This window comes from Salinivibrio sp. ML198 (assembly GCF_001996015.1).
Classification (GTDB): Bacteria; Pseudomonadota; Gammaproteobacteria; order Enterobacterales; family Vibrionaceae; genus Salinivibrio; species Salinivibrio siamensis.
Genome location: NZ_MUEZ01000002.1, coordinates 56,192 through 254,695, shown reverse-complemented (window position 1 = coordinate 254,695; position 198,504 = coordinate 56,192). Strand labels below are relative to the sequence as shown.

Genomic DNA, 198,504 nt, shown 5'->3' with positions numbered 1-198,504 from the left:
CCGACCTACGCACAGGCAGCGTAGGTGACACAAGCCCCAGCACTATGTTGGATAGGAGACATTGCCAACGGGCGCCTGTCACGATCGAGGTTAATCGTTGGCGCCGATGTCGGAGGCGCGCAGTCCGCTTGGGTAATAGATGGGGGACATTGCACTGGCGCTTGTCCGACCTACGCATAGGCAGCGTAGGTGACACAAGCGCCGGTACGGTGTTGGATAGATAAAAACTGTCAACGGGCGCCTGGCTCGATTGGCGCTTATATCAAACGATGTAAATGCACCATGCTAGTCTTGATGTTGTGACTTATTAAACAATGAATATGTTGTAATTCCTTAAATGACAACTAATATGTTGTATATAGACTATAGTACAACATTAAAGTTGTTTGAGGGTGTGATGGTGTCACTAAAAGATATAGCGCGTGCATTGCAAGCGCGTCGCAAGTCACTTGGGCTAGAGCAGTCTGACATGTACATGCGTATTGGCATGAAACAACAGCAGTACCAGCGAGTAGAGGCGGGGAGTGATGTCCGGCTATCGACTTTGCTGCGTGTGCTCGAAGGGCTCGACCTGACATTAACGCTTACGCCCAAAACGTCTCAGACGATCGATGAGCCGGTAAACCTCGGTCGTTATAAAGATGATGATAACGACGATCTCGACTTTTGGTTAGGGACGGAGCACAGCGATGACCAAAACCAGTGAAAAGGTTGAGGGACTAAACATTCAACTGCATGGCGTTGACGTAGCGATTGTCACCCACTACGCGGGTGGGAAGAATATTCTCACGTTTAATCCGGCGTTTATCGCCACCTCTCAGCATGAGCGTTTAACCTTTTCGTTGAGGCAACGTCGCGATTCGCAATACTTACGCACACCACAAATTCGCACGGACAAACTGCCGCCAGTGCTCTCCAACTTGCTCCCAGAAGGCGCATTAAGAGATGTCGTGTCAAAGGCGTTACAGTGTCATACAAACAATGAATTCGCGATACTGGCATACATGGGTAAAAACCTGCCCGGTGCTATTGTGGCGACGCCAATTAAAGCTGGAGAGTTACCGCGTTGGGCATTGGCGCAAAGGCTTTCAACCGCGCCGCAGCAGATTGATGTTAAGCATGCTGATAGCAAATTCTCATTAGCCGGCGTACAAATGAAGTTTTCTTCATCGCACTGTGATGGGCGATACCATATTGATCACGACGCCAATGAAGACTCATGGATCATAAAAACGCCCTCAACCGTGCATAAAGGGGTGCCTCTCAACGAGTTCACATGTATGACGCTCGCTGAGCAGGTCGGTGCCGTGGTTCCCGAAAGACGTTTGATTAATGTGGCTGAGTTAGAGGGTTTACCCAATATTCAGCTGCCAAATGAGCCTCTTGCGTATGGCATACAACGCTTTGATCGCGGAGCCGACGGCCGAATACATGCGGAGGATTTTGCACAGGTATTTGGCTTATATCCTTCAGATAAATATCAAAAAGTGAACTATGAGCAGTTGGGAAAAGTGTTATATCGTGAGAGCGCTAATGGACGAGAAGACATACAGCAAATGGCACGCAGGTCGCTGATTAATATCTTGCTCGGGAACGGCGATGCGCACTTAAAAAATTGGACGATCTGTTACCCCGACCGCATGTTGCCGCGTTTAGCACCGCTTTATGATGTGGTCTTTACGCAGCCTTATATTGAATATGACAACATTGCGTTGAAAATGGCGAAAAGCAAGCGTTGGTATGATATTGGTTTGAGCCATTTCGAACGCTGGTCGCAAGATGTGGGTGTGCCGTGGCAAATGATCAAACCGCACCTATTGGATACGATCAACCTGGCGCGAAATATGTGGCCAAATCAACTTAAGCAATTACCGATGTTAACGGAGCACAAAGCGATGCTACGTGATCATTGGAAAGCCCTGCACGAGGACTTCACCATCGGTTCATGATCCAGCCAAACCGGGCGCTAAATCGGCGCCTTCTTACCCTTATTTTTTGGCTATTTAAAAATAAACAACAAATACAGATAGTTACGGAATCCCCTTTTAAACAAGGGTAAAAGGCCATTTTTATCCTAACAGCCTGTTGTCACTGACGATTATTAAGCTATTCTATTGTTCACTGCCGCATAGGCAGCTTAGAAAGCCCAGGAGAAGGGCCGCGAGTTCACCGACTTGTTCACTGCCGCATAGGCAGCTTAGAAATGCGGCTTGCGGTCGTCGGTCAACTTGGCCGTGTTCACTGCCGCATAGGCAGCTTAGAAATGTGGCCGCTGTGTGGTCGCAATGACTTGGATGTTCACTGCCGCATAGGCAGCTTAGAAAAACCCGCTGCGCGTATCGGCCACCACTGCGCCGTTCACTGCCGCATAGGCAGCTTAGAAATTCGGCGACATTACGCGGCGGGACGACTTAAAGTTCACTGCCGCATAGGCAGCTTAGAAAATTCGAAAAGCTGCTGATCTGTTTTACCCTGCGTTCACTGCCGCATAGGCAGCTTAGAAAAGACAAAGACAAAAAAGTATCGGCGCGTTGTTGTTCACTGCCGCATAGGCAGCTTAGAAACAGATGAAAAAACGGGGAGGCTTGCCTCCCCTGTTCACTGCCGCATAGGCAGCTTAGAAAATGATGAACAAAATCGCAATGCGCATCAGCGCGTTCACTGCCGCATAGGCAGCTTAGAAAGCGAACATGGTGGTGCCGGTGCCGCAGCTGCATGTTCACTGCCGCATAGGCAGCTTAGAAACCGATTAAAAGAGCCCATGTAACGCATCAATTGTTCACTGCCGCATAGGCAGCGTAGGTGACACAAGCCCCAGCACTATGTTGGATAGGGGACATTGCCAACGGGCGCCTGTCACGATCGAGGTTAATCGTTGGCGCCGATGTCGGAGGCGCGCAGTCCGCTTGGGTAATAGATGGCTGACATTTCACTGGCGCTTGTCCGACCTACGCATAGGCAGCTTAGAAACTGCGGATCTGCATCCACCAAAATCACATCTGGTTCACTGCCGCATAGGCAGCTTAGAAAACTTGCGCTAATGTCGTGTTATCCCAACTGGATGTTCACTGCCGCATAGGCAGCTTAGAAAATATGCTCGTTGGGCGAGTAGCGGCCATAGTTGTTCACTGCCGCATAGGCAGCTTAGAAAATGATGTACACCGCGCCCTGACATTCCGTGGTGTTCACTGCCGCATAGGCAGCTTAGAAATGTCTCGCTCGGTGATGGGGGTAGCGAATTACGTTCACTGCCGCACAGGCAGCTTAGAAATTCAGTCGCAGCGTAGTACCGTGTGATGTTCGGTTCACTGCCGCACAGGCAGCGTAGGTGACACAAGCCCCAACACTATGTTGGATAGCGGACATTGCCAACGGGCGCCTGTCACGATCGAGGTTAATCGTTGGCCTTAATGTCGGAGGCGCGCAGTCCGCTTGGGTAATACATGACAGACATCGCACTGGCGCTTGTCCGACCTACACACCATTTTAATATCGGCGGTGCCATTGGCGTACATTGGTTATCGGAATAGCCACTTTTGGCCCGATAATACCATTGGCGTAGGTGACACAAGCCCCAGCACGGTGTTGGATAGATGCACATTGCCGACGGGCGCCTGTCACGATCGAGGTTAATCGTTGGCCTCAATGTCGGAGGCGCCAGTTGCACTGCGCGCGGTGCAAATCACACCTAGCTTGTACGATCGAGTTAGCGCTTCTCCGACATACGCACAGGCAGCTTAGAAAGGATTGAATGAGAAGTCTTATGTGTGCTGCTATATACCTAACGTTGTTCGGCTGAATCAATATGAGTCAAAAAGTTGGGAGTCACTTACAAAAAGCGCTATATTCATTATTCATATTTATGAATAAGTGCGATAATTATGGCAACAACAAGTTTAAGCTTAGGGGAGCACTGGGAAGTGTTTATTAAAAACGAGGTAGCAAGTGGCCGGTACGGCTCTGCTAGCGAGGTTGTTCGTGATGCATTACGCACGCTTGAGGAACGCAAAACCAAACTGGATGTGTTGCGCGCACATCTTGATGAGGGGGCTCAACAGGCAGCCAGTGATACGTTTGTCGATGACTTTTCAATGGATGAACTGATTAACGACTTGGACACAGAATCTTGACGGCGAGCCAAACAAAAAAGCAGGTTCGTATTACGCCCAGAGCACGTGATGATCTTAAAAATATTGGTCGTTACACTGAGCGTAAATGGGGAAAAGCACAGCGTAACACTTATTTAAAGCGCCTAGCTACGCGGTTTAACTGGCTAGCAGAGAACCCGCAACTAGGCCAGCATAGAACAGACATTGAAGACGGATACTATTGCTTTCCTGAAGGACAACATCTTGTCTTTTATCTTATCCGACGCCATGCAATTGATATCATTGGTGTTCCTCATAAAGAAATGGACATTATTAACCATTTCACTATTGGTTAGTGCGCACATTGTGATTGATAACTACTGACATACGCACTACTAATGCGATCTTCCTTCAAATTCTTTGCTATGTTCACTGCCGCACAGGCAGCTTAGATACTGAAATAGTTGTTTTTTTTGATGCCAGTTCATTGTTAGTGGTCGTGGCATCGAGGAATTAGGGGATGGTTAAAGGTCAATAAAAGCGTATGACTAGTAATGACCATATACGTCAATTTAACGCATGTTTATAGCCAAAGTTAAGCTTGCAATTGCATGCTTTTGCATAGCTAAGCAGGGTTTTAAGGGTTGGATTACCTTTCCCTTTTTCAAGTCGAGAAATATTGCCTTCTTTCGTCCCCATACGTTCTGCAACCTGCTGTTGAGTTAGCCCGGCCTGCTTACGCATACTGAGTAACATATCGATCAACTCAAACTCAGGCGTCAATTCATCGTATGCTTGTTTCACGTCTGGGTTTTGCAATGCTTTCGCTTTTAGTGCTTGTAGGCTATTCACTTTTCACCTCTTTCATACGCCCTGTTGCCAATGCTAAGTCGTTCTTTGGTGTCTTTTGGCTTTTCTTCACAAATGCATGAAGGACATAGATGTTGGGGCCGTCTAAATAGCAGAATAGACTGCGTCCGATCCCTTCTTTTGCTTTGGCACGAATTTCAAACAGGCCGTTACCTATTGATTCTGTGTGAGGAGGACCTAAGTTTGCGCCATGTTTTTCTATTAGTTAAAGCAGCTTGAGCATTCGCGCTTGAATCTTAGGAGGCATGTTGAGAATGCTCTCTTCCACGCCTGGGTAAAAAACAATGTTCCAGTTCATCTTTTACTTCTTTTTATCATATATGATAAGTTTTTGTGGGTCAAAATCCACTTATCATACCGAGTAATCTCGAGCAATCTTGGCTGATTAGTGTTATCTGGTTCGCATAACAATCGCACAGACAGCAGAATGCGATCTTCCTTCAAACCCTAAACTGTGCCTTGTTTCACGGGCATGCATTGCTATTTTTGTTACCTTTCTTGCGCTTGTGAGTGATCTGTTTTGTCACTCGGGACAACCACGAAAGGGACACCCATGGACGATCTCTCGCCCTCGGATCTTAAAACCATCCTTCATTCCAAACGCGCCAATATGTACTACCTCGAGCATTGCCGTGTGATGCAAAAAGATGGGCGTGTGTTGTACTTGGCGGAGGCGAAACGCGAAAACCTTTACTTTAATATCCCCATTGCCAATACCACGGTGTTGTTGCTCGGGACTGGCACATCAATCACTCAAGCGGCGATGCGTATGCTCTCGCAAGCGGGCGTGCTGGTTGGCTTCTGCGGAGGTGGCGGTACACCACTGCATATGGCAACTGAGGTTGAGTGGTTTACACCGCAAAGCGAGTATCGACCTACTGAATATCTGCAAGGGTGGTTGTCATTTTGGTTTGATGATCAAAAGCGATTGGACGCTGCGCGAACTTTTCAGCTGGCACGCCTGAGTTACTTAAAGCAGGTCTGGCAAGCGAGCCGTGAGCTCAAGCTTGAAGGGTTTGATGTGGCCGAATTGGCCGGCGCACTCGATACCTTTGTGGAGCGAACTGACAAAGCCAACAAGCCGGCTGATTTATTGCTTACCGAAGCGCAGCTCACCAAAGCGCTTTACAAACACGCGGCGAACCGTACTCAAAAAAACGGTTTTAAACGTCAGCATGAGGCGGACGATCTCGCCAACCGCTTTTTAAATCATGGCAATTACTTAGCCTATGGCTTGGCGGCGAGTTGTTTATGGGTGCTTGGGATCCCGCACGGATTTGCGGTGATGCATGGCAAAACCCGTCGCGGCGCGCTGGTGTTTGATGCCGCGGACTTAATCAAAGATGCCATCGTGCTGCCTTGGGCGTTTATATGCGCTAAAGAAAACGCCACCGAACAAGAGTTTCGCCAGCAAGTTCTGCAAGCCTTTATTGAACACAAAGCGATGGACTTTATGTTCAACACCATCAAAGCCATTGCGCTGCAAAACGACTCCGACGATGAGATGACGGAGCCGCAACGATGATGGTGACCTTTATTTCTCAGTGCGAGAAAAAGGCACTGAAGAAAACTCGCCGCGTGCTTGATGCCTTTGCTAACCGAATTGGTGATAACACCTGGCAAACACTGATCACCGAAGATGGCTTAAACACGGTGCGAAAACTGCTGAGCAAAACCGCCAGCCGCAGCACCGCGGTCAGTTGTCATTGGGTTCGTTCGAGAACCCACAGCCAACTCGTGTGGATTGTGGGTAATCGCCGCAAATTTAACTTAGAAGGCAATGTGCCGGTTAATCGCACTGAGTTGGACCTTAGCCACAAAGAATGGGAGCAGGGCTGGCAGCTTAATGAGGTGATTGTGCTGGCAACGGCCATGGCGGGATTGTTTCATGATTTTGGGAAAGCCAATGCGTTGTTTCAGCAAAAGCTTCGCGGCCAAACAGTACACCAAGGTGAACCGTATCGCCATGAGTGGGTGTCGTTGCGTTTATTCGAGGCGTTTGTCAAAGGCAAGGCGGATCAGCAATGGCTTGATGAACTTAGTGAGCTTACGCCTGAAACCGCCGTCGAGCATGAAGCTGCGCTACTGGCGCGACTGTTTACCGAAACGGACGGCTATCAACCTGTCTTTGATGACTTATCGCCATTTGCACGTATCGTGGCTTGGCTTATTGTCTCGCATCATCGGTTGCCCGTGAACTATGATGTCGACAAGGCTCCAGTTGAACTCTCGCAAATCGACCAATGGCTTCGCCGTTGCTTTGGTAGTCACTGGAATGCGCCCAACGCGCTCAACCTTGGTAAATATGACCCGCCAGCACTTGCCAATAACTGGCGTTTTCCCGATGGCACGCCGTTTTTAAGCCAGCCTTGGCAACAAAAAGCGCGCCAATTGGCCCAGCGTGCCCGCCAATATCCATGGCACTCTCATGGACAAATTAATTGGTTATCACAGCGGTTTGTCAGCCATATGGCACGTCTATCATTAATGCTAGCGGATCATTATTACTCGTCACTGCCACTGGAGAAATCCAAGCCCAAATGGCGCGATCGCCATTACGCACCGATTGCTAACACAGACCTGTCTCAAGGCAAATGCAAAAACGCGCCGCCTAAACAACAGTTAGATGAGCACAATATCGGTGTAGCCATTAATGCGAGACGCTTTGCAGAGAATTTACCCTCACTTAAATGGACATTACCAGCGATTGCTCAACACCGCCGTTTTAGCCAAGGCGCCGAACAAGAAAAGTATCGCTGGCAAGATATCGCTTATCGGAAAACCAAAACTATAGCTACTCAGTCGGAAACACAGGGATTTTTCGGCATTAATATGGCGTCGACAGGTTGCGGGAAAACCATCGCCAACGCGCGCATTATGTATGCGTTATCGGACCCTTGGCAGGGATGCCGTTTCTCGGTGGCGCTGGGGCTGAGAACACTCACCTTGCAAACCGGCGATGCGTATCGCGACTTGCTAAAACTTGGCGATGACGAGTTGGGCGTCCTCGTTGGTTCGCAAGCGATCCAGCGCTTACACGAGGCGCAAAATACGTCACATCAGTCTTCCGGTGGCAGTGAGTCTACCGAAGACTTTCTTGAAAAACTGTTTATTAGCTACGAAGGGCAAATATACGATGGCCGGTTGAAACACTGGCTAAGTAGTCAGCCTAAGCTGGAGAAATTGGTCAGTGCGCCGGTATTGGTGAGCACGATTGATCATCTGATGCCCGCCACTGAAAGCCTGCGCGGCGGCCATCAAATTGCGCCCATGTTGCGTTTGCTCAGTACCGACTTAGTGCTTGATGAGCCCGATGATTTTGGTCTTGAAGACTTACCGGCGCTGTGCCGCTTGGTAAATTGGGCAGGCATGTTGGGGTCACGGGTGCTGCTCTCATCGGCGACCTTGCCGCCTTCGTTAGTAAAAAGCTTGTTTGATGCCTATCGTGCGGGCAGGGCGCAGTTTAATCATGCCCAGTTTGGTGACAGCGCGACGACAAACGGCGCTGACGGTGCGCCTGTGATTTGCGGCTGGTTTGATGAATTTACCAGCGAGATCCAAACGGTGACGAGCAAAACCGATTACGTGACTTACCACCGTGAATTTGTCGCCAAGCGCGTTAAGCGATTAGAGGGCGAGCAACAGGTGCTACGCAAAGGGAAGACGGTAGACACCTCCGCGATTACCTCTTTAGTAGTCCCCCCAACACCCAGCGAACCTAACCTCGATTTTGGGCCGCTAGCGCAACTTATCCATACCCATATTCATCAGCTGCACCATGCGCATCATCAAAGCCATGCATCCGGCAAAACAGTGTCGGTAGGTGTGGTGCGCATGGCCAATATTAACCCCATGGTGGCGCTGACTCGGGCGCTGGTACAAATCTCGCCGGAACCGGATCATGCGCTCTTTATTTGTCCGTACCACTCCCAGTTTCCGCTGGCATTACGTTCTTATCGAGAAAGTCGTCTCGATGCGGCGTTAAATCGCCATGATGAAGCGGCGATTTTCGAGCAGCCAGAGATTCGCGATGCCATTTCGAACAGTGATGCCAAACATCTGATATTTGTGGTGGTGGGTACCGCAGTGGTGGAAGTTGGGCGTGATCACGATTACGACTGGGCCATTGCTGAACCGAGTTCAATGCGTGCCTTAATTCAGTTGGCGGGGCGGGTACAACGTCACCGTCAGCAACCGCCGACAAGCGCCAATATTCATGTGCTCGATCAGAATGTCCGTGCGCTAAAAGGCAAGCATCCCGCTTATTGTAAGCCAGGCTTTGAAAGCGCTGCTATCCCGCTTGAAAAAGGTTACAAGGTCACGCTTGATGAAGGGCTGACTGCCATTTCCGCCACGCCGCGTATTCAGGAAATCCCCAAGCTGGAAAAATCTGCCTTTATATTTGCTTCGTCGGCAAAAAGAGCGGCCAAGCCGGTGAGCCACTGGGGCGTGCAGGAGCACCGTGCGTTGCGCTTTACGTTAGAAATCACGGGCGGGGAAAAGCATCAGCCTGATTTTTTCCGAACCGGTAAGGAAGCCGAGCTTTGGTGGAATGAAACACTGATCAGTCAAGCTGCTGGACTACGTTACCCCGGTAAACATGCTAGCTGGAGCGGCGAACTGATCCGGCGCACTCCGTTTCGTCACAGCCAGCCCCAAGAAAGCTTTGTGCTGGCTTATAACGACGATGACACGCTGGCTTGGCAGCAGTTAGATACCTCACGTTATCCCTACCAATACGCCGATCACTCATATCGCTTTAAACCCGTCGAGATATCGCTAGCAGCCGGTTGCCATTGGTGGTTTGACGTTGATCCGGAAGCTGTTTATCAGCACTTTGCTGACCAAATGGGATGGTCGATTAAAAAAGCGAGCCAGCATTTGGGCGAAATACGCCTCGCGGCTGAGCGGGAAAGCCAAAACATCACTTGGTGTTGGCACCCACAGCTGGGTGCTTATCGGGAGTAAAAAATTTAATGGAACAAATAGGATAAAAGGAAGCGCTTATGGAACACAGACTATACGATGCGCTGCTGGCATATATTGAACAGCGCAAACAGGCGAAGCTTGAGCCTTTGCAAAAGGCGCGTGATAAGGCCCTAAAAGCCGCCGCCAGCCAAGAGCAAGAGGCGATCGCCAATGCCGATTACGCAGAGAAAGCTGCTCCGATCGAAGCGAAGTTTGAGCCAATTCATTGGATCACAGACGCTGCGACGCGAGCCAAGCAAATCAGCCTCGCCACGCATTGCCCTAAATTTACTCACGGCGATGCTAAAGCAACTAGTATGCTTGTCACTGAGGTCGATAAGAGTGAGTCTCGCTACCTTACTAGCTATTCGCTGACCGATAAAGCCATTGATGCGGATTGCAATGCGGCTGTGTTGGATGTGGCGCGTTTTTTAAAAGTCACTGTGGAAGGTGAGTCGCTTATTTCGCAGTTGCAAGCCGGCCATATCAACGCGCTTAAGCCACTCATTGATGACGCTACCTTGCTAGAGACTTGGCGTGCGGGATTTTCACTTGCTTTGAATGATCAGACGTTGTCAGCCCATAATTTAACTAAGCAAACCTACTTTCCGGTGAATGAAGGTGAGTACCTCCTGCTGTGTCCGCTATATTCATCCAGCCTTGCGCACGCACTGTATAACAAGGTGCGTGCGACACGGTTTGGGGAGAAAGTTAAAGCGATTCGTGAGGCAAAGAACAAACAGTATTATCATCCGGAGAGATGGGAAATTTTTCCGCACACTGTTAAACAAGCTTTTGGCGGAACAAATAAACAGAACATCTCACTCTTAAATAGTAATCGCCAAGGCGAGGGATTTTTACTCAATGCCGCCCCGCCAAGCTATCAGCAGCAGCCGGAGGATCCGAGCAAGCAAACCAGCATCTTTAATCTCCGTTTAGCCTACCAAGCCAGTCATTTGCTTCACGACTTTCGCGCCTTTCTGGCAAGCCTTACCGAACGGGATCGTAACTTTGCCACCCGTTATCGGCGTGATCATGACTTTATTCTGCCACTCACTGACTTGGTGTTTGACTATGCCGCGCGGGTTCAGCAGCAAGTTCCAGCCGGTTGGAGTCAAGGCACTGATGATCAAGCATGCCGACTAAAACGTGAACATGCAATTTGGCTGGATGTGCACAACCCCGACGATCAATTTCAGCGAGAGCGTGACGCACAAGCGTGGCTGGACACTGTTGCCTCTGATTTTGCCGCTTGGTTACTGCGCCAGCTTGAGGACAAACAACACTACCTGCTTGGTGATACGGAGTTCAATTACATCCGCAAAGTGTTCCTAACCCAACTCAAAGCGTTTGAGCGCGACACGCCTCAATTTGAGGAGAACCGATAATGGCACAGTATTTATTGCTTAAGCACATTGAGGTGCAAAACGCGAATGCGGTCGCAGGGCTGACTTATGGTTTTCCGGCGATCACGCACTTTCTTGGCTTTGCCCATGCGCTATCACGTCAACTCCCTGATGCCTTGGGGTTGCGATTAGGTGGCGTGACCGTGGTTAGCCATAAAAACAATGTTCATGTGCGGCAGCCCACAGGGTGGGGCGACTATGTTTTTGCCTTAACCCGCAATCCGGTCACCGCCAAAGGAGAAACAGCGCCGATCAATGAAGAAGGACGCATGAACATGCAAGTCTCTTTGCTGATCGAGGTTGAGGGACTGATTGCTGGTGATAAAGCCGCGGCAGCACAGTTGATCGCGGAAGTGAAAGATTTGGCGCCTCAGCGACGGCTCGCGGGTGGGCAAATCTTAACCATTGGCGAGGTTGATTTGCTCGCGGATGCAAGCATGCAGAAAAAAGCGTTGCGCCGCCTCATGCCGGGCTTTGTCCTTTGCGACCGACATGATTATCTCGCCCAGCATCATCAACAGCTATTGCAACACAATGCGCAGGCCAGCTTGTTTGATGCGTGGTGTGAGTTTGCCATGTTGTCGTACCACGCTGTCGCCGATGATGAACACGTGCCTGACGACGATAACCAACCGATTCCGGCGCAATGGCAACGCGAGTCCAAACCTAAGCCAGGATATTTGGTGCCGATCATGACGGGCTACCGCGCGATTTCCCCGTGTTATGCCGCAGGTGAGGTCGCCAATGTGCGCGATCCGGAGGTACCGGTAAGCTTTGTGGAAGCGGCATACAGCGTAGGTGAGTGGCGCAGCGTCCACCGCCTTAAGGATATCGACGACGCATGCTGGCGTTATCACGGTGAGCATCCTTGGTATCTTGCCCGTGTGACGACAGCGACGCATGCCGAACCCATTGAACCTGACGTTGTGCCCACAACCGATGACGACACTGACTTTGACCCCGACTTTTTGTAATTAAGGAGATTTCATCATGGCTGATAAAAAACTGACTAACCCTTCCGTGTTTGCTTTTGAGGCGAAACTTTTACCTTCCGATGCACTAATGTATGCGGGTAATTGGGAAAAAGGCGATTGGCAACCCATTCAAGTGGGAGAGAAATCGGTGCGAGGCACGATTTCGAACCGCTTACAAGCGCCTACCGCCAATGATCCCACCAAGCTGGATGCGGAAGTATCTAAACCAAACCTACAAACGGTCGATATTGCGGCACTGCCGCATGATACTGATACGCTCAAAGTGGCTTTTTCGCTGCGTGTGCTCAGCGGGCTGCATGTGCCGTCAACCTGTAACAATCCAGACTATCAGCAAGCACTGGCTGATAAAGTGCGTGACTATCAATCAGAAACCGGTTTTAAAGAGCTGGCGCAACGTTACGCGCACAACATTGCCAATGGGCGTTTTTTGTGGCGCAACCGTGTCGGTGCCGAGCAAGTCAAGGTGGTGGTCATCGCAGGCGAGAAGCAATTTAGCTTTGATAGCTACGAATTTAGCTTGCATGATTTTGACGCGCACCCAGATGTCACTGCGCTAGCAGAGGTGATCCAATATGGCCTGACAGAAGCGCATGCACTTATTCATGTTGAAGCCTACTGCCAACTGGGCGAAGGGCAAGCGGTCTACCCCTCTCAAGAGCTGGTGATGGGCGGTGGTAAAGGCGATAAAAGCAAGTTCTTATATCAATTAGATGGCCAAGCCGCGATGCACTCACAAAAAATCGGCAACGCGCTGCGCACCATTGACACCTGGCACCCCGCCTATGACGAAGTGGGTGCAATTGCCATTGAACCTTATGGCTCAGTGACTAACCGCGGGGCGGCGTATCGTCAGCCAAAAGAAAAGAACGACTTTTACAACTTGCTCGATGGATGGATGTTAAAAGACAAAACCCCAACGCTCGAGCAGCAGCATTACATTATGGCGATGCTGATCCGCGGCGGCGTGTTTGGCAAGGGTGATAAAAAATAGGTGACGGGAATGAACTACTATCAAGAGGTTACTTTATTGCCAGATGTAGAGATCGCAGTAGGCTTTCTCTGGCACAAGGTGTTTCAGCAAGTGCACATTGCCTTAGCGGAAAACAAAATCGGACCGAATCAATCGGCCATTGCGGTGGGGTTTCCGGATTACCGCCAAGGTGATTTTCCACTCGGCCATCGGTTGCGCCTGTTTGCGCAAACTGAGGTGGCATTTGAGCAGCTTAATATTCCGCGATGGCTGTCACGCCTGACCGATTACGTGCATATCAAAGCCGTTAAGCCGGTGCCAGACGGGGTGCAAGACTATGCCTACTTTAAACGCTGGAACTACAAATCGCCGCAGCGACTGTATAAAAATGTCGATCGGCGTGCGGCCGCGATTGCCAGCAAAAATGGTTACGATGAGGAGGAAGTAAAGCGTCGTTTGTTGGCAAACATTAAAACGGACGACAAACGCTGGTCCCTGCCTTTTATTCAAGTGACCAGCCTGTCGAGCCAAAAACGAGCGGGGCAGCCAAATACCGAGTTCGCCTTGTATATCGAGCGGGAACTCACCAAACAGCCGCCCAATAATGGCCAACCATTCACCTGTTATGGGTTAAGCAGACGAGAGCCCGACCAGCAATGTGCGGTGCCGTGTTTTTGAGGGGGCAACCCCTCTTTACCCCTTCTTTTTGGCTCTTTAAAAATATACGGGAAATACAGTCAGTTACAGCAGGTGCTTTTTAACAAGGGTAAAAGACGATTTTTATCCTAACAGCCTGTTGTACCTGACGATTGTTAGGTTATTCTATTGTTCACTGCCGCACAGGCAGCTTAGAAAGAAATCCTGGAGTTACAATTTTTGGTTACTGTGTTCACTGCCGCACAGGCAGCTTAGAAATGTTCGTCATCGTGCACACCTGCGGTCTTACGGTTCACTGCCGCACAGGCAGCTTAGAAAGTGCTGTGTGTGCATCACGCCGGTTTCTTTCTGTTCACTGCCGCACAGGCAGCTTAGAAAACTTGGCCAGCGGGGCCAGGTTGGTGCCCTCCGTTCACTGCCGCACAGGCAGCTTAGAAATATGAAATAGCGTTGCCACAGTATCAACGCGGGTTCACTGCCGCACAGGCGGCTTAGAAAATGCGATGCAAGCGCAAGCCGTGCAAAGCTCGGTTCACTGCCGCACAGGCAGCTTAGAAATCGCGATGGTGATGTATCCATTCAGTGGATGAGTTCACTGCCGCACAGGCAGCTTAGAAACGACGAAACCACAGCAAAAGCTGGCAGCGTGGGTTCACTGCCACACAGGCAGCTTAGAAATATGACAAGGGTAACATAAAGGAAACTAACCCGTTCACTGCCGCACAGGCAGCTTAGAAAGCACGGCTAATTGATACCCCCCCGAGTACGCTGTTCACTGCCGCACAGGCAGCTTAGAAAAACAACGCACTTTAAAATCAATTTTGAATCACGTTCACTGCCGCACAGGCAGCTTAGAAATTTAGTGGGGTTCGAGCGCTCACTGTTCAGAAGTTCACTGCCGCACAGGCAGCGTAGGTGACACAAGCCCCAGCACTATGTTGGATAGGGGACATTGCCAACGGGCGCCTGTCACGATCGAGTTTTATCGTTGGCGCCGATGTCGGAGGCGCGCAGTCCACTTGGGTAACAGATGGCTGACATTGCACTGGCGCTTGTCCGACCTACGCACAGGCAGCGACGGTGACACAAGCCCCAGCACTATGTTGGATAGGGGACATTGCCAACGGGTGCGCGTCGGCCAGGTACCTATAACTCACATCATACTGGCGCTTGTCGACCTACGTGAACGTTAACGTCGGTGGTGCCATTGGCGATGCTGCCTGTCTGGGTTTTTCATTGAAATGACTAGTTTAATGTATCTATGAGCCACTTAACTTTATGGCCCTACATTAATCGTTGCGTTTATTTTTATCGAGTAATCAAAAACTAATTGATATCGAGACTTTTCCTGTCCAGCTTTTTTTAATTGATGGCGAGAATCTATTCTACGATCAAACGGTAGTGGCATTTTGGTCGATGTTGTCTGTTGTTGAGTGGCAGGAGTTGGATATGAACATCAATAACACCATGAAGTTAGTGTTCTTTATTATTGGGGCAGGGATTGTCGTTAGTTTTATAACTATTATTCAACTCAACGGCCTGATGAATAAAGTCGATGAAATGGCTCAGGTGCGATATGAATCGTACCAAACGGCCGATGAATTAAGGCAAAGCTCTGATGACTTGACCCGCTTGGGTAGAACGTATGTGGTGACGGGAGATGAAAAGTACGAAAAGATGTACATGGATATCCTCGCTATTCGCAACGGAGAGAAACCTCGCCCTGAAGATTATCACACCATTTATTGGGATTTAGTATTAGATTATGGGCAAAAGCCAAAACCTGATGGAGAGAAGATCGCGTTAAACCAGCGTATGCAGGCGCTTGGTTTTACGGAGAAAGAGTTTGATCTTCTTAAAAAAGCTCAGGCTAACTCTGATGGATTGGTGAATATGGAAGTGAAAGCCATGAATGCGGTCAAAGGGCTTTATCCGGACAGTAGCGGTAACTATACCGTTCGTGGCGAGCCAGATAGGCAAATGGCGATCGACTTGTTACACAGCCCGCAATATCACCAAGAAAAAGCAAAGATCATGAAGCCTATCGAGCGTTTTTTTGTGGCATTGGAAACACGAACCAATGCGCAATTTAATCAGGCGGCGGCTAGCGTGAAAAAAACCGTTCTCATTGGCAATATTTCGTTGGCCGTTGTGGTTGTGATTGCTGTACTGGGTTATGTGGTCACCAAGCGTAATGTTGTTAACCCCATTGATAGAATGGCATCTATCCTTAAAAGCGTTGATGACAACTCAGATCTAACGTTGCGTGTTGATGATAGCAAAAATAATGAAATTGGCACGATTGGTAGCACGGTAAATAAAGTTATCACTAGCTATTCGTCGACCATTGAAAAAATCAATACTGTTAACCATATGATTTCCCAGATCACAGATAGCTTGGTGAACATCACGGATAAAAACGCTAAGGTGTCGAGCCAGCAGAATCAGGAATTGGAAATGGCTGCGACCGCGATGGAAGAAATGACCTCTGCATTATCAACGGTCGCGGAAAATACGTCGATGGCGGAAAAATATGCGGGCAATACCGAGCAAGAAACTGGTTCGAGTAAAGAGGTGTTTGACAAAACAATGCTAGAATTCGGTAGCTTGGAAACGGAGTTCAAGAAAACCTCGGAAGTCATTCAAGAATTAGCTGATGAGTCGACCAATGTCGGTAATGTTTTGGACGTGATTAAAGACATCGCTGAGCAAACAAACTTGTTGGCCCTGAATGCGGCTATCGAGGCGGCACGTGCAGGTGACCAAGGCCGCGGCTTTGCGGTGGTGGCGGATGAAGTTAGATCACTCGCACAGCGCACGCAAAAGTCGGCTGGCGAAATAGAGGAAATGATCGGTGGTCTGCAAGGTAAAGCCGAGCAGTCGACACAAACTATTCGTATTAATGCTGAAAAGATCTCATCCACGCGTGAGAATATGACCACGGCGAATGACGCCTTGGGGACAATCAAAGAGTCGGCAATAGAAATACATCGCCTCAATACCTCGATTGCCTCAGCGACCGAAGAGCAGCTGTCTGTCAGTGACGAAATTTCTGGCAACTTATCGAATATAAAGAACTTGTCGAGTGACATGAATGAGGCAATTGAGCAGTTAGGCCCGATTGTCTCTAACTTGAAAGAGAATGTTGACTCGCTCAGTGGCGCTATTCGACATATTCGCACGGAATAACCGCACTTTAGGCTGCTTGCCTGGGGCAGGAAAGCAGCCATTCTCCCCGAGGGAGTACGGTGTTTATGTAGAGCGCGCTCTCACGGTCATCTGATTTCTAAGCGGGCGCGAAACTAAACACTCGCGCGTCTTCGAAAGAGACGATGCCCCATTGCATTGAACAACGCGCCAGCGACAATTAACCCGCCACCGATATATGTCCAGATCGAGGGCACTTCGTTAAATATCCATACCCCAATTAATGTCGAGAACACGATTTGAATATAGGCGTAGGCAGAGGCTTGTCCCGCTTGTTGGGTTTGCATCGCTTTAGTTAAGCCGTATTGGCCAACTTGGGTAAAGACGCCGACTAACACCAACAGCAAGGTCAGTGACAGGCTGGGCAGTACAAAAGACGGCCACATCAGCACGGTGGAAACCGGTAAGGCGATCATGGGGAAATACAAGATGATCACTGAGCTGTCTTCGGTGCGACTGAGTTTGCGCACAATCACATAGGCAATCGAGCTGCCGAATGCGCCCATTAACGCCACTACCACGCTAAAGGTAGGAAGTGCATCGTCAATGGATGCATTGAGGTTAGGTTGCACCATAATATAGAGCCCGGTTAAACACAGGGCGATACACACTAACGTCGCCCCTTGTAAACGCTCTTTAAGCAGCACGAGCCCTAGGATGGCAGTAAATACTGGGTGGGTGTATTGCAACACGGTGGCTTCGGCGAGTGGCAGCGTCGTTACCGCATAATACACACACATCAATGCCATAGTTCCCAACACGCCGCGCAATAAAAGTAGCGGTTTGTTGTTGCCCCAAGGCGATAGGCCTTTGCGCCTGACATCGGTATAACTGATGATTAGCGAGACCAAGGCTCGCGATGCCACAATCTCAAACACTGGGATGCCGTTGATGCTGACATATTTCACACAGGCCGACATGAGCGCGAACCCGAGTGCAGAGAGGAGCATATAGCGGATCCCGATGGGGATCGCAGAGAGAGAAAAGGTAGGCATAATCACACGGCGTTGAACAACAAGGCGGATATGATAACGCGTCTCGATGCTTTTTTCTTGCCGGTTTGTTAAATAAACACGCGACCCTCAAGGCCGCGTGTGGAAAGCGAGTGTGAGGTTAGGGCCAAAGTTGGGTAAGGGAACTGAGCAACCCTTGACTGGCACCTTGTTGCCCAAGGTACTCAAGCACAATGGGCACAAATTGTTGAAGCGTTGCAGGGTCAATCCCGAGTTGCTGTGTGACGTCGTATAATGCACTGATGGAGCCAATGCCGCTGCTGACGCCTGAACCGCCAAGTAGCGAAGACAGTGATGTTAAATCGGGGCGGAGATTGGCAAGCTCTTGTTGGTTGTTACCGGTGAGGTTATTAGCTGCCATCGCTAACAATGCAGTAGCGCCGCCGGCGGCTTGCGTTGAACTTACATCCACTTGGTCGGTAATCGACTGGACAAGGGGAGATTGGCTGGCCTGGTCATCCGCGAATTGCGTCGCCATTTGCGTCATCACATCGGTCGTTTTATCGCCTTGGCCGAACAGTGCGTAGCTTGGTGTTGCGAAAATAAGACTTGAGAGCGTCAGAAAGGTCGCCGCGTATTTCATCATGATCATCCATTAAGCAGAAAAGAGAACCGTGATCTAGGTATAGCGAGGATCGCCGCTGAAATAAAGCACCTCAGCGGCAAAGTGTTGGCGAGTCTCAGCGTTAAGCCACGGCACGCACTTTTTCTAAATGGGCGAGGTACTCATCGTAACTGCCATTAAAGTGGATCAATTGCTGATCTTTTATCTCAATAATGTCGGTGGCCAGTGAGGAAACAAATTCACGGTCGTGGCTGACAAAAATTAAGGTGCCAGGGAATTGCTCTAGCCCTTTGTTGAGAGATTCGATGGCTTCCATATCCATGTGGTTAGTCGGCTCATCCATCACAATCACATTGATATCTTGCATCATCAATTTGCCAAACATCAGGCGGTTTTTCTCGCCCCCTGAACAGCTTTTGGCTTTTTTATTCACATCATCAGCCGAAAACAGTAAGCGGCCTAAAATGCCACGAACCATCAAATCATCGTGCTTGGCCGTACGCCACTGCGACATCCACTCAAACACGGTGAGATCGTTATCAAACTCAGCGCTGTTATCTTGCGCACAGTAACCAATGGATGCGTTCTCTGACCATTTGATCGTGCCCTCGCTTTGCGCAAGCTCACCGACCAAACAGCGTAGCAGCGTTGATTTACCCACCCCGTTTTCGCCAATAATGGCGAGACGCGAGCCGGCTTCCAGTAAGAAGTGGCCACCGCGGAACAGGGGCGAATCGTCAAAGGCATGGCCTACCTCGCGCAATTCGACCGCTTGACGATGCAGCTTTTTACTTTCAGTAAACTGGATGTAAGGGTGCACGCGACTGGATGCTTTGACTTCATCAAGTTGGATTTTTTCCATGCGTTTCGCGCGAGAGCTGGCCTGTTTGGCTTTGGAGGCATTGGCCCCAAAACGGTTAACAAAGTCTTGCAGCTCACTCAGTTCGGCTTCTTTTTTGGCATTGCTGGCCAGTAATTGCTCGCGTGCCAAGCTAGATGCTGCGACAAAGTCATCGTAGTTGCCGGGGTAAACACGAAGCTCACCAAAATCGATATCGGCCATGTGTGTGCACGTGGCGTTAAGGAAATGACGATCGTGAGAAATGATAATCATGGTGCACTGGCGCTGCTGAAGCTCACCGGCCAACCAGTTGATGGTGTGAATATCCAAGTTGTTGGTTGGCTCATCCAACAGCAAAATATCAGGATTGGCGAACAGCGCTTGCGCGAGCAGCACGCGTAGCTTCCAGCCCGGTGCGACTTGCGACATCAAGCCAAAATGCAGCTCTTCGGCAATACCCGCTTGTAGCAGAATGTCGCCCGCGCGGCTCTCGGCGGTGTAACCGTCCATTTCGGCGAACTGGCTTTCTAGTTCCGCCACGGCCATACCGTCTTCTTCGCTCATTTCCGGCAGAGAATAAATGCGCTCTCGCTCTTGCTTGATCTCCCACAGCTTGCGGTCACCCATCATCACCGTATCAATCACTGAATACTGCTCATAGGCAAATTGGTCCTGGCTGAGCTCGCCCAAGGTTTGTCCTGGTGTGACGGACACATTGCCTGCGGTGGGCGTGAGGGCACCACTCATGATTTTCATCAGGGTTGATTTGCCACAACCATTGGCACCGATTAACCCGTAGCGGTTTCCGTTACCAAATTTGGCAGAGATGTTTTCGAATAGCGGCTCGGCACCAAATTGCATGGTGATATTGGCGATTGAAATCAAAAGAGTTTCCTAGCGACTGTACTCAACCAAGGCCCGTATCGTTTATGACAAGCGATAAATTCACGGCCCAGCGAGGAGGGTGTAAAGATAAATATGACTGAGCGCGCATTGTACAGAAATGTGATGGAATTAACAGATTAACCTGAAGAAACCCAAGCCAGCTGGGCTGGCGTGGGGAATGTAGAGAGGCTTACAAATACCGCCCTTGAATGTAGTCGCGAAAGTGGGCGGGGTTAAGGGCTTCGCCGGTGGCGTCTTTGAGTAGGTTATCGGTTGAGGTGGTGCTGGCGCGTTGCCAGATATGTTGGGACAGCCAATCAAAAATCGGTGACAGATTGCCGCTGGCGATAATGCCATCCACGTCCAACTGCTGGCGCATCGCTTGCATCAATTGTGCGGCATAGAGGGCCCCCAGCGTATAGGTTGGGAAGTAGCCAAAGCTGCCATCGGTCCAGTGGATATCTTGCATGCAGCCGTTTTTGAAATTCCCGGCGGTGCTGAGGCCAAGGTATTGCTGCATTGCGTTGTCCCAGCGCTCAGGGATATGCTCGACCTCCATCTTGCCACTGATCAGATCGCGTTCAATGTCATAGCGCAGCATAATGTGCGCGGGGTAGGTGACCTCGTCGGCGTCGACGCGGATATAGCCAGGTGATACCTGAGTGAGCACGCGGTGGAGGTTTTCGACCTGAAACGCGGGATCGTCTTGGCGGTTAAAGGCCTGCTTGGCTTGCTGACAGATTAATGTTGCGAAGGGTTCGCTGCGGGCGAGCTGCATTTCAAAAAATAGGCTTTGACTTTCGTGTACGCCCATTGAGCGTGCTTGGCCAACCGGTAAACCGGCTAGGTCTTTAGGTAGCCCTTGCTCATAACGCGCATGGCCGGTTTCATGAATCACACCCATCAAGGCGGAGGTAAAATCTTGCTCATCATAGCGGGTGGTAATCCGTATATCGGAGGGCACGCCGCCACAGAATGGGTGGGTGCTGACATCGAGGCGACCATGGGCAAAACTAAACCCAAGCTGCTTCATGATTTGCTCACCTAGGGCCTTTTGTTGCGCTTGCGGGAAGGGGCCATTAGGCGTGATGACTGGCTGCTTGGCTTGCTTGTCGACCACGGCTTGAATAGTCTCCGGCAGCCATTGTTTGAGTGCACCAAACACTTCATCAATACGCTCTGCCGTCATCCCCGGCTCATACAAATCAAGCAGCGCATCATAAGGCGAGCAAAGCTTTTGATCGGCACGAATATGAGCTTCTTCACGCGCAAGCGCAACCACCTCTTTCAAGTTTTTGGCGAAGCCTTGCCAATCGTTGTCTTGGCGCTGCTGGCGCCAAGCATGCTCGCATTTAGCCCCAGCCAAAGACTTCGCTTTGACCAAGGTGTCGGGTAACACGCTGGCCTGCTGCCACTCGCGCTTCATCTCTTCTAGACTGGCGTGTTGCGTCGTCGTCAGTGACGAGGATTTTGCGTCCACATCTGCAAACCAATCACCCAGCTCGGGTTGAGTCAGTTGGTGATGACAATACAGCGCGAGCTCTGCCATGGCTTCGGCGCGAGCCTTGTTGCCGCCTTCTGGCATCATGGTTGCTTGATCCCAACCGCAGATTGCGGCAAGGTGCTGAAAATGCGAAAGGCGCTTAAAATGTGCTTCCAGCTTATCGAGTGGTTCCATTATCACTTCCTTGTTGACAACATTGCCGGATATTCTGGCAATTTCAGTGAGAAAAGCAAGGCAGCGCCTCTGGTTCTGCCAGTGAATGCAATAAAGGAGTTTGCAACGTCATGTATCTATTTGGGTACGGCAGTTTGATGAATCCAGCCTCACGGGCGCTGACAGGCGACTCAGGGTGGGCCTGTCCGGTGACTGTCAGTGGACTTAGCCGCCACTGGAGCAATGTGAGTGAGGCATTTATCTCACCGCTGGTGGTGCTTGAAGGGGAGGGGGAATGCAACGGGGTATTGGTAAACATTGACCCACAATCACTGCCCGATTTTGATCGGCGCGAAGCGGGTTATCAGCGTTTACAGTTAGCCGAATCAAACATTGTTTTGCCCGAAGACGTTATCCTGGATGGTCCCGTGTATGTATACGTTGCTGATAAACGGCGTGCCCCAGATGCAGATAAGCCGATTGCGCAATCCTATGTGGATACGGTAATGGCAGGGTGTTTGCGCTATTCGACGGACTTTGCTCGCGCCTTTTTAACCACCACTCAGGGATGGGAAGGCGCTTATCATAACGATCGCTCAGCGCCAAGATACCCGCGGGTGGCGGGCGTGAGCGATCAAGACAGAATCGAAATAGACCGTTTGATGCAGAACCATTTACAAGGTGTTGTCGCGCCCTCCGTCAATTTTTAATCTCGCGAGCACAATGAAACAGGCCACCGCTCAAACGGTGGCCTGGTGGGCGTTTAAGTCATTTTAAGCGCGGGTGGCGTTAATTGACTTCCACGTACACGATCTCGGGCGAGGTAACCTCAACGCGGCGGTTTTGTGCGCGTCCTTCCGGCGTGTTGTTACTGGCGATGGGATCGGCTTCGCCTTTGCCTTCGACGGTGAGGCGGCTCGCATCGATACCCGCATCCAAGAACACATCTGCCACCGCTTGCGCGCGCTCAACAGACAGCTTCTGGTTATAAGCCGCAGGGCCTTTGCTATCCGTGTGACCCACAATCGTCGCGGTGGCTTCTTCGTGGCGAAGCAAGCGGTCAACCAGCGGTTGTAATGATGCCGCCGCTTGGTCAGAGAGTGTGGCTTTATCAAAACCAAACATTTCGGTTTCGCCGGCTTCCGAGAGCACGATTGATTGTGGTTCAGCCACGGGTTGTGGCTCTGGTGCAGGCTCTGGCTCTTCCACCACTGGCTCTTCAACCATCGGCTCTGGCATTGGCTCGTGGTTAGTGCGTCCAAAGTGATACGTCATACCGACAGTGACCAAATTGTTATCGACGCTTGAGAAGTAGCCATCATCCATATCGTTGATGTGCTGATATTCAAGGCGAACGTTAAGTTTTTCAGTCGCTTGGTGATCGACACCTAACGCCCCCATCAGTGACACATCATCACGATCGCCGGCGTTGCTATTAAAGTCCCACATGGCGCCACCAAGCTTACCGTAAAGCGCCGTATCAGGTTTGAAGTGATAAGAAAACTTGGGCGCAAGTGTCAACGCAGTCAGATCGCCCGAGGCGCCAACAGTGGTACCTGATTGGTCAAATGCGGTATCAAAGCGGCCTAAGTAATCATAGGTGCCTTCGAGCGCAAACCAATCGTTGAAATCATACCCGGTGATTATCCCCGCGCCGAGCTCTGAATCTCCGCAATCGGTGTCAGTCACACAGCTATCTTCTAAAAACGAAGGACCAATGCGGCCACCCATATATAGGCCACTGTCTTGCTGTGCATAGGCGGTAGGTGCCACCGCGATTAATAACCCTAGGCTTGTCACTATTTTTTTCATGCCACTGTCTCCTCAGTAAGGATATGAAGAATTATTTTACGCATTTGCTGCTTGTTATAGGCTCACATTAGCTCATAGCAACTGGACTGCCAGCGGGCAGCGCCAATAGCCATTGATAACGTGACACTGATCCTAGGCTAGACGCCAGCGCAGTGTAACTCAACCGGAGAAAAGGGATTTAACCTTGATTTGACGAGGTTTAACACAGGTGTCTTATCGATGGGAAAGTGCTGACACAGGCCGGACATAAGCCGGCCTGTCACTCAACAAGATTATGACTTGTGGGTTCCCGTCAGACGCTTTTGAGGGCCTTGACCACTTACGGGACGACTGACTGAGATTTCACGGCCCTTTTTCATTCCACGCTCGTAGTCATCGGTCATGGCCGCCATGGCTTCTTTCAGTTGCTGCTTAAAGGTCTCGCGGTCAATATTGGCGAACTCTTTATCGATATAGCTTTTGATTTTGTCGTCGCTATCACGCGCGTCAAGCTGAGGAAGTTTATCGAGCGCGCCCTCAAGCCAGCCTGTGGTAAATGACTGTACGCGCCGCGTCACCTCTTGCGTACTGGTGCCAGTGCCTGCAAAGCTATTGCGAAACTGGCCGATATGTTCATTCATATCACGATAGACCACATCGAAGGCAAAGGCCGCAAAGATGGCACGGTCTGCATCACCAATAAACTCGGCCTGCTTTAGCCCCTTGTGATTGACGAGCACACACTCCACCTCAAACCGGCTATTGATACCGCGAATGATTTTTAAGATCGATTGGCCAATTGAAGCGGGTAATAGCTTTTCTGAGCGCGTTTTGCCCATGCTGATGAAGTCAATGTCGTCCTGGTCGAGGCCATGCTTACGCATCAGCCGCTCGGCCATTTTGATCGCCTGCGCTGCCTCATTCACATTGGCGGAATTGCTGAGCTCGAGACACTTAGCAATTTTTTTGAGCGCTTTGCTTTTCGGATCTGACATGCATACTTCCCGGAAACGAACAAACGCGTATTGTATCGCGTCCGCAAGAGACAACAAAGGGTTGAAAGAATGGGTGGCTGCGTTCGGTCTTGTTGAAAGAATCAGTAATAAGGTATGAGGACGAATGAAAAGAGCGAATCGTGTCATTGGCGCGTTAGTGGTGGTTGTGGTTGCGGTGATCAATGCCGAGGTGGGCCGCCGTGTGATTAATCAATGGATTGATCCGGCCAGTTACATTGGCCTTTGGTTGTTATCTGCCGCCGTCATGGCGTTGGTAGGGCAGCGATTTTCCCCGCTAAAGGACGTGGCCAACCGTTGGCAAGGGGAAGCTCTCGCCTCGCGTCAAATGCCGCCTTTTACCACATGGCGCCTTGCAGGCTTGCTTTTCCTGGCGGTGACCAGCGCGGTATTCGCCTGCCGATTACTTGATATCGCCACCTTGGGATTGGTCGTGGTGGCGAGTGTGCAAGGTGTCTTGGGGCTGGTATCCCGTTCAACGCATCAACATTGGTTGTGGATGGGGTTAATGTTGATTTTCGCGGGACTGGGATATTTACTCGCGCCGGGCATGTATGCCCCCAGTCCGTTAGGTATGGTGCTAGGGCTGATTAGTGGTGCTGCATGGGCGAGTTTTTGGCTACAAGTGACCCAAGGTGCTCATCAAGCCGACGTCATCGTGGCGACCAGTTTACGGATGAGTTTATTGTTGGTGCTGCCCCTAATCATCTTTACCTTACCCAATGGTTTTCTTTCGCTGCGCGGTGTTGGGTTTGCTGTCCTTGCTGGTGCATTTTTTGTGTTCGCTGTTGGGGTATTTTGGCGCATGATGGCATCAACCCAGAGATTGTTGGCACAACAGCTCATTTGGGTGGCCGTCTTGCTCGCCTTAATGGGTCTGGTGGCTTGGGATCAAAGTAGCATGATGAATATGCGACTCACTAGCGCGGCTGTGGTCGTGGTGGTTGGGGTAGTTGTCATTGGTGTTGCCGGGCGCGCTGAGGATCCCGACCAACTTACTTAGGGCTGTTTATCTATACAGTGGTTGGTGGGGTTTGTTACACTGAACGCATGACCTACACAATGCAACCGTGATAACGCCTGTGCCCTCACTCTCTTCGTCCTACATGCAGCAAGGCTTCGTGATCACGCGCCAACAGCGTGATCGTGGCCAAACCACGTCGATTGTACTGTGGCTATCGACGCCAGATGGTCCCGTAAAGCTGTGTATTGATGATCAGCAAAGCGTGTTTTTTGTGCCTCAAGAAGAAAAAGCGCGAGTGGATGCTTTACTCCCATCGGTTGACCCTCACGCTTACTGTAAAGCGGTGTCATTATCCACCTTTCAACACACCCCCGTGGCGGCTTGTTATTTCAGTAGTGTGAAGCGCGCGCAAGAGGGGCAGAGGGTGATAAGCGGGGCGGCTATTCCTTTGTATGAAGGGGATATTCGGCTCGCCGACCGCTATTTAATGGAGCGGTACATTTGTGGCAGCTTGTTGTTCACCGGTCAAGCACGTCAACGTCAAGGTTACCTAGAGGTGACGCAAGGCAAAGCGAAACAAGCAGACTACACCCCCGCATTGCATCATGTGTCTTTGGATATTGAATGCTCACAAAAAGGGCAACTTTATTCAGTGGGGCTCGCGAGTGAAAAAGACAGCCGAGTGATCATGGTGGGCAGCCCGCAAGACAATGCCCCTGATTGGATAGAGTGGGTCGATGACGAAGAAGCATTACTGAGCGCGCTAGAAAGATGGTTTGCCTATTACGATCCTGACGTTGTGGTGGGTTGGAATGTGATTGATTTTGACTTTCGCTTGCTTGTGAAGCGCGCCCACATCTATCAACGTGATCTACGTCTTGGGCGCGGCGGAGAGCGAGCTTATTGGCGGGATGGGGGGAGCAATAAACCTGGCTTTATCAGTTTATCGGGGCGGGTGGTGATTGATGGTATCGACGCACTAAAAACCGCGACTTATGGGTTTCGTTCATGGGCGCTAGAGGCGGTTGCACAAACGTTATTGGGAGAGGGAAAAGCGATTGATAATCCCCATGATCGCATGGCCTCCATCAATCGCATGTTTCATCACGACAAAGTCGCACTGGCCACCTACAACTTACAAGACTGTGTTTTAGTCAACCGTATATTTGATCACACCCATTTACTCGACTTTCTCATTGAACGATCGCGGTTAACCGGGGTGGAGCTTGACCGTGTAGGGGGCTCGGTAGCGGCCTTTACCAACTTGTTTTTACCACGCCTGCACCGATCGGGATATGTGGCGCCTAACCTTGCCAGTGAAGGGTGGATAGCAAGCCCCGGCGGTTATGTGATGGACTCAAAGCCTGGGTTGTACCACTCGGTGTTGGTCTTGGACTTCAAATCGCTGTATCCCTCTATTATCCGCACCTTCCTTATCGATCCCTTGGGGCTTATCGAAGGACTTAGAGCGCAAGAGGCAGGGCAGGACGCGGACACGGTGCCAGGCTTTCGAGGCGGCGTCTTTCATCGTGAAAAACATTATCTCCCCGCCTTGATTGATGATTTGTGGCAAGCCCGTGACCGGGCAAAAAAAGCCGGTGAAAAAGCCTTTTCACAAGCGATAAAAATCATAATGAATTCCTTTTATGGGGTGCTGGGCTCACAAGGGTGTCGGTTTTTTGATCATCGTTTGGCATCGTCGATTACCATGCGTGGCCATGAAATCATGAAAACCACCCGTGAATTGATTGAGGCGCAGGGCTTTGAGGTCATATATGGCGATACGGACTCGACGTTTGTGTCCTTGGGCGGTGAGCAATCGAGCGAACAAGCGGACCGTATTGGTCAGCAATTAGTGAGTGAAATCAATCGGTGGTGGCAAAGCCATTTACGCGACACATATGGGTTAGACTCGGCCTTAGAAATCGAATACGAAACCCATTACCAACGCTTTCTCATGCCCACCATTCGGGGTCAAGAAACGGGCAGTAAAAAGCGCTACGCCGGCCGCGTAGTAGACAGACAGTCTGGCGAGGCAACACTGGTGTTTAAGGGGTTAGAAACCGTTCGTACCGATTGGACCCCGTTGGCACAAACCTTCCAAAAACAGTTGTACCAACGTGTGTTTGATGGTGACGAAGTAGACGGGTTTATTCGCGACATCGTAGAGCGTACCAACCAGGGTGAGCATGACGATGCATTGGTCTATCGCAAACGGCTGCGCCGACCATTGGCAGAGTATCAAAAAAATGTGCCACCGCACGTGCGCGCGGCGCGGATGGCAGAAAGTGAAAACCGTAAACTTGGGCGTCCCGAGCAATACCAGCGGGGTGGCTGGATAGAATACGTGATCACGGTAAATGGCCCGGAACCCTGCGATTATTTGCGTAGCCCGATTGATTACCAGCATTATATTGATAAACAGTTAAAACCGATTGCTGACGGCATTTTGCCCTTTATCGGCAAAGAGTTTGATACGTTGGCGCTGCCGCAACTGGGGTTGTTTTAATCTAAATTTGCAATTTCGTTGCCCACCCGCTTGAATGAAAGAATCAGCAGGGAGGTCGACGTGGAACAGCTCGATTTTTTCGAGGTGCCGAACCCGTGTAAAGGCATCTGTCAGGTCAACAACAAAGGCTATTGCAAAGGATGCTTTCGCAGCCGCGACGAGCGTGTTCACTGGTATGCGTTTACCAACGAGCAAAAACGCAATGTCGTCCGCCTTTGCCATCAGCGCTACCTGCGCATCTTGCGCGCGAAAAGAAAACAGGCGCAAGACGCGGCTTTAGACGCAGAGCCCCTGCCTTACCAACCTTCTTTGTTCGATGAACTAAACGACGACTCCTCGTCTTAGTTATTTGCTTTCCCTCTCCCTTGATTGAACGGCATGTTCGCTGGCGAGTTGGCACGTCCTTTCTAAAATAGAAATAGGAGGGCGAGCGATGAGCGGTAAAGTATGTGGGTTTAAAGCGCGTAATGGGTGGCAATGTGATCAGCAAGCGGGTGAGTCCGGTCTTTGCTATTGGCATGATCCTAACATTGACAAGCGACACCATGACGTAAAAGCGGATGTAGAAGCGTGGGCAGCTTCGGGCCGGCCACTGGATGGTTTTCAGCTGGCGCGCACCAACTTGACTGACATTCATTTGGTCAATCGTGGTAACAAGCAAGGTTACTCGTGCCAAGGTGCGGATTTTTATCGTGCGAATTTAACCGAAGCCCATTGCTTTGGCCTGGACTTACGCAATGCGTCGCTAATGAAAGCGAACTTGCTGCGCGCCAACCTTAATTGTACCCGTCTCGATGGTAGCAATTTATTGGGGGCGGATATGGCGCGCACGGGGCTCGAAAATGTCGATTGGGGTGCGCAACTTAAGCAAGAGCGGTTGGCTTTTTTGGAAAAGGATCCGTCTCGGCGTCAATCTTTGTTCCAAGAATCGGAAGAGGTATGCCGCAACATCCGCAAACAATGTGAAAAACAAGGGCTGTTTGATGTAGCGGGATATTTTTTCAAAAAGGAAATGCGGTTTCGCCGTTATCAGATGCCGAAGCTCGGCTTTCAGCGCGCACTATCGAAGACGGTCGATTTGTTTTGTGGTTACGGTGAGGATCCGTTACGGGTAGTGATTTTTTCCGTATTAGTGATTGCGTCTTGTGCGCTGGCGTATTTTGCGCTGGGTACCACACAAGCCAACCCGATTTATCCGGATCTGACTGGCGTCGAAGCCCGCTTTTATGAGTTGCTGAATGCGCTGTATTTCAGTGTGGTGACCTTTACCACCCTAGGATATGGCGATATTACACCGTCTGGCTTTGCTCGCTTTATTGCTGCTTTTGAGGCATTTCTGGGGAGCTTTACCATGGCGCTCTTTGTGGTGGTGTTCGTGAAGAAGATGACGAGGTAGGGAAGGAAAAGCAGAGGAAGAACTCACAATGAAAAAGGCGCCGCGAAGGCGCCTTCTCTCATCTCATCATGATCGCAAATGCGATTAGATGCGGATGAAGTCCATGTGCTCAACTTTTGGCTTGAACGCGTGGCGCTGGATGTCTTGTGGCTTAACTTTTACTTCTTGGCCATCGATAACCAGGATGATGCCTTCGTAGAACTCAGGCTTGTCCATTTGGTTAACAACCACTGGGTGGTCAAGTGCGATTGATACAGGCTCTTGGTTGCCACCGTAAACGATCGCAGGGAATTTCTTCTGATGACGTAGGCGGCGGCTCGCACCTTTACCCTTTTCTGTACGTACTTCAGCTTCGAACTTAAACATAATTAATAACTCTCTTTAGAGTGAAAACACAGTACTGAGCGTAGCGACCTAACTCAGTACCCAAAAACGAGCGCGGATATTAGCACTGCTTGACCACTAAAACAAGCTTTATAGGCGGGATTCATCACCGCCCAAGCCGCCCACACGGTGCCTTTTGCTCGTGGAGGCGTCTTTGAATGGACCCTTAGTGCTTTCAACTCGCGTCGGATTCTGCGAAGGCTTGCCCTCGGCTTTGCGCTAACATGGCCGTTAGCCTGTCTTGGCCAATAAAGCGCTCCACATCAAAGATTTTCTGACGCAGATGCCAGAATCGGCCTTGTTTACGTGCAATCACAAAGTCGGGCGGACGAAATCGGTGCTGTGACGCGGCCACTTTGGTCGGGGCGGTGGCGTCGAAGGGGCGGTGCCGATCGACCAGGTGTGGTCGGACAAATCGTGCCAGGAAGTCTTGTTTTTGTTTTTTGCTGGCCAGCGGCCACACCTCGTGTAAATCGTTGCCCTCGTGGGTGTGATAGGTCACTTTAAGTTGTGGTTTTTGATAGCGGTTTTTGCCCGCGGTGAGGGTCATGTCGGTGCATGCGACCACGAGTGCATCCTTGAGCTTGAGTGCTTCACGGAGTGTTTTGTCTGGATCAATTAAGGGGGCGTCACATTGGTGACAGCGACGTGCGGCAATATCGTTATCGGCGCCACACTCATCGCAAAACTTGGCGCGAAAGCGGTAACCACAGATCTCGCGTTCGCCATCTTCATCCTCAAAATAGCCTTGGCACTGGCGGCCATAGTGTTCAATCAAAAAGCCATTGTCGTCCAGTTTTCCCCAAAAGCTGTTATTAAACCCGCATGCGGGGCAGGGAATCGTCACCAGCTCGCTGTCACTATCAGGTTTGGGCATGCCTATTTCTGGTTGGTACAAGTCGTAGACATTCCCGGCGTAGTCGAGAATCAAACAATCTTGCTTTCCTGGCGCGAGGCGAAGACCACGCCCGGCAATTTGTTGATAGAGACTGACCGATTCCGTGGGGCGTAAAATCGCGATCAAGTCCACATGAGGCGCATCAAAGCCGGTCGTGAGTACCGATACGTTCACTAAGTATTTGAGCGCTTTTTGTTTGAAAGCACTGATCAAGCGATCTCGCTCGATACCAGGCGTGTCACCCACGATCAACGCGGCGGAACCGTCCGGCAAATAAGAGAGAACTTCCTGCGCATGATTGACCGTGGCGGCAAAGATCATCACCCCTTGGCGTTCTTGTGCATATGCAATAATTTGTTCGACAATTTGCGGTGTCGCGCGAGGGGCATTGGCAACCACCTTCTCGAGATCCGCTTCCCGATAATAACCGTTCGCGGTGCGTGATACTTGGGAAAAGTCATAGCTAAGTAGCGGTGCATCCAGAACATGGGCAGGGGTAAGGAAGCCTTCATCAAGTAAGTGACTAATCGGCAGCTCAAAAACACAGTCACGGAAAAACCGGGAAGCAGTCGTGCGCACTTTGCCACTGGTATGGTATTGATAAATCCAGCCTTGTCCGAGTCGATAAGGGGTGGCAGTGAGTCCCAACACTTTGAGGCCAGGGTTGACCGTTTGCAGATGCGCAATGACGCGGCGATAACTACTGTCTTGGTTGTCAGGAACACGGTGACACTCATCTATCACCAGTAAGGAAAACTGGTCTGCAAAGGCATCCAAGTTTCTTACCACTGACTGAACTGACGCAAAAACCACTTTGTCGTCAGAGTCTTTGCGGCCGAGTCCAGCGGAAAAGATCCCGCCCGTTAATCCATAGCCTTCATATTTGGCATGGTTTTGCTCGACAAGTTCTTTCACATGAGCGAGCACCAGTACTCGACCTTTGGCGATACGTGCGAGCTCTGCGATCACCAAACTTTTTCCCGCACCGGTCGGTAACACGGCGACAGCAGGAGACGTATGGCGGCGAAAATAATGCAGCACGGCTTTAACCGCGTCAGATTGATAGGGGCGTAGGGTATACATAACGAAAAAACGGCCTAAATGAGGCCGTTTAGTTTACTGACTTGTGACGTCAGGTACAGAATTAAAGTCGTTTAGTCATAATGCAGTGCTGGCGGCGAGGCTGGTAATCGAACTGCTCATAGAAAAGTCGAGCGCCTTTGTTGCCAATATTGACCTCGAGGATGACGGCCACACACTCTTTTTCTTTGGCTCGCGCTTCAACGTGTGGGATCACTTGCGACCCCACGCCTTGCCGCCGCCATCTTTGTTGGATAAAGAATTGGTCTATCACACCGACGCTACCGCCGTTTTCCACGCTGAAGCTGTAAGCGACGACTAAAAAGCCAATCGTTTCGGTTTCTCCCTCATGCTCAACATCAATCAGAAAAACATCACCACGCTCGGGTTGTGAGAGCAAGGTGTTGAAAGTGGCCGTGACGGGAGTACGATCAAAGGGCAGCGCTTCGTGGTCGTGCTGTTCGTGTGACAGCGTCAATAAGGTTTCAAAGGCATCGGCGTCGGGGCGGCGAAGAGAGACAATCATGGTGTTTCCTTCTTTATCACTGATTGGTCAAGACGACCGTATCATACTCGCCAAATTGGCATGCTCAATCACCAACAATATTTTGATTAGCAGGTTGTGACAGACTCGGCGTCTCAGCAAAAAGCGTTGGGTTTTGCTTGCATTGTCATATGTCCATCACCTGGACGATGACAATCAGTTTATCCTATCACGGCGTGTTTTTCCGTCAGATCTCGTAAAACTTGATCTGTGTCTGAGCCGCAATGTGACGTATAATCCGCGGCAAACAAAGGTGCAATAAGCGGTAATATGCGATTAGATAAATTTTTATGTGAAACCTTAGGGGTGACACGAAAGCAAGCAGGGCGTGTGCTTAAAAGCGAGCTGGTGACGGTTGATGGTGAGGTGATCAAGTCGGGTGCCGTCAAAGTGAGCGATCAAGTGGAAGTGGCGTTTGAGGGACGTGCCCTTACGTTGTCAGGCCCGCGCTATTTTATGATGCACAAGCCTGCTGGCGTGGTGTGCTCGCATGAGGATGCGTTTAATCCGACGGTCTTTGTATTGCTCGATGAAGTCAATGCGGAAAAGTTACACATTGCTGGGCGCTTGGATGCGGACACAACGGGACTGCTGTTGTTTACCGATGACGGTCAGTGGTCACATCGTATTACATCTCCTAAACATCAGTGCACCAAAACCTACCGTGTGTGGCTGGCTGATCCGATCAGCGCGGAGACGGCAAAAGCCTTTGAAGAAGGGGTGATGCTACGAGGCGAGAAGCAACCCACGCTACCGGCAACCCTCGAGAAAGTTGATGATTATGAGGCACTGCTCACTATTCAAGAGGGCAAGTATCATCAAGTAAAACGTATGTTTGCGGCAGTGGGCAATAAAGTCGATGCGTTGCATCGAGAGTCAATCGGTGACTTGGTCTTAGACGAACACTTAGAGCCTGGTGAATATCGTCCATTAACAGACGAAGAGATCGCGTTACTGGGTTAACGTAGGTGACTGGTTAGCCCCGTCATTGTTGGCGCTCGGTGAGTAACGGTAAGCACAGCATGGGCTGTGCTTTTTTATTGCTCATCGAGAGGCATGTGTTACGACAACGTGACCAAAAGAAAGACATTCTTTCCCACGGCGACACAATAAATTGTTACACTTTGACCACGCTCACGTTATTTCCCTTTGTCCTGTCTTTTACGTTAAGGAGAGTTATGTCGCAATCATCGGCTGTCACGTCGTCCCCGACTCAATTAAGCTGGCTTTTGATCTTGGTGCTTGGTGCGATTGCTGCGTTGACACCGTTAGCGATCGACATGTACCTCCCGGCGATGCCAGCGATTGCCGCGGATTTAAATGCACCAAGCAGTGCGGTGAAATCAACCTTGGTTGCGTACACGGCCGGCTTTGCCATTGGACAGCTTTTTCATGGTCCGATTTCTGACAGTTATGGTCGAAAACCGGTGATGCTGGCCGGTGTGGCACTGTTTTTCATTTGTGCCGTGGTCAGTGCGATGGCTCAAGATATCGACGTACTGACAGTTGTACGTGCAACGCAAGGGTTTGCCGGAGCCGCTGCCGCCGTCATTATTCAAGCCTTGGTCCGTGATATGTTTGAGCGCGAGGAGTTTGCGCGCACCATGTCTTTTATCACCTTGGTGATGACGATTGCGCCTTTAGCGGCACCGATGATTGGTGGCTATTTGCTCACTTGGTTTGATTGGCGCGCGATCTTTTGGGTACTGGCCGGTTGGGCGTGTTTTGTGATGCTTTGCATTATTGTCCGGATCCCTGAAACCTTACCTAAACACAATCGTCCGCCTATGCGTATTGGCGCGTCATTGCGTAACTATGCCCGCATGCTTAAAACACCGTTTGCCGTAGGAATGATCTTCTGCTCTGGGTTTTCCTTTGCTGGGATGTTCTCTTTCTTAACCGCAGGCTCATTTGTTTACATTGATTATTACGGTGTGAGCGCGAAGATGTTTGGCTACTTGTTCGCGTTAAACATTGTCTGTCTGATTGTGATGACCTTTATTAATGGCCGTTTGGTGCGCAAAATGGGCTCGCATTGGATGCTGCGCTTAGGTCTGGGATTGCAGCTGGCTGCGGGGATAGCCATTGCCGTGTTCCAATGGTTAGACATTGGGCTTTGGGGCACTGTGATTCCAGTGATGATGTATGTTGGGGTAATTTCAACCATCGGCAGCAACAGCATGGCTTGCTTGTTGGCCTGCTATCCGCAAATGGCAGGCACCGCGTCTTCTTTAGCGGGGACAATGCGGTTTGGTATCGGCTCGTTGGTTGGTGCAGGGGTTGCCGTTGCTTCAGACGGTACGCCCTGGGGGATGGTTGGCGCGATCGCCCTTTGTGCGATACTCTCTGCCGCTTTCTATTGGCTAATGGCAAGCAAAGAACCATGAGTTATGTCACCGAAATTCAAACTGTGATGGCCGCCGCCTTTGACGATCTCGCGGCAGCGATCGCCGCCAAAAAAGTGGCCGATGCGCCCCATGCGCGTGAGGCGTTTCTTGGTCGTTGGGTGGCGCAAGCGGTGAAGCAACAACGTTTTCATCACAGCGTTAAAGCGGACTTACAACGCTGGACTCAACGTGCCCGCAGTGCCGGCACGCAGGCGGGTCTCGGCGCTGAATTTGCTCAAATCCAAACAGTGTATGCCGAGTGGTTTCCGGTTGGCGAACCTGCCAAGCCTGTCTACAAATCGCAATTACAGCAGTGGATTGATTGTGCGGTTGAAGCGGGTTGGTGCGTGCATACACAAGATACGATTGACCGAAAAGTGAAAATCATATCAGGTGGGCAGCATTCAATGGCCGTGTGTCCAGACGCGATGCAATCGGCTTTTGATGATGAGCAGCGCTTGGTCTCACCACTGAGCGTTTATGTCCGGGGGCCTGAGCAGGCGGTAGTAGCCTGGGCGCATCAGGCATGGATAGCACCGACGAGAGTGACTGCCTATAAATCGATCGTCAAATACCATGCTGAGTACCGTATTTGGCCGAACAATCAAGCCGATGGCTTAATGGTGATGCCACATTAATCGGAATGTCTTCGCAGATAAGAAAACGCCCTCGGGCGTTTTTTTCTGTTTTAAAGGCACGTAAACTAACCAGGTTACCTATAGGTTGGAGTCGTGTGTGACCGTACTTTCCCGTCCTTTCTTTGATCCTGTGTTTTTAAAACGCTTACTTTTAATTGCGGTACCGATTGCGCTGCAAACCATGATGTTTTCGAGCCGCAGTTTGGTCGATATCCTGATGGTGGGACAGTTGAGTGAAGCGGATGTCGCCGCCATTGGTATTGCCGGTAAAGCGATGTTTGTCTCCTCCTTACTGATTCTCGGCGCCATGACCGGCGGCTCTATGCTGGTGGCACAATATTGGGGCGCGGGTGATCGGCAAGGCTTTCGTGAAAAAACGGCGCTGACTGTGACTTTAACCAATGCCACGGCGGCGTTAAGTGCGTTTGTCTTTTGGGCTTATGCAGATGTCATTGTGGGGTTTGCCAGTGATAATCCCACCGTTATTGCGCTGGGCCAAGACTACTTGCAAATTGCGGGTTTATCCCTGTTTTGTCTGGCCAGTGTATCCGGGTTGGCTGCCGGGCTTCGTGCCATGCATAAGCCAGGGATCAGCACCTTTTTTAGTGGGGTCGGGATCAGTGTCAACGTGGTGCTCAACTGGGTATTTATCTTCGGTAATCTGGGCGCGCCTGAACTGGGTTCGAAAGGGGCAGCAGTGGCGACTGTACTTAGCGGTATGGTTGAGGTTGTTGCCTTGTATGTCTATTTGTATCGCCGTCAACACTTGGTTGCCTTCTCTTTGGCTGATTGGCGTGCGTCATTAACGTTACTCGCCGTAAAGCGCTTTTTATCACTTTCGTTACCGACGGCATTTAATTTTTTAATGTGGTCGTCAGGCTTGTTCGTTTACCACGCGATTATCGGTCACGTTAACGAAGCAGGCTTGGCGGCTATTGCGGTTATCACGCCCGTCGAGTCACTTTCACTGTCGTTTTTGATTGGCACCGCCAATGCTGCCGCCGTTTTGGTCGGCAATAACCTTGGGGCGCAACAAACGGACACCGCTTACCACCAAGCCTGGCAGGTGGCGGTATTTAATTTTATCGCCGGCGTGGCAATTGCCTGTTTGATGTTGATGATTCAGCCCTGGGTGTTAAGTTTCTTCCCTGCATTAACGGGTGAGACCGCACAGATCACGGCTTATTTTTATTGGGCGATGTGTGCGTTGATTGTGGTGAAAACGATCCCCATGGCGATGATTGTTGGGGTACTGCGTGCTGGTGGTGATGTGCGCTACTGCTTGGGGCAAGATTTTGTTGCACAGTGGCTCATCGGCATTCCTGTCGTATTGGCCGCCGCGGCGGTTTTTGAGTGGCCGGTTTATTGGGTGTATGTGCTGCTGGGAGTGGAAGAAGTGGTCAAATGGATAGGGTCCTTGATTCGGGTGAAGTCAGGCGTTTGGCTAAATAATCTTGTTAATGATGGCTAAGGATAAACGAAATATAAATTGGGAAGCTGCCCATCGGTTTTAACGCTTTTCTCAGCCTCTTAATTGGGGTACATTGCCAAATTAATCAAACAGTGTGACCTAGTTCTCGTTTATTGCTGTTTTTAAGACACTATAAGGGTGTGCATTGGCATGTTAGCAATTAAAGGGCTGTGTAAAGGTTATCAGGATGGGAGCGATTTCCACCCTGTGCTGCAAGGCGCCGCGATGTCGCTGTCGTCGACTAGCCAATTGGCGTTGATGGGCGAAAGTGGGTCGGGTAAAAGTACCTTGTTAAATTTGATTGCGGGATTGGATAAACCCGACAGTGGCGAGATCTGGTTTGACGATACCCCCCTTCACCGATTGAGCGAGGCGGCACGCACGCAGTTTCGACGTCAAAACATCGGCTTGATTTTCCAACAGTTTAACCTGCTTCCCACCCTCTCTATTGCGGATAATATTCGCTTTTGTCGCCAATTAAAAGGCTTGAAAGAAGACGGTTGTCTGTGGCGACAAATTGTCTCTCAGCTTGACTTGATGCCATTGCTCAATCGTTACCCAGAAGAAGTGTCTGGTGGTCAACAGCAGCGCGCCGCCATCGCACGTGCGTTATATATGTCGCCCAAACTGCTACTTGCCGATGAGCCAACGGGAAGTTTGGATGAGCGTAATGCGGACGCGGTGATGCGCCTGCTTATCACGCTAACCGGTCAGCAGGAAGCTGGGCTGCTATTGGTGACACACAGTGATACCGTGGCCAGCTACTTGCAAGGTAGTGTGGGGCTACAAGGAGGCGTGCTCAGTGTTCGGGCCCGTCGCTAGCGCTTTATGGGGGCATTATCGCCGCCATCCGTTTCAAGTCTTTCTCGTCTGGCTTGGGTTAACCCTGGGTGTCTCTTTGCTGGTTGGTGTGTTATCGATAAACCAGCATGCGCAGCAAAGCTATCGCCAAGGTGCACAGCTTTTTAGCAATCCGTACCCGTTTAGCATTCATCATACCGAGCGAACACAGCGCGTGCCGCATGCTTTTTACATTGGCTTGCGCCGTCAAGGCTTGACGCAATGTGTGCCGATTGATCGTCTCGACGTTGTGACACCGTCACTTAGCGATATTCATCTGATGGGAGTGGATGCGATCGCGATGCTGCCATTTATCGCGAATCAGCGTACAGATGACGCCCCCTCATTGTCTCCCATGGATGCCATTTCAGTGCCTTATCCTGTCTATGTAGGAGAAGCCATGGCTGAGCACAAAGGCTGGGAAGAGGGGCAAATGATCGATTTGCTGGATTACCCGCCGATCGGCCCTTTGCGTATTATCGATAATGATGCGCTGAGTATGGGCACCTACTTGGTGGCGGATATGGCGCTACTGCGTAAGCTTTCGCCTCGTACTGGGTTTACCGAGGTGTTATGCGGGGATTTGTCTCAAGCGGAACGACAAACGATTCGTGACAATTTACCTTCAGCCTTGACGCTGACCAAAACCCAATCAACCCAACTAGGCCCACTCACCCGTGCTTTTCACTTAAATTTGCTTGCGATGGGATTATTGGCCTTTGTGGTGGGGCTGTTTATTTTTTATCAGGCGATTTCCCTTTCCATGACCCAGCGTCAGCCCTTGGTCGGTACCCTTCGGCAGCTAGGCGTTGATGGACGCCAGCTTTCTGGTGTTATGGCGACAGAGTTATTACTTTGGGTGCTACTTGGCGTGGTCAGTGGCAATGTGTTGGGTATGTTGCTTGCCAACCAATTACTCCCCGCGGTTGCTACGACCTTGTCTGATTTGTACGGCGCAGATATCACTTTAGTCATGCATTGGCAGTGGCAATGGGGACTCTACAGTTTACTCCTCGCTATTTTGGGGGCGGCGATGGCATCCGCTTGGCCGCTGGTGCGCTTAGTCAGCACCTCACCAGGGCGCTTATCGCAACGGATGACCTTGATGCGTGGCACACATCGAGAGTATGCCGTGCAGGCGATTTTAGCGGTGTTGCTTGGCGTGGCGGCGTGGGGCGTATCGTATCGGGAGACCAGCCAATGGCAAGGCTTTACCTTGATTGCCTTTACCATGTTAAGTGCTGCTTTAGCGCTGCCATATTTGTGTGGCGGGCTGTTTCATGCCAGCGCAGCAGCCTATGCGGGCGCGCGATGGCGATGGTTTTTCACCGATGCGGCGGCAAGTTTAAGTTACCGTGGTGTGGCGGCGATGGCATTTATGCTCGCGATTTCGGCGCATATTGGTATGGAAACCATGGTCGGTAGCTTTCGCACCAGCACTGAAACTTGGCTACAGCAGCGCTTGGCTGCGGACGTTTATGTTCGACCGAGCCATGCCGCTCTCGATGAGATGGAAACATGGTTGGTCAACAATAAAGACGTGGCGCAATTTTGGACCAGCTACCGGCGTGAGCTGACGGCAAACCAAGGGCGGCTTGAAGTGCTGTCGGTAGGAAACCGTCCGTCTGAGAAACAAACGTTGGCGATGAAGGCGGCTCAGCCTGATTATTGGGCACAAGTGCACCAAGAACGTGCCGTATTACTCAGCGAGGCATTAGCGGCTAAATTTGGCGTGGGCGTGGGGGAGAGCATTAACCTTCCCGCGCCGATGGGCGAGCGGTGGCAGGTTGCTGGGATCTATTACGATTATGGCAACCCCTACGGCCAGCTTGTGGTGTCTACACGCAGTGATGCGGGACAATGGCTAAAGCAAGGCCGATCATCACTGGCGGTGGTCTTGAATCAGGACACGCAAACAGAGCAATTCGTTGATCGCATCAATCACCGTTTTTCGCTGACCACCGGGCAGGTGCAAAACCAGGCGGATATCATGCGTTATGCAATGCGTATCTTTGATCGCACGTTTACTGTGACCGAAAGCTTGTGTGCACTGATGTTGGTTGTCGCGATATGTGGGTTGTTCTTTTCGACTTTGGCGACCGAGCTATCGCGCCAACGGCAATACAGCTTGCTACGTTACCTTGGCCTGTCAGGGCGTGAGCTCATTGCGCTCGGGGGAGGACAGTTAGTGTTGCTTGGTCTCACCAGTGCGCTGATTGCTATCCCGTTGGGGCTTGTGCTGGCGGGCATGTTGATCCATGTTGTCCTGAAAGCATCGTTTGGGTGGACCATGACCATGAGCGTCTTCCCGATCAGCTATGCCACCACGATCGGGCTATCCATGTTGGCGCTTATGGTCGCAGGGGCTTGGCCTGTTCATCGCATGCTAAAACGCACCGCGGCGGCGTCGTTGCGTGATGCGCAGTAAAAAAGAGGCAGTGAAGTGATTCAGCGATGGAAGCGGAAAATGATACGTTCATTGTTAGGAGGCGGAGTGATCATCGCGCTCGGCGCGCTGGTATGGTGGGGTCAGCAGTCCGCATCGTCTCCTGATACCAGTGGAAATTTTGCCGTTTTTGATTCGCAAAGTGGCTTTGCCCCTGTAACCCGAGACCATACGCCTTCCTATCCCCAAGACATGGCGGCACACTCAGACTTTGCCACTGAATGGTGGTATTTGACCGCGACCTTAACCGACGCTAATGGAAAAGCGTATGGCGTGCAATGGACATTGTTTCGCCGCGCATTAGCACCGGATCGTAAAGAAGGATGGGCGAGTCAGCAGCTGTATATGGCGCATGTCGCTATCACGAGCGATGATAAACAATGGGAGTCGGAGCGCTTTGCCCGTGGTGGGATTGATCAAGCAGGAGTGACGCTGTCACCTTTTGAAGCTTGGTTAGACGACTGGCAATGGCAGGGCGGTAAACAACCTTTTCCTGCCAATGTGCGTGCAATGTGGCCTGCGCAAGGTAAGCAAGTAGGCTTTACGTTGGAGGTGCGCGAAAATGGACAACAGGTCAAGCATGGTGAAGAGGGATATAGTGTCCGTCATGCCAGTCAGCCGTCGGCTTCGTATTATTTTTCTTTGCCACAGCTAACCGTCAAGGGTGTGCTAACCATTGCGGGTGAAACCATTCCCGTGACAGGAAAAGGCTGGTTTGATAAGGAGTGGTCGAGTGGTGCGATGGCCGCCGAACAAACGGGATGGGATTGGTTTGGGCTTAACTTAGATGATGGCCGTGCGTTAATGGTTACCCAAATACGCGGCACCGAGCCGTTTATGTTTGGTTCATTACTGTTTCCTGATGGCCGAGTCGTGACGCTGAGCCAGGATGATATTCGTATGCTGCCGGTCAGTCATGCCAAGATGGCGGAGGGCGCTAACTTGCCGATTCGTTGGCAGATCAAAGTGCCCAGTGAGGACATTAGCCTTATCACTCAACCACTTAACCCACAGAGCTGGATGGACTTGAGCTTTCCCTATTGGGAAGGGCCTGTGGAAGTGCATGGCAGTGCCACAGGCCGAGGCTTTATGGAAGCGACAGGCTATTAACCCAGCCCGACCCAGGCTTGTGTTTGATGGGGGCGCCAAATCGGTTGGCGTTCAACCGTGATAACCCCAGGATGGTTGTCTCCTTGCGCGGCCGACACCGCGAGACTGAGCGCCGCGTCGCTAATTGCTTCAAATTGTTGAGGGAGAGACTGCACGCCGAAAGGAAGAAAATCGAGGATGCGGCTATCACCAAAGGTGGCAAAATACAGTGCAGTAGGGGCGATACCTGTTTGCCTAATGGCGTCCAGCACCCCTTCACACAGCGTGAAGGACGTGGTGAGCAAAGCATCGGGTAAGTCACCAGCTTCAATCCACTCTGTCATGAGCCTTTGTCCCTCAGCACGGCTAAAAGCTTGGCCGTAACGCACTTGTCCATCTACGCCTTGTGCCGCTAATGCACCACGAAAGCCGTTCTCCCTGTCTTGTGAGATGGCCAGCGATGGGACGGCCCCAATCAGCCCTGCTTGATAGACATCCGTTGGGGCAATTAACATCTCGGTGAGCTGGTAAGCGCCTTTTTCATCATCACTCAGCACATTCGCGAATTGGTTGGCATCCAGCCCACGGTCAATGGCAATGATGGGAGTGCCTTGCTGTTGTAATTTGGGGTAGAAGGTATTATCTGCAGGCAAACAAGAGGCGACGATTAACGCATCAATTTTCCTGGAGACGAGGGTCTCAGCCACTATTTTTTCTCGTTCTGGGTCGTCATCAGAGCCCGTGATAATAACCTGATAGCCCTGATCGTGGGCTTTTCGTTCAAAGAGTTTTGCCAACGTGGCGTAACTGGTGTTCGCCAAGTCAGGAACGACTAAACCAAGCGTTTGTGTGGTGCCTGCACGCAAGGCTGTGGCGGCGCGGTTCGGCTGATAATTGTGTTGTTCGACCACAGCCATCACGCGTGCTCGCGTTTTTTCACTGATCCGATAACGGTCGGCTTTGCCATTAATCACATAACTTGCCGTTGTGCGTGATACACCGGCAAGACGGGCAATTTCATCAAGCTTCATAAAGCGATCCTTAAGTAGGCCGATCGTTACTGATGGCTTTGTGAATGCGATCAAAGTTTACGCACTTCAGATCCATAATTTATTTGCATTATAAGCTAAAACGATTCAGCCTTAAAGCTGAAAGGTTTCAGCTTGTGTCAATTATTGGCGGCTGATCTCAAGATGCTGGAAAGACGATGCGGCTTATCTCTTCCGGCACTTATAAGTGGAAGAGATTGACCAAACGCCGGGAGCAATGTCTATCGCTTTACCTAAAAGCTGAATCGTTTCAGTTTTTAGGTAAAGCGAATGTGGCAAGTCAAACGCGAACACGGCCAATGAACGGTGACTTGCGACCAACCAATATGTCCGCCATGTCTCAGTGATACTGATGTGGCCGACGACAACATCAACCCGTGCCGCGGCACTGAAAAAAGAGGAACGACCTCATGTTGGCACTTAACGTACACGATATTCATATGCAGCAACACGCGGCGTCTAAGCACGAGGCTATCAAAGCCATGGCCGCAGCACTCACCCAAAAAGGGCTAGTCGACGCGGGCTATCAAGACGGTATGCTGGCGCGAGAAGCCCAAACCAGTACCTATCTGGGCAACGGTATTGCCATCCCGCATGGCACAACGGATACCCGCGATCAAGTTAAACAAACAGGGGTACAAGTGTTTCATTTTCCCCAGGGTGTTGACTGGGGAGAGGGAAACCTCGCTTACGTGGCCATTGGTATCGCCGCTAAATCAGATGAACACTTGAGTATCTTACGTCAGTTGACGCGTGTGCTGTCACAAGACGGCATAGAGCAACAACTAAAAACGGCGTCGGCGGCAGAGCAACTGGTTGCTTTGCTCAATGGGCAAACGGCGGATACTCAGGCCTTCACGTTTAGCAGCGACATGGTGTTAACTGGCTTTCCAGCGTCAGATATCACCACCTTGCAAGCCGTGGGCGCGGGATTGCTCAAAAATCATCACTGTTTAAATAGCGATGGCGTAAGCCAAGCCGTCGCTGGCCAGCCGGTGCACCTTGGTGAAGGGCATTGGTTGCTCGGTGTGGGAGACGGTGTACTGCAGAGCGGATTGTCGTTGGTGATGCCTGCGACGTCATTGTCTCACCAATCCCTGTCGGTCAGTGCGCTTTGGTGTGTCGCAGCCAACAACCGTGCGCATCTTCCTGTGCTCAATACCTTGATGCAATGGAAGCTTGATAAACAACTGGCGGCATCTGGCCGTTACTCGCCACAAGCGCTGGTTGATGCGTTGTCTGCTGAACCCGCCCCCGTACAACCTCATACAGCGGCGCCGTCTGAAGCGCCCACCGCAGAGGGGCCAACAGGGCTGTATACGGTGACGAATGCGCATGGTTTGCACGCTCGTCCTGGGGCGATGTTGGTCAATACGGCGAAAAAATTCAGTGCTGATATACAGGTTGCCAACGCTTCCACCCAGTCGGCGCCGGTTAACGCAAAAAGCTTGATGAAAGTGATCGCGCTTGGGGTGAAACATGGGCACCAGTTACAGTTTTCCGCCCAAGGAAGCGACGCCGAACAAGCGATTGCGGCACTGGGTGATGCCATTAAAGATGGGTTGGGAGAGAACGCATGAGTGCCATTCTGACCGTAACCTTCAATCCCGCACTCGACATGACAGGCTCAGTCAGTGCGTTGCAGCCTGGTGATGTCAATTTGGTGCAAAACTATACACTGCACCCGGCGGGAAAAGGCGTCAATGTCGCTCGTGTTTTAACGGATTTGGGCGCGACGGTCGCAGCGTCAGGTTTTCTTGGCGCAGATAACCAAGACCCGTTTGCCCACCTTTTTACCGAACACGGCATTGCCGATCACTTTTTGCGTGTACCGGGCGTTAGCCGCACCAACGTCAAGCTGGTTGAAAAAGCGGGACGTGTCACTGATTTGAATTTTCCTGGTATGGCGGTTGAACAGGCCGATATTGAGGCATTGACGGCGCGGTTGCTTAGTCTGGCTGAGCACCATGAGTGGATCGTGCTTGCGGGCAGTTTACCTCCCGGCGTCTCGACCGAGCAGTTGACCGCTTGGATAACCACCTTGCGCGATGCAGGGAAAAAAGTGGTTGTTGATACCAGTCAGCATGCCTTACGCGCAGCCGTTGAGGCAACCCCTTGGTTGGTTAAACCTAATGAAGCTGAACTGGCTCAATGCCTCAACGCGCCGATTAGCAATGAGCAAGCCGTGTTGCTGGCGCGCGGTGAGCAATTGTTTAACCAGGGGATCGCGAATGTGGTTATTTCTCGCGGCGTCGATGGGGTGCTTTGGCGCGATAAGGAAGGCTGGCTTAAGGCTGTGGCGCCTGCGCAATCAGTGGTGAGTACCGTTGGGGCGGGGGATTCTTTAGTGGCAGGGCTGGTATCAGGATGCCAGGCCGGCCTAAGCAAAGAGGCGGCGCTGTGTCGCGCGGTCGCTATCTCTGCGCTTGCTGTCACCCAAGTGGGGGTCGGTGTGCGCAATCGTAAAGACGTGAACCAATTAATCGAAAAAATCAGCGTGTCGCCTGTTGAGCTGTCAGTGCACGCGTAATAAAACCAATCCATGAGTGGGGTAAAAGGTATGAATCTGGTGATTGTGACGGCGTGCCCAAGTGGCGTCGCCAATACCGTTATCGCGGCTGGGCTGTTAGAAAAGGCCGTGATGTTAAAAGGATGGACGGCACAGATCGAGTGTCAGTCCAGTGTACAACCAACCCAGGCGGTATCGACAACTGATATTGAAAACGCTGACCGTGTTCTTTTGGTGGGGGAGCCAAAAGAGTCGGACCGCTTTAACGGCAAGCCTGTCTATCAAGCAAGCTTGAATGAAGTGATGGCCGATACCCAAGCGGTATTGGATGCCGCCGCGAATCATGCACAGCCGTATCACGCGCAGACGCAAAGCGAGAGCAGCACCGTCAGCATCGTGGGTATTACGGCGTGTCCTACCGGTGTTGCGCATACCTTTATGGCGGCAGAAGCGGTTGAAGAAGCGGCTAAAGCGAAAGGTTATCAGGTCAAAATTGAGACACGTGGCTCGGTAGGTGCGAAAAATGCATTAACAGATCAGGAAATTGAAGCGGCGGATCTCGTCTTTATCGCGGCGGATATTGAGGTCGACTTGAGCCGATTTGCGGGTAAACGTTTATACAAAACCAGTACGGGCACGGCGTTGAAAAAAGCGTCGCAGACGATCGATGATGCGCTTGCTAACGCAGAGGTCTATCAAACAACGCAAGCGAGTTCATCGAACAGCAGTGCCAACCAAGGTGAGCGCTCAGGTGTCTATAAGCACTTGATGACAGGCGTATCACATATGCTCCCTCTGGTCGTCGCCGGCGGGTTGGCTATCGCGCTCTCGTTCGTCTTTGGTATCGAGGCGTTCAAAGAAGAAGGGACGCTTGCGGCGGCATTAATGCAAATTGGTGGCGGCAGTGCATTCGCGCTGATGGTACCGGTATTGGCCGGGTTTATTGCCTTCTCAATTGCAGATCGCCCTGGTCTGGCGCCCGGCTTGATTGGTGGTATGCTTGCCGCGTCTACCGGTGCTGGGTTCTTAGGGGGGATACTGGCAGGTTTTATCGCCGGTTACAGTGCTAAATTTGTGGCAGACAAAGTCAGTTTGCCGGCCTCAATGGAAGCCCTTAAACCCATTCTCGTGATCCCTTTATTAGCCAGTTTGTTTACCGGTTTGGTGATGATCTATGTCGTGGGCGGGCCTGTCTCTGTTGCCATGGAAAGTCTTACCAGCTTCTTGCAGGGTATGAACTCGACCAATGCGGTGATCCTTGGCGTCGTTTTGGGCGCGATGATGTGCTTTGACCTTGGCGGTCCCGTCAACAAAGCGGCGTATACCTTTGGCGTCGGCCTGATTGAGAGTGGTACCTATATGCCGATGGCAGCCATTATGGCGGCAGGTATGGTGCCGGCGCTAGGGATGGGGCTATCGACGTTCTTAGCCAAGCGTAAATTTAATGATGCAGAACAAGAGGCGGGTAAAGCATCGTTTGTGCTTGGGCTGTGTTTTATCTCGGAAGGGGCGATTCCATTTGCGGCCAAAGACCCAATGCGAGTGATCCCATCGTGCATCGCAGGTGGTGCACTGACAGGAGCGATATCTATGCTAATTGGTGCAAAACTGATGGCACCACACGGTGGCCTCTTTGTGCTGTTGATCCCGAACGCAATCAGTCCGGTGTTGATGTATTTAGCCGCCATTGCCGCAGGTACGCTGGTAACTGGTTTGGTTTATGCGGTGCTTAAGCCCGTCAGCCAACCGTCACCCTTGACGGCGGCTGAACAGTCTTAACCTCACATTGAGTGGCGGACACGTAATAAAAAAGGCCCATCAGGGCCTTTTTTATGGCGGTAAAACGGGTTAAGAAAGCGCTTCTGGCTCGGGAACCATCGGATAGCGTACTCCCATCATTTGTTCCATGCAGTGAACAACCTGGCAGCTGTAGCCAAATTCGTTGTCATACCAGATGTATAGCACACAACGGTTTCCCTCGGCGATCGTCGCTTGGCTGTCCACCACGCCGGCAAAGCGCGATCCCACCAAGTCACTTGATACCAACTCCGTCGACTGGGTAAAGTCTATTTGCCCAGAGAGTGGTGAGTACAAGGCCACATCTTGCAAATAGGCGTTGATTTCGTCTTTGTGAGTTGGGTTATCTAAATTCAGGTTGGCGATAGCCATGGAAACATTTGGCGTGGGTACACGTACAGAGTTCCCCGTTAACTTACCTTTTAGCGCGGGCAAAGCTTTCGCGACCGCACTGGCGGCACCGGTGGACGTGAGAACCATATTCAATGAGGCAGAGCGACCACGGCGATCGCCCTTGTGGTAATTATCAATGAGGTTTTGATCATTGGTAAACGAGTGAACTGTCTCAATGTGTCCGCCATCAATACCAAATTTATCGTGCATGGCTTTGAGCACGGGTGTGATTGCATTGGTGGTACAGCTAGCGGCAGAAATAATTCGATCATCTTCGTTAATCACATCATGATTAACACCGAATACGACATTTTTAAGCTCGCCTTTGCCCGGCGCGGTGAGTAGCACTTTCTTGGCGCCTTTGCTGTCAAGGTGTTGACGCAAGCCTTGTTCATCACGCCACATGCCTGTGTTATCGACCACCAGTGCATCATGAATACCGAATTGGGTGTAATCGACTTCTGTTGGGTTATTGGCATAAATGACTTGGATAAAATTACCATTGGCGATCAATGCATTGCGCGATTCATCAACGGTAATGCTGCCATTGAATGGGCCGTGTACAGAATCGCGACGCAGCAGGCTGGCGCGCTTTTCCAGGTCGCCTTCTTTTCCGCCACGCACCACGATCGCGCGTAAACGTAAGGGATAGCCGGGACCGCTTTTTTCAATCAGTAAGCGCGCGAGTAAGCGACCGATACGACCAAAGCCATAAAGTACTACGTCTTTAGGGTCGACTCGATTACCCGTTCCCAATAAATGCCCCAATTGGTGATGTAGAAAATCAGGAATGCCGTTCTCACTGTCATGCTGTTGCCAGTAGGTCCATGCGAGCTGACCGATATCGATTTTACTGGGAGCAAGATCTAATTCAGCCATCACTTCGATCAACGGCAACGTTTGGCTGGGCGATAAGGTGCCCCCCGTATAGCGGCGCGCAACGCGGTGTGCCTTAATGATATCAATGGTGCTAGCGTTGATCAGTTGACGACCGAACAGTTGAATTTCAACGCCTTTTTGGCGGTAAAGCTGGCTAAGCAGCGGATACATGGTTTCAGAGTGAGTTTGACTGGTTTGCCAATCGAGTAGGTAGCTTTCTGGACTCATGAATCGACCTTTTTCACGAATGATAGTGGGTGGGCAGGGTGCCCAGTAGGGTATTTGGCTGATCGTCGCCAGCCTTTTGATTTTGCCGCGCAGTCTAAATGATGCGGAATTATTCACCTACTAAAAAAAAGTGGGCAGAGATAAAGACTTATGAGGGCGAGAGGTGGGGAAACGACGACCACAATATCTATCAAATGTGATCAAGATTGTAACTCATATGAAACAAATCAAATTGGGCACTTATAACTGTGAAGTGCTGTGTCCGTTGAATTGCCTTAATAATCGTCAAGAAAAAAGTAAGCAAAGAAGAAAAAACACAAGTTACACGCGTCTTTGCAGCGAAGCGTTACAAATCGATAGCAACTTGTGTTTATGTCTTAGCGACAGTAAGAGGGGGAGGGGTTAAATCCCTAGTTCGTCAAGTAAGTCATTACTACCGCTGTCTTTTTTGTCGCTTTTGTCGTTAGACTTTTCTTCTAGTTGGCGTACTGTTTCTGCTTCCAGAATGGAATCAGGATCAACCTCTTCCCCTTCTTCAAAGTCCTGAAGCTGAATAAACTCGGTACGCTCCATGGCAAGCTCAAGATAGAAGATATTGTTGTGCTCAGTGGTAAAGCTCACGCGGCGCGCCTGTGGCTTGTCGATGTTGCTATCGACTGACACCGTAATATTTTTGTTAACCGCCATCATCTTCGGCTGGTTTTGGGTGATAGAGGTTTGGATTGAACGCTTAATCTTACCGGTGAAATCGCCAATAATCTGGTTCATGAGCTCACCGAGCACATCGCCCACTTCATCTGCGGTGTGTAAGCTTGCTAACTCTTCTTCGGGGATCCCCATATGCTGCATGTAATTGCGGTAAATTTCTAACGCCGCGGCGGAGGAGAAGTTGATCACAACAAGGCCAGAGAAGCCACCATCAAACAGCACAAAACAGCCGAGGTCAGGCTTGAGGCTGGTTTTGGCAATCTTTTGTACCATAGCAGCATGGTGTACGGGAGAGTCAGTCGCTTTGGTTAATACTGCCGTGGCGGACTGACACAGTTTGAGCAGAATGTCCTCGGAGGTGACTACTTTGGTTTTTCTCATTATTCACTACCGTCATGGTTGATAAAACTTACTGTCAGTGTGGCACTGGATTGCGCGATTTGTACACCGATTTTCCGGATATCCGGATAAGGGATCACATTCATCTGTCTGTGACCGCGTATATTGGGTCATTGAGGATCACGCGGTAATACCTCCAGCAAATGATCAAGTACCGTGTTGATACGGGTTAATGCCTGAACAAGTGCTTCTGTTTGCTGATTGTTGGCGGCTTGTTCGGCCTCAAGACAGGCTTGGTGAAGCGCTGTCGCACCAATGCTGCCTGCGGCAGATTTCTGTTTGTGTGCCGCCTCTTTTAATGCTTGCCAGTGTTCAAAAGGCGGTTGCGATTGCGCGAGGGCGCGTAGGCCAGGGACGCTACGTTTGAGGAAAACATTCACAATGTCTTGATAGGCGTGTTGCTGTCCGCCATATAAGCGATCAACCACCGTTGGATCGAGTATAGATGGCGCGTCGGCGCTGGCTGTCACAGGGGGTGGAGTAGGTCGCGTCGTCGCGTGTGGACGGTTAATCCAATAGGTTAAGCGTTCGTCAAGCGGATCCAGCTCAATGGGCTTGGTAATGTAATCGTCCATGCCTGCTTCAAAACACCGTGTTTCTTCACCACTGAGCGCATTGGCGGTAATGGCGATAATAGGCACCCAACCCGATGCCCCTTGGATCTCGCGTAAAGCCGCGGTGAGTGCATAGCCATCCTTGTTGGGCATATGGCAGTCGGTCAGGACAAGATCCACCTGATGGTGTTGATACGCTGTGAGTGCCTGGTCACCATCATCCGCCATCACCACCTCATAGCCAAGATAATGGAGTTGCTGGGTGAGTACCTGTTGGTTCGTGGGGTTATCCTCTGCGACTAAAATACACCCGCGAGTGCGTTCGGGATCGCGTGCTTTGGCTTCTGCCTCGTCGGGAAGAGGCAACATAGCGTCAGATTCCGCCAACATACTGATATCGGGACTTTCAAGCCCAAGGCATACACGTAGACCGTGGACCAGACGACGATAGGTTAATGGTGAGGCAAACAGCTCTACGATGCGTTTATCAGGGTGGGTTGCCAGCGATAAGGTATGTTTGAGCGCAATCACATGATCGACCGCGCGTTCAGCGATTAATGTACTTGGCTCGGCGTGGGTGGTAATCAATAACCGGTGTGTGGCCAGTTGCTTGTCCACTTTCGACGGCGATGAATCATGGTGATAAGCGATATGCAAGTGCTCCAGATAGCGGCACACCGCGTGATTGAGTGCGTCTTGAGGAATATCCACTGCAACCGATAATTGTTGCGCATGCTCGCGATTAATCGGTCGCTCTGCAGGTTCTGCCAATGGGTTTACCGTATAATCGATACGCACGGTAAATCGTGTGCCGTTTCCCTGCTCACTCTCAATGTCAATCTCACCGCCGAGGAGATCGATAATATTCTTACAAATGGCTAAGCCGAGCCCTGAGCCTCCAAACTCTCGGGTGGTAGACGACTCCGCTTGGCTGAATGGCTGGAAGATAGTGTCGAGTTTATCTGGTGCAATGCCGATCCCGTTATCGGTGATGGTAAACACCAGCTGTGCTTTTTGCGCCTGTGGGTTATCTATCGCATCAATATTAACTGTTACAAAACCAGGCTGACGGTGATGGCCACCAGAGAACTTAATCGCATTACCAACCAGATTAAACAGTACCTGTTTTAATCGGTTGGGATCGCCCACCAGTTGATCGGGGAGGTGAGGGTTAATGAATAGTGACAGTGTCACCTTTCGCTTATTGGCATGATGGCTGACGGTGTCCATCACTTGCTCTACGGTATCGGACAAAGAAAAGGTGACACGTTCAAATTGCAGCTTTCCGGCCTCGGTGCGTGAAAAGTCGAGGATGTCGTTAATGATGGAGAGCAAAGAAAGAGCGGATTCGCGCACCGTGCTAATCAGGCTTTGCTGAGAGGGCGTTAACGACGAGCGACGAAGCATATCGAGCATCCCAATCACACCATTCATTGGTGTGCGGATTTCATGACTCATGGTGGCGAGAAATTGCGCTTTGGCGCGAGAGGCACTTTCTGCGCGCTCTTTTTCGGCCATTAATTGCTCTCGAGCCTGATTACGAGAAATGATATGCGCACGAAATATCACTAGACCATGGGCGATCTTACCGACTTCATCCGTCCGATCTTGAAAATTACTGGCCGGTGGGGTCATATCGCCAGCCACTAGGCGCTGCATGGAATCGGCGAGTTTGGCAATCGGCTGAGTGAATGTGCGGTAAATATAAAAGTACATCGCGCCACTGACGAACAAGATAAAAATCAGCAAATAGCCAAGGTTGAGCTGATTTGAGTGGAGTATTGAACGCAAATCAACCATTGAGCGGGTAACCACTTTTCCTGTCTGTTGTGCGAACGTTGAGAGCGCATCCTCAAGCGCTTGGTATTCTTGATCACTCAAGGTTCGCACTGCGGTCATGGCGCCGACTTTGGCACTGGGCTGATAGTTATTAAAAATGGCGATACCACTGCGCTTTAAACTGGTGAAATGGTGGCGGATGTTGGACAGTTTTTTCAGTGAGGCAGGGTCGTTGAGCTCGAACTGCGCCAAGGAAAGATAGCGCTCGAATGTTGCCATATCTTCCATAAAGCGTTGTCGGCTACTTTCTCGCCCATCTAGATATTGGTTAAGCTCAGTCAGCATATCGCCATTTTCATCGACCAGCTCATCAAGGTATTGCAACACGGCCAGGTTATCGGGCTGTGTGAGCGATTGTGAGGCCTTTAATTCGGCAATCAAGTTATCAATCGGTCGCACCACATCAATGGATAGTCGCATTACCTGTTTACGTGCCCATTGCTCAGCGACCGGATCAAACTCTGTTAAGACTTTTTGATGAGCGATACGTTGAAAGCGCTCATAAAGCTGGCTGATCAATGAAAGTCGCTGCTCTGCGTCGGGTTTTACCTCACGTAGGCGAGCCAGTAATTGTTCAAAATCTTGCTGACTTTCTAGAAAAACCGCGAGCGATTCATGACGGCCCATGACATATTTGAGCATGCTGGCATTCATATCACTGGCGGCACGCTGCATGCGCATGGTGATAATTGCACTCGGGATTTCTTGATGAGTAGCGCGGCCAACATCGCGGTTGACGCGCTCCTGCATGATGTAGCTCGAGACTGACAGGCCCAGCACCATCAAGGTGATGAAGGTCATGATCAACCCAATCTTGCTGACGATACTCTTACCAAATGGGCGAGGGTGATTTACCTTCATGACGATTCCTACATCCTTGTCAACGATTGATTTGGGCGTGATCCGTGTTAAATTGCGCGTTGTGTTGTTTGCTTTCATCACAGTGAAGCCAGACTATACTGCAAGGAGACTGGCGTCAGTCGTTTGTATGATTTGACGTTGTCACTCGGCCCCCTTATTTGAGCCAGACTGAAAGGGAAGAGGACGATGTGAGCAGACACCATGTCATAGAACGATGATCAGTTTATAGTATACAGTGCGCTAAGCACTGCGAAGCGTGACTCGCTTTCTAATTTCGCCTTCAATAGGCGCAAATAGCCGACGGGCACGGTACAATAGCGATAGTTGAATAGTCTAAGGACAAGTAATCATGGTAGTAGACTCAGACGGGTATCAAGCACTGATCGAACATTTTGCGTTTAATCTCTCTGTGTTTGAAAAACCGGGTGAAGCCATTGGCGATGATACCATTGCCGATATTGTGCACGATCTGGTCGCCTCTAATATTATGACCATTTGCGAGCAAAATCCTGGGCTTTCGTCTGCATTGCGCTTCACCATATTACGAGAGGCTGACCGTGTGGTTGAAGATATGGAAGAAGTGCTGGCGGGTCGGTGGGAGCAACCAGTGACCGCAGAGCAGGTAGGCTTTCTCGAAGAGTACGTTGCCTTGGTAAAAAACCTTTTTGATGGTGCCATGGTCGAGCTGCGCTAGTGACAAGCCCTGGCGGTTACCGTTTAATGCCTGTCTTCCTCTGCTTTTGTGATCTTGGCCGCGCGATACTGACAGCAAACCTCAGTTCGGTATACTAGGCGGTCCATTTACAACCTCAGATTTTACCATGTGCCAATCCGCCCCGCGTCACGCTATTCATGCGCTTTATTCCGCCCGTTTGGCTCGTGCAACGCGTCCCTATCTCGCACGTGGCGCCGGTGTAGACCGCTGCCCATCATGCATGTTAGTTCGTCATTTCTGTGTGTGTGAGTACCGAGCAGCGTGCCAGACCCATGCCGCGTTCATGTTACTCATGTACGATGATGAGGTGCTAAAACCCAGTAATACAGGACGTTTGATTGCTGACTGCGTCGCGGATACCTACGCGTTTATCTGGTCACGTACGCAGCCTGATCCTGATATGTTGGCGTTGTTATCCCGCTCAGCGTTTCAACCCTATGTTGTCTTTCCTGCTCAGTACACAACCCCGACGCGTATGACGGCGCCAGCACGTATCCATGACAGCGCGAAGCGGCCGTTATTTATCATCATTGACGGCACTTGGCGGGAGGCGAAAAAAATCTTTCGTAAAAGCCCTTGGCTTGATCACTTTCCGGTTTTAAGTATTGAACCTCAGGCATTATCTCGGTATCGCGTGCGCGATGCTCACGGTGAAAACCAACTGGCGACAGCAGAAGTGGCTGCGGAAGTGCTTGCTGTCAATCAAGAGCACAAGGCGGCAGATTACTTAAACCAATGGTTCGATGTCTTTCGTGAGCGATACCTCGCAGGCAAACGACAAAAACACCTTGCGGAAGACAATGCGTTGACGCGCTTTCTTGATGACGACCCCTTGTGAATGATGCCGACCCCTGAGTGAAAAGTCTGGTTGGAAAACAACGAAACTTGGGGCTAATCACGGACTTTTGCCTTGGTTTGCTGAATAATCTGGTTAAATAACGACAATTTAAGGTGGCTTAGCCATGTATTACGGCTTTGATGTGGGCGGCACAAAAATTGAATTTGGCGCCTTCGATAAACAACTCAATCGTGTTGCGACCGAGCGTCACCCAACACCAACGCAAGATTACCCCGCATTAATCGACACATTGGTGCGGTTGGTGGAAAAGTATGATGCGGAGTTAGGGCAAAAAGGAACCATTGGTATTGGTATTCCAGGCTCTCAAGCAGAAGATGGAACGGTGCTGACCGTCAATGTGCCCGCGGCAAATGGACAGTCGTTACGGGCTGATCTACAAGCACGCGTCGGGCGCGAAGTGCGTATTAGCAATGACGCCAATTGTTTTGCGTTGTCAGAAGCATGGGATGCGCAAGCGCAATCGGCGAAAACCGTGTTAGGGCTAATCTTGGGCACAGGCTTTGGTGGTGGCTTGGTGATCAATGGCAAAGTCATTAATGGCAAAAACCAAATGGCGGGCGAAGTCGGGCATATGCGTATGCCGATTGATGCCTGGCTAAGGTTGGGTGATAACCCGCCGATGTTTGCGTGTGGTTGTGGGAATAAAGGTTGCCTAGACAATTATTTATCTGGGCGTGGGTTTGAACAGCTTTATGCTCACTTTTATCAGCCGTTGTCAGCGATCGAAATCATCGAACAGTATCGCCAAGGTGAACCGGATGCGGTGGCATTTGTTGACTGCTTCTTTGATGTGTTAGCCATGGCTCTGGGGGGCGTATTAACCGCGTTTGATCCAGACATGGTCGTGCTTGGTGGCGGCCTATCTAACTTTGATGAGCTGTATCAAGCGATTCCTGAACGCTTACCGGCACACCTACTGTCTGCGGCTAACGCCCCTGATATTGTCAAAGCGCAGCACGGTGATGCGGGAGGGGTGCGTGGCGCTGCCTTCCTACACCTAACTTGATGCCAATAACAAAGCCGACGCAAGTCGGCTTTGTGGTGAGACATTTTATTCTGGTTTTTTATGCTGACAATGGCGGATGGCGTTGTCGAGTAATTCAAGTGCCGTTTTATCGGTTGGCGGTAACGCTGCGTCAGACTCAGCGATTGGCGTTGTACGCTCGCCCCAACGGATTAAGCCTGCGCCCCAAGTCAGGCCAGCGCCAAATGCCGCGGTGAGTAGCTGGCTATGTGGCTTGACCGCCCCTTGCTCAACTGCTTCGCACAAAGCGATGGGGATCGTGGCTGCTGAGGTATTGCCATAGCGCTGGATATTAATAAACGCCTTATCTAACTCGATGCCAGCGTGCTCACATAAGGTTTCGATAATCCGTTTGTTGGCTTGGTGTGGCACGACCAGATCAATACCGTCAGCATTGAGCTGATTCCGTGTTAACACCTGATTCGCCGCTGATCCCATGCCTTTAACCGCGCGTTTAAAAATGTCACGGCCGATAAAATCAAACGCAAAATAGCCATTGTCCGGGTCGAAGCGATCCATTGCGGTACCAAAGGCAGGGATCGCGAGTACATCACGGCCTGCTGGATCACAACCAAGTTGCGCGTCAAGTAGCCCCACTTCCTGTTCGCTTTTGCTCACCACGACCGCGCCGGCACCATCACCAAATAGCACGGCGGTATCGCGTTTGCTCCAATCCAAATACCAGGTTAAATGCTCTGCGCCGATAATGAGTGCATGCTGATAGTGGCCAGCTTGGAGCATCTTGGTTGCGGTTTCTAATCCGTATAAAAACCCGGTACAAGCGGCATTCATATCAAATGCAGCGGCACGAAGTGCACCTAAGTTGCCTTGCACTTTGGAGGCAATATTGGGGATCAGCGTGTCTGGTGAGCAGGTCGCTACAATCAACAGATCAAGCTGGCTTGCCTCAATGCCTGCCGCCGCTAATGCGCGTTGAGCGGCAACGGTGGCGAGCTCTGAGGTTTCTACATGACTCACTCGGCGCGCTTCAATACCTGTGCGTGAGCGAATCCATTCATCATTGGTCTCTAAAATTGTGCTGAGATCGTCATTGCTCAACACCGCGGGCGGAAGGCACTTCCCCCAGCCTGTAATTTCTGCAAATGCCATAGTTATTTACGGGTTGTTTAGCGTTGCGCTAGTGTAAACCTGAAACTCGGATGAAACAATTTTGATGGTTGATAAGGCGTGAAAAACACTACCTGGCGCAAACACCAGGTAGTGGGAGAGTGATTACCAGAACAGGCGAGTGAAAATCGCCAAGACAGCAATACAAACAATGTTGAGATATAAGCCAACACGCATCATATCACGTTGTTCTATATGGCCTGAACCAAACACAATGGCGTTTGGTGGCGTGGCGACCGGCAGCATAAAGGCACATGACGCGGCAATAGCGATCAGCGCAGAGAGTGCAACGGGTGACACACCCAATGCTTCGGCGATGGTAGCAAAAACCGGTACTAGGAGTGCAGCGCTGGCGGTATTACTCGCAAACTCAGTCAAGAAAATGACGAATGCCACCACGCCTAGCATAGTGAAAAACAGCCCAGATCCTGTCAGTGCATTGCTCAGGTGGTTGGCGAGAAACAAACTCGTGCCGGTTGCTTTGAGGACATTGCTCAAACAAATTCCCCCACCGAAGAGTAGCAGCACGCCCCAGTCAGCGGTTTTTTCGACTTCTTTCCATTTCACAACTCGCGTTGCCCCCAGCAAGACAATCGCGGATAACGCCACAATAGAGTCAAACTTGCTAAGGCCACCAAGCATGGCATTCAATGGTTTACTGAATATCCAGGCACTGACGGTCAGTGCGAAAATCACAAGCGTGATCACGCGAGGTTTGCTCCAGGTGAAGTCACGCTGATCCGCTTTAAAACTATGGTTAAGGTTCGGCTTGGTGAGCACATACAAGACGGCAACGGCGATGGGGAGCAATATCAGAGTGACAGGCAGGCCTAATTTCATCCAATCTGCAAAGCTAAGCCCAGCTTCAGCCGCCGCAATCGCATTTGGGGGACTACCGACAATGGTCGCTATGCCGCCGATGCTCGCGCAATAGGCAATACCCAAGAGCACAAACACATAGGTGCCATGATCTTTTTGATTATTTACCTTGTGCAAAATGCCTAACACCAGTGGCAGCATCATAGCGGTTGTCGCGGTGTTACTGATCCACATGGATAGAGCGGCCGTGACCCCAAATAACATCATGACGGCCACCGACATTTTGCCTTGGGCAATGGTGAGCACTTTATTGGCGATGGCTTGATCGAGGCCTTGTGCTTGCAGCGCGGCTGCCAAGGCAAAACCACCGAGAAAGAGAAAAATGATGGGATTGGCGAAATTTGACATCGCTGCCGGTGTTTCAAACACGCCAAGCGCGACGGCCATAATGGGCACCAGGATCGCGGTGATGCTGACATGAATCGCTTCAGTCAGCCATAACACGGCAATGAATATCAGTAAGCTTAGGCCGGTTGTGACATCTGTTTCAAACGGCAGGGTGTTGTACAAGATGAAAAACAGGGCAATGTCAGCAAACAAGATCCACGCTTTTCTATCCAGCCCCGACGCACGGGAGGAAAGGGTTTGCACATCCATAGGGCGTCCTTTTTTAAACGTTATTGAGTATTTTTATAATGTTTTGCTTTGAGTTTTTAGGTGCTTGATAGGGGTAGGGTTACTGCCATTTGGGCGACAGTGGGCCTCCAAGCGACGGCTAATATACGCCTAAATAGTCCGCGTGTTAATCGATTGCAGGCAGGTTTTTAAACAAATGATTAAAGTAATGTGAAAATTGTGATTGGGTCGGCACTGGTCGATATTGGGGTTAGTCGTTCGACGTTGAGACGCCACTGATTGGCTCTTTTGGGCCGGTAAACTTGGGTTTGACGTTGAGAATAAAGCTATCAAGTACCGCTTTGGTTCTTGCTAATACTTCACGTGCGCGAATTTTGACACCTGCCCAGCCTTGCGGACTCGGTACAGCGTAACAAATAGCATCAATATTGTTTACATCGGCGAGAAATAACGCACGCTCGCAATGAAACTGTTGGCTGATCACGGTGTAGCGCGCCAAACTGAAAACGGTTTTCGCGCGGACAACGGAGTCCAGCGTTCGAAAACCCGCATAGTCAAGGTGAATCGTCTCTTCCGGGATCCCTGCTTGACGTAAATCTCGCTTCATCGTCCAGGGCTCATTATACGAGCGGTGCGCGTTGTCGCCACTGAGTAAAAGGTGCTGAATCTTACCCGCATGATATAACGACTCCGCGGCTTCAATCCGGTAGGTATAATAGGGATTGGGTGTTTTACCAATATACTTACTGGTTCCCAGAACCAAGCCGACTTGCCGAGCGGGTAGCGTCTCAGCTTGTTGATAAACACGTCCTTTGGCATTAAGCGTGATCGCGATATCACTGGCGGCCATCACGATAGCGGTGACCACAGTAAAACCAATCAATGTGAAAATCGCCCGATGAAAAAGGCGCTGGAGAGCCATGGTGCGTTTTATTACCTTTGCGCGAATTAAGCCGCACTCGGGGTCACGTGTGCGGGCAAGTAGATGGAATAATAGCAAAAAAAGCGCCGGGATAGACGCTTTTTTCTGTTAGGCTCGCGTTAAAAAGAGGTCCGTTTGTAAGCACGATATTGTGGTGACCAGAAGCTCTCTTCAATACGCTTTTTAAGGGCCTCGTCAGACAGTTCTGAGGCAACCCCCTCAGCAATAGCCTCTTTCGCAACCGCAAACGCGATGCGTTTTGATACCTGCGTGATATCTTCCAACGACGGTAGTAGGGCGCCTGTGCCACGCTTGGCTAATGGCGAGCACTCAGCTAAAGCGCGCGATGAGGCCATCAGCATGCCATCTGTCACCCGGGATGCAGCAACCGCTAACACGCCCAGCCCAATGCCTGGGAAAATATAGCTGTTATTACACTGTGCAATAGGAAAGGTCTTGCCATTGTCTAAACGAACAGGTTCGAACGGACTCCCTGTGGCAACCAGCGCTTGGCCGTCAGTCCAGCGCAAAATATCAAAGGGCGTTGCCTCCACACGGCTGGTAGGGTTAGAGAGAGGGAAAACGATAGGACGTGGGCAATTGGCATGCATTTCTTTCACCACATCCTCGGTAAATAATCCAGGTGCGCCAGAGACGCCGACCAATACGGTCGGTTTCGCATTCCGCACGACATCGAGCAACGAAATGTTACTGTCTTCTAACTGCCAGTGGTTGAGCGCCTCGCTCTTTTGCACCAGCCGTTGCTGAAAGTCGAGTAAGTTAGGCATGGCATCGATTAATAGCCCCCAACGGTCGACCATGTAGACACGTGCGCGCGCCTCTTGATCGGAGATACCTTCAGATACCATTTGCGCGATGATCGCTTCGGCAATACCACAACCGGCTGATCCAGCGCCCAAAAATGTGATGCGTTGCTCGGAGAGCTTAGTACCTGCGGCTTTACACGCTGCAATCAAAGAGCCAACAGTCACCGCGGCAGTACCTTGAATATCGTCATTAAAGCAGCAGACTCTATCCTTATATCGCTCCAGGATCGGCATAGCATTTTTTTGTGCAAAGTCTTCAAATTGAATCAAGGCATCTGGCCAGCGGCGTTGAACCGCTTGGATAAACTCTTCAATAAAGGCATCGTATTCTTGTCCGCTGATGCGGGTGTGACGCCAGCCCATATACATGGGATCAGAAAGGCGTTGTGGGTTATTGGTACCGACATCCAACACAATAGGGAGTGTGTAGGCTGGACTGATCCCACCACAAGCTGTGTAAAGCGACAGCTTACCAATCGGGATGCCCATGCCGCCAATTCCCTGATCGCCGAGTCCGAGAATACGCTCCCCATCGGTGACAACAATCACTTTGACGTTATGACGAGAGGCGTTATTAAGTACATCATCAATGCGATCGCGGTTAGGATAAGAAATGAAAAGCCCGCGGCCTCGGCGATAGATATTGGAGAAGTTCTCACAGGCTGCGCCTACCGTCGGAGTATAGATGATGGGCATCATTTCGGTAATATGGTTGGAAACTAACCGGTAAAAAAGCGTTTCATTGGTATCTTGGATGTTGCGTAGATAAATATGCTTGTCGATATCGTTCTCGAAGCGCTGATACTGTTGGTAGGCACGCTCAGTTTGTTCTTCAATCGTTTCGATGGCGTCAGGCAATAAGCCCTCGAGGTTAAAAAACTTACGCTCTTCGACGCTGAATGCGCTTCCTTTATTCAACAATGGCGTTTCTAGCAAGGCTGGTCCCGCATAGGGAATATAGAGAGGACGTTTTTGGTTATTCATGAATGATCAGACTCGATGTTGTCTTTTAATTAGGTCGATGATGAGTATTGGGCGTTATCTGGTGCCTTCGTGGCAAAAATGATCCCTTGCGAAACGCTTTAAAGGCGTCAGTCTGCGATAGCCCATAATTACGCTGTAATTGGGGACAAAGTTTAGGCATGAATGGTGACCTAATTCAACTTTTTTACTTGATTGTGCGGGATCGGCAGAGGTATCTAAGAGAGCGTTTAAATTTGTTATCAGCGCTGAACGGCTCATTTTTTTCTGATTATTCAAACGTTTGTACATAGAAAAAACGGAAGTTAGATCACAACCTCCGGCAAAACTGCGCACGGGACATGGAAGCTGACTACACTAGAGGTGGTGAGCGAATAGTGACAAGGCCACGCCTTATCCTATTCAGCTTCTCCAATTTGGTATGAGCTAATAATAATAATGTTGGCTGAGCACATTTAATGGAAGGTTAAAAGAGGTAGTCCAATGAAGTCACTCATTGCCGCCAGCTTGCTGGTTTTCTCAACCACCACAGTCGCTGCAAACTTAGGCGATCTTGATTATATCACTGAGGTGTATCCGCCGTTTAACTATGAAGAGCGCGGTGAGTTAAAGGGAATTGCGGTTGATTTTCTCGAAGCTGCAACAGAAGCAGCAGGGGATCCGGTAAGCCGAGATCAAGTGAAGATTCAGCCATGGGCACGTGGTTATGCCACGGCACTGTCTGAGCCCAATACCGTATTGTTTTCAACCACACGGACGGATGAACGGGAAGATAAGTTTAAATGGGTAGGGCCGATTACAGACACAAAAATTGTTGTCTGGGCCCCTAAAAGCAAAGGGATCACTATCGACAATGCGAGTGACTTTGCCAACTATAAAGTCGGCGTTGTACGCGATGACGTCGGTGAGCACTTGTTACGCTCAATGGGTGTCGATGAAGGCGCGCTACGCCTCTCGCCAAAAGCGGATTTACTCGCCAAACAATTGGCGGCGGGTCGTGTTGATATGTGGGCGTACGAGGAAAACGTCAGTGCCTTCATTATGAGCCAAAACAATATTGACACTAGCCAGTTTGAAGTGGTTCATGTCTTGGATGAGTCTCAGCTCTACTATAGCTTTAGTAACAACACGCCAGATAGCTATGTTGAAAAGCTACAAGCGGGCATTGATCAAGCGACCGCCGATGGCACGCTTGAGGAAATCAAAAGCAAGTACAAGTAGTATGACGCGAGTGTTGTCACGAAAAAGCGCTTAGCGACTGACACGCGCTGCCGAATAAAACGGGCCTAAGTCTAACAGGCCCGTTTTTTTATGCTATTGATAACAAGTGCTCGGGGCTAGTCGCGAAAGTTTTCAAATTGGAAAGGCTGCTCAAAGTCACTTTCCTTGATTAATTGAATCACTGCCTGCAAATCATCCCGTTTCTTTCCGGTGACACGCACTTGCTCGCCCTGAATCTGGGTTTGCACTTTCATCTTGGCATCTTTAATCGCTTTGGTGATCTTCTTCGCGACAGGCGTTTCAATACCGTTTTTAAATTTCACCTGTTGATAAAAGGTTTTGCCAGAGTGAACCATGTCTTGGATATCCATTGCGCGTGCATCAACACCACGCTTGGCGAGATTACTGCGCAGCATGTCCATCATTTGGTTAACCTGAAAATCCGCTTCAGCCGTTACTTTCACGGTTTCTTTATCGAGTTCGAAGCTGGCCTCAACACCACGAAAATCAAAGCGAGTTGCAAGCTCTCGGTTGGCGTTGTCCACTGCGTTTTTTAGCTCAACGTTGTCAATTTCAGAGACAATATCAAATGAAGGCATAGTCTTTTCCTAATTGGGGCGTGAGCCAGTCACGCCGATAAATCGTCAGTCATTATGGGGTGTTGCGCGCCGCGACGGCATCAGCCAGTTGCTCGAGCAAGCGCTCGGTATCGGCCCATCCCAGACAGGGGTCAGTGATCGACTGGCCATAAACGCGTGATTGCTCGTCACCCATGGTTTGATTGCCTTCTTGTAAGAAGCTCTCAGCCATGATACCGGCAATCGCTTGCTCGCCATGGCGGATCTGATCAGCAATATTCGCGCATACATCAAGCTGGCGGCGATGCTGCTTTTGGCAATTACCGTGGCTGAAGTCTACCACAAGCTTACCAGGCAATTTGAAATCGCTTAGCGTTTGCGCGGCGGCTTTCACATCGTCGGCGTAATAGTTCGGCTGATGACCGCCGCGTAAAATGACATGCCCATCTGGGTTGCCTGCGGTTCGATAAATGGTCATGCTGCCATTTTTGTCGGGTGAGCAGAAAAGGTGAGACTCTCTGCTCGCGCGAATGGCATCGACGGCAATACGGATATTGCCGTCTGTGCCATTTTTAAAGCCGACAGGGCTGGAGAGTGCAGAGGCCATTTCACGATGAATTTGTGATTCTGTCGTGCGGGCGCCAATCGCTCCCCAGCTGATCAAGTCAGCGATATACTGACCCGTGATCATGTCGAGAAACTCGGTAGCAGTCGGCAGTCCCATTTTGTTGATATCGAGCAGGAGCTCACGCGCCGTAAACAGGCCTGCACGAATATCACCGCTTCCGTCAAGGTGCGGGTCATTGATAAGGCCTTTCCAACCGACAACCGTACGTGGCTTTTCAAAATATGTGCGCATCACCACCAATAATTGGTCGCTGTACTTATCGGCGAGCGGTTTAAGCTTGGCTGCGTAATCACGGGCCGCGTCGGGATCATGAACAGAGCAGGGACCAACAATCGCTAGCAGCCTCGTATCGTCGCCATTGAGAATACGACTGATCGCCTGTCGTGCGGCGGTAATATGGTGAGCAACATTGTCGTTGATGGGGTGGGCAGCTTCCACCTCTGCAGGCGTAGGCATGGTATCAACCACACGTGTTCGAAGCTCATCGGTTTTCAGTGGCATAGAGGACAGCCTTCCTCACATCTTATTCTGTTGCGAAGCCAGTAAGATAGCAAAAAACGCCGCCCATGAAAGCATCAATGTGACATCTGTTGGATTTTTCTTGTCAGAGCGGTGATCACCGAGGCGTATTTTAGTGAATTGATGATGAGCGCCTCAGTGGCAAATGACTCAGGCGCACGTTTAGGCTACGAGGAGCAGCTAAGGGTCATATCTTTCTCTTCATCGGCGGGACGCCGAGCAAGAGAGTCAAGCGCGGAATGTGACGCAAACGGGGAAGCCAGTACTGTCATCAAATTGTGAGTTGGCTGCATGTCACCTTGTTCTGCCGCCTCTATCGCCTGCTGGGCCAAATAATTACGTAAAATAAACTTAGGATTGGTTGCCTGCATGCCAGCGAGGCGAGTGTTGTCGTCATGATCTGCCACCCGTTGGTGGTATTCGCTTAACCAAGCCGTTAAGGCATCGGCATCTGATACGAGGTCGTTAAACTGGCTGAGTGTCTTTGCACTTAATAGCGCCTCTTGCTTGATGTCACTGAGCCTGCGAAAGAAAAGGGTGTAGTCGACTTGTTGAGATTCGAGCAATGAAAAAAGCGCGTTGAACAAATCACTGTCCCCTTGCTGTGCATCGGACAACCCTAGCTTGTCGCGCATGGCTTTGCTGTAAGCTACCTGGAGATGGTGTTCATAACCGCCGAGAATGTCGTTAATCACGTCACTTTCAAGCAGTGGGGTAAAGGCGTAGCCAAGCGCAGAGAGGTTCCATAGCGCGATAGCAGGCTGCTGATTAAAGGCATATCGCCCCGTGTAATCAGTGTGGTTACAAATATTGCTCGGGTTGAAATCATCCAAAAAAGCATAGGGGCCATAATCGAAGGTCTGGCCTAAAATCGACATATTGTCGGTATTCATGACACCATGGTTAAAACCAACCGCTTGCCACTTGGCAATCATTTCTGCCGTGCGCTCGACAATTTCTTGTAGCAAGGCGGCATAAGGCTTCTCGGCCTCGGCAAGCTCAGGAAAATGGCGTGCAATGACATAGTCTGCCAGCGTACCCAGTGCATCGTGCTGTTGGCTGTAAAACAAGTACTCAAAATGGCCGAAACGCACGTGGCTTTCCGAGACCCGAAGTAAGGTTGCGGCCGTCTCGATGCGCTCGCGCATCACCGGGGTATCGCTGGTGGCCATGGCTAATGCCTGCGTGGTAGGGATGTTGAGTCCCTTCATGGCCGCGCTCGCGAGATACTCACGGAGGGTGGAACGTAACACCGCACGCCCGTCGCCGTGGCGGCTATAGGGCGTTTTTCCCGCCCCTTTTAAATGCCAATCCCAGAGTGTGCCATTATCATCACGCCACTCTCCCAATAACACCCCACGACCATCACCGAGCTCAGGGTTGTATTGGCCGAATTGGTGCCCTGTGTATTTCATTGCAAAGGGTTTGCGGCCCGCAAGCGGCGCCTCCGCAGACAGAATTGCACGAAAGCGTTCACTGTGAATGTCTGCCGTCGTTAAGCCGAGTTCATCAGCTAGCGCGGCGTTGTATGTTAGAAGCCGGCCGTTGTCCAAAGGCGTAGGGGTCACTGCTTTACCCAATGCGCTCCCTAATTGGCTAAAGCTAAACCGAATATGTTCACCATCAAATACTGCCATGCATCCCCCTTTAGGTTAATCATTTAAGCCTAACAGCCTGTCAGCCGCTAACAAGGGATAGAATGTAGGGGTATTGGTTGACATGGGTTGGTGTTTTTTTCCTCACCCGAACCGTATTTCTTCCACATCTCAAGGACAAATTGCGTATACTCACGGGCATTATTTTCTACAGCGCTGAGACAATGATTAAACTAGGGCAATACAACAAACTATCAGTGGTGAAACAGGCAGACTTTGGCGTGTTCCTTGATGGCGATGACTTTGGCAATATTTTGCTGCCGACCCGTTACGTCCCTGAGAATACCCGTGTTGGTGATACGCTCAATGTGTTCATCTACTTTGACTCCGAAGATGAGATTATTGCCACGACTGAAACACCCTATGCGCAAGTGGGTGAGTTTGCATCATTGCGCTGTGTTGGCGTCAATACGGTCGGGGCGTTTGTCGACTGGGGGTTAAGCAAAGATTTGTTGGTGCCCTTTAGCGAGCAACGTACGCGCATGGAGGAGGGAAAACCCTATGTGGTGCGGGTTTATACCGACAAGGCATCTGGGCGTATTGTTGCTAGCCGCAAGTTCAATAAGTTTATCAGTGAGGAGCCGCCTCAGGTAAAAGTCGGCGATAAGGTCTCGGTGATCATTACTGACATCACTGATCTCGGCTTTAAGTGCGTGGTGAATAACCAGCATTGGGGGCTTATCTATCGCGCTGAAGCGTTCGGTAAGCTGTTTATCGGCAAAAAACTTAGTGCCTATGTAAAAACCGTTCGTGAGGATGGCAAAGTTGATCTGGCATTACAAAAACATGGTAAAGCGCGGGTTGACGATCTCAGTGACAAAGTGATTAAGATGCTAGAGAGCAAAGGGGGCTTTTTACCACTTAATGATAAAAGCTCACCTGACGCTATTTTTTCTCTCTTTCGTACCAGCAAGGCGACCTTTAAGAAAACACTGGGTGGGCTTTATAAGCAACGTAAAATTCGTATTGAACAGGACGGCATTTACCTGAACAAGTGACGGTGTCACAAATTCCCGATAAAAAAAGACCCGGAACGTCCTGTTCCGGGTTCAGGGAAAAGGCTCAAGGAGCCATATGCCAATATTTAGGTTGTGATTCCTATAGTGTAGTCTATCAATAGCGACATGCCAGTTTGTGACACAATTTTGTTAAAGGATAAGTATTATCAGGGACCTAGCGAGCGCGTTGAGGTCCCTGATTTTTTAGCGAGCATATCGAGGGTCGCTTAGTACAAGCAGCTTATGGTGTTGGAATAGCCGTTCGCCATTCTTGCCATACTTTTTTACTCTCACTGTGCAGCAAGAAGTGACGATGATCATTGGCCACTGGCTGCAAAGGTTGATCGTCCGGGGTTGAGAAAGCAATACCGCCTTTCAGCAAACTATCAATCGTGCCGCTTTTGAGATCTGCACCCGTTAGTCCAATGGAGACATCGACCCCGGACTCGTTCCAAAAGACCGTGTTTTCACGAACCAGGTGTGCATATTGCGGCGCGATTTGTAGTTCGAAAATGACTCGGTCAGACAGTTCGCCTAATCTAACGCTAGAGACAATACCCACTTCGATATCGCGATGTAATACCGGTGTGCCAGGGGCGATAGAGTGGCGAGCGTCGCTCTCCAGGATGAGTGTCAGCCCTTTTGGGTATTTGGGCGAGTCATGGAGGGTGAACTGTTGGGTGAAGTCACCCTCGCCGGGGACCACCGAGATATAGGTGCCAAATAGTGAGTCCAAGTTCTCTGTTTTGGTCAGACTGAGGACGGGTTGAGTGAGCCAGAAATAGCTGCCGGTGCGTGCAAGCGCATTTTTGTATTCAGGGTAGAGACGAGCCTGAATGGTCACGTTTTCGTGGTCGAAGTCGGGGCTTAGGGTGATCACTTCGCCAACATCGACTCCTTGATAACGGATCGCGCTGCCCACTTTTACCCCGTTGGCCTGGTCAACCGTTAGCCTAATATCTACACCGTATTGAGCGGCTTCTTGCTTTGAGGGGTAAAGCTTCCAATCTCCGTTTCGTTTATTACTAATACCAGGCATGGTGCCGAACGCAATACCGCCGTTAACCAGTGAACGCAACGAGCCTGTATTAATTTCGACGCCGCTGAGGTTGGCTTTGATATCCAGCCCAGATTGATTCCAAAATACGGTTTGTGGATTAATCAGATGCTTATAGCGATTACTCACTGCAATGGCGATGGACACAGTGTTGCCGTTAAGCTGATATCCTTCCACTTGGCCGACCACAAAATTGCGGTACATCACGGGACTGCCTTCACTCACACCAGGCATACGACTCGCCACTAAGGTAAAGCGTGTTTCACCGCGTGCATCTTGCTTGGCGTGCTTCGCTTGAATAGGGGAGGTGTAAAGTGGATATGTCTCATTGATGCCTTTCGCCCCTTCGCTGGTAAAGCTTAAAGCCGGGTCGGCGATTTGTTCCATCGCTGGCACGACCACATTGAGACCGTCACCACTGAGCTCGCCCGTGATCCCACCGAGAATAAAAAACTGCGATTGTTGTTTCACCAAGTGGCGGTATTCTGGATAAATCAATAGCTTTAAAGTGACAGTGTCACTTTCATTGAGCGCGACACGGTCGATAAAGCCCACTTGAATGCCGCGATGCAATACTTTGGTGTGGGGGGTTAAGCCGTATGCATCGTCTGCGGTTAAGGTTACTGTGAGGGCACCGGTCAGTTGCTTTTGCTGTTGGTGCCAGGTTCGGGCGGTAAATACATCGTCAGGCATCGCGGGATCAGCATCTGCCGAACCAGGTTGGATCGTCAAGTAGTTGCCGAGGACTAAATTACCCAGATTCTTTAGTCCATCAAAACCAATTTGGGGCTGCTCTATCTGAAAGTAGGTGTCTTGGTTGAGCAGCCAGGTCATGCTCGGGTCAATGTGTGCGGTTGCGACTGGACGTTGTTGCTGTGCCGCGACGTCTATGTGGGTAATTTCACCGACTTCTAATCCTTGATAGGTGATCTTCGTCCCCGCGCCGGGCAGCCCATGTTGTTCAGGGAGCGCTATTTGTATCGATTGACCGCGTGCGGCCTGCGAAAGGCTTTGGTAAAGCTGAAAAGGGCGATTGTCCTCAAGTGTTGGGCTTGCTTTCGGGGAGTCGAATGCAATGCCACCGGCAATCAAGCTCGCCACACTCTCGAGCTGCACATCAACACCCGACACATCAACATTGGCTTTTACACCGCTGATCGACCAAAAGCGTGAGTCTTGTTTGAGTAAATGCGAGAATTGCGGCTCAATTAACGCGGAGAGCGTCACCCCTTGCGAATCTTGATCAAGCCGGTAACTGTAAATTTCGCCGACACGAATTTTCCGATAGTAAATCGGCGAACCGACATTCAGTGAGCCTAATGTCGGTGCGTGTAGCTTGACGGTTGTGCCGGCTTTTTCTGCGATATCTGTCGGTGGTTCGTCACGCGCGACGAAGGATAGGCTGGGGTCACCACTGCCAGGCTGTAAGGCAATATAGTTGCCTGAGACCAAGGTTTCGAGGCCGCTGATCCCAGTGATCGAGGCGCGTGGTTTCACAAGCCAAAACTCGGTGCCACTTGTGAGCAGTTGCGTCGCCTCTGGATAGATATTGGCGTCAACATAAATGCCGTCCAAGTCATCCGCGAGTGTAATATTTCGCACCTTACCCACTTCCAACCCTTGGTAACGGATCGTGGTTTGCCCAGCCTCCAAGCCTTGCGCATCGCTAAACACAATTTGAATCCGTTGCCCCGCTTCACTGATGGATTGAAACAGGAGCCAAGCGGCCATCAGCAAGGCCAATACAGGCAGTATCCATAGGGGAGACAAGCCATAGCTGCTTTTAACGATCGGTGAGGGTATGTCTTGTTTGTCGCTCATGATGATCCCATATCAAACGCGTATCAAGAAATTCAGTGGCAAGCATGGTTAATACCACGACCAAGCCGAATGCAATGGCACCCGGTCCAGGCATAAAGTCCATAATGCGACCACGATCGACTAAGGCGACCATAAACGCAATCACAAATAAGTCCATCATCGACCACTTTCCAATCCATTTCACCCCTCGGTATAGCCACATATGTTGACGTGGTGTGATGGCGGTGGTGCACCGTAAGCTTATTAATATCAAACCTAGCCCTAGTATCTTTGCTACGGGCACGACGATGCTGGCAGTAAAAATGATCGCAGCGATGCCTGGCATCCCATTATTAATCAGACTCGCGACGCCCGAAAAAATGGTGTCTTCAAGTCGAATGCCGTTGGAGAACAAAATGGAGATTGGGAACAGGTTGGCCGGAAACAGAAAAATGGTAGCGGTAATTAAACAGGCCCAAGTCTTTTGCTCGCTTCGAACCATTCGGCGGTGAAGCGGTAAATGACATCGACGACAGTGATCGCTTTCCTGGTGCCCTTGTGTTAAGCCGCAGTGGCTGCACCGGATAAGAGGGGATGGCTCGGATTCTGGTGCTGGGCGAGTAAAGGCATCCCAGTATCTTTGCGTGTTTACCCGCACCAGTAAAACCGATAGTAGGATTTGTATCGTCGCATAGCAGGCAAGCCCCACGGAAAAGTGCAAGGTGGCGTAGTCTTGAATTTTAAAACAGGCGATGGCTAAGCTGACCATTAAAACATCCGCCATCACCCAGTGGCGGCTGTGCGCAATCACGCGTACCGCTGGGCGAAACCAGCGGATGGATTGTTGGCGTCGAGACAGGTGCATCACCAATAACGCACAGGTGAACAAAAGCGGTGCAAATGAAGCACAGAATATGACGAGGCTAGCGACAAACGGGAATGAAGACCAGAGAATCTTGGCACCGGTAAGCACGGATGTGGTGATGGTTTTTCCCAACAAATCGATGGAAAGGAGCGGCAGAAGGTGAGCGGGAAGAAACAGCACCAAAATCGTGAGTGCCAAGGCTATCTCTCCATTAAAAGACAGCCGTCGTCCGTGCGCGAGCTTGGTCGCGCAACGTGGGCAGATAGCAAGATGATCGGAGTCAGTTTGGCACGGTTGTAACACCAGATCGCACCCCGAGCACCTCGTTAAAGGTGGGGACGCCGCAAACGGTGTGTCTGGTGACTGTGTCATGGTCTACTTTCCCGCCGCCTGTTGTATTTGCCCATACAAGGTTTGATATACCCCGGGCGCATTGACTAACTCTGTGTGCGTGCCTTGTTGGGTCACTTGTCCTTCATCCAACACATAAATCACATCGGCTTCTTTAACCGCAGAGAGGCGGTGAGCCACGATAAGGGTCGTCCGTCCCGCCAAAAATGTTTGCATTGCTTGATGTAGCGCGCGCTCAGTGGCCGTGTCTAGGGCGGACGTGGCTTCATCCAAAATAACCAGTTTAGGGTCACTCAGGAGCATTCGTGCAATCGCCACACGTTGTCGCTGACCGCCAGATAAACGGATCCCTTGTCGTCCAAGCGGTGTATCTAGCCCGTCGGTGAGTTGTGTCACCACATCCCCCAATTGGGCGTGCTCGATAGCTTGCCAAAGCGCGGTGTCGGCAAGGTGACGGCCTAAGCATAAGTTATTTCTCAACGTATCATTAAACAGCACTGGCTGTTGCAATACCACGGCAATTTGATGACGGAGAGCATCCATGTCGACATGGTTAATCGAGTGGCCGTTAAAGCGTATATCACCTTGTTCTACCGGATACAGTCCTAACAGCAACTGAATAAGGGTTGATTTTCCGCCGCCACTGGCACCAACCAATGCCACACGCTGGCCGGCAGGGATACGCATGCTTAAACCATTGAGTACCGACTTATCCTCATCGTAGGAGAAACATAGATTATCAATCTCGACCGTTAAGCCCGAGGCCTGTGTGTGGGCGGCGATACGACTTGGGTCAATGCCCGCGGGTCGACGCGGCTCTTCGGCCAGTTGTAAAACCTCATTAATACGCGTCATCGCGGCTTTAGCACTATACCAAGCAAATTGAATCCCGAGCAGCTCTTGCACTGGGCCGAGCATAAACCACAAATAACCAAACACCGCGAACATCAGACCAATCGATAAATCACTGAAAAAGACCATTCCCATTGCTACAGCGCGAAAGAGCTCGAAACCGATCAAGAACATTAAAAATGATAAGCGTCCCGCGGCTTCTGACTGCCAGGCATACTTGTCAGCACTGTCTTTAATCTCACTGGCACTGTGGTCAAGCTGACGCAAATACTCACGTTCACGATTGGCAGCACGAAGTTGATACAAACCGTCTAACGTATCCACGAGACGTTGCTGGAAGCGCTCAAAAGATTGGTTCTCTTGTGTTTTAAGGTGCTTAACTCGTTGGCCAAGGGTGCGGCTTAACGCCACGACAATAGGGTTAATCAGTAAGATGAACAAGCCGAGTCGCCAATCAATCCAAAGTAAGACGACCGCGGTGCCGGTGACCGTCAACAGACCAATAATAAACTTGCTTAGTGTGGTACCAATAAACTTATCGATGGTTTCGACATCGGTGACAAGGTGAGAGGTGAGGCCGCCACTCCCACGTAATTCGTACTCACGCATACTGATCCGCCCAAGTTTGGCGATCAAGTGTTGGCGGATTTTGTAGGTGATTGCCTTACCAACCAGGGTAAATTGGCGGCTTTGTAGAATGTTAAGTCCTTGGCTGACGATGCGCATGATAACGACAATGATCAGCACAGCGGCAATGTAAACGCCCGCCTGTTGCCAGCTTATAGGCAGGAGGGTGTTGAGTACCGCAAGTCCCCAGTCTGGCTTATCCAATAGCACCTCATCGACCAATAACGGCATGAGTAACGGGATAGGCACACTGACCAAGGTGGCGGCAATGGCTACCACGTTAGCCCAAATGAGCCGGGTGCGATGGGGTCGAGCTTGGTCAAGAAGCCAGCGCCAGGTGATCATAAATAGGGATACTCAATTGAAAAGTCTTTGGATTATTTCTATTGTAATGGTCTTGTTGTTTGAGATGCAGTGATTTATGGAAAACAAAGCTGATTTTTACCGCTTGTTAACCCAACAAGCGGTTGCGTTGTGCGAAGGGGAACCCAACCTTATTGCAAAACTGGCCAATATAAGTGCGTTACTCAATAGCCAGCTTGAAGATATTAACTGGGTGGGTTTCTATCTCGACGAGGGAGAAGAGTTAGTCCTTGGCCCGTTTCAAGGTCAACCAGCCTGTGTACGCATCCCCTATGATAAAGGGGTATGTGGGGCCGCCTATCGTCAGGATACCGTAATGCGAGTAGAAGATGTGCACGCCTTTGAAGGACATATTGCGTGTGATGCGGCGAGTAACTCGGAAATTGTGGTGCCTGTTCGGGTCAATAATCAATTGCAGGCAGTACTGGATATTGATAGTCCAAGTATCGGTCGCTTTGACCAAGAAGATGAACATGGACTCGCTACCTTGGTCAAAGAAATGCAAAAACACTTGTGATTTCGCCAATCTTGGTAGTTTTTTCATATCAGGTATCTATAATACGCACCACTTTCATACTTAAATACACGTAGATACGCTGCTGTGGTTTCTCGCAGCAGGCCAGGAAAAAACATGGAAAATACTGAAAAGCTCGCGAACAGCAAAGAAGTCATTGCCTACATTGCTGAACGTTTCCCTAAATGTTTTACTGTTGAAGGCGAAGCCAAGCCATTAAAAATTGGTATTTTTCAAGATCTTGCGACACGTCTTGAAGGCGATCCCAAGGTAAGCAAGACCCAATTGCGCGCCGCGCTTCGTCAGTACACGTCTTCCTGGCGTTATCTGCACAGCGTGAAACCAGGGGCGTCACGCGTTGACCTTGATGGCAATGCGTGTGGCGAGCTTGAGCAAGAGCATATCGACCATGCTGCGCAGACCTTGTCAGAAAGCAAAGCGCGTGCGGCAGAGCGTCGTAAGCAGCAACAAGCGAAAAAGTCAGAAGGCCAGGCGAAAAATGCGGGTAAAACCGCACCAAAAGGCAAAAAGGCGGCTGCGCAATCAGCGAAAGGCCGTACGAGTAAACCAAAGCCCGCTAAAATGACTAAGAAAGAGAGTGAGCCACGTCGCGAACTCAACGCCAACGATGTTGTCGTAGGTAAAGACGTGAATGTGAACATGGGCAACGGTAATCTGCCAGCGACCATTGTTGAAATTAATAAGGATGAGGTGCGTGTTCGCCTGACTAACGGGTTAACCATGTTAGTAAAAGCGGAGCACCTCAGCGCCTAAAGGAGACTCCTCGACGCATGTTTTGTCGACGCCGCGTTTCGGCTATCGCTGCCAGCTTGATGCTGGCAGCCTCTGCCCAGGCCGTAGAAGCCAATTTTCAACTCAGTGAACTACCTTCACTGTCCGCTGAACCCCAACACGAAACCGCTTCCAAGCGTGTAACTTCTCGTTTCACTCGATCCCACTATAAGCAGTTCGCGCTCGACGATGCCTTCTCGGCGGCGATTTTTGATCGTTACTTGGAAACACTGGATTATAATCGTGTGTTTTTAACCCAAGATGATGTCGAACGTCTATCTCGTTGGAAAACGCGTTTAGATGATCAGCTCAAAGAAGGTGAGACACAAGCGGCCTATGCGATTTACAACCGTGTGCTGAAAAAACGCTTTGAGCGTTATCAGTACGCGCTGCACGTGTTGGATAAACCCTTTGATTTCTCTGCTGACGAAAGCATGGTGCTGGATCGTACTGAGCTGCCATGGGCGGCTAACGAGGCCGAGCTGGATGCTATCTGGGACAAGCGGGTAAAAAATGATGCCTTGAACCTGCGCTTAACGGGGAAAGAGGATGAAGAAATCCGAGAGACCTTGGGCAAGCGTTATAACAGCGCGTTAAAGCGTTTAACGCAAAGCCATAGCGAAGATGTGTTCCAGGTCTACATGAACGCCTTCGCGCGTGAAGTTGACCCACATACTAGCTACCTTTCACCGCGCAATGCTGAGCAATTCCAGTCGGAAATGAATTTATCCCTCGAAGGGATAGGGGCGGTATTGCAGATAAAAAATGAATACACAGTGATTCGTTCTCTCGTTGCGGGTGGCCCTGCATCCAAGTCCAAACAGTTGTCACCCGGTGATCGAATTATTGGTGTGGGCCAAGAAGACGAAGCGATTGTCGATGTGATTGGCTGGCGACTGGACGATGTGGTCGAGCTGATTAAAGGCCCGAAAGGCAGTGAAGTTAAACTGAAAATCTTACCCGAAGGGGCGAATGCTAAAAGTTACAATGTCACGCTAACCCGTGACAAGATTCGCTTGGAAGATCGCGCAGTAAAATCTGAAGTGATTGAGCGCGGTGACGAAAAAGTTGGCGTACTGACGGTCCCCGGATTCTATGTTGGTCTGGCCGATGACACCAAAAAAGAGATCGCGAGTCTGAAAGAAAAGGGCATTAGCGGTATCGTCGTGGACTTGCGAAATAACGGAGGGGGGGCACTGAGTGAAGCAACCGCGCTCAGTGGGTTGTTTATTGACCAAGGCCCTATTGTACAAGTCAGAGACAGCTATGGGCGAGTGAAAGTCAACAGTGATACGGACAATAAACGTTTCTATGATGGCCCGATGACGGTGTTGATTAATCGCTACAGTGCCTCCGCTTCGGAGATTTTCGCGGCCGCCATGCAAGATTATGAGCGTGCGGTGGTGATTGGCGAACAATCTTTTGGTAAAGGGACCGTACAGCAGCACCGCTCTTTGAATCATATCTACGATTTATTTGATAAGCCGTTAGGTTATGTGCAGTACACGATCCAAAAGTTTTATCGGATTAGCGGTGGCAGTACCCAAAATAAGGGTGTGGTGCCAGATATTGTCTTCCCTTCTCCCGTTTCACCGGATGAAACAGGTGAGAGTGTGGAAGAAAATGCCTTGCCATGGGATCGAATTGAGAAAGCGGATTATCAGCCTAGATCCTTGCCTGATTCGGTGCTTAATACGATAGGTGAAAAGCACAAAGCGCGGATCAAAGATGATCGAGAGTTTGATTTCATCCGCCAAGACATTGCGCGCTATCAAGAAGAGAAAGATAAAAACACAATCTCCTTGAATGAAGACGCACGGCGCAAGGAAATGGATCGAGAAGATCAAGAACGCTTGGCGCGATTAAATGTACGTCAGAAGGCGTTGGGTGAACCGCCCTTCAAAACGCTCGATGATGTGCCTAAAGACTATGAAGAGCCAGATGCATACTTAGATGAAGCCGCGAGCATCACAAAAGATTTGGCTAACCTTCTTTCAGCCAACCGTTAAATGTCAGGTCGGCATACGGTCTTTTAGCACGTTAGCGCACCCCCAAGCCTAGGCAATTCGCCTAGGCTTTTTTTATGACGTTATGGTGACGACTAGGCGGATTCAACCTACATGAAACGAGATCTTGCTCAAAAAACTGCATAAAACTGAGAAGTCAGTCTAACCTTATCGTTAAGGCATCACTGCCAATGAGGGGGAAGGTATGCGTTGCTTATTGGGTGTTTTTCTGGCCTTAGTGATGGCCTTGCCAGTGCGCGGTGACGATTTAGCACGATTTGATGTCCCGTTACTGCTTGGTCAATGGTATTGGTTTAGTGCTGAGGAAGAGTCAGAGGCGAGCCATCCGTATAAAGCGATTAATCTTTCGTTTAACTCTCATTATGAGTTCCGTATTGATATGCTACGTCGTGATGGGCAGCTCGAGACGGCTGCAGGCAGTTATGCGGTGAATCATCAAGCATTGCGGTTGTACGATGGGCAGGGGGCGGATCAAGTGCATGCCTACCAGTTAAATCATAATCAATTGCAGCTTCAGGGAGCCGTGTTTACTAAACTGCTACCTGACGATCTCTCCGGGGTGTGGCGTTCAAACAGCATAGAAGGGGAAGATGTGAGTGAAGAGGTGGATGGTGTCTCGCTGAAACTTCGCCCAGACTTTCTTTTTGCGATGCAAGTTCGCGGCAACAACGGCCGTTCAATTACTCACCGAGGCGTTTACTTGGTGGAAGGTGACAACCTGATGCTTATTTATGAAGAAGGACGCCATTCATCCCAGTACCAACTTGCCTCAGATACCTTGCGCTTGACCAATGAGGTGTTTGGTATGGAGGCGGTGTTACAACGGCAACGGTGAGCAATGACAGAGCGTGTTATCATAAAAACTCATCAATAAAACATTGATGAAAAGGGCCGGTGATAAATAAACTGGCCCTTTTCTATTGGGGAAGCGTTTAGTCTGACAACTTGAACGCGGCTTTTAGTGCAGAGAGGTGCGCTTCATCTTTACAAATGGCTTTGTTAGGCTCATCAGAAATTTTGGCAACAGGTTTCCCTTGGCAGCTGGTTAATTTGATCACCACATTGAGGGTTTTCACATTAGGGAGATCACAGGTTAGCTGCGTGCCAATACCGAATGAGGTCGTGGCTTTGTCGGCAAAGTATTGATAGATGTGCACGGCTTTCGCCAGCGTGAGGCTATCGGAAAAGACAAGTGTCTTATCTTTGGGGTCAATACCATGATACCGATAATGCGCGATCGCCTTCTCACCCCATGCAATCGGGTCACCACTGTCATGACGCAATCCGCTAAAGGCGTGACAGAGCGAACGATCAAAATCCTGTAAAAAGGCATCCATGTTGATACAGTCGGTTAACGCTATCCCTAGGCTATCGGGATACTCTTGCAACCACATTTGTAACGCAAGCTGCTGGGAGTCAGCAAGCTGACCTGCAAGCTGTTGATGGGCTTGAAACCACTCATGCGCTTGGGTGCCGACAGGCACAAGCCCTAACTGTTTGGCTAGCCATACGTTAGAGGTGCCTTTTAAAGGCGGATAGACCGCGTGCAGACGTGTCACTATCGCCTGATGGACCTCACGAGAAAAACGACGCCGCGTGCCAAAGTCAACGAGCTGGAACCCATCGGCAAATCCCTCTTTAGGGAGATGGGCTAACTTATCGTCAAGACGTGCAATCGCGTCATCGACACTTAGTTGAGCATAACAAGCGCGGTTTCTCAGCTCACAAATAATCGCCAGTAGTGGCACTTCCCATAGAATCACCTCTTGCCAAGGGCCGGCGATATGAATTGCTAATTGACCGTCTTCGACACCGACAGTGACTTGGTCAGGATCGAATTGAAAACCTGACAAAAAGGCGAGAAAGTCTGCTTGATATAGACCTAGCGAGTCCAGATAGCTGAGCTCGTCTGCATGAAACCGCAACGTCGCGAGATGATTGACATGCTCCACCACCTGTTCACGTAGGTAGGAGAGGTTTTCATCACTGCGGCAGTAAAAGTCAGCGGTAACATGGACATCAGGATAATGATGAAATACGGCCTGCTGCATATTGATTTTATAAGCATCAGTATCCAAGAGTGATGTAATGATCGGATTGTGCATGCGTGGTGAACGCCTTACGGGTTACAAAACGAAATGAGCGTCATAGTACCGCAATTTTTAGAAAATTTAACCGTCGTCACATTATATTTCAGTCGGGATTGGCAGGCTGCGTTGACATTATACTGCGCTTATTGAATGTAAACGCAAACATTTGATAACAAACTGTTAAATCTATAGTCATTAATGCCGAGCCGCGGTATGGTATGGCATGCAAAATCGCCCTTGGGCGAATGAATACAGTTCGTTGGCTGAGGTACACTCGATAAAAAGGAAACGACATGTCTCAACAACCCACCGCCAAATACCGTGATGATTACCGTGCGCCGGACTTTACCATTACGGATATCAACCTTGAATTTGATCTTGATCCGAACAACACCCTAGTCACGGCGGTTAGCCAGGTGAAACGCCTGAATGATCACGCCACCGATCTGGTGTTAGACGGGGACGCGCTCACGTTAGTGCGCCTAGATATCAACGGCGACCCCTGGACAGCCTATAGTGAAGAGGCGGGCAAATTGATTGTCCGAGACGTCCCAGCCGCATTTACTTTAACCATCCAAACTCAGCTCGATCCTGAAAACAATACCGCTCTCGAGGGGCTATATATTTCGGGCGGGGCTTATTGTACTCAGTGTGAGGCGGAAGGATTTCGCCGGATCACTTATTATCTCGACCGTCCCGATGTGTTAGCTCGCTTTACCACCAAGGTGATTGCGGATAAATCTACATACCCATACTTACTCAGTAACGGCAATAAGATTGCGTCGGGTGAGTTGGAAGGTGGCCGCCACTGGGTAGAATGGCATGACCCGTACGCGAAACCCAGTTACCTATTTGCACTGGTCGGCGGCGATTTTGATGTGTTACGTGATACGTTTGTGACCCGCTCTGGACGTGATGTGGCACTGGAAATCTTTGTTGATAAAGGGAATTTAGATCGTGCCGATCATGCGATGACTTCATTGAAGAACGCAATGAAATGGGATGAAGAGCGGTTTGATCTTGAATATGATCTAGATATTTACATGATCGTCGCCGTTGACTTCTTCAACATGGGTGCCATGGAGAATAAAGGCTTAAACATCTTTAACTCCAAGTATGTATTGGCAAACGCCGAAACCGCCACCGACGCCGATTATCTCGGTATCGAAGCGGTCATTGGGCATGAGTACTTCCACAACTGGACGGGGAACCGAGTGACATGCCGTGATTGGTTCCAACTTAGCCTGAAAGAAGGGTTAACTGTTTTTCGTGATCAAGAGTTCTCCTCCGACTTAGGCTCGCGCTCTGTCAACCGTATCAGCAATGCGCGTATTATGCGTGGCCCCCAGTTTGCTGAAGATGCCAGCCCTATGTCTCATCCGATCCGGCCAGAAAAAGTGATCGAAATGAATAACTTTTACACCCTGACGGTGTATGAAAAGGGCAGTGAAGTTATTCGTATGATGCATACCATTTTGGGTGAAACCGAGTTTCAAAAAGGGGTCAAACTCTACTTTGAACGTCATGACGGTACAGCAGCCACTTGTGATGATTTTGTTCAAGCAATGGAAGATGCGTCTGGGGTCGATCTGACTCAGTTCCGCCGTTGGTACAGCCAATCTGGGACGCCGGTATTGAATGTATCATCGACCTACGACCCCGATAGCAAACAGTTGGCGTTACATGTCACGCAGCACACGCCGCCAACAGCGGATCAGCAAGAGAAGTTGCCGCTATATATTCCACTGGATATTGCACTCTATCGTCGCGACGGCAGTGTGATTGAGTTACAACGTCACGGTGAGTCGGTCTCAAACGTCCTGGCGGTGACAGATGCTGAGCAGACCTTTATTTTCGATGGGGTGGATGAGCAACCTGTGCTTTCCCTGCTCAGGGAGTTCTCCGCGCCAGTGAAGCTTGAACATGACTATCAAGACGATGAGTTGGCATTCTTACTGCAACATGCGCGCAATGATTTCGCGCGGTGGGATGCGGGTCAGAGTCTACTGGCCAAGCATATTAAGGAGAACGTCGCACGGGTACAAAACGAACAGCCTATTGATGTGCCTTTGTCAGTGATTGATGCATTTCGTGGCGTATTGCTCAGCGACAACACGGATCCGGCATTGATTGCGGAAGTGATCAACTTACCGACCGAGACGGAAGTGGCTGGCTGGTTTGATATTGTCGACGTTGATGCGATTCATCAAGTCATGGCGGCGTTCAAGCAACAATTTGCCGATCATATGGTTGATGAGTTTGACGCGGTATACCGTCAGTATGCGCAACCTGAATATCAGATCACCCACAAAGCGATCGGTGAACGCGCTTTACGTAATGCCTGTTTGAGCTATCTCGCGCACACGGAAAACGGCAACACGCATGTAGAGCGTCATTACCAAGCCGCGAACAATATGACTGACACCATGGCAGCATTGAATGCCGCTAACAATGCGCAATTACCGTGTCGTGAACCACTGATGAAAGATTTCAGTGATAAATGGCAGCATGATGGACTGGTGATGGACAAATGGTTCATGCTCCAAGGTGCGAACCCTTCCGAGACTGCCTTAGAGCAGGTGAAAGCACAGATGGCGCACCCTGCCTTTACGCTCAAAAACCCCAACCGTGTACGCAGTTTGGTCGGGGCATTTTGTAATCGTAATCCGGCGCGTTTTCATGCCCAAGATGGTAGCGGCTACCGCTTTTTAAAAGAGATCTTGGTGACCTTGAATCAGTCGAATCCACAAGTGGCATCACGATTGATTGATCCTATGCTCAAGCTGGCCTATTACGATCACCATCGCCAGCAGCAAATGCGACAGGTACTGCAAGAGTTGGCAGATATGGATAACTTAGCTGCGGATCTCTATGAAAAAGTAGAAAAAACACTTGAGCAGTAAAAAACGATTTGGGATAAAATCAGCCAAGCGTTAACAAGTGTGAAAAGCCGTCCACCTTGGGCGGCTTTTTGTTTTCGGTGGTTGATTGGTTTGCGGTGTCACGGTGATAGGTTGAGCGGAAGAGATGGAGTACTATTTTAACGTTTACATTGCTTACTCAGAGTATCAACACTACTACAGTGGTGCCGCGGCCAATGTGGTGGTGACGACCGATCAGGGTCTGCGTCTTCAGATCCCGGCTTCGCGTTTTCGTCCTTTCCTATCGCAACTCGGTATACGCGGGCGTTTTAAACTGGTGACCGACGCCAACCATAAGTTCCAGTCGTTAATGCGGGTTGCCTAGTGGGGCGCGAGTGATGCCTCGCCAATTCTTCTGTTTAAATAGCCACACCAGTCACATTCTGGCGAAATTCGCGTAAATCCAGCCGTTTACCTATAACGTTTTTACCTGCCAAGCCTTACACTAGACAGTGCGTTTGTTAACGCAATGTTTACCTCTGAATACTCACAACGATAATGTTCTAAAAAGGACAACGGAGCTCCAGAATGACCTCGCGTGACCCTATAGTACCTGTGTTACTTGAGAAGGTTTATCAGCTGATTGCCGATAAACTGGATGATACTCAACAACCACTTGTCGATGCATTAGCCAAAAGGATATTGGGTCAAATCTCTGATGATGACTTGCAGGAACGCAATGAGTCAGATCTTTATGGTGCTGTGATGAGTTTGTGGCACCATCTAAACACCTTCGAACAAGACAAAGTGTTTGTAAAAGTCTTTAACCCGAGCCTCAGTGGCAATGGCTGGCAGTCCACCCACACCATTGTCGAGATCTTAGCACCAGATGCCCCCTTCCTGGTCGACTCGGTGCGCATGGCCCTCAACCGTTTGGGGATCACGACCCACCTAATGCTTAATACCCCGATAAAATCACAAAAAAATGATCAGGGTAACGTGATTGCGATTGGCGGTGACAACGGGCAGTTCCAAAGTACGTTCCACATCGAAATCGACAAAATGTCCGATGAGTCAGAGATGGCGGCATTAGAGGCGGAATTGTCTGAAACCTTGATGGATGTGGTGATGGTGGTAAACGACTGGAAGCCGATGCGTGAGCAAATGCTTGCGCTGGTATCGGAGCTGAAAGATACACCGTTACCCATTGATGATGAACGTCGCCAAGAAGCGATCGAGTTTTTGAGCTGGATTACCGACAACAACTTTACCTTTATGGGGTATAAGTGTTTTGACTTAGTCGCGGTGGAAGGGGATTACGAGCTTCGTGCTAGCGCAGATTGCAATGCACTCGGCTTAGCCAAAAAGCATAAATCGCCCGCCGTCCTTAGCCTATCAGACATGCCAGAGTCAGCGCGCGCCGAGGCGCTGAAAAAAGAATTACTGGTGTTGACGAAAAGCAATGCCAAATCTCGTGTTCATCGTCCGGCTTATGTGGATTACATCGGGATCAAAAAATTTGATCAAGATGGCAATGTGATTGGTGAGCACCGTTTCACCGGTCTTTATGCATCTTCAGCGTATAACCAATCCACCGCCAGTATTCCCGTCTTGCGTAACAAAGTGCGTCGCATTCTTGATAACAGTGGCTTTTATCGTGAATCACACTCGTGGAAAGCACTGGCGAATATTTTGGAAAACTATCCCCGTGATGAGCTTTTTCAGGCGACCGAAGAAGAAATGCGCGACGTTGGGATGGGCGTGGTGCAAATGCAAGATCGTGACATGCTGCGCGTGTTTGTTCGTCGCGATCCATTCGGGCGGTTTTTCTCGTGCATGGTGTACATCACCCGTGAGCGCTACAACACCGAGTTCCGTCGTCAAACCCAACGTATTCTTCAGCAGTACTTTGGCTCTGATCAGACGGTAGAATTTACCACTTTCTTCTCGGAAAGCCCCTTGGCGCGGACGCACTATATCGTCCGAGTAGAAAACAACAATTTCGATATTGATGTGAAGAAGATCGAACACAATCTAACAGAAGCGGCTTCGTCTTGGGACGATCGTCTGCAAGAGGCTGTGATCGCAAACTTTGGTGAAAACCGAGGCACACCGATCGCCAAGCGTTACCTGCGGGCGTTTCCACGTTCGTACAAAGAGGCCATGCTGCCTGGATCAGCGGTGGCGGATATTGAGCGCCTTGAGGGACTCAGTGATGATAACAAGCTCGATATGCTGCTTTATCGCCCCCAAGAGGTAAGCCATCAATCGAACGCGATCAGCCTGAAACTCTTCCAAAAAGGCGAACCTATTCACTTGTCTGATGTGATGCCAATGCTAGAAAACCTTGGCTTACGCGTGATTGGTGAATCACCTTATGAAGTAGAAACCAGTCAAGGGGATGTATACTGGATCCTCGACTTTTCGATGTTGCACAGTGCTGGATCGGCGTTTGATCTTGGTAATGCCCGGGATCGTTTTCAGCATGCCTTTGCGGATATCTGGCATGGCCGCCTGGATAACGATGGCTTCAACCGCTTGGTGCTTAATGCCGGTTTGTCGGGGCGCGAAGTGACGATTTTACGTGCGTATGCGCGTTATATGCGTCAAATTGGCTTTCCATTTAGCCAAGCCTATATTGAAGAGACGCTAGCGTCACACTCTCAACTTGCCAGTTTCTTGGTAAAACTATTCAATACGCGTTTTGACCCGGTTGGTAAACAAACGAAGCGGGCACAAGACATCATCATCAATGATATTGAAGAAGCCCTCGATAATGTCGAGAGTCTTGATGATGACCGTATTATTCGCCGCTACATGGAAATCATGTTGGCGACCACGCGAACGAACTTTTTCCAAAAAGATCCGGACAATGGCCAAGACAAGCCTTACTTGTCGTTAAAACTCGAGGCCTCTGAGATCCCGGATATGCCTAAACCTGTTCCTGCATTCGAGATCTTCGTGTATTCACCGGATGTAGAAGGGGTGCATTTACGCGGCGGCAAAGTCGCACGTGGTGGCTTACGGTGGTCCGATCGGCAAGAAGACTTCCGCACCGAAGTGCTGGGGCTGGTTAAAGCGCAGCAAGTGAAAAACACGGTGATTGTGCCCGTCGGAGCCAAAGGTGGGTTTGTATGCAAGCGACAGCACCAGCTCTCGGGCCGAGATGCAATTTTTGCAGAAGGGAAGCGCTGCTATCGGATCTTCATCCAAGGGTTGCTCGATATTACCGATAATATCGTTGAAGGCACCCTGACACCGCCGCAACACGTTGTGCGTCATGACGAAGATGATGCCTATCTCGTGGTAGCTGCAGATAAAGGTACCGCGACCTTCTCCGACCTTGCTAACAGTGTCTCAGCGCAATATAACTTCTGGCTGGGCGATGCTTTCGCGTCTGGTGGCTCCAACGGTTATGACCACAAAAAAATGGGGATCACCGCAGCGGGTGCTTGGGAATCGGTGAAGCGTCATTTCCGCGAAGTGGATATCAATTGTCAAACCACAGACTTTACCTGTGTGGGGATTGGCGATATGGGAGGCGACGTGTTTGGTAATGGCATGTTGCTCTCTAAACATATTCGCTTAGTGGCAGCCTTTAACCACATGCATATCTTCATTGACCCTGAACCTGATGCCGCGAAAAGCTGGAAAGAGCGCCAACGCCTTTTCAACCTGCCGCGCTCAAGCTGGGAAGATTATGACAGCGAGTTGATTTCCAAAGGCGGGGGGATATTCTCTCGTCGAGCGAAGTCGATTAACTTAACGCCAGAAATACAAAAACTGCTTGGTACACGCAAGCAATCCATGGCGCCGAACGATCTGATCAAACAGATCTTAAAAGCCAAAGTCGATCTGCTATGGAATGGTGGGATTGGCACCTATGTTAAATCGTCCGATGAAACCCATACCTCTGTTGGCGATCGCGCCAATGATGGGTTACGTGTTAACGGCAATGAAGTCGGTGCGCGCATTATCGGTGAAGGCGGTAACTTAGGGATGACACAACTGGGGCGTATTGAGTATGCGCTCAAAGGTGGCCGCGTCAATACCGACTTCATTGACAATGTCGGCGGGGTAGATTGCTCAGATAACGAAGTTAATATCAAGATCTTGCTCAATGGGCTGGTCGCTGCCGGTGACTTGACCATGAAAAAACGCAACGAGCTTTTGGAGCGGATGGAAGATGAAGTGTCTGATATCGTGCTTGAAGATGCGTACAGTCAGAGCGAGTCAATTTCCGTAACCCACAATCAGCAAGCGGCGTTATTAAAAGAGCAGATCCGCTTTATTCATTATCTTGAAAAAGAGGGCAAGCTGGATCGTGCACTTGAATATTTGCCGGATGATGAGACCTTGTCTGAGCGTAACTTACGTGGCACGGGCCTAACTCGCCCAGAAATTGCTGTGCTGGTGGCGTACGGGAAGATGGTGCTCAAAGAGCAACTGGTGGTTGATGAAGTGACGCAAGATGCACACTTTGGCCAGCTACTCCCCAGTTATTTCCCGAAAGAGTTACAGCGTCACTATCGCAAAGAAATGGAATCCCATCCATTGAGAGGCGAGATCATTGCTACCGCCTTGGCGAACCAGATGTCGAACGACATGGGCTTCAATTTCATTACGCGTATGCAAGATGAAACGGGAGCAAGTGTCAGTGATATTGCCAAATCGTATGCGATTGCCCGTGATGTGTTTGGTTTTGAACAACTGTTTGACGATGTGCGAGCGCTAGATAATCAGGTCAGCGCCAAGGTGCAATACGATATCTTGTTCCGTTGTCGCCGGATGCTACGCCGAGCAACCCGATGGATGCTACGTAACAAACGCAAAGGGGAAAGTATCGAGGCACAAGTGGCCTTTTATCGTCCGGCGCTGCAAAACTTGGTCGAGCACTTGGATGACTATCTGGTTGAGAGTGAAATCAAAGAGCATGATCAACAAGCGGAGACGCTACGACAAGCTGGGGTGCCGGATGCACTGGCGAATAGAGTCTGTCGTCTAACCAGCGTGTTCTCTGGATTGGACTTAGCACAGGTGTCAGAGCAGCTGAATAAACCGTTCGAGCTGGTGGCACGCTTGTACTATGTGCTAGGGGATAGCTTGTCACTGCACTGGTTCTTGAAACAAATCAACAACCAACCGGTGGATAACCACTGGCAAGCGTTGGCGCGTGCGTCTTTCCGCGAAGATCTGGATTGGCAGCAACGATTACTCACCGCCCGTATCGTGTCCGAAATGGCAACCGATCAAGATGCTGAGACGGGATTAGCCCAGTGGATGGATGAGCACGTAGTCATTCTCGGGCGTTGGCAGAGCATTGTTGATGAGTTCAAAGTGGGCTCAGTACATGAGTTTGCCAAGTTCTCCGTCGCGTTACGCGAATTGTCGCTGTTAAATTTAAATTGAATTAAAGCGCCAATAACGCAATAATCTAGCCCCGTTTATACGGGGCTTTTTTATTAGGAGGGATAATGCTTTACCGCCTCGCCAGACCGGCTATCTTTCAGTTAGATCCAGAAAAAGCACATGATCTAACCATCAACACCCTTTCTCGATTCCATCACACCCCGCTTCGTTTTCTCTATTCCCAACAGCTTCCTCCTCGTCCAGTTACCGTAATGGGACTCAACTTTAATAATCCCGTTGGTCTAGCGGCAGGATTGGACAAAAACGGCGAGTGCATAGAAGCCTTTGGTGCGATGGGTTTTGGTTTTGTGGAAGTGGGGACAGTGACACCCCGGCCACAACCGGGAAACGACAAACCTCGACTTTTTCGTATTAAAGCCGCCGAGGGGATCATCAACCGTATGGGGTTCAATAACCTGGGGGTTGATGCGTTGGTAGAAAACGTCAAGCGTGCGAAAAACTTCGACGGTGTGTTGGGTATTAATATTGGCAAGAACAAAGATACACCCATCGAGCAGGGCACCGATGACTATGTCGTCTGTATGCGAAAAGTGTACCCATATGCCGACTATATCGCGGTTAATATCTCGTCGCCCAATACGCCAGGATTACGGACGTTGCAATATGGCGAGATGTTCGACGAACTCCTGAGCACACTGAAAGCCGAACAGGCACAGTTGGCAGACACTCACGATAAATACGTGCCTCTGACGGTTAAGATTGCCCCAGATTTGAGTGAAGAAGAAATTCAACAAGTGGCGCAAGCACTGATTCGTCACCAGATCGATGGTGTGATTGCGACCAACACCACGCTTGAGCGCTCATTGGTAGATGGTATGCCTCATTATCGTGAAGCGGGTGGGCTAAGTGGCCGTCCTGTTCAACTAAAAAGCACCGAGGTTATTCGTCAACTACATCGTGCGCTCGATGGGGCGATGCCCATCATCGGTGTAGGGGGAATTGATTCAGTCACGGCGGCGCGTGAAAAGTTGGAGGCAGGAGCCGACTTGGTGCAAGTCTACTCTGGGTTGATTTACCAAGGCCCTGGGCTCATAAAACAAATCGTGCGTCATATTTAAGTTAGGAAATAAAGTCTTAAGGTATAAAAGGGGGCGTTTTCTTCCCCTTTTTTTTTCGCTTCAGCCCATTACACTTCAGGCAATGGCAGTTTTGGTATCGCCAGACACCCAGTTAGTGAGTCATCGCGGGAGCTGAAGTATGTTAAAACCTAACAATGCATGGAGATGGTATTTCGATAATACGTCGAATTCACTAATGCTGGATTTAGGCGACGACATGGTTTTTCGCGTGGCGGTCAACGCCAAACATCTCATCCCCGATGCGTTCTCATCATCCCCATTTTCTGTTGAGGATGCATCACTCTTTCAACGTTTGACCGATCCCCTGTCAAACCTCTCTCTTTCCGGCCCTCGTCAGGCCGAACTCGCTTTGAACGCAGTGGCAGCCTATCGCTTCCACAAACCTGTCTTACCTAAAAGCTGGTTTTTCGAGCCACAACAAGACACTATCGCCACCCCTGAGTGGGGGCAAATAGTCGAGCTCACCAGCCAAACAGGGGATAGGGCGCCGTTTATTATCATAGAGAACGCCGGTTCTGCCTCGCTCTGCATGCTCGCACGTGAGGCTGATTTTGAACTGAGCGCGAATAAAACAATGGCGTTTTGTGGTGCGATTAAAGTAATGAACGACCGGCTATCGCAACCAATACTTCAAACAAATAGCCAAAAAGGTCGCTTTGCGTTAGTGGGCTGAGTGGTTTTCACTCAGCCCACGCCTCCTTTCTTCCCTCACTTTTCTTGTTTCTTGTACAGACTACAGCGCTATAGCTGTATCTTGACGTTTCTTATACCAAACAGATGTGCATAAAAAATGTGATATCAGTTCATTTTATGAGCGAAAAGTGTGCACATGCCTGCGCATTTTTTCATTGATTTTGGGGTGTTTTCACCATTATAAGGCCAATGAATGACGTCTTTCTTCCTATTTTAGCCGTTAAAATGCTTGAATAAACCCATCCTGGTCTAGTCCAGTTTGCGCAATTTGCGATTCGTTCCCAAAGGGAAAGGTAAGCCATTTTCGTTTTAATAGTATCAGACATAATGTGCGTAATAGTCACAGTGAATGCTTACACGCGTTCAGCTCAAAACGGATTTGGCGAGGTGAGATGAGTGACAAAGCAAGGTGGTTTCCTGAGGGAAACAGGTATGCGCATCTAGTTGGGATGATTGATTCTCATTGGAAACAAAGGCATCTAGATATCTGTTTCTTAGTGGAAACAACAATCCGGCGATTTATTCATCACTCAATGAGATTGTCGCCGCTTGGGTCAACGATAGGCGTAAGATTGATGTATAATCGCCGCCATGATGACAACGACGCCCAAAGGGTGTAGAGACTGAATGAAACACTATCTCGCAATAACCGCTCGAGGTCTCGAGCACATGCTAGCTCAAGAGCTTGAACAACTTGGCGTATCTAGCCTCAAACAAGTCCATGCAGGGGTTAAATTTAAAGCCGACGATTCAACACTGTATCAATGCTGTTTATGGAGTCGGATTGCGTCACGGTTCGTCTTGGTGCTGGGCGAGTTTGCGGTGCGCGATGATATGGATCTCTACCTCGGTGCAACGGCCATTAACTGGCCAGATTATTTTCACGCCAGTCAGCGGATTGCGGTGGACTTTAATGGTACCAATCGCGAGATACGTAACAGCCAGTACGGGGCGTTGAAAGTCAAAGATGCGATTGTAGACAAATTTGAAAAGTCGAATTTGCCCCGTCCAAGCGTCGACCGCGAGCAGCCTGATTTACGTATCCATATGCGGTTATCGAAAGATCAAGGCCTGCTTGGGATTGATATGGTGGGGAGCGGCCTACATCAGCGTGGCTATCGCACCCAGGCTGGCGCGGCACCATTACGAGAAACCCATGCCGCGGCTTTGGTGGCAAGGAGTGGCTGGAAGCCCGATCAGCCTTTGATGGACATCATGTGTGGCTCGGGCACCTTGCTGATAGAAGCGGCGATGATGGCAGCGAAAATTGCGCCTGGATTAAAGCGCAAGCGTTGGGGCTTTGAATCATTGTTGGGCTTTGATGATGAAGCCTTTAAAGCGATCAAAGCTGAAGCGAGTGTCAAGGCGAAACGAGGTGTAAGTCAGTGCCAGACACGTTTTTATGGCACTGATAACGATGCCCGTATCATTGAGACAGCACGTGCGAATGCACGACGTGCTGGCGTTGGTGAATTGATTGACTTTGAAACGGGTGATGCCACGCAAGTGACGCCGCCTGAGGGATTCTCAGGGGGACATATTCTTTCTAATCCGCCGTATGGGGAGCGCTTGGGAACCACGCCTGGCTTGATAGCCCTCTACACGCAGCTCGGTGATCACCTTAAAGAGGCATTTGCGGGGAACACGGTTTCTTTGTATTCAGGTTCGGAAGAGTTGCTTAGTTGCTTGCGGATGCGTGCGGATGACAAATTTAATCTACGCAATGGTGCGTTAGATTGTGTGATGAAAACCTATGCGGTCACCGCGCGTGGTGAAAAATCGGAGAGTGAGGCGGCAAAGGCGGACGTCGCCCCAGATTTTGCTAATCGCTTGCGCAAGAACATGACCAAACTGGATAAATGGGCAAAGAAACAAGGGCTAGAGTGTTATCGACTCTATGATGCTGACTTACCGGACTATAAAGCCGCGATTGATCGGTATCGCGACTTTTTGGTCATCCAAGAATATGCGGCACCGAAAACCATTGAGCCAGAAAAAGCACGTCGTCGCTTGCTGGATATGGTGCGCGCAGCCATCGCGGTGACCGGTGTGGATGCCAATAAAGTGGTGCTAAAAACGCGCGAAAAGCAAAAGGGCAATAATCAATATCAAAAACTCGCCGGCGCATCTAGAACGATGACGGTCGATGAATATGGCGTGGCGCTTGAAGTTAATCTCTATGATTACCTGGATACAGGATTATTTCTCGACCATCGCTATACCCGTCGTCTAATTGGTGAGAAAGCACAAGGGAAAGATTTCCTTAACCTCTTTGCCTACACGGGCAGCGCGTCCGTTCATGCTGCGGTAGGTGGTGCACGGTCTACAACGACTGTCGACATGTCAAAAACCTATATAGCGTGGGCTGAACGCAATATGGCGCTCAATGGCATTGTCGGACGTCAGCACCGTTTTGAGCAGGCAGACTGTCTACAATGGATTCGCCAGTCTAACCAGCAATTTGATTTGATCTTTATCGATCCGCCGACATTCTCCAACTCGAAAAGAATGCAGAGCACTTTCGATGTTCAACGTGATCACCTTGATGTGCTTTTAGCACTGAAGGACCGTTTGCGTCCCGATGGGGAAATTATTTTTTCCAACAACAAACGGCACTTTAAGATGGATAGTGAGGGGTTAGCCGCGGCCGGCTTACGTGCGGAGAATATTAGCAAGCGTTCGATTCCTGAAGATTTTGCCCGCAACCCACATATCCATAATTGTTGGATAATCCGTCATCAGGCAGTATCAGCATGACACTCGTATTGTTTAGCACGGAAGGGTGCCACCTTTGTGAACAAGCGTGGGCACTCTATCAATCTCTCGGTTATCAAACGCCACTCAACAGTCAAGACATTGCCTTTGACGATGCGCTCTTTGAGTGTTACGGCGTCACAATTCCTGTGATTGCAATCCGCGATCAGTCTGGAAAGGTGAGGGCTGAATTAGGATGGCCGTTTGATCACACACAATTACAAGCTTGGTTAACGCAACATGGCATTGATTAAAATAACCTCCGCCCAGTTGGCGTATGGCGACAACCCATTACTGGACAAAACAGACTTTATTCTTCAGCCAGGTGAGCGCGTGTGTCTTGTTGGACGCAATGGTGCGGGCAAGTCGACGCTGATGAAAGTCCTTGATGGTCAGGTACAGCTCGATGATGGCAGTATTCAAAGCCAATCTGAACTTAAAGTCTCTCGGCTTGAGCAAGATCCACCACGAGATAGTCAAGGAACTGTGTTTGACTATGTGGCCGAAGGTCTCGCTGAGGCAGGGGACAAGCTAAAGCAGTATCACCAACTGATCGCGAAGATCGAAGCAGATCCTAGCGATCGCAACATAGCCGAGTTGGCCAAAGTGCAAGAAGCACTGGACCATGCTGACGCTTGGCGCTTTGACAATCAAATAATGGTGGTATTAGGGGCATTAGGACTGGAAGGTAACACCGCGCTTAAAGCCCTATCGGGTGGCTGGCAACGCAAAGCCGCCTTAGCGCGCGCACTTGTCTGCGAGCCGGATGTGTTGCTTCTTGATGAGCCAACTAACCATCTGGATGTTTCGACGATTCTGTGGTTGGAGCAGTTCTTGAAAGACTTTAAAGGCGCGATCGTCTTTATCTCGCATGACCGTTCGTTTATCGGGGCAATGGCCACGCGTATCGTGGATCTTGACCGCGGCAAGTTGACCTCATGGCCAGGTGATTATCAAACCTATCTGGACGGTAAAGAAGAAGCTCTGCGTGTAGAAGCCGAGCAAAATGCCGAGTTTGATAAAAAACTTGCCCAAGAAGAGGCTTGGATTCGTCAAGGTATCAAAGCGCGTCGCACCCGCAATGAAGGACGTGTACGCGCATTGAAAGCGCTACGGCAAGAGCGTGCGAGTCGTGTTGAGTTACAGGGTAACGCAAATCTGCAGCTCGATGACGCCAACCGCTCGGGGAAAATTGTGTTTGAAGCCGAAAACGTTGCCTTTACCTATCAAGATCAGCCACTGATTAAGCCATTTAGCTTTACGGTGATGCGCGGCGATCGCATTGCACTAATTGGCCCCAACGGATGCGGTAAGAGTACACTGTTGAAGCTTATGCTTGAAAAACTCACCCCAGACAGCGGGCACTTGCACGTGGGGACCAAGCTCGACGTGGCCTATTTTGACCAATATCGTGAGAAATTGGACCCAGAAAAAACGGTGATCGACAACCTGGCAGGGGGCAAAACAGAAGTTGAAGTAGGTGGCCGAAAACGTCATGTCATGGGTTATCTACAAGACTTCTTGTTTCATCCACGCCGTGCGCAAACCCCGGTGAAAGCGCTATCAGGAGGAGAGAAAAACCGCCTATTGCTGGCCAAGCTTTTCCTCAAGCCTGCCAACTTACTGGTACTTGACGAGCCGACCAACGATCTTGATATCGAAACGCTCGAGTTGCTGGAAGACTTACTTTCACAGTTCCAAGGAACCCTGTTATTGGTCAGCCACGACCGTCAGTTTGTCGACAACACAGTGACGCACAGCTGGATATTTGAAGGCGACGGCACCATTAATAAATTTGTTGGGGGGTATCACGATGCCCAACAACAGCGTGAGCAGTATCTCAAAGCCATCACACCCAATAGCCGTAACCATTCAATGAGTGGTGAGGGTGATACGGAACAAAAGACGGCAAAACCTAAGAGTAAGCCACGCAAGCTATCTTATAAACTGCAACGTGAGCTAGAAGCCCTGCCGGCGCGGCTTGAAGCGTTAGAAGAAGAGATTGAAGCGTTACAATCAGAAATGAACGATCCTGATTTTTTCTCGAAAAGTCAGGACATTACTCAACCTAAACTGACCCGATTAGCTGAGGCTGAACAAGCTTTAGAGCAAGCCTTTGAACGCTGGGAAGAATTAGAGGCTATGCAATAATTGTGTTAGTGACGTTGTCACATATAGAGGGATATGACTCACATTTTGTTTAGTCGTTGCTCGATAGTGCTTGCTTAAAAAATAATCATGATCGAAGCTGTAGAGGATGCTTCATAAAAACGTCATAGACGGAAGTATCCTTGCAAATGGCAAGCAGCATTGAACAAAATGGAATAAAGAGGGCGACCCTATGAAAAGACAGAAGCGAGATCGTTTGGAACGCGCACAGTCAAAGGGCTTTCAAGCTGGGATAAACGGTCGATCGTCTGAACTATGTCCTTACCAACAAACGGATGCGAGAAGTAGCTGGCTTGGCGGATGGCGCGAAGGCAGAACCAGTAAATCGGAAATGATGAAGTAACCTCTTTTTATATTTCACGGCCTTATCGTTTTGGTAAGGCCTTTTTAAATACATCTTAATGCACTATAACTTTATATATTTGCCACTAAATAGACATAAATACAGCAATCAATTTATCCAATCACTAAAAATTTCCTTCTTAGTTGTCCAAAAGCGGAGAAGTACTTGATAAGTAGGAAGGGAGGGGTAATAGAAGCCGGCGATGGTCATCTCACCGGCTCGACAGAGAGGATTAGAACGCGGATGTGTCTTGGAAAAGACCCACTTTCAGATCTTTAGCGACGTAAATCTCTTTATCATCAACGTAGACGCGGCCATCACCGACACCCATAACGAGTTTACGGTTAATCACGCGTTTCATGTGAATTTCATAACGAACACGCTTAGCCGTTGGCAATACTTGTCCGGTAAACTTCACTTCACCAACACCCAGGGCACGGCCTTTGCCTTCGCCGCCAACCCAGCCGAGGAAAAAGCCAACTAGCTGCCACATAGCATCTAAGCCAAGGCAACCTGGCATCACTGGATCACCTGGGAAATGGCAGTCGAAAAACCATAAATCTGGGTTGATATCCAACTCAGCGACAATCACGCCTTTATCAAAGTCACCACCTTGATCGGTAATGTTGGTGATACGGTCCATCATCAGCATGTTTGGTGCCGGAAGCTGTGGGCGTCCCGGGCCAAAGAGCTCACCTTGGCTAGATGCGAGTAAATCGTCGCGGTTATAGGAATTTTGGCGTTTCATTATATCTAAACTGCTCCTTATTCAATTGCGAGCAGGTTAGCGTACACGTGTACGCCAAACAACTCGGATCAGTACTGGCCAAACCAGTTTTTTAAGCGTTTAAACAAACTGTTGCAGCTTTGTTTTTCATCAGTATGAAAATGATTTATTCGATTAGATATTTTTCTTAGCAATGTCTCCTCATCGTCTCCGGAGAATGGGAGACCTGTCACAAGCGGCAAGGCTTGTTCGACATCATCCACCGCCCAAATATGAAATTGACCGGCTTTAATCGCTTCAACAACGTCGTTCCGTAGACACAAGGATGAGAGGTTCGTTTTAGGTAACACGACACCTTGTTGACCCGTTAATCCTCGATGCGCGCAAACTTGATAATAACCTTCAATTTTTTCATTAATCCCGCCTACCGCTTGTACGCGACCAAATTGGTCAACTGCACCAGTGATGGCAATGGCTTGATTAATCGGTTGTTGAGATAGCGCGCTCACAAAGGCACACAACTCGGCCAAGGATGCACTGTCACCATCCACTTCACTATACGATTGTTCGAATACAATAGAAGCCGAATAGGGTAAAGGGTCATCAAGATTTAGCGCCACGCTCACAAAGGCTTGCATAATCATCATGCCTTTGGCGTGAATGTTACCTGCAAGCTCGGCTTTGCGCTCCACATCAGCAATATCGCCATCACCGGAGTGAACAACACAAGAAATTCTCGCTGGCTCACCGTAACTCATCGGATGGCCAGGCACTTCGATCACAGTTAAACCGTTGATTTGGCCGATATGCTCGCCACGGGTATCAATAAAAACCTGTCCTTTGTGGATATCTTCAATCGCACGCTCGGGGAGATAGGCAGCACGTTGGTAACGCTGAGAGATAGCGGCATCAATGGCGGCTTTGTCGAGCGCATCCGACGCCGTTATGACAGACTCAGCCAGTAGTTGCTGATACCAAACTGGACACAAGGGCATCCGCCATTGATCTTCGCTTTCTCGTGCCCCTGCTTGTAATAAACGCACTAAGCCTGATTCTGTCATGGGTAAATGCGTTTGAGCGGTGGCCAAGCCTTTAAGCCAAGCAAAGTAGGGCACAATGGTGGCCGAGTCGAGCGCAATGTCTTGCTCATATTCGGCATAAGCTGACAGACCTTCGTAGAGATCAGGCTCATTGGTTTCAAAGTCGGCCAGCCACTGTCTGTCGCCGACTAACACCAAACGTACGTTCAGTGCCTCATCGGGCAAATCCGTTACTTGATCGGCACGGGCGGTTTGCCAGGCGAGTTTGCCTGATGATAAAAACTGCTTGAGGCGCACCCAGACGCGTGGCTGCTGCAGTACATCCGCCACTTTTAAAATCAATACGCCATCGTGAGCTTGATGCAGTAAACCGTACTTCCTTTGTGACGCTGTCACATTTTTATTCGCATCATAAGCAAAGCCAAACAGTGTTGATTCGGTAAATGCGTCACCGATCACAACCGGCATCTCTGGGTACTGTGCAACTAATTCTGCTTGATAGGCATTAAGATATTGAGGCAAGTCAGCTGACATCACGGTAAGACAAGCCGTTGGACACGAAGGTGACATTAACCAAGTCAGTGCCTTTTTTAAGCGCGATTGCAGTGATAACAGTGAGGCCGCCTCTAAATGCGCGAATTGTGCAATGTCGAGAGAAAACTGAGAATAATGTGGTTTGGCATCACGCCAATCAACTTCATGCATGTCTATGATTACTGACTAAGATTAGAATGGACAGAGTATAAAGGATAACACACTGTGGTAATAGGATAGTGCGGCCATTGGATCGTCCACTGGCGTACGCGGTATCTTTGAGGTGTGCGATAATTGAACAGACAGCGAGTTAGTGTTACGCTGTCACCACTTGGCGTGACTGAAGCTTGGCATATGAAATATCAACAACTCGAGAACCTTGAGGCAGGCTGGAAATGGGCCTACCTAGTGAAAAAGTGGAAAGACGGTGACGCTGTCACAAAATACATTGATAGTGATGAGGCTCAGACGGCCGTTGACGCCTTGTTAGCGCTGGAGCATGAACCAACGCGTGTACATCAATGGATTGAAAAGCACATGTCACCTTCATTGGAGAAGAAACTAAAACAAGCGATTCGTGCCAAGCGCAAGCGTCACTTTAACGCCGAGCAAGAGCAAACGCGGAAAAAATCTATCGATTTGGATTATCGTGTGTGGGAGAAGCTCTCGCAAAAAGCACACGAGCTTGACGCGACCTTGTCAGATACCATTGAATATTTACTTTCTGAGGCTAATCGCTCAGAGAGTGCTAATAAGCAGGTAGACACCTTAAAGCAAGATCTGAGTAACTTGCTGGGTATGTAGAACCGTTTGACCGATAAGCGAGCATCGCAGTATGGGCTATTTTTTACTTATCTCTTTTGCCATCTTTCTCGCATTTATGTTGATTGACCGGCCACTGATCGTGATTGCGTTTAAAGATGGCCAGCTAGTGCGTCACAAAGGGAAAGTGCCGAAAGGTTTCTTACATGACTGCCAAGACATTGCGAAGCGTCATCCGTTCACGGGCACAGTGAAAGTGTATAGCAACCGCTTTAAACCCGCGAAGGTGGTGATGTCGCGCAGCATTGATAACCGCATTCAGCAACGCATCAAAAACGTATTCCCACATCAGTCATTCAAATAGCATCAGATTACAAGCCATGCTGGACAAGGAGCGATATGATAAGCGAGAAAAGCGATATCGCTCCTATATTGACTCGTACCCATCAGTGCGCATTATATAGATTATGTTAAATTAAGGCTTGAGGTCTGACGTTGGATACTGCTTCTGCTCGCCCAGCACTCTTCCTTTTTTTGTCATTAAACGTAATTAGCTATTTACCATAAAATAGCTAATTACTACTTCCTTGAATCGTCATTATCCAAGAGTTACTTGGCCTAAGTCGATTCAAATCAGCGGTAATTAGTGGAAAGATCTAATGACTGATGAGCATGCAGTACGGCGTTAAGGCTTGCCGCCCTAATGGGCTTGGTAACAAAGTCATCCATGCCGGCACGGACACAGCGCTGTTTATCCTCATCCATTGCATTGGCGGTCAGCGCAATGATCGGTCGTTTAAACCCTGAAGCACGCAGCGCTTTGGTGGCAGCGATGCCGTCCATGACAGGCATCGACATATCCATCAGCACAAGATCAAATTCTGTTTGTTTAACCTGTGCCAGTGCTTCTTCACCATTGGATGCTAATACGACGGTATGACCTTGTTTTTCCAGCATTAACCTAACCACCATTTGATTAGCACGGCTATCTTCGGCGACCAATATCGACATAGCCTGCACGGCGTCGGCCGAGACGTTTGGTTGTGCTTGGTGTTTTTGTGCATCTTGAGGTGTTTCGACAATCGGCAAACGAACGCAGAAGTCAGTTCCCTGGTAAGGCTCACTTTCCACGTGAATACTGCCTCCCATCATCTCTACCAGCTTTTTACAAATGGATAATCCAAGGCCAGTACCGCCAAAGCGGCGAGTAATGCTGCCATCCGCTTGAGTAAAAGGCTCAAAGATTCGACCAATCTGTTTTTCGTCGATGCCGATTCCTGAATCTTTCACCCATAACTCGAGTACATCATCATGAGCGTCAAGTGACACTGTCACCCCGCCGCGTTCCGTGAATTTTAAGGCATTGGCCACCAAGTTAAGGAGTATCTGCGTAAAGCGGTTCTCATCCATAAACAAGGTGTTGGGCACAGAAGAAGAGACACTAACAGAGAGGTTAATGCGCTTTTTATCGGCCCGCTCAATCAATTGTTGATAGACATTCGATACGCTATCGCTGGGCTTCATCAATGAGGGAGATAGCGAAAAACGGTTGGACTCAATTTTAGATAGATCGAGAACATCGCTGATCAATGTTAGCAATAGCTGAGCAGATTTATCCATTTGCCCTACCCACTGCTTTTGTTCTTGCGTTAATGAAGAGTGTTGCAATGCATCGATCAACCCTAAAACAGCATTGAGCGGCGTGCGGATTTCGTGGCTCATAACGGCAAGAAACTGCGATTTGGCATTATTGGCTAACTCAGCTTGCTGACGAGCCTGTTGCAATTCGACAACACGACGCTTGGTCGCAGTGATATCTTTAGCCGTCCCTCGATAACCGGCGAGCTCACCGCGCTTATTATAGCAAGGACGGCCTGAGAGGCTTACCCAGTAGTCATGGTGACGAGATTCTATATGCCATTCAATATCGCTAAAGGCTTCTTCTGTGTATATGTACTCTTCTAATTTCGTTTTTAATTCGGCGTCTGATTTGAGCTTTGCCAGCAGGGCTTCAGCATCGATGTCGGTATCAGTATTGGGTGATGACAGGTAAGTCAGTTGAAATTGGTTGTCGAGCTCCCAAAACCAGTCACTCGCTGTTTGGGCAAAGTCTTGAAAGCGTTGCCGGCTAGCATTAAGTTCCTGAGTGCGACTCCCCACTAATGCATGTAGACGGTGACGGTAGTCGATGTCCATAATGGTGCGTTCAATCAAGGGGCGAAATCGGTCGATGACTTGCTGGGCTTCGTTATTAAATGCATCGCGGCGGTGTGACAGCAAAATAAGCATGACTTCGCTGTCATTTACCGTTAATCCGCTAATCAGCGCAGTACCTTGTAAATAACTGGCGTATTGATGCGTTAAGCAATGCATCTCTTTCACCATGCCAGGTTTATAGATAGCAACCGTTTCACCACTTACACAGCGGCGGAACACATCGCCTGTTTGCCAAGTGACTGTTTCCAGTAAGCGTTCAGTCGATACGAGACAGCGAAACGCATCTTCTGTTTCTCGGTTACGGCTTAGCGCCACGGCGCTATCAAAGCTGACATACCGGCGGATCACATCAAGTAAGGAAGCAAAAATATCAGTTTTTGACGTCGCTTCCGTCATGGCTGAGATTGCCGACAAAATCGCGTCGTTTTCTTCCCTTAAACGCTTTTCTCTTGCTTCAACACGACTGAGTTCAAATAAGGTTTCTTGTAAAGATTCAGAGTCTGAACGTTCAGAGGCCGATACGCGTTTCGACGTCATGATTAATCCTTATGAAATAACACAGCCGAGATCATTAAATTACCATGGGACAGTTCCCCACCTTTAAACAAGCCTTGTTCACCAAAGGTAAACGGGCAGACAAACGGCGCAGTGTATAAGGCCGTGTTGATATTGTCGGCGACTTGGTCAAGGCGATCTTTGACATGAAGCATACACCCCGCACAATAAATCGCCAGCCCACCGAGAGGTTGAGGCGTTCGCAGCGCATGATCGTTTGCCGATTCCACGACTCGACTTGCACGGGCAATCAACCCTTCACTGGTGCCTGTCATAAAGTGCGCGGTTTGCCCTACGGCTATTTGCGAGAAGAGTTCCATGTGCCCTTCTTGGTTAACAAACATGGGGTGTGACAAAGTGTAATAAGGTAAGCCGTGTATCTTGCCCGTTTGTGTCCCGAGCGGATACAGGGTTGATCGTGCGAACAGCGAGTCGCCTAAATCTAGCGTTTGCCCGGTTTCTTCTTCGTACCAGTCTTTATAAACCGCGGATGCGGGTTTATGGTCCAAACTCACTAAGGTGCGATCACGTACCTCTGTGACGACGGCCTTCTTGGTGGTGGCCGCATAACCAGAGTGGAATGAATAACTCACCCGTGCGGTCGGATAAAAAACACTGATTGCGATGCCAGATTGCGCGGTTTGCTCATTATCGAAAATGGCCCATCGTCCGCCGACGGTGTCGGCCGCAGCGGAGCCACCTATCACTGGGACCGACACGCCCAACTCTTCTCGAATGGCGGCTAACGTCGTTTCCTCATCACCCGGTGTACTGTGTAAAGCGATGAGTTTGGGGAGCTCGCCACAACGGCCGCTCTCTTCTATCGCTTGATTAAGCGCAATGCGCGCTGAATCGCGTATAGGACGATGGGCTTGGTGTGGTACGAGGGATGTGCCGTAACTCCCCTTTTCATCACTGCAAGCCCAGACGGCGGCTGTCGGCCCTTCGATATAACCGGCTTGCGTCATGACACCGCAGCAGGTCGTACACCCTATCAATGGCACGCCAGGGAAAAGCGCAACCATTGCTCGCTGAAGTGCATCAACATCGTATTGTTCCGTGCAGTAGAGCATTAAAAGCTTAGGTGCCTTTAGACGGCCTAATAATGTGCGCGCCAGTGTTTGCGCGGCGTCTACTGCGTCTGGATTTTGTGTGCATGCCGTGGCTATTTTCATCTTAATGTTCGTTATTGTGCTCGCGATTTATCACGATTTTAATGATACCTGCATCAGGCAATCAAATCATTGCGCTAGTCGGCTGAAATAGTGGTTAAAATCACGTATCCTATTTCCCATTTATATCGCTAGAGTGCTCAACATGGATTGTCGACCCGTTGCGTTATTCGGTGGAGCCTGCGCCTTGGGTGCCACTATCGCCTACCAATTGGCCGCGAAAGGCTATACGCCAATTATTATTGATCACAATCAAACGGCAGCGCTCGATATCGTCGCTCATGATCCCAGAGTCAGGTTTAAAGAAGCACCTGTATTCACGCCCGGTACCCTCCAAGCCACGCTTGATCAGTGCACCGCGCAACTCTCCCCTTTTGTCGGTGCTGTTATCGTGTCTGAGCAGGGGCATGCCTATATACAATCACTAGGGGTTGGTGGGCTGGATGCATTTTGTCAGATGGGGGCTCGTTGTGTCGTCATTCATACGAACAGCCATCTGAGCAACGCCCCCCTACTAAATGACAAGCTGGCTACAAATCGCCTGCAACGGATTAACAGTATAAGTTTCTGGTCGGATCACAATATTAACACTGATGTGGAAACATTACCGTCGCGTAAAAAGAGCGAAGTTTTATCTCCATTGGTATGTTTTCTTTTAAGTGATGAGTCAAATGGCATTAATAATCAAGAGTTTAATATGAAGATATGACAAGTGACAAAAAGAAACACTCATAAATAAGCGTTTCCTTTTATAATGACCGCAAAATAGAATAAATAAGATTTAAACCGCAGTTTATCACTCGCTTTTGGGGTAATTAAATTTAAATTGATATCGATCAAAGACAAGGTTAAACCTTATCGGATTGCGAGGTAAATCTTGGGTTTTCCACTGCCAAGTTAGCGTGATCTTCTCCCCATTTCGGTCTAGCTGATCGCTTATTTCGATCTGCTTACTTCCTTCTTCTCCCCAATAAGCCGAATGTGGCTTTTTGTCTGAAACCACTGAAAAAATTAAATTATCTTGTTCTTTACTCCAAGCGAACTCTATGAGCTGCTGAGATTGTGACGTGCCACAAAATCCACGTTCCCCTTCACAGTCTATAATGGTCAATCCAGGTGTATAGACCAGCGTCCTCCAGAAGAAAGCAACCACCAAAAGTGTAAGCATAACGATGATTTGCGCGAGTCGTCCTCGAGTGAGTTTTTCTGCTGCCATGAGTCGCTTTCTCCGTGTTACAGAGGTCAAAGTTTTATAAGAAAGGTAGGTAAGCCGCACTAAGTGTGTGGGTTAGACCCTGTTTTTTAACCAGTATCTACAGTATGATTCTGGTCGAAAATGCCATTTTTACAAAGAAATAGCAACGGAGTGTGCAAAGTGGTTAAAAACCATACGCAACGGGGCGTTTTCTTAAAAATGGTATGTTAACAGGCGAAGCGGAGGCTTCGTCCGTATCAAACGTGAGTGTAGTTAACTAAAAGTGGAAGCATGCAATATGAGCCAAGTTAAGCAGCTTGAACAAGACTACAACTACCGCGTTGTCCGCTTATTTACCCTAACAACGATTTTGTGGGGTATTGTGGGCATGGCTGTAGGTGTACTTATTGCCGCTCAATTAGTGTGGCCTGCACTGAACTTTGATATTCCGTATTTGACGTATAGCCGTCTGCGTCCACTGCATACCAACGCAGTGATTTTCGCTTTCGGTACCAGTGCGTTGTTTGCAACCTCTTATTATGTTGCGCAGCGAACTTGTCAAACACGGTTGTTCGGAGGGAAGTTAGCAGAGTTCACCTTTTGGGGTTGGCAAGCCATCATCCTTTCTGCAGCCATCTCGCTGCCAATGGGATACACCACCTCTAAAGAGTACGCTGAACTAGAGTGGCCAATTGATATCGCCATCGCGGTGGTATGGGTCGCATACGCTATCGTGTTCTTTGGCACGCTTATCAAGCGTAAAACGTCACATATTTATGTGGCCAACTGGTTCTTCGGTGCCTTTATTCTGACCATCGCGGTGTTGCACATCGTCAACAGCATGGCAATCCCTGTTTCACCGATGAAGTCTTACTCCATCTATGCTGGCGCAGTTGATGCGATGGTGCAGTGGTGGTACGGACACAACGCGGTTGGCTTCCTGCTGACAGCAGGCTTTTTGGGTATGATGTACTACTTCGTTCCCAAACAAGCGGGTCGCCCTGTTTACTCGTATCGACTCTCCATCGTCCACTTCTGGGCATTGATTTCGCTCTATATCTGGGCGGGTCCTCACCACCTTCATTACACGGCTCTGCCCGATTGGACACAGTCACTGGGGATGGTGATGTCGTTAATCTTGTTTGCACCTTCGTGGGGCGGGATGATTAACGGTATTATGACGTTGTCAGGTGCGTGGCATAAACTTCGCTATGATCCCATCTTGCGCTTCCTTATCGTGTCTTTGTCATTCTATGGCATGTCTACGTTTGAAGGCCCAATGATGTCGATCAAAACAGTTAACGCCTTGTCGCATTATACCGATTGGACAATCGGTCACGTTCATTCTGGTGCACTCGGTTGGGTCGCAATGGTCTCTATCGGCTCTATCTACCACTTGATTCCTAAACTGTTTGGTCAAGAGCGTATGTACTCAGTGTCTTTGGTGAACGTACACTTCTGGCTTGCCACGATTGGTACCGTGCTTTACATCGTTGCTATGTGGATTTCTGGTGTGATGCAGGGTCTGATGTGGCGCGCCGTCAACACTGACGGTACGTTGACATACAGCTTTGTGGAGTCATTGGAAGCCTCCTATCCGTTCTACTTCGTCCGCTTTATCGGCGGTGCGATTTTCCTATCAGGCATGTTCTTGATGGCTTACAACGCATATAAAACGATTCGTGCGCCTGAAGCTAGCTTGAAGTCGCTTGAGCCTGCGGTGTAAGGAGGACGATTAAATGAGTTCAAATCGCCACGAGATAGTAGAAAAAAACACAGGTTTGCTAGCGATTTTGATCATCGTTGCAATCAGCTTTGGTGCATTGGTGGAGATAACGCCATTGATTTACCAAAAGCAAACCACTGAACCGGTAGATAACCTTCGTCCGTATACAGCGTTAGAAATGGAAGGACGTGACATCTACATCCGTGAAGGATGCAACGTGTGTCACAGTCAAATGGTTCGTCCATTCCGTGCTGAAACCGAGCGTTACGGCCACTATGCCGTCGCAGGGGAAAGTGTTTGGGAGCATCCTTTCTTATGGGGCTCTAAACGTACCGGTCCTGACCTCGCCCGAGTTGGGGATCGTTACTCTGACGAATGGCACCGCGTTCACTTAATTAATCCACGTGACGTAGTACCTGAATCGAACATGCCTGGTTTCCCTTGGTTAGCAGAGAACAAGCTGGATGGGGAAACAACGGCCGCGAAGCTGAAAGTATTCCGTGACCAATTTGGTGTGCCATACACCGATGAGGACATCGAGAATGCCAAGGCGGCGGTTGAAGGTAAAACGGAGATAGAAGCGTTGATTGCTTATCTTCAGTCACTAGGTCACGCAATGAAGTAATAAGGAGGGCCTATGGATATCGGCACCTTTCATAGTATCTGGACAGTTGTCCTATTTGTGAGCTTCATTGGGATCGTTGTTTGGGCTTATAGCAAACGTCGCAAAAAGCACTTTGATGAAGCGGCTAACCTGATTTTCGACGATGAGGAGAACAATCAGGATAAGTCCAATAACAAGACAGGAGATAATCGCTAATGAGTACGTTTTGGAGTATCTTCGTAACAGTCATCGTACTCGGCACGATTGCTGGCTGTGCTGCTCTTATCATTTGGACAACCAAAGATAAAATGGGCGTCGCAGAAGGCGATGACATGGGTCACGAGTATGATGGTATTCGTGAACTCAACAACCCACTGCCTAAGTGGTGGTCGTACATGTTTTGGGCGACCTTGGTGTTTGGTTTGGGGTACCTCATCCTCTATCCGGGGCTGGGTAACTTTGCTGGCGTATTAGGTTGGAAAAGTTCGTACCAAGACGTAAGCAGTGTCGAGGAGTCGCGTGAGTTAATGGCAAAAGCGCAAGAAGCGCAGCATATTAACCAATATGCGATGGAGCTCGAGGCAGCTGACAAGGTGTTTGGTGAAGCATTCCGCAAACTGGCGTACCAAGAAGATGGCAAATCATTGCGTCCGATTACCCAAATCGCGCGTAATGAAGAAGCCTTGAAAGTGGGTCAACGTTTGTTTAGCCAAAACTGCGCGGCCTGCCATGGGTCGGATGCGCGCGGTCAGGCTGGTTTCCCGAACCTTACGGACGATGCGTGGTTGTATGGTGGTGAGCCTGAAACCATTAAAGCCACCCTTCTCCATGGCCGAAAAGGCAACATGCCGGCTTGGTTAGATACCATGGGTGAAGAAGGCGTTAAAGAAGTCGCCGCTTATGCACTGAGCTTGTCAGGTCGTAAAGTCGATCCGCAAATGGCTGCTAAAGGTAAATCTCGCTTTGTTGTATGTGCCGCATGTCACGGCACGGACGGCAAAGGTAACCCTGCCTTTGGTGCGCCGGATTTAACTGACAATATCTGGCTATATGGTGGCTCTCGCCGCGCCGTTGAGCAAACCATTCGTGGTGGCCGTCAAGGCGTGATGCCCGCGTGGGAAGCTCACCTTGGCGAAGAAAAAATCCAGATACTCTCTGCCTATGTATGGCGCTTGAGTAATCCTGAGGTAGAATAAGCACTTAGGTGTGATACAGCCCCTGCTTGCAGGGGCTTCTTAAATGTAAATGCTCAAACCGAGGAGCTTCTGATGGTAACACCCTGGTACAAGCAGTTTTGGCCTTGGTTCCTGATTGCCCTTCCCGCTTCTGTTGTCGTCGCGAGTTTGTTAACTGTGACCGTCTTTTCGATGAATTCTGTGTCTCTGGTGGCAGAGGACTATTACAAGAAAGGCAAGGCGATCAATGTTGATCTATCCAAACTGAAAGTCGCGGCCCAGCTGGGTGTTTCAGCGCAATTGTCGTCAAACAACCAGGCAATCGCGATAGCACTAGATAAGGGCGATCTCGCGTCATTTCCTGCGCTCAATGTGCATATTCAGCACCGTACGCTCGAGCGAAAAGATGTGAACGTCATGGTAAACCCAAACCAAGCGGGGATTTATCATATCGATCTTGCTGAGCCAATATCCGGCCCCTGGTTTATCGAAATCACTTCATTCGATAAGCAATGGAAAGTGCACGGTCGTATCAATTTCCCTGTCTCAACTCCCCTGACGTTAACCGGTAAGCAGTAACCATGACCACGCCTTGTTATCACTGTGGTGATCCTGTACTAACAGGAGACACCTACCAAGTAGTGATTTTCGATAAACCCCGCCTTATGTGTTGCCCTGGCTGCCAAGCCGTGGCAACCACGATCGTAGACAGTGGTTTGAGTTCTTATTATCAGTATCGTACAGAGAACGCCGATAAGGCCGACCTCGTCCCCGAAGAGCTCAAATCACTGACGCTATACGATAATCAAGATGTACAACAAGAGTTTGTCCGTGATGTGGCAGACCAAAAAGAGGTGACGTTGTCACTTGACGGTGTCTCCTGCGCTGCGTGTGCGTGGCTGATTGAAAAGCAGTTACAACGCACAACAGGCGTCACACATATTCAGGTCAACACCACTACTAACCGCGCCCAGGTGCGTTGGGATGAGAGTGAAACTTCCCTGAGTACAATACTCACACGCATTCATCACCTAGGTTATAAAGCGGCACCTTTTGAGGCTGACAGACAAGAGCAACAATACCATCGCAACATGAAGCAGTACTTATACCGATTGGGGATTGCTGGCTTGGCCACCATGCAAGTCATGATGTTAGCCGTGGCGATGTACTTCGAAGTGTTTGGGGATATGGATGAAACCTTTCGGAATTACTTCCGTTGGATAAGTTTAATCTTCGCGACGCCTGTCTTGCTTTACTCTGCGTTGCCCTTTTACACCAATGCTTGGCGGAACCTTAAGGCACGCACACTGGGAATGGATGTCCCCGTTTCTATTGCCCTGTTATTTGCCTACTTTTCAAGCCTGTACGCGACTGTCACTGGAAAGGGCGAAGTCTTTTTTGAATCGGTGGCAATGTTTACCTTCTTCTTATTGCTCGGGCGTTTTCTGGAAATGCGCGCACGCCGCACGGCAGCAGCAGCCAGCGCCAACTTGTTAAAACTGGTTCCCAAAATGGCGCGCCGCCTTAACGGTGAAGCCGTGCCAGCTAACAGTCTTAAAATAGACGATAACATTCGCGTATTGCCCGGTGAGCCCTTCCCTGCCGATGGACAAATATTGTCTGGCACAACCTCTGTCGATGAAGCCATGCTGACAGGCGAGTCACTACCTCAGACTAAGCAAGTGGGTGATGCCGTTTATGCCGGCACCATGAATGTGGAAGGGAATGTCGATATTTGTGTTACGAGTAATCACAAAGAGTCTCTCGTGGCTCATATTGTGCGTTTGCAAGATGAAGCTCAAATGGCAAAACCCAAGGTGGCAGTGTTGGCAGACCATATCGCGCGTTACTTTGTCGCCGCCATCTTAATTATTTCCGCATCGACTTGGCTCTATTGGCATTTTGTTCAACCTGACGATGCCTTTTGGATCATGCTATCAGTGCTTGTTGCGACCTGCCCTTGCGCATTATCACTCGCCACCCCCACGGCCCTGACTTGCTCAACATCGACCTTTGGCCAGCTCGGCATCATGTTACGCCGAGGTCACGTCTTAGAAACCTTAACCAAGGTGAATCGATTGGTGGTTGATAAAACAGGTACACTGACCGAGGGTGAGGTGAAAATTGATTCAGTCCACGTGTTTGCTGCTGACATTAGCGAACAATCGGCCTTGAACATTGCGGCCAGCTTAGAAGGGTTTGCCAATCATCCCATCGCCAACGCGTTCCAATCAAAAGCGACTGAGTCTCTGACAGTCAAAGCGGCGGACAACCATATTGGTCAAGGGGTAAGCGGCGAGATCAATGGCCAGCATTGGCGTATTGGCAAGGCGGCGTTTGCTCTATCCTCGCCTAAAACGCACTATGATTCCTATCCCGTCGTGCTCAGTTGCGAGGGGCAAGCGGTGGCCGCGTTTTCACTGACCGATCCGATTCGTCCCAGTAGCGCACGCTTGATAGCCGCATTTAAACAAGCTGGGATCCAAACCACCATGCTAACCGGTGATCAATCGCGAAATGTTGAACAGGTCGCTAACCAGCTCGGCATTGATTCTGTGATTTCAGGGGTATCTCCTCAAGGAAAATTGGCGTACCTTCAAAGCCTTGATGATGATACCGTGACCCTGATGGTGGGTGATGGCGTCAATGATGCCCCCGTTTTAGCCGGTGCCCACTTGTCGGTTGCGATGGGAGGAGGCACTGATATCGCTAAATCGTCCGCCGATATGGTGTTGCTGAGTGACGATTTGGAAAAACTACTGACCGCCAGGCAGCTTGCCCAGCAAACTCGCCGTATTATCCGCGAAAACTTAATTTGGGCTTTAGGCTACAACATCACCATTCTGCCTTTGGCGGTTATGGGCTATGTCGCCCCTTACATAGCGGTGGTAGGTATGTCAGCAAGCTCAATCATTGTCGTGTCTAACTCGCTGCGCCTACTTAACAAAAAAGAGGATTAGCGTTATGGCTAGTTTGTATATTTTGATCCCCATCGCCATTATGCTGGTTTGCGTGGCGGCCGTCGTGTTTATCTGGGCCGTCAAATCCGATCAATTCGAGGATCTAGAACGACAAGGCTCTTCGATCCTTTTTGATGAAGAAGAACCGGAGAAAGACGCCGGCTCACAATCAAGCCAACCAACCGAACCTCACGCGTCGACGCAAGATGACAAACATTGATTTTATTGGTGCCCTCGTCATTGGCTTGTTGGGGGCGGGCCACTGCCTAGGGATGTGTGGTGGGGTCGCAGCGGCTATGTCGCTTGGCATTCCGCCACAAAAAGCCAAGTGGCCGTATCTTGTCTTGTATAACTTGGGGCGTATCAGCTCGTATACCCTTGCCGGCGCAATGATCGGTGGTACCGTGGCTTCATTGCTTGCTTTGTCTGATTTAACACAGCATCTTGCGGTATTGCGGCTGTTTGCGGCCATTATGATGTTGCTATTGGCAGCCTATATGGCTCAAGTATGGAATGGCCTTAGCTATATTGAACGGCTGGGTAGCAAACTCTGGCGATTTATTTCTCCGCTAACGTCCAAGCTAATGCCACTGCGTTCGCCATTATATGCCTATCCTTTTGGCCTTGTGTGGGGCTGGCTCCCCTGTGGGCTCGTTTACTCCGCGCTGAGTTGGGCCGCCGTTGCTGGCAGCGCATCCGGGGGCGGCCTTGTGATGCTTGGGTTTGGATTAGGGACGCTACCGGCGATGTTAACCGTTGGTGCCCTTGCCGAGCGGATAAAGCCCATTCTTAACAACCACGCACTGCGTTTGATATGTGCCACAATGTTGGCGCTTTATGGTTTTTATACGGCTTACTCCGCCCTCAAACTCCTGATATAAGGTCGACCTGGCACACAATCATGGTGTAATATGTATATTGACGTTTATCAATTTTAGGCAGGTGTATGGTGTCGAATAAGATCATCACTCGGCGGGTTCAGTCAGGCGGCTGCGCAATTCATTGTCAAGATTGCAGTATTAGCCAACTGTGTATTCCCTTTACGTTAAATGAGCAAGAGTTGGATCAACTGGATAGCATCATTGAGCGAAAAAAACCTATTCAGAAAGGCCAAGAACTGTTCAAAGCCGGTGATAATCTACGAGCGCTGTATGCGATTCGTTCAGGTACGGTTAAGACCTACACAATCACAGAACAAGGTGATGAGCAGATAACTGCCTTTCATCTCGCCGGCGATTTGGTAGGCTTTGACGCTATTAACGATAGTGAGCACCCCAGCTTTGCTCAAGCGCTAGAAACGTCAATGATTTGTGAGATCCCCTACGACACACTTGATGACCTCTCTGGGAAAATGCCCAAGCTTCGCCAACAAATCATGCGACTAATGAGCAATGAGATAAAAGGTGATCAGGATATGATTTTGCTGTTATCGAAGAAAACAGCTGAAGAACGTCTGGCCGCTTTCCTTTATAGCCTCTCGAAGCGCTTTGCTCAGCGTGGATTCTCTCCTCGAGAGTTCCGCCTTACCATGACACGAGGTGATATTGGTAACTACCTGGGTCTCACCGTTGAAACTATCAGTCGCTTATTAGGCCGCTTCCAAAAGTCAGAAATATTGGCCGTCAAAGGTAAATACATCACGGTTCTAGACTTAGAAGAGCTTGCACGTCTTGCGGATGAAGAGTGCTTCGTTTAGCGAATAAAAGTAAATAAGTTGTTAATAAATGGCGCTTTATGCGCCATTTCTCTTTTTTGCTCAATGGTGAACAATTTCTTTCGCGTGAACGGACTAAGTAGGTTAAAGTGAAATTAACCGATGCATCTGTGCAAAGGAGGCAGATATGTCTAGGTACACGAACCTGCTCGTCGTCATTGATCCTTCCCAAGAACAACAACCTGCACTTTCACGTGCGGTCACGCTTAGCCAGCGAAGTGATGCAAAGGTTAAGCTCACCCTCTTTCTTGCCATTTATGACTTTTCATACGAAATGACATCTATGCTCTCATCAGATGAGCGGCAAGCAATGCGCCAAGGTGTGATGCACCAGCGTGAAGAATGGATGAATGAGGTTATTCAAACGCACCAAGCTCAAGAATGTGAGATCGAAAAAGTCGTGGTATGGCATAACCGCCCTTACGAAGCGATTGTCGAACGCGTGCTGAGCCACCACCACGATTTGGTGGTTAAAGCGACACACCAGCACGACACACTAGGCTCTGTCATCTTTACGCCCACCGATTGGCACTTGTTACGCAAATGCCCAAGTTCAGTGTTATTAGTTAAAGATCATGGTTGGCCAGATAAAGGCAAGATAGTCGCCTCTGTTCATGTGGCATCTGAAACCGAAACTCACGCTGAGCTCAACGACAAATTGGTCGATGAAGGGAATATCATGAGTGCCATGCTAGGGGCTGAGTTGCACCTGGCTAACGCCTACCCTGCTACGCCGGTGAATATTACTATCGAGCTGCCTGACTTTGATCCAACATCGTATACCGATGCGGTACGAGGCCATCACCTCACCGCAATGAAAGCCCTGCGTCAGCGCCATCACATCGAAGAAACACGCACGCATGTCCAAGAAGGATTGCCGGAAGATGTTATCCCTAACATTGCCCGGGAGCTGGATGCAGAGCTTGTCATTCTCGGGACCACAGGGCGCACTGGCTTATCCGCGGTGTTCATTGGGAATACCGCAGAGCATATGATTGATCAACTCGACTGTGACTTACTTGCCATCAAACCTGATGGTTACATTAGCCCACTCGACCCTCGCGCTAACGATTAACCTTTCTCATTCCATCATACAGCAGGCAGTGGCATTCACTGCCTGCGGGTGACTGGCATTTGTGGTCAAAATCCGTATCATACCCGCCATTCATGCACACTGGCAGTGTAATGCGTTTACCTTGCCTGACAACGCGATAGTACTTATGAGCACCGAAGAGCTGAGCAAAGCACAAAAATACGGATTTAATAAACTACAAAAGCGCATTCGTCGCAACACCGGACAAGCGATTGCCGACTTTAATATGATCGAAGATGGCGACCGCATCATGGTTTGCTTATCAGGCGGCAAAGATAGCTATACCTTGCTTGATATGTTGCAAAGCCTGCAAAAGAGCGCGCCAGTTTCATTCCAACTCATTGCGGTCAACTTAGATCAAAAGCAACCTGGGTTTCCTGAGCACATTTTGCCAGAGTATTTAGAGGGCTTGGGCGTCGAGTACAAAATTGTTGAAGAAGACACTTACTCTATCGTCAAAGAGAAAGTGCCTGAGGGCAAGACAACCTGTTCACTATGCTCGCGACTTCGCCGCGGTATCTTATATCGCACAGCAAAAGAGCTGGGTGCCACCAAAATTGCATTGGGCCATCACCGAGATGACATACTAGAGACCTTGTTCTTGAACATGTTCTATGGCGGCAAGATGAAAGGCATGCCACCGAAGCTCGTCTCTGATAACGGCGAACATGTGGTGATCCGTCCACTGGCCTATTGCCGAGAAAAAGACATTGAGCGTTATTCAGAGCAAAAAGCCTTCCCGATCATTCCGTGTAACCTTTGTGGCTCACAGCCCAACCTACAACGCCAAGTGATCAAAGATATGCTCCGAGATTGGGACAAGCGCTACCCAGGCCGCATTGAGACGATGTTCCGAGCAATGCAAAATATCGTCCCCTCGCATATGGCCGATACCGAGCTGTTTGATTTTAAATCCGTCGCAGCGGGTATGGCGTTTGAGGGGGATGGTGATACCGCATTCGATAAGGAAAACTTTACCGATCCGGCGCCCGTTTCAGAGAGCCCTGTCGAGGTTGACCCCAACTTATCACTCGACGTGGTCAATGTCGGCACATAGTGTTTGAAGCATGACAGAATTGTCGTTGGCCCTAAATGGCCTGCTAATAAAAACGCCCACTTTAAACAGTGGGCGTTTTTTGCCGTTTCAGCCTTCACATCATGCGCATTATGTCTTTGAAGCTCAGTGCAGACTTAAAGTCTTTATCCGTTTATCCGTTTTTCGGCAACCAAGGCGACACCTTGATGGGAGCGTCTGGCAGCGTTAACGTGGCGCTATCGCCAAGATGATTGACATCTATAATGGCTTGGTGAGCATCGATTGGGTATTTTGTTCCCTCACTGCTAGTCACCGCACCAGTCACCGAGGGCGCAAAATGCAAGACGACTCCCTGTGTCTTCGGCATAAACCAAGAAGCAAACATCCCGCCTAAATTTTCCATCATCGTATCCATCTGAGGCAACCAGCCCTGAATCTGCTGGCTGGTTAATTTCTTTCCTACTGGCTGATCAACCAATACCTGGAACGAAATATCGCAGTTACGATCGGCGGGCGTTTCAACAAAGATATCCGGATTCACTTTGCGGAGCTGGTTATCGAGAGGAAGCGGCAGCGCTTGAGAGGCTGGAATATCAAAGGCTTCATAATGCTCTTCCTTGCTCATCCATGCGCGAGAAATCGGGCAAACCTCTCCCGACTCGGCCGAGACCATAAAATACGCCACACCAATATCAGGGTGCCCTTCTTCCACGTTATGTTTAAGCTGAGTAAATAGCTTGCTATAGCTAAAACGGTATGTATCGGCACTGGCCGGGACACTCACCATTCCCAGCAAAACCAGTACACTGGCTAGTTTTTTCATCAGAACTCCAGTTGCAGGCTCAAAGCGTATCAAGCGTCAAAGGTGTCTTGGTCAGATGACGACGGAGTCGTACTATTCGACGCTCTTTCTTCATTCTCATTTTGTGACACTGTCACCTCCACACCAACGCCAAACATTTCTCGGTAAATCACACCTTTAACATTGAAGAGAAAGGGTAACGCCCAAACCAAGGCAAAGCCAGCGGTGGCAAAAGAAATGAGAAATAGCACGCCGACAACGGCATAAATGGTTGCCATTTGGAACAATTTCTTGTTTACCGCCCGGAAGGATACGGTGAGAGCTTTAACCGGCGTGAGGCGTTTTTCACAAATCAATAACGGCGACATGGAAAACGCCATCGCAACATAAAGGCTCAGTAATGGAAAAATCATGCTCGCCACACTTTGCAATGTCGCCGACAGGCAGATCACGACCGTCACGGGTAAAGCAAACACGAGCCCTTTTAGTAGATGGCGTGGTTTAGAGCGAAAGCCTATAGCGTGACTCAAGCCCATTAAGCTCGCCCCCGCATATAATGGCGCAATCAGAACCTCGGAAGTAAAATTCGCTAACCACACGGATGAAATCATATCTGTGGTGAGCTCACGTTGACCGACCAATGCCTCAAATAAATGCGACGGCGCCCCCAACAACAACGTCAGCATCAGCATTAAGATACCTATTTGAGTCGCGAATAGGCACAAGGTGGCGGGCAAAAACGACCAAAAGTGCTTGAAGGTCTGAGAGAAGGCTTCTTTGATTATCTCAAAAGGATCGAGCCGGTAGCGACCGTTTAGCGCTGTTTCTACCGACCCACCGATATGTAAAGCATTGTTGTATTCTTGTTGACTCATAATCGTTATCTATCATGACTAATGCACCCAGTATATCTGACTGTAACCCATAGCCAAAAATCATTCTGACAAATAAGGAAAAATAACCAGATCAGCTTTGCGTTGACAATGGTCTGGTTTAGGCTGGACACCTTATCGAACAACAGACACCAAAGTGCCAAAACGAGCGAAAAACTGCTTTAACTTCGACTGACACGCGTCTATTATGCGCCGTCTGTTTTATGGGTACGAATGTACAAGACAATTTGCCAGGTAGAGAGAGAACGAACCATTGAAGCACGCAAATGTATCTCACAAACCGGTTGTCGAGCTCGCGTCACTAACCAAAAGTTTCGACGGCAAAGAAATCATCTCCCGTTTCAACCTAACGGTCAATAACGGAGAATTCCTAACGATCCTTGGCCCTTCAGGCTGTGGCAAAACAACCGTACTGCGTTTGATTGCGGGGCTGGAAGATGCCGACAGTGGTGCTGTCGTTATTGATGGCAAAGATGTCACGACCCTCCCAGCAGAAAAACGCAATGTAAACACTGTCTTTCAAAGCTATGCGCTTTTCCCACATATGACAGTGTTTGAAAACGTCGCATTTGGCCTGCGCATGCAGGGCGTGAATCATCACCATATTGAACCTCGGGTGATGGAAGCGCTGCGAATGGTACAGCTTGACCATTATGCCTCTCGTAAACCTCATCAATTGTCTGGCGGACAGCAGCAACGTATCGCGATTGCACGCGCCGTGGTCAATAAACCGAGCGTGCTCTTGCTGGATGAATCCCTCTCTGCACTCGATTACAAACTGCGTAAACAAATGCAGATGGAGCTGAAACAGCTGCAACGCAAACTGGGGATTACGTTTATCTTCGTTACCCACGACCAAGAAGAAGCCCTGTCGATGTCCGATCGCATTATCGTTATGCGTGATGGCGAAATCGAGCAAGACGGCTCACCGCGTGAGATATATGAAGAGCCTAAGAATTTGTTCGTGGCACGCTTTATTGGTGAAATCAATGTCTTTGATGCCAATGTGATTAAACGCATCGATGACAAACGTATTTGGGCCCGAGTCGAATCACGTGAGTGTGAGGTCTATTGCAAGCTCGATGTCCATCCAGGTGACGCTATCAAGGTATTGCTTCGCCCTGAAGACATCCGCTTGGAAGAAATTCATGGTAATGCTAAGCCCAATGGTATTGTGGGCTATGTACGCGAGCGAAATTACAAAGGCATGACCCTCGACTCGGTCCTCGAGTTGCCATCAGGGCAAACCGTGATGGTGAGCGAGTTCTTCAATGAAGATGACCCTGACGTCGATCACTCCATCGATCAGAAAGTGGCTCTGACGTGGGTAGAAAGCTGGGAGGTGGTGCTGGCCGATGAAAAAGCTTAATCTGCAAACCGCCATCGTGGGTTTGGTCGTAGGTTGGTTGCTGATCTTTGTTTTTTTACCCAACCTAATGATTATCGCGACCAGTTTTTTAACGCGCGATGACGCCGATCTTGTCGAGATGACCTTCACGCTGAGCAATTATGCGAAACTGCTCGATCCTCTTTATGCGAAAGTAGTCTGGCACTCTTTCTACATGGCGGCCTTGGCAACCCTGATCTGCCTACTCATTGGCTATCCATTTGCGTTTATCATTGCCAAAATGCCTAAAAATACACGTCCTTTGATGCTGTTTTTAGTGATTGTTCCGTTTTGGACCAATTCTTTGATCCGTACGTACGGGCTAAAAATATTTCTTGGTACCCGTGGGCTACTCAATGAAAGCATGATGTGGCTTGGCTTGATAGAACGCCCCGTTCGCATCATGTACACCGAGTATGCGGTTATGGTTGGCCTTGTCTATATTTTGCTGCCATTTATGATCCTGCCTTTGTACTCGAGCATCGAGAAACTCGATCGCAGCTACCTTGAAGCGGCGCGTGATTTAGGCGCCAACAAATTCCAGTGTTTTATGCGTGTGATCCTGCCATTGACCACACCCGGTATTATTGCTGGCAGTTTGCTGGTCATTCTTCCCGCTCTAGGCATGTTCTACGTCTCGGATTTGCTGGGGGGAGCGAAAAACCTACTGATCGGCAATGTGATTAAGAGCCAGATTTTGAACGTTCGTGATTGGCCATTTGGCTCAGCCGCCAGTATCTCTCTGACGGTGTTAATGGGCCTGTTGCTGTTTGCATATTGGCGTGTGGGTAAGTGGATGAATCGCAAGGAGGCCTTATCATGATCCGGTGGCTAAGGAATAGTTTTCTCTCCTTGGTTTACGCCTTCCTTTACATCCCAATTCTGGTGTTGATCGTTAACTCGTTCAATGCCAGCAAATTTGGCATGAGTTGGAAAGGCTTTACTTGGGAGTGGTATGGGCAGCTGGTCAATAATCATAGCCTGATGCAAGCGGCGGGTAACTCATTAACCATTGCGGTCTTTTCTGCTAGTGCTGCCGCCATTATTGGTAGCTTGACTGCCGTTGCCCTCTTTCGCTACCGCTTTCGCGGTAAACAGTTTGTCAATGGCATGCTTTTTGTAGTGATGATGTCCCCGGACATTGTGATGGCTATTTCGTTATTGGCGCTATTTGTGTTGATGGGCGCGCAACTGGGATTTTTAACCCTACTGCTCTCTCATATTACTTTCTGCCTACCATTCGTGGTCGTCACGGTATACAGTCGCTTAAATGGCTTTGACGTTAAAATGCTTGAAGCCGCGCGTGATTTAGGCGCGAGCGAATGGGTGATCCTCACCAAGATTATTTTGCCACTGGCGGCTCCTGCGGTCGGTGCAGGTTGGCTACTGAGTTTTACCCTCTCGCTGGACGACGTTATCGTTAGCTCATTTGTGACCGGGCCAAGCTATGAAATTTTGCCCTTAAAGATTTATTCGATGGTTAAAGTGGGCGTATCACCCGAAGTGAATGCACTTGCCACTATCATGTTATTGGTGTCGTTAGTGTTGGTCATGTGCTCGCAATGGCTCGCGAAAGACAGGTTAAAGTAACCCTTGCGCTAGGGCTGCTATTCCACCAGCAGCCCTTTTTTCTATCTGTATCCTCTTGCGTTACTGCTCCAGAGCCAGAATCTCCTCCACCAGCTTCGGCACGAGCGTGCTCGCCTTCCCGTAACGCCGTTCATTAAATTCACTTTCCACAGCGCTGGGCTCCAAGTTTATTTCAATAGTGTGCGCACCATGCATCGCCGCTTCGTGCACAAACCCCGCCGCTGGATACACCGCCCCAGAGGTGCCAATAGAAACAAACAGATCCGCTTGATTGAGTGCATCATGAATTTGCCCCATTCCCAGAGGCATCTCTCCGAACCACACCACGTGTGGCCTCAACGGTGCGGGCATCTGGCAACAATGGCAGTGATCGGACACCTGGATATCACCCGTCCAATCGATGGTTTGCTGCGAGTGGCTACAACGCGCCTTTAACAGCTCACCATGCATATGAATGATATTGTGCGTGCCGGCGCGCTCGTGGAGATTATCAATGTTTTGGGTCACAACGAGCACACTGGCCTCGGTTTCCTGCTCTAGGCGTGCCAGTGCCTCATGGGCCGGATTGGGTATGATCTCTCCTTGTAACTGCCGCCGACGATCATTATAAAACTGTTGAACAAGGGTCGGGTTTCTCTCAAAGCCCTCAGGCGTTGCAACGTCTTCAATATGATGCTCTTCCCAAAGGCCATCTTGATCTCGAAAGGTTCTAATCCCTGACTCTGCAGATATTCCCGCGCCTGTCAAAACTACGATGTGTCGATAAGGGAATGCCATACGCCGTTCCTATGCAAGTGACCTGTTTATTTATTTTATAACACTCTCACGCTTACCATTGAAGTAGTAAGGGTTTAGACCTTAGTCGTTGACTCTAATCACAAAAAGATAATGCAACGACTGGCTAGACCAATGCCGCGCTTCGCTTGGGTTACAATGTCGGCTTACTTCTCGCATCTGTTATCCATTATGAAATTAGAACATTATTACACTGAACAAGATGGCAAACTGATTTTTACTCGCCAGCAAGCAAGTGACTTTGCTAAACGTATCGCTGGCGACTTTAACCCGATTCATGACACAGACGCTTCACGGTTCTGTGTGCCCGGGGATTTGCTGCTTTCTATCTTATTGGCCAAAACAGGGATCAGCGAGCAAATCGAGATTCAGTTCAATGGCATGATCAGTGCCAATACGCCCTTGTCGATTATCGAAACAGACGATGGCGTTACCGTCGTCGACGATAATCAAAAGCTTTATCTCACCATGACACGCCATGGACAAACACGTCACGATAAAGCATTAGCAACAGAGATCGCCGAGCACTACGTGCAGTTTTCCGGTAAGAACTTCCCGCATATCATGGTGCCGCTAATGCGGGAGCAACAAATGATGATTAACACTGAACGTCCACTCGTCATGTACGAGAAAATGAGCTTGGCGTTTGATGATCTCTCAATCAACTCTGCCGATGTCGCTTTATCGGATTCGGTGATGCAAGTGAGCGGCAAACGCGGAAAAGTCGATCTTGCTTTTGATTTTATTGTCGATGGGCGGCGTGTGGGACACGGATGCAAAACGATGGTTGCCAGTGGTTTGCGCCCCTACTGCGAAGAGGCCATTCAAAACCTAGTAGAGCGTTTTAATGCCAGAAAACAGGCCTACTGCGCTACGCCCGCCACGGAGTAATTTTCTTCCCAGAAGCCTTTGGCTCTGATCTATAGTTAAATCAGAGCCAACGCTGAAGGAAGTTGTTATGGAATCCAATAGCTTGGTCGAGCTTATCGATCGTCTCCCGAAAATCCCCAAAGTCGTGCAAGAGTTGATTGAGTTGGTCAACAGCCATGACGCTGAGCTTAATCAAATCGCCGAAAAAATCGCCTACGACCAGGTCATTTCCGCGCGAGTGCTTCGCTTGTCTAATTCAGCCTATTTTGGCCGCGCCCGAAACGTAGGCTCTGTCAACGAGGCCGTTATCCGGCTAGGTCTAGGCCCTGTGAGAACTCTGGTGGTGTCTAGTGCACTGATGAGTGCCTTTGACGTCGATGACGAAGTGGATATGGATGCGTTTTGGCAACACACTTTCGAAATTGCAACCTTGAGTAAAGCCTTAGCAAACGCATTAAGAATGGACGGTAACGAAGCATTTACCGCCGGCATGCTCCATAATCTCGGTGAGCTGCTGATCATGACCACCGCTTACGACAAGCTGGACCGTATCAATCTGCACATGGAGGCGGGTAAGCCCAAGCAAGAAGCCCAGCAGCTTATTTTGGGGATCACCAGCGCCGAGTTAGGTGGAGAGCTCGCACAAACTTGGAACTTTCCCCAGCGCTTAAGCGATGCAATTCGTTATCAGTTTTCGCCCGTACACGATGAGCAGTTTTCGCCATTGGCGGGCATACTTCGCTTAGCCAACAAAATTGACGCCGCTTGGGGCGAGTTTGTTACCACCGACTCTAAGCTTGATTGGCTCGACCAGCAGCTCGAGTACAACATTCTCGGTTTGCCTAAAACCGTGGTCGCTAATATCGACGATGTCATTGGATCAGGGCGTGAAATGGCCAGAATGCTTAAATAACAATGGCGTCTCTATCACCACGTGGGCGCAGTATATGAACCACGTGGTGCTTTCTAAAAGCAATGCTGAATCGCAAGGTATTTATTGCGGATGTGCTCTATCAGCAAACGTACTTTTTTAGGTGGCTGGCGAGTGAATGGATACACCGCATAAATCCCGAGTTTTTTGCCCACTTGGTCAGGAAAAAGATCAACCAATACGCCCTGCATCAAATCGTCATACACCAAACAACGCGGTACATACGCGATGCCATGGCCACTTAGCGCACCTTGTCGCAGGGCGATGGGGTTATCGGTCGAAAAGTTGCCGGCCACTTTAATCACTTGGTTTTTATGCTCGCCTTTAAACTCCCAGTCACTGGCTCCCGTGGTTTGGTAGGCATATTGCAGACAATTATGCTGTTTTAACTCGATAGGATGTTGCGGCCGCCCATGACGCGCAATATAGCTGGGCGCCGCACATACCACCCATTGTGAGTCGATAATATGGCGAGCAATTAAGCTAGAGTCCTCGAGGTAGCCGGTGCGGATAACCAGATCAAACCCCTCATCAATTAAATCAACAAAGCGATTGTCCAACGACATATCGATATTGAGACCAGGGTATTGCCCACAAAACGCCGCCACCGCTTCGGCCAACAACAGTTCCCCAGAAATGGTCGGCACTGAAATTTTTATTTGGCCCGTTATCGCCTCCCCAAACCCTGCGACCGCATCAAAGGCTTCATCAGCGGCCTGCTTCACATTTTTTGCACCTTGATACAAGGTACGTCCGGCATCAGTCAGTGTCAGCTTACGCGTGGTGCGATACAAAAGCTGCACTCCCAACCCCTCTTCGAGCTTTTTAATCCGCTTGCTAACTACGGAATTTGTCAGGGAATTTATTTCCGCTACCTTGCTAAAAGAGCCTAATTCGGCGACTTGAGCAAAGAGGACAAGATCATCTGTTTTCGGCATATTATGTCAATTATGGAAGTAATTATTTTCATTATTTCCATATATCAGAAAAATGCAAACGCGTAATGTCACATACGGTTAACATCGAGTCACCGAGCTGTCAGCAAAATAACAACACATTGGTGACTTGTTTATTCAACGTGATTCAACGGAAGAGACACCTAATAAGGAACCCTTATGACAGATACCCTATACGCCCTCGTCGCGTTCTCACCCATCGTGGTCGCGGCTATCTTACTGGTCGGCTTAAATTGGCCAGCCAAGAAGGCGATGCCCGTTGCCTTTATCATGACAGTCTTAATCGCACTCTTCCAGTGGCAGATGAGTGCGGCACGCGTATCGGCCTCCATCGCACAAGGTTTAATCATTACAGCAGCCGTACTTTGGATCGTGTTTGGTGCCATCCTTTTGCTCAACACCTTAAAGCACACTGGCGCGATTACCGTAATTCGCAACGGCTTTACCACCATCTCCGATGATAGACGTATTCAGGCCATCATCATTGCATGGTGCTTTGGCTCGTTCATTGAAGGGGCATCAGGCTTCGGCACCCCCGCTGCCATTGCGGCGCCGTTATTGGTCGCCATTGGCTTCCCTGCTCTCGCCGCGGTTGTGGTGGGGATGATGATTCAATCTACGCCTGTCTCCTTCGGCGCAGTGGGCACACCTATTATCGTGGGCGTAAACAAAGGGTTAGACAGCCATGCAATTGGACAAACACTCACCGTCAATGGCAGTGATTGGGCAACCTACCTGCAGTCTATTACCACGCAAGTGTCATTTATTCACGCGGTGATTGGCACACTGATGCCTTTGCTAATGGCAATGATGTTGACCCGATTTTTCGGTAAGAACAAGAGCTGGAAAGAAGGCTTAGAGGTGGCGCCATTTGCGATTTTCGCCGGGTTAGCATTCACCGTTCCTTATGCCCTCACCGGCTGGTTGTTAGGACCTGAATTCCCTTCATTACTCGGAGGTCTAGCAGGGATTGTGCTTGTCACCACCGCGGCACGTAAAGGCTTTTTAGTGCCGAAAAACCAGTGGGACTTTGATGATGAGTCGACGTGGCCGACCCATTGGCTGGGCTCGCTGAAGATGGATCTTAAGGTTCAAGAAAAGCCGATGAGCATGGCCATGGCCTGGACCCCTTATATTTTGTTGGCGGTTTTCTTGGTGATCAGCCGCGTTAGCCCGACGGTCAAGACGGCACTGACCGATGTCAGCCTCGGTTTCTCCTCTTTGTTTGGTGAAACAGGGGTCAACGCCGCCATTCAGCCACTTTATCTACCGGGCGGTATCCTTGCGTTCGTGGCTTTATTAGCCGTGTTGCTGCAAGCGCGTCAATTGTCACCGCTGGTAACGGCTGCGCGTGAATCGAGTAAAACACTGATTGGCGCAGGATTTGTCTTGGTGTTTACCATTCCCATGGTACGGATTTTTATTAACTCAGGCGTTAATGGTGCTGATTTGGTGAGTATGCCAGTCATGACCGCACGCTTTGCGGCCGATTTAGTGGGGAATGGCTTCCCAGCGTTAAGCGCCACCATTGGGGCGTTGGGCGCTTTTATTGCTGGCTCCAATACGGTGTCCAATATGATGTTTAGCCAGTTTCAGTTTGAAGTGGCACAAACGTTAGGCGCATCGACCGTGGTGGTAATTGCCCTGCAAGCCGTTGGTGCCGCAGCTGGCAACATGATCGCCATCCATAATGTGGTCGCAGCATCCGCGACGGTAGGCTTACTCGGCCGTGAGGGCGTGACGCTACGGAAAACCGTCTTACCCACCATTTACTATCTGATTGCCGCGGCGGTTATTGGCTTGGTGTTAATCAATGTATTGCAATTTGCCGATGTCCTCTCCGGGGCGTAATCTTACATGTTATTGGCCGAGCTACCTCTCGGCCTTTCTCTCCACAAGCGGGCCAGCTAGGCTGACCCCAGCCTTTGTCGTAACGTAAAGGAAAGGAACGCTTATGAATACCCCATCACGTTTGTCGTCATCACAGCAACAAGCATTTATTTCGACCTTGACCGACATCGTGGGCGAAAACAACGTACTCACTGAGACAAGCCAGACCCAGCATTATCGTACAGGCTTTCGCTCGGGAGGCGGCCCTGCGCTGGCGGTTATTTTCCCCACCTCTTTGGTGATGCAATGGCGAGTGCTCCAAGCATGTGTCGACGCGGATGTGGTGATGATCATGCAAGCCGCGAATACGGGCTTAACCGAAGGCTCAACCCCCAAAGGCAGCGACTACGACCGTGATGTGGTAATTATCAACACTACACGCCTAGACGGATTACAGCTTCTCGATAACGGCAAGCAGGTACTGAGTTTTCCCGGAACAACATTGCACCAGTTAGAGCAGACGCTCAGGCTTCTTAAGCGCGCGCCGCATTCGGTCATCGGTTCGTCGTGCATTGGCGCATCGATTGTCGGTGGTGTGGCCAATAATTCCGGTGGTGCATTGGTCAAACGCGGCCCAGCTTATACCGAGTATTCTTTGTTCGCACAGTTGAACCAAAATGGTGAACTGACGCTGGTTAATCATTTGGGCATAGCCCTAGGTGATGACCCAGAAGCTATTCTCTCGCGCGTTGAGCATGGTGATTACACCGCCGATGATATTACCTATGACGAGCGCAAGGCGTCTGCTGATGACTACGAGCAGATCTTGCGTGATGTCGATGCTGACAGCCCCGCGCGCTATAACGCCGACAAACACCGCTTACATGAAGTGAGCGGCTGTGCGGGGAAACTTGCCGTATTTGCCGTGCGTCTTGATACTTACCCGATCCCTGAGCGCGAGCAAGTTTTTTACATTGGCACCAACAACCCAGATGTGCTTAATACCCTGCGCCGCCGTGTTCTGAGCGAACTCTCTCACCTGCCAGAGGTGGCTGAGTATATGCATCGTGATGCCTTTGATATCGCCGAGCGTTACGGAAAAGATGTGTTTTTAGCGATTGGTCGACTGGGAACAGATGCAATCCCGAAAATGTTTGCCTTGAAAGCAAAAATAACCGCCTGGCTAGACAGTGTTCCCCTACTGCCTAAAGCATTACCCGATAAAGTGATGCAATACGCCAGTCAGCTTTTTCCACAGCACTTGCCCAAACGAATGCTCGCATTTCGCGATAAGTTTGAACACCATCTAATATTCAAAGCCTCAGATGAAGGGATAGAAGAAGCCTCGGCGTTTCTGAGCCGCTTTTTCACCGAACACGCAGACAGTGATTACTTTGCCTGTAGTGAGGATGAAGCGAAAAAAGCCATGCTTCACCGCTTTGCGGCAGCCGGTGCGGCGATTCGCTACCACACCATGCACAGCCGTGATGTGGAAGACATTCTCGCGTTAGATATCGCGCTTAAGCGCAACGAGACCGAGTGGGAAGAGCACCTGCCCATCGAGATAGAACAAGAGATGGTCGCCAAGCTTTATTACGGGCACTTTTTCTGCCACGTCTTCCATCAAGACTATGTGGTGAGAAAAGGTGCGGATGTGAGTGCGATTAAGGCGAAAATGCTGGCGCTGCTCAATGAACGAGGCGCTAAGTATCCTGCCGAGCATAACGTAGGTCACCTCTATGCGGCGGAGCCGGACTTAGCTAACTTTTATCACCAGTTAGATCCTACCAATAGTTTTAACCCAGGGATCGGTAAAACGGGGAAACAAAAATACAGCGCTGATTGCCAGTGCCTGGACCATCAATTGCGCCAACAGACAGGTGCTTCCTCCTCTTCCGTCACTCAGGCGCATTCGTGAGCGCTAATCGTTAACGGGGAGCGGCAACACCGCCAACGGTGAGGTATCACTCTCCGTTGGCGGAGGTTTCATTACAGGGACGGCTTCTCGCGAATAAAACGCGCAAAACGTGGAATGCCTTTTTGGGTGACACCGTTATGGCGCACCAAGATAGTACTACCAACCTGTGGCGGATCAGCCCGCTGCGCATCACTAAAGCCAGATCCCACGCTAAACTCGGTGCCGTCAGCCAGGCGTACCACCAGAGAGCCCATCAAACCTTGTAACCGCCCTTTGCCAGGGTTCATCCCTACCACAGTCACGTCTTTTTCTTGGTAGGTTTTCAACTTAACGACGCTTTCTACCCGCTGACCCACATACACACTATCAGGGTGATGCAGCATCAAGCCCTCACCGCCTGCTTCATCGATGGTAGCCAACCTCTCCTTAAGTGCTTCATTGCTCGTCACAGGCTTCTGTGGGACATACGCTAAGTGCGGCGATGCTGTCTTAGATACGATCTGTTTTAACGCTGTATAGCGTGTTGAGAATTGGCCTGGATGATCGGGCATATCAAACGCATAAAAGCGAATACGCTGCCACGCATCTTCATTCGGCGTATCATCAAGCACAGTGCGTAGTACGGCTTGAAACTCTCCTCGTCCTGCCCATAACTCGCCATCTAAAGGTGTCTGGGGAAGCGATTGGATAAACGCTTCAGGGGCATGAATAGGATTGCCTTGCCGCGTCAATAATCGAGATCCTGTCCAGTAAGCACGGATCCCATCGAGCTTTTCACTGGCCCAATAACCACGATAGTCTTGTTCGGCAATCTGTCCGTCAATACCATGCATCAACGCTGGCGCCGACGGTGCAGCATCAGCATCACTGGTAGGAAACAGGGTAAAGGCGGAGAGTAAGCATAGAGTAAAAGGATTTAGGCGTGCCATGGCATTCCTCCTTAGTGGTAAGGAGCATACGCTAGCGCGATAGAAGGCGTATCAACATGCCTTTATTTTTTATTGGTAGAGAACGCGTGTTCACGGTGAACAATGGGCAGGTGTTACATCGTCCACCGTGAAATGACTCGTGAAAGCCCGTCCGCTATGAAATCTTTGATCATCAAGCTTGGCTGGCAAACGCATAGATAAAAGTGCCGTTTTTTATCGCATCAATCACCCGGGCCGATAAATAGCTAGGTAACGCTGGGCAGCCCCAACTTCGACCGAGTTGGCCACTTTGTTTGATCACGTTCGGATGGGCATAATCGGCACCGTGAATAACAATCGCTCTTTCACGTGCATTGTCATTTAGCCCCTTTGACAAACCATCGAGGCGTAATGAATAGCCATGTTTGCCATGGTAGGTTTCAGCCGCGCGATAGACCCCCAATGATGTTTTTAGCGAGTTGATTCTGTTAGAAAACTGCTTTGCATATAAAGCGCCGCTATTTTTGCCATGAGAGACATAAGAGCGAAATAGCATTTGGCGTTTTTTCACATTGATCACCCAAAACCGCTTTTCTGACGACGGTTTTCCGTAATCAATCAGTGTCATCACCGGCTTGCTACTTGGGTTGTGCTTAAAATGGCGATACGCATCAGAAAAGGCTTGGTACGACACCTCCCCAGCGAGATTGAGTGATTGATATAATCCACTGACCTCATCTTTAAAACTGGCCCAAACCGAGGTTGGCATGCTTACCGCCAATACATACAAAACCACCCGATACCAAGGGGCCACATCTGCTTGTTTCATTTTTTGCTCCTTTCTTGCCACGGCAACACGCACCACCGAGCTGTCTGTCGTTCGTATTGACAAAAACAAAAACCGTGCCATGTGACACGGTTTTGATTATTTATTGATATTTATATAAATTATCTCACATCGACGTTTTACCCGTCTTCATCTAATCCGTAGCGGCATAAGCTTGCCGCATTTAAACCGCCGCAATGGCGTTTTTAATCCGCTTATCCGAAACAGGGTAAGGCGTGCCGAGTTGTTGCGCAAAGTAGCTCACTCGAAGCTCTTCAATCATCCAACGAATCGCTTTCACCTCATCAGGCACAGGCTTTCCTTTAGGCAGCTTGTTCAGCAACGCCTTGTACTCATTCATCACAGATTCAATTTTGAGCATGTGGTTGCGATCGCGGGTTGGATCCACAGGCAGCTTTTCCAATCGTCGCTCGATCGCTTTCATGTAGCGAAGAATATCAGGCAGCCGCTGCCAACCTGATTCGGTGGCAAAGCCTTTGTAGATAAGCCCTTCTAGTTGGGCTTTGATATCCGACATCGCAAACGCCATGGAAAGATCCACTTTGCCTTTGAGCTTTTTGTTGATATTGAACGCGTGCGTCAATATTTGCTCGACCTGTTGCGCTATCTCCACCACGGTATCGCCTAGCTCAGCACGCACCGTCTCTTTAAGCGATTCGAATGCCTGCGCCTCCCAGGTTAAGCCACCGTGTTGCTCGATAAGCTTATCGATCCCGCAAGCGATGCAATCATCAATTAAATCCAACACGCGACCATACGGATTGAAATAGAGTCCCAATTTGGACTTGTTGGGCAAGTGTGCATGCAGATATTTAATCGGTGATGGCACATTGAGCAAGATAAGCCGACGCTGCCCCGCTTGCATGGCTTTATGTTGTTGATCTTCGGTTTCGAACAGACGAATGGCAACACTGTCTTTTTCATCGACTAATGCGGGATAGGCTTTGACTTCAAAGCCGTGTTTTTTCTGCTGATAGCGCTGGGGCAAAGCCCCAAAACTCCATTGGGTAATCCCTTGCTGCTCGATATCATCATCCGCCACATCCGATAACGTCGCTTGTACTTTGTCTTTCAGAGAGACTTTAAGCGCATTTAAGTCTTCGCTTTCGGCCAAGGTTCGATTCTTATCGTCGACGACACGGAACTGGATACGCAAATGCTCGGGAAGTTGACTGAAGTTCCAGCTGTCACGCTCAATGGTGACACCGGACATCTGCTTCAAGGCTTTCTCCGTGCTATCGAGCAAAGGTGCCTCCATCGGCGTCACGCGCTGTAAGATTGCCTCAGCATAGTTTGGTGCCGGAACAAAGTTACGACGTAACGGCTTAGGTAGCGATTTAATCAGCGCGACAATCAGCTCCTGACGTAGCCCGGGAACGTGCCAGTCAAAACCTTCTTCTGACACCTGATTGAGGATCGGCAGCGGGATATGCACCGTCACCCCATCGTGGTCTTGGCCGGGTTCAAATTGGTAGCTCAGCTTGAGTTTTAGGTTGCCTTGATGCCAAAAATTGGGGTAATCCAGCTCCGTGACATGGCTGGCGTCCCCTTGCAGTAGCATGGCTTTTTCAAAGTTGAGCAGGTCGGGATTGTCTTGACGTGCCTTTTTCCACCAGGTATCAAAGTGACGCCCGCTGACGACACTATGATCGAGGCGCTGATCGTAAAAGTCGAACAAGGTATCGTCGTCTGCCAAAATGTCGCGCCGGCGAGATTTGAGCTCGAGCTCTTCCACTTCCGCCAGCAGCTTTTGATTTTGGCGGAAAAAGGCATGCTTGGTTTGCCAATCCCCCTCAACCAATGCCGAACGAATAAACAGCTCACGACTAAGCACCGGGTCGATGGCGCCATAATTGACTTTACGGCTGGCCACAATCGGGATCCCGTATAGCGTGACCTTCTCACTGGCCATCACAGCCGCTTGCTTGCGTGACCAATGTGGTTCACTGTAGCTGCGCTTAATCAAATGTTGCGCCAGTGGCTCTACCCATTCGGGTTGGATTCGCGCGACAATTCGCCCCCAGAGTTTCGAGGTTTCAACCAGCTCGGCAACCATCACCCATTTAGGCTGCTTTTTGAAAAGCCCAGAGCCCGGGAAAATATGAAATCGTGCGTTCCGCGCGCCTTGGTATTCATTCTTTTCTTGGTCTTTTAGGCCTATGTGGCTTAATAGCCCGGCGAGCAGTGCCATGTGAATGGCCTGATAACTGGCAGGCTCTTGGTTGAATTGCGCATTCTGCTCTTTCATCACTTGGGTGATCTGATAGTGAACGTCTTGCCACTCTCGCACGCGCAGGTAATTGAGATAATCTTTTTTGCACTGTTTACGGAACTGGTTATTCGACAGCGCTTTTTGCTGGTCTTTAACGTAATCCCAAAGGTTTACATAGGCTAAAAAGTCCGACTCTTTATCGGCAAAACGACGATGCTTTTCATCCGCTTGTTGCTGCTTATCAGCCGGACGCTCACGTGGGTCTTGAATAGCCAAGGCCGCGGCAATCACCATCACCTCATTTAAGGCACCATGCTTGGGCGCCTCAATCACCATGCGTGCCAAACGCGGGTCAATCGGCAGTTTGGCCAAGGTTTTACCAATCGCGGTCAGCTTACGTTTATCGGTGGCTTGGCCGGGCTTGATCGCCCCCAGTTCTTCAAGCAAACGGACACCATCTTTGATATGACGGCTATCAGGCGGCTGAACGAACGGGAAGGCTTGAATATCACCGAGCCCTATTGCCGTCATTTGCAGGATCACTGAGGCCAGATTTGTCCGCAGAATTTCTGGATCGGTAAATTCAGGACGGCCTAAAAAGTCCTCTTCGCTATACAAACGCACACAAATGCCTTCCGACACACGGCCACAGCGCCCTTTACGCTGGTTAGCACTGGCCTGTGAAATCGGCTCAATCGGCAGTCGCTGCACCTTAGTCCGGTAGCTATAGCGAGAAATCCGTGCCGTGCCGGGATCAATCACATACTTAATGCCCGGCACGGTTAGCGAGGTCTCGGCGACGTTGGTGGCCAATACAATCCGGCGCCCCGAGTGAGATTGGAATACACGATTTTGCTCGCCAGCAGAAAGCCTTGCGTACAAGGGCAAAATCTCGGTATCGCGCAGTTGACGACGCTGGAGATGATCGGCGGTGTCGCGAATTTCACGCTCACCGTTCATAAAAATCAGGATATCACCCGGCCCTTCCTGACACAGCTCATCGACCGCATCGCTGATCGCTTCCAGCTGGTCACGATCGCTATCGTCCTCTTCCACCAATGGGCGGTAGCGCACTTCCACCGGATAAGTACGGCCAGACACCTCTATCATAGGCGCGTTATTAAAGTGCTTGGAAAAGCGCTCAGGATCGATGGTTGCCGAGGTAATGATGACTTTGAGATCAGGGCGCTTGGGCAATAACTCGCGCAAATAGCCGAGAATAAAATCGATGTTTAGGCTGCGCTCGTGGGCTTCGTCGATAATGATGCAGTCGTACTGATTCAGATACCGATCGTGCTGAATTTCGGCTAGCAAGATCCCGTCCGTCATCAGTTTGACTTGCGTCGACTCTGAGACTTTGTCGTTAAAGCGCACTTTATAGCCCACGCTGCTGCCTAACTCGACGTCAAGCTCTTCAGCAATCCGTGAGGCGACCGAGCGCGCAGCCAAGCGACGTGGCTGAGTGTGACCTATGGTACCGGCGACACCTAGCCCAAGTTCCATACAAATTTTGGGCAGCTGAGTGGTTTTACCTGAGCCCGTTTCCCCCGCAATGATTACGACTTGATTGTTCGCGATTGCCTCGGCAATGTCATCTTTCTTTTGGCTGACTGGCAATGCTTCTGGATAGCGAACGGTTGGCGCATTGGCACGACGGGCGAGCACACGCTGCATACTCTGCGCCATTTCCGCGGCGATTTGATCGTACACCGCCTGTTTGGCGTCGTCTTTTTTGATTTTTTGCGCGCCATGGATGCGCTTTTTAAAACGAAAACGGTCTTGCAGCATACAATCGTTTAGTGCTGCAAACAGTGTCTCTGGCGTGTTGTGATGACGTGAACTCAAGGCGATTCCTGCTTACTGCTTAATCTTTTAAGGCGTTTATCAGTGTCACAGCCGATAAATAAGGTTGATTGGTGTCGCATCCTATCACAAAGTAAAAAGAATCAAAGTCGCGCCAGCCACGCGCTCACCACCAACGTGGCAGCGTAAAGTAAACGCATTGGCCGTTCGTCGCGTATAAACGCATAATGACGGCCAACAAACCCCGCAGTTTGGGAGAGCAGCCATGCTAAAACAGCTTTTTAAAAAACTCGAATCCGCCCTCGCCGCTGAAACCGGTCAACACGGTAAGCAATCCGGGCTATCCCTTCACCAAGCGATGGCGGGGCTATTAAGTGAAGTGGCGATGGCCGATCACGATATTGATGAGCGAGAGAGAACAACCAAACGCAACCGTATTTGCCAGTTGCTATCACTCGACGTGACACAAGCCGAGCAATTACTTGAGGAGGCGAGACAACACAGCGAGCATGCGACCTCGCTGTATGAATATACGGATAAATTACGCGACCTTGACCCAAAAGCCCGGATAGCGTTAATCGAGGCGATGTGGTCAGTCGCGTATGCCGATGAGAACATTGATCCGCTCGAGGAAGCGGTGATCCGTAAAACCGCCGAGCTGCTTTATGTCGATCATGCCGAGTTTATTCGCGCCAAGCTTAACGTGATTGAGAACGACGACAGCGAAAGTTAGGTCAAAACGTTCAAACTCATGCCGAGGACGCGCGCATGATCACTGGGCCATTGGCGGTTGATACCTGTTCCAGTGGCGTGGCAAAAACATCTGAGAGCAGCTGATCCGTCAATACCGCTTTCGGTGGGCCTAGTGACACAACACGACCTTGTTTAAGCACCACAACCGTATCCGCGTGCTCTAGGGTGCGGTTTAAGTCGTGATTCGCCATGATAACTGCGATTTCCTGCTCTCGCGCCAAGGCGGTCATTTCTTGGTAAATCACTTCCTGTTGCGCGACATCAAGTCCGGTTGACGGCTCGTCAAGCAAAAGCAAACGCGCATGTGGATTTAACGCCTTTGAAACTTGCAACATGACGCCCGCCAATCGCACCCGTTGCCACTCTCCGCCCGATAAGCTGTCTATTCTTCGGTGGAGCTTGTCGCTGATGGCCAAACGAGACACCACGTCCGCGACCGTCTTGTCTCGAATCTCACCGGTTGCCAATTGCACACTATCGAGCACGAGATTGAGGTATTCAAATACCGCCATGACAAACGCAGGGCGCTGTTGTTGCATTAGGTATCCCCGCACTTGCGCCAAATCGTATCGGGTTTGTCCTGATACGGGTTGGCCTTGCAGCCAAACACTCCCCGATTGCGGCACTTCCAAGCCCGACAAGAGTTCCAGTAAGGTGCTTTTGCCACTTCCGTTGGGACCGATAAGGTGTACCACTTGCCCGGCATCAACCGATAAGGACATCGGTAGTAAACGTGGCGATAAGCTCAAATCTTTAGCGTGAACGATCATCCCGCCCTCACCAACATCCAAATAAATAATGGGGCACCAAGCACACTGGTGACCACCCCCACCGGAAGTTCCGCTGAGGGAAGGATAAGTCGACCAACGGTGTCGGCGCTGACCAATAATAGCGCCCCTGCCAACGCAGACATGGGCAACAAGGTACGGTTGCGGCTACCAAGCCACAGGCGTAAGTAATGCGGAACAATGAGGCCAATAAAGCCAATAACACCCGCAACAGCCACAGATACCCCGACCAAAACGCTAATTAAGGCGATCAATTGCCAACGTAGTTGATGTGTATCTAGCCCTAACTGCTGCGCCTGAGACTCTCCTAGCATAAGCTGGTCAAGCTTATGTCCGTATCGCCACAATACCGCAATGCAAGGTAAGGTCATTGTCAGTATACCCACATGCTCCAATCGCATGCCGGACAGTGATCCCATTAACCAGACCATTAACTGGCGCAAATTAAAGTCAGTACTGAAATAAAAGGCCAAGGTAACGCCTGCCCCCGCCAAAATGCTCAGAGCAACACCGACCAATAAAATGCGTGCCGTCGCTAGAGCGCGACGGGCTAATATCACTAATATAAAGGTAAACAAGCTCGCGCCCAGCATGGCAGTGACCGCCATACTGCCACTCGACGCCCAAGCTGGTGCGAGTAATAACAGTAAGACCACAGCAATGCTTGCGCCACCGGAAATGCCTAAGACACCGGGCTCCGCGAGTGGGTTACCCAATAGCACTTGTAGGCTTGCCCCGGCCATTGCCAGTGAGGCCCCTATCATCACACTGACCAGTACACGAGGGAGGCGAAGCTGTAAGAGTAACTGCTGCTCTAATATTGAGTCAGGCGCGAACGGATTGATCCATATCTCGCCCACACTCAGCGCAAGCCCACACACCAACAGCAGTAAAGCCGAGAAAGTAAGTAACGCGCGCCGCCAACGGCTCTGTTGGCGGGCGGTGAGTTCTGACACTCGCATGCGTCATCCATTAAACCAATACTGTGACGCACTTTACCGACTGATTGCCAGCTTGAAAAGCGCTACGCCGAGGCTTTTTGTGGTGCGTGCACAAAGAGTGGCTGATTGACATTAGGGTCAAAGGGCGTGGCGAGTAATCCAGCCCGATGACCTAGGTGGACATTGGCATTGGGAAAGATCACCACTTCCCCCTCATGCTCGGCATAGATTTCTTGTCCCTTGTCGGTGGCCAATAATGCCCCCTTCTCGAACGGTGTGAAGTTTTTAGCTGATGAAGGGAACGTGAGGGCAAATTGCTCCGTGTGCTTGGTCAAGGTTCGGGTCACACGATAAAAGCGCATCGGCGCTAATTCAGTCGGCAACGTAGCGGCTTTGAGTAAGCCTCGTAAGGTGCGATCAAGTGGCTCGTACTCTCGCATATCATTTTCAAACAAAGGCGCGACACGGCCCATTTCTAAGGTTGCAGCCAGTGCATCATGGTGGTTGGCACTATACCAACTGAAAGTCGGTGATGGTGATTGAGACAGAATAGTCGCATCCATTTTGGCGTCATTGAGTAATGCCGCCAATGAACGTACATCCTTTTGGGTTGGCGTCGTTGGGATCACGCCAAACATATAATGATAGGACTCGCGAATGGCACTGTGTAAGTCAAGATGCCAACGAGTCATACTGTCCGGTTGAGCAGAAAAGAAATCGCTTACCGCTTGTTGCAACTGATTGGCTAGGTAGTGCTCTTCGTTTTTTTCCTCATTCCAGCCTCCGAATAAGCGGTTGAGGTTATCTTCAATAAAACGAGTGTGCGCTTTAATCGCTTCGGCATGGCCAATAATCAGTAATAGCGGCACATTGGGGGTAAATGTCTCTGACATTATATCGGCAAGAAGACTGTCAATGAGCTCAATGGGCGCGGTTTCGTCACCGTGAATACCTGAAGACAATACGACGCAACGCGAAACCTTGGCGACATCGGGCTGTATCGAAATAATACCGGGGGCACTGTGATTGAAGGTAAGCGAGCCTACTCGCCATGAGTCTGGGGTAAAAGCATGAGGTGCAGTCAATGCGGCATCAATAAAGGCACCTGGGCGTGCTGTCAGCATAATGCTTCCTTTTATTACAACTAGACAACAAAACGTTACAGCGAGATAACCAATAAACCCAGGATTTTCCCCTCACAATGTGATCATGTATAGACAAATTAAAAAGCCGTGGCGCATCGGCACACGGCTTTCTAGTGTGGTGTCGTCACCACTATCGGGGTCACACAGCGTTATTCTTCAACGTCTGCGTTTTCAACTCGCGCTTTGAGTTTTTGGCCCGGTCTAAATGTCACCACGCGGCGCGCCGTGATCGGAATATCTTCCCCTGTTTTAGGATTTCGACCGGGACGTTCATTCTTGTCTCGCAAGTCGAAGTTACCAAACCCTGATAACTTGACCTGTTCGCCACTTTCGAGCGCCTTCCGAACCTCTTCGAAAAACGCTTCGACTGTCTCCTTGGCGTCCCGTTTGCTAATCCCGATATTTTCAAACAGGTTCTCAGCCAAATCGGCCTTAGTGAGCGCCATAGGTTTTTCCCTCAAGAATTGTTGAACACATATGCAATACCGCAGTATCGACACCACCATTCTACACTTGGCCCATACGCCTTTAGCCCTTGTATTTTAGGGATATTTGAAGGCCAGCTCAAAACAAGTGTATGCCAACTGGCTGATTTGCGCCAACTTTTTTACATTAAAAAAGCACGAACAATGTCCAAAAAATTGACCTTTCAAACCAAGATGTTACAAGGGTTTTCTCAACCAGCATAGTCAATAGACGGCTAAGCTGCTTAATATTAGGCTTTTTTATCAATATCTGAACGCTTTCTCATCAAATATAGTGAATTTATTCAGTTTTTCAAATGGATAGATGTTAGGCCATTTAGGCATAAAAAAAGCAGCGTTTCCGCTGCTTTTTGGGATGACGTTAGGTTAGTCACGCAAGGTAACGCCTAATTTCTCTGATAAATAGCTGACAACACCAGACACGGCTTCACTGATATCGGCTTCCTCAAGCGTGCGCGAATCAGATTGCAAGGTCAGTGCGATCGCCAAGCTCTTCTTGCCCTCTTCCACACCTTTGCCGGTGTAAAGGTCGAAAAGCTGTGCGTCCTTAAGCAAGGGGTTGCCGCTTTGCAAACATGCGTCCACCACATCGCCAGAAGCAAGCGATTGATCAGCAATCACCGCGATATCCCGGCGGTTAGCAGGGAATTTAGACAGTCCTGCCGCTTCGGGAATAAAGCGTTCGTCAATGGCCTGCCACTCTAGCTCAAACACCACCGTTCGGCCATTTAAGCCAAACTCACGCTCAAGTTCAGGGTGCAGGGTACCAATGTGACCCACCACTTTGCCGTCAAACGCTATCGCGGCGGTTTGACCTGGGTGCATGGCAGGATGAGAGGCTGACACGAAACGGAAGTCTTTCAACTTGCCTGTGAGTTCCAGTACCGCTTCTAGGTCGCCTTTCAAATCAAAAAAGTCAACGGTCGCGCTCGCCAGATCCCAATGCTCTTCACTGCCAGGACCTGCAATCACCCCCGCAAGCATGCTTTCTTGGCGAATGCTCGATTGACGAACGGCACCACCGACCTCGCTTTCCGGGGTAAAGCGTAAACCAAATTCAAACAGACGCACCCGAGGCTGCTGACGCTTTTGGTTATAGGCAACCGTGTTTAAAAGCCCAGGAAGCAAGCTCAGGCGCATGGCTGACATATCTGCAGAGATTGGGCTTGGCAGGATCAGCGGCTCAACATCCGGAACAATCAGCGCTTGCTGTTTAGGTTCAACAAAGCTGTAGGTAATCGCCTCGTGGAAGCCACGGTCAACCAACAAATCGCGGACACGTTTCAGTGGCATCGCTGCTTCTTTGTATTCGCGCATCGTCAGTGCCGCTTTAGGCGCACGGGTTGGAATGTTGTCGTAGCCGTAAATACGCCCGACTTCCTCAATCAAATCCTGCTCAATGGCAATATCAAAACGCCAGCTAGGTGCCGTTGCTTGCCACCCTTTCTCGGTTTCCGTTACCGCACAGCCAAGGCGAGACAAAATGGCTTGTACATCACTGTTATCGATAGAATGACCCAATAGGCCATCTAACTTCTCTCGACGGAGAGTGACGGTGTCACGAGTGGGGAGTGTTTCTGCCGACTCAGCGGTAACAATATCTCCCGCTTCACCACCACAAATCGCCAATAGCAGTTCAGTCGCCCGCTCCATCGCCGCTGCTTGTAAAGCTGGGTCGACACCACGCTCAAAACGGTGAGAGGAGTCTGTGTGTAGCCCATAGCTACGTGCACGGCCGCGGATCACATCAGGGGCAAAAAACGCCGATTCGAGTAAGATATCTTGCGTGTCTGTGGTGACGCCAGAGTCTTGCCCGCCAAAAATTCCGGCCATCGCCAAGGCTTTTTTCTCATCGGCAATGACCAAGGTTTGCGCATTGAGTGTTGCTTCGTTGCCATCGAGCAATGTGAGCGTTTCGCCCTCTTTTGCCATACGCACCACAATGCCACCCTCAAGCTTGCTAAGATCAAAGGCATGCATCGGCTGACCTTGCTCAAGCATCACATAGTTAGTGACATCCACCACAGGGTCGATAGCGCGAATGCCACTGCGGCGCAGTTTCTCTTGCATCCACAGCGGGGTCTGGGCATTAAGATCCACATTTTTTACCACACGCCCTAAATAACGTGGGCACGCTTGTGGTGCATCAATACGCACGGATACCTTATCTTCAATGCTGGCAGCGACCGGAGTGATGGTCGGCTCGGTGACATCAGTGCGGTTCAATACGCCGACTTCACGCGCCAAACCACGCAGGCTCAAGCAATCAGCACGGTTCGGGGTTAAGTCGACATCGATGGTTACATCGTTTAGTGCGAGGTAGTCACGGATATCAGCACCAATCGGTGCATCGGCAGGCAGCTCGATAATGCCGTCAGATTCGACATCAATCCCTAGCTCAGTAAATGAGCACAGCATGCCGAAAGACGGTTGACCACGCAGCTTCGCTTTTTTTATTTTGAAGTCATCTGGCAATACCGCACCAACCATTGCGACCGCGACTTTCAGGCCTTGACGACAGTTTGGTGCACCACAAACGATATCAAGCAATTCATCTTCGCCGACATTGATTTTGGTGACACGCAGCTTGTCTGCATCTGGATGCTGGCCACACTCAACCACTTCGCCCACAACCACACCACTAAAGTCGCCAGCAACGGGTGCAATTTCATCGACTTCGAGGCCGGCCATGGTGATCTGATGGGCAAGCGCGTCGGTGTCGTTTGCTGGGTTTACCCACTCTCTCAACCAAGATTCACTGAATTTCATTATTACCTTGCCCCACTGATTACTTAAATTGTTTCAAAAAGCGCAAATCGTTCTCAAAGAACGCACGGAGATCATTCACGCCATAACGCAGCATGGTTAGGCGCTCTACGCCAATACCAAAGGCAAAGCCTTGATATTCCTCTGGATCGATATTCACCGCACGTAGTACATTCGGGTGAACCATGCCGCAGCCTAAGATCTCGAGCCATTTTCCGCCTTTGCGGCGTACATCAACTTCAGCAGAGGGCTCTGTGAACGGGAAGTAAGAGGGGCGGAAACGCACTTCCAGATCTTCCTCGAAAAAGTTACGTAAGAAGTCGTTGAGGATCCCTTTGAGATCAGCGAAGGTGATGTCTTTATCGACCAATAACCCTTCCACTTGGTGGAACATCGGGGTATGCGTTTGGTCGTAGTCATTACGATAAACGCGACCGGGGGCAATAATACGGAATGGAGGTTTACCCGCTTCCATGGTACGAATTTGTACGCCAGAGGTATGCGTACGCAACATCAAATCAGGGTTAAAGAAGAAAGTATCGTGATCGGTACGTGCAGGATGATCTGGGGCGATATTCAGCGCATCAAAGTTATGAAAACCGTCTTCAACCTCTGGCCCAGAAGCGACAGAGAAGCCCAATTCACCGAAAAATTGCTCAATACGTTCAATGGTACGCGTCACGGGGTGAATACCACCGTTTTCAATACGACGGCCCGGCAAGCTTACATCAATGGTTTCTGCGGCAAGCTTCGCTTCCAACTCGGCGCGCTCAAGCGCATTTTTACGCTCAGCAATCGCTTGTTGTACGGTTTGCTTCGCTTGGTTAATCTTTTGACCCGCTTCGCGGCGCTCTTCCGGTGGCAGTTTGCCCAACGCCTGTAATTGTGCGGTTAGCTCGCCTTTCTTTCCTAGGAATTTAACCCGGACTTCATCCAATGCAGCCACAGAGGCGGCATCGGCCACCGCACTGGTTGCATTCGCAAGAATTTCTTCTAATTGTTGCATTGTTTCCTCGTCGACCCGTTGGGCAGTCCAAATCAGGTAGGTGCGTGACAATACCTGCTGACATCATGGTTTCACCCATTGTCTAAGCAAACTGACAGAGTCGCCTCAATAATACGCCTCAATGCCAATTGACTGAGAGAACAGGTAATAAATTGACCTTACATACTAATTAATGCCACGACTAATGCCAAACGCTAAACAGCATTTACGCGATTTTTCCTTGCCATCCGGTCACAAGGGGCGTCATTTTGGTGGTAGATTGGTCATTCAGCGCTTCAATCCAGTAAAAATCGAGCATATGGGCGTTGATCGAATAACTCGCTAAGCATTGTTTGGTATTCTAGCGCCTATATTGCCAAACAAGCTTGTGTGGCCACTCTCTACTTGGCCTCCGACCGCGTTTCCCTAATAACTTGTTTCCCGAACAATTGGAGCCAGTATGCAAGACACCAGTCGTCCCTTACGTGTGTTTGTTTCGACGTCGACTCACCCTTGGTTCAACCTCGCCGTGGAGGACACCATATTTCGAACCATGTCCTCGCAGCAGAACGTCCTGTTCCTCTGGCGTAATGACAATACGGTGGTCATTGGACGCGGACAGAACCCATGGCGCGAGTGTAATACGCGCAAAATGGAACAAGATGCCGTAGTGTTGGCGAGGAGACAAAGCGGCGGTGGCGCGGTGTTTCACGATTTGGGCAACACCAATTTTACCTTTATGGCGGGTAAACCAGGTTATGATAAATCAGTATCAACGCAAATTGTACTCGATGCCCTGAAAACGCTCGGGATCAGTGCCTCAGCCAGTGGCCGAAATGACCTCACCATGGATACACCCGACGGCCCAAGAAAAGTATCGGGCTCAGCCTACAAAGAGGCCAAAGATCGCGGCTTTCACCATGGTACGCTCTTGATTAATGCCAACTTGTCGCGACTGGGTGACTACCTCAACCCTGATCCTAAAAAGCTACAAGCCAAGGGGATTTCATCTGTACGTGCCCGCGTGGCCAATATCGCTGACTTTGTCCCAGACGTTGATCACCAACGCGTGTGTGACGCGATTAAAACCGCCTTTTTCCGCCATTATGGCCATACCACTGAGATTGAGTATATTTCTCCCGACGCCAAGCCCGATGTCGAGGGGTTTGACGCGATTTATGAAAAACAGTGCAGTTGGGCGTGGAATTTCGGTAACAGCCCGCAGTTCATGCATACCTTTGATGAGCGTTTTGAATGGGGAGGCGTTGAGCTGCACTTGGATGTGAAACATGGAGAAATCATCGATTGCCAGTTATTCACTGATAGTTTAACGCCAGGCCCGCTAGAAACCCTGGCTAATCAATTGGTCGGACAAGCCTACCACCCGGAAAAACTTTACCACTTTGTGATGAGCTGGGCCGACGCAGACCAAAGTCATCAAGTGATGTACGAAGATATTGCCCTGTGGTTACGTCAAGCCATCGCCTGATCGCTGAACACGGCTAGAGTGACCTTTATCACATAATCCCCTCTCCTTTGATCCCACGCAAAGACGCAAACGCCTGTCACGTCACTATAGGTGACAGGCATGTTCTGGTCATATATCCCACATGTAATAGACAGACTGTTATTATCCACGCTAATTTGGCTTGAATAATAGTTTTTAATTTTGGTAAAAAACCATTACGCTAGTTTTACATATTTTGTTACAAAATACAGGAGGCCATTTTACAAAGGCGTTAACGCCAACACCCTGCACCCGGCTAGCCCCATGCAGACCCAACAATCATTCAACGAATAATTAGATAGTTATGGAAAACCAAAAAACAATACTTGGTCACCCTCGGGGACTGTTCTTACTTTTTGGCACTGAGCTTTGGGAGCGCTTTTCCTACTACGCAATGCGTGCCATCCTCGTCCTTTATTTGACCGATCAAACCATCAACGGTGGTTTAGGCTGGTCAACCAAAGACGCACTCGAACTTTATGGCTACTACACTGGCCTCGTCTATATCACGCCGCTGATTGGTGGGTGGATTGCCGATAACTTCATTGGCCAACGTCGCGCTGTCGTCGTTGGTGGTGCACTGATGGCGATTGGACAATTCACCTTAGCTTTTCCTGCTCAACAATACGGTTTGGACATTGTTCATACGTTATACGCCGGTCTCGCGTTGCTCATCACCGGTTGTGGCCTGCTAAAACCCAACATTTCGACGATGGTTGGTGACCTTTATGATGAAGGCGATCATCGTCGTGATGGTGCGTTTACCATCTTTTATATGGGCATCAACATTGGCTCATTGTTAGCAGGCTTCGTCTCGGGCTCTGTGACCAGCGCTTACGGCTGGCAATATGGCTTTTTCGCCGCCGGTGTAGGTATGGTGATCAGCCTGCTGATCCAGCTAACCATGGCCAACTCTTGGTTAGGTGAAATAGGTCGAGTCCCAGCCGCACAGCAAGCGCGAGACGCCAATCACTCCAAGACCAACGCTCCATTGACGAAGCAAGAAATCGATCGCCTTAAAGTCATCTTATTAATGGGTTTGTTTGTCATTATTTTCTGGGCTGGCTTTGAACAAGCCGGTGGCTTGATGAATATTTATACCCAAGAGTATACGGACCGTATGGTTGGTGGGTTTGAGATACCGGCGGCTTGGTTCCAATCACTTAATCCTTTCTTCATCATTGTCTGTGCACCCATCGCAGCCTCACTGTGGGTACGCCTAGGCCCTAAAGAGCCCAGTTCGCCCGTGAAGTTCGCGATGGCGCTATTTATGTTGGCACTGGGGTTTGTGTGCATGATTGGCGCGGTGTTAGAGCAAGGTGGCGATACCACAGTGAAAACGTCAATGTTTTGGCTGGTGGGCGCGTTCTTCTTCCACACGTTAGGCGAACTTTGTCTCTCGCCTATCGGTTTATCCTTGGTCACTAAGCTCGCGCCGCTACGCTTGGCTTCATTGATGATGGGTGCTTGGTTCGGCTTTAACGCGATTGCCAACTATGTGGCGGGTATCATAGGCTCGCATGTGGGTGATTATGGCGCTATGGCCATCTTCGGCGGTATCGCGGCAACCGCTGCGATTTCCGGTGTGATCTTACTCGCGCTATCCGGCACGCTGATTCGTTGGATGCATGGCGCTGAGTCCGGCGCCACACCAAGTGAAGAAATCGAACAACAACAAGTGCAAGTGGCTTAACACGCCCACTTCACCACTGAAAAAGAGGCCGTTTGGCCTCTTTTTTTAGTTGCGCTGATTATTGCTAGGTCTTACTTAAATCCAGCGTTCCGCTAAATACGGTTACTGCTTGGCCTTGTAGCAACACATGGTCTTCGCTAAGCGTCATCTTGATACACCCACCGCGTGCGGATGCTTGATAACCGATAAGCTGCTTTTTACTCAACGCTTGTGACCAATACACTGCCAGCGCGCAATGCGCCGAACCCGTCACGGGATCTTCATTCACCCCCACCCAAGGAGCGAAGTAGCGAGAGACAATATCGACCGTATTATCAGAGCTTGCCGCAGTCACCACCACGCCACGTCCAGGGTGCGTATTTAACGCGGCAAAATCCGGAGACAGCGCTTTTACATCGTCTTCAGAATCAACCACCAATAGCTCTTTTTCGCCAAAAGAATAACTCGTGCGGATATCAGAGCCACGTAAACCTAAACCTTCTAGCCGCGGTGGATTTGGCGTTATTTCTGTCAGCTCAGGAACAGGAAAGGCCATGGCTATACCCTCGCGTTGAATCGTCACATCAAGAGGCCCAGACTGCGTATGAAAAGTGACATTGTCACCTATCTTGACGTCACCACGCTCAGCTAAAATATGAGCTGTGGCGAGTGTGCCATGACCGCAGAGTGCGACTTCAACTTTCGGTGTAAACCAGCGTAAGGACATGGTATCTAAAGCAAGAAATGCGGTTTCAGAGACCGCCATTTCCTCGGCAATGGCCAACATGGTTGCTTCATCCAACATGGACGCCGAGATACACACCCCTGCCGGGTTTCCCTGAAACAATGACGCGCTAAAGGCATCAACTTGATAGATATCGACAATCATCATTTAGCTCCAAGACGACGACGCAGCGAATGATACATTTCCATAATAAAGGTCGTAAAGCCAACGGTAGGATCGTGCTGAATGTAATCTTCAATCGCATTGAGATTAATCTGGCGAAATTTTTCAATCGCGGTCTCCGCACAATCAGCAACAATCACATCCCCTTCAATGATCATTCCCTGCTCTAACAATGTGCCTTTTTCAACAAGGTAGCTGGGGGCTTCCTTGACCAAGTAAGTAAACTGGTCACAGTGGTTAGGCTGACAAAAGAAGACGTATTGGTTCATCGTTATGCCCCTAATGGTATTTTCAGACACTATATCATGATACGAGTAATGGGTAGGCGTTAGCAGTGAATACTTTTGCATGCTCAGAGTTAAATTACTTAGGCAGTGATAAATAATAAAAAAGGAGAGCCGAAGCTCTCCTTTCTCAGCAATTCTTTACTGTAAAAATTACAGTGAAGCTTTCGCTTTTTCTACCAGCACAGAGAATGCTGCTTTGTCATATACCGCGATATCGGCAAGGATCTTACGATCGATTTCGATAGATGCCTTTTTAAGACCGTTAATCAGACGGCTGTATGACATACCGTTTTGGCGAGCCGCAGCGTTGATACGTGCGATCCACAGTTGACGGAATTGGCGTTTCTTGTTGCGACGGTCACGGTAAGCATATTGACCAGCTTTCGTTACCGCCTGAAAAGCTACGCGGTATACGCGTGAACGCGCACCATAGTAACCTTTCGCTTGCTTCATTACACTCTTGTGACGTGCACGAGCTTGTACACCACGTTTTACGCGAGCCATTGTCTCTCTCCTAAACTAAATAATAAAACTAAAAACTTATGCGTATGGCAGCATGCGAGCTACTTGCGCGTTTTCGCACGCAGGAAGAACCGCATTTGGACGAAGCTGACGCTTGTTCTTAGTAGTACGTTTAGTCAGGATATGACGCTTGGTTGCACGCTTGTACTTGAAGCCACCAGCTGTTTTTTTGAAACGCTTAGCAGCACCTTTGTTGGATTTCATCTTAGACATGATGAATAACTCCGCATTGTATTAATAACATAGCAATTTGGCGAACAAAGCGGCTGCACCCAACGGGCGCAGCCGCATGTTACTTGGAAGCCAGAATTACTTCTTCTTTGGGGCCAGAACCATGATCATCTGACGGCCTTCGATGCGTGAAGGGAAGCTTTCTACTGAAGCAATTTCAGCAGTGTCTTCTTTCAAGCGGTTCAGCACGTCAACACCGATGCTTTGGTGCGCCATTTCGCGACCGCGGAATCGGATAGTGACCTTGACCTTATTGCCCTCTTCAATGAAGCGAACCAGGTTGCGTAGTTTTACCTGGTAGTCGCCTACATCTGTGCCAGGACGGAATTTGACTTCCTTAACCTGAATAGTCTTTTGTTTTTTCTTCTGCTCTTTCGCAGCTTTACTCTTCTCGTAAAGGAATTTGCCGTAATCCATAATACGACAAACCGGCGGCTCAGCGTTCGGACTGATCTCTACCAAGTCAAGAGTCGCCTCTTCTGCTTTGGCGAGTGCTTCATCAAATGGGACAATACCCACTTGTTCACCGTCGGCGTCAGTCAGACGTACTTCCTTAACACCACGAATTTCGTTGTTTAGACGATGAGCGTTCTTCTTTGCCGGGGCTTTTCTTGCGCCTTTAATACCTTATTCCTCCACAATATTGAGTGTTCGATCTTGCACTTCTTGCTGCAACTGCGCTAAGAAGTCATCAATCTTCATTTTACCCAAATCTTTACCTTTACGGGTCCGTATTGCGACTTCGCCAGCTTCCATTTCCTGGTCACCACAAACCAACATATACGGAACACGCTTCAAAGTGTGTTCGCGGATTTTAAAGCCAATCTTCTCGTTTCTCAAGTCCGCAGAGGCTCTAAATCCAGCTTTTTGCAGTTTTTTCGCAATCTCTTGCGCGTAATCTGCTTGTTTATCCGTGATATTCATCACAACGGCTTGTTGTGGTGATAACCACGCGGGGAAATGTCCTGCGTATTCTTCGATAAGAATACCGATGAAACGTTCTAGTGAGCCCAAGATAGCACGGTGGATCATGACCGGTGTGTGCCGCTCATTATCTTCCCCTACATAGGTCGCGCTTAGGCGCTCGGGCAACGCAAAGTCAAGCTGCACTGTACCACATTGCCATGCACGATCGAGACAATCATGCAAGGTAAATTCAATCTTAGGTCCGTAGAATGCGCCCTCACCTTCTTGAATTTCAAACGGAATGTCCATTGCCGTTAACGCTTCATTCAAGGCTTGCTCGGCTTTATCCCACATTTCATCGGAGCCAACACGTGTTTCAGGGCGTGTCGACAGCTTGACTTCAATGTTGTTAAAGCCAAAGGTCTGATAGGTCTCATAGACCATCTCGATACACGCACTGACTTCTTGCTGCACCTGTTCTGGGGTACAGAAAATGTGCGCGTCATCTTGGGTAAAGCCACGAACACGCATCAGACCATGCAATGCGCCTGATGGTTCGTTACGGTGACAACTGCCGAACTCAGCCATACGTAACGGCAGGTCACGGTACGACTTAAGGCCTTGGTTAAAGATCTGGACATGACCGGGGCAGTTCATTGGCTTGAGTGCGTATTCACGGTTCTCAGAATTCGTCGTGAACATGTAATCCGCATACTTGTCCCAATGGCCTGAGCGCTCCCAAAGCACGCGATCCATAATGAGCGGCCCTTTGACTTCCTGGTAATCATACTCAGCCAGTTTGTCACGAATAAACTGCTCTAGCTCACGGAAAATCGTCCAGCCGTTGTGATGCCAGAAGACCATACCCGGCGCTTCTTGCTGCATATGATACAGGTCAAGTTGCTTACCCAGTTTACGATGGTCACGTTTGGCAGCCTCTTCCAAGCGCACCAGGTGTGCTTTAAGTTGTTTTTTATCAGCAAATGCTGTGCCGTAGATACGCTGTAGCATTTTGTTGTCGCTATTCCCACGCCAGTAAGCGCCAGCCACATTCAGGACTTTGAAGTTCTGACAAAAGCTCATGTTTGGCACGTGTGGGCCACGACACATATCAATGTATTCTTCGTGGTGGTACAAGCCCGGACGGTCGTCACGTGATACATTCTCATCCAAGATTTCTATCTTGTATGACTCACCACGCGCTTCAAACGTGTCGCGCGCCTCTTGCCAGCTCACGTTTTTCTTCACGACTTGATATTTAGTTTTCGCCAACTCTTTCATACGCTTTTCAATGGCGTCCAGGTCATCCTGGGTGAGCGAGCGATCCATGTCTATGTCGTAATAGAAACCGTTGTCGATGGTTGGGCCAATCGCCATCTTAGTGTCAGGGAAAAGCTGCTTAATCGCATGACCTAAAAGATGCGCACATGAGTGGCGAATGATTTCTAACCCGTCTTCGTCTTTCGCAGTGATGATTTCCAGTTGGGCGTCTTGCTCGATAAGATCACACGCGTCAACACGTTCACCATTTACACGGCCGGCAATGCAAGCTTTAGCAAGGCCTGGACCAATATCGTTGGCGACATCGTAAGTAGAAACCGGATGGTCAAAAGCACGCTGACTGCCGTCAGGGAGAGTAATTAGAGGCATTGATAACAATCCTTCTCAGTGGTGCCACACACCAAGTGGCACATGAAGTGTATTTTGGCGATTAGTAAGTAACCGCACAGTGCGAGTAGAATGACGATTATGAAGATCCCGCATTTGTGATGCAAGTCATCCCAACAATAATTTCTGCGCGAGAATCAGCGTGATAAACAATCAAGTTTTCTATCATTCACTTGATTTTACGCGAGACTTCATCAATCCTGATTTGTATACACAATTTTGACAAGGAAACCGTATGGCCAACGCGCCTCGTTATCAACAAATCAAAGCCTACATTGAAGAAAAAATTGAGACACGGGTTTGGCCGGTTGGTACGCGTATCCCCACCGAATACGAGCTGTGCGATCTATTCAACGTTAGCCGGATGACGGTCAATAAGGCGGTTCGTGACTTGGTGACTGATGGGCTACTCGAACGCACGCCGCGGCTAGGCACGTTTGTTACTGAACCCAAAGCGGAATCACCGTTGATGGACATTCGCAATATTGCCGATGAAGTCACTGCACGCGGTCAGCACTATCACAGCGTCATCCATGCATTGAAACGCCTCTCTGCGCCCGTTGATGTGGCAATGCGCTTGGGTGTGATGTTAGGCACCGACGTCTACTACAGCGAAATTGTCCACTACGGTGATGAGATACCGCTCCAGCTCGAGCAGCGCTGGGTGAACCCGGCGCTTGCGCCTGCCTATCTGGAACAAGACTTCAACCAGACCACCCCCAATGAGTACTTGTCTTCAGTGTGCCCAGTTAACACCATTGAGCATAGTGTCGAAGCGATTAATCCATCAGCAGCAGTCAAAGAGGCATTGGCGATGAAGTCTGATGAGCCCTGCCTTTTACTCCACCGCCGCACCTGGAGTCAGCAAACGCTGGTCAGCGCCGCATTACTCTACCATCCTGGTTCACGTTATAAGCTAACATCACGTACAGACAGATAGCCGACCTGCGTCGGTAGGCTATGCTTGTTGAAAGGTCGTGTATCGGGGTAAAGAGATGTTTGCGCGTGTGTTAACGCTATTCAGCCGCCATTGTCTATTCATCGTGATCGTTTTGACGCTGATCACTCCCACCGCTGGCGCCACAGACAAAATCATCCGCCTTACTAGCGGTGAATTCGCCCCGCTAATGTCAGTGAAAATCAAACACAGAGGCCTTATCAGTCATATTGTTGAAGAAGCGGCGGCGCTAAGTGGTTATCGCGTTCACTATGGTTTTTTCCCGTGGAAACGCGCCTATGTGATGGCAAAAAGTGGCTACTGGGATGGCTCTGTGGCTTGGGGCTACACAGAGGAACGTGAGAAATACTTTGCCTACTCGGCGCCCATCTTTCCTGAGCATGTTTACCTTTATCACCGAAAGCACTATGCATTTGACTGGCAAGAAGAAGCGGATCTGGAAGGTATAAAGCTTGGTGTTAACCGTGGTTACCTTGACGAATACATGCTGCAGCAAATGCAAAAACGCGGATTGCAAATTAACTATCAAGCCACGACCACCGAACTACAAAACTTTCGTGCCCTCATTGGAGGCCGGGTCGATATTGTCATCAGTAACCGCCTCATTGCCGAGCGAATACTCAGAAAGCATTTCGACGAACAAGCGCGTGGTAACATCGTTCGTCATTCACGCCCTTTTCGTGTCACCTCATTGCATGTACTGATCAGTCGAGAAATCGAACAGACGGATGAGTACATCTCCGCGTTCAATCAAGGGCTAGAGCGCTTGCATCAATCCGGACGCTACGATGAACTGATCACGGATTTTGAAAACGGCGCTTACGACTAGCGGTTCGCTTTCCGCGCCATTAATCTCTCTAATCTCGCCAAAACGATCGAGCCGATCACAAAACCTTTACAACCCCTCTTGTGCTCGCGCCCTTATTTGTATATACATTTGTATAGACATTTATGAAGCAGCAAGGGATTCGCCATGAAGAAGGTATTTACCGACGCAAATGTGGTCAGTATGGCGAGCGATATTCGTGAGAGTACTGGCTACCAATGCCAACCCAATACAGCGATTGCCGTCGAGAACAGCAAAATTGTTGCGGTAGGACAGCAAGCCAAGCAGCTCGATTGGCCTACGCAGTCGTTAAAAGGGTGTCTCGTCACCCCGGGACTGATCGACAGTCATACCCACCTCGTGTTTGCAGGTAACCGCGCCGGTGAATTCGAGCAGCGCCTCAACGGTGTGCCCTATCAAACCATTGCAAAACAAGGTGGGGGGATTTTATCGACCGTGAATGCTACCCGTGCGGCCAGCGAAGAGACATTACTGGCGCTTGCTCTCCCTCGGGCAGAGGCGTTAATGCGTGACGGTGTCACAACAATCGAAATCAAATCAGGCTATGGGCTTACCCTCGAAGACGAGCTCAAAATGTTGCGTGTAGCAAGAGCCATTGAACAGCACTTGCCTATCAATATCTCAACGACTTTGTTAGCGGCGCATGCATTACCGCCTGAGTATCAACACGATGCCGACCATTATATTGATTATGTTTGTCACTCGGTGATCCCCGCCGCGGCAGAACAGCAACTGGCTGACGCCGTAGACGTCTTTTGTGAAAAAATAGCCTTTAGCGTCGACCAAGCAGAAAAGGTGTATGCCGCGGCCAATGCCTATGGCTTAAACATTAAAGCCCACACCGAGCAGCTCAGTGACCTTGGCGGCAGTGTGGCAGCCGCAAAGGCAGGCGCCTTGTCCGTTGATCATATTGAATACTTGTCAGAAGCTGATGCTCAGCTTTTGGCCGCGTTCAGCACGGTTGCAACCTTGCTTCCTGGCGCGTTTTACTTTTTGAGAGAAACCCAGAAACCACCGATTCAAGCACTTCGTGATCATCATGTGCCAATGGCGATCGCCACCGATTTTAATCCGGGCACATCACCGTTTGCGTCTTTAACCCTGATGATGAATATGGCCTCCACCTTTTTTAGCTTGACGCCCAAAGAGAACCTTTACGGCGTAACCCGCCATGCCGCGCAAGCGATGGGGTTGACCCAAAAAGGCCAAATAGCACCTGGCTTTGACGCGGACTTTGCTGTTTGGCACTGCGACTCACCGGCTGAGCTTAGCTACATGGTGGGCACCGCACCACTTGCCGGGCGCATCGTTGGCGGAACATGGTACGACAATCAAGGGGTACGAGGATGAAACATCTACCTGCAGACATGAGTGTGTGGCAAGGGCGCGTTGACCCAGAGGACGGCGAGCGCGGACTGCGCTTGCACCAAACGGTTACCTCGTACACGCCATCGTGTGAACAAGGCGGCGTGGTGATCTACGGCTTTGCTTGTGATGAAGGTGTCGCTCGTAACAAAGGTCGTCAGGGGGCAGCTCTGGCACCGAATACAATCCGGCAGGCATTGGCGAATTTAGCTTGGCACAACGCCCCTGCCCTCTATGATGGCGGCAACATTGTCTGTGATGACACCGACCTCATCCTTGCACAGCAAGGGCTAAGTCAACACATTCACCAAACACTATCACAGCATAATGTCTTGGTGCTGGGGGGCGGGCACGAAACGGCGTGGGCAAGCTTTCAAGGCTTATCCAGTTATGTTTCTCGCCACACGTCACCAACACACGCACCAACAATCGGTATCATTAATTTTGATGCGCACTTTGACTTGCGCACGCCACAAGGGATCAGCGAAGCCGGTAGCTCAGGGACACCCTTTGCGCAGATCGCCCAGCTTTGTCAGCAAAAAGGCTGGCCATTTCACTATGCCTGCCTAGGCGTAAGCCGAACCAGCAACACCCAGGCACTCTTTGATAAAGCCGCACAACTTGGGTGCTGGGTAGAAGAAGATATCGACATGCAGGTGGCTGCGCTACCGGCACTCAAAGCGAAATTAAGCGAATTCATCCAAGGATGTGATTACTTATACCTCACGCTCGATATGGATGTTTTTCCCGCCAGTGCCGCGCCAGGTGTGAGCGCACCAGCGGCAATCGGCGTCCCAGTGCAAGTCATTGAACCACTGATTCAATCCATTTTTAGTGAAGCCGACCGGCAGCGCGTTCGTGTTCCCGTGTGCGACATCACTGAAGTTAATCCTCACTACGATCGCGACCAGCAAACCAGTCGATTAGCGGCTCGCATGGCTTGGACCATGCTACACGCGGCGTCGCACCATATTCACCAACAAGGAGAGTAACCATGACGGATCCACGTTTTGATTCACGCACGGTTAAAGCCCCAACCGGGCCAGAGCTAAATACTAAAAGCTGGCTAACCGAAGCCCCCCTTCGCATGCTAATGAATAACCTACATCCAGACGTGGCCGAACACCCTAATGGCTTAGTTGTCTATGGAGGTATTGGTCGGGCCGCCCGTAATTGGCAATGTTTCGATAAAATTGTCGAGGTGCTTAAACGTCTTGATGACGACCAAACCTTGTTGGTGCAATCCGGTAAGCCTGTCGGGGTATTCCCGACCCACAAAGATGCGCCCCGTGTGCTTATTGCCAACTCAAACTTGGTGCCGCACTGGGCAAACTGGGAACATTTCAATGAGCTCGATAAGCAAGGGTTAATGATGTATGGCCAAATGACCGCGGGGAGCTGGATTTATATCGGCTCACAGGGCATTGTTCAAGGCACTTACGAAACCTTTGTTGCCGTCGCTAAGAAGCATTTCGATGGTGAAGCCAAGGGACGTTGGATCTTGACCGGTGGTCTAGGTGGCATGGGTGGCGCACAGCCGCTAGCAGCCACCATGGCTGGCTTTTCAATGATTGCGGTTGAGTGTGATGAAAGCCGCATCGATTATCGCTTGCGCACCGGCTATGTCGATCGTAAAGCCACCTCGCTTGACGAAGCCCTGGAGATGATTGAGCAAGCTAATCAAGCTGGTAAGCCCGTTTCCATTGGGTTACTGGCCAATGCGGCTGATATTTTCCCAGAGCTGGTGAAGCGCAATATCACCCCTGATGTGGTCACCGACCAAACCTCAGCCCACGATCCCCTTAACGGTTACCTACCGCAGGGCTGGACCATGGAACAAGCCGCTGCTCAGCGCAAAGAAAGCGAAGCAGAGGTCGTGAAAGCGGCGAAAGCGTCAATGGCCGTACAAGTAAAAGCGATGCTTGATTTGCAAACGCGCGGCGCGGCGACCTTGGATTACGGCAATAACATTCGCCAAATGGCACTCGAAGTGGGGGTTAACAATGCCTTTGATTTCCCAGGATTTGTCCCTGCCTATATTCGTCCGTTATTCTGCCAAGGAATTGGTCCGTTCCGCTGGGCGGCCCTGTCGGGCGATCCGGAAGATATCTATAAAACCGACCAAAAAGTCAAAGAGCTGATCCCGGACGACCCACACCTGCACAACTGGCTTGATATGGCCAAAGAGCGCATTCAATTCCAAGGCTTACCGGCACGTATTTGTTGGGTGGGTGTCAAAGACCGTGCCCGCTTGGCCCTTGCCTTTAACGAAATGGTGAAGAATGGCGAACTCAAAGCGCCCGTTGTGATTGGCCGTGACCACTTAGACTCAGGCTCAGTGGCGAGCCCGAACCGTGAAACCGAAGGCATGCTTGATGGCTCAGATGCGGTGTCAGATTGGCCATTGCTCAACGCGATGCTAAACACAGCATCAGGGGCCACCTGGGTATCTTTGCACCACGGTGGCGGTGTTGGTATGGGCTTTTCACAACACTCTGGCGTTGTCATAGTGTGTGACGGTACCGACGATGCACACCAACGTGTGGCACGCGTGCTGCGCAACGACCCCGCGACCGGCGTCATGCGCCACGCCGATGCCGGCTATGACATTGCCATTGATTGTGCCAAAGAAGAACAACTCGATCTGCCGCTGTTGGACTTACCTAACCAACCGCTGCGCTAAGGAGAGCAAGATGTACACATTAACGCTACAACCTGGTGAGCTCACCCTGGATCAACTGCGACAAGTTAGCCGAGAGCCCGTTCAACTGGCGTTTGCTGACGGCATTGAAGCCACCATGAAAACCAGCACCGACACCGTCACCGATATCCTTGAACAAGGACGGGTGGTGTATGGAATCAATACTGGCTTTGGCTTATTAGCCAATACCCGCATTGAGCTTGACGATCTCGAAACGCTCCAGCGCTCGATTGTACTGTCTCACGCGGCGGGCATTGGTGAGTTTATGGACGATGCCACCGTGCGCTTGATGATGGTGCTCAAAATTGCGAGCTTAGCGCGAGGCTATTCAGGGATCCGCTTTGAGGTTGTCAAAGCACTGGCAGAATTGGTCAACCGCGAGGTGTATCCCTGTATTCCTAAAAAAGGCTCCGTTGGCGCTTCAGGCGATCTTGCCCCGCTGGCTCATATGAGCACGGTTTTACTGGGAGAAGGCCAAGCGCGTTATAAAGGCGAAGTGATCTCCGGTGAAGCCGCGTTAAAAATCGCGGGGCTGTCTCCTATCACGCTGGGGCCAAAAGAAGGGCTTGCGCTTCTTAACGGCACCCAGGCGTCAACGGCCTTTGCGCTCGAAGGCTTATTTGAGGCCGAAGACTTGTATGCCGCCGCCACGGTTTGTGGTGCATTATCAGTGGAAGCGGCACTCGGCAGTCGCCGCCCCTTCGATCCACGCATTCACGCAGTGCGCGGCCACCAAACCCAAATGGATGCCGCTGCCGCTTATCGGCATCTGTTGAATGAATCCAGTGAAATTGGTGACAGCCACCAAAACTGTGAAAAAGTGCAAGACCCTTACTCACTGCGCTGCCAGCCACAGGTGATGGGCGCCTGCTTACAGCAAATTCGCCAAGCAGCCGACGTGCTTACCACTGAAGCCAATGCAGTGTCGGATAACCCCTTGGTGTTCCCAGAAGATGGCGACATCATATCTGGGGGGAATTTCCACGCCGAGCCCGTTGCCATGGCCGCGGATAACCTGGCATTGGCGATTGCAGAAATTGGCAGCTTATCGGAACGCCGCATGGCACTGCTCATCGATAGCAACCTCAGCAAACTCCCGGCGTTTTTGGTTAACAACGGTGGCGTTAACTCTGGGTTTATGATCGCACAGGTCACTGCTGCCGCGTTGGCAAGTGAAAACAAAACCCTGGCTCACCCAGCGTCAATTGACAGCCTACCCACCTCAGCAAACCAAGAGGATCATGTCTCCATGGCCACCTTTGCCGCTCGTCGCTTGCATGATATGAGCAGCAATACACGCGGTATCTTAGCCGTCGAACTGCTGTCGGCCAGTCAAGGCATTGACTTTCGCGCGCCCGATAAAACCTCGGAACGACTGGAGCAAGCCAAAGCAGAATTGCGTGGCGTGGTGCCGTTTTATGATAAAGACCGCTACTTTGCCCCTGATATTGAAAAGGCCAACGCACTACTCAAAACCGGGACCTATAACCGCTTAATGCCAAATGGTATCTTGCCAAGTTTGACATCCGTCTCCTAACATCGGTAACGCGTTCCAAACTTGACAGTTAAACGGCTCTTTATGAGCCGTTTTTTATCTAAACTGTCGTCATATCCACAGATATTGGGCGACATCATAGGCTAATATATAACCAGTTGCTGTTACTTCCCTCTTTACCTCGATGTAACGGAGTCGCTTATGTGGCATGCCCTGTCTGTACACCTATCCGAACAACTCGGGATTGATTTCGAGATCACCGAAAAACACGCTATCAGTGGTGGCGATATCCATGATGCCTATTGCATTAGCGATGGCGGTGATCAGCGCTTTTTCGTCAAGGTAAACGAGCGTGCACTACTCCCCGCCTTTGAAGCCGAGGCGGAAGGGTTGCGTCAACTCGCGATGAGCGGCCATATTCATGTTCCTCGGGTGTATTTTATTGGCCCCGTGAAAGACAGTGCTGTCTTGGTGCTCAACTACCTGCCCATCAAACCGATAGATGACACGCAGGCTTATTTGTTGGGGCAACATTTAGCGCGTCATCATCGCTGGGGAGAGCAAGCAGAGTACGGCTTCGATGACGATAATTTCATCGGCACCACGGAGCAGAGAAACTGTTGGCACCGCAAATGGTGTCGTTTTTTTGCCGAACAACGCATTGGTTGGCAATTGCAATTGGCGGCTGAGCGCTCGCTGCATTTTGGCGACATCGATACCATTATCGAGAATGTTAAAGCCCAACTTGTCGGCCACACGCCCAAACCTTCGTTACTGCACGGGGATCTTTGGTCTGGCAATATGGGCCTGTCGGTCAATGGTCCGGTGGTGTTTGACCCTGCCTGTTATTGGGGCGATCGAGAAGCCGATATCGCGATGACAGAGCTCTTTGGTGGTTTTCCATCAAGCTTTTACAACGGCTATCAAGCCGAGTGGCCGTTAGATGAGGGTTATCAAAATCGAAAAGACATTTACAACCTTTATCACGTGCTTAACCATGTCAACTTATTCGGCGGGCCATACCTCACACAAGCAGAACAATTGCTGACAAAACTCACACTCACGGTGTAGGATGCGGTGCACACAAACTGAGAATGAGGTTGGCGATGTTATCTGCCGCAATATTTGATATGGACGGCCTGTTGGTTGACTCAGAGCCGTTTTGGCAACGTGCACAAATTGACGTCTTAAGCGAGCTGGGTGTTTCCATCAGTTTACAGGATACGCGTGACACCACAGGCGTTCGAATTGACGAGATAGTCAAATACTACGCACGCACTCAGCCCTGGCAAGGTTCCTCCAATGCGGATGTGCAGGCGCGAATCGTCGACCGTGTGGTTGAGTTAGTGAAAGACGAAAAGCCGATGATGCCAGGCGTTAAAGACGCGTTAGCAATTTGCCATCAAGCAGGACTAAAAGTGGGCTTGGCATCGTCGTCGCCACTCACGCTTATCCATCCTACTTTGGATGCATTGGGACTCAGTGATCAATTTGCCATCGTGGAGTCAGCCGGTGCACTTAAACACGGCAAACCTCACCCAGAGGTCTATCTTAACGCCGCCAATGCCTTGGGTGTGGAGCCCGATCACTGTGTAGCTTTTGAAGATTCATTTACTGGCCTACTTGCTGCCAAAGCGGCCTCGATGAAAACCATCGTCGTGCCAGCAGCCCATGAGTGGGAGGATCCTCGCTTTGTGATAGCCGACCAAAAGCTTGCGAGCCTTCGTGCATTTAGCGCAGATAATCTCGAATCGCTCTAGCCGTCGACATCATGATAGCAATATAAATGGCATTCACCGGCATCAAGGTGATATGCCATTTGTCGCGACGCATAGCCCAGTTTATCGATCATATTATCCCCTCAGCATCCTCATCTATACTGATTTTGAGTACAGAGAATCAAAAAGAGGTGTGTAACCATGGATGATATGACTGACCGGATCGTAAATTGCCCGCACTGTGGTCATCGCTTTGATATCACATTGGATCTAAGTGGTGGCAACCAGGAGTTTTATGAAGACTGCCCAAACTGTTGCAATGCCATTCATTACGATATGCAGATTGATGAATCTCATCGAACCATTCATTTGTTTATTGATGCGGATGATAAGCAAATTTTCTAACCGTTAAGCGCGATGCCGCCGCAACGCGCCTGTTCTAAGGACTTTGCATCGCCGAGGGTGCGAAATTGATAGTGCTTTCGCTTTCCTTTCTCTTCCCCTAGCACGTATAATTGCGCGCGATTCCATTCCCCTTCCGTTCAATCACAAACTATTGAGGCCGACGTGCAGCAATACCATGATGAAGCAAGAGCCATTATTCGGCTCAGTGTGCCTGTTTTTATTGCCCAAATAGCTCAAACCTCAATGGGGTTTGTCGATACCGTAATGGCAGGTGGCTACAGTGCCACTGATATGGCTGCCGTGGCGGTTGCCTCAAGCATATGGATGCCCGCCATTTTATTTGGCATCGGCTTGTTAATGGCGATGGTCCCGGTGATTGCCCAGCTCAACGGGGCTGGCAAAGAAAACCAGATCCCCTTTCAATTTCAGCAAGGTGTATACATGGCACTGCTATTAAGCGTGCCGATTGGGCTCATCTTGTATAAAGCCGGCTTTATTATTGACTTGATGGATGTCGAAGCGGCACTCACACTTAAAACCATTGGTTACTTGCATGCGGTGATTTGGGCAGTGCCAGCCTTTTTGCTTTTTCAGGCGATTCGCAACCTATGCGAGGGGATGTCGTTGACCGTCCCAGCGATGGTGATTGGCTTTATCGGCCTAGCCGCCAATGTGCCGCTTAACTGGATGTTTGTCTACGGTAAGCTAGGGGCGCCAGAACTTGGCGGCGTGGGATGTGGCGTTGCCACCGCGCTGGTTTACTGGTTAATGGCGGGACTGATGGGCGTGTATGTCATGATCAGCAAAAAGCTCAGTGGCCTACACCTATTTGCAACGCTCTACACGCCGATTATTAAAGAGCAAATCCGCTTATTTAAACTCGGCTTCCCCGTGGCGGCCTCACTGTTCTTCGAGGTAACGCTGTTTGCGGCCATTGCTATTTTAATCGCCCCACTTGGGCCGATCACCGTGGCCGCGCACCAAGTGGCGATCAACTTCTCCACCATGATCTTTATGTTGCCGATGAGCCTTGGCGTAGCGGTCAGCATTCGTGTCGGCCACCTATTGGGCAAACGCACCACCGAAGGGGCGGCTAATTCCGCCAAAATCGGTATTTGGCTGGGTGTCAGCACCGCCGTGGTAACCGCCTTACTCACCGTGTGGCTACGCGACCCAATTATCGCCCTGTATTCTGATAATCCCGATGTCGCCACGCTGGCATCATCATTGATGTTATTAGCAGCTGTCTATCAGATCACCGATGCGATTCAAGTGGTTGCTGCCGGTGCTCTGCGTGGCTACAAAGACATGCGCGCCATTTTCCAGCGCACCCTGATCGCCTACTGGGGGCTGGGCTTGCCGCTCGGCTATGTGCTTGGCATGACAGACTGGCTGGTACCGGCCATGGGCGCGCACGGTTTTTGGGTTGGCATTATTATCGGTCTATCCAGTGCCGCGGTATTGTTGGGCCTACGCTTGCGCTGGATGCGCCAGCAATCTCCTGAGTTCCAACTGGCTATGGCAGAGCGGTAAGCGTCTTACATAGCCCCAGCAATACGGATAAACTAATATTACGCAGAGCGATCGCGGGTCAGATCGCTCGCGTAACATCAGGAAGTGAGTCTCGAAAGCCAAAGGATAAAAACGACATCATGCGCCGAATACAAACTGTAATACTCGTGATATCGTTAGCAGCACTAACAGGTTGCCAATCAGATGATCCGGCCAAGGATATGATGGCCGACTATTACCAGCGACTTGGCAATGTATTGGATGCACCCACCCCCGATTTCACTTCCCCCGAACTGCCAGCATTGCCACGTAAACGCGATCTGGTTCAGCCGCTTGATGAACTGCGAATGGGGGTGCTCGATGCCTATGAGCTTCGCCAGTGTGGTCTCTTCAACCTTATCGCGGAGCGCAATTCATCCTTGGGTAAAGTCGCGGATCGCTTTCGCCAACTTGACTACGAGCTCAAATTCATCGATACCGCGGCGCAGTGTTTGCCGCAAGTGAAGGATCCGAGCATTCAAGCTGAGCTGAAAAAGGCATTAACACTTAAACGCCAGCAACGGGAGAAAGTGATCTGGAATACGTTGATTGATAGTGACGCCTGGCGCAAACAACTCAGCTTACCCGCCTTTACACTTCCCATCGAACTGCCGGCCCACAGTAATGCGGTTAACACTATTGAGCAGTTTAGCCAATTGATACCCTCAACCCAAGCGCCCACAGAGCCTGTTACGACTTGGCAAGAAAGTATCGAGAAACAACCCATCTTAGGCGATTTGTTTGTGAGCTTGAGCTATCACACCGCGTGGCTTAACCAAACCAGTGAACTGATCGCTAATCATCAACAGACAGTGCGTTGCGGCGGTAATTTCGATACCACACGTTTAAAACGCCTACAGACCGTGTTTTATAAGTTTTATGTGGGTGATGTGCAGCCATACCTTGCTCGGGTAGACGGACTTTATCGTGATCTCGCCCCCGCGCTTTCGCGCCTCGCGAGCTTAAACACCCCAGATATATTTAACGATTATAAAAAAGCCTACTGGGAGGGAGAAGCATATCAGGCGTATAAAGCGGCGATTAAGCATCATGCTGATGTCTGGCAGCAATTGTTCCAGCGCTGTGAGGTTAAGCTTGGGCAATAAAGCACCAAAAATCAGTAAGTCAGTGCAATCGCTTAGCGATATAAGCAAGATGAATACTGAAAATACCGCCATATTGACGATCAAATCGCCAAACAGTCGTTTCTGCGCAAAAATATGCGCTTAAGCGCTTGCGTGACAAAGATGAACTCGCTACTATTCATCCCGCTTTCAAGCACTGTGCGTCCGTAGCTCAGCTGGTTAGAGTATCGCCTTGACATGGCGGGGGTCGGTGGTTCGAGTCCACTCGGACGCACCACTTTGCTTGAAACGAAAAATTATGCGTCTGTAACTCAGTTGGTTAGAGTGTCACCTTGACATGGTGGAAGTCGGTGGTTCGAGTCCACTCAGACGCACCACATTTTGAAATTCGCGTCCGTAGCTCAGTTGGTTAGAGTACCGCCTTGACATGGCGGGGGTCGGCAGTTCGAGTCTGCCCGGACGCACCATTTCCAGAGAGCCTGCTTAAAAGCAGGCTTTTTTGTTTTGCGCAAAGACCGCTATCTGTTCTTTAAAGCAAGATAGGCTCACGCCACGTCAGTAAACGATGCCATCAGTATCATGAAATAAAACGAGGCAGGCACAAACACCCACCCCATTTGTTCATGCTTGTTCGTTTTACGCTACGGCGCTATCGGCCGCTAACACAAACTTTTCAATCGCTTTGGCCACACCGTGCTCATCATTGCTCTCGGTAATGTAATCCGCGATTTGCTTGGTTGCTTCCATCGCATTCGCCATCGCAATACCAAGGCCTGCGTATTCCAACATTGCGTGGTCGTTTTCAGCATCGCCCATACAAATCACTTCATCGGGTTGAATGCCTAAATGCGCTGCAATGGCGGCTACCCCCGCCCCTTTATTGCTAGCAGGATTTAAAAACTCGAGGAAGAAAGGCGCACTTTGCACGACCGTAAATTCCTCGCGTAGCGCGGATGGTAACGCACTGATCACTTCGTTTAACTTGCTTGGCTCTGCCACCATCAACACTTTGATAATCGGATGATCATCGCTTAGGGTCTCGAAATCCATCACGGTAATATCTAGGCCGTTGATCTTGCCCTCAATCTCGGTATACGGATTCTGTGCTGGTGTAATCAAACCGTGCTCAGTACTAAATGCATGCACGAAGGCACCCAGTGCCTCGGCATGCTGAGCCAGCGCTTTGGCGGCTTTGCCGTCAAGCCCTTTTTGCAAGATAACTTCATCAGTACCTAGGTTTTTTACCATTGAGCCGTTGTAATACAGCACAAAGTCTTTATCCGATCCGATTCCCAGTTCGTCTAGCTTAGGCTGCATGCCCTCAAGCGGCCGACCAGACGCCAATACCACAGTCACGCCTTTCTCACGCGCGCGGGTAATGGCTTGTTTATTCTCAGCAGATATTGCTTTCTCGCTGTTTAACAAGGTGCCGTCCATATCTAGGGCGATTAATTTGTACATCGTTTACTCACTTCAACATCAAAATAAAATCAGAAACTGTCCCAGAACTGCAAAATAAACGCCGTGCCTACAACAACATATCGTCTTCAATCGCAATAAAGCGATCGACACTGTTCACCAAGGAATTAGCCGTTAGGGAAGGCACACCAAGCACTATCGCTTCAGTGTGATAGCGCGCGCGGATTTTGTTCATCAGCAAGTCAAAATCCCCGTCACCGGATAACAGCACCACGGTATCAACCTCGGGAGCTGTTTCCATCACATCAATGGCAATCCCCACATCCCAATCGCCTTTGGTGCTACCATCAGCGCGTTGAATATAGGGTTTTAGCTTGACGGTAAAGCCAATGTGGCGCAGGGCATCTTGAAATTTGATTTGCTGATCGTCATCGCGGCGAATGGCATAGGCATACGCGGTTACCACCTCACCCATATCATTGAGGGTTTGCCACAACTGGCGATAGTTAAACTGACGCCCGTAAGCTTGGCGTGTGGTGTAGTAGATATTTTGAACGTCGACAAAAACCGCGATTTTTTTCAAGTCAGGCTCACAGTCGGTGGGAGAATTGAAGCCAGAGAGGATACCACATCACACGACCGTGAAGACAATGACGAGCGTGGCCGCATGTAGCACAAACAAAAAAGCCGCTGACAACAGCGGCTCTCACGAGAAATATAAACGATTACTGACACTTAGCTGTTTGCTCTGCCTTTGTGAGCATGTCTTGCTGCTCTTTAATCGTTTCTCTCACTATTTTATCGAAAAACTTTCGCTTTTCTCTCGACGACGAGTGACGCACGAAGTCAGAGAAAGCGGTAGATTTTACCTTATTACGCTTATTCTGCATGGCTCCCTCCTTTCGTGATACCGACGATACGTTCAAGCGACTTTCGATTGTACTTTTTGCGCAATAGTGCGTCAATGTCACCGACGTTAAAGTGTGGTCTCTTGTTGACACCATCGACGTTTTTCTCAATAAAAGTGATATCAATCTGATCCCTAAACAGTTTCTTTAATTCACTCACCACACGTTGCGATTCTAGGAACTGATTAATGAAGACTTCACTGGGGACACGACGACCTTCAACACTTTCTCTCGCTTTCACTAAACGCCAAGCTTGCACTGGCTCTTGATATACAAAAACAATCATAACAAAGCGGCCTTTTTTCAAAGATCGCTCGATGTTATCTTTCGCTTTATCGAAACTGGAAAGCGTTGAATCAAGAATAAAGCTGACTCTTCGCTTCAAAGCGCGATCATGAATAGCTTCTACCAAGATTGTAGCTGGGCGCTGAAACAAGGGCGAGTTATAACCTTGATAATCTTCAAATGCCTTTCTTAACTCGTCGTTCTCTATGTGCACTAATGTCAGGTCGTGCTCATTCTTAAAAGCACGAACCATCGCTCTAGCCGTTTCCGTTTTACCTGCGCCTGGCGACCCTGCCATAAATACAGAAGCCGCTTCCTCCTCCTCGGGCAAATGATCAACAAGCTTTCTGGCAATCATTTTTTTCATTGCTTTCGCTTGCTTTATAGCTTTACCTGTAATTTGTTGATCATCCATTGAATTCGCCTTTAAACGAGCAAAGTCATCTAATCCTAGCACTTTAGTCGGGCACTAAGTCATCAACTCAATCCAACAATACTGCCCTCACCATCGAGGTCGAGATTCATAAACGCCGGTTTTTCCGGTAGGCCGGGCATGGTCATCACGTTGCCGCATAAGGCATAGATAAACCCAGCACCAGCGCACAGTTTTAACTCGCGGATCGGTACATCAAAGCCTTTGGGAGCACCTTTTATCGCACCATCGGTTGAAATAGACAGTGGCGTTTTCGCCAAACAGACTGCCAAACCGTCATACCCTTGCGCTTTAAATTGTTGCAGTTGCTGTTTCGCGGTCTCACTTAACGTCACGCTTCCCGCGCCATAACCAACTTCCGCAACCGCCATCAGTTTTTCTTCCAAGCTTTGCTGGGCATGATACAAGGGCGAGAATGATGCATTGGTTTCACATTGCGCGACCACTTGTTCCGCCAGTTTACGCGTACCCTCGCCACCTTGGGCAAAGCCTTCACTGATCGCTACTCTTACTTTGTTGGGCAGCGCTTCAATCATCGCCTTGAGTGTCGCTAGCTCAGCATCACTGTCTTGTGGAAAGCGGTTAATCGCCACTACCGCCGGCACACCATATTGAGTCACGTTATTGATATGCCACTTGAGGTTTTCAAACCCTGCTACCAATGCTTCATCATCATCCGCAAAGAGCGCGTCGGGCATAGACTGACCGGGCTGTAAGTTGTAGTGACCCGAGTTGGCTTTTAAGCCGCGCAATGTCGCCACAATCACCGCACAGTCTGGCGTTTTACCGGATGCTTGCGCTTTGATATTGCAGGCTTTTTCAAACCCCATGTCCGAGCCAAAACCGCCTTCCGTGACGGTATAATCGCCTAGCTTAAGCGCAATGTTATCGGCGATAATCGACGAATTGCCATGAGCAATATTGGCAAACGGACCAGCGTGAATCAGTGTAGGCACGCCTTCTAGGGTTTGCATCAAGGTGGGTTCAATCGCTTCTTTCATACTGACCGTCATCGCGCCGGCCACTTGCAAATCTTCGGTGGTGATCGGCTCACCGGTATGGCTATAAGCCAACACTATGCGGCCGATGCGCTGACGCAAATCGCGAAGATCGCTCGCCAACGCCAGAATCGCCATTAGCTCAGAGGCCGCCGAGATATCAAACCCGCCCTCACGCTCGTAGCCGTTGATGGTTTTACCCGGCTCGTTTTTACCCACAGTCACCATACGCAAGGCGCGATCGTTGTGATCCATCACCCGCTTCCACACCACGCGACTTGGGTCAATTTTTAACGCTTTTAAGCCACTGCGCGCTTCAAAATCGTCATAGCCTCGACGTTGCTCGTGATAAATTCGCGCATCAATGGCCGCAGCAGCCAAGTTGTGCGCCGCGGTCACCGCATGAATATCTCCCGTCAGGTGGAGGTTTAGCTCCTCCATCGGAGCCACTTGCGAATAACCACCGCCAGCTGCGCCACCTTTCACACCAAATACGGGCCCCATCGAAGGCTGACGAATACACGCCGTTACAGAATGATTCAGCTTGGCCAAGCCTTGCGCCAGACCAATGGTGGTGACGGTTTTGCCTTCACCCAAGGGCGTGGGAGTAATGGCGGTGACCAGTACTAACTTTCCGGTTGGGTTGGGCGCAAGACGCTTTAAGCAATCGAGAGAGATTTTGGCTTTATGGCTACCTTGCGTTTTAAACTCTGAGTCAAGGAGGCCAACTTGCTTGGCTATGGTGGAAATGGGGGCGAGTGTGGTGTTACGACAGATCTCGACATCAGGCAGCATGAAACCCTCTCAATAGCGCACAATATGTTCTAGGCAAACGTTTGCGTCAGCATAATACCGCTAAAATTGCTATTGTAAAGCGAAAGGACGCTTGCGGTAAGCGTCCTTTATGACTTTTTATCCCATGTGCCGAGAATAGTGATCATGCTATTGGCTTAGGCGACTTTAAATTGCCCCACCAAGGTATCGAGATCTTGACCCAGTGAGCTCAGCTCTTCCGCCGCGTGTGACGATGCCTCACTCGAGTTCAATAAGCTAGCGACAATGTCACGAATCGATACCAGATTACGATGAATATCTTCCGTGACCGTGGTTTGCTCTGACGCCGCACTGGCAATTTGCGAGGTCATATCGTTCACTTGCGAAAACGCCGCACTCACCGAGGTGATTCGCTCGCCAATTTGCGCTGAAATCGTTGCCATGCTTTGGCACTCTTGATCGCTGTCGGCAATGGTTTTCACGGCACTATCCACATGCACGTGTAGACCATCAAGCATGTCACGGATCTCATGGGTACTGGTTTGAGTGCGACTGGCCAAGGTGCGCACTTCATCGGCCACCACCGCAAAGCCTCTCCCCTGCTCACCCGCGCGAGCGGCTTCAATCGCCGCGTTCAGCGCCAATAGATTGGTTTGCTCAGCAATCTCACCAATCACGGACAGTACCGAGGTAATTTTATCCGACTGAGCTTTAAGTTGATCCACCTGCCCGCTCGACTCGCTCATTTTCGCTACCAACTTCTCGACCGATGCCTCTGATTCACGCACTTGCGCCTGAGCATTTTGCGCATCTTGGGTGGCAGAGGTGGCGGCATCAGCCACCTGTGTCGTGTTTTGTGCCACTTCTTGCGCAGCAGAGCTCATCTCTGTCACCGCGGTGACCACTTGCTCGGTCTCGTTATCATGGGTTTGTAGTTTTTCAGCCACTGCGGATGTTTGCTGAGCCATATCACAGGCGGTGCTGTTTACTTGCGCCGTGACTTGCGCGACGCGCTGAATGGTGTGCTGCAGCTTCTCTACAAAGCGATTAAAGGCATGACCGAGTTGGGCGATTTCATCATAGCCATGTACGTGCAAACGCTGAGTGAGATCGCCCTCACCGCTAGCAATATCATTAAGCTTATCAAGCATGTTTTTCACCGGCTCACCAATACGCTGCGCAAACCAGCTCACCAGCAACACCGTGATAATCACTGTGCTTATCCCCAACAGGGTTAAACGGAAAATTTGTGCATCCAGGGTTTGCTCTGCGTCGGTGCGATAGGCAGCAACCTCTTGCTCAATGTCATCGGTGTAGGCGCCAGTGCCTAATAGCCATTGACCATTATTCACCATTACCGCATAGCCTATTTTATCAATCAGCGCATCGGTACCCGGCTTATCAAACATAAAATTAAAGTAGCCATCGCCACGTTGTGCCGCCTCGAGTAACCCTTGAATCACCTTATTGCCTTTAGGATCGGTAAAATCAATCAGGTTTTTTCCTTCAAGCGCCGGTTTAACAGGGTGAAACACATTGATCCCCTGTTTGTTGTAAATAAAAAAGTAACCCGTCTCGCCAAACTGCACATCAGTAAGCGCCGTTTTCACCTCAGCCAAGCGAGCCTCACTGGTGCCTGGGTTAAGACGCTTAACGATGTTCTCCGCTACCTGAGTCACTTCTTTGAGTTGTTTTTTACGCTCGTTGACCAACTTCTCCCGAAACGTGGCAATGTTTTCTTCTATTAACGCCTGTTCGTTATAGGCCGTGACCGCACTCATAATCAGCATTGAGGCGATCAGTGGCACGATGGCAAGTAGCAGTATTTTCGTTTTAAACATCAGCTTCATTGGCAATTACCCTACAGACTAACTTTGTAAGCAAATGCTACTACTTAACTAGACAGTCAAAAATATAAACTGCTGTTTTATTTGATCTAAACGCGATTTCACCCCCGAGGCTGTGACCCGGGTTGGAATGTCATGTAAATGGAAAGGTCTTTGCCATATCGTGGTGTGGATTTGGCTCGTTAACTCGCATCTTTGTGAGCGCGAGCAACTCGTCCCACCAAACCATTCCGCTGTTCGTCGCGTATTCTTAGGAGGATTCAGGAGGTGGCTATGAAAAATCGTAAAGTGCCGCATGGTAAGTTTTCTCGCTTTGGTGCACTGGCTTCGTTGGCGGGGCGTGTGGCGTCGAATGTGGCGTGGGAAGGTACCAAACAGTTTGCCCAGGGCAATCGGCCGAGTCGTAAGGATTTGGTGATGTCGCCGGCCAATATTGCCCACGTGGCGGACAAACTGGCGGACTTACGTGGAGCGGCGATGAAGGTCGGTCAATTGTTGTCAATGGATGCGGGGGATTTGATTCCGCCAGAGCTCAGCGATCTGCTCGCCCGTTTGCGTAATAATGCCACTCCCATGCCACCGGCGCAGCTCAAAGCGGTGCTTAATGAAGAGCTGGGCGACAATTGGCAGGCTGAGTTCACCCACTTTCGTTTTTCGCCCATCGCGTCAGCGTCGATAGGCCAAGTGCACGAGGCCTATACCGATGCCGGTGAAAAAGTAGCGGTAAAGGTGCAATACCCGCGCATCAAAGACAGCATTGATAGCGATGTGGATAATGTGATCACCCTACTGCGCTTAAGTGGCCTGATCCCCAAAGAAGCGAATTACCAAGCCTTACTCGATGAAGCCAAGCAACAACTACATGATGAAGCCGATTACGGCAAAGAGGCACAAGCATTGACTCGGTTTGGCGACCATTTGAAAAATGCCAACGGTTTGGTGGTGCCAAGGGTTCACTCAGCCCTTACCTCAGATCGCATTCTCACCATGAGCTATATGGCAGGAGAGCCGATTGAGCAACTCAACAAGGCTTCAGAGACGATTCGTCACCGCGTGATCAGTCGTTTATTCCAGTTGCTGTTTGAGGAAGTCTTTGTGTTTGGCGAGGTCCAAACCGATCCTAACTTTGCCAACTATTTGTATCAGCCCGATACCGGACGCGTCGTGTTGCTCGATTTTGGCGCCACCCGTCAGTATGCCCCGACGTTTACCGATGGCTATCGCAAACTATTTTTAGCGGCGATTGAAAAAGACAACGCAGGGATTGAGGTGGCACTAACCCAAATTGGCTTTTTTGCCGAGCACATCTTGCCAGAGCAAAAAGCCAGTGTGCTGGAGCTTGTGAACACGGCTTGTGAACCGATTGCGACGGATGCGCCATTTAACTTTGGCGACGCCGATTTGGCAACGCGTTTACGTAACCGTGGGATGGCGCTGAGTATGGAACAAGGCTATTGGCACACGCCACCGGCGGATGCACTGTTTTTACATCGTAAAATTGCGGGGTTATATTTGCTGGCGGCCAAGTTAAACGTGAGCTTTAATGTCCGCCAGTTGTTATTGCCCTATTTAATCCACTCGCATACGGATAATCCGGTCGAAGCGTAAACAGCCACAGCGTGCTGCGCGTGGGACTAGGGGCTATCGCGCAGCGCTTCACAATAGGCGACCAAATCTTCCGCGGCCCAGTGGCTCGCCACATTACGAGCGGTGAGAGCAGCATCAACCCGCCCTTCGCTGACCACCTCAAACCAATGGCTGAGCATAGCCGCAAAACCTTTGCTCGCTTGCATACCCGTCCAATCTGGCAAGGTAAGCTGTGTGGTGACGTTGTCTTGCATGCGCGCACCGCGGGTAAAGCCATCAAAGAAATAGCACTCGTTACGATAGGCCGCCGCAATGGTTTCTTTGGTGACCCCATACTGGCGGTTCATGCTGGCCTCAAACAAGCTATTGTCGCGGTGCCAACGCACGTCTAAGCGGCCTAGCAAGCCTTCGCTAAATTGAGCAAACACGTCCAAATCATCAATATTGATGTCACCATGAACGTTTATACTATCGAGTGGATGAATGAAATCATCAAAAATAAAACGACGCGGTGCATCGGGCAGCGCATGACGGTGTTTTTCCCAACGCAGCGATAAAAGGGGTGTGCCCAGTTCGTCTTCGGGGCGCTGGCCATTGAGATGGGTGTTGAGCAAAGGCAAATAACGCCGGTTAAAGCCTGCAAACAAGGGGGTTTGCTGTTGTTCTGCCAAGTTGAATAAGGCTTCAACCTCCGCGCCTGATGGGGCGACAGGTTTATCGACAAACACCGGCACACCTGCTTGCAAGCAGGTACGAATCAAGGCCGCATGCGAGTCGGTGGCGCTGTGGATCATCACTCCATCCACCCCTAATGCTAAGCATTGTTGAATATCACTTGCGGTCTCACTCACTCGGTATTGCGTGGCGAGCGTCGCCAGCTTAGCGTCATCACGGCTGCACAATACCCATTCGAGCCCTGGCCAATTGACCATCAATGGCAAGTAGGCTTTTTGCGCAATGTCCCCTAACCCGATCGATGCGATTTTCATGCCTTCTCCTTACATCGTGCGCTCCCGCGGGCTAAGTCCGCGCTGGAAGTCGCCAGCAGAAATCAGTACTCTAGCCGCATTCTACACAGTGTAAATCGTTATGAATATTTTAATCTCTTGGTTTTCTCAGGCGGGTGCGTGGTTAACGCCATGGCTCAGTGATATTGCAGTGGCAATTGTGGCGTCACTGTTGGTGGTATTTGGCAATGATATTAATCGGACGCTACGCCGTTTATTGACCGGTCATCATTTTATCGTTCGCACTCTGGTATTTGTGGCGATCAATGCCTTTGGTTACGGCGCTTTTATCATTACCGTCTCTCCGTGGCTGGCGCGACAAATGCGCGGATGGCCAGATCATTGGCTCTTTGCCGGTTTGGTCGCCACCTTTGTTTTTATTGGAATGTGGGCGCAACGCCAGCGACAGATCTAGTCTTCGTCCATAACACTCATTCACACCCCCAGCGCGCACTTAGGCGGATGTGAGAGCCCGCATTCATGCTCGTGGTTGGCGAATAGTCACCCAGTTGATCCAATCAAGCAATCCACCCGCAGCCTGTGAGCGTATTGGAGGGAAAAAGGAGATAGGTATGCAACGCGGATTAATGTGGTTTCGCCACGATCTTCGAATACATGATAACCCTGCACTCGCCAATTTAGCCTCGAGCTGCGATCAGCTGACCTGCGTGTTTGTGATTGACCCGAGCTGGTATCGTGCGGATCACTTTCAAAGTAAGCACCTCGGTGCCCCGCGGGAAGCGTTTTTGTGGCAAAGCCTAACCGAACTGCATCGCGCCCTGGATGCGATGGGGCAAAAATTGATTATTCGCACCGGCAAGCCGCTAGAGGTGGTGGCAAATCTGTGTATGGATCATGAGTTTGACCTTATTGGCGTCACCGACCACCCAGGGACACGTGAGCGTCACCAGGTTGATACGCTGGTTGAGCGCTTTCCGCAGCGGGTGGTTGTCTCGGATGCTCACACCTTGTTTACCCAGCATCAGCTGCCGTTTGACTTACCTGAGATCCCGACGACCTTTACTCAATTCCGTAAAGCGGTGGAAAAGCGCGGGATCAAACCACGCTTGCCGTTACCAGTACCTGAGTCATTGCCAGCCCCCATCACAGCGATTAAGTCCGACCCAGCGCCCCTATCTGATCGCCGAATAGCCCCTTATCAAGGCGGTGAAATCGCCGGGCGTGCGCAACTGAATCATTACTTATGGGATACCCATCGTATTCAGCGCTATAAAGAAACGCGCAACGGCCTTGATGGTTGGGATTTCTCGTCACGCTTATCGGCTTGGCTCGCAAACGGCAGTTTGTCCGTACGCTGGGTCGCCGCAGAGCTCGATCGATATGAGCGCAATGTTGAAAAAAACGAGTCAACCTATTGGCTATATTTTGAGCTGTTGTGGCGCGAATATTTCCAATGGATGCTGTATCACTATGGTGCCCGCTTTTTTGCGTTCAAAGGCATTGCCAACAAACGGCCACTCACCACTTTTTATGCCGAAGCCTTTATGGCATGGCGTGAAGGCACGACGTCCTTTCCTATTGTCAATGCGGCGATGCGCCAGCTTAAACAAACCGGATGGCTCTCGAATCGCAGTCGTCAATTGGTGGCCAGCTGCTTAGTCCATGAGTTAGGTGTTGATTGGCGCTATGGCGCAGCATACTTTGAGCAGCAACTGATTGATTTTGATGTAGCGGCTAATTATGGCAATTGGCAATACTTAGCAGGCGTTGGTGCCGATCCGCGCGGCAGCCGCCGGTTTAACCTCGACAAACAAGCCGCGCAATATGACCCCGATGGGACGTTTGTTAATACTTGGGTGGGAACACACGAATCATCCGAACTAAAGTGACCTTATCAAACCATCACTTTAGCCCTCGGCGGCTGGCACAGCCGTCGGCTCATATTGAGCGACTAACTGAATCACACGCTCACTGACCCGCCTTGAAAACAGTAATGCAATGTGGGTCACCGAGTACAGATCGTGACTGGTCATGCCCTCGATTTTGGTTTCTTCGACCAGCACAGTGCCATCGCAGACTTGGTTCTTTAACAACAGCGCCGCGGGTCCCCAGGGGCAATCGCCGGCAAGGCTATGTAACGGCGGAAGATTCTTCCAAGGCCTGACCTTGTCAGGGATAAGCATGTCTTCGCTACGTTGAAACAACCAGCCGCCCCACCCCAGATCGCCAAAAATACTTGCTAACTTAGCGCCTTGATGCGGCGTGCCCAAAGTGATCACCGCGCGAACATCGAGAGGCGGTCTATCACACCGCTTTGTGCTCTGTTCCAAGTAACGGCGAATAATGAGTCCGCCCATCGAATGGCCAATCAAGATCGCTGGCTGGTCGCCAACAAACGCATCGATTTTGGCGGTGATACCCTCTAGGTCCGGATTGAGCGTATTATACGAAACATTCAGCACCTGGTGCCCATGTTTTTCTAAGCGCTCGCACAGCGGAATCAAAAAAACACCGTGCATGTATAACCCATGAAGAGTGACTATTTTCATCCCGCCTCCCATTAGCCGCTGCGTTCAGCATACCAATATATGTCCCTTTCTGCCCATAGGTGGTTGATACAACCGAGGGCTTGCATCACAACAACGAGGACGCGTTAACAAAAAAACGCCCCACAAAAAGTGAGGCGTTGATGATGTAAGGAGGACGCGCATAGCGGCTTATGCGTAGCGCCTAATTAGAAAATCAGGTGAGCAATCCCTGCGATAACAGGCAGAGTGACTAGCGTACGTAAAATAAAGATCACGAACAGCTCCCACAGCTTGACTGGGATTTTGCTTCCCAGTAATAAGGCACCCACTTCCGAGATATAAATCAACTGGGTCACCGATACCGTAGCAATCACAAAACGGGTCATTTCACTGTCGATTTCTGCGGCTAAAATGGCAGGAATAAACATGTCTGCAAAACCAATCACCATGGTCTCAGAGGCTTTCACCGCATCAGGGATATGCAATAGTTCAAGCAGTGGCACAAAGGGCGCCCCTAGGATGCTAAACACATCGGTGTACTCAGCGACCATCAACGCCGCCGTACCAATTGCCATCACAACTGGCAACACACCTAACACCATATCGACGGCGTTTTGTACGCCTTCTTTTAGCACACTGCTTACCGAGCGAATTTTCTCGGCACGTGTCAGAGCACAGTGCAGTCCATAGCTCAGCGTATTGTGGCCAGCCGGTAGGACTTCATCATTGGTTTCACGCTCAGAGTTATCGATAAGCGCATCTTTTTTCCAGCTCAGAGGAGGAAGACGAGGAACGATGATCGCCGCCGCAATCCCAGCTAAACAGACGGTGAGATAGAACCAAGCAAACATGTGCATCAAGTCGACTTGCGCTATCACCACCAAACTAAAGCTGATTGAAACCGCAGAGAACGTCGTGCCAACCACTGCCGCTTCACGCTGGGTATAAAAACCTTGCTCATATTGTTTACTGGTCATCAAGATACCGACGCTGCCATCGCCCAACCAAGAGGCAGCACAGTCGACCGCAGAGCGCCCCGGCAGACCGAATAACGGACGCATTACCTTGGTGAAAATAGCACCAAGCAGCTCGAGCAAGCCGAAACTTGTCAGTAGCGGCAGTAATAGACCAGCGAAAATAAACACGGATAACAAGGTAGGCAATAGCTCATTGAGCACAAAGGCCCCCGTTGTTTCACCCATGATGACTGACGAGCCAAAACCATAAAACGCCATTACGATGAAGGCGGCACCGAAAACACGGGTGACAAGCCACACCGGAGAGACATTAAACAAACCATTAAGAAAGCCATTTCGCATGATAACGGCAGGCTTGGTCAGCGTAACCAACACTGAAACGACGGCACTCAACACCACTAAGGCAGTGACGACCGCTGTTGCACTGTTACCTAGTAAGTCCAAGACACTGCTCGCCATTACCGCAATCGGGATGGTGACGCTGTCACCGAAACTGACTGGCGTCATAAAAAGGAACAACCCCAATAATGATGGGATTGCGAACATCAGAATATTTCTCATCGAAGGTGACTTCGTAGAGAGAGTGTCAGTTTTTTGCATACGTCTGAATCCTGAATTTTTATTTATCTCACCGCGAGCATCAACGCCTTTGCTGATTAATTATTCACTCACTGTGACTAACTGGCATGCAGATTATCGAATCATACACAGGATGTAAATAACTATTTAGTCATAAATACTGAATAAATACACCCTAAAAGCAGATTACACATGCCTACTGGTGGTTTTATAGTTCAACAAACCATCTTTTGTGAAAAGTTTGTTACACCGTTTTATTGACCAAGATCAGATTCTGTTACTCACTTGTAGGGAATGAGGCGGGTTAGCTCACAGAATACGCTTAATATTCAAGCGTCCAACGCCAGCATCGTTGCCAAACGCTAGTTAACCAATTTTAAAGTCAATGCGCGCATATTCTTTGATCAACCAATCGCCAAAGTCATTGAGGAGGGTCATGACAGCACGTTTTTTTACCGGTTTGCGCTCTAGCAGGATAAAAAGTCGCTCAATCGCCATTTTTTTATCCGGGTAGTGTTTAATAAAAGCATCCGCACACTCGTTGAGTGATTCACTCCACTGCGCTTCTTTATGAAGTACCAAACCAAATGCACCGCGTATCAGGGTGTCTGCAATCGCTTGTGCGGTATTGAGCTGAGTGTTCCATGTGGTAGCGGCGGTGATTTTTTGTTTGGCACGCGCGAGTTTGTCAGAGATATCTGGATTCATCGCCTTCGCCACCTCCCAGCTGGCTTCAAACAAACCAAAACTAACCGATAAGTCTTGGCCATAGAGGCAAATGGCTCTGTGTTTAAAAAAGAATCCCCAGTGAAAGACTTGTGAGAGATCTCTAACATGTGACACGGTCACGATATCGATATGGCAATCACTGATCACCTTGCTATGACTGGTTTTTAATCGCCATAGCAAGGTGTTTAATGCGTTCGATTGATCAAGCGTCAGGGCGTGTTGGCACACCACAGTCAGCGATAGCACGCTGTCTTTCACCACGGCTCGCCGCCAAACAATATCTCCACTCACGTAGACGCTGTGAAGCCGCTTGCCGAGCAAGCCACGTAGTTGCTTCACCGCTTTAATCATCACGGGGATAAATTCAGATTGAAACGGGGCACGCCGGTCGGGCTCCGGTAAATAAGCGTTTCTGGATTGCAACTGAGTCACGACTTTCACACAGGTTTGAGTACGCGCGCTATTGTTGGTCATCTGCATAAACAAATCAACGCTCTAACTGTGGGTCTGCTTTTATTTTAGCCGGAGGTTGTCTATTTGACCATGAGAGCCGTCGGTTGAGAGGACAAACACGGATACGCTTTAGATACCTCTTTGTGCAGGTCAACCGATACGGCGCGGCTGAGATACCCCTTACAGCATGGTATAATGCGCATACATACAGACAACGAGAGCTTACCATGACGCAAGAGAATCAACTCAGCTTGGAGACCGTGCTAGAGATCGCGTTCGAGATTTTTGCCGAAACGGCCCCAGACAACTTGGAGTTCGACGATTTAATGCTCTATGAATCACGCTTTGAAGAAGAAGGGGGCGCTGTGGTGGTTGAGGTAAACAATGATTGGCCAGAGCATGTGGGAGCGGATGTTGACTTATCTCAGTGTGCCGAGGTGCAAATGGGTATAGCTGGCGCTGAGGTGCTAGATGAAGTCTTTGTTCGTATGCTCATCAGCCGAGACCCAGATAATAAATTCTGTCATTTATTGTGGAAGCGCAGCCCAACACAGATCCACTAGCCCTGCCCCACAGAATAACGGCAGCGATAGGTGCTGCCGTTGTGGATGCGAACTGGCGCTGACTTCATTGGATAATACCGGTTGAATGATTACAGTACGGTCACTGAGTCCGCGTCATCATGGGCGTGAGCGCGATAACTGATGACCAGTCCCAAGCTTGCCAGCGTCGCCAATGTCAGCATGATTACCCCTAATGATAATTGGCTAGCCACACCGAAACTACTGGCGACGAGTGTTACCAGCCCTGCCAATAGATTTTGCGCGCCGCCAAGAATTGCCCCTGCCGTGCCAGCATGGTAAGGAAAAGGACTAATCGCTCCTGTACTGGCTGCCGGAAAGAGAATACCTGCACCAGCAAAATAGACACAGCCGCCACCCACTAACGCATAGAGTGAAACATCACCGAGCATACCGGGTAATCCTATGATGCCTGCCCCCAACAACGCTAAGACACTGCCCAATGTCAGGGTGGGATAATACCCCATACTTTCGGAAAGCCGGCTCGACAACCCTGACCCGACTAAGTATGCCGGCAGAGGGACAACAAACAGCAAACTGATCACACTCGGAGACAACGCTAACGCATCTGACATGATCACACCTGCCGCCGCCTCGAATAAAGATACACCGGAAAAAACGGTAATTAAGCACAGCAAATACCCTTTAAATTGATGTGATCGCATAACATGACGATAGCGCGCACCAAAATGACCAGGTTGGCGTAAATCGGCAGGCAAAGTCTCGCTAAACCGCCAAGCCATGACTGTATAAACCAAGACACCGAGTAACAATAAAAAGAAGTAGCTGGCACGCCAATGTAGGGCCTCGGTTAACCCTCCTCCTAGAAGCGGAGCCACTAAGGGAGAAAAGATCAGTCCCATACTAACTAGGCTATTGGCGCGGTGCAGTTTGGCCCCGGAAAAACAATCTCGGGTTAAGGTGCGCGCCATGGCGCCGCCGCAGCCAATGCCCGCGCCTTGAACCATACTGCCCAGTAAAAATACGGCAAAGGAGGTGGCCAACAAGGTGATAGCCGTCCCGACTAAAAACAATGCCAACCCAAACAAAATAACCGGCTTACGACCGATGCGATCGGAGACAGGGCCATAGACAAACTGCGATAAACCATAAGGAATAAGATAACAAGCCATCACCGCTTGTAACCAAGCGGGTGATACAGCGAAGTCGTCTGCCATTGCACCGATGGATGGGACATACATGGTTTGGGTCATTTGCCCAACAGCCGCTAATAGAACGATCAATAGCAATAGCTTGCCCATAGGCATTGCCGAGGACATACCAGCACTCCTAAAAATAATTATGCGAAAATAAGTAAGAAATAGGTATCGAGGTTGAGGGTAAAGGCCTAGCCCACCTAGCCACCTAATGATAGACAGGCGAATGATAGGCTTTAAGAGAGAGTGTGGCAATCAGAGTTGAGAATAACGATCCCGATTCTTTATTATATTAAAGATTAGTTTTTCTAATCCTAAAGCCAGCGTCGGACACGAGCTACATAAGCGTCAAAATCATCTGGCCATTGGCGTGATAAACGGGCTTCTTCAGCAGGAATAAATGTGGCGGATAGGTAGGCCATAAAAGCGGGAATCATCCCCCAGCACCATAGCGCATTAAAATAAAGCCCAGCTGCGGCGATAATGAGTACCAACGCCAGATACATAGGGTTGCGGGTATAGCGATAGATCCCAGTCGTCACCAGCGCTGAGGGCATTTGCAGCGGATCAAGCGTGGTGTGATGGCGATGAAACGCCCATTTAGCGGCGGCTAATAACCCCACGGCTAACCCCAGAGGCAAGGCAGCCCACATCGGGGCACCCAGTACCAGCGAAAAAGGAAAGAAATGGCTCAGTGATAAACCAATTGCAATCGCAATGAGCATCGCCACGGGAGGCAATGGGGGAAAGAGATAATGCCATGTTTGCACACGCATGACTCGTCCTTGAGCAATGACTGATATAATGGCAATAATGTAGCGAATATAGACAGTGATTGTCACTGCCTGGCTGGCAAATTAGCCAATTTTTAGCGACGAATGTTTAATCTTGCTCAATATTGAGACGGTGCTTACCATGCTCAATCTTTGCCTTAAGATAGTTACGGTTGCCGTCTTTAAGGTGGGCTTTGGTGCCAATCACTTCTTTGAGGGTAACCCCTGCCGCTTGCAGCTCTTCAATCTTTTTGGGGTTATTGGTGATCAAGCGAATACAGTGAGCGTCTAACGCTTTTAGCATCTGCGCCGCTTCGGCAAAATCACGCAAATCATCCGCAAACCCCAAATGGTTGTTCGCTTCATACGTCGTCATCCCTTCGCTTTGTAACTTGTAGGCATCCAGCTTGTTATACAGCCCTATCCCCCGCCCTTCTTGGCGCAAATAAAGAATAATACCGCCATCTTCACCCATCTTTTGGATGGTCTCTTCAAGCTGCTCGCCACAATCGCATCGAGAGGAATGGAAAACATCACCGGTTAAACACTCGGAATGCATGCGAACCAAAGGCGGATCGGCTTTCTTATCGGCTTGTTGGAAAATTAGCGCGACGTGCTCTTGCTCAGACTCTAAACCATGGAAGGAAAGGATCTCTGCTGGGATCTGGCTTCCCACCCCGACTTTCAACGGCACTCGGGCCCTAACTTTAACCATTCTGCGTCTATCTCTTACTGCTGATACCCGATTGAGGGCGCTAACATTACTACACCCACATCAGTATGCCAATTCAAAAATGTTATATTATAACATTTATCGGGAGGATGCGATAAAATCGTATTGGGAGGTATCTGTCACCTTGTCTCTATCCTCATCACTGCAAACGCCGTACCACCGCAGCCGGATTGCCAGCCACAATAGAAAAAGGTTCGATATCCGTATCAACCACTGATCCGGCTTCAATCACTACCCCTTCACCGATTGCCGTGCCTGCTTTTATCACGGTATTTCCCTCGATGATAACGTTATTACCGATGATGACATCCTGAGAGGACTCACATTCACCGCGGGCAATGTCTAGCGGTAATACGCGATGACGCGTGGTATAGATCCCAACGTTGGGGCCAATACTCACGTTATCGCCAATACTGACATGCGCCCCGTCTAAAATGGTGCAATTTGGACCGACGCTAACATTGTTGCCAAGATGAATATTCATCCCGTAATGGCAAAAGAAAGGCGCGTCAATTTCAACGTTATCGCCAACACGGGCGAATAGCTTGGTGGTTACCACCGCTAAACTGGCCGCATCTTCAGGATCGAGCCGGTTAAACTGTTGGCAAAGTCGGCGCGCGGCATATCGAAACAAAGTCAGCTCTTCATCCGCAGGACAATAAGGCAAGCCACGTTGCATTTTTTCAAATTCTGTCATCGGCTCTACCCTTGATGCGGCATTCTTACTGACGTTGGCTCAAAGCTAGGGTTATCTACAGTCGACATAGAAACCAGCGAGTCACCGTATTCACGTAAGAATTGGTTCCCCAGCGAGACCCCTAGCTGATAATCGGCTTCCAATGCCTCCGGCTTACTCAGTAAGGCACTACTTTGCAACGGAGCGCTTGGCGCAATTTGCACTATCTGAGCACGCGCAGGCGGTGACGCCAAAAATTGCAGTTCACTTTGATAGCTTTGATAATGCGTCGTCAGCATCTTAAGCATTTCGGTGTTTAGCGGCTTGCCGGATAAAGACTGGAGCCGATAAATCGTGTCGCCACCAAAAAGCCAACGACCACCATTTTGCATCGCTTTCTCTTTCATACTGTCGCGCACACGATTAACCAATTGCTCGCGGCTGGACTTATAGCGATCTGACAGTTCACCGATTTGCTTACTGAGCTCTTTCTGGAAGGTTTCAAAGCGTGCGAGTCGATATTTGGACTCAAAGTTTGATAAATAGTCGGAGAGCTTAAATTGCGGCCTCTTCGCCTCAAAGCGTTCGCGTAGTGTTTCAAGAAAGCGCCGGTTTTCATCATCACGTTTATCTTGTTCAACCACTGGCTCAGTGCGAACCACGACGATAATATCCGCCCCGCGCGCAAACGCTTCTTTTGCCGGGATCGCCGCTGTTACCCCACCGTCCACATAACGGTGCTCACCGATGTTCACCGGGTGCGGATAAAGCAGCGGAATCGCACAGGTCGCTTTCAGGGCATCTGGCCAGGTGTCTTCTGTCAGTGAGAAGAAGGCTGGTTGCAGCGTATCTGTGTCAGTCGCGCATGCATAAGCATAACGGTTTTGCAGATGGTGCCGCGCCGCTTCCATATCCAGAGCCGTTTCTTTACCAGGTAACGCCGTGTCTAACGCCCAATCCAAGTCCATGTAATGCTGCCGGCGAACATACTTCATTAAATGGAAGAAACGCTCCTGCGTGGTGAGTTGGGTAATAAAGCGGTAACCATATTGGTACTGTTGGCAGACATAGGCACTCATATTGAGCGCCCCCGCCGATGTACCAAAATAAAGCTCAAAGGGGTCAAATCGGTGGGTTAAAAACGCATCCAGCACACCGGCTGTAAAAATACCTCGTTGTCCGCCCCCTTGAAGCACAAGGGCTATGCGCTGCGGCCGCGCGTGAGTCCCGCTCTGTGCGCCAGCGGTCAGCGCGTTGTCGGTCAACACCGTGGGCTGCACGGCTTGATTGGTTTCTACCACGTTCGCCCCTTACCATCACATTTAGCGTTATGCTTATGTTTTATTGACTATTTTTAATTAGCTAAGTCTCACAGTTTAACGCGTCGTGTGACACTGTGCTAGCACTACCGTGCCGTGGCATCGTCATCAAACCGGAAGCCACCGAACCAAGTGTTGTCTATGCCATTACCGCCACGGCGGCAAACGTAAAAATAAGGCCGAGTGCGCAGGCAGTCGTGACCAGTGCATAAGTGAGTGTCGTATTCATGATGTCCTCCTAGGTGATAACGCTGCTATAACAAGTATAAACCACATTTAGTGTGCGTCTTTGTTGTCTAAAATTCTGCTAATGAGATCATGTTTTCTGGCGCTGTGGCACGCGTTCAACACGTCTTGGCGTTGTTTTTTTCATCAATTGACGAGCGAACAAAAATAACCATTAATCACCACTTATTGATAATTATAATAGTTTTTATCACTACATAAGGTTAACAAAACATGATTTATATCTACCTCACTCTACCAATAGCAGGTTAACCCCCATTTTTTTGCTAACTTGTTGGTTTTATGGCTATTGATTTAGCCTCACGCTGTGCTTAATGTGCAATGACTGCCCGCTTTAGATAAAAAATTCAACATTCGGGCAACAGGAAGTTAAAAATCAATATTGCGGGAATGTGCTATTTCTTTCATATCGGCCAAAAAACGCAGCCTCACAACACTGCATATTTGGATGGGCGTAAAGAAAGGCGATTCGCAAAGGAGTAAGTAGATATGAAAAGAGAACAATGGGGCTCACGCGCTGGGTTTATCCTGGCTGCCGTGGGGTCAGCAGTCGGCCTAGGGAATATTTGGCGCTTCCCTTACATGGCCTATGAGAACGGTGGCGGTGCCTTTTTTATTCCATACCTTTTCGCCATGCTCACCGCGGGTATTCCATTTATGATTATGGAATTTGGGCTAGGGAAAAAACTGCGCGGCTCATCGCCCGTGGTGTTTTCTAAGCTCAATACCAAATTTGAATGGCTGGGGTGGTTTCAAGTTTTAATCGCGGCAACCATCGGGATTTACTACGTCGCCGTTATTGGCTGGGCCATTTCATACTTTGGCTTTTCGTTTGGCCAAGATTGGGGCACAGACACCAACGCCTTCTTCTTCTCCGATTACCTAAAATTGGGGGAAAACTCTCCCACCAGCTTGGGTGATTGGCAGTGGCACATCGCGATTCCAATGATCATTGCTTGGGCCATCACCTATGCAGCCGTTTTCCGTGGCGTAAAAGGCGGCATCGAAAAAGCCAGCAAAATCATGATGCCTTTGCTGTTTATCATGGTGTTGTTACTCATTGGCCGTGTGGTGATGTTGCCAGGGGCACTGGATGGTTTGAACTATCTGTTCTCGCCTGACTTTAGCAAATTGGCCGATGCCAGTGTGTGGTCCGCCGCTTATGGGCAGATCTTCTTCACGCTGTCGGTGGGCTTCGCCATCATGCTTGCTTATTCTAGCTACTTGCCAGAAAAGTCCGACGTCAACAACAATGCTTTGATGACGGTATTGATCAACTGTGGCTTCTCAATTGTTGCCGGCGTGCTGATCTTCTCGATTCTTGGCTATATGGCGGCGGAACAAAGCAAAGGGATCACCGATGTCGTCAGCGGGGGCGTTGGCCTAGCGTTTGTCACGCTACCTGCTGCGATTAATTTGCTCCCTATCCCTTATATTCTTGGTCCATTGTTCTTCCTCGCATTGGTTGTTGCTGGCTTGAGTTCGCACATTTCCATCATTGAAGCCGTGACGTCGTCAATTATGGATAAGCTCAATGTGACTCGTCAAAAAGCGGCGACAGCCGTATGTGGTGTGGGCTTTGTCGTATCAATGGCGTTCGCTACCAACGGCGGTCTATTGCTGCTTGACTTGGTTGATTACTTTGTTAACAACGTTGCACTGCTCACAAGCTGTTTGCTTGAACTGCTGCTGGTCGGCTGGCTAGTTAAACTGTCAGACATCCGTCAGTATGTTAACCGTGTCTCTGAATTCAGCGTGGGTCAGTGGATGGAAATTTGTATCCGCTTTATCAGCCCCATTATGCTGGCGGTGATCTTGGTGAAAAACCTGATTGACACCTTCAACGAAGGCTACGGCGGTTACGCACAATTCGAATTACTGACCCTGGGTTGGGGCTTGGTCGCTGCCATGCTGGTGGTTGGTATTATCGTTAATAGCACCACGACCCCTGCTCGCGATATGGAGACAGACGCATGACAACAGGCGCAATCATCATGATGCTTATCGGCTTTGCCGTCACTTGGGGTGGCGCGGCCTTGTGTATTCGCAAAGCGATGCACAGCAATAGCGAATAGCTCGTCACGGTTCATAACACACTGTGATGTCAACCAAAGCCCTCTTAATGGAGGGCTTTGTCTTTTTCACGATCTCGCGTCGTCAAGCGATGAACTATCTGCCTTTTTATACCTTTCCCCCTCCTGGGTGTCTGCTCTGACATCATCACCAAAACGGTTATCAACAAGTCGCTGATTAATTACACAAAGTGCGGCTTTGTTTGTAGCATCTCAACGATAAAGCACCGATAATGGAGGAACTGACTTTAGCAACGAGGACAATGGCGATATGGCTTCAGCCAAACGCATCTTAGTGGTCGACGACGATGTCGAAATCCGTGAGCTTCTCCAAGCTTATCTCACCAAAGCCGGTTACGAAGTGATGACCGCGCAAAACGGTCATGAGATGCAAACTAAGCTGGCTGTCCAATACCCGGATTTAATTTTACTCGACGTGATGCTCCCAGGGGATGATGGCTTTACGCTATGCAAAAGTATTCGTAAAGATTCGAGTGTGCCTATCATCATGCTCACCGCTGTATCAGACGAAACGGATCAAATTGTTGGGCTAGAGCTAGGCGCCGATGATTATATCGCCAAGCCCTTTAGTCCACGCCAATTGATCGCCCGTATTCGTGCATTATTACGTCGCACCCAGCAATTGCAGGAGACCACGCTGTCCCGACCTAAAGCGATTCGGTTTGGCCAGTGGCGCCTAGAGCCTGCCACCCAGCAATTGCACCAGGTTGTCACCGGCATGGAGATAGAGTTGTCGGCGTCTGATTATGCCCTGCTGATGCTGTTTATCGATCACCCACACCAGTTGCTCGATCGTAATGCGATTAGCCAAGCGACGCGCGGCCGCGATGCACAGGCACAAGAACGTGGCATCGATGTACAAGTTAGCCGCTTACGCCAGCGCTTACGTGACACAGGCAAAGCGAACTTGATTAAAACTGTGCGTGGTGCGGGTTATATGTTTGTCGCTGAGATCCAATATGAATCATGAATGGCTAGAAAAGCTGATCCCTCGCTCTTTGCTATCACGCACCTTGCTGCTGACCTTGTTATCCGTGGTATTGGCGCAGGGCATTGCCACCTCAATTTGGTATACCCAATCAAAACGAACCCAGCTTGCGGGGCTAGAGGCGGCGTCGGCGAGTTTAGCTAACATGTTTGCCTCAACCACCACCTTCTTTCAATCGTTGCCCGTTGCTTATCGGCATGTGGCGCTTAATCAATTACGTAACATGGGCGGGACACGGTTTTTTGTCTCCTTTAACAAAGAAAAAATCCAAATCACGCCTATTGAAGAGACACAGGCGAAAAAGGTCGCCACCCGTACCGTATCAGGCATTCTCCACGAGCAGCTCCCGTCATTGAATACCATTGATGTTGACTTTTCGCGCCCTGAAACCTTACGCGTGCTCAACAACGACATTTTATTGCAAGACTTGCCCAAATCTTGGGCACATCACACGTTAAGTTTAGAGCCATTAAATCCCCCCATTTTGGTGGTACAAATGGAGCTGAAAAAAGATGAGTGGATCTATATCGCTGCATTGTTACCCGCGCCCTATGTCACGCTCGATGATACCTTGATTACCGCCGATCAAGTGGTCTTTATCGTGGTGATCACTGCGCTATTACTGTTCTTTACTTACACCTTGATTCGTCAGCAAGCACGCCCCTTAAAACGTCTGGCCAAAGCAGCGAACTTGTTTAGCACCGACATTGAGCAACCTCCCCTGAAGGAGGAAGGCGCGGCAGAAATCGCCATTGTGACACGGGCGTTTAACCGTATGCAGCGTCGCCTACAACGTCACCTACGTGAGCGCGAAACCTTATTCCGCTCCATGTCGCATGATTTAAAAACGCCTATCACCCGCTTACGTTTACGGGCCGAATTAATTGATGACGACGTGCAAACAGCGAAGCTCAATAAAGATTTAGATGATCTTGAAATTATGGTTAAAGGTGCCGTACAAACGGTCAGAGACACCGATATCCATGAGAACATGGCGGCTATTGATGTCATTGATTTCTTAGCGATGATTGTCGAACCACACAACCAAAACCGTATTCGAGTCAGTATTGAAAGCGACGCAGTACCTCCGTTTACGTGTAAGCCACTCGCCTTCAAACGCTGCTTATCCAATTTAATTGATAATGGTGTGAAATACGGCGATAAGGTGACGATTTATGTGATGGACGCAAAACACACGTTAGATATTACCCTGATTGACGAGGGGCCAGGCATTCCTGAGCAAGAGCTCGACTCGGTGTTTGACCCTTATGTACGCTTACATGATGATAACGACGGTTCGGGGCTCGGTTTAGGGATTGCGCGCGATATCATCCACGCGCATGGCGGGGATATGGTGCTCAGTAACCGCAGTGAAGGCGGCCTGCAAGTTGATATCAGTTTTCCTCGGGTAGAAGAATAATGGCACGTTTAACACGCTTAAATAGATACCTCTCTCAATGGATCATCGGTGGCATGCTTGCCACCTATAGCCTTGCAGTGTCCGCGAGTGATGTTGAAGTTTTACACTGGTGGACATCAGCAGGTGAAGCCAAAGCCGCCTCTGTCTTGCGAGAAGGCGTTGAGCAACAAGGCCATCAATGGCAAGACTTCGCGGTCGGTGGCCGCGCAGGGATAAGCGCGATGAACACTTTGAGGATCCGTGCCATCAGTGGTAACCCGCCCCTTGCGGCACAAATCAAAGGGCCGGAGATCACCGAATGGGCCCGTTTAGGCTTTTTACGCAACCTCAATGAGATTGCTGAAGCGGAAAGTTGGGAAGATAAAATCCCTGCCCCACTACGTGATGTCATGCAGTACCAAGGTAACTATGTGGCGGCGCCCATCAATATTCACCGCGTAAATTGGCTGTGGGTCAACTTACGCGCCTTTGAAGCAGCCAATGCCGACATCCCTACCGACTTTGATAGCTTTTTTGCTGCCGCCGATAAACTGCAGCAAGCAGGCTATATCCCACTCGCGTTGGGAGGGGAGCCATGGCAAGTCGCGACGCTTTTCGACAGTCTGGCGCTATCAGTACTGGGGCCACAAGATTACCAACGTGCCTTTTTAGACTTTGATCGCCAAGCACTCCTTAGTGACGATGTGGTCAAAGCCTTTACCCTGCTGGCGAAGATGCGCCAATATGTGGATGACTCGGGTCAAGGACGCAACTGGAGCGATACCACTCGTCTACTCATTGATAACCAGGCGGGGATGCAAGTGATGGGTGATTGGGCCAAAGGGGAGTTTTTTGCCGCCAACCAGCAAGAAGGCAAAGCCTTTACCTGTGTCGCCTTCCCTGGGACGAAAAAAGCCTTTAGTTACAATGTCGACAGCTTTGTATTTTTCAAGCCCAATAGCCAAAGTGAGCGACAAAGCCAAACAGACATGGCCTCGTACCTCCTCACACCACAGTTCCAGCGTGACTTTAACCGTTACAAAGGCTCGTTACCTATCCGATTTGATGTGCCCCTCCCCAAGGGAGACCGGTGCGCACAACAATCACGTGATGCGTTTACTTACGCGCAAGAGAATGGCACCTTAAGCCCCAGCATGTCACACGGCCTTTCCACCACACGTTATGTACAAAGCGCGGTGTTCGACGTGATTAATGAGTTCTTCTACAACCCTGAGCAAACGCCGCGTGAAGCCACCGAGGCACTGTATCGCGCTATATTATCCGCGCAAGCTTGACGGTCGTCATGCAGGCTTTTTCATCACACAGACTTAGCCAGCCCTTCTCAATTGGCAGTTGGCGCTTGCGTGGGGCCGAGATCGTGCGAGTCACAAGGAATAAAAGCAATATCTGCCGGCAGCGTCGAGTAGTTGCTCAATACATCGTTGGTGAACACATAATCAAACTGACTTAACGTTGTCACTTTCACCGGCGCACTGCGCTGCCACTTTGACCCATCTGCCACCAACCATCTTGCACTCGCTGCACTAAGCATGGTGTCACTGACATCAGCTTCATCGGGGGAAAACTCACACACCCATCCCTCTTCATTGACTGCCGCACAGCCGATAATGGCGATATCCGGTTGGAAACGCGACAGGAACTGAAGCACCGAGTGTCCAACCATATCTTGGTCATTGGCGCGCAGCTTCCCTCCTGCCAGCCAAATATCGAGGTCGGGATTAGCCCCCAGAATATGCGCGATCTGAACGTTATTGGTGATTACGCGAAGGTCGCGCCTTGTTAATAGCTGCTCAGCAATCGCAGAAACCGTGGTCCCTATCCCGAGCATCACGGTCGCCCCCTCAGGAATGTGCTCGGCCACCGCGCGTGCAATCGCCGTTTTAACGCCACTGTGCCTTTGCAAACGACGTTGGTAATCGCTATTGACATGCGCAGAGGGCATATTAATGCCGCCATGGTGACGCCGAGCTAAGCCAAGCGCACAGAGCTGATTAATATCACGACGAATAGTCTGCGTCGTGACCGAAAACTGCGTGGCCAAATCATCCGTTTCTAGGTGCTCTGTTTTTGCTAATTGCGCTAATATTTCGCGCTGGCGCCAATTTAACTCTGCCTCTTGTGACACATAAGCTCCTTGTTGTATGACATTATCGACCGCTCACCTAACGATTCGGTTGACTCCGTGTCAGTAAGGGTGTGCTAAGTATTTACTTGGGTCGTCGGTGATCATCATGTCTACGCCCCAACCCCACAAGGCTTCGACCTCAACAGGCTTATTAGGGGTATAACACTTAAGCGCTAAACCTGAATCTTTAACGGCTTTGGCTTTCTCTTGGGTGAGGTGGCGATAGTTGCAGTGAATGCTAAACGTGGCTAAGTCCCGGAAATCACGCCAATTATCAGGGATCGTTTCCCATAAAATCGCCCGCGCTAACTCAGGCATTTCATCACGAACAATCGCGAGTGCCTCAAGAGAAAAAGATGAGACTAATACCTTCTCGGTGCTGATAGGGCTTGCCGACAAGCAAGCAAATATCGCGCGGCACAAGGCAGGTATATCGCTATCCGGGTAAGTTTTGATCTCAAGGTTGATATGAAGCGCATCGCGGTGCGCTTGGGCTAAAACGGCCATGAGCGTGGGTACCCTTTCATACCCAAACTTTGGCGAAAAGTACCCACCTGCATCGAGCTGCTGTAAATCGGCCAAGGCGGTGTCTTTTAACGCCCCTGCACCATTGGTGCACCGTTGTAAGCTATGGTCATGAAACACCACGGGAACACCGTCTTGGGTCAGTTGCACATCGACCTCGACCCAACTTAACCCCATCTCTCGCACCTTTGCAATAGACGTTAACGTGTTCTCAGGAGCATGAGCAGCGACACCTCGATGCCCACATAATTGCTGTGGCGCGATTTTCATTTGAACAGTCTCATCTCAATCAGTTATTTGGGTATTGTAGGACAGCGCGAGCCGCATTGTCTCGTGTAAATATGACAGAGTGTTTACGAGTAAATCTTTGCGCTTGCAGGATTTTCATCATCAAAACACGCTCTAATTAACAATTTTTCACATATCATGCGACCGTGGTCAAAAGTCATACAATTGTCATCTCCCTTTTCGTTTGGGTTCATATTATGTTCATTTTTGTTCATTAAGTTGCCGAATGAACATTACCCCATCCTCAAAAGGAGTGACGCATGAAAACCCAACGCTTAACCGCGCTTTCTTCGGCCCTGTTGCTGGCCTCTTTTTCTGCCAACGCGACAACCGAAATTGAATGGTGGCACGCAATGGGCGGAAACCTTGGCGAAAAAGTGAATGAAATTGCTGAGAAGTTTAATGCCAGTCAGGATGACTATTCCGTCAAACCCGTCTACAAGGGTAACTACACCGAAACCATGACAGGCGCTGTGTCGGCATTCCGCGCCAACAAGCAACCTCATATCGTCCAGGTGTTTGAAGTAGGCACCGCGACAATGATGTCAGCAAAAGGGGCGGTATACCCGGTTTATGAGCTAATGGAAAACGCGAACGTCCCGTTTGACCAATCTGACTACCTCTCTTCTGTGACGGGTTATTATTCAGACGAAGACGGGAATATGCTGTCGATGCCATTTAATAGCTCAACGCCCGTGCTGTATTACAACAAAGATCTGTTTGCTAAAGCTGGCGTTAACCCTCCCAAAACCTGGGAAGAAGTTGAGCAAGTGTCTGAGAAACTGCTTGCCAATGGCGCTCAGTGCGGCTTCACGACTGGCTGGCAGTCTTGGGTACAAATTGAAAACCTCGGTGCTCGCCACAATGCGCCCATTGCCACCAATGACAATGGCTTTGGCAGTGTCGATAACAAGATGCTAATTAACCAGTCTCCATTTGTGGATCACATTGCCAAAATGGCGGATTGGCAACAGGCTGGCATTTTTGAATATGGAGGCCGCCGCTCTGACAGTGCGCCGCTGTTTTACAGTGGTGAATGTGCCATGTACATGAACTCTTCAGCGTCTTACGCTGGTGTGCGCGAAAGCGTAAAAGATTTCGAGTTTGGCGTTGCCAAGCTGCCTTACTGGGATAAAGCCGTTGAGCAGCCAAGAAATACCATCATCGGCGGGGCCACGCTTTGGGTTCTACAAGGCCACGAGTCAGAAGAGTACAAGGGCGTCGCCCAGTTCTTCTCCTTCTTGTCTCAACCTGAAATCCAAGCGGACTGGCACCAGTTCACCGGTTACTTGCCCATTACCCACGAAGCCTATGAGCTAAGCAAGAAGCAAGGCTTTTATGCTCAAAACCCAGGCACAGACGTCGCGATTAAACAAATGACCGAGGTCGAGCCAACGCCTGCCTCTAAAGGGATCCGCTTAGGTAATTTCGTTCAAATCCGTGATGTGATTAACGAAGAGCTTGAGACCGTATGGTCCGGCGATCAATCGGCTCAAGAAGCGCTGGATGAAGCAGTTGAGCGCGCCAATGGCTTGCTTTCAAAGTTTGCTAAAGCCAATCAATAAGCGGTTTAGTTCCATTCAGTAAAAACCTTGTTGTATGACGGAGCGGTATAGACTGCCGCTCCACTTTTTGAGAAAGCCTATGTCCAATAAACCCACATTTAATCATTGTGCGTTTCCCATTTTATTGCTCGCGCCTCAATTGCTGATCACCTTTATCTTTTTTATCTGGCCAGCGGCGCAGGCTGTATGGCAATCCACCTTGTTGGAAGACCCTTTCGGTCTTAGTACTGAGTTTGTCGGTGGCGAAAACTTCACCGAGTTATTGGGAGACACCAGCTATTATCGCTCTTTTTTGACCACCTTATTCTTTAGTTTTTCTGTTGCAGGCATCGCGCTTCTATCGGCGCTTGTGCTCGCGGTGATGGCTGACCGTGTCATTAAAGGGGCGACAGGCTATAAAACACTCTTGGTGTGGCCCTACGCGGTCGCTCCCGCTGTGGCAGGGGTGTTGTGGTTATTCATGTTCAATCCCACTGTCGGTGTATTAGCCCACGCGCTAAAAGCCATTGGTTTAGACTGGAATCCGTTTATCCATTCTGGAGATGCCATGACCATGGTGATCATTGCCGCTACATGGAAGCAGATTAGCTACAATTTTCTGTTCTTCCTCGCCGGGCTGCAATCTATCCCACGTTCATTGGTTGAAGCGGCAGCTATTGACGGCGCAGGCCCAGTAAAACGCTTTTTGACCATCATTTTTCCACTGCTCTCTCCGACCTCTTTTTTCCTGCTGGTTGTGAACTTGGTCTACGCCTTTTTCGAAACCTTTGGGGTGATTCATGCCATGACGCAAGGTGGGCCCGGTCAATCCACCACAACGCTGGTTTATAAAGTGTATGCAGACGGTTTTGTCGGCCTCAATATGGGATCGTCCGCCGCGCAATCCGTCGTGTTGATGATCCTCGTGGGCGCATTAACCGTGATTCAGTTTAAATATGTTGAAAAGAAGGTGGCTTACTAATGGTTGAACGTCGCCCTTGGCTTACTGTGTTCTCGCATTTGGTGTTGATTTTAGGCGTCGCCTCGGTGGCGCTCCCTGTGTGGCTTGCGTTGACCGCCGCCACCCATGACAGCAGCGCCTTTGTAAGTGGTGTCACGCCGTTATGGTTTGGTGACAAAGGATTATCTGTGTTCGAGGAGGTATTAACCGAAGGCACATCACGCGAGTTAAACATTTCCGTGGCCGGCATGCTGTGGAATTCATTTTTAATGGCAATGGGCATCGCCATTGGCAAGCTCGCGATTTCCATTCTTTCAGCCTATGCCGTGGTGTATTTTCGCTTTCCCGGTCGAATGTTGGCATTTTGGGTGATTTTCATGACCCTAATGCTACCGGTGGAGGTGCGCATCATGCCAACATTCCAGGTCATTGCCGACCTGAACATGCTCAACTCGATGTCGGGATTGACCATTCCACTCATCGCCAGCGCTACGGCGACCTTTCTATTCCGTCAGTTTTTTATGACGGTCCCAGGTGAAATGCTTGAAGCCGCGCGAATTGATGGCGCGGGCCCGTTCAAGTTTTTCAAAGACATTCTGCTGCCTCTTTCGCGCACCAATATCGCCGCACTGTTTGTGATCACCTTTATATATGGTTGGAACCAGTACCTTTGGCCGATTTTGATCACCACCGATGATGAGTACTACACCATTGTGATGAGTATTCAGCGCATGCTCTCTGTTGGTGATGGTGAGGTGCAATGGAACCGCGTAATGGCAACAACTCTAATGGCGATGCTACCCCCGGTGATCGTGGTGCTCGGCATGCAAAAACTCTTTGTAAAAGGCTTAGTGGAAACGGAGAAGTAAATGGCAACGGTAACCCTAGAACAGATGGCAAAGACCTACCCTAATGGGTTCAAAGCCATTCACGGCGTCGACTTATCAGTGAAAGATGGCGAAATGATTGTATTGGTGGGCCCCAGTGGTTGTGGCAAATCAACCTTACTGCGCATGATTGCCGGCCTAGAGGCGATTTCCAGCGGACAATTAGTCATTGACGATAAAAAAGTGAATGATCTTGAGCCTGGCGAGCGCGATATTGCCATGGTATTTCAAAACTATGCGCTTTACCCACACATGAGTGTATTCGACAACATGGCCTATGGCCTTAAAAATCGCGGGACACCAAAAGCGACCATTCAACAGCTTGTCACCGAGGTCGCGACCATGCTCGAGCTAGAGCACCTACTCGACAGACGGCCCAATCAATTGTCCGGCGGACAACGACAACGGGTGGCAATGGGCCGTGCGATTGTGCGTCGTCCCAAGGTTTTTCTCTTTGATGAGCCGTTATCCAACCTTGATGCCAAACTGCGTGTACAAATGCGCCTGGAAATCAAAGGTTTGCAGAGAAAGCTGAATACCACTGCTGTGTATGTCACCCACGACCAAGTTGAAGCAATGACTCTCGCGGATCGCCTCGTGGTATTAAATGGTGGTAACGTTGAACAAATTGGTACGCCTTTAGACGTCTACGATGCCCCGGCTAGCTTGTTTGTGGCCACTTTTATCGGCTCACCAGCGATGAATATCGTTGAAGGTCGTATCGACAATGACGTCCTCTCGATAGGTCAACACGTATTGGCTGAGTGTCAGGGCATTGACACACAATCCGTGTCCGTCGGATTACGTCCCGAGCACTTAAAAGTGGTACCGGCCGATCAGGCCTGTTTCACACTGTCAGTTACCTTAACCGAGTCTTTGGGAGCTGATTTGCTGGTCTATGGGCATATAAGCGATACTGACAGCTTCATCACACTGCGTTTAGAGGGGCACAGTAAGGTCGTAGAAGGAGATAACCTACCCTTGGCGATTGCCCCTGAGAACCTCCACGTGTTTGACCATGAGCAGGGAAAACGGCTGGCGCTCACTCTGCGTCAAATGAATCATCGCCATGTGGCAGCTATTTAATTAGTGAGGATCGCAATACCTATGCCGAATCAGTGTTTGCCCATATCGTCAATGCATGACCACGCCATACGCTGGCGTAACGTGCAATGGCTGTTTACCGACGTCGATGACACCTTGACATGGAAAGGTGAGCTCCCTTGGCAAACACTGAAGGCAATGGCCGATCTCCGTGAAGCCGGCATTCACGTTGTCCCTGTTACTGGCGCGTGCGCTGGCTGGGGCGATCATATGATTAACGCCTGGCCTGTCGATACGGTGATAAGCGAAAACGGTGGCGTGATCCTATGGCAAGAAAACGGTCAGCGCTTCACGAAAATCAATCATGCCGCCCATCAACAGCAAGCTGCGCTACTTGACTGGGTAAACCGCTTACTTCAGCGCTATCCAGCTCGCGCACTTGCTGCCGATCAGTCCTATCGTCTCTGTGAAGTGGCGATTGATATTGGCCAGCATACGCCACGCGCATCCGCAGACGAGATCAATGCATTACTCGACGAGCTTCATGGGCAGGGAGTCAATGCAACGGCCAGTTCGATTCACATTAACGCCTGGTTAGGTAACCACAGTAAACGACACGCGGCGCAAGAATGGTTAGATCGTTACAGTGTCACAGGAAAGCAAACTCAGCAACGCGCAGCGTTTATTGGCGATTCACCGAACGACAGCGAAATGTTTGCCCACTTTCCTCTGAGCGTCGGCGTCGCGAATATCTCCTCTCACCTTCCGACATTGGCCACCGTACCAACTTGGATCACAGATGCACCGGGAGGGTTTGGTTTTGCCGAATTTGCCCACCACTGGCTGTCGGTACTGTCGAACCCACAAGCTATGTCAACGCGCTAACTGAGTGTGACGTCACAGCTTTTCTGCTACAGGGCTTTTTATATCAATGTGTTATTTAACTTTGTCGCTGGCTCGTTCTACAATATCCGCGTTTTATCATTCACAAAGATGCCCAAACCTCAACGTTTGCGCCCCGCACATGGTTGGTGCGTATAATCATAAAGCGCAAACACGATAACGATTAGGATAATGTTATGAAACGCTATGCCCTTGCACTGGTCGCGGCACTATTGCCGATAATGTCAAACGCTGCGCCTGTCAAAAATGCAGATTGCTATTCGGCCAAGTATCATGATTATGTAGATGCATCGATCAATTGGTACCAAGCGTTGGTCGATATGACGGTGAAAAAAGACGCATCGCTCGATGAGGTTGCACAGTGGTTTTTGCAAGGCCGTAAAAATCACTTTAACCTCAATGCAAAAGCGTTTGATTACTATTTAGAAAATGACAGCGCCAAGCTCAATTTGGAAGCGCCAGTGGAATCTTGGTTAAAACTAGGCCAAGAAGACGTAAAAACACTCGCACAAAGCTCGTTGCCCCCCTCTGCGCTGGCCGAAAAAGTGTTTAACTTCCGCCAAGGCGAAGCCATGGACGGGAACTACGCCCTTCGCAGTGCACTTGCCGATCTGCTAAGTCATCCAAAAGAGATTGATAAGGCACTCAACCAGTACAATGACCAAATGAACAGCATTAACCAACGTCAGTGTCAGTAAACAGGCCGCTGTTTGAGAGCCGGCAACCGCTGGCTCTTTTATCGACTCTCTTTCGCGTGTGCTGTTTCAGCTGTCATCTATCAGTAAAAAAAGCCTGATGCTCTCGCTTTTTTTTGCTATGTTGAGGCCTAATTTCAGTCAGTGATCGTGACCCTACTCTCAATGCGCATGAGAGAGTCACTATTTGGACAGCCAAGCAGATATAAGAAGAACGTCATGGCAACACAAAATAAAGCCGCGGACGCCACACCGGAAACCTTGCACCGGATTTTCACTGTCCCCGAAGCCCCAGATTCAACGCTCAGTCAAATTGAGCAAGCGATCTCTCAGAATCTAAACCGGTTTTTACAAAACCATATTACGGCCACCGAACGGTCGCTCGCTGATATTGAGCGCGATTTTAGCGATCCGGCCATCCCTGAAGACCCGACTTTTGTCTCTGATCACACGCAGTTTCTGCTCGATAAGCTCGTCGCTCAATCGGTACATACCGCTTCACCGCGATTTATCGGCCACATGACCTCTGCACTGCCTTATTTTTTGATGCCGCTCTCTAAAATCATGATTGGCCTCAACCAAAATACGGTCAAAATTGAAACATCTAAGGCATTTACACCGCTTGAGCGGCAAGTGCTTGGCATGTTGCACAACCTGATTTATCAGCAAGACGACGCCTTCTATCAAAGTTGGATGCACAGCGCGAACCACTCATTAGGGGCCTTCTGCTCAGGTGGGACGGTGGCGAATATCACCGCGTTGTGGGTCGCGCGAAATAACGTGCTCAAACCTGACGGAGAGTTTCCTGGCATCAACAAGGCTGGCTTGTTTGGCGCGATGCGTCACTATGGCTATCGCGACCTCGCGATCTTGGTGTCAGAACGAGGCCACTATTCATTGGGTAAGGCGGCGGATGTACTCGGCATTGGCCGCGACCAACTGATCTCGGTTCCTGCAGATAGCCAAAATCGTATTTGCATTGATGCACTCGAAGAGACCATTGCCACACTTAACCGGGACAATATTAAACCGATAGCTATCGTGGGGGTGGCGGGCACCACAGAGACAGGCAGCATTGATCCTCTCAATGCACTGGCTGATATTGCGGAACGTGAGGGCATTCACTTCCACGTTGATGCCGCGTGGGGCGGCGCGACCTTGATGTCAAATAATCAGCGCCACAAACTGGCTGGGATTGAACGTGCCGATTCTGTCACGATTGATGCGCACAAACAGCTTTATGTCCCTATGGGGGCTGGTATGGTGTTATTTAAAGATCCGTCGCTCGTGGCGTCGATCGAACATCATGCGGAGTACATCCTGCGTAAAGGAGCAAAAGATCTGGGGAGTCACACACTCGAAGGCTCTCGCAGTGGTATGGCAATGTTGGTGTTTGCTTGTATGAACATCATTTCTCGCCGCGGTTATGAGTTATTGATCGATCAAAGTATTGATAAAGCGGCGACGTTTGCCGACATGATAACCACAGATCCAGATTTTGAGCTGATATCGGAACCCGAGTTGTGCCTACTCACCTATCGCTTTGTGCCCGCAAAAGTACAAACCGCGCTGGCTGTGGCAAGTGAGGAGCAAATTGAGTTGATGCATGATTTGCTTAACGACCTAACCAAGTTCATTCAAAAGCGACAGCGCGAATCGGGCAAAACCTTTGTCTCCCGTACACGTCTCACGCCTGAGCAATGGCAACGTCGCACCACCACGGTTTTCCGTGTCGTGCTGGCCAATCCCCTCACCACCGCTGATATTTTGCAAGAAGTGTTGGCGGAGCAGGGTGAAATCGCCAAAGAAAGTGAGTTTGCCTACCCACGCCTGATGACACTGGCTGACAGTATTCTCAAAGCCTAAGTCGGTGCGGTTCGAGCAATAAAAAGGCAGCCCCGTTACGGTGGCTGCCCTATTGCGCTAAAAAATGATGACCTGCGCAGTAAACGGGCTACTTCAGCGGCCCTGCTTTTGGTGACGTCGTTGATTGCAAGCAATGTGTTTGGCTCAATACTGCCTCGCGTTGATGTTCGATATCAATTTGGGCTTGACGCCACTGCATCTGTACCTGAGATGCCGTCATCGTTCGCCCCGGTTCTGAAAACAAAAACCGCTGCAGCGTGTGATCAAACTCTGCACTGTTCTCTTGTTCGCTGTAGACAATGCCCATTAGCTCAAACGCACGTGTTTTCTCACGCGCCGTACCAATCACGGTGTAGCGCTGAGCCGTATCAAGTGTTTTGTCATAGCGGCAATGGACAAGATCTTGTTGCGCGCCACGCAGTGCTTCATTGAGACCAATGGTGCTGTAATTGCGCCATAAGTCCGACATTTTTGGCAGTGAGCATCCGACCAATAACATCGACAAGCACACTGCGGCCATTATCTTAATCATCACTTCTTCCTACACTGTGCACCGAATACAACGCGTCTCTCTATGGCTGGTCACTTATCAAGACGCATCGCACCGTCACCACGCCCGGCTGTCACATTGGCGCATGGCTACCATTGGTAACGGCACTACCGCTGATAACTTGAGGTCAGTCACGCTTGCCAATCACCACTTCGCCTGATTGCTCAAACATAGCGACTTCCTTACGACGACGCCCAAGCAAAATAGGCTTATCATCGTAGAATAGAAAGTTTTTCCAATACCTTTTAAACACGCCCCATTGGGTTTCGACAATATTATGTTTGTCGTAGCAAAAATAGACCGTAATATTGTCTTCCCAAGGAAAGTTAGCGAGAAACTCTACGGGAAGATCATCATCGTCGTCCCAGGCTTGTTGCCAAACCAGTCGCTGGGTCCAAACGCTTTGATGCGTCGGCCAGTCTTGCTTGCCAAAATGATCCGGTGTTGGGCTGTCTTTACTGATAAATTCTTGCCATAACTGCGCCGCGCGTGCCTCAGCCATGGGTTTAATATCAGCGAGATCCTGTTCGGGAATAGGCAAAGACTGGTGGGTGAAGATCCACTTTCTTTTATATTCAGACAACGGGAGATAATTCATGCTAATCAGGTTATACGCTCTATGATGCCGACAACTTTATCATAATCATCACTGGGTTGTTACTAAGTAAACCCGGACTGAAGCGACACAAGAGTGGCGATGCTTCACACATCGCCGTTCAAGGAAAGCAAACTCGGTTAGTCGTTAACCGCTATCTCATCGGTCGATTGAACATCTTGGCTGTCGCCAAGTTTTCGATGACCTTGGTCAAGGTGTACCATATCGACAAAATCGTCACTGCCAACCTGAAAGGCCTGACCAAACCCTTTGACATACAGACCATTTTCCGGCTTTAGACGGAATAAATGGAAGTCAGCTAACCCGCTTAAGCTGTCGATAATATCGCCAAAGCGATGGGTCAGCGCCGAAATCCCCGTTTGCCACTCAGTGGTATCACGCATCACTAATTCAGCATTGGCATCAAAACTAAGGCGCTGGCGCGCATAAATCTGTTTTGCCCCGCTTTCGTCTTCGATCATCATCAGCGAAACCTGGGGGTTTTGTTGTAGGTTCCGAGCATGACGAGCAATTTCACTGATTAAAATATAAAAACCGTCTTCCAACTGTGCAAATGGCGCATAACTCACGTTGGGTTTTCCCTGGGCATCGACGGTTGCTAGCTGCAAAGTCCGACAGTTAGCACGAAAGGCTTCGATTTCTGGGCCAAGGCGGTTTTGTAGGCGTTGTTGTTTTGTCGCTTGATCCATGATTATTGCTCCGGGTCTGTTGGTGTTGAGGTCGCTAACTGCGTTTTTAGTTGATTAAAGGCTTCAACCTGATGTTCAAGAAGCTGACGTTTGTCGTCTCTTCCCACGTAAATCTTAAAGATTGAATCCCCCTGTTCGGTGAAAAAGCCGATATAGTGGGTTGTTTTACCGCGAAAAGGCTTGCTGACGAAGGCAATGCCGGTCATGCGCTCTAATTTTAGGTGGCCATGCATTTCACCCGGCTTTCCCATTAAGTTGTAGTAGCCATAAGCGATCTTTCCTTTGGGAAACGGGGCTTTTACTTCAAAAATTGAGCCACCGGAATGCACAATCGCTGTGACTGGGCCACCCCATTCGGCCACCTGGGTGAAAACGGTTTCCGCATGCTGCCCGTCCACCCACGTTTGATACTCAGCCGGCATGGCACGTACTGCCTCGCCTTCACTCACGCCTAGGGTTTTCGCTATATCAGCAGGCAATATAGAGGCATTATCTGCCAATAGTGCGTTTACCTGCTCGTTCAAAGTGGTTGTCATTGATCACTCCAGCCTATTCTTATTGTGGTGTGTCGTCTCTGAGTGGGCAGGCGTTCACCTGCCCTTTATCTTTGGGTTAAAACTGGTACCGAACATTAAACTTAATATCACGCCCGGGTGACGCGGTTTGCGCCCACGCTTGGGTGTATTGTTCATCGGTTAAATTATCGATCGCGAGATCAAACTTCACCCCATCCCAGGCGCCATTCGGGCTATAACTTGCATACAGATCCCACAGGGTATAGCCGTCGTAGGTGTTGGCATTATTCGTGTCGTCTTGATCGGCATAATGAGAGACGCGACCACCAACACTCACTGGTAACGTCGCCAGCGCGTAGTCGGTTTCCGCAACCCATTTATGAGCGGGAATATTATCTAGATAGCTGCCATCATGCTTATTCTTGCCTTCGGTTTGGCTGTAGCTCAGATTATTGGTAAAACCACCAAGTTGGTGATGCAAGCTAATCTCGATGCCTTCAAGTTTAGCTTCGGGAAGGTTCGTCTTCACCGTGGTGCCATTATACGCCCCCCAAGAGCCGTCTTTAACCGATTGATTTATAAAATTATCGACGTCATTGCGAAAGACTCGGGCATCAATATAACCTTGATCAATATACTGACTCGATGAAAACGTATAAGTAATATTGAGTTCTTTGTTGGCACTTTCCTCAGGTTTCAAATCTGGGTTGGGCACAAACTGGTTCATTCCAAAATGTGTGCCACTGGCATAAATTTCTTCTAAACTCGGGGCTCGAAATGCTTCGCGATAGCTGGCAGTCAATGCTAACTGTTCAGTCGCATTCCAAGTCAATGCAGTTGAAGGCGACCACGCCGTATTATCATGGTTACCAATGGTCGATTCGGGTCGCTTATCTTTCGCATCATAAGCATCAAAACGGACACCCGCTTGCCAGTGCCATGCTTGTCCCAGCGGTACATCAACTTGGGAAAATACGCCGACGCTTTGTGCTTCGGCATCTTGGTTGTCTGGGCGAGAGGTATTGCTTTTATCTCGGACGGTTTCAAAGCGATCTTGATAAGCATCCAGACCAGTGGTTAATGTGAGTGCTTTAAACGTCGAGCGGTTCGATAAAGACAAACCCAGCGTTTGCATCTGATTATTATCAAACTCACCTTTATCAACCCGATACTCATTGACCTCGGTGTCGTTCCAATACAGGCGAGTGTCTAAATCCACCCATGACTGGCTAGGGTTATAGTTGTACGTGAGCGACAGGCTTTGGTCTTCGACTTGGCGATACACGAGGGGCGACGAGGTTGACGGCTCTTCTGTCGTCGGATTAGAGGGAACCATGGCGTCACGTTTACCTTGACGCGCGATGAATGACCACTGGTGATCCAAAGAAGGCGTAAACACCAGTTTAGCAAACCCGCCTTTTTCTCGATCCGCAGAATACGACAAGGTCTTGCCATTGCCTAATTGGCTATCGTCGCTATCGTGATAGTAGCTTTGTACTAGCCAATCAACCGTCTCCGTGCGACCAAGCACCGCACCGCTTGTACGTGAGGCGTTGTCGTTGCTGTGGAAGCCTTGTTTGACATAGCCACCCAAGGTTTCTGTGCCAGAGAGAAAGTCACTGGCTGATTTGGTGTTTTGTGCGAATACACCGCCTAATGCACCAGACCCCCACAGCGTACTGGAAGGGCCACGGACCACTTCGACTGAACTGAGCAATTCAGGATCGATGAATAGACTGGAACGATGGCCGACCGAAAAATTCTGACGGGCACCATCAACAAGCTGGATGACGCGGCCGTTGTCACTGCTAAGGCCTCGAATGCTAACAGACTGAGCGGCATCACGCCCTCCTCCGAGTACGGAGACATTGGGTAAATGACGAATCAAATCCGTGACATTACTTCCCTGGCGTTTCTCTATCTCTTCCAATGACACTGTACTCACCGCCACGCCAGCGTTCGCTTTTTGCGTGTCCATACGACTTCCGTAGACAGAGAGCGTCTCTACAGGGCTAGCCTCTTTAGACTGGCTGGCGGCACTCGCGCTCTCAGCGACGGCCTGAGGCGCAACAGTCATCGTACTTAGCACGGCCCCGACTACCAAGGCGACACGGTGGCTATGCTTTACTGTCCAAATATCCTTTCTGGTTTTCATAACGGTTCTCTATGCCTTACTGCAAATGCGACTTATCATCATTTGAAGGTGATTCTATTGATCGAGAACAGGAATGCAAACGATAATTGATCTTATTTGTATTGGGTAATATATTGTCTGCGTTCATGTCGCACGGTGTGGCGACCTAACCAGCATATAAACCACTCGACACTACTGACACTGAAAAATAAGGATAAAGCATGGCAACCGCTGCTGTTCGACTGATTGCCCTCATGATGACACTCGTTTCATTTTCAATTCACGCATCGCCACGCATAGTGAGTGCGGGGGCAAGTGTTACTGACCTACTGATTGATCTGGGGGCAGAAAAACAAATTGTGGGGATTGATGCCACGAGCCAGCTTAATAATAAAGATGTCCCCAATATCGGTTATCACCGTCAGTTATCAGTAGAGGGGGTACTCTCATTGTCACCCACGCTTTTGTTAGGCTCTGAGGAAATGGGCCCCAAACCTGTATTAACAAAGCTCGACAATGCCGGGGTTAAGGTGGTTGCGCTACCCAGTGCACCGACGGTGGCGGCACTGAAACAGCGCATAACCCAAGTTGCCAACCTCACAGACAAGCAAAGTAAAGCGGCACCCCTGCTTCGTGCGGTCGATGGAAAACTCACGCAACTGAAACGTCGCGCCCTAGCGTCGACACAGCAGGGGGTTTTCTTACTTGTTCACCAAGGTCGTCCCGCGAGTATTGCCGGCGCGAGCACGACACCCAATACGCTCATTGAGCTTATCGGCGCGACTAATCCGGCTGCCAATACGGTTACCAGCTATAAACCCCTCTCACCCGAGGCGTTGCTCGGTTTTAATCCCGATTTTATTTTGGTGATGCAACGTTCTTTGGACCAATTGGGTGGCTTGACAGGACTCGCCAATGCCGTCCCCTTGCTAGAAAACACCCAAGCTTTTCAGCAAAACAAGATCCTCGCGATCGATGGCAGTGTGTTGGTTGGCGGTTTGAGCCTGAAAAGCTTAGATGAGGCGCTTCGTGTGCAATCACAGTTAATAGAGCTTAGCCAGTGATGCCATTACAGATACAGCATCCTTATCAGCGACTCTTTCCCGCGCTGATCATTTTGTTGCTTGCCGTATCGGTGACCTCGATTGCAGTCGGTCAATGGCAGTTAGGTTGGCTCGTCAGTCTACAAAGTCTAACGCCTTGGCAAGACCAGCTTGAGCCTCATGTATTAGCCATCGTGCAGCAAGTCAGACTGCCCCGAACGCTGCTTTGCTTATTTGTGGGCGCTTTACTCGCCGTTTCCGGTGCATTAATGCAAGGACTATTTCGTAACCCTCTCGCGGATCCTGGGATTATTGGTGTCTCAGGGGGGGCGTCTCTAGGCGGTGCACTGGGGCTGTTGTTATTGTCATTTGGCAGTACAAACATGGCGTTTCACTTATCAGTGCCTCTATTTGCTTTTTTTGGTGCACTTTTCGCAACGTTATTTGTATACCGAATCGGCACCACCGCGATGGGCACGTCCGTTACCGTCATGCTATTGGCCGGTATTGCTATCAGCGCGCTATCAGGCGCGGCGCTGGGAATGATCAACTATGTGGCCGACAATCAAACCCTACGCGATATCGCATTGTGGTCTATGGGATCACTGACCGGTGCCAGTTGGGGGCAAATCGCTTTAACTGGAGTGGCGGCTGTCGCTCTCACGGTGTTTGCTTGTTGTCGTGCTCATCAGGTGAACGCTTTATTGCTCGGTGAAAACGAAGCCGCGTATTTAGGGATCGAT

The 198,504-nt window shown here is 49.9% G+C and carries 167 protein-coding genes, 3 tRNA genes, 1 pseudogene and 3 CRISPR repeat arrays (1 of these 174 running past the window's edge); of the genes and pseudogenes, 100 read left to right on the top strand and 71 right to left on the bottom strand.

All coding sequences use genetic code 11. The features are described 5' to 3' along the window. The first annotated feature begins 397 nt into the window (after positions 1-397). From BZG25_RS02510 to BZG25_RS02495, 4 genes are all read left to right on the top strand, one after another. Positions 398-706 carry a helix-turn-helix domain-containing protein gene (locus BZG25_RS02510; RefSeq protein WP_077577971.1) on the top strand — a complete coding sequence of 103 codons (309 nt, stop codon included), beginning with the start codon at positions 398-400 and terminating at the stop codon, positions 704-706. After that, positions 690-1,949: a type II toxin-antitoxin system HipA family toxin gene (locus BZG25_RS02505; protein ID WP_077577763.1), complete on the top strand. Its 1,260-nt coding sequence runs from the start codon at positions 690-692 to the stop codon at positions 1,947-1,949. Before BZG25_RS02510 ends, BZG25_RS02505 begins: the two co-directional genes overlap by 17 nt. Positions 1,950-2,116: 167 nt before the next feature. Beyond that, a CRISPR array of direct repeats spans positions 2,117-2,805; the repeat unit is 28 nt; unit sequence GTTCACTGCCGCATAGGCAGCTTAGAAA. Positions 2,806-3,001: 196 nt separating this feature from the next. Then, a CRISPR array of direct repeats spans positions 3,002-3,331; the repeat unit is 28 nt; unit sequence GTTCACTGCCGCATAGGCAGCTTAGAAA. 547 nt (positions 3,332-3,878) lie between these two features. Continuing rightward, a complete protein-coding gene (locus tag BZG25_RS02500) occupies positions 3,879-4,130 on the top strand; it encodes a type II toxin-antitoxin system ParD family antitoxin (RefSeq protein ID WP_198531447.1) in 252 nt (83 codons plus the stop codon). After that, positions 4,127-4,444 carry a type II toxin-antitoxin system RelE/ParE family toxin gene (locus BZG25_RS02495; RefSeq protein ID WP_077577764.1) on the top strand — a complete coding sequence of 106 codons (318 nt, stop codon included), beginning with the start codon at positions 4,127-4,129 and terminating at the stop codon, positions 4,442-4,444. Before BZG25_RS02500 ends, BZG25_RS02495 begins: the two co-directional genes overlap by 4 nt. A gap of 211 nt (positions 4,445-4,655) precedes the next feature. On the opposite strand, the gene BZG25_RS02490 is transcribed toward BZG25_RS02495, so the two are convergent. Together BZG25_RS02490 and BZG25_RS16120 are read right to left on the bottom strand one after the other, a co-directional pair. Further along, positions 4,656-4,940, bottom strand: coding sequence for a helix-turn-helix domain-containing protein (locus BZG25_RS02490; protein WP_077577765.1), 285 nt, complete (start codon positions 4,938-4,940; stop codon positions 4,656-4,658). After that, positions 4,933-5,256, bottom strand: a pseudogene (locus BZG25_RS16120) (type II toxin-antitoxin system RelE/ParE family toxin). The gene BZG25_RS02490 and the pseudogene BZG25_RS16120 overlap by 8 nt, the downstream one beginning before the upstream one ends. Before the next feature lie 255 nt (positions 5,257-5,511). On the opposite strand from BZG25_RS16120, the gene cas1f reads away from it, so the two are divergent. The 7 genes from cas1f (at position 5,512) to BZG25_RS02450 (ending at position 17,143) form a co-directional block, all read left to right on the top strand. Next, a complete protein-coding gene (gene cas1f / locus BZG25_RS02480; RefSeq protein WP_077577766.1) occupies positions 5,512-6,483 on the top strand; it encodes a type I-F CRISPR-associated endonuclease Cas1f in 972 nt (323 codons plus the stop codon). Further along, on the top strand, positions 6,480-9,926 hold the full coding sequence (gene cas3f / locus BZG25_RS02475; protein ID WP_077638486.1) for a type I-F CRISPR-associated helicase Cas3f: 3,447 nt from the start codon (positions 6,480-6,482) through the stop codon (positions 9,924-9,926). Before cas1f ends, cas3f begins: the two co-directional genes overlap by 4 nt. 38 nt (positions 9,927-9,964) lie before the next feature. Continuing rightward, entirely contained in the window at positions 9,965-11,314 is a 1,350-nt protein-coding gene (gene csy1, locus BZG25_RS02470) for a type I-F CRISPR-associated protein Csy1 (RefSeq protein WP_077577768.1), read from the top strand. Continuing rightward, the gene (gene csy2 / locus BZG25_RS02465; protein WP_077577769.1) at positions 11,314-12,306 is read left to right on the top strand and encodes a type I-F CRISPR-associated protein Csy2; all 993 of its coding nucleotides are present in this window, start codon (positions 11,314-11,316) and stop codon (positions 12,304-12,306) included. The genes csy1 and csy2 overlap by 1 nt, the downstream gene beginning before the upstream one ends. 16 nt (positions 12,307-12,322) lie before the next feature. Then, complete coding sequence (csy3, locus tag BZG25_RS02460; protein ID WP_077577770.1) at positions 12,323-13,318, top strand: type I-F CRISPR-associated protein Csy3; 996 nt, start codon at positions 12,323-12,325, stop codon at positions 13,316-13,318. A gap of 9 nt (positions 13,319-13,327) precedes the next feature. Beyond that, on the top strand, positions 13,328-13,975 hold the full coding sequence (gene cas6f / locus BZG25_RS02455) for a type I-F CRISPR-associated endoribonuclease Cas6/Csy4 (protein ID WP_077577771.1): 648 nt from the start codon (positions 13,328-13,330) through the stop codon (positions 13,973-13,975). 149 nt (positions 13,976-14,124) lie between these two features. Then, positions 14,125-14,872: direct repeats of the CRISPR family, unit length 28 nt; unit sequence GTTCACTGCCGCACAGGCAGCTTAGAAA. Positions 14,873-15,403: 531 nt separating this feature from the next. Continuing rightward, positions 15,404-17,143: a methyl-accepting chemotaxis protein gene (locus tag BZG25_RS02450; protein ID WP_077638489.1), complete on the top strand. Its 1,740-nt coding sequence runs from the start codon at positions 15,404-15,406 to the stop codon at positions 17,141-17,143. 113 nt (positions 17,144-17,256) lie between these two features. Here the strand turns inward: BZG25_RS02450 and BZG25_RS02445 are convergent, their stop codons facing one another. The 4 genes from BZG25_RS02445 to BZG25_RS02430 all read right to left on the bottom strand — a co-directional run bounded on the left by BZG25_RS02445 (position 17,257) and on the right by BZG25_RS02430 (position 22,143). After that, positions 17,257-18,156, bottom strand: coding sequence for a DMT family transporter (locus BZG25_RS02445; RefSeq protein WP_077638485.1), 900 nt, complete (start codon positions 18,154-18,156; stop codon positions 17,257-17,259). A 118-nt stretch (positions 18,157-18,274) separates the two neighbouring features. Beyond that, positions 18,275-18,760, bottom strand: coding sequence for a DUF2780 domain-containing protein (locus BZG25_RS02440; RefSeq protein ID WP_227986286.1), 486 nt, complete (start codon positions 18,758-18,760; stop codon positions 18,275-18,277). 100 nt (positions 18,761-18,860) lie between these two features. Further along, positions 18,861-20,465, bottom strand: coding sequence for an ABC-F family ATPase (locus tag BZG25_RS02435; RefSeq protein WP_077577774.1), 1,605 nt, complete (start codon positions 20,463-20,465; stop codon positions 18,861-18,863). Between the two features lie 190 nt (positions 20,466-20,655). Next, positions 20,656-22,143 carry a carboxypeptidase M32 gene (locus tag BZG25_RS02430; protein ID WP_077638484.1) on the bottom strand — a complete coding sequence of 496 codons (1,488 nt, stop codon included), beginning with the start codon at positions 22,141-22,143 and terminating at the stop codon, positions 20,656-20,658. Positions 22,144-22,253: 110 nt separating this feature from the next. Here BZG25_RS02430 and BZG25_RS02425 point away from each other — a divergent pair, with 110 nt between their 5' ends. Next, entirely contained in the window at positions 22,254-22,832 is a 579-nt protein-coding gene (locus tag BZG25_RS02425) for a gamma-glutamylcyclotransferase family protein (protein WP_077577776.1), read from the top strand. Between the two features lie 79 nt (positions 22,833-22,911). On the opposite strand, the gene BZG25_RS02420 is transcribed toward BZG25_RS02425, so the two are convergent. Both BZG25_RS02420 and BZG25_RS02415 read right to left on the bottom strand, forming a co-directional pair. Beyond that, positions 22,912-23,934 carry an OmpA family protein gene (locus BZG25_RS02420; RefSeq protein ID WP_077638483.1) on the bottom strand — a complete coding sequence of 341 codons (1,023 nt, stop codon included), beginning with the start codon at positions 23,932-23,934 and terminating at the stop codon, positions 22,912-22,914. A gap of 272 nt (positions 23,935-24,206) precedes the next feature. Further along, positions 24,207-24,908 carry a DUF2786 domain-containing protein gene (locus BZG25_RS02415; RefSeq protein WP_077577778.1) on the bottom strand — a complete coding sequence of 234 codons (702 nt, stop codon included), beginning with the start codon at positions 24,906-24,908 and terminating at the stop codon, positions 24,207-24,209. Between the two features lie 124 nt (positions 24,909-25,032). Here BZG25_RS02415 and BZG25_RS02410 point away from each other — a divergent pair, with 124 nt between their 5' ends. From BZG25_RS02410 to BZG25_RS02395, 4 genes are all read left to right on the top strand, one after another. Then, the gene (locus BZG25_RS02410; protein ID WP_077638482.1) at positions 25,033-25,929 is read left to right on the top strand and encodes a hypothetical protein; all 897 of its coding nucleotides are present in this window, start codon (positions 25,033-25,035) and stop codon (positions 25,927-25,929) included. A 103-nt stretch (positions 25,930-26,032) separates the two neighbouring features. Next, a complete protein-coding gene (locus BZG25_RS02405; RefSeq protein ID WP_077577780.1) occupies positions 26,033-28,399 on the top strand; it encodes a DNA polymerase II in 2,367 nt (788 codons plus the stop codon). Positions 28,400-28,459: 60 nt separating this feature from the next. Further along, entirely contained in the window at positions 28,460-28,744 is a 285-nt protein-coding gene (locus BZG25_RS02400) for a DUF1289 domain-containing protein (protein ID WP_046073180.1), read from the top strand. An 88-nt stretch (positions 28,745-28,832) separates the two neighbouring features. Continuing rightward, the gene (locus BZG25_RS02395) at positions 28,833-29,795 is read left to right on the top strand and encodes an ion channel (RefSeq protein ID WP_077577781.1); all 963 of its coding nucleotides are present in this window, start codon (positions 28,833-28,835) and stop codon (positions 29,793-29,795) included. Between the two features lie 84 nt (positions 29,796-29,879). On the opposite strand, the gene rplY is transcribed toward BZG25_RS02395, so the two are convergent. The 3 genes from rplY to BZG25_RS02380 form a co-directional block, all read right to left on the bottom strand. After that, a complete protein-coding gene (rplY, locus tag BZG25_RS02390; protein ID WP_046073181.1) occupies positions 29,880-30,161 on the bottom strand; it encodes a 50S ribosomal protein L25 in 282 nt (93 codons plus the stop codon). Between the two features lie 193 nt (positions 30,162-30,354). After that, positions 30,355-32,160, bottom strand: coding sequence for a DEAD/DEAH box helicase (locus BZG25_RS02385; protein ID WP_046073182.1), 1,806 nt, complete (start codon positions 32,158-32,160; stop codon positions 30,355-30,357). 61 nt (positions 32,161-32,221) lie between these two features. Beyond that, complete coding sequence (locus BZG25_RS02380; protein ID WP_077577782.1) at positions 32,222-32,683, bottom strand: N-acetyltransferase; 462 nt, start codon at positions 32,681-32,683, stop codon at positions 32,222-32,224. A 288-nt stretch (positions 32,684-32,971) separates the two neighbouring features. Here BZG25_RS02380 and rsuA point away from each other — a divergent pair, with 288 nt between their 5' ends. The 7 genes from rsuA to BZG25_RS02345 all read left to right on the top strand — a co-directional run bounded on the left by rsuA (position 32,972) and on the right by BZG25_RS02345 (position 41,593). After that, complete coding sequence (rsuA, locus tag BZG25_RS02375; RefSeq protein WP_077577783.1) at positions 32,972-33,664, top strand: 16S rRNA pseudouridine(516) synthase RsuA; 693 nt, start codon at positions 32,972-32,974, stop codon at positions 33,662-33,664. 215 nt (positions 33,665-33,879) lie between these two features. Then, complete coding sequence (locus BZG25_RS02370; RefSeq protein ID WP_077577784.1) at positions 33,880-35,088, top strand: Bcr/CflA family multidrug efflux MFS transporter; 1,209 nt, start codon at positions 33,880-33,882, stop codon at positions 35,086-35,088. Then, positions 35,085-35,726 (top strand): DUF2913 family protein, encoded by a 642-nt coding sequence (locus BZG25_RS02365; RefSeq protein WP_077577785.1) that lies wholly within the window; start codon positions 35,085-35,087, stop codon positions 35,724-35,726. Before BZG25_RS02370 ends, BZG25_RS02365 begins: the two co-directional genes overlap by 4 nt. Before the next feature lie 97 nt (positions 35,727-35,823). After that, on the top strand, positions 35,824-37,197 hold the full coding sequence (locus BZG25_RS02360) for an MATE family efflux transporter (protein WP_231637374.1): 1,374 nt from the start codon (positions 35,824-35,826) through the stop codon (positions 37,195-37,197). A 150-nt stretch (positions 37,198-37,347) separates the two neighbouring features. Further along, positions 37,348-38,019 carry an ABC transporter ATP-binding protein gene (locus BZG25_RS02355; RefSeq protein WP_046073188.1) on the top strand — a complete coding sequence of 224 codons (672 nt, stop codon included), beginning with the start codon at positions 37,348-37,350 and terminating at the stop codon, positions 38,017-38,019. Continuing rightward, positions 38,000-40,465 carry an FtsX-like permease family protein gene (locus tag BZG25_RS02350; protein ID WP_077638481.1) on the top strand — a complete coding sequence of 822 codons (2,466 nt, stop codon included), beginning with the start codon at positions 38,000-38,002 and terminating at the stop codon, positions 40,463-40,465. The genes BZG25_RS02355 and BZG25_RS02350 overlap by 20 nt, the downstream gene beginning before the upstream one ends. Positions 40,466-40,504: 39 nt before the next feature. Next, on the top strand, positions 40,505-41,593 hold the full coding sequence (locus tag BZG25_RS02345) for a lipocalin-like domain-containing protein (RefSeq protein WP_077638480.1): 1,089 nt from the start codon (positions 40,505-40,507) through the stop codon (positions 41,591-41,593). Here the strand turns inward: BZG25_RS02345 and cra are convergent. Further along, complete coding sequence (cra, locus tag BZG25_RS02340; RefSeq protein WP_077577788.1) at positions 41,590-42,603, bottom strand: catabolite repressor/activator; 1,014 nt, start codon at positions 42,601-42,603, stop codon at positions 41,590-41,592. The genes BZG25_RS02345 and cra overlap by 4 nt on opposite strands. A gap of 428 nt (positions 42,604-43,031) precedes the next feature. Here cra and fruB point away from each other — a divergent pair, with 428 nt between their 5' ends. The 3 genes from fruB to fruA are packed head-to-tail and all read left to right on the top strand — an operon-like array spanning position 43,032 to position 46,909. After that, on the top strand, positions 43,032-44,201 hold the full coding sequence (gene fruB / locus BZG25_RS02335) for a fused PTS fructose transporter subunit IIA/HPr protein (RefSeq protein WP_077577789.1): 1,170 nt from the start codon (positions 43,032-43,034) through the stop codon (positions 44,199-44,201). Then, positions 44,198-45,151, top strand: coding sequence for a 1-phosphofructokinase (gene pfkB, locus BZG25_RS02330; protein ID WP_046073192.1), 954 nt, complete (start codon positions 44,198-44,200; stop codon positions 45,149-45,151). Before fruB ends, pfkB begins: the two co-directional genes overlap by 4 nt. 30 nt (positions 45,152-45,181) lie before the next feature. Continuing rightward, positions 45,182-46,909, top strand: a complete 1,728-nt coding sequence (gene fruA, locus BZG25_RS02325; RefSeq protein ID WP_077577790.1) for a PTS fructose transporter subunit IIBC — start codon at positions 45,182-45,184, stop codon at positions 46,907-46,909. A 69-nt stretch (positions 46,910-46,978) separates the two neighbouring features. On the opposite strand, the gene BZG25_RS02320 is transcribed toward fruA, so the two are convergent. From BZG25_RS02320 to BZG25_RS02310, 3 genes are all read right to left on the bottom strand, one after another. Continuing rightward, positions 46,979-48,427, bottom strand: coding sequence for a glyceraldehyde-3-phosphate dehydrogenase (locus BZG25_RS02320; RefSeq protein ID WP_046073194.1), 1,449 nt, complete (start codon positions 48,425-48,427; stop codon positions 46,979-46,981). Positions 48,428-48,829: 402 nt separating this feature from the next. Further along, positions 48,830-49,516 carry a DUF3334 family protein gene (locus BZG25_RS02315; protein ID WP_046073195.1) on the bottom strand — a complete coding sequence of 229 codons (687 nt, stop codon included), beginning with the start codon at positions 49,514-49,516 and terminating at the stop codon, positions 48,830-48,832. 128 nt (positions 49,517-49,644) lie between these two features. After that, positions 49,645-52,788, bottom strand: a complete 3,144-nt coding sequence (locus BZG25_RS02310; RefSeq protein ID WP_198531442.1) for an ATP-binding protein — start codon at positions 52,786-52,788, stop codon at positions 49,645-49,647. A gap of 349 nt (positions 52,789-53,137) precedes the next feature. Between BZG25_RS02310 and BZG25_RS02305 the strand changes: the two genes are divergently transcribed. The 3 genes from BZG25_RS02305 (at position 53,138) to nagK (ending at position 55,368) form a co-directional block, all read left to right on the top strand. After that, a complete protein-coding gene (locus BZG25_RS02305; RefSeq protein WP_046073196.1) occupies positions 53,138-53,482 on the top strand; it encodes a DUF3802 family protein in 345 nt (114 codons plus the stop codon). A 127-nt stretch (positions 53,483-53,609) separates the two neighbouring features. Next, on the top strand, positions 53,610-54,341 hold the full coding sequence (locus BZG25_RS02300) for a tRNA-uridine aminocarboxypropyltransferase (RefSeq protein ID WP_077577793.1): 732 nt from the start codon (positions 53,610-53,612) through the stop codon (positions 54,339-54,341). A gap of 124 nt (positions 54,342-54,465) precedes the next feature. Further along, the gene (nagK, locus tag BZG25_RS02295) at positions 54,466-55,368 is read left to right on the top strand and encodes an N-acetylglucosamine kinase (RefSeq protein ID WP_046073198.1); all 903 of its coding nucleotides are present in this window, start codon (positions 54,466-54,468) and stop codon (positions 55,366-55,368) included. A gap of 45 nt (positions 55,369-55,413) precedes the next feature. Here the strand turns inward: nagK and BZG25_RS02290 are convergent, their stop codons facing one another. From BZG25_RS02290 to BZG25_RS02275, 4 genes are all read right to left on the bottom strand, one after another. Then, the gene (locus BZG25_RS02290) at positions 55,414-56,502 is read right to left on the bottom strand and encodes a ketoacyl-ACP synthase III (protein WP_172969973.1); all 1,089 of its coding nucleotides are present in this window, start codon (positions 56,500-56,502) and stop codon (positions 55,414-55,416) included. 117 nt (positions 56,503-56,619) lie between these two features. Then, entirely contained in the window at positions 56,620-57,990 is a 1,371-nt protein-coding gene (locus BZG25_RS02285) for a DASS family sodium-coupled anion symporter (RefSeq protein ID WP_077577794.1), read from the bottom strand. A 229-nt stretch (positions 57,991-58,219) separates the two neighbouring features. Then, a complete protein-coding gene (locus BZG25_RS02280; RefSeq protein ID WP_077577795.1) occupies positions 58,220-58,891 on the bottom strand; it encodes a vancomycin high temperature exclusion protein in 672 nt (223 codons plus the stop codon). Between the two features lie 119 nt (positions 58,892-59,010). Next, the gene (locus tag BZG25_RS02275) at positions 59,011-60,702 is read right to left on the bottom strand and encodes an NAD-dependent malic enzyme (protein ID WP_077577796.1); all 1,692 of its coding nucleotides are present in this window, start codon (positions 60,700-60,702) and stop codon (positions 59,011-59,013) included. A gap of 480 nt (positions 60,703-61,182) precedes the next feature. Here BZG25_RS02275 and BZG25_RS02270 point away from each other — a divergent pair, with 480 nt between their 5' ends. Next, a complete protein-coding gene (locus BZG25_RS02270) occupies positions 61,183-61,920 on the top strand; it encodes an ABC transporter substrate-binding protein (protein WP_077577797.1) in 738 nt (245 codons plus the stop codon). Positions 61,921-62,036: 116 nt separating this feature from the next. Here the strand turns inward: BZG25_RS02270 and BZG25_RS02265 are convergent, their stop codons facing one another. The 3 genes from BZG25_RS02265 to BZG25_RS02255 form a co-directional block, all read right to left on the bottom strand. Continuing rightward, positions 62,037-62,519 carry a YajQ family cyclic di-GMP-binding protein gene (locus BZG25_RS02265; protein WP_046073201.1) on the bottom strand — a complete coding sequence of 161 codons (483 nt, stop codon included), beginning with the start codon at positions 62,517-62,519 and terminating at the stop codon, positions 62,037-62,039. Positions 62,520-62,571: 52 nt separating this feature from the next. Then, positions 62,572-63,627, bottom strand: a complete 1,056-nt coding sequence (locus BZG25_RS02260) for a 3-deoxy-7-phosphoheptulonate synthase (protein ID WP_077577798.1) — start codon at positions 63,625-63,627, stop codon at positions 62,572-62,574. A gap of 185 nt (positions 63,628-63,812) precedes the next feature. Further along, positions 63,813-65,282: a YdiU family protein gene (locus BZG25_RS02255; RefSeq protein ID WP_077577799.1), complete on the bottom strand. Its 1,470-nt coding sequence runs from the start codon at positions 65,280-65,282 to the stop codon at positions 63,813-63,815. A 182-nt stretch (positions 65,283-65,464) separates the two neighbouring features. On the opposite strand from BZG25_RS02255, the gene BZG25_RS02250 reads away from it, so the two are divergent. Next, complete coding sequence (locus BZG25_RS02250; RefSeq protein WP_046073204.1) at positions 65,465-66,298, top strand: S1 RNA-binding domain-containing protein; 834 nt, start codon at positions 65,465-65,467, stop codon at positions 66,296-66,298. A 241-nt stretch (positions 66,299-66,539) separates the two neighbouring features. Here the strand turns inward: BZG25_RS02250 and BZG25_RS02245 are convergent, their stop codons facing one another. Genes BZG25_RS02245 through BZG25_RS02235 form a run of 3 tightly spaced genes read right to left on the bottom strand, consistent with a single transcriptional unit; the run spans position 66,540 to position 72,195 of the window. Then, complete coding sequence (locus tag BZG25_RS02245) at positions 66,540-69,176, bottom strand: PqiB family protein (protein ID WP_077638479.1); 2,637 nt, start codon at positions 69,174-69,176, stop codon at positions 66,540-66,542. After that, the gene (locus BZG25_RS02240; protein ID WP_077638478.1) at positions 69,139-70,392 is read right to left on the bottom strand and encodes a paraquat-inducible protein A; all 1,254 of its coding nucleotides are present in this window, start codon (positions 70,390-70,392) and stop codon (positions 69,139-69,141) included. Before BZG25_RS02240 ends, BZG25_RS02245 begins: the two co-directional genes overlap by 38 nt. 3 nt (positions 70,393-70,395) lie before the next feature. Further along, positions 70,396-72,195: an ABC transporter ATP-binding protein gene (locus BZG25_RS02235; protein WP_077577803.1), complete on the bottom strand. Its 1,800-nt coding sequence runs from the start codon at positions 72,193-72,195 to the stop codon at positions 70,396-70,398. A 76-nt stretch (positions 72,196-72,271) separates the two neighbouring features. On the opposite strand from BZG25_RS02235, the gene BZG25_RS02230 reads away from it, so the two are divergent. The 4 genes from BZG25_RS02230 to BZG25_RS02215 all read left to right on the top strand — a co-directional run bounded on the left by BZG25_RS02230 (position 72,272) and on the right by BZG25_RS02215 (position 76,381). Beyond that, positions 72,272-72,730 (top strand): GAF domain-containing protein, encoded by a 459-nt coding sequence (locus tag BZG25_RS02230; RefSeq protein ID WP_046073208.1) that lies wholly within the window; start codon positions 72,272-72,274, stop codon positions 72,728-72,730. Positions 72,731-72,844: 114 nt separating this feature from the next. Next, positions 72,845-73,501 (top strand): RNA chaperone ProQ, encoded by a 657-nt coding sequence (gene proQ, locus BZG25_RS02225; protein WP_069362426.1) that lies wholly within the window; start codon positions 72,845-72,847, stop codon positions 73,499-73,501. Between the two features lie 17 nt (positions 73,502-73,518). Then, entirely contained in the window at positions 73,519-75,528 is a 2,010-nt protein-coding gene (prc, locus tag BZG25_RS02220) for a carboxy terminal-processing peptidase (RefSeq protein ID WP_077577804.1), read from the top strand. 202 nt (positions 75,529-75,730) lie between these two features. Beyond that, positions 75,731-76,381: a hypothetical protein gene (locus tag BZG25_RS02215; protein WP_046073211.1), complete on the top strand. Its 651-nt coding sequence runs from the start codon at positions 75,731-75,733 to the stop codon at positions 76,379-76,381. Between the two features lie 97 nt (positions 76,382-76,478). On the opposite strand, the gene pncB is transcribed toward BZG25_RS02215, so the two are convergent. Further along, the gene (gene pncB, locus BZG25_RS02210) at positions 76,479-77,651 is read right to left on the bottom strand and encodes a nicotinate phosphoribosyltransferase (RefSeq protein WP_077577805.1); all 1,173 of its coding nucleotides are present in this window, start codon (positions 77,649-77,651) and stop codon (positions 76,479-76,481) included. Between the two features lie 278 nt (positions 77,652-77,929). Between pncB and pepN the strand changes: the two genes are divergently transcribed. The 9 genes from pepN to rmf all read left to right on the top strand — a co-directional run bounded on the left by pepN (position 77,930) and on the right by rmf (position 92,965). Further along, complete coding sequence (gene pepN, locus BZG25_RS02205; RefSeq protein WP_077577806.1) at positions 77,930-80,539, top strand: aminopeptidase N; 2,610 nt, start codon at positions 77,930-77,932, stop codon at positions 80,537-80,539. A gap of 124 nt (positions 80,540-80,663) precedes the next feature. Beyond that, the gene (locus BZG25_RS02200; protein ID WP_046073214.1) at positions 80,664-80,882 is read left to right on the top strand and encodes a DUF2835 domain-containing protein; all 219 of its coding nucleotides are present in this window, start codon (positions 80,664-80,666) and stop codon (positions 80,880-80,882) included. A 203-nt stretch (positions 80,883-81,085) separates the two neighbouring features. After that, positions 81,086-85,906: an NAD-glutamate dehydrogenase gene (locus BZG25_RS02195; RefSeq protein WP_046073215.1), complete on the top strand. Its 4,821-nt coding sequence runs from the start codon at positions 81,086-81,088 to the stop codon at positions 85,904-85,906. Positions 85,907-85,971: 65 nt separating this feature from the next. Next, a complete protein-coding gene (gene pyrD / locus BZG25_RS02190) occupies positions 85,972-86,985 on the top strand; it encodes a quinone-dependent dihydroorotate dehydrogenase (protein ID WP_046073216.1) in 1,014 nt (337 codons plus the stop codon). 139 nt (positions 86,986-87,124) lie between these two features. Further along, positions 87,125-87,679, top strand: coding sequence for a cell division protein ZapC (locus BZG25_RS02185; RefSeq protein WP_046073217.1), 555 nt, complete (start codon positions 87,125-87,127; stop codon positions 87,677-87,679). A gap of 647 nt (positions 87,680-88,326) precedes the next feature. Continuing rightward, positions 88,327-90,456 carry a bifunctional 23S rRNA (guanine(2069)-N(7))-methyltransferase RlmK/23S rRNA (guanine(2445)-N(2))-methyltransferase RlmL gene (rlmKL, locus tag BZG25_RS02180; RefSeq protein ID WP_077577807.1) on the top strand — a complete coding sequence of 710 codons (2,130 nt, stop codon included), beginning with the start codon at positions 88,327-88,329 and terminating at the stop codon, positions 90,454-90,456. Beyond that, positions 90,453-90,707: a glutaredoxin family protein gene (locus BZG25_RS02175; protein ID WP_077577808.1), complete on the top strand. Its 255-nt coding sequence runs from the start codon at positions 90,453-90,455 to the stop codon at positions 90,705-90,707. Before rlmKL ends, BZG25_RS02175 begins: the two co-directional genes overlap by 4 nt. Next, positions 90,694-92,604, top strand: a complete 1,911-nt coding sequence (locus BZG25_RS02170; RefSeq protein WP_077577809.1) for an ABC transporter ATP-binding protein — start codon at positions 90,694-90,696, stop codon at positions 92,602-92,604. The genes BZG25_RS02175 and BZG25_RS02170 overlap by 14 nt, the downstream gene beginning before the upstream one ends. Before the next feature lie 190 nt (positions 92,605-92,794). Further along, the gene (rmf, locus tag BZG25_RS02165) at positions 92,795-92,965 is read left to right on the top strand and encodes a ribosome modulation factor (protein WP_077458712.1); all 171 of its coding nucleotides are present in this window, start codon (positions 92,795-92,797) and stop codon (positions 92,963-92,965) included. 232 nt (positions 92,966-93,197) lie between these two features. Here the strand turns inward: rmf and fabA are convergent, their stop codons facing one another. Both fabA and BZG25_RS02155 read right to left on the bottom strand, forming a co-directional pair. Beyond that, entirely contained in the window at positions 93,198-93,713 is a 516-nt protein-coding gene (fabA, locus tag BZG25_RS02160; protein WP_046073221.1) for a bifunctional 3-hydroxydecanoyl-ACP dehydratase/trans-2-decenoyl-ACP isomerase, read from the bottom strand. A 68-nt stretch (positions 93,714-93,781) separates the two neighbouring features. Beyond that, complete coding sequence (locus tag BZG25_RS02155; RefSeq protein WP_077577810.1) at positions 93,782-95,437, bottom strand: Lon protease family protein; 1,656 nt, start codon at positions 95,435-95,437, stop codon at positions 93,782-93,784. Between the two features lie 183 nt (positions 95,438-95,620). Here BZG25_RS02155 and matP point away from each other — a divergent pair, with 183 nt between their 5' ends. Then, positions 95,621-96,070, top strand: a complete 450-nt coding sequence (gene matP, locus BZG25_RS02150; protein WP_046073223.1) for a macrodomain Ter protein MatP — start codon at positions 95,621-95,623, stop codon at positions 96,068-96,070. 31 nt (positions 96,071-96,101) lie between these two features. Then, a complete protein-coding gene (locus tag BZG25_RS02145; RefSeq protein ID WP_046073224.1) occupies positions 96,102-96,392 on the top strand; it encodes a DUF3634 family protein in 291 nt (96 codons plus the stop codon). 269 nt (positions 96,393-96,661) lie between these two features. On the opposite strand, the gene BZG25_RS02140 is transcribed toward BZG25_RS02145, so the two are convergent. Both BZG25_RS02140 and BZG25_RS02135 read right to left on the bottom strand, forming a co-directional pair. Then, positions 96,662-98,782 carry an ATP-binding protein gene (locus tag BZG25_RS02140; RefSeq protein ID WP_077638477.1) on the bottom strand — a complete coding sequence of 707 codons (2,121 nt, stop codon included), beginning with the start codon at positions 98,780-98,782 and terminating at the stop codon, positions 96,662-96,664. Between the two features lie 2 nt (positions 98,783-98,784). Further along, on the bottom strand, positions 98,785-99,975 hold the full coding sequence (locus BZG25_RS02135) for an FIST signal transduction protein (protein WP_077638476.1): 1,191 nt from the start codon (positions 99,973-99,975) through the stop codon (positions 98,785-98,787). Between the two features lie 142 nt (positions 99,976-100,117). Here BZG25_RS02135 and BZG25_RS02130 point away from each other — a divergent pair, with 142 nt between their 5' ends. Continuing rightward, entirely contained in the window at positions 100,118-100,681 is a 564-nt protein-coding gene (locus BZG25_RS02130; RefSeq protein WP_077638475.1) for a hypothetical protein, read from the top strand. A gap of 87 nt (positions 100,682-100,768) precedes the next feature. Here the strand turns inward: BZG25_RS02130 and BZG25_RS02125 are convergent, their stop codons facing one another. Then, entirely contained in the window at positions 100,769-101,188 is a 420-nt protein-coding gene (locus tag BZG25_RS02125) for a hypothetical protein (RefSeq protein ID WP_077638474.1), read from the bottom strand. A 277-nt stretch (positions 101,189-101,465) separates the two neighbouring features. On the opposite strand from BZG25_RS02125, the gene ccoN reads away from it, so the two are divergent. The 11 genes from ccoN (at position 101,466) to ttcA (ending at position 111,496) form a co-directional block, all read left to right on the top strand. After that, a complete protein-coding gene (gene ccoN, locus BZG25_RS02120) occupies positions 101,466-102,893 on the top strand; it encodes a cytochrome-c oxidase, cbb3-type subunit I (protein WP_046073229.1) in 1,428 nt (475 codons plus the stop codon). 13 nt (positions 102,894-102,906) lie between these two features. Beyond that, complete coding sequence (gene ccoO, locus BZG25_RS02115) at positions 102,907-103,518, top strand: cytochrome-c oxidase, cbb3-type subunit II (protein ID WP_046073230.1); 612 nt, start codon at positions 102,907-102,909, stop codon at positions 103,516-103,518. A 12-nt stretch (positions 103,519-103,530) separates the two neighbouring features. Then, complete coding sequence (locus BZG25_RS02110) at positions 103,531-103,713, top strand: CcoQ/FixQ family Cbb3-type cytochrome c oxidase assembly chaperone (protein ID WP_046073231.1); 183 nt, start codon at positions 103,531-103,533, stop codon at positions 103,711-103,713. Continuing rightward, positions 103,713-104,693 carry a cytochrome-c oxidase, cbb3-type subunit III gene (ccoP, locus tag BZG25_RS02105; RefSeq protein ID WP_046073232.1) on the top strand — a complete coding sequence of 327 codons (981 nt, stop codon included), beginning with the start codon at positions 103,713-103,715 and terminating at the stop codon, positions 104,691-104,693. Before BZG25_RS02110 ends, ccoP begins: the two co-directional genes overlap by 1 nt. A gap of 72 nt (positions 104,694-104,765) precedes the next feature. Next, a complete protein-coding gene (locus BZG25_RS02100) occupies positions 104,766-105,251 on the top strand; it encodes a FixH family protein (protein WP_077638473.1) in 486 nt (161 codons plus the stop codon). A gap of 2 nt (positions 105,252-105,253) precedes the next feature. Then, positions 105,254-107,632 (top strand): heavy metal translocating P-type ATPase, encoded by a 2,379-nt coding sequence (locus BZG25_RS02095; protein ID WP_077638472.1) that lies wholly within the window; start codon positions 105,254-105,256, stop codon positions 107,630-107,632. 4 nt (positions 107,633-107,636) lie between these two features. Next, a complete protein-coding gene (ccoS, locus tag BZG25_RS02090; RefSeq protein ID WP_046073235.1) occupies positions 107,637-107,852 on the top strand; it encodes a cbb3-type cytochrome oxidase assembly protein CcoS in 216 nt (71 codons plus the stop codon). Continuing rightward, positions 107,839-108,513 (top strand): sulfite exporter TauE/SafE family protein, encoded by a 675-nt coding sequence (locus BZG25_RS02085; protein WP_046073236.1) that lies wholly within the window; start codon positions 107,839-107,841, stop codon positions 108,511-108,513. Before ccoS ends, BZG25_RS02085 begins: the two co-directional genes overlap by 14 nt. Before the next feature lie 65 nt (positions 108,514-108,578). Beyond that, positions 108,579-109,328, top strand: coding sequence for an FNR family transcription factor (locus BZG25_RS02080; RefSeq protein WP_046073237.1), 750 nt, complete (start codon positions 108,579-108,581; stop codon positions 109,326-109,328). Between the two features lie 145 nt (positions 109,329-109,473). Further along, positions 109,474-110,421, top strand: coding sequence for a universal stress protein UspE (gene uspE, locus BZG25_RS02075; RefSeq protein WP_046073238.1), 948 nt, complete (start codon positions 109,474-109,476; stop codon positions 110,419-110,421). Positions 110,422-110,566: 145 nt separating this feature from the next. Then, positions 110,567-111,496, top strand: a complete 930-nt coding sequence (gene ttcA, locus BZG25_RS02070) for a tRNA 2-thiocytidine(32) synthetase TtcA (RefSeq protein ID WP_046073239.1) — start codon at positions 110,567-110,569, stop codon at positions 111,494-111,496. 151 nt (positions 111,497-111,647) lie between these two features. On the opposite strand, the gene BZG25_RS02065 is transcribed toward ttcA, so the two are convergent. Together BZG25_RS02065 and BZG25_RS02060 are read right to left on the bottom strand one after the other, a co-directional pair. Next, on the bottom strand, positions 111,648-112,298 hold the full coding sequence (locus BZG25_RS02065; protein WP_046073240.1) for a DUF2987 domain-containing protein: 651 nt from the start codon (positions 112,296-112,298) through the stop codon (positions 111,648-111,650). A gap of 29 nt (positions 112,299-112,327) precedes the next feature. Beyond that, entirely contained in the window at positions 112,328-113,152 is an 825-nt protein-coding gene (locus BZG25_RS02060) for a membrane protein (RefSeq protein ID WP_046073241.1), read from the bottom strand. A 271-nt stretch (positions 113,153-113,423) separates the two neighbouring features. Between BZG25_RS02060 and potA the strand changes: the two genes are divergently transcribed. The 3 genes from potA to potC are packed head-to-tail and all read left to right on the top strand — an operon-like array spanning position 113,424 to position 116,147. Further along, positions 113,424-114,539 (top strand): spermidine/putrescine ABC transporter ATP-binding protein PotA, encoded by a 1,116-nt coding sequence (gene potA, locus BZG25_RS02055; RefSeq protein WP_046073242.1) that lies wholly within the window; start codon positions 113,424-113,426, stop codon positions 114,537-114,539. Beyond that, positions 114,526-115,380 (top strand): spermidine/putrescine ABC transporter permease PotB, encoded by an 855-nt coding sequence (gene potB / locus BZG25_RS02050; RefSeq protein WP_046073243.1) that lies wholly within the window; start codon positions 114,526-114,528, stop codon positions 115,378-115,380. The genes potA and potB overlap by 14 nt, the downstream gene beginning before the upstream one ends. After that, positions 115,377-116,147: a spermidine/putrescine ABC transporter permease PotC gene (gene potC, locus BZG25_RS02045; RefSeq protein WP_046073244.1), complete on the top strand. Its 771-nt coding sequence runs from the start codon at positions 115,377-115,379 to the stop codon at positions 116,145-116,147. Before potB ends, potC begins: the two co-directional genes overlap by 4 nt. 60 nt (positions 116,148-116,207) lie before the next feature. On the opposite strand, the gene cobB is transcribed toward potC, so the two are convergent. After that, positions 116,208-116,924, bottom strand: a complete 717-nt coding sequence (gene cobB, locus BZG25_RS02040) for a Sir2 family NAD+-dependent deacetylase (RefSeq protein WP_046073245.1) — start codon at positions 116,922-116,924, stop codon at positions 116,208-116,210. 189 nt (positions 116,925-117,113) lie between these two features. Between cobB and BZG25_RS02035 the strand changes: the two genes are divergently transcribed. Both BZG25_RS02035 and BZG25_RS02030 read left to right on the top strand, forming a co-directional pair. Next, complete coding sequence (locus BZG25_RS02035) at positions 117,114-117,833, top strand: DUF3581 family protein (protein WP_046073807.1); 720 nt, start codon at positions 117,114-117,116, stop codon at positions 117,831-117,833. A gap of 67 nt (positions 117,834-117,900) precedes the next feature. After that, the gene (locus tag BZG25_RS02030) at positions 117,901-118,725 is read left to right on the top strand and encodes an HDOD domain-containing protein (protein ID WP_046073246.1); all 825 of its coding nucleotides are present in this window, start codon (positions 117,901-117,903) and stop codon (positions 118,723-118,725) included. A gap of 53 nt (positions 118,726-118,778) precedes the next feature. Here BZG25_RS02030 and BZG25_RS02025 read toward each other — a convergent pair whose 3' ends face one another. After that, entirely contained in the window at positions 118,779-119,681 is a 903-nt protein-coding gene (locus BZG25_RS02025) for a LysR family transcriptional regulator (RefSeq protein ID WP_046073247.1), read from the bottom strand. Positions 119,682-119,858: 177 nt separating this feature from the next. On the opposite strand from BZG25_RS02025, the gene BZG25_RS02020 reads away from it, so the two are divergent. Together BZG25_RS02020 and dld are read left to right on the top strand one after the other, a co-directional pair. After that, a complete protein-coding gene (locus BZG25_RS02020) occupies positions 119,859-121,550 on the top strand; it encodes an L-lactate permease (RefSeq protein WP_046073248.1) in 1,692 nt (563 codons plus the stop codon). Between the two features lie 103 nt (positions 121,551-121,653). Beyond that, entirely contained in the window at positions 121,654-123,447 is a 1,794-nt protein-coding gene (dld, locus tag BZG25_RS02015; RefSeq protein ID WP_077638471.1) for a D-lactate dehydrogenase, read from the top strand. A gap of 71 nt (positions 123,448-123,518) precedes the next feature. Here the strand turns inward: dld and BZG25_RS02010 are convergent, their stop codons facing one another. The 3 genes from BZG25_RS02010 to hrpA form a co-directional block, all read right to left on the bottom strand. Continuing rightward, positions 123,519-124,376, bottom strand: coding sequence for a DNA ligase (locus tag BZG25_RS02010; protein ID WP_052707986.1), 858 nt, complete (start codon positions 124,374-124,376; stop codon positions 123,519-123,521). 172 nt (positions 124,377-124,548) lie between these two features. Continuing rightward, complete coding sequence (locus BZG25_RS02005; protein ID WP_046073249.1) at positions 124,549-125,184, bottom strand: murein L,D-transpeptidase catalytic domain family protein; 636 nt, start codon at positions 125,182-125,184, stop codon at positions 124,549-124,551. A gap of 181 nt (positions 125,185-125,365) precedes the next feature. Beyond that, on the bottom strand, positions 125,366-129,202 hold the full coding sequence (hrpA, locus tag BZG25_RS02000; protein ID WP_241828634.1) for an ATP-dependent RNA helicase HrpA: 3,837 nt from the start codon (positions 129,200-129,202) through the stop codon (positions 125,366-125,368). Between the two features lie 280 nt (positions 129,203-129,482). Here hrpA and BZG25_RS01995 point away from each other — a divergent pair, with 280 nt between their 5' ends. Next, positions 129,483-129,950, top strand: coding sequence for a TerB family tellurite resistance protein (locus tag BZG25_RS01995; RefSeq protein ID WP_046073250.1), 468 nt, complete (start codon positions 129,483-129,485; stop codon positions 129,948-129,950). Between the two features lie 16 nt (positions 129,951-129,966). Here the strand turns inward: BZG25_RS01995 and btuD are convergent, their stop codons facing one another. The 6 genes from btuD to pheS form a co-directional block, all read right to left on the bottom strand. Beyond that, positions 129,967-130,740 (bottom strand): vitamin B12 ABC transporter ATP-binding protein BtuD, encoded by a 774-nt coding sequence (gene btuD / locus BZG25_RS01990; RefSeq protein ID WP_052707987.1) that lies wholly within the window; start codon positions 130,738-130,740, stop codon positions 129,967-129,969. Beyond that, positions 130,737-131,720: a vitamin B12 ABC transporter permease BtuC gene (gene btuC, locus BZG25_RS01985; RefSeq protein WP_046073251.1), complete on the bottom strand. Its 984-nt coding sequence runs from the start codon at positions 131,718-131,720 to the stop codon at positions 130,737-130,739. Before btuC ends, btuD begins: the two co-directional genes overlap by 4 nt. Before the next feature lie 62 nt (positions 131,721-131,782). Beyond that, positions 131,783-132,823 carry a succinylglutamate desuccinylase gene (locus BZG25_RS01980; protein WP_077638469.1) on the bottom strand — a complete coding sequence of 347 codons (1,041 nt, stop codon included), beginning with the start codon at positions 132,821-132,823 and terminating at the stop codon, positions 131,783-131,785. 170 nt (positions 132,824-132,993) lie between these two features. After that, positions 132,994-133,290: an integration host factor subunit alpha gene (gene ihfA / locus BZG25_RS01975; RefSeq protein WP_046073253.1), complete on the bottom strand. Its 297-nt coding sequence runs from the start codon at positions 133,288-133,290 to the stop codon at positions 132,994-132,996. 405 nt (positions 133,291-133,695) lie between these two features. Beyond that, a complete protein-coding gene (pheT, locus tag BZG25_RS01970) occupies positions 133,696-136,098 on the bottom strand; it encodes a phenylalanine--tRNA ligase subunit beta (RefSeq protein WP_077638468.1) in 2,403 nt (800 codons plus the stop codon). Positions 136,099-136,117: 19 nt separating this feature from the next. Continuing rightward, entirely contained in the window at positions 136,118-137,101 is a 984-nt protein-coding gene (gene pheS / locus BZG25_RS01965; protein ID WP_046073255.1) for a phenylalanine--tRNA ligase subunit alpha, read from the bottom strand. 439 nt (positions 137,102-137,540) lie between these two features. Here pheS and BZG25_RS01960 point away from each other — a divergent pair, with 439 nt between their 5' ends. Then, on the top strand, positions 137,541-138,569 hold the full coding sequence (locus BZG25_RS01960) for a lipoate--protein ligase (protein ID WP_046073256.1): 1,029 nt from the start codon (positions 137,541-137,543) through the stop codon (positions 138,567-138,569). Positions 138,570-138,891: 322 nt separating this feature from the next. After that, the gene (locus BZG25_RS01955) at positions 138,892-140,280 is read left to right on the top strand and encodes a peptide MFS transporter (RefSeq protein WP_046073257.1); all 1,389 of its coding nucleotides are present in this window, start codon (positions 138,892-138,894) and stop codon (positions 140,278-140,280) included. Between the two features lie 64 nt (positions 140,281-140,344). On the opposite strand, the gene BZG25_RS01950 is transcribed toward BZG25_RS01955, so the two are convergent. The 6 genes from BZG25_RS01950 to thrS form a co-directional block, all read right to left on the bottom strand. Next, positions 140,345-141,148, bottom strand: a complete 804-nt coding sequence (locus tag BZG25_RS01950; RefSeq protein ID WP_077577975.1) for a PhzF family phenazine biosynthesis protein — start codon at positions 141,146-141,148, stop codon at positions 140,345-140,347. Next, positions 141,148-141,435 carry a hypothetical protein gene (locus BZG25_RS01945; protein ID WP_046073259.1) on the bottom strand — a complete coding sequence of 96 codons (288 nt, stop codon included), beginning with the start codon at positions 141,433-141,435 and terminating at the stop codon, positions 141,148-141,150. Before BZG25_RS01945 ends, BZG25_RS01950 begins: the two co-directional genes overlap by 1 nt. Positions 141,436-141,603: 168 nt before the next feature. After that, positions 141,604-141,957: a 50S ribosomal protein L20 gene (gene rplT / locus BZG25_RS01940; protein ID WP_025673305.1), complete on the bottom strand. Its 354-nt coding sequence runs from the start codon at positions 141,955-141,957 to the stop codon at positions 141,604-141,606. A gap of 36 nt (positions 141,958-141,993) precedes the next feature. Next, positions 141,994-142,188 carry a 50S ribosomal protein L35 gene (gene rpmI, locus BZG25_RS01935; RefSeq protein ID WP_025673304.1) on the bottom strand — a complete coding sequence of 65 codons (195 nt, stop codon included), beginning with the start codon at positions 142,186-142,188 and terminating at the stop codon, positions 141,994-141,996. Between the two features lie 96 nt (positions 142,189-142,284). Next, positions 142,285-142,830, bottom strand: coding sequence for a translation initiation factor IF-3 (gene infC / locus BZG25_RS01930; RefSeq protein WP_077459463.1), 546 nt, complete (start codon positions 142,828-142,830; stop codon positions 142,285-142,287). A 3-nt stretch (positions 142,831-142,833) separates the two neighbouring features. Beyond that, positions 142,834-144,762, bottom strand: a complete 1,929-nt coding sequence (gene thrS, locus BZG25_RS01925) for a threonine--tRNA ligase (RefSeq protein ID WP_046073261.1) — start codon at positions 144,760-144,762, stop codon at positions 142,834-142,836. 253 nt (positions 144,763-145,015) lie between these two features. Between thrS and hutC the strand changes: the two genes are divergently transcribed. From hutC to BZG25_RS01855, 14 genes are all read left to right on the top strand, one after another. Then, positions 145,016-145,720, top strand: a complete 705-nt coding sequence (gene hutC, locus BZG25_RS01920) for a histidine utilization repressor (RefSeq protein WP_046073262.1) — start codon at positions 145,016-145,018, stop codon at positions 145,718-145,720. Between the two features lie 55 nt (positions 145,721-145,775). Beyond that, positions 145,776-146,567 carry an ABC transporter substrate-binding protein gene (locus tag BZG25_RS01915; RefSeq protein ID WP_046073263.1) on the top strand — a complete coding sequence of 264 codons (792 nt, stop codon included), beginning with the start codon at positions 145,776-145,778 and terminating at the stop codon, positions 146,565-146,567. 144 nt (positions 146,568-146,711) lie between these two features. Continuing rightward, positions 146,712-147,935: an imidazolonepropionase gene (gene hutI, locus BZG25_RS01910; RefSeq protein WP_046073264.1), complete on the top strand. Its 1,224-nt coding sequence runs from the start codon at positions 146,712-146,714 to the stop codon at positions 147,933-147,935. Beyond that, positions 147,932-148,942 (top strand): formimidoylglutamase, encoded by a 1,011-nt coding sequence (gene hutG, locus BZG25_RS01905; protein WP_046073265.1) that lies wholly within the window; start codon positions 147,932-147,934, stop codon positions 148,940-148,942. Before hutI ends, hutG begins: the two co-directional genes overlap by 4 nt. Positions 148,943-148,944: 2 nt before the next feature. After that, positions 148,945-150,633: a urocanate hydratase gene (hutU, locus tag BZG25_RS01900; RefSeq protein ID WP_046073266.1), complete on the top strand. Its 1,689-nt coding sequence runs from the start codon at positions 148,945-148,947 to the stop codon at positions 150,631-150,633. A 10-nt stretch (positions 150,634-150,643) separates the two neighbouring features. Then, entirely contained in the window at positions 150,644-152,188 is a 1,545-nt protein-coding gene (hutH, locus tag BZG25_RS01895; protein WP_046073267.1) for a histidine ammonia-lyase, read from the top strand. 159 nt (positions 152,189-152,347) lie between these two features. Further along, positions 152,348-153,217 carry a fructosamine kinase family protein gene (locus BZG25_RS01890; RefSeq protein ID WP_046073268.1) on the top strand — a complete coding sequence of 290 codons (870 nt, stop codon included), beginning with the start codon at positions 152,348-152,350 and terminating at the stop codon, positions 153,215-153,217. 35 nt (positions 153,218-153,252) lie between these two features. Next, on the top strand, positions 153,253-153,906 hold the full coding sequence (hxpB, locus tag BZG25_RS01885) for a hexitol phosphatase HxpB (RefSeq protein WP_077577829.1): 654 nt from the start codon (positions 153,253-153,255) through the stop codon (positions 153,904-153,906). A 159-nt stretch (positions 153,907-154,065) separates the two neighbouring features. Next, positions 154,066-154,269, top strand: a complete 204-nt coding sequence (locus tag BZG25_RS01880; RefSeq protein WP_077638467.1) for a CPXCG motif-containing cysteine-rich protein — start codon at positions 154,066-154,068, stop codon at positions 154,267-154,269. A gap of 162 nt (positions 154,270-154,431) precedes the next feature. Next, positions 154,432-155,802: an MATE family efflux transporter gene (locus BZG25_RS01875; protein WP_046073271.1), complete on the top strand. Its 1,371-nt coding sequence runs from the start codon at positions 154,432-154,434 to the stop codon at positions 155,800-155,802. A 119-nt stretch (positions 155,803-155,921) separates the two neighbouring features. Beyond that, entirely contained in the window at positions 155,922-156,926 is a 1,005-nt protein-coding gene (locus BZG25_RS01870) for a DUF3080 domain-containing protein (RefSeq protein WP_077577830.1), read from the top strand. A gap of 179 nt (positions 156,927-157,105) precedes the next feature. Then, positions 157,106-157,182, top strand: a tRNA-Val gene (locus tag BZG25_RS01865). 23 nt (positions 157,183-157,205) lie between these two features. Next, positions 157,206-157,282, top strand: a tRNA-Val gene (locus BZG25_RS01860). 13 nt (positions 157,283-157,295) lie between these two features. Next, a tRNA-Val gene (locus BZG25_RS01855) sits at positions 157,296-157,372 on the top strand. Positions 157,373-157,541: 169 nt separating this feature from the next. Here BZG25_RS01855 and BZG25_RS01850 read toward each other — a convergent pair. The 5 genes from BZG25_RS01850 to BZG25_RS01830 all read right to left on the bottom strand — a co-directional run bounded on the left by BZG25_RS01850 (position 157,542) and on the right by BZG25_RS01830 (position 163,563). Then, positions 157,542-158,366, bottom strand: coding sequence for a Cof-type HAD-IIB family hydrolase (locus BZG25_RS01850; protein WP_077577831.1), 825 nt, complete (start codon positions 158,364-158,366; stop codon positions 157,542-157,544). A 67-nt stretch (positions 158,367-158,433) separates the two neighbouring features. After that, on the bottom strand, positions 158,434-158,907 hold the full coding sequence (locus BZG25_RS01845; RefSeq protein ID WP_046073274.1) for an NYN domain-containing protein: 474 nt from the start codon (positions 158,905-158,907) through the stop codon (positions 158,434-158,436). Positions 158,908-159,203: 296 nt separating this feature from the next. Beyond that, complete coding sequence (locus tag BZG25_RS01840; RefSeq protein ID WP_077577832.1) at positions 159,204-159,932, bottom strand: zeta toxin family protein; 729 nt, start codon at positions 159,930-159,932, stop codon at positions 159,204-159,206. Positions 159,933-159,994: 62 nt separating this feature from the next. After that, entirely contained in the window at positions 159,995-161,743 is a 1,749-nt protein-coding gene (locus BZG25_RS01835; protein ID WP_077577833.1) for a formate--tetrahydrofolate ligase, read from the bottom strand. Positions 161,744-161,898: 155 nt separating this feature from the next. Then, positions 161,899-163,563 carry a methyl-accepting chemotaxis protein gene (locus BZG25_RS01830; protein ID WP_197075719.1) on the bottom strand — a complete coding sequence of 555 codons (1,665 nt, stop codon included), beginning with the start codon at positions 163,561-163,563 and terminating at the stop codon, positions 161,899-161,901. Between the two features lie 273 nt (positions 163,564-163,836). Here BZG25_RS01830 and BZG25_RS01825 point away from each other — a divergent pair, with 273 nt between their 5' ends. Continuing rightward, positions 163,837-165,177 (top strand): AarF/ABC1/UbiB kinase family protein, encoded by a 1,341-nt coding sequence (locus BZG25_RS01825; protein WP_197075720.1) that lies wholly within the window; start codon positions 163,837-163,839, stop codon positions 165,175-165,177. A gap of 26 nt (positions 165,178-165,203) precedes the next feature. Here the strand turns inward: BZG25_RS01825 and BZG25_RS01820 are convergent, their stop codons facing one another. Beyond that, on the bottom strand, positions 165,204-166,145 hold the full coding sequence (locus BZG25_RS01820; protein ID WP_046073278.1) for a Gfo/Idh/MocA family protein: 942 nt from the start codon (positions 166,143-166,145) through the stop codon (positions 165,204-165,206). A 100-nt stretch (positions 166,146-166,245) separates the two neighbouring features. On the opposite strand from BZG25_RS01820, the gene BZG25_RS01815 reads away from it, so the two are divergent. Together BZG25_RS01815 and BZG25_RS01810 are read left to right on the top strand one after the other, a co-directional pair. Then, positions 166,246-166,578, top strand: a complete 333-nt coding sequence (locus BZG25_RS01815; protein WP_046073279.1) for a DUF3392 domain-containing protein — start codon at positions 166,246-166,248, stop codon at positions 166,576-166,578. A gap of 157 nt (positions 166,579-166,735) precedes the next feature. After that, positions 166,736-168,013, top strand: a complete 1,278-nt coding sequence (locus BZG25_RS01810) for a DASH family cryptochrome (RefSeq protein WP_046073280.1) — start codon at positions 166,736-166,738, stop codon at positions 168,011-168,013. A gap of 18 nt (positions 168,014-168,031) precedes the next feature. Here BZG25_RS01810 and BZG25_RS01805 read toward each other — a convergent pair whose 3' ends face one another. The 3 genes from BZG25_RS01805 to BZG25_RS01795 form a co-directional block, all read right to left on the bottom strand. Further along, a complete protein-coding gene (locus BZG25_RS01805) occupies positions 168,032-168,673 on the bottom strand; it encodes a triacylglycerol lipase (protein ID WP_077577835.1) in 642 nt (213 codons plus the stop codon). Between the two features lie 185 nt (positions 168,674-168,858). Then, a complete protein-coding gene (locus BZG25_RS01800) occupies positions 168,859-170,229 on the bottom strand; it encodes a YjiH family protein (protein ID WP_241828633.1) in 1,371 nt (456 codons plus the stop codon). 345 nt (positions 170,230-170,574) lie between these two features. Continuing rightward, complete coding sequence (locus tag BZG25_RS01795) at positions 170,575-171,417, bottom strand: hypothetical protein (RefSeq protein WP_077577837.1); 843 nt, start codon at positions 171,415-171,417, stop codon at positions 170,575-170,577. A 200-nt stretch (positions 171,418-171,617) separates the two neighbouring features. Between BZG25_RS01795 and BZG25_RS01790 the strand changes: the two genes are divergently transcribed. Further along, positions 171,618-171,953, top strand: a complete 336-nt coding sequence (locus BZG25_RS01790) for a DUF440 family protein (RefSeq protein WP_046073283.1) — start codon at positions 171,618-171,620, stop codon at positions 171,951-171,953. 89 nt (positions 171,954-172,042) lie between these two features. Here BZG25_RS01790 and emrD read toward each other — a convergent pair whose 3' ends face one another. The 5 genes from emrD to BZG25_RS01765 form a co-directional block, all read right to left on the bottom strand. Next, on the bottom strand, positions 172,043-173,251 hold the full coding sequence (emrD, locus tag BZG25_RS01785) for a multidrug efflux MFS transporter EmrD (protein ID WP_077577838.1): 1,209 nt from the start codon (positions 173,249-173,251) through the stop codon (positions 172,043-172,045). 191 nt (positions 173,252-173,442) lie between these two features. Beyond that, positions 173,443-173,904 carry an isoprenylcysteine carboxylmethyltransferase family protein gene (locus BZG25_RS01780; protein ID WP_046073285.1) on the bottom strand — a complete coding sequence of 154 codons (462 nt, stop codon included), beginning with the start codon at positions 173,902-173,904 and terminating at the stop codon, positions 173,443-173,445. A gap of 106 nt (positions 173,905-174,010) precedes the next feature. Continuing rightward, positions 174,011-174,616 (bottom strand): GTP cyclohydrolase II, encoded by a 606-nt coding sequence (gene ribA, locus BZG25_RS01775; RefSeq protein WP_046073286.1) that lies wholly within the window; start codon positions 174,614-174,616, stop codon positions 174,011-174,013. Positions 174,617-174,773: 157 nt separating this feature from the next. Beyond that, complete coding sequence (locus BZG25_RS01770; protein WP_077577839.1) at positions 174,774-175,331, bottom strand: sugar O-acetyltransferase; 558 nt, start codon at positions 175,329-175,331, stop codon at positions 174,774-174,776. A gap of 5 nt (positions 175,332-175,336) precedes the next feature. Next, positions 175,337-176,611 carry a patatin family protein gene (locus BZG25_RS01765; RefSeq protein WP_241828631.1) on the bottom strand — a complete coding sequence of 425 codons (1,275 nt, stop codon included), beginning with the start codon at positions 176,609-176,611 and terminating at the stop codon, positions 175,337-175,339. Between the two features lie 753 nt (positions 176,612-177,364). On the opposite strand from BZG25_RS01765, the gene BZG25_RS01760 reads away from it, so the two are divergent. From BZG25_RS01760 to BZG25_RS01745, 5 genes are all read left to right on the top strand, one after another. Continuing rightward, positions 177,365-178,852, top strand: coding sequence for a sodium-dependent transporter (locus BZG25_RS01760; RefSeq protein ID WP_046073288.1), 1,488 nt, complete (start codon positions 177,365-177,367; stop codon positions 178,850-178,852). Further along, a complete protein-coding gene (locus tag BZG25_RS15870) occupies positions 178,849-178,950 on the top strand; it encodes a MetS family NSS transporter small subunit (RefSeq protein ID WP_100297978.1) in 102 nt (33 codons plus the stop codon). The genes BZG25_RS01760 and BZG25_RS15870 overlap by 4 nt, the downstream gene beginning before the upstream one ends. 268 nt (positions 178,951-179,218) lie before the next feature. Then, positions 179,219-179,938: a response regulator gene (locus BZG25_RS01755; RefSeq protein WP_046073289.1), complete on the top strand. Its 720-nt coding sequence runs from the start codon at positions 179,219-179,221 to the stop codon at positions 179,936-179,938. Further along, the gene (locus BZG25_RS01750; RefSeq protein ID WP_077577840.1) at positions 179,928-181,376 is read left to right on the top strand and encodes an ATP-binding protein; all 1,449 of its coding nucleotides are present in this window, start codon (positions 179,928-179,930) and stop codon (positions 181,374-181,376) included. The genes BZG25_RS01755 and BZG25_RS01750 overlap by 11 nt, the downstream gene beginning before the upstream one ends. Further along, positions 181,376-182,650, top strand: coding sequence for an ABC transporter substrate-binding protein (locus tag BZG25_RS01745; protein WP_241828630.1), 1,275 nt, complete (start codon positions 181,376-181,378; stop codon positions 182,648-182,650). The genes BZG25_RS01750 and BZG25_RS01745 overlap by 1 nt, the downstream gene beginning before the upstream one ends. Positions 182,651-182,697: 47 nt before the next feature. Here the strand turns inward: BZG25_RS01745 and BZG25_RS01740 are convergent, their stop codons facing one another. Both BZG25_RS01740 and BZG25_RS01735 read right to left on the bottom strand, forming a co-directional pair. After that, positions 182,698-183,501, bottom strand: a complete 804-nt coding sequence (locus BZG25_RS01740) for a DeoR/GlpR family DNA-binding transcription regulator (RefSeq protein ID WP_077577842.1) — start codon at positions 183,499-183,501, stop codon at positions 182,698-182,700. A 60-nt stretch (positions 183,502-183,561) separates the two neighbouring features. Continuing rightward, positions 183,562-184,296, bottom strand: coding sequence for a glycerophosphodiester phosphodiesterase family protein (locus BZG25_RS01735; protein ID WP_077577843.1), 735 nt, complete (start codon positions 184,294-184,296; stop codon positions 183,562-183,564). Positions 184,297-184,574: 278 nt separating this feature from the next. Between BZG25_RS01735 and ugpB the strand changes: the two genes are divergently transcribed. From ugpB to panP, 7 genes are all read left to right on the top strand, one after another. After that, a complete protein-coding gene (gene ugpB, locus BZG25_RS01730; protein WP_046073294.1) occupies positions 184,575-185,879 on the top strand; it encodes a sn-glycerol-3-phosphate ABC transporter substrate-binding protein UgpB in 1,305 nt (434 codons plus the stop codon). Between the two features lie 79 nt (positions 185,880-185,958). After that, positions 185,959-186,840 (top strand): sn-glycerol-3-phosphate ABC transporter permease UgpA, encoded by an 882-nt coding sequence (gene ugpA, locus BZG25_RS01725; protein ID WP_046073295.1) that lies wholly within the window; start codon positions 185,959-185,961, stop codon positions 186,838-186,840. Beyond that, on the top strand, positions 186,840-187,688 hold the full coding sequence (ugpE, locus tag BZG25_RS01720) for a sn-glycerol-3-phosphate ABC transporter permease UgpE (protein WP_046073296.1): 849 nt from the start codon (positions 186,840-186,842) through the stop codon (positions 187,686-187,688). The genes ugpA and ugpE overlap by 1 nt, the downstream gene beginning before the upstream one ends. Next, positions 187,689-188,792, top strand: coding sequence for a sn-glycerol-3-phosphate import ATP-binding protein UgpC (locus tag BZG25_RS01715; protein WP_077577844.1), 1,104 nt, complete (start codon positions 187,689-187,691; stop codon positions 188,790-188,792). Positions 188,793-188,813: 21 nt separating this feature from the next. Next, positions 188,814-189,635 (top strand): HAD family hydrolase, encoded by an 822-nt coding sequence (locus tag BZG25_RS01710; RefSeq protein WP_077577845.1) that lies wholly within the window; start codon positions 188,814-188,816, stop codon positions 189,633-189,635. A gap of 194 nt (positions 189,636-189,829) precedes the next feature. Next, the gene (locus BZG25_RS01705) at positions 189,830-190,351 is read left to right on the top strand and encodes a hypothetical protein (RefSeq protein ID WP_046073298.1); all 522 of its coding nucleotides are present in this window, start codon (positions 189,830-189,832) and stop codon (positions 190,349-190,351) included. Positions 190,352-190,567: 216 nt separating this feature from the next. Next, positions 190,568-192,214 carry a pyridoxal-dependent aspartate 1-decarboxylase PanP gene (gene panP / locus BZG25_RS01700; RefSeq protein ID WP_046073299.1) on the top strand — a complete coding sequence of 549 codons (1,647 nt, stop codon included), beginning with the start codon at positions 190,568-190,570 and terminating at the stop codon, positions 192,212-192,214. A gap of 88 nt (positions 192,215-192,302) precedes the next feature. Here the strand turns inward: panP and BZG25_RS01695 are convergent, their stop codons facing one another. The 5 genes from BZG25_RS01695 to BZG25_RS01675 form a co-directional block, all read right to left on the bottom strand. Then, positions 192,303-192,746, bottom strand: coding sequence for a hypothetical protein (locus BZG25_RS01695; protein ID WP_046073300.1), 444 nt, complete (start codon positions 192,744-192,746; stop codon positions 192,303-192,305). 145 nt (positions 192,747-192,891) lie between these two features. Further along, positions 192,892-193,362 (bottom strand): DUF2947 domain-containing protein, encoded by a 471-nt coding sequence (locus tag BZG25_RS01690; RefSeq protein WP_046073301.1) that lies wholly within the window; start codon positions 193,360-193,362, stop codon positions 192,892-192,894. A gap of 137 nt (positions 193,363-193,499) precedes the next feature. After that, complete coding sequence (gene hutZ, locus BZG25_RS01685) at positions 193,500-194,069, bottom strand: heme utilization protein HutZ (protein ID WP_046073302.1); 570 nt, start codon at positions 194,067-194,069, stop codon at positions 193,500-193,502. A gap of 2 nt (positions 194,070-194,071) precedes the next feature. Beyond that, positions 194,072-194,605, bottom strand: a complete 534-nt coding sequence (gene hutX / locus BZG25_RS01680; protein ID WP_046073303.1) for a heme utilization cystosolic carrier protein HutX — start codon at positions 194,603-194,605, stop codon at positions 194,072-194,074. 76 nt (positions 194,606-194,681) lie between these two features. Continuing rightward, complete coding sequence (locus BZG25_RS01675; RefSeq protein ID WP_077638466.1) at positions 194,682-196,739, bottom strand: TonB-dependent hemoglobin/transferrin/lactoferrin family receptor; 2,058 nt, start codon at positions 196,737-196,739, stop codon at positions 194,682-194,684. Positions 196,740-196,939: 200 nt separating this feature from the next. On the opposite strand from BZG25_RS01675, the gene BZG25_RS01670 reads away from it, so the two are divergent. After that, positions 196,940-197,782 (top strand): hemin ABC transporter substrate-binding protein, encoded by an 843-nt coding sequence (locus BZG25_RS01670; protein WP_046073304.1) that lies wholly within the window; start codon positions 196,940-196,942, stop codon positions 197,780-197,782. Continuing rightward, positions 197,782-198,504 carry the 5' portion of an iron ABC transporter permease gene (locus BZG25_RS01665; RefSeq protein ID WP_077638465.1) on the top strand. It continues 312 nt past the right edge of the window, so only the first 723 of its 1,035 coding nucleotides appear in the window; the start codon lies at positions 197,782-197,784; its stop codon lies beyond the right edge, outside the window. Before BZG25_RS01670 ends, BZG25_RS01665 begins: the two co-directional genes overlap by 1 nt.

Coding starts and splice junctions, on each gene's coding strand:
- BZG25_RS02510 (WP_077577971.1), top strand. CDS start 398: ATGGTGTCACTAAAAGATATAGCGCGTGCATTGCAAGCGCGTCGCAAG.
- BZG25_RS02505 (WP_077577763.1), top strand. CDS start 690: ATGACCAAAACCAGTGAAAAGGTTGAGGGACTAAACATTCAACTGCAT.
- cas1f (WP_077577766.1), top strand. CDS start 5,512: ATGGACGATCTCTCGCCCTCGGATCTTAAAACCATCCTTCATTCCAAA.
- cas3f (WP_077638486.1), top strand. CDS start 6,480: ATGATGGTGACCTTTATTTCTCAGTGCGAGAAAAAGGCACTGAAGAAA.
- csy1 (WP_077577768.1), top strand. CDS start 9,965: ATGGAACACAGACTATACGATGCGCTGCTGGCATATATTGAACAGCGC.
- csy2 (WP_077577769.1), top strand. CDS start 11,314: ATGGCACAGTATTTATTGCTTAAGCACATTGAGGTGCAAAACGCGAAT.
- csy3 (WP_077577770.1), top strand. CDS start 12,323: ATGGCTGATAAAAAACTGACTAACCCTTCCGTGTTTGCTTTTGAGGCG.
- cas6f (WP_077577771.1), top strand. CDS start 13,328: ATGAACTACTATCAAGAGGTTACTTTATTGCCAGATGTAGAGATCGCA.
- BZG25_RS02450 (WP_077638489.1), top strand. CDS start 15,404: ATGAACATCAATAACACCATGAAGTTAGTGTTCTTTATTATTGGGGCA.
- BZG25_RS02445 (WP_077638485.1), bottom strand. CDS start 18,156: ATGCCTACCTTTTCTCTCTCTGCGATCCCCATCGGGATCCGCTATATG.
- BZG25_RS02440 (WP_227986286.1), bottom strand. CDS start 18,760: ATGATGAAATACGCGGCGACCTTTCTGACGCTCTCAAGTCTTATTTTC.
- BZG25_RS02430 (WP_077638484.1), bottom strand. CDS start 22,143: ATGGAACCACTCGATAAGCTGGAAGCACATTTTAAGCGCCTTTCGCAT.
- BZG25_RS02425 (WP_077577776.1), top strand. CDS start 22,254: ATGTATCTATTTGGGTACGGCAGTTTGATGAATCCAGCCTCACGGGCG.
- BZG25_RS02420 (WP_077638483.1), bottom strand. CDS start 23,934: ATGAAAAAAATAGTGACAAGCCTAGGGTTATTAATCGCGGTGGCACCT.
- BZG25_RS02415 (WP_077577778.1), bottom strand. CDS start 24,908: ATGTCAGATCCGAAAAGCAAAGCGCTCAAAAAAATTGCTAAGTGTCTC.
- BZG25_RS02410 (WP_077638482.1), top strand. CDS start 25,033: ATGAAAAGAGCGAATCGTGTCATTGGCGCGTTAGTGGTGGTTGTGGTT.
- BZG25_RS02405 (WP_077577780.1), top strand. CDS start 26,033: ATGCAGCAAGGCTTCGTGATCACGCGCCAACAGCGTGATCGTGGCCAA.
- BZG25_RS02395 (WP_077577781.1), top strand. CDS start 28,833: ATGAGCGGTAAAGTATGTGGGTTTAAAGCGCGTAATGGGTGGCAATGT.
- rplY (WP_046073181.1), bottom strand. CDS start 30,161: ATGTTTAAGTTCGAAGCTGAAGTACGTACAGAAAAGGGTAAAGGTGCG.
- BZG25_RS02385 (WP_046073182.1), bottom strand. CDS start 32,160: ATGTATACCCTACGCCCCTATCAATCTGACGCGGTTAAAGCCGTGCTG.
- BZG25_RS02380 (WP_077577782.1), bottom strand. CDS start 32,683: ATGATTGTCTCTCTTCGCCGCCCCGACGCCGATGCCTTTGAAACCTTA.
- rsuA (WP_077577783.1), top strand. CDS start 32,972: ATGCGATTAGATAAATTTTTATGTGAAACCTTAGGGGTGACACGAAAG.
- BZG25_RS02370 (WP_077577784.1), top strand. CDS start 33,880: ATGTCGCAATCATCGGCTGTCACGTCGTCCCCGACTCAATTAAGCTGG.
- BZG25_RS02365 (WP_077577785.1), top strand. CDS start 35,085: ATGAGTTATGTCACCGAAATTCAAACTGTGATGGCCGCCGCCTTTGAC.
- BZG25_RS02355 (WP_046073188.1), top strand. CDS start 37,348: ATGTTAGCAATTAAAGGGCTGTGTAAAGGTTATCAGGATGGGAGCGAT.
- BZG25_RS02345 (WP_077638480.1), top strand. CDS start 40,505: ATGATACGTTCATTGTTAGGAGGCGGAGTGATCATCGCGCTCGGCGCG.
- cra (WP_077577788.1), bottom strand. CDS start 42,603: ATGAAGCTTGATGAAATTGCCCGTCTTGCCGGTGTATCACGCACAACG.
- fruB (WP_077577789.1), top strand. CDS start 43,032: ATGTTGGCACTTAACGTACACGATATTCATATGCAGCAACACGCGGCG.
- pfkB (WP_046073192.1), top strand. CDS start 44,198: ATGAGTGCCATTCTGACCGTAACCTTCAATCCCGCACTCGACATGACA.
- fruA (WP_077577790.1), top strand. CDS start 45,182: ATGAATCTGGTGATTGTGACGGCGTGCCCAAGTGGCGTCGCCAATACC.
- BZG25_RS02320 (WP_046073194.1), bottom strand. CDS start 48,427: ATGAGTCCAGAAAGCTACCTACTCGATTGGCAAACCAGTCAAACTCAC.
- BZG25_RS02315 (WP_046073195.1), bottom strand. CDS start 49,516: ATGAGAAAAACCAAAGTAGTCACCTCCGAGGACATTCTGCTCAAACTG.
- BZG25_RS02310 (WP_198531442.1), bottom strand. CDS start 52,788: ATGAAGGTAAATCACCCTCGCCCATTTGGTAAGAGTATCGTCAGCAAG.
- BZG25_RS02305 (WP_046073196.1), top strand. CDS start 53,138: ATGGTAGTAGACTCAGACGGGTATCAAGCACTGATCGAACATTTTGCG.
- BZG25_RS02300 (WP_077577793.1), top strand. CDS start 53,610: ATGTGCCAATCCGCCCCGCGTCACGCTATTCATGCGCTTTATTCCGCC.
- nagK (WP_046073198.1), top strand. CDS start 54,466: ATGTATTACGGCTTTGATGTGGGCGGCACAAAAATTGAATTTGGCGCC.
- BZG25_RS02285 (WP_077577794.1), bottom strand. CDS start 57,990: ATGGATGTGCAAACCCTTTCCTCCCGTGCGTCGGGGCTGGATAGAAAA.
- BZG25_RS02280 (WP_077577795.1), bottom strand. CDS start 58,891: ATGGCTCTCCAGCGCCTTTTTCATCGGGCGATTTTCACATTGATTGGT.
- BZG25_RS02275 (WP_077577796.1), bottom strand. CDS start 60,702: ATGAATAACCAAAAACGTCCTCTCTATATTCCCTATGCGGGACCAGCC.
- BZG25_RS02270 (WP_077577797.1), top strand. CDS start 61,183: ATGAAGTCACTCATTGCCGCCAGCTTGCTGGTTTTCTCAACCACCACA.
- BZG25_RS02265 (WP_046073201.1), bottom strand. CDS start 62,519: ATGCCTTCATTTGATATTGTCTCTGAAATTGACAACGTTGAGCTAAAA.
- BZG25_RS02260 (WP_077577798.1), bottom strand. CDS start 63,627: ATGCCACTGAAAACCGATGAGCTTCGAACACGTGTGGTTGATACCATG.
- BZG25_RS02255 (WP_077577799.1), bottom strand. CDS start 65,282: ATGGCAGTATTTGATGGTGAACATATTCGGTTTAGCTTTAGCCAATTA.
- BZG25_RS02250 (WP_046073204.1), top strand. CDS start 65,465: ATGATTAAACTAGGGCAATACAACAAACTATCAGTGGTGAAACAGGCA.
- BZG25_RS02245 (WP_077638479.1), bottom strand. CDS start 69,176: ATGAGCGACAAACAAGACATACCCTCACCGATCGTTAAAAGCAGCTAT.
- BZG25_RS02240 (WP_077638478.1), bottom strand. CDS start 70,392: ATGACACAGTCACCAGACACACCGTTTGCGGCGTCCCCACCTTTAACG.
- BZG25_RS02235 (WP_077577803.1), bottom strand. CDS start 72,195: ATGATCACCTGGCGCTGGCTTCTTGACCAAGCTCGACCCCATCGCACC.
- BZG25_RS02230 (WP_046073208.1), top strand. CDS start 72,272: ATGGAAAACAAAGCTGATTTTTACCGCTTGTTAACCCAACAAGCGGTT.
- proQ (WP_069362426.1), top strand. CDS start 72,845: ATGGAAAATACTGAAAAGCTCGCGAACAGCAAAGAAGTCATTGCCTAC.
- prc (WP_077577804.1), top strand. CDS start 73,519: ATGTTTTGTCGACGCCGCGTTTCGGCTATCGCTGCCAGCTTGATGCTG.
- BZG25_RS02215 (WP_046073211.1), top strand. CDS start 75,731: ATGCGTTGCTTATTGGGTGTTTTTCTGGCCTTAGTGATGGCCTTGCCA.
- pncB (WP_077577805.1), bottom strand. CDS start 77,651: ATGCACAATCCGATCATTACATCACTCTTGGATACTGATGCTTATAAA.
- pepN (WP_077577806.1), top strand. CDS start 77,930: ATGTCTCAACAACCCACCGCCAAATACCGTGATGATTACCGTGCGCCG.
- BZG25_RS02200 (WP_046073214.1), top strand. CDS start 80,664: ATGGAGTACTATTTTAACGTTTACATTGCTTACTCAGAGTATCAACAC.
- BZG25_RS02195 (WP_046073215.1), top strand. CDS start 81,086: ATGACCTCGCGTGACCCTATAGTACCTGTGTTACTTGAGAAGGTTTAT.
- pyrD (WP_046073216.1), top strand. CDS start 85,972: ATGCTTTACCGCCTCGCCAGACCGGCTATCTTTCAGTTAGATCCAGAA.
- BZG25_RS02185 (WP_046073217.1), top strand. CDS start 87,125: ATGTTAAAACCTAACAATGCATGGAGATGGTATTTCGATAATACGTCG.
- rlmKL (WP_077577807.1), top strand. CDS start 88,327: ATGAAACACTATCTCGCAATAACCGCTCGAGGTCTCGAGCACATGCTA.
- BZG25_RS02175 (WP_077577808.1), top strand. CDS start 90,453: ATGACACTCGTATTGTTTAGCACGGAAGGGTGCCACCTTTGTGAACAA.
- BZG25_RS02170 (WP_077577809.1), top strand. CDS start 90,694: ATGGCATTGATTAAAATAACCTCCGCCCAGTTGGCGTATGGCGACAAC.
- rmf (WP_077458712.1), top strand. CDS start 92,795: ATGAAAAGACAGAAGCGAGATCGTTTGGAACGCGCACAGTCAAAGGGC.
- fabA (WP_046073221.1), bottom strand. CDS start 93,713: ATGAAACGCCAAAATTCCTATAACCGCGACGATTTACTCGCATCTAGC.
- BZG25_RS02155 (WP_077577810.1), bottom strand. CDS start 95,437: ATGCATGAAGTTGATTGGCGTGATGCCAAACCACATTATTCTCAGTTT.
- matP (WP_046073223.1), top strand. CDS start 95,621: ATGAAATATCAACAACTCGAGAACCTTGAGGCAGGCTGGAAATGGGCC.
- BZG25_RS02145 (WP_046073224.1), top strand. CDS start 96,102: ATGGGCTATTTTTTACTTATCTCTTTTGCCATCTTTCTCGCATTTATG.
- BZG25_RS02140 (WP_077638477.1), bottom strand. CDS start 98,782: ATGACGTCGAAACGCGTATCGGCCTCTGAACGTTCAGACTCTGAATCT.
- BZG25_RS02135 (WP_077638476.1), bottom strand. CDS start 99,975: ATGAAAATAGCCACGGCATGCACACAAAATCCAGACGCAGTAGACGCC.
- BZG25_RS02130 (WP_077638475.1), top strand. CDS start 100,118: ATGGATTGTCGACCCGTTGCGTTATTCGGTGGAGCCTGCGCCTTGGGT.
- BZG25_RS02125 (WP_077638474.1), bottom strand. CDS start 101,188: ATGGCAGCAGAAAAACTCACTCGAGGACGACTCGCGCAAATCATCGTT.
- ccoN (WP_046073229.1), top strand. CDS start 101,466: ATGAGCCAAGTTAAGCAGCTTGAACAAGACTACAACTACCGCGTTGTC.
- ccoO (WP_046073230.1), top strand. CDS start 102,907: ATGAGTTCAAATCGCCACGAGATAGTAGAAAAAAACACAGGTTTGCTA.
- BZG25_RS02110 (WP_046073231.1), top strand. CDS start 103,531: ATGGATATCGGCACCTTTCATAGTATCTGGACAGTTGTCCTATTTGTG.
- ccoP (WP_046073232.1), top strand. CDS start 103,713: ATGAGTACGTTTTGGAGTATCTTCGTAACAGTCATCGTACTCGGCACG.
- BZG25_RS02100 (WP_077638473.1), top strand. CDS start 104,766: ATGGTAACACCCTGGTACAAGCAGTTTTGGCCTTGGTTCCTGATTGCC.
- BZG25_RS02095 (WP_077638472.1), top strand. CDS start 105,254: ATGACCACGCCTTGTTATCACTGTGGTGATCCTGTACTAACAGGAGAC.
- ccoS (WP_046073235.1), top strand. CDS start 107,637: ATGGCTAGTTTGTATATTTTGATCCCCATCGCCATTATGCTGGTTTGC.
- BZG25_RS02085 (WP_046073236.1), top strand. CDS start 107,839: ATGACAAACATTGATTTTATTGGTGCCCTCGTCATTGGCTTGTTGGGG.
- BZG25_RS02080 (WP_046073237.1), top strand. CDS start 108,579: ATGGTGTCGAATAAGATCATCACTCGGCGGGTTCAGTCAGGCGGCTGC.
- uspE (WP_046073238.1), top strand. CDS start 109,474: ATGTCTAGGTACACGAACCTGCTCGTCGTCATTGATCCTTCCCAAGAA.
- ttcA (WP_046073239.1), top strand. CDS start 110,567: ATGAGCACCGAAGAGCTGAGCAAAGCACAAAAATACGGATTTAATAAA.
- BZG25_RS02065 (WP_046073240.1), bottom strand. CDS start 112,298: ATGAAAAAACTAGCCAGTGTACTGGTTTTGCTGGGAATGGTGAGTGTC.
- BZG25_RS02060 (WP_046073241.1), bottom strand. CDS start 113,152: ATGAGTCAACAAGAATACAACAATGCTTTACATATCGGTGGGTCGGTA.
- potB (WP_046073243.1), top strand. CDS start 114,526: ATGAAAAAGCTTAATCTGCAAACCGCCATCGTGGGTTTGGTCGTAGGT.
- potC (WP_046073244.1), top strand. CDS start 115,377: ATGATCCGGTGGCTAAGGAATAGTTTTCTCTCCTTGGTTTACGCCTTC.
- cobB (WP_046073245.1), bottom strand. CDS start 116,924: ATGGCATTCCCTTATCGACACATCGTAGTTTTGACAGGCGCGGGAATA.
- BZG25_RS02035 (WP_046073807.1), top strand. CDS start 117,114: ATGAAATTAGAACATTATTACACTGAACAAGATGGCAAACTGATTTTT.
- BZG25_RS02030 (WP_046073246.1), top strand. CDS start 117,901: ATGGAATCCAATAGCTTGGTCGAGCTTATCGATCGTCTCCCGAAAATC.
- BZG25_RS02025 (WP_046073247.1), bottom strand. CDS start 119,681: ATGCCGAAAACAGATGATCTTGTCCTCTTTGCTCAAGTCGCCGAATTA.
- BZG25_RS02020 (WP_046073248.1), top strand. CDS start 119,859: ATGACAGATACCCTATACGCCCTCGTCGCGTTCTCACCCATCGTGGTC.
- dld (WP_077638471.1), top strand. CDS start 121,654: ATGAATACCCCATCACGTTTGTCGTCATCACAGCAACAAGCATTTATT.
- BZG25_RS02010 (WP_052707986.1), bottom strand. CDS start 124,376: ATGGCACGCCTAAATCCTTTTACTCTATGCTTACTCTCCGCCTTTACC.
- BZG25_RS02005 (WP_046073249.1), bottom strand. CDS start 125,184: ATGAAACAAGCAGATGTGGCCCCTTGGTATCGGGTGGTTTTGTATGTA.
- hrpA (WP_241828634.1), bottom strand. CDS start 129,202: ATGCTGCAAGACCGTTTTCGTTTTAAAAAGCGCATCCATGGCGCGCAA.
- BZG25_RS01995 (WP_046073250.1), top strand. CDS start 129,483: ATGCTAAAACAGCTTTTTAAAAAACTCGAATCCGCCCTCGCCGCTGAA.
- btuD (WP_052707987.1), bottom strand. CDS start 130,740: ATGATCGTTCACGCTAAAGATTTGAGCTTATCGCCACGTTTACTACCG.
- btuC (WP_046073251.1), bottom strand. CDS start 131,720: ATGCGAGTGTCAGAACTCACCGCCCGCCAACAGAGCCGTTGGCGGCGC.
- BZG25_RS01980 (WP_077638469.1), bottom strand. CDS start 132,823: ATGCTGACAGCACGCCCAGGTGCCTTTATTGATGCCGCATTGACTGCA.
- ihfA (WP_046073253.1), bottom strand. CDS start 133,290: ATGGCGCTCACTAAGGCCGATTTGGCTGAGAACCTGTTTGAAAATATC.
- pheT (WP_077638468.1), bottom strand. CDS start 136,098: ATGAAATTCAGTGAATCTTGGTTGAGAGAGTGGGTAAACCCAGCAAAC.
- pheS (WP_046073255.1), bottom strand. CDS start 137,101: ATGCAACAATTAGAAGAAATTCTTGCGAATGCAACCAGTGCGGTGGCC.
- BZG25_RS01960 (WP_046073256.1), top strand. CDS start 137,541: ATGCAAGACACCAGTCGTCCCTTACGTGTGTTTGTTTCGACGTCGACT.
- BZG25_RS01955 (WP_046073257.1), top strand. CDS start 138,892: ATGGAAAACCAAAAAACAATACTTGGTCACCCTCGGGGACTGTTCTTA.
- BZG25_RS01950 (WP_077577975.1), bottom strand. CDS start 141,148: ATGATTGTCGATATCTATCAAGTTGATGCCTTTAGCGCGTCATTGTTT.
- BZG25_RS01945 (WP_046073259.1), bottom strand. CDS start 141,435: ATGAACCAATACGTCTTCTTTTGTCAGCCTAACCACTGTGACCAGTTT.
- rplT (WP_025673305.1), bottom strand. CDS start 141,957: ATGGCTCGCGTAAAACGTGGTGTACAAGCTCGTGCACGTCACAAGAGT.
- rpmI (WP_025673304.1), bottom strand. CDS start 142,188: ATGTCTAAGATGAAATCCAACAAAGGTGCTGCTAAGCGTTTCAAAAAA.
- thrS (WP_046073261.1), bottom strand. CDS start 144,762: ATGCCTCTAATTACTCTCCCTGACGGCAGTCAGCGTGCTTTTGACCAT.
- hutC (WP_046073262.1), top strand. CDS start 145,016: ATGGCCAACGCGCCTCGTTATCAACAAATCAAAGCCTACATTGAAGAA.
- BZG25_RS01915 (WP_046073263.1), top strand. CDS start 145,776: ATGTTTGCGCGTGTGTTAACGCTATTCAGCCGCCATTGTCTATTCATC.
- hutI (WP_046073264.1), top strand. CDS start 146,712: ATGAAGAAGGTATTTACCGACGCAAATGTGGTCAGTATGGCGAGCGAT.
- hutG (WP_046073265.1), top strand. CDS start 147,932: ATGAAACATCTACCTGCAGACATGAGTGTGTGGCAAGGGCGCGTTGAC.
- hutU (WP_046073266.1), top strand. CDS start 148,945: ATGACGGATCCACGTTTTGATTCACGCACGGTTAAAGCCCCAACCGGG.
- hutH (WP_046073267.1), top strand. CDS start 150,644: ATGTACACATTAACGCTACAACCTGGTGAGCTCACCCTGGATCAACTG.
- BZG25_RS01890 (WP_046073268.1), top strand. CDS start 152,348: ATGTGGCATGCCCTGTCTGTACACCTATCCGAACAACTCGGGATTGAT.
- hxpB (WP_077577829.1), top strand. CDS start 153,253: ATGTTATCTGCCGCAATATTTGATATGGACGGCCTGTTGGTTGACTCA.
- BZG25_RS01880 (WP_077638467.1), top strand. CDS start 154,066: ATGGATGATATGACTGACCGGATCGTAAATTGCCCGCACTGTGGTCAT.
- BZG25_RS01870 (WP_077577830.1), top strand. CDS start 155,922: ATGCGCCGAATACAAACTGTAATACTCGTGATATCGTTAGCAGCACTA.
- BZG25_RS01850 (WP_077577831.1), bottom strand. CDS start 158,366: ATGTACAAATTAATCGCCCTAGATATGGACGGCACCTTGTTAAACAGC.
- BZG25_RS01840 (WP_077577832.1), bottom strand. CDS start 159,932: ATGGATGATCAACAAATTACAGGTAAAGCTATAAAGCAAGCGAAAGCA.
- BZG25_RS01835 (WP_077577833.1), bottom strand. CDS start 161,743: ATGCTGCCTGATGTCGAGATCTGTCGTAACACCACACTCGCCCCCATT.
- BZG25_RS01830 (WP_197075719.1), bottom strand. CDS start 163,563: ATGTTTAAAACGAAAATACTGCTACTTGCCATCGTGCCACTGATCGCC.
- BZG25_RS01820 (WP_046073278.1), bottom strand. CDS start 166,145: ATGAAAATCGCATCGATCGGGTTAGGGGACATTGCGCAAAAAGCCTAC.
- BZG25_RS01815 (WP_046073279.1), top strand. CDS start 166,246: ATGAATATTTTAATCTCTTGGTTTTCTCAGGCGGGTGCGTGGTTAACG.
- BZG25_RS01810 (WP_046073280.1), top strand. CDS start 166,736: ATGCAACGCGGATTAATGTGGTTTCGCCACGATCTTCGAATACATGAT.
- BZG25_RS01805 (WP_077577835.1), bottom strand. CDS start 168,673: ATGAAAATAGTCACTCTTCATGGGTTATACATGCACGGTGTTTTTTTG.
- BZG25_RS01800 (WP_241828633.1), bottom strand. CDS start 170,229: ATGCAAAAAACTGACACTCTCTCTACGAAGTCACCTTCGATGAGAAAT.
- BZG25_RS01795 (WP_077577837.1), bottom strand. CDS start 171,417: ATGCAGATGACCAACAATAGCGCGCGTACTCAAACCTGTGTGAAAGTC.
- BZG25_RS01790 (WP_046073283.1), top strand. CDS start 171,618: ATGACGCAAGAGAATCAACTCAGCTTGGAGACCGTGCTAGAGATCGCG.
- emrD (WP_077577838.1), bottom strand. CDS start 173,251: ATGTCCTCGGCAATGCCTATGGGCAAGCTATTGCTATTGATCGTTCTA.
- BZG25_RS01780 (WP_046073285.1), bottom strand. CDS start 173,904: ATGCGTGTGCAAACATGGCATTATCTCTTTCCCCCATTGCCTCCCGTG.
- ribA (WP_046073286.1), bottom strand. CDS start 174,616: ATGGTTAAAGTTAGGGCCCGAGTGCCGTTGAAAGTCGGGGTGGGAAGC.
- BZG25_RS01770 (WP_077577839.1), bottom strand. CDS start 175,331: ATGACAGAATTTGAAAAAATGCAACGTGGCTTGCCTTATTGTCCTGCG.
- BZG25_RS01760 (WP_046073288.1), top strand. CDS start 177,365: ATGAAAAGAGAACAATGGGGCTCACGCGCTGGGTTTATCCTGGCTGCC.
- BZG25_RS15870 (WP_100297978.1), top strand. CDS start 178,849: ATGACAACAGGCGCAATCATCATGATGCTTATCGGCTTTGCCGTCACT.
- BZG25_RS01755 (WP_046073289.1), top strand. CDS start 179,219: ATGGCTTCAGCCAAACGCATCTTAGTGGTCGACGACGATGTCGAAATC.
- BZG25_RS01750 (WP_077577840.1), top strand. CDS start 179,928: ATGAATCATGAATGGCTAGAAAAGCTGATCCCTCGCTCTTTGCTATCA.
- BZG25_RS01745 (WP_241828630.1), top strand. CDS start 181,376: ATGGCACGTTTAACACGCTTAAATAGATACCTCTCTCAATGGATCATC.
- BZG25_RS01735 (WP_077577843.1), bottom strand. CDS start 184,296: ATGAAAATCGCGCCACAGCAATTATGTGGGCATCGAGGTGTCGCTGCT.
- ugpB (WP_046073294.1), top strand. CDS start 184,575: ATGAAAACCCAACGCTTAACCGCGCTTTCTTCGGCCCTGTTGCTGGCC.
- ugpA (WP_046073295.1), top strand. CDS start 185,959: ATGTCCAATAAACCCACATTTAATCATTGTGCGTTTCCCATTTTATTG.
- ugpE (WP_046073296.1), top strand. CDS start 186,840: ATGGTTGAACGTCGCCCTTGGCTTACTGTGTTCTCGCATTTGGTGTTG.
- BZG25_RS01715 (WP_077577844.1), top strand. CDS start 187,689: ATGGCAACGGTAACCCTAGAACAGATGGCAAAGACCTACCCTAATGGG.
- BZG25_RS01710 (WP_077577845.1), top strand. CDS start 188,814: ATGCCGAATCAGTGTTTGCCCATATCGTCAATGCATGACCACGCCATA.
- BZG25_RS01705 (WP_046073298.1), top strand. CDS start 189,830: ATGAAACGCTATGCCCTTGCACTGGTCGCGGCACTATTGCCGATAATG.
- panP (WP_046073299.1), top strand. CDS start 190,568: ATGGCAACACAAAATAAAGCCGCGGACGCCACACCGGAAACCTTGCAC.
- BZG25_RS01695 (WP_046073300.1), bottom strand. CDS start 192,746: ATGATTAAGATAATGGCCGCAGTGTGCTTGTCGATGTTATTGGTCGGA.
- BZG25_RS01690 (WP_046073301.1), bottom strand. CDS start 193,362: ATGAATTATCTCCCGTTGTCTGAATATAAAAGAAAGTGGATCTTCACC.
- hutZ (WP_046073302.1), bottom strand. CDS start 194,069: ATGGATCAAGCGACAAAACAACAACGCCTACAAAACCGCCTTGGCCCA.
- hutX (WP_046073303.1), bottom strand. CDS start 194,605: ATGACAACCACTTTGAACGAGCAGGTAAACGCACTATTGGCAGATAAT.
- BZG25_RS01675 (WP_077638466.1), bottom strand. CDS start 196,739: ATGAAAACCAGAAAGGATATTTGGACAGTAAAGCATAGCCACCGTGTC.
- BZG25_RS01670 (WP_046073304.1), top strand. CDS start 196,940: ATGGCAACCGCTGCTGTTCGACTGATTGCCCTCATGATGACACTCGTT.